The sequence below is a fragment of the Lacibacter sp. MH-610 genome, assembly GCF_045780045.1.
GTDB lineage: Bacteria > Bacteroidota > Bacteroidia > Chitinophagales > Chitinophagaceae > Lacibacter.
On sequence record NZ_CP116002.1, the window covers coordinates 1 to 230,686 of the forward strand.

General features: G+C 41.3%; 209 protein-coding genes and 2 pseudogenes (1 of these 211 cut by a window edge). 100 read left to right on the top strand and 111 right to left on the bottom strand.

The genetic code is table 11. The features are described from left to right. Window positions 1-65: 65 nt before the first annotated feature. Complete coding sequence (locus PDL71_RS00005; protein ID WP_407528430.1) at window positions 66-1,664, top strand: acyl-CoA dehydrogenase family protein; 1,599 nt, start codon at window positions 66-68, stop codon at window positions 1,662-1,664. Between the two features lie 98 nt (window positions 1,665-1,762). On the opposite strand, the gene PDL71_RS00010 is transcribed toward PDL71_RS00005, so the two are convergent. Next, window positions 1,763-2,947: a T9SS type A sorting domain-containing protein gene (locus tag PDL71_RS00010; protein ID WP_407523860.1), complete on the bottom strand. Its 1,185-nt coding sequence runs from the start codon at window positions 2,945-2,947 to the stop codon at window positions 1,763-1,765. Window positions 2,948-3,117: 170 nt separating this feature from the next. Here PDL71_RS00010 and PDL71_RS00015 point away from each other — a divergent pair, with 170 nt between their 5' ends. Beyond that, window positions 3,118-4,881, top strand: coding sequence for an N-acetylmuramoyl-L-alanine amidase (locus tag PDL71_RS00015; RefSeq protein ID WP_407523862.1), 1,764 nt, complete (start codon window positions 3,118-3,120; stop codon window positions 4,879-4,881). Here the strand turns inward: PDL71_RS00015 and PDL71_RS00020 are convergent. Then, entirely contained in the window at window positions 4,878-7,433 is a 2,556-nt protein-coding gene (locus PDL71_RS00020) for a cation-translocating P-type ATPase (protein WP_407523864.1), read from the bottom strand. The two genes, PDL71_RS00015 and PDL71_RS00020, sit on opposite strands and share 4 nt — an antisense overlap. 263 nt (window positions 7,434-7,696) lie before the next feature. Between PDL71_RS00020 and PDL71_RS00025 the strand changes: the two genes are divergently transcribed. From PDL71_RS00025 to PDL71_RS00040, 4 genes are all read left to right on the top strand, one after another. Beyond that, entirely contained in the window at window positions 7,697-7,993 is a 297-nt protein-coding gene (locus tag PDL71_RS00025) for an RNA recognition motif domain-containing protein (RefSeq protein WP_407523866.1), read from the top strand. 107 nt (window positions 7,994-8,100) lie between these two features. Then, window positions 8,101-8,454: a carboxymuconolactone decarboxylase family protein gene (locus tag PDL71_RS00030; protein WP_407523867.1), complete on the top strand. Its 354-nt coding sequence runs from the start codon at window positions 8,101-8,103 to the stop codon at window positions 8,452-8,454. A gap of 100 nt (window positions 8,455-8,554) precedes the next feature. After that, window positions 8,555-9,589 (top strand): 2-oxoacid:ferredoxin oxidoreductase subunit beta, encoded by a 1,035-nt coding sequence (locus tag PDL71_RS00035; protein ID WP_407523869.1) that lies wholly within the window; start codon window positions 8,555-8,557, stop codon window positions 9,587-9,589. Window positions 9,590-9,695: 106 nt separating this feature from the next. Beyond that, a complete protein-coding gene (locus tag PDL71_RS00040; protein WP_407523871.1) occupies window positions 9,696-10,793 on the top strand; it encodes a pentapeptide repeat-containing protein in 1,098 nt (365 codons plus the stop codon). 26 nt (window positions 10,794-10,819) lie between these two features. On the opposite strand, the gene PDL71_RS00045 is transcribed toward PDL71_RS00040, so the two are convergent. Then, entirely contained in the window at window positions 10,820-11,137 is a 318-nt protein-coding gene (locus tag PDL71_RS00045) for a heavy metal-binding domain-containing protein (protein WP_407528433.1), read from the bottom strand. A 119-nt stretch (window positions 11,138-11,256) separates the two neighbouring features. Here PDL71_RS00045 and PDL71_RS00050 point away from each other — a divergent pair, with 119 nt between their 5' ends. Beyond that, complete coding sequence (locus PDL71_RS00050; RefSeq protein ID WP_407523873.1) at window positions 11,257-12,510, top strand: hypothetical protein; 1,254 nt, start codon at window positions 11,257-11,259, stop codon at window positions 12,508-12,510. Between the two features lie 56 nt (window positions 12,511-12,566). Here PDL71_RS00050 and PDL71_RS00055 read toward each other — a convergent pair whose 3' ends face one another. The 3 genes from PDL71_RS00055 to msrB form a co-directional block, all read right to left on the bottom strand. After that, a complete protein-coding gene (locus tag PDL71_RS00055) occupies window positions 12,567-14,183 on the bottom strand; it encodes an amidase (RefSeq protein WP_407523875.1) in 1,617 nt (538 codons plus the stop codon). A gap of 155 nt (window positions 14,184-14,338) precedes the next feature. After that, entirely contained in the window at window positions 14,339-17,533 is a 3,195-nt protein-coding gene (locus tag PDL71_RS00060) for a S41 family peptidase (protein WP_407523877.1), read from the bottom strand. Window positions 17,534-17,651: 118 nt separating this feature from the next. Then, window positions 17,652-18,224, bottom strand: coding sequence for a peptide-methionine (R)-S-oxide reductase MsrB (gene msrB, locus PDL71_RS00065; RefSeq protein ID WP_407523879.1), 573 nt, complete (start codon window positions 18,222-18,224; stop codon window positions 17,652-17,654). Between the two features lie 176 nt (window positions 18,225-18,400). Between msrB and PDL71_RS00070 the strand changes: the two genes are divergently transcribed. Further along, window positions 18,401-18,976, top strand: a complete 576-nt coding sequence (locus PDL71_RS00070) for an adenylate kinase (RefSeq protein WP_407523881.1) — start codon at window positions 18,401-18,403, stop codon at window positions 18,974-18,976. 79 nt (window positions 18,977-19,055) lie between these two features. Here PDL71_RS00070 and typA read toward each other — a convergent pair whose 3' ends face one another. Beyond that, complete coding sequence (typA, locus tag PDL71_RS00075) at window positions 19,056-20,867, bottom strand: translational GTPase TypA (RefSeq protein ID WP_407523883.1); 1,812 nt, start codon at window positions 20,865-20,867, stop codon at window positions 19,056-19,058. Window positions 20,868-21,365: 498 nt separating this feature from the next. Between typA and PDL71_RS00080 the strand changes: the two genes are divergently transcribed. The 7 genes from PDL71_RS00080 (at window position 21,366) to PDL71_RS00110 (ending at window position 28,702) form a co-directional block, all read left to right on the top strand. Further along, a complete protein-coding gene (locus tag PDL71_RS00080; protein ID WP_407523885.1) occupies window positions 21,366-22,376 on the top strand; it encodes an alpha/beta hydrolase in 1,011 nt (336 codons plus the stop codon). A 20-nt stretch (window positions 22,377-22,396) separates the two neighbouring features. Beyond that, window positions 22,397-23,770 (top strand): Gfo/Idh/MocA family protein, encoded by a 1,374-nt coding sequence (locus tag PDL71_RS00085; protein WP_407523887.1) that lies wholly within the window; start codon window positions 22,397-22,399, stop codon window positions 23,768-23,770. 170 nt (window positions 23,771-23,940) lie between these two features. Further along, the gene (serC, locus tag PDL71_RS00090) at window positions 23,941-25,011 is read left to right on the top strand and encodes a 3-phosphoserine/phosphohydroxythreonine transaminase (RefSeq protein WP_407523888.1); all 1,071 of its coding nucleotides are present in this window, start codon (window positions 23,941-23,943) and stop codon (window positions 25,009-25,011) included. 219 nt (window positions 25,012-25,230) lie between these two features. Continuing rightward, window positions 25,231-26,277 carry a 3-oxoacyl-ACP synthase III family protein gene (locus tag PDL71_RS00095; RefSeq protein WP_407523890.1) on the top strand — a complete coding sequence of 349 codons (1,047 nt, stop codon included), beginning with the start codon at window positions 25,231-25,233 and terminating at the stop codon, window positions 26,275-26,277. A gap of 35 nt (window positions 26,278-26,312) precedes the next feature. After that, window positions 26,313-26,783 carry a RidA family protein gene (locus PDL71_RS00100; RefSeq protein ID WP_407523892.1) on the top strand — a complete coding sequence of 157 codons (471 nt, stop codon included), beginning with the start codon at window positions 26,313-26,315 and terminating at the stop codon, window positions 26,781-26,783. A 35-nt stretch (window positions 26,784-26,818) separates the two neighbouring features. Next, window positions 26,819-27,709 carry a diacylglycerol/lipid kinase family protein gene (locus PDL71_RS00105; protein ID WP_407523894.1) on the top strand — a complete coding sequence of 297 codons (891 nt, stop codon included), beginning with the start codon at window positions 26,819-26,821 and terminating at the stop codon, window positions 27,707-27,709. Between the two features lie 39 nt (window positions 27,710-27,748). Further along, window positions 27,749-28,702 carry a YitT family protein gene (locus PDL71_RS00110; protein WP_407523896.1) on the top strand — a complete coding sequence of 318 codons (954 nt, stop codon included), beginning with the start codon at window positions 27,749-27,751 and terminating at the stop codon, window positions 28,700-28,702. On the opposite strand, the gene PDL71_RS00115 is transcribed toward PDL71_RS00110, so the two are convergent. From PDL71_RS00115 to PDL71_RS00225, 23 genes are all read right to left on the bottom strand, one after another. Then, a complete protein-coding gene (locus PDL71_RS00115) occupies window positions 28,703-30,928 on the bottom strand; it encodes a hypothetical protein (protein WP_407523898.1) in 2,226 nt (741 codons plus the stop codon). Window positions 30,929-31,047: 119 nt separating this feature from the next. Beyond that, entirely contained in the window at window positions 31,048-32,151 is a 1,104-nt protein-coding gene (locus PDL71_RS00120; RefSeq protein WP_407523900.1) for a COX15/CtaA family protein, read from the bottom strand. A gap of 110 nt (window positions 32,152-32,261) precedes the next feature. Then, complete coding sequence (locus PDL71_RS00125) at window positions 32,262-33,455, bottom strand: FAD-dependent oxidoreductase (protein ID WP_407523902.1); 1,194 nt, start codon at window positions 33,453-33,455, stop codon at window positions 32,262-32,264. 76 nt (window positions 33,456-33,531) lie between these two features. Next, window positions 33,532-33,864, bottom strand: coding sequence for a hypothetical protein (locus PDL71_RS00130; protein ID WP_407523904.1), 333 nt, complete (start codon window positions 33,862-33,864; stop codon window positions 33,532-33,534). Further along, window positions 33,861-34,691: a hypothetical protein gene (locus PDL71_RS00135; protein ID WP_407523906.1), complete on the bottom strand. Its 831-nt coding sequence runs from the start codon at window positions 34,689-34,691 to the stop codon at window positions 33,861-33,863. Before PDL71_RS00135 ends, PDL71_RS00130 begins: the two co-directional genes overlap by 4 nt. Window positions 34,692-34,695: 4 nt before the next feature. Next, the gene (locus PDL71_RS00140; protein WP_407523908.1) at window positions 34,696-35,292 is read right to left on the bottom strand and encodes a YIP1 family protein; all 597 of its coding nucleotides are present in this window, start codon (window positions 35,290-35,292) and stop codon (window positions 34,696-34,698) included. A 54-nt stretch (window positions 35,293-35,346) separates the two neighbouring features. Then, entirely contained in the window at window positions 35,347-36,438 is a 1,092-nt protein-coding gene (locus tag PDL71_RS00145) for a DUF6544 family protein (RefSeq protein WP_407523910.1), read from the bottom strand. Window positions 36,439-36,510: 72 nt separating this feature from the next. Continuing rightward, the gene (locus PDL71_RS00150; RefSeq protein ID WP_407523912.1) at window positions 36,511-37,770 is read right to left on the bottom strand and encodes an MFS transporter; all 1,260 of its coding nucleotides are present in this window, start codon (window positions 37,768-37,770) and stop codon (window positions 36,511-36,513) included. Then, on the bottom strand, window positions 37,757-39,175 hold the full coding sequence (locus PDL71_RS00155) for an OprD family outer membrane porin (RefSeq protein ID WP_407523914.1): 1,419 nt from the start codon (window positions 39,173-39,175) through the stop codon (window positions 37,757-37,759). The genes PDL71_RS00150 and PDL71_RS00155 overlap by 14 nt, the downstream gene beginning before the upstream one ends. Before the next feature lies 1 nt (window position 39,176). Next, a complete protein-coding gene (locus PDL71_RS00160) occupies window positions 39,177-39,587 on the bottom strand; it encodes a DsrE family protein (RefSeq protein WP_407523916.1) in 411 nt (136 codons plus the stop codon). A gap of 12 nt (window positions 39,588-39,599) precedes the next feature. Next, entirely contained in the window at window positions 39,600-41,270 is a 1,671-nt protein-coding gene (locus PDL71_RS00165) for a bifunctional metallophosphatase/5'-nucleotidase (RefSeq protein WP_407523918.1), read from the bottom strand. 129 nt (window positions 41,271-41,399) lie between these two features. Then, entirely contained in the window at window positions 41,400-42,467 is a 1,068-nt protein-coding gene (locus PDL71_RS00170; protein WP_407523920.1) for a c-type cytochrome, read from the bottom strand. Next, window positions 42,428-42,952, bottom strand: a complete 525-nt coding sequence (locus PDL71_RS00175) for a DUF6691 family protein (protein ID WP_407523921.1) — start codon at window positions 42,950-42,952, stop codon at window positions 42,428-42,430. Before PDL71_RS00175 ends, PDL71_RS00170 begins: the two co-directional genes overlap by 40 nt. Before the next feature lie 10 nt (window positions 42,953-42,962). Then, window positions 42,963-43,532 carry a YeeE/YedE family protein gene (locus tag PDL71_RS00180; protein ID WP_407523923.1) on the bottom strand — a complete coding sequence of 190 codons (570 nt, stop codon included), beginning with the start codon at window positions 43,530-43,532 and terminating at the stop codon, window positions 42,963-42,965. 49 nt (window positions 43,533-43,581) lie between these two features. Beyond that, a complete protein-coding gene (locus tag PDL71_RS00185; RefSeq protein ID WP_407523925.1) occupies window positions 43,582-43,788 on the bottom strand; it encodes a DUF6132 family protein in 207 nt (68 codons plus the stop codon). After that, window positions 43,785-44,006: a hypothetical protein gene (locus PDL71_RS00190; RefSeq protein ID WP_407523927.1), complete on the bottom strand. Its 222-nt coding sequence runs from the start codon at window positions 44,004-44,006 to the stop codon at window positions 43,785-43,787. The genes PDL71_RS00185 and PDL71_RS00190 overlap by 4 nt, the downstream gene beginning before the upstream one ends. A 5-nt stretch (window positions 44,007-44,011) precedes the next feature. Beyond that, the gene (locus tag PDL71_RS00195) at window positions 44,012-44,320 is read right to left on the bottom strand and encodes a rhodanese-like domain-containing protein (RefSeq protein ID WP_407523929.1); all 309 of its coding nucleotides are present in this window, start codon (window positions 44,318-44,320) and stop codon (window positions 44,012-44,014) included. 2 nt (window positions 44,321-44,322) lie between these two features. After that, window positions 44,323-44,616 (bottom strand): rhodanese-like domain-containing protein, encoded by a 294-nt coding sequence (locus PDL71_RS00200; RefSeq protein ID WP_407523931.1) that lies wholly within the window; start codon window positions 44,614-44,616, stop codon window positions 44,323-44,325. Window positions 44,617-44,627: 11 nt separating this feature from the next. Beyond that, window positions 44,628-44,999 (bottom strand): rhodanese-like domain-containing protein, encoded by a 372-nt coding sequence (locus PDL71_RS00205; RefSeq protein WP_407523933.1) that lies wholly within the window; start codon window positions 44,997-44,999, stop codon window positions 44,628-44,630. 69 nt (window positions 45,000-45,068) lie between these two features. Then, a complete protein-coding gene (locus tag PDL71_RS00210) occupies window positions 45,069-46,490 on the bottom strand; it encodes a rhodanese-like domain-containing protein (protein WP_407523935.1) in 1,422 nt (473 codons plus the stop codon). 161 nt (window positions 46,491-46,651) lie between these two features. Next, a complete protein-coding gene (locus PDL71_RS00215; protein WP_407523937.1) occupies window positions 46,652-48,073 on the bottom strand; it encodes a rhodanese-like domain-containing protein in 1,422 nt (473 codons plus the stop codon). 89 nt (window positions 48,074-48,162) lie between these two features. Further along, window positions 48,163-48,960: a sulfite exporter TauE/SafE family protein gene (locus tag PDL71_RS00220; RefSeq protein WP_407523939.1), complete on the bottom strand. Its 798-nt coding sequence runs from the start codon at window positions 48,958-48,960 to the stop codon at window positions 48,163-48,165. 53 nt (window positions 48,961-49,013) lie between these two features. Then, window positions 49,014-49,643: a Crp/Fnr family transcriptional regulator gene (locus PDL71_RS00225; RefSeq protein WP_407523941.1), complete on the bottom strand. Its 630-nt coding sequence runs from the start codon at window positions 49,641-49,643 to the stop codon at window positions 49,014-49,016. A gap of 114 nt (window positions 49,644-49,757) precedes the next feature. On the opposite strand from PDL71_RS00225, the gene PDL71_RS00230 reads away from it, so the two are divergent. The 3 genes from PDL71_RS00230 to PDL71_RS00240 all read left to right on the top strand — a co-directional run bounded on the left by PDL71_RS00230 (window position 49,758) and on the right by PDL71_RS00240 (window position 51,742). Continuing rightward, window positions 49,758-50,357: a ribonuclease HII gene (locus tag PDL71_RS00230; RefSeq protein ID WP_407523943.1), complete on the top strand. Its 600-nt coding sequence runs from the start codon at window positions 49,758-49,760 to the stop codon at window positions 50,355-50,357. Between the two features lie 72 nt (window positions 50,358-50,429). After that, window positions 50,430-51,104 (top strand): hypothetical protein, encoded by a 675-nt coding sequence (locus PDL71_RS00235; RefSeq protein ID WP_407523945.1) that lies wholly within the window; start codon window positions 50,430-50,432, stop codon window positions 51,102-51,104. 26 nt (window positions 51,105-51,130) lie between these two features. Continuing rightward, window positions 51,131-51,742: a hypothetical protein gene (locus tag PDL71_RS00240; protein ID WP_407523947.1), complete on the top strand. Its 612-nt coding sequence runs from the start codon at window positions 51,131-51,133 to the stop codon at window positions 51,740-51,742. A 223-nt stretch (window positions 51,743-51,965) separates the two neighbouring features. Here PDL71_RS00240 and PDL71_RS00245 read toward each other — a convergent pair whose 3' ends face one another. Continuing rightward, complete coding sequence (locus PDL71_RS00245) at window positions 51,966-52,574, bottom strand: L-threonylcarbamoyladenylate synthase (RefSeq protein ID WP_407523949.1); 609 nt, start codon at window positions 52,572-52,574, stop codon at window positions 51,966-51,968. A 91-nt stretch (window positions 52,575-52,665) separates the two neighbouring features. Between PDL71_RS00245 and PDL71_RS00250 the strand changes: the two genes are divergently transcribed. The 8 genes from PDL71_RS00250 to PDL71_RS00285 all read left to right on the top strand — a co-directional run bounded on the left by PDL71_RS00250 (window position 52,666) and on the right by PDL71_RS00285 (window position 62,107). Further along, window positions 52,666-53,547 carry a cupin-like domain-containing protein gene (locus tag PDL71_RS00250; RefSeq protein WP_407523951.1) on the top strand — a complete coding sequence of 294 codons (882 nt, stop codon included), beginning with the start codon at window positions 52,666-52,668 and terminating at the stop codon, window positions 53,545-53,547. A 376-nt stretch (window positions 53,548-53,923) separates the two neighbouring features. After that, complete coding sequence (locus tag PDL71_RS00255) at window positions 53,924-54,331, top strand: hypothetical protein (protein WP_407523953.1); 408 nt, start codon at window positions 53,924-53,926, stop codon at window positions 54,329-54,331. 120 nt (window positions 54,332-54,451) lie between these two features. Beyond that, on the top strand, window positions 54,452-55,030 hold the full coding sequence (gene gmk / locus PDL71_RS00260; RefSeq protein ID WP_407523955.1) for a guanylate kinase: 579 nt from the start codon (window positions 54,452-54,454) through the stop codon (window positions 55,028-55,030). A gap of 42 nt (window positions 55,031-55,072) precedes the next feature. Next, window positions 55,073-56,332 (top strand): hemolysin family protein, encoded by a 1,260-nt coding sequence (locus tag PDL71_RS00265; RefSeq protein WP_407523957.1) that lies wholly within the window; start codon window positions 55,073-55,075, stop codon window positions 56,330-56,332. 105 nt (window positions 56,333-56,437) lie between these two features. After that, window positions 56,438-59,044: a zinc-dependent metalloprotease gene (locus tag PDL71_RS00270; RefSeq protein ID WP_407523959.1), complete on the top strand. Its 2,607-nt coding sequence runs from the start codon at window positions 56,438-56,440 to the stop codon at window positions 59,042-59,044. Window positions 59,045-59,130: 86 nt separating this feature from the next. Further along, a complete protein-coding gene (tatC, locus tag PDL71_RS00275; RefSeq protein ID WP_407523961.1) occupies window positions 59,131-60,009 on the top strand; it encodes a twin-arginine translocase subunit TatC in 879 nt (292 codons plus the stop codon). 118 nt (window positions 60,010-60,127) lie between these two features. Continuing rightward, entirely contained in the window at window positions 60,128-60,580 is a 453-nt protein-coding gene (gene rpiB / locus PDL71_RS00280) for a ribose 5-phosphate isomerase B (RefSeq protein WP_407523963.1), read from the top strand. Window positions 60,581-60,655: 75 nt separating this feature from the next. Beyond that, window positions 60,656-62,107 (top strand): M28 family metallopeptidase, encoded by a 1,452-nt coding sequence (locus PDL71_RS00285; RefSeq protein ID WP_407523965.1) that lies wholly within the window; start codon window positions 60,656-60,658, stop codon window positions 62,105-62,107. A 73-nt stretch (window positions 62,108-62,180) separates the two neighbouring features. Here PDL71_RS00285 and PDL71_RS00290 read toward each other — a convergent pair whose 3' ends face one another. From PDL71_RS00290 to PDL71_RS00310, 5 genes are all read right to left on the bottom strand, one after another. Then, window positions 62,181-63,848, bottom strand: coding sequence for a putative transporter (locus tag PDL71_RS00290; RefSeq protein WP_407523967.1), 1,668 nt, complete (start codon window positions 63,846-63,848; stop codon window positions 62,181-62,183). Window positions 63,849-63,934: 86 nt separating this feature from the next. Then, complete coding sequence (locus PDL71_RS00295; protein WP_407523969.1) at window positions 63,935-64,576, bottom strand: DUF1349 domain-containing protein; 642 nt, start codon at window positions 64,574-64,576, stop codon at window positions 63,935-63,937. 50 nt (window positions 64,577-64,626) lie between these two features. Further along, on the bottom strand, window positions 64,627-64,941 hold the full coding sequence (locus PDL71_RS00300) for a cupin domain-containing protein (RefSeq protein ID WP_407523971.1): 315 nt from the start codon (window positions 64,939-64,941) through the stop codon (window positions 64,627-64,629). 96 nt (window positions 64,942-65,037) lie between these two features. Next, window positions 65,038-66,012 carry a deoxyhypusine synthase family protein gene (locus PDL71_RS00305; RefSeq protein WP_407523973.1) on the bottom strand — a complete coding sequence of 325 codons (975 nt, stop codon included), beginning with the start codon at window positions 66,010-66,012 and terminating at the stop codon, window positions 65,038-65,040. A gap of 146 nt (window positions 66,013-66,158) precedes the next feature. Next, complete coding sequence (locus tag PDL71_RS00310) at window positions 66,159-66,605, bottom strand: hypothetical protein (protein WP_407523975.1); 447 nt, start codon at window positions 66,603-66,605, stop codon at window positions 66,159-66,161. 263 nt (window positions 66,606-66,868) lie between these two features. Here PDL71_RS00310 and PDL71_RS00315 point away from each other — a divergent pair, with 263 nt between their 5' ends. After that, a complete protein-coding gene (locus PDL71_RS00315; RefSeq protein WP_407523977.1) occupies window positions 66,869-67,462 on the top strand; it encodes an ACP phosphodiesterase in 594 nt (197 codons plus the stop codon). A 33-nt stretch (window positions 67,463-67,495) separates the two neighbouring features. Here the strand turns inward: PDL71_RS00315 and PDL71_RS00320 are convergent, their stop codons facing one another. Next, window positions 67,496-68,794: an acetyl-CoA hydrolase/transferase family protein gene (locus PDL71_RS00320; protein ID WP_407523979.1), complete on the bottom strand. Its 1,299-nt coding sequence runs from the start codon at window positions 68,792-68,794 to the stop codon at window positions 67,496-67,498. 213 nt (window positions 68,795-69,007) lie between these two features. Here PDL71_RS00320 and PDL71_RS00325 point away from each other — a divergent pair, with 213 nt between their 5' ends. Both PDL71_RS00325 and asnB read left to right on the top strand, forming a co-directional pair. Further along, window positions 69,008-69,580 carry a DUF2911 domain-containing protein gene (locus PDL71_RS00325; RefSeq protein WP_407523981.1) on the top strand — a complete coding sequence of 191 codons (573 nt, stop codon included), beginning with the start codon at window positions 69,008-69,010 and terminating at the stop codon, window positions 69,578-69,580. Between the two features lie 79 nt (window positions 69,581-69,659). Next, on the top strand, window positions 69,660-71,510 hold the full coding sequence (gene asnB, locus PDL71_RS00330) for an asparagine synthase (glutamine-hydrolyzing) (protein ID WP_407523983.1): 1,851 nt from the start codon (window positions 69,660-69,662) through the stop codon (window positions 71,508-71,510). Window positions 71,511-71,661: 151 nt separating this feature from the next. Here asnB and PDL71_RS00335 read toward each other — a convergent pair whose 3' ends face one another. Next, complete coding sequence (locus PDL71_RS00335; RefSeq protein ID WP_407523985.1) at window positions 71,662-72,639, bottom strand: bestrophin family protein; 978 nt, start codon at window positions 72,637-72,639, stop codon at window positions 71,662-71,664. Between the two features lie 80 nt (window positions 72,640-72,719). Between PDL71_RS00335 and PDL71_RS00340 the strand changes: the two genes are divergently transcribed. From PDL71_RS00340 to PDL71_RS00350, 3 genes are read left to right on the top strand one after another with little or no spacing between them, the layout of a single operon-like run. Beyond that, window positions 72,720-73,859 carry a cystathionine gamma-synthase gene (locus PDL71_RS00340; protein WP_407523987.1) on the top strand — a complete coding sequence of 380 codons (1,140 nt, stop codon included), beginning with the start codon at window positions 72,720-72,722 and terminating at the stop codon, window positions 73,857-73,859. Between the two features lie 26 nt (window positions 73,860-73,885). Continuing rightward, entirely contained in the window at window positions 73,886-74,650 is a 765-nt protein-coding gene (locus tag PDL71_RS00345) for a TIGR02757 family protein (protein WP_407523989.1), read from the top strand. Next, window positions 74,650-74,964, top strand: coding sequence for a hypothetical protein (locus PDL71_RS00350; protein WP_407523991.1), 315 nt, complete (start codon window positions 74,650-74,652; stop codon window positions 74,962-74,964). The genes PDL71_RS00345 and PDL71_RS00350 overlap by 1 nt, the downstream gene beginning before the upstream one ends. 82 nt (window positions 74,965-75,046) lie before the next feature. Here PDL71_RS00350 and htpG read toward each other — a convergent pair whose 3' ends face one another. Then, window positions 75,047-76,897 carry a molecular chaperone HtpG gene (gene htpG, locus PDL71_RS00355; RefSeq protein WP_407523993.1) on the bottom strand — a complete coding sequence of 617 codons (1,851 nt, stop codon included), beginning with the start codon at window positions 76,895-76,897 and terminating at the stop codon, window positions 75,047-75,049. Between the two features lie 131 nt (window positions 76,898-77,028). Here htpG and PDL71_RS00360 point away from each other — a divergent pair, with 131 nt between their 5' ends. Then, window positions 77,029-78,669, top strand: a complete 1,641-nt coding sequence (locus PDL71_RS00360; RefSeq protein ID WP_407523994.1) for an ABC-F family ATP-binding cassette domain-containing protein — start codon at window positions 77,029-77,031, stop codon at window positions 78,667-78,669. A gap of 66 nt (window positions 78,670-78,735) precedes the next feature. On the opposite strand, the gene PDL71_RS00365 is transcribed toward PDL71_RS00360, so the two are convergent. The 3 genes from PDL71_RS00365 to PDL71_RS00375 all read right to left on the bottom strand — a co-directional run bounded on the left by PDL71_RS00365 (window position 78,736) and on the right by PDL71_RS00375 (window position 84,522). Further along, window positions 78,736-82,458: a T9SS type A sorting domain-containing protein gene (locus tag PDL71_RS00365; protein WP_407523996.1), complete on the bottom strand. Its 3,723-nt coding sequence runs from the start codon at window positions 82,456-82,458 to the stop codon at window positions 78,736-78,738. Window positions 82,459-82,699: 241 nt separating this feature from the next. Continuing rightward, window positions 82,700-83,296 (bottom strand): response regulator, encoded by a 597-nt coding sequence (locus tag PDL71_RS00370; protein WP_407523998.1) that lies wholly within the window; start codon window positions 83,294-83,296, stop codon window positions 82,700-82,702. Next, window positions 83,293-84,522, bottom strand: coding sequence for a sensor histidine kinase (locus PDL71_RS00375; RefSeq protein WP_407524000.1), 1,230 nt, complete (start codon window positions 84,520-84,522; stop codon window positions 83,293-83,295). The genes PDL71_RS00370 and PDL71_RS00375 overlap by 4 nt, the downstream gene beginning before the upstream one ends. Window positions 84,523-84,699: 177 nt before the next feature. Here PDL71_RS00375 and uvrB point away from each other — a divergent pair, with 177 nt between their 5' ends. The 10 genes from uvrB to PDL71_RS00425 all read left to right on the top strand — a co-directional run bounded on the left by uvrB (window position 84,700) and on the right by PDL71_RS00425 (window position 94,629). After that, entirely contained in the window at window positions 84,700-86,739 is a 2,040-nt protein-coding gene (gene uvrB, locus PDL71_RS00380; protein WP_407524002.1) for an excinuclease ABC subunit UvrB, read from the top strand. A gap of 37 nt (window positions 86,740-86,776) precedes the next feature. Continuing rightward, window positions 86,777-86,986 (top strand): hypothetical protein, encoded by a 210-nt coding sequence (locus PDL71_RS00385; protein ID WP_407524004.1) that lies wholly within the window; start codon window positions 86,777-86,779, stop codon window positions 86,984-86,986. Next, window positions 86,979-87,440: a hypothetical protein gene (locus tag PDL71_RS00390; protein WP_407524006.1), complete on the top strand. Its 462-nt coding sequence runs from the start codon at window positions 86,979-86,981 to the stop codon at window positions 87,438-87,440. Before PDL71_RS00385 ends, PDL71_RS00390 begins: the two co-directional genes overlap by 8 nt. Window positions 87,441-87,485: 45 nt before the next feature. Beyond that, window positions 87,486-88,226 carry a ParA family protein gene (locus tag PDL71_RS00395; RefSeq protein ID WP_407524008.1) on the top strand — a complete coding sequence of 247 codons (741 nt, stop codon included), beginning with the start codon at window positions 87,486-87,488 and terminating at the stop codon, window positions 88,224-88,226. Between the two features lie 233 nt (window positions 88,227-88,459). After that, complete coding sequence (locus PDL71_RS00400; RefSeq protein WP_407524010.1) at window positions 88,460-88,645, top strand: hypothetical protein; 186 nt, start codon at window positions 88,460-88,462, stop codon at window positions 88,643-88,645. 157 nt (window positions 88,646-88,802) lie between these two features. Beyond that, window positions 88,803-91,721, top strand: coding sequence for a DNA polymerase I (gene polA / locus PDL71_RS00405; protein ID WP_407524012.1), 2,919 nt, complete (start codon window positions 88,803-88,805; stop codon window positions 91,719-91,721). Window positions 91,722-91,911: 190 nt separating this feature from the next. Further along, on the top strand, window positions 91,912-92,292 hold the full coding sequence (locus PDL71_RS00410; protein ID WP_407524014.1) for a hypothetical protein: 381 nt from the start codon (window positions 91,912-91,914) through the stop codon (window positions 92,290-92,292). A 2-nt stretch (window positions 92,293-92,294) separates the two neighbouring features. Further along, complete coding sequence (locus tag PDL71_RS00415) at window positions 92,295-92,903, top strand: YdeI/OmpD-associated family protein (protein WP_407524016.1); 609 nt, start codon at window positions 92,295-92,297, stop codon at window positions 92,901-92,903. A gap of 35 nt (window positions 92,904-92,938) precedes the next feature. Beyond that, on the top strand, window positions 92,939-93,601 hold the full coding sequence (locus PDL71_RS00420; RefSeq protein ID WP_407524018.1) for a DsbA family protein: 663 nt from the start codon (window positions 92,939-92,941) through the stop codon (window positions 93,599-93,601). Window positions 93,602-93,699: 98 nt separating this feature from the next. Continuing rightward, window positions 93,700-94,629 carry a 1-phosphofructokinase family hexose kinase gene (locus PDL71_RS00425; RefSeq protein WP_407524020.1) on the top strand — a complete coding sequence of 310 codons (930 nt, stop codon included), beginning with the start codon at window positions 93,700-93,702 and terminating at the stop codon, window positions 94,627-94,629. A gap of 38 nt (window positions 94,630-94,667) precedes the next feature. On the opposite strand, the gene PDL71_RS00430 is transcribed toward PDL71_RS00425, so the two are convergent. From PDL71_RS00430 to PDL71_RS00470, 9 genes are all read right to left on the bottom strand, one after another. Then, entirely contained in the window at window positions 94,668-97,964 is a 3,297-nt protein-coding gene (locus PDL71_RS00430) for a VPS10 domain-containing protein (protein ID WP_407524022.1), read from the bottom strand. An 89-nt stretch (window positions 97,965-98,053) separates the two neighbouring features. Then, window positions 98,054-98,581: a DinB family protein gene (locus PDL71_RS00435; RefSeq protein WP_407524024.1), complete on the bottom strand. Its 528-nt coding sequence runs from the start codon at window positions 98,579-98,581 to the stop codon at window positions 98,054-98,056. Between the two features lie 119 nt (window positions 98,582-98,700). Beyond that, window positions 98,701-99,087 (bottom strand): YciI family protein, encoded by a 387-nt coding sequence (locus PDL71_RS00440; protein ID WP_407524026.1) that lies wholly within the window; start codon window positions 99,085-99,087, stop codon window positions 98,701-98,703. A 24-nt stretch (window positions 99,088-99,111) separates the two neighbouring features. Further along, window positions 99,112-99,582 carry a DUF1801 domain-containing protein gene (locus PDL71_RS00445; RefSeq protein ID WP_407524028.1) on the bottom strand — a complete coding sequence of 157 codons (471 nt, stop codon included), beginning with the start codon at window positions 99,580-99,582 and terminating at the stop codon, window positions 99,112-99,114. Between the two features lie 10 nt (window positions 99,583-99,592). Next, window positions 99,593-100,117 (bottom strand): DinB family protein, encoded by a 525-nt coding sequence (locus PDL71_RS00450; RefSeq protein ID WP_407524030.1) that lies wholly within the window; start codon window positions 100,115-100,117, stop codon window positions 99,593-99,595. Then, window positions 100,114-100,473, bottom strand: a complete 360-nt coding sequence (locus tag PDL71_RS00455) for a TfoX/Sxy family protein (RefSeq protein ID WP_407524032.1) — start codon at window positions 100,471-100,473, stop codon at window positions 100,114-100,116. Before PDL71_RS00455 ends, PDL71_RS00450 begins: the two co-directional genes overlap by 4 nt. A gap of 11 nt (window positions 100,474-100,484) precedes the next feature. Further along, a complete protein-coding gene (locus tag PDL71_RS00460; protein WP_407524034.1) occupies window positions 100,485-100,985 on the bottom strand; it encodes an SRPBCC domain-containing protein in 501 nt (166 codons plus the stop codon). Then, window positions 100,985-101,464, bottom strand: a complete 480-nt coding sequence (locus PDL71_RS00465; protein WP_407524035.1) for a DUF6265 family protein — start codon at window positions 101,462-101,464, stop codon at window positions 100,985-100,987. Before PDL71_RS00465 ends, PDL71_RS00460 begins: the two co-directional genes overlap by 1 nt. Next, a complete protein-coding gene (locus PDL71_RS00470; RefSeq protein ID WP_407524037.1) occupies window positions 101,464-101,856 on the bottom strand; it encodes a VOC family protein in 393 nt (130 codons plus the stop codon). Before PDL71_RS00470 ends, PDL71_RS00465 begins: the two co-directional genes overlap by 1 nt. A gap of 218 nt (window positions 101,857-102,074) precedes the next feature. On the opposite strand from PDL71_RS00470, the gene PDL71_RS00475 reads away from it, so the two are divergent. The 8 genes from PDL71_RS00475 to PDL71_RS00510 all read left to right on the top strand — a co-directional run bounded on the left by PDL71_RS00475 (window position 102,075) and on the right by PDL71_RS00510 (window position 110,319). Further along, window positions 102,075-102,428, top strand: coding sequence for a YciI family protein (locus PDL71_RS00475; protein WP_407524039.1), 354 nt, complete (start codon window positions 102,075-102,077; stop codon window positions 102,426-102,428). Between the two features lie 69 nt (window positions 102,429-102,497). Then, window positions 102,498-103,097, top strand: coding sequence for a DinB family protein (locus PDL71_RS00480; RefSeq protein WP_407524041.1), 600 nt, complete (start codon window positions 102,498-102,500; stop codon window positions 103,095-103,097). Window positions 103,098-103,172: 75 nt separating this feature from the next. After that, window positions 103,173-104,444, top strand: a complete 1,272-nt coding sequence (locus PDL71_RS00485; RefSeq protein WP_407524043.1) for an RNA polymerase sigma factor — start codon at window positions 103,173-103,175, stop codon at window positions 104,442-104,444. Between the two features lie 87 nt (window positions 104,445-104,531). Further along, window positions 104,532-104,756 carry a hypothetical protein gene (locus PDL71_RS00490; protein ID WP_407524045.1) on the top strand — a complete coding sequence of 75 codons (225 nt, stop codon included), beginning with the start codon at window positions 104,532-104,534 and terminating at the stop codon, window positions 104,754-104,756. Between the two features lie 171 nt (window positions 104,757-104,927). Then, window positions 104,928-107,333: a zinc-dependent metalloprotease gene (locus PDL71_RS00495; protein ID WP_407524047.1), complete on the top strand. Its 2,406-nt coding sequence runs from the start codon at window positions 104,928-104,930 to the stop codon at window positions 107,331-107,333. Between the two features lie 31 nt (window positions 107,334-107,364). Then, window positions 107,365-108,207: a glycosyltransferase family 32 protein gene (locus PDL71_RS00500; protein WP_407524049.1), complete on the top strand. Its 843-nt coding sequence runs from the start codon at window positions 107,365-107,367 to the stop codon at window positions 108,205-108,207. Window positions 108,208-108,210: 3 nt separating this feature from the next. Further along, entirely contained in the window at window positions 108,211-109,338 is a 1,128-nt protein-coding gene (locus tag PDL71_RS00505) for a glycosyltransferase family 4 protein (RefSeq protein WP_407524051.1), read from the top strand. Between the two features lie 42 nt (window positions 109,339-109,380). Beyond that, window positions 109,381-110,319 carry a hypothetical protein gene (locus tag PDL71_RS00510; protein WP_407524053.1) on the top strand — a complete coding sequence of 313 codons (939 nt, stop codon included), beginning with the start codon at window positions 109,381-109,383 and terminating at the stop codon, window positions 110,317-110,319. 36 nt (window positions 110,320-110,355) lie between these two features. On the opposite strand, the gene PDL71_RS00515 is transcribed toward PDL71_RS00510, so the two are convergent. Further along, window positions 110,356-111,066, bottom strand: a complete 711-nt coding sequence (locus PDL71_RS00515) for a class I SAM-dependent methyltransferase (protein WP_407524055.1) — start codon at window positions 111,064-111,066, stop codon at window positions 110,356-110,358. A 221-nt stretch (window positions 111,067-111,287) separates the two neighbouring features. Here PDL71_RS00515 and PDL71_RS00520 point away from each other — a divergent pair. Beyond that, window positions 111,288-111,914, top strand: a pseudogene (locus tag PDL71_RS00520) (TylF/MycF/NovP-related O-methyltransferase). A gap of 5 nt (window positions 111,915-111,919) precedes the next feature. Here PDL71_RS00520 and meaB read toward each other — a convergent pair. Further along, the gene (gene meaB / locus PDL71_RS00525; protein ID WP_407524057.1) at window positions 111,920-112,816 is read right to left on the bottom strand and encodes a methylmalonyl Co-A mutase-associated GTPase MeaB; all 897 of its coding nucleotides are present in this window, start codon (window positions 112,814-112,816) and stop codon (window positions 111,920-111,922) included. 97 nt (window positions 112,817-112,913) lie between these two features. On the opposite strand from meaB, the gene PDL71_RS00530 reads away from it, so the two are divergent. From PDL71_RS00530 to PDL71_RS00555, 6 genes are all read left to right on the top strand, one after another. Continuing rightward, window positions 112,914-113,672 (top strand): glycosyltransferase family 2 protein, encoded by a 759-nt coding sequence (locus tag PDL71_RS00530; protein ID WP_407524059.1) that lies wholly within the window; start codon window positions 112,914-112,916, stop codon window positions 113,670-113,672. Beyond that, window positions 113,669-114,310, top strand: coding sequence for an LON peptidase substrate-binding domain-containing protein (locus PDL71_RS00535; protein ID WP_407524061.1), 642 nt, complete (start codon window positions 113,669-113,671; stop codon window positions 114,308-114,310). The genes PDL71_RS00530 and PDL71_RS00535 overlap by 4 nt, the downstream gene beginning before the upstream one ends. Before the next feature lie 123 nt (window positions 114,311-114,433). Beyond that, complete coding sequence (locus tag PDL71_RS00540; RefSeq protein WP_407524063.1) at window positions 114,434-115,159, top strand: type III pantothenate kinase; 726 nt, start codon at window positions 114,434-114,436, stop codon at window positions 115,157-115,159. After that, window positions 115,134-116,480: a hypothetical protein gene (locus tag PDL71_RS00545; RefSeq protein ID WP_407524065.1), complete on the top strand. Its 1,347-nt coding sequence runs from the start codon at window positions 115,134-115,136 to the stop codon at window positions 116,478-116,480. Before PDL71_RS00540 ends, PDL71_RS00545 begins: the two co-directional genes overlap by 26 nt. After that, window positions 116,473-117,030 (top strand): LPS export ABC transporter periplasmic protein LptC, encoded by a 558-nt coding sequence (lptC, locus tag PDL71_RS00550; protein WP_407524067.1) that lies wholly within the window; start codon window positions 116,473-116,475, stop codon window positions 117,028-117,030. The genes PDL71_RS00545 and lptC overlap by 8 nt, the downstream gene beginning before the upstream one ends. Before the next feature lie 104 nt (window positions 117,031-117,134). Continuing rightward, entirely contained in the window at window positions 117,135-118,124 is a 990-nt protein-coding gene (locus PDL71_RS00555; RefSeq protein WP_407524069.1) for a potassium channel beta subunit family protein, read from the top strand. A 73-nt stretch (window positions 118,125-118,197) separates the two neighbouring features. On the opposite strand, the gene PDL71_RS00560 is transcribed toward PDL71_RS00555, so the two are convergent. Beyond that, window positions 118,198-118,905 (bottom strand): DUF4197 domain-containing protein, encoded by a 708-nt coding sequence (locus tag PDL71_RS00560; RefSeq protein WP_407524071.1) that lies wholly within the window; start codon window positions 118,903-118,905, stop codon window positions 118,198-118,200. 126 nt (window positions 118,906-119,031) lie between these two features. On the opposite strand from PDL71_RS00560, the gene lysS reads away from it, so the two are divergent. Together lysS and PDL71_RS00570 are read left to right on the top strand one after the other, a co-directional pair. Continuing rightward, a complete protein-coding gene (gene lysS / locus PDL71_RS00565) occupies window positions 119,032-120,552 on the top strand; it encodes a lysine--tRNA ligase (protein WP_407524073.1) in 1,521 nt (506 codons plus the stop codon). Window positions 120,553-120,682: 130 nt separating this feature from the next. Next, the gene (locus tag PDL71_RS00570) at window positions 120,683-122,821 is read left to right on the top strand and encodes a S9 family peptidase (protein ID WP_407524075.1); all 2,139 of its coding nucleotides are present in this window, start codon (window positions 120,683-120,685) and stop codon (window positions 122,819-122,821) included. 67 nt (window positions 122,822-122,888) lie between these two features. Here the strand turns inward: PDL71_RS00570 and PDL71_RS00575 are convergent, their stop codons facing one another. Further along, window positions 122,889-123,710 carry an SDR family oxidoreductase gene (locus PDL71_RS00575; RefSeq protein WP_407524077.1) on the bottom strand — a complete coding sequence of 274 codons (822 nt, stop codon included), beginning with the start codon at window positions 123,708-123,710 and terminating at the stop codon, window positions 122,889-122,891. Between the two features lie 106 nt (window positions 123,711-123,816). Here PDL71_RS00575 and PDL71_RS00580 point away from each other — a divergent pair, with 106 nt between their 5' ends. Both PDL71_RS00580 and PDL71_RS00585 read left to right on the top strand, forming a co-directional pair. Then, complete coding sequence (locus PDL71_RS00580; protein ID WP_407524079.1) at window positions 123,817-125,124, top strand: parallel beta-helix domain-containing protein; 1,308 nt, start codon at window positions 123,817-123,819, stop codon at window positions 125,122-125,124. A 262-nt stretch (window positions 125,125-125,386) separates the two neighbouring features. Further along, complete coding sequence (locus PDL71_RS00585; RefSeq protein WP_407524081.1) at window positions 125,387-126,430, top strand: SO2930 family diheme c-type cytochrome; 1,044 nt, start codon at window positions 125,387-125,389, stop codon at window positions 126,428-126,430. 3 nt (window positions 126,431-126,433) lie between these two features. Here the strand turns inward: PDL71_RS00585 and PDL71_RS00590 are convergent, their stop codons facing one another. The 4 genes from PDL71_RS00590 to PDL71_RS00605 all read right to left on the bottom strand — a co-directional run bounded on the left by PDL71_RS00590 (window position 126,434) and on the right by PDL71_RS00605 (window position 129,676). After that, window positions 126,434-127,201, bottom strand: coding sequence for a sterol desaturase family protein (locus PDL71_RS00590; RefSeq protein WP_407524083.1), 768 nt, complete (start codon window positions 127,199-127,201; stop codon window positions 126,434-126,436). A gap of 40 nt (window positions 127,202-127,241) precedes the next feature. Further along, window positions 127,242-128,096 (bottom strand): flavin reductase family protein, encoded by an 855-nt coding sequence (locus tag PDL71_RS00595; RefSeq protein WP_407524085.1) that lies wholly within the window; start codon window positions 128,094-128,096, stop codon window positions 127,242-127,244. Between the two features lie 80 nt (window positions 128,097-128,176). After that, window positions 128,177-128,569, bottom strand: a complete 393-nt coding sequence (locus PDL71_RS00600) for a GxxExxY protein (RefSeq protein WP_407524087.1) — start codon at window positions 128,567-128,569, stop codon at window positions 128,177-128,179. A 99-nt stretch (window positions 128,570-128,668) separates the two neighbouring features. Continuing rightward, window positions 128,669-129,676, bottom strand: a complete 1,008-nt coding sequence (locus tag PDL71_RS00605) for a fumarylacetoacetate hydrolase family protein (RefSeq protein WP_407524089.1) — start codon at window positions 129,674-129,676, stop codon at window positions 128,669-128,671. A gap of 79 nt (window positions 129,677-129,755) precedes the next feature. On the opposite strand from PDL71_RS00605, the gene murC reads away from it, so the two are divergent. After that, a complete protein-coding gene (murC, locus tag PDL71_RS00610; RefSeq protein ID WP_407524091.1) occupies window positions 129,756-131,135 on the top strand; it encodes a UDP-N-acetylmuramate--L-alanine ligase in 1,380 nt (459 codons plus the stop codon). 59 nt (window positions 131,136-131,194) lie between these two features. Continuing rightward, on the top strand, window positions 131,195-131,857 hold the full coding sequence (locus tag PDL71_RS00615; RefSeq protein ID WP_407524093.1) for a sterol desaturase family protein: 663 nt from the start codon (window positions 131,195-131,197) through the stop codon (window positions 131,855-131,857). 165 nt (window positions 131,858-132,022) lie between these two features. On the opposite strand, the gene PDL71_RS00620 is transcribed toward PDL71_RS00615, so the two are convergent. The 9 genes from PDL71_RS00620 to PDL71_RS00660 form a co-directional block, all read right to left on the bottom strand. Next, window positions 132,023-132,793, bottom strand: coding sequence for a DUF1080 domain-containing protein (locus PDL71_RS00620; protein ID WP_407524095.1), 771 nt, complete (start codon window positions 132,791-132,793; stop codon window positions 132,023-132,025). Window positions 132,794-132,817: 24 nt separating this feature from the next. Continuing rightward, entirely contained in the window at window positions 132,818-133,225 is a 408-nt protein-coding gene (locus PDL71_RS00625) for a c-type cytochrome (RefSeq protein WP_407524097.1), read from the bottom strand. Between the two features lie 29 nt (window positions 133,226-133,254). Next, window positions 133,255-134,310: a sugar phosphate isomerase/epimerase family protein gene (locus PDL71_RS00630; protein WP_407524099.1), complete on the bottom strand. Its 1,056-nt coding sequence runs from the start codon at window positions 134,308-134,310 to the stop codon at window positions 133,255-133,257. 50 nt (window positions 134,311-134,360) lie between these two features. Then, window positions 134,361-134,747 carry a GxxExxY protein gene (locus PDL71_RS00635; RefSeq protein ID WP_407524101.1) on the bottom strand — a complete coding sequence of 129 codons (387 nt, stop codon included), beginning with the start codon at window positions 134,745-134,747 and terminating at the stop codon, window positions 134,361-134,363. Window positions 134,748-134,930: 183 nt separating this feature from the next. Continuing rightward, window positions 134,931-136,088: a Gfo/Idh/MocA family protein gene (locus PDL71_RS00640; protein WP_407524103.1), complete on the bottom strand. Its 1,158-nt coding sequence runs from the start codon at window positions 136,086-136,088 to the stop codon at window positions 134,931-134,933. Window positions 136,089-136,161: 73 nt separating this feature from the next. After that, window positions 136,162-136,584 carry a DUF2846 domain-containing protein gene (locus PDL71_RS00645; RefSeq protein ID WP_407524105.1) on the bottom strand — a complete coding sequence of 141 codons (423 nt, stop codon included), beginning with the start codon at window positions 136,582-136,584 and terminating at the stop codon, window positions 136,162-136,164. A gap of 23 nt (window positions 136,585-136,607) precedes the next feature. Then, a complete protein-coding gene (locus PDL71_RS00650; RefSeq protein ID WP_407524107.1) occupies window positions 136,608-138,014 on the bottom strand; it encodes a Gfo/Idh/MocA family protein in 1,407 nt (468 codons plus the stop codon). 29 nt (window positions 138,015-138,043) lie between these two features. After that, complete coding sequence (locus PDL71_RS00655) at window positions 138,044-138,691, bottom strand: gluconate 2-dehydrogenase subunit 3 family protein (RefSeq protein WP_407524109.1); 648 nt, start codon at window positions 138,689-138,691, stop codon at window positions 138,044-138,046. Window positions 138,692-138,731: 40 nt separating this feature from the next. Further along, window positions 138,732-140,480, bottom strand: a complete 1,749-nt coding sequence (locus tag PDL71_RS00660; protein WP_407524111.1) for a GMC oxidoreductase — start codon at window positions 140,478-140,480, stop codon at window positions 138,732-138,734. Between the two features lie 189 nt (window positions 140,481-140,669). Between PDL71_RS00660 and PDL71_RS00665 the strand changes: the two genes are divergently transcribed. The 6 genes from PDL71_RS00665 to PDL71_RS00690 all read left to right on the top strand — a co-directional run bounded on the left by PDL71_RS00665 (window position 140,670) and on the right by PDL71_RS00690 (window position 146,542). Beyond that, the gene (locus PDL71_RS00665) at window positions 140,670-141,866 is read left to right on the top strand and encodes a nucleoside permease (protein WP_407524113.1); all 1,197 of its coding nucleotides are present in this window, start codon (window positions 140,670-140,672) and stop codon (window positions 141,864-141,866) included. Next, the gene (locus PDL71_RS00670) at window positions 141,863-142,744 is read left to right on the top strand and encodes a hydroxypyruvate isomerase family protein (RefSeq protein ID WP_407524115.1); all 882 of its coding nucleotides are present in this window, start codon (window positions 141,863-141,865) and stop codon (window positions 142,742-142,744) included. Before PDL71_RS00665 ends, PDL71_RS00670 begins: the two co-directional genes overlap by 4 nt. Window positions 142,745-142,826: 82 nt before the next feature. Continuing rightward, window positions 142,827-144,527, top strand: a complete 1,701-nt coding sequence (locus PDL71_RS00675; protein WP_407524117.1) for a GMC oxidoreductase — start codon at window positions 142,827-142,829, stop codon at window positions 144,525-144,527. Between the two features lie 16 nt (window positions 144,528-144,543). Continuing rightward, a complete protein-coding gene (locus tag PDL71_RS00680) occupies window positions 144,544-145,164 on the top strand; it encodes a gluconate 2-dehydrogenase subunit 3 family protein (protein WP_407524119.1) in 621 nt (206 codons plus the stop codon). 11 nt (window positions 145,165-145,175) lie between these two features. Then, the gene (locus PDL71_RS00685; RefSeq protein ID WP_407524121.1) at window positions 145,176-146,069 is read left to right on the top strand and encodes a sugar phosphate isomerase/epimerase family protein; all 894 of its coding nucleotides are present in this window, start codon (window positions 145,176-145,178) and stop codon (window positions 146,067-146,069) included. Between the two features lie 47 nt (window positions 146,070-146,116). Beyond that, window positions 146,117-146,542, top strand: coding sequence for a YybH family protein (locus PDL71_RS00690; RefSeq protein WP_407524123.1), 426 nt, complete (start codon window positions 146,117-146,119; stop codon window positions 146,540-146,542). A 7-nt stretch (window positions 146,543-146,549) separates the two neighbouring features. On the opposite strand, the gene PDL71_RS00695 is transcribed toward PDL71_RS00690, so the two are convergent. The 3 genes from PDL71_RS00695 to PDL71_RS00705 form a co-directional block, all read right to left on the bottom strand. Next, the gene (locus PDL71_RS00695) at window positions 146,550-146,777 is read right to left on the bottom strand and encodes a hypothetical protein (RefSeq protein WP_407524125.1); all 228 of its coding nucleotides are present in this window, start codon (window positions 146,775-146,777) and stop codon (window positions 146,550-146,552) included. Between the two features lie 72 nt (window positions 146,778-146,849). Continuing rightward, a complete protein-coding gene (locus PDL71_RS00700; RefSeq protein WP_407524127.1) occupies window positions 146,850-147,311 on the bottom strand; it encodes a hypothetical protein in 462 nt (153 codons plus the stop codon). Window positions 147,312-147,335: 24 nt separating this feature from the next. Further along, on the bottom strand, window positions 147,336-148,106 hold the full coding sequence (locus tag PDL71_RS00705; RefSeq protein ID WP_407524129.1) for a glycoside hydrolase family 25 protein: 771 nt from the start codon (window positions 148,104-148,106) through the stop codon (window positions 147,336-147,338). A 64-nt stretch (window positions 148,107-148,170) separates the two neighbouring features. Between PDL71_RS00705 and PDL71_RS00710 the strand changes: the two genes are divergently transcribed. The 8 genes from PDL71_RS00710 to PDL71_RS00745 all read left to right on the top strand — a co-directional run bounded on the left by PDL71_RS00710 (window position 148,171) and on the right by PDL71_RS00745 (window position 158,152). Then, window positions 148,171-148,992, top strand: coding sequence for an alpha/beta fold hydrolase (locus PDL71_RS00710; RefSeq protein ID WP_407524131.1), 822 nt, complete (start codon window positions 148,171-148,173; stop codon window positions 148,990-148,992). A gap of 36 nt (window positions 148,993-149,028) precedes the next feature. Then, window positions 149,029-150,156, top strand: a complete 1,128-nt coding sequence (locus PDL71_RS00715; protein WP_407524133.1) for a glycosyltransferase — start codon at window positions 149,029-149,031, stop codon at window positions 150,154-150,156. Between the two features lie 28 nt (window positions 150,157-150,184). Then, a complete protein-coding gene (locus PDL71_RS00720) occupies window positions 150,185-151,267 on the top strand; it encodes an ABC transporter permease (protein ID WP_407524135.1) in 1,083 nt (360 codons plus the stop codon). A 224-nt stretch (window positions 151,268-151,491) separates the two neighbouring features. Next, window positions 151,492-152,823, top strand: coding sequence for an MFS transporter (locus tag PDL71_RS00725; RefSeq protein ID WP_407524137.1), 1,332 nt, complete (start codon window positions 151,492-151,494; stop codon window positions 152,821-152,823). Window positions 152,824-152,841: 18 nt separating this feature from the next. Further along, window positions 152,842-154,143 carry a sugar porter family MFS transporter gene (locus PDL71_RS00730; protein WP_407524139.1) on the top strand — a complete coding sequence of 434 codons (1,302 nt, stop codon included), beginning with the start codon at window positions 152,842-152,844 and terminating at the stop codon, window positions 154,141-154,143. Window positions 154,144-154,419: 276 nt separating this feature from the next. Further along, window positions 154,420-155,361: a carbohydrate kinase family protein gene (locus PDL71_RS00735; protein WP_407524141.1), complete on the top strand. Its 942-nt coding sequence runs from the start codon at window positions 154,420-154,422 to the stop codon at window positions 155,359-155,361. Between the two features lies 1 nt (window position 155,362). Beyond that, window positions 155,363-157,318, top strand: coding sequence for an amylosucrase (locus PDL71_RS00740; RefSeq protein WP_407524143.1), 1,956 nt, complete (start codon window positions 155,363-155,365; stop codon window positions 157,316-157,318). Between the two features lie 183 nt (window positions 157,319-157,501). Next, window positions 157,502-158,152 carry a phosphoribosylanthranilate isomerase gene (locus PDL71_RS00745; protein WP_407524145.1) on the top strand — a complete coding sequence of 217 codons (651 nt, stop codon included), beginning with the start codon at window positions 157,502-157,504 and terminating at the stop codon, window positions 158,150-158,152. Here PDL71_RS00745 and treF read toward each other — a convergent pair. From treF to PDL71_RS00790, 9 genes are all read right to left on the bottom strand, one after another. Continuing rightward, window positions 158,149-159,639 carry an alpha,alpha-trehalase TreF gene (gene treF, locus PDL71_RS00750; RefSeq protein ID WP_407524147.1) on the bottom strand — a complete coding sequence of 497 codons (1,491 nt, stop codon included), beginning with the start codon at window positions 159,637-159,639 and terminating at the stop codon, window positions 158,149-158,151. The two genes, PDL71_RS00745 and treF, sit on opposite strands and share 4 nt — an antisense overlap. Further along, window positions 159,639-160,904, bottom strand: coding sequence for an MFS transporter (locus PDL71_RS00755; protein ID WP_407524149.1), 1,266 nt, complete (start codon window positions 160,902-160,904; stop codon window positions 159,639-159,641). The genes treF and PDL71_RS00755 overlap by 1 nt, the downstream gene beginning before the upstream one ends. Before the next feature lie 58 nt (window positions 160,905-160,962). Then, window positions 160,963-161,955 carry a LacI family DNA-binding transcriptional regulator gene (locus tag PDL71_RS00760; RefSeq protein WP_407524151.1) on the bottom strand — a complete coding sequence of 331 codons (993 nt, stop codon included), beginning with the start codon at window positions 161,953-161,955 and terminating at the stop codon, window positions 160,963-160,965. Window positions 161,956-162,054: 99 nt separating this feature from the next. Beyond that, on the bottom strand, window positions 162,055-163,158 hold the full coding sequence (locus PDL71_RS00765) for a hypothetical protein (RefSeq protein WP_407524153.1): 1,104 nt from the start codon (window positions 163,156-163,158) through the stop codon (window positions 162,055-162,057). Window positions 163,159-163,215: 57 nt separating this feature from the next. After that, the gene (locus tag PDL71_RS00770) at window positions 163,216-164,544 is read right to left on the bottom strand and encodes a vanadium-dependent haloperoxidase (RefSeq protein ID WP_407524155.1); all 1,329 of its coding nucleotides are present in this window, start codon (window positions 164,542-164,544) and stop codon (window positions 163,216-163,218) included. A 175-nt stretch (window positions 164,545-164,719) separates the two neighbouring features. Further along, window positions 164,720-165,277 (bottom strand): hypothetical protein, encoded by a 558-nt coding sequence (locus PDL71_RS00775; RefSeq protein WP_407524157.1) that lies wholly within the window; start codon window positions 165,275-165,277, stop codon window positions 164,720-164,722. 53 nt (window positions 165,278-165,330) lie between these two features. After that, window positions 165,331-165,987, bottom strand: coding sequence for an HAD family hydrolase (locus PDL71_RS00780; RefSeq protein ID WP_407524159.1), 657 nt, complete (start codon window positions 165,985-165,987; stop codon window positions 165,331-165,333). A 302-nt stretch (window positions 165,988-166,289) separates the two neighbouring features. Beyond that, entirely contained in the window at window positions 166,290-166,826 is a 537-nt protein-coding gene (locus tag PDL71_RS00785) for a hypothetical protein (RefSeq protein ID WP_407524161.1), read from the bottom strand. Window positions 166,827-167,052: 226 nt separating this feature from the next. After that, window positions 167,053-169,089 carry a glycoside hydrolase family 65 protein gene (locus PDL71_RS00790; protein ID WP_407524163.1) on the bottom strand — a complete coding sequence of 679 codons (2,037 nt, stop codon included), beginning with the start codon at window positions 169,087-169,089 and terminating at the stop codon, window positions 167,053-167,055. 51 nt (window positions 169,090-169,140) lie between these two features. Between PDL71_RS00790 and PDL71_RS00795 the strand changes: the two genes are divergently transcribed. Continuing rightward, entirely contained in the window at window positions 169,141-170,067 is a 927-nt protein-coding gene (locus PDL71_RS00795) for a hypothetical protein (RefSeq protein WP_407524165.1), read from the top strand. 47 nt (window positions 170,068-170,114) lie between these two features. On the opposite strand, the gene PDL71_RS00800 is transcribed toward PDL71_RS00795, so the two are convergent. The 5 genes and pseudogenes from PDL71_RS00800 to PDL71_RS00820 form a co-directional block, all read right to left on the bottom strand. Beyond that, on the bottom strand, window positions 170,115-173,450 hold the full coding sequence (locus PDL71_RS00800) for a VCBS repeat-containing protein (RefSeq protein ID WP_407524167.1): 3,336 nt from the start codon (window positions 173,448-173,450) through the stop codon (window positions 170,115-170,117). Next, window positions 173,450-176,416 (bottom strand): VCBS repeat-containing protein, encoded by a 2,967-nt coding sequence (locus tag PDL71_RS00805; protein ID WP_407524168.1) that lies wholly within the window; start codon window positions 176,414-176,416, stop codon window positions 173,450-173,452. Before PDL71_RS00805 ends, PDL71_RS00800 begins: the two co-directional genes overlap by 1 nt. Before the next feature lie 27 nt (window positions 176,417-176,443). After that, window positions 176,444-176,491 (bottom strand): annotated as a pseudogene (locus PDL71_RS00810) (hypothetical protein); the annotation flags it as partial. Between the two features lie 181 nt (window positions 176,492-176,672). Beyond that, entirely contained in the window at window positions 176,673-178,232 is a 1,560-nt protein-coding gene (locus tag PDL71_RS00815) for a RagB/SusD family nutrient uptake outer membrane protein (RefSeq protein WP_407524170.1), read from the bottom strand. Window positions 178,233-178,260: 28 nt separating this feature from the next. Further along, on the bottom strand, window positions 178,261-181,332 hold the full coding sequence (locus tag PDL71_RS00820) for a SusC/RagA family TonB-linked outer membrane protein (protein ID WP_407524172.1): 3,072 nt from the start codon (window positions 181,330-181,332) through the stop codon (window positions 178,261-178,263). Window positions 181,333-181,579: 247 nt separating this feature from the next. Between PDL71_RS00820 and PDL71_RS00825 the strand changes: the two genes are divergently transcribed. Continuing rightward, window positions 181,580-182,569, top strand: coding sequence for a LacI family DNA-binding transcriptional regulator (locus PDL71_RS00825; RefSeq protein ID WP_407524174.1), 990 nt, complete (start codon window positions 181,580-181,582; stop codon window positions 182,567-182,569). On the opposite strand, the gene PDL71_RS00830 is transcribed toward PDL71_RS00825, so the two are convergent. The 3 genes from PDL71_RS00830 to PDL71_RS00840 all read right to left on the bottom strand — a co-directional run bounded on the left by PDL71_RS00830 (window position 182,566) and on the right by PDL71_RS00840 (window position 185,093). Then, a complete protein-coding gene (locus PDL71_RS00830) occupies window positions 182,566-183,048 on the bottom strand; it encodes an Lrp/AsnC ligand binding domain-containing protein (RefSeq protein ID WP_407524176.1) in 483 nt (160 codons plus the stop codon). The two genes, PDL71_RS00825 and PDL71_RS00830, sit on opposite strands and share 4 nt — an antisense overlap. 645 nt (window positions 183,049-183,693) lie before the next feature. Continuing rightward, on the bottom strand, window positions 183,694-184,509 hold the full coding sequence (locus PDL71_RS00835) for a CHRD domain-containing protein (protein ID WP_407524178.1): 816 nt from the start codon (window positions 184,507-184,509) through the stop codon (window positions 183,694-183,696). A gap of 20 nt (window positions 184,510-184,529) precedes the next feature. Beyond that, on the bottom strand, window positions 184,530-185,093 hold the full coding sequence (locus PDL71_RS00840; protein WP_407524180.1) for a fasciclin domain-containing protein: 564 nt from the start codon (window positions 185,091-185,093) through the stop codon (window positions 184,530-184,532). Between the two features lie 76 nt (window positions 185,094-185,169). Between PDL71_RS00840 and PDL71_RS00845 the strand changes: the two genes are divergently transcribed. The 6 genes from PDL71_RS00845 to PDL71_RS00870 all read left to right on the top strand — a co-directional run bounded on the left by PDL71_RS00845 (window position 185,170) and on the right by PDL71_RS00870 (window position 189,494). Then, window positions 185,170-185,760 (top strand): RNA polymerase sigma factor, encoded by a 591-nt coding sequence (locus PDL71_RS00845; RefSeq protein WP_407524182.1) that lies wholly within the window; start codon window positions 185,170-185,172, stop codon window positions 185,758-185,760. Continuing rightward, entirely contained in the window at window positions 185,751-186,536 is a 786-nt protein-coding gene (locus tag PDL71_RS00850; protein WP_407524184.1) for an anti-sigma factor domain-containing protein, read from the top strand. The genes PDL71_RS00845 and PDL71_RS00850 overlap by 10 nt, the downstream gene beginning before the upstream one ends. Before the next feature lie 18 nt (window positions 186,537-186,554). Beyond that, window positions 186,555-187,274 (top strand): tRNA (guanosine(46)-N7)-methyltransferase TrmB, encoded by a 720-nt coding sequence (gene trmB / locus PDL71_RS00855; protein WP_407524186.1) that lies wholly within the window; start codon window positions 186,555-186,557, stop codon window positions 187,272-187,274. Between the two features lie 63 nt (window positions 187,275-187,337). Next, window positions 187,338-187,556 (top strand): DUF5522 domain-containing protein, encoded by a 219-nt coding sequence (locus PDL71_RS00860; RefSeq protein WP_407524188.1) that lies wholly within the window; start codon window positions 187,338-187,340, stop codon window positions 187,554-187,556. Next, entirely contained in the window at window positions 187,516-187,890 is a 375-nt protein-coding gene (locus tag PDL71_RS00865; protein WP_407524190.1) for an MGMT family protein, read from the top strand. The genes PDL71_RS00860 and PDL71_RS00865 overlap by 41 nt, the downstream gene beginning before the upstream one ends. Window positions 187,891-187,928: 38 nt before the next feature. Beyond that, window positions 187,929-189,494 (top strand): amidohydrolase family protein, encoded by a 1,566-nt coding sequence (locus PDL71_RS00870; RefSeq protein ID WP_407524192.1) that lies wholly within the window; start codon window positions 187,929-187,931, stop codon window positions 189,492-189,494. A gap of 8 nt (window positions 189,495-189,502) precedes the next feature. Here the strand turns inward: PDL71_RS00870 and PDL71_RS00875 are convergent, their stop codons facing one another. Both PDL71_RS00875 and PDL71_RS00880 read right to left on the bottom strand, forming a co-directional pair. Beyond that, window positions 189,503-189,793 (bottom strand): type II toxin-antitoxin system RelE/ParE family toxin, encoded by a 291-nt coding sequence (locus PDL71_RS00875; RefSeq protein WP_407524194.1) that lies wholly within the window; start codon window positions 189,791-189,793, stop codon window positions 189,503-189,505. Beyond that, on the bottom strand, window positions 189,790-190,011 hold the full coding sequence (locus PDL71_RS00880; protein ID WP_407524196.1) for an addiction module protein: 222 nt from the start codon (window positions 190,009-190,011) through the stop codon (window positions 189,790-189,792). Before PDL71_RS00880 ends, PDL71_RS00875 begins: the two co-directional genes overlap by 4 nt. 229 nt (window positions 190,012-190,240) lie before the next feature. On the opposite strand from PDL71_RS00880, the gene PDL71_RS00885 reads away from it, so the two are divergent. Both PDL71_RS00885 and PDL71_RS00890 read left to right on the top strand, forming a co-directional pair. Then, on the top strand, window positions 190,241-193,834 hold the full coding sequence (locus tag PDL71_RS00885) for an amidohydrolase family protein (protein ID WP_407524198.1): 3,594 nt from the start codon (window positions 190,241-190,243) through the stop codon (window positions 193,832-193,834). 253 nt (window positions 193,835-194,087) lie between these two features. Then, the gene (locus PDL71_RS00890) at window positions 194,088-195,179 is read left to right on the top strand and encodes an acyltransferase family protein (protein ID WP_407524200.1); all 1,092 of its coding nucleotides are present in this window, start codon (window positions 194,088-194,090) and stop codon (window positions 195,177-195,179) included. A gap of 171 nt (window positions 195,180-195,350) precedes the next feature. Here PDL71_RS00890 and PDL71_RS00895 read toward each other — a convergent pair whose 3' ends face one another. The 17 genes from PDL71_RS00895 to PDL71_RS00975 form a co-directional block, all read right to left on the bottom strand. After that, window positions 195,351-197,372: an OmpA family protein gene (locus tag PDL71_RS00895; protein WP_407524202.1), complete on the bottom strand. Its 2,022-nt coding sequence runs from the start codon at window positions 197,370-197,372 to the stop codon at window positions 195,351-195,353. Window positions 197,373-197,453: 81 nt separating this feature from the next. Further along, window positions 197,454-198,464, bottom strand: a complete 1,011-nt coding sequence (locus PDL71_RS00900) for a PorP/SprF family type IX secretion system membrane protein (protein ID WP_407524204.1) — start codon at window positions 198,462-198,464, stop codon at window positions 197,454-197,456. 48 nt (window positions 198,465-198,512) lie between these two features. Next, entirely contained in the window at window positions 198,513-202,226 is a 3,714-nt protein-coding gene (locus PDL71_RS00905) for a gliding motility-associated C-terminal domain-containing protein (RefSeq protein ID WP_407524206.1), read from the bottom strand. A gap of 250 nt (window positions 202,227-202,476) precedes the next feature. Then, entirely contained in the window at window positions 202,477-203,055 is a 579-nt protein-coding gene (locus PDL71_RS00910) for a DUF420 domain-containing protein (protein ID WP_407524208.1), read from the bottom strand. Window positions 203,056-203,065: 10 nt separating this feature from the next. Then, complete coding sequence (locus PDL71_RS00915) at window positions 203,066-203,764, bottom strand: SCO family protein (RefSeq protein ID WP_407524211.1); 699 nt, start codon at window positions 203,762-203,764, stop codon at window positions 203,066-203,068. A gap of 81 nt (window positions 203,765-203,845) precedes the next feature. After that, the gene (locus PDL71_RS00920; RefSeq protein WP_407524213.1) at window positions 203,846-204,298 is read right to left on the bottom strand and encodes a hypothetical protein; all 453 of its coding nucleotides are present in this window, start codon (window positions 204,296-204,298) and stop codon (window positions 203,846-203,848) included. 37 nt (window positions 204,299-204,335) lie between these two features. Beyond that, window positions 204,336-205,010: a cytochrome c oxidase subunit 3 gene (locus PDL71_RS00925; RefSeq protein WP_407524215.1), complete on the bottom strand. Its 675-nt coding sequence runs from the start codon at window positions 205,008-205,010 to the stop codon at window positions 204,336-204,338. Window positions 205,011-205,053: 43 nt separating this feature from the next. Beyond that, window positions 205,054-205,626: a heme-copper oxidase subunit III gene (locus PDL71_RS00930; protein WP_407524217.1), complete on the bottom strand. Its 573-nt coding sequence runs from the start codon at window positions 205,624-205,626 to the stop codon at window positions 205,054-205,056. A gap of 46 nt (window positions 205,627-205,672) precedes the next feature. Next, window positions 205,673-206,593: a heme o synthase gene (gene cyoE, locus PDL71_RS00935; protein ID WP_407524219.1), complete on the bottom strand. Its 921-nt coding sequence runs from the start codon at window positions 206,591-206,593 to the stop codon at window positions 205,673-205,675. A 45-nt stretch (window positions 206,594-206,638) separates the two neighbouring features. After that, the gene (locus tag PDL71_RS00940) at window positions 206,639-208,450 is read right to left on the bottom strand and encodes a cbb3-type cytochrome c oxidase subunit I (protein WP_407524221.1); all 1,812 of its coding nucleotides are present in this window, start codon (window positions 208,448-208,450) and stop codon (window positions 206,639-206,641) included. A gap of 26 nt (window positions 208,451-208,476) precedes the next feature. Then, window positions 208,477-209,559 carry a cytochrome c oxidase subunit II gene (locus PDL71_RS00945; protein ID WP_407524223.1) on the bottom strand — a complete coding sequence of 361 codons (1,083 nt, stop codon included), beginning with the start codon at window positions 209,557-209,559 and terminating at the stop codon, window positions 208,477-208,479. A gap of 51 nt (window positions 209,560-209,610) precedes the next feature. Then, window positions 209,611-210,891, bottom strand: coding sequence for a quinol:cytochrome C oxidoreductase (locus PDL71_RS00950; RefSeq protein ID WP_407524225.1), 1,281 nt, complete (start codon window positions 210,889-210,891; stop codon window positions 209,611-209,613). Between the two features lie 37 nt (window positions 210,892-210,928). After that, on the bottom strand, window positions 210,929-211,582 hold the full coding sequence (locus PDL71_RS00955; protein ID WP_407524227.1) for a c-type cytochrome: 654 nt from the start codon (window positions 211,580-211,582) through the stop codon (window positions 210,929-210,931). A 10-nt stretch (window positions 211,583-211,592) separates the two neighbouring features. Further along, a complete protein-coding gene (locus tag PDL71_RS00960; RefSeq protein WP_407524229.1) occupies window positions 211,593-212,186 on the bottom strand; it encodes a DUF3341 domain-containing protein in 594 nt (197 codons plus the stop codon). A 29-nt stretch (window positions 212,187-212,215) separates the two neighbouring features. Then, window positions 212,216-213,658, bottom strand: coding sequence for an NrfD/PsrC family molybdoenzyme membrane anchor subunit (gene nrfD / locus PDL71_RS00965; protein WP_407524231.1), 1,443 nt, complete (start codon window positions 213,656-213,658; stop codon window positions 212,216-212,218). Window positions 213,659-213,735: 77 nt separating this feature from the next. After that, complete coding sequence (locus PDL71_RS00970; protein WP_407524233.1) at window positions 213,736-216,876, bottom strand: TAT-variant-translocated molybdopterin oxidoreductase; 3,141 nt, start codon at window positions 216,874-216,876, stop codon at window positions 213,736-213,738. An 80-nt stretch (window positions 216,877-216,956) separates the two neighbouring features. After that, the gene (locus tag PDL71_RS00975) at window positions 216,957-218,195 is read right to left on the bottom strand and encodes a c-type cytochrome (RefSeq protein WP_407524235.1); all 1,239 of its coding nucleotides are present in this window, start codon (window positions 218,193-218,195) and stop codon (window positions 216,957-216,959) included. Window positions 218,196-218,439: 244 nt separating this feature from the next. Here PDL71_RS00975 and PDL71_RS00980 point away from each other — a divergent pair, with 244 nt between their 5' ends. After that, the gene (locus PDL71_RS00980; RefSeq protein ID WP_407524237.1) at window positions 218,440-218,739 is read left to right on the top strand and encodes a DUF6787 family protein; all 300 of its coding nucleotides are present in this window, start codon (window positions 218,440-218,442) and stop codon (window positions 218,737-218,739) included. Between the two features lie 2 nt (window positions 218,740-218,741). Here the strand turns inward: PDL71_RS00980 and PDL71_RS00985 are convergent, their stop codons facing one another. Beyond that, window positions 218,742-219,650: a tetratricopeptide repeat protein gene (locus PDL71_RS00985; protein WP_407524239.1), complete on the bottom strand. Its 909-nt coding sequence runs from the start codon at window positions 219,648-219,650 to the stop codon at window positions 218,742-218,744. A gap of 26 nt (window positions 219,651-219,676) precedes the next feature. Here PDL71_RS00985 and purN point away from each other — a divergent pair, with 26 nt between their 5' ends. The 3 genes from purN (at window position 219,677) to PDL71_RS01000 (ending at window position 221,627) form a co-directional block, all read left to right on the top strand. Continuing rightward, entirely contained in the window at window positions 219,677-220,243 is a 567-nt protein-coding gene (gene purN / locus PDL71_RS00990; RefSeq protein ID WP_407524241.1) for a phosphoribosylglycinamide formyltransferase, read from the top strand. Between the two features lie 65 nt (window positions 220,244-220,308). Continuing rightward, window positions 220,309-221,043 (top strand): hypothetical protein, encoded by a 735-nt coding sequence (locus tag PDL71_RS00995; protein ID WP_407524243.1) that lies wholly within the window; start codon window positions 220,309-220,311, stop codon window positions 221,041-221,043. Between the two features lie 41 nt (window positions 221,044-221,084). After that, the gene (locus tag PDL71_RS01000) at window positions 221,085-221,627 is read left to right on the top strand and encodes a hypothetical protein (protein WP_407524245.1); all 543 of its coding nucleotides are present in this window, start codon (window positions 221,085-221,087) and stop codon (window positions 221,625-221,627) included. Window positions 221,628-221,631: 4 nt separating this feature from the next. Here PDL71_RS01000 and PDL71_RS01005 read toward each other — a convergent pair whose 3' ends face one another. From PDL71_RS01005 to PDL71_RS01015, 3 genes are all read right to left on the bottom strand, one after another. After that, window positions 221,632-221,877 (bottom strand): hypothetical protein, encoded by a 246-nt coding sequence (locus PDL71_RS01005; RefSeq protein ID WP_407524247.1) that lies wholly within the window; start codon window positions 221,875-221,877, stop codon window positions 221,632-221,634. Between the two features lie 50 nt (window positions 221,878-221,927). Further along, window positions 221,928-222,137, bottom strand: coding sequence for a DUF2892 domain-containing protein (locus PDL71_RS01010; RefSeq protein WP_407524249.1), 210 nt, complete (start codon window positions 222,135-222,137; stop codon window positions 221,928-221,930). Window positions 222,138-222,327: 190 nt separating this feature from the next. Beyond that, a complete protein-coding gene (locus PDL71_RS01015) occupies window positions 222,328-222,852 on the bottom strand; it encodes a GNAT family N-acetyltransferase (protein WP_407524251.1) in 525 nt (174 codons plus the stop codon). Window positions 222,853-222,890: 38 nt separating this feature from the next. On the opposite strand from PDL71_RS01015, the gene PDL71_RS01020 reads away from it, so the two are divergent. From PDL71_RS01020 to PDL71_RS01055, 8 genes are all read left to right on the top strand, one after another. Next, on the top strand, window positions 222,891-224,069 hold the full coding sequence (locus tag PDL71_RS01020; RefSeq protein WP_407524253.1) for a dipeptidase: 1,179 nt from the start codon (window positions 222,891-222,893) through the stop codon (window positions 224,067-224,069). Window positions 224,070-224,122: 53 nt separating this feature from the next. Continuing rightward, window positions 224,123-225,418 carry an APC family permease gene (locus tag PDL71_RS01025; protein ID WP_407524255.1) on the top strand — a complete coding sequence of 432 codons (1,296 nt, stop codon included), beginning with the start codon at window positions 224,123-224,125 and terminating at the stop codon, window positions 225,416-225,418. A 168-nt stretch (window positions 225,419-225,586) separates the two neighbouring features. Beyond that, window positions 225,587-226,069, top strand: a complete 483-nt coding sequence (locus PDL71_RS01030) for a lipocalin-like domain-containing protein (RefSeq protein ID WP_407524257.1) — start codon at window positions 225,587-225,589, stop codon at window positions 226,067-226,069. Window positions 226,070-226,128: 59 nt separating this feature from the next. Further along, entirely contained in the window at window positions 226,129-226,632 is a 504-nt protein-coding gene (locus PDL71_RS01035; RefSeq protein WP_407524259.1) for a YybH family protein, read from the top strand. A 220-nt stretch (window positions 226,633-226,852) separates the two neighbouring features. Continuing rightward, window positions 226,853-227,158: a nuclear transport factor 2 family protein gene (locus tag PDL71_RS01040; RefSeq protein ID WP_407528436.1), complete on the top strand. Its 306-nt coding sequence runs from the start codon at window positions 226,853-226,855 to the stop codon at window positions 227,156-227,158. 16 nt (window positions 227,159-227,174) lie between these two features. Next, window positions 227,175-228,788 (top strand): hypothetical protein, encoded by a 1,614-nt coding sequence (locus PDL71_RS01045; RefSeq protein ID WP_407524261.1) that lies wholly within the window; start codon window positions 227,175-227,177, stop codon window positions 228,786-228,788. A 3-nt stretch (window positions 228,789-228,791) separates the two neighbouring features. Next, window positions 228,792-229,706 carry a hypothetical protein gene (locus PDL71_RS01050; protein ID WP_407524263.1) on the top strand — a complete coding sequence of 305 codons (915 nt, stop codon included), beginning with the start codon at window positions 228,792-228,794 and terminating at the stop codon, window positions 229,704-229,706. A gap of 152 nt (window positions 229,707-229,858) precedes the next feature. Continuing rightward, window positions 229,859-230,686, top strand: the 5' portion of a protein-coding gene (locus tag PDL71_RS01055; RefSeq protein ID WP_407524265.1) for a YitT family protein. 72 nt of this gene lie beyond the right edge of the window; 828 of the gene's 900 nt are visible here — the first part of the coding sequence; the start codon lies at window positions 229,859-229,861; its stop codon lies beyond the right edge, outside the window.

Below are 230,686 nucleotides of genomic sequence, written 5' to 3' on the forward strand. Positions count from 1 at the left end.
ATTCGTTTCTTGACACAGAAGTGCTGCCTGTTGTAGCACGACTTGATAAAATGGAAGCAGGCCTGATGCCCTCACTGATGGATAAAGCAGGAGAACTGGGTCTGCTGGGTACATCAGCACCGGAAGAATACGGTGGTTTGGGAAAAGATTTCATCACTTCTACATTGGTGAATGAAGCATTGGGCGGCGGCCATTCGTTTTCTGTAGCGGTAGCAGCTCATACAGGTATTGGTACATTACCCATTCTTTATTTCGGCACACCGGAACAAAAAGCAAAATACATTCCCAAACTGGCAAGTGGCGAGTGGAAAGGCGCCTACGGACTAACGGAGCCCAACAGCGGCAGTGATGCCTTGAGTGCTAAAACAACTGCTGTGCTGAGTGCAGACGGCAAGCATTATATCCTTAACGGACAAAAATGCTGGATCACCAATGGCGGTTTTGCAGATGTATATACTGTGTTTGCAAAAATTGACGGCAAAGAGTTTACCGGTTTTATTGTAGAGCGTGGTATGGAAGGTTTTACACAGGGCAGTGAGGAAGATAAAATGGGTATTAAAGGTTCATCTACCGTACAATTGTATTTCCAGGATTGCAAAGTACCAGTAGAGAATCTGCTGGGTGAAAAAGGGAAAGGTCATGTAATCGCCTTCAACATTTTAAATATCGGTCGTTTGAAATTAGCAGCCGCAGCTATTGGTGGTGCTAAAAGAACACTCAATGTGTCCTTGCAATATGCCATGACCCGTGAGCAGTTTAAACAACCCATCATCAACTTTGGTGCGATTCAACACAAACTGGCTGAAATTGCATTACGCATCTGGGTGCAGGAAAGTGCTTTGTACCGTTCTGCACAATGGATTGAGCAAAAAGAGCAGGAATTACTTGCAAGCGGCAAACCTTTTAACGAAGCATTACTCGGCGCTGCGGAAGAATATGCCATTGAATGTGCCATGCTCAAGGTGGATGGAAGTGAAGTGCTGGATCTATGTGTAGATGAAGGGGTTCAGATACATGGTGGTAATGGTTTCAGCGCTGAGTATGAAATTTCAAGAGCCTATCGTGACAGCCGCATCAACCGTATTTATGAGGGCACCAATGAAATCAACCGTCTCTTAACAGTGGATATGGTATTGAAGCGTGCCATGAAAGGAAGACTGGATATTATGGGTGCTGCTATGGGCGTACAGAAAGAACTGATGAGTATTCCTGATTTTGGAAGTGAAGAGGATACGCCTTTTGCAAAAGAATTTAAAGCGATTGCCAATTTCAAAAAAGCGATCATGCTCGTTGCAGGTGCTGCGGTGCAAAAGCTCATGATGAAAATTGAACAGGAGCAGGAGATTTTAATGAATGTAGCAGATATGGCCATTCAAACATTTAACGCAGAAAGTGCGCTGTTACGTGCTGCAAAAATGGCGGAAGCAAAAGGAGAAGCCGCTGCACAGTTTGAACTGGATATGATGCGTACCTATTTGTATGATGCTGCTGACAACATTAATAAGTTTGGTAAAGACGCCATCAATGCATTTGCAGATGGTGATGAACATAAGATGATGTTGCTGGGATTAAAACGTTTTACCAAAGTAGACCCGTTCAATAGTAAAGAAGCAAGAAGAAGAATTGTGGCGAAGTTGCGTAATGATGGTAAGTATCCGCTTTAATCTATTAAGAAGAAAAGAAAAAGAAAAACCGCTCTTAGACAGGAGCGGTTTTCTTTTGTGTAAAAACTATTTGCCTAAACAAATAAGTCGTTTATTGATTATCTCATGAAACGGAAAACTTCTGATTGACCTTTTCCGTCAACAGCCTGCATAATATAAACACCTTTTGAAAGACCTGTTACATCCAGGTCAGCCTGCATATTTGAAACAGTTACCTGGCGGATAAGTGTACCGTTGGTATTCATTAACCTGATTTGCTTTGTACCGGCTTCAAAAAATTGAATACGAACACTGTTACCTGTAGTTGCAAATAAAGTTTTTGTATTGTTATTACCCACTTTAGCAATAGAAGAGAAGGTTCTCTTACCGTCGTTATCATATTGGGCTAAACGATAGTAGTAAACAGCGGCGCCTGCATTATTATCAGTAAAAATGTAGTTTGATCTGCTTTGTGTAGTACCTACAGCCTGTACGCTGCTAATTTTTGTGAAACGTACACCATCTTCAGAACGTTCTACATCAAAATGAGAAGCATTAATTTCCTGGATGGTTTCCCAGTTGAGTTGAACACTGCTGCTGTTGTTACGTTTGGCAGTAAAGTCGCCCCAGGTAACCGGCAGTGAACCACCACTTGCAGCAGTATATCCAAAGAAGAATTGAATACGTTGACCTTCTGTGCTACTGGTGAAATTTCCAAACAGAGTTACTGTTCCTGTAATGGTAAAACCGTTTGTAAGATTTGTATTAATTGTGTACCATTGACTTTCACCGTTATTATTACTGCGTTCATAGTTTCCTGTGAAAGGAATTCCTTCAATCACCAGGTCGCTTACACGGATGGTTGAACTACCATTTTGTGTACGAACAGCTAAACCAAAATAGTTAATAGTGGGAGCTGTTGCTGTTTTTCCATCAGTTGTTAAACGGGTGCTTACGTTATTAAATGTTGTAGTGGTTGTACCGGCACCGATGGATGTTACAGTTGTAAATGTATTCAATGCAGGATTGTAAGTAATAGAAAAGGTATAGGTTCCGCTGGTTCCGTAATTTAATGTTTCATCTACACGGCTGCCGCTGCGGCTGCTTCCCAGGTCAGGAATACCCACAAAAAGAGCTTGTGATTGACTGGCACTAACATTTCGTACATTTCTGTAACGAACTCCAAGTAAATTTTCAACTGTTCCGGAGAATGTACCGGCAATCAGTTGTTGAGCATTGATAGATTGAGCAGAAATAAAAGTTGCGCATACGGCAACTACTAAAGAGTAGAATTTTGTTTTCATCTTATAGGGTTCAGGGACGAACTAATAGTTTTTACTTAGCAAAAATACATGCGTTTTATATATCACTAAACAATACACTTAGTTTTTTTTATAAAATACCATTAGACTCGTATAAATAACAAGTAGTTTTACGAATGAAAACGTTTGCAGCGATCACTTTACATTTACGCATGACAAAAAAACTGATACGGCTAAGCACACAAACAGTACTTTTCACTCTTCTTTTTTATCTGAATCCACTTTCTGCAGATGCTCAAAAGGCGTTTTTACGAATTGTAAGCCCTGCGAAAAATGAAGTAAAAACAAACAGCCCGAAACAATTTATTACAGGTGTTACCTGCAAAGAATGTAGTGTTACTATTAATGATACTGAAGTACAAGTATGGCCTACCGGAGCTTTTGCGATTCAGGTAAACTTAACGATGAGAGATTCTGTAGTTCGGTTAACAGCTACAGATAAAAACGGTTTTAAAAATACTCAAAGCATCATCTACTCCTATCAACTACCCGAAAAAGAAAAAGAAATTTCAACCAATACGATTGCTTACTGGCGCATTGAACCTTCGGGTGATTTATTACTGAAACCCGGCGATCAGCTAAAGATGACATTGAAGACATTGCCCGGTGCAACGGTTGTGCTTGAGAATGGATTTGTTTTGAAAGAGGTACAGGTTAAAGACAGCAATGGCGTAAAAGGTATTTACAAAGCAGAATATGTAATTAAAGAGGGAGATAATTTATTCAACGAAACCCCCGCTCCCCTTAAAGCAATTGTTACCACAACTAATAACGATGTATTGGAGGCAAGCACAAAGAACAAATACGGCATCATGCAAGAACCCATAATCCTTCAAACAAAAGGAAAGCTTCCTTATTTGTTGATGGGATTGGGCGAAGATCGTTTAGGCGGTACCAAAATTGGTTACCTCGATTCATTAGTGAAGCTGAAAGCAGTGAGTAAGGTGGGTGATAAGTATTGTGTACAACTCAGTAAATACCGAACTGCCTACATTGAAGAACAACATGTGGATGTTCTTAACAACGGAGGCTTTTCACCTGCTTCACTAACCAACAGTATGCGGGTATGGGGCGACAGCCTTTATGATTATGTATCCTTAATCTTATATGAACGATTGCCTTATCAATCGTTTCATCAAATCAATCCATCCACAATTATTATAGATGTATTTGGCGCTACCACTAATACCAACTGGGTCACACAAATGCAGAGTACCCGGGAAATTAAAAATATAAGCTATGAACAGGTAGAAGATGAACTGTTGCGTATTAAGATTGAATTAAACCATGAGCAGCATTGGGGTCATAGTATTTATTATGCGGGTAACAATCTTATCATCAAAGTGAAACGCCGGCCAAAGAGTTTATTACTGAAGGACCTGGTGATTGGTGTGGATGCAGGTCATGGCGGTACTAACAAGGGCGCTTTTGGTATTACCGGTATTATGGAAAAAGATATGACACTGCTTGTTGCAAAAGAATTACAACAGTTATTGGAAGCGGAAGGTGCAAAAGTGATCATGACCAGAACGAAAGACACCACTTATGATAGTCACGATCGTTACCTGCTTTTTAAAGAAACAAATCCTGATGTGCTGGTAAGCATTCATCTCAACAGCAGTGCAGATCCTGTTCGCATTAAAGGCGTGAGTACCTATTATAAACATATCGGCTACCGCTCCCTATCTCAAAAAATTCTTCAGCAGATGCTGGATATGGGGTTGGGTGAGTTTGGCAATGTGGGGCATTTTAATTTTATACTCAACGGTTTTACAGAGTTCCCCAATGTGCTGGTGGAAACATTGTTCATCTCTCACCCTGAAGATGAAACCAATGTACTCAATGCTGCATACAGAAAACAGATGGCTGAAAAAATTGTAGCAGGAATAAAAGACTGGCTTGCACAACAACGTTAAGTTTTCTTTTTACGTTTCATCCATTTCTCCACTTCCACAGCTACAAACACCAATGATGAAATACCTATGGCCAGTAACAACTCATCCCATGTTAATGGCTGTGTATTAAAAAAGGTATTGAGCACCGGTACATAAATGGTACAGAGTTGTAAAACAAAAGTGAGCAGCACTGCTCCTAACAGCAGCTTATTACTGAGCACTCCCTGTGTAAACAGCGATTCCCGTTCACTCCGGATGGCCAATACATGCCACATTTGCGCCAAACACAAAACGGTAAAGACAATTGTTTGCCAATGTGTATTACCGGTATAAATTTCAAATGCCTGTGTACCTAATGTAAGCAACCCAATTAAAAAACCTACCCAGATGATGTGATAGCCCATACCGCCGGAGAAAATACTTTCTTTTGGATGACGGGGCGGGCGTTGCATGATTTGTTTTTCTTCCGGCTCCGCAGCTAAAGCCAATGCAGGGAACCCATCCGTTACCAGGTTAATCCATAAAATATGAATGGGCAATAAAGGAATGGGCAAACCCATTAATGGCGCCAGCATAATACTCCATATCTCAGCACTGTTACCCGTCATGATGTACTTTATAAACTTGCGGATATTATCAAAAATCCTTCTTCCTTCACGCACTGCTTTTACAATGGTGGCAAAGTTGTCGTCCAGTAAAATCATGTGAGCAGCTTCTTTGGATACATCTGTACCTGTAATACCCATGGCCACACCGATATTGGCTTTTTTTAATGCAGGTGCATCATTCACTCCGTCGCCCGTCATGGATACGAAATGATTTTTCTTTTGCAATGCTTTTACAATGTCCAGCTTTTGTTCAGGACTAACACGTGCATAAACACGGATATGCTCTACCTGCTCCGCAAATGCTTCATCGCTCATTTTGCTGAGTTCACTACCTGTAATAATCTGTTCAGTTTTTTGGTGAAGAATACCGATTTCTCTTGCTATTACTTCTGCAGTTATAGGATGATCTCCGGTAATCATTACCGGTTGAATACCGGCAGTTTTGCATTCTGCAATTGCTGCTTTTACTTCCGGTCTGGGAGGATCAATCATGGCTGCCAGACCTGTGCAATAAAGTTCGTTTTCATAAACCGTCTCCGCACCATCATCCGGAACTGTCTCCATCCACTTCATTCCGTAAGCTAATACACGCATGCCTTTCGCCGCCATTTGATTGGCTTCGTTCAGAGCATCATCGTTTTTTTCAACACACCGCTGCACCACAGCTTCTACAGCCCCTTTGGTAATAACCAGGAAACGCTCTCCCGCTTTGTGCACAGTGGTCATCAATTTACGATCGCTGTCAAAAGGTAACTCAGCCACACGTGGATACATTTCAGCAACCGTGTTTACATTCATTCCGTTATTAACCCCGAATTCAACAAGTGCAACTTCAGTAGGATCACCCGTCATTCCATCCGTTCCTTTTTTTACATCATGATTCAACAGCATTGCAGTTAAAAGCGGCGATCCGTTGTTAAGTGAAAAAGCTGTATATGCAGGCTGCCAGGTTTGCAATACCGTCATTTTATTTTGAGTGAGTGTTCCTGTTTTGTCGGTACAGATATAAGTAACAGAACCGAGTGTTTCTACCGCATGCAATCGCCTGGCAAGAGCATTGTTTTTCACCAATCGTTTTGCACCAAAGGCCAACGCAATAGTAATAACAGCCGGCAATGCTTCCGGTATGGCCGCTACCGCTAATGAAAGTGCAGTGAGCAACATCTTTAACCAATCTTCACCTCTTAAATATCCCACCAGGAACAGCAAACCACAGAGTAATAAAATAAACACCGAAAGTTTTTTACTGAAATCGGTCATACGTACCTGTAATGGTGTTGCCGTTTCATGTTCCTGCAGCATACGGGCAATCTGGCCGAGTTCTGTATTCATACCGGTTGCAACCACAACTCCTTTACCTCTTCCATAGGTTACATAAGTGCCTTTAAATGCAAGATTCACTCTGTCGCCAAGACTCAGGTCATTACCATGCAAAGGATGAATTAGTTTTTCAATACTATGACTTTCACCTGTTAAACTGGCTTCATCAATTTTAAGTGCATTGGTTTCTATCAAACGTAAATCAGCAGGAACCAGGTTGCCTGCCTCCAGCACAACAATATCACCGGGTACAATTTGTGCTGCAGGAATGGAAGTGAATTGTCCGTTGCGGATTACGGTAGCAAATGGTGCTGCCATTTTCTTAAGGCTTTCCATTGCCTTTTCAGCACGGTACTCCTGTATAAAACCGATAATAGCATTGAGAATAACAATGGCAATAATAACAACGGTGTCTTTTACATCACCGATTAATCCTGAAATAACGGCCGCAGCAACCAGTACGAGAATCATTACATCAATGAACTGGCGCAGAAACATCATGAGAGGTGATTTCTTTTTTGCTTCCTGTAATTCGTTTGGTCCATACTCAATCAGTCTTGATGCTGCCGTCATATCAGTGAGACCGGAGAAAGTACTTCCTGTAAGACCAAGTACTTCATTTGCAGGTAATAAATGCCAGTTCATAAAGAATGTTTGTTGAAAGATAAACATAAACGGAGTTCATAGAACTGCCAATAATGAGTAAGAGTTAACCGGATGATAACAATCAGCCGGAAAATAAAAAACAAATTGTAGCAGGATACGCTTATCTTTGCTCCGTTATTTTGAGAGTTACAGTGTTTCGTAATTGAATCGTATTCATCTGCTACGCATTTCTGCTAAGAGATAGTTCGTCTTTACCGCCTCGTATTTTCTCAGTATTTATTAATTGTTCAAATAAAAAAAGCATGAACATTTACGTATCAAACTTAAGCTTCAATGTTACAGATGATGACTTAAGAGGATTTTTTGAAACCTATGGTGAAATTAAAAGCGCCAAAGTAATTACAGACAAATTTACAGGCAAGAGCCGTGGATTTGGTTTTGTTGAAATGAATGATGATGAAGCTGCTAAAACAGCTATCAAGGAATTAGACGGTGGTGTGGTTGAAGGCCGTACCATTAAAGTAAATGAAGCAAAACCCCGTGAAGAACGCAGTAACAACAACCGTTCTTTTGGTAATAAAAGCTACAGCCGTTATTAATCTTACGGTAAACATCCTGAAAAGCCATTTCGAAAGAGATGGCTTTTTGTTTTATGATAACTACAGCTTTAATTTTTAAACGCATCTTATCTTTATAAAAAAATTACATGAGTAATCTTATAAAAGAATTCAATGACTATCGTACCAGGATGAATGAGGTAATCCTCAGTAAAGACAACCTGGTGATTAAACGTCTCTGGAACCTGGATACCAACACCTATGCAGAAGGTGCTCTTTCTACCCAAACCAAAGAAATGCTGGGGCTGGTAGCCAGCATGGTGCTCCGCTGTGATGATTGTATTAAATATCACCTGGGCAAATGTTATGAACTGGGAGTAACTACAGAACAGATGTATGAGATTTTTGCCGTGGCGAATATTGTGGGCGGCACCATTGTAATACCGCACACAAGGAGAGCTGCAGAGTACTGGGAGGAATTATGTAAGCAGCAGGAACAATAAATGATGTGAATCATAACCGGAATTGACCGGGTGCCTGCAAATAAACTTTACGCTTACATTCTGTTTTTCTTAAATTTGGTTGTACTAAATCTTAACAACGATGGCTGACATATCAACTCCGTTACCCCCTCTTACCGCAAAAGATTTTGCCACTGACCAGGAAGTACGCTGGTGCCCCGGCTGTGGCGATTACTCTATTCTGGCACAGGTGCAGAAAGTAATGCCTTCTATTGGTGTTCCAAGGGAAAATATTGTAATCATCAGCGGTATCGGCTGCAGCAGCCGCTTCCCCTACTATATGAATACCTATGGCATGCACTCCATTCATGGTCGTGCTACGGCTGTAGCCAGTGGGTTAAAAGCTGCCCGTCCTGATCTGAGTGTTTGGATTGTAACCGGGGATGGTGATGGTCTCAGCATCGGTGGTAACCATACCATTCACCTCCTGCGTCGCAATTTTGATGTGAATATTCTTTTGTTTAATAACCAGATTTATGGTTTAACCAAGGGACAATACTCTCCCACCTCTGAGGAACAGAAGATTACCAAGAGTACACCGTTCGGAAGTATTGATCATCCATTCAACCCATTAGCATTGGCTATGGGCGCTGATGCTACTTTTATTGCACGCAGTATGGACCGTGATCCCAAGCACCTTCAGGAAATGCTTACAAGAGCCAATGCTCATAAAGGCTCCTCCTTTTTAGAAATCTATCAGAACTGCAACATCTTTAATGATGGTGCTTTTGAAATCTTTACTGAAAAAGCAACCAAGCCTGAAGAGGTATTGTTTTTACAGCAAGGTCAGCCATTGGTATTTGGGGCTGCTCAAAACAAAGGCATTAAGCTGGATGGGTTTAAACCTGTTGTTGTAAACCTGGATGAAGGACATAGTATAGATGATTTGTGGGTGCATGATGATCATGATTTTTACAAAGCACAGATACTGGTGCGTATGTTTGACAATCCTTCCCGTGACGGGCATCTACCCAGACCTTTTGGTGTGTTTTATGAAACAGAGCGTGCCTGCTATGAAGATGGTCTTCGCCTGCAGATAGAAGATGTGATTGCCAAAAAAGGAAAAGGCGATCTTGATAAATTATTAAGGGGAAATGAAGTGTGGGAAATACACTAAAACAATCCTGAATTTATGAAAAGAGGCTCCGGCCTCTTTTTTTATGCCTGTTTGCGGTATTGACATTGGTATTGAAAAGAAATACCTTTCTTGCAAATACAGCACTATGGGAGAGATTTTAGTAAAAATTCTTACCAGCAGCGAAACACCCTGGTTCATGGCGCTCATTATTGGCGGTGTGAGTGGATGGTGGGCCCTGAAACGTTACCGTTACGAGAAACACCTGGAGAAATTTAAAGAAACCAACGCCAATCTCTTTAAAGACAGAAAACAGGAAGTACTGGCTGCTATTGCAACACTCAGCATTTTCAAACGCAATCCTGAATTTGAAAAAAATACAATTGACGTATTACTGAGCCGGCTTTATACAGAACTGGATTACGATGTGATTAACTCCATTTTATCTACTCTCATCCAGGACAGCAACCGAAAAGAATTGCTTTACATAGCAAGTGGACTGCAGGATATTAACCGCAATTTCTTTGTACAGGACTATCCTACTAAACAACGGGTAAATGACCTTAATAAGGCAATCTCCAAAATGGAATACTCCCTGCAGCAAGCCAATACACCCGACTATAACCAGCTTATTAACGACGGAAAAGTTGAAATAGAATCCTTTTTAAGAAATAAAGATCAGCTCATTACTCAGTACAACCAGGACTTCATAAATCTTGCATCCCTTCATAAATACAAACTGGCCTGGCACAAGCAGGTTACTGCAGATGCATATGCCATGTTTCTGAGAAAAGCATACTTATCAAATCCGGAAGAACATCTTTCAGTAAAGCTTTTTCAAAATGACTTTAACTATGTGTACATGGCTGAAATCAAAATAACAGAAACCACTGTTTCAAGGAGTGCATTAGCCAGTGCTATTTTTGCGGAGGTGGAATTTGCAGGCAACAATATCAGCCGTACTGATTTTTTTGCAAGTGTATTTAATCAATCAGGTTTTTATGAAGGCAAAATCAAAGACTCCATCTTTGAACGAAACAGTTTTACGGAGGCAACTTTTAAAAACATCCACTTTACAAACACACAGTTTACCAATTGCAAATTTGAGTCAACCCGGTTTATTAACTGCACCGGTTTAACACAACAGGATTTTATTCAATGTACGGCAGATGCATCCAGTAAGTTTCCTGAAGGAGTTATTATCCCTGTTGAAGCATCAATAACAACAGCAGTTACAACTCCTTAATAAGAATTTCAAATTGTAGAGAATAATTAAATTTTAACCGCTGTGCCGGTAGCCACTACCATGAGCATGCTGCCGCCGCTACCCACCGTTTCAAAATCTAGGTCAATACCAACTACTGCATTCGCTCCCATGTTTTGAGCTTTTTGCTGCAGTTCCGTTAAGGCACTCTGCCGGGCTTCTTCAATCACACGTTCATAAGTGCCGCTGCGGCCGCCTACAATATCACGGATGCCGGCAAACAGGTCTTTAAAAATATTAGCGCCAATGATGGTTTCGGCTGTTACTACACCTATGTACTGTTGTATAGGTCTTCCTTCAATGGTGGGTGTTGTTGTGAGGAGCATATCTTTTTTTATAAAATTAAGCATCTGCCGGCATTTTGGAATTGTTAAATGATCTGTAAAGGAGCCCACATCTTATGCAATCAAATTCACCGCTGCATCCCATCTGTAAAATCAACGTTATGCAAGCTTATCGTAAACCTTTACTGGCTGCAGCCATCGTGTTCTCAGCCATCAGTCTTATTACTGCCTTTGCCAAACCTTCCAAGCAAAAGCAAAGACAGGAACCCGCAACAACTGAACAACCGGACCAACTACAAGAACCACCAATACCGGCTGCTCCTCCCCCTTCCACAAAACCCACAGCTCCTCTACCACTATCCACGGATCAAAAAATACAGGTAGCCATTTTACTGGATGTAAGCAACAGTATGGATGGATTGATTGACCAGGCCAAGGCACAGCTATGGACCATGGTGAATACTTTGGGACGTGTACATTGTGATAATAAAACCAATCCGAAAATTGAAATTGCATTGTATGAATACGGTACGCCCCGCAATGATGTACGAAAGGGTTATATCCGTCAGATCAATAACTTCATCACCAATCTTGATTCATTATCTCAAAACCTCTTTGCGTTAACCACCAATGGTGGTGATGAATATTGCGGTCATGTGATTTATTCCTCCATCAGTGAATTGAAATGGGACAATAATCCCAATTCGTACAAAGTCATTTTTATTGCAGGCAATGAAAGTTTCCGCCAGGGCACGGTTAGTTTTACACAGGCCTGTACTTCTGCCAAAAACAAAGGTGTGATTGTAAACACCATTTATTGCGGCGACCGTCAGCAGGGCATTCGTGAATACTGGAACCTGATGGGTGAATGCGGCAACGGCAGTTTCAGCAATATCAACCAGGATCATAAAATTGAAGATATTCCTACACCTTATGACGATGCCATTTTTAAATTGAACGAACAACTGAACAACACCTACATCAGCTATGGTACAAGAGGACAGGAATTGTATGAGAAACAACAAAAAATGGATATGGCCAATTCCAGCATGAGTAAAAAGGCAGGCATTAAACGTGCCGAAGCAAAAAGTAACAGCGGTGTATATAATAATGCTGAGTGGGATCTTATTGATTATACTTCGGGTAATGAAGCAGCCATTGAAAAGATCGATAAGAAAACCTTACCCGACAGTTTAAAAAACAAATCAACAGCTGAATTGAAAGTAGTCATTGCAGAGAAACGAAAAGAACGTGCTGCCATCCAATCAAAGATCATTGCACTGAACCAACAACGGCAGCAATATATTACTGATCAAAAAACAAAAGGCAATACTGAAACAGTAGCAACGATGGAAACAGAAGTGGAAAGGATTATTAAAGAACAGGTGAAACGGTTTAAAATGAATTTGCAGTAAGCACTTCAATAGTTTATTAAAGCTCCTCCTTTTTTCAATAAGGAGGAGCTTTTGATTTATGCAAGAAATGCTTTCTTAAACGAAGGCTTTACACGATGTTTGGTTGACTGCTCATAAGCATAGGCCAATGAAATCAATTCGCCTTCCTGATACGCCGTGCTGAAGAAGGATAACCCTACAGGTAAATCATACGCCAATCCGCAAGGAACTGAAATATGCGGATAACCGCTCATAGCTGCAGGACCGGTTAAAAACACATTACCCCAACGGTCGCCATAAATGGTATCAATGCTGCAGGAAGGACCCATGGTTAAACCAATTAATGCATCCAGTTTGTTTTGCTGCAGCACTTCATCAATTAATTTTTTGGAACCGAGATGACTTTTGGCATATGCTTCTTTGTAAGCTTTATTGTCAAGCCCTTCTTTTTCAGCACTGGCCACTATGGTTTCCTGTTTAAACGTTGGCATCACTTTATCTTCATTGGCTTTATTAAAAGCAATGACTTCATCAATGGTTTTCAGTTTGGCATTGGATGTTGAAAGATATTGATTGAGCCCGGCTTTAAATTCAAACTTCATCAGTTCAAATTCAGCATCGCCTAAAGCATTCAACTTTTCTAAGTACTCCAGTTCAACCACTTCAGCACCTTGTTGTTTTAAATCAGCAATGGCTTTCTCCAGCAAACGGTTTAAAAACTGGTTATCATATTTCTTTTTTTCTACACCTAAACGTTTTCCTTTCAAGCCATCGGCTTTGCAGTAAACAGTATAATCCTTTGCAATTTTTCCTTCGCTTTCTTTGGTGATGGCATCATTGGCATCTACGCCGGTCATTGCTGCCAACAAAATAGCAGCATCTTTCACCGTACGTGCCAATGGCCCTGCGGTATCCTGAGTGGATGAAATAGGAATGATTCCGCTGCGACTTACTAATCCTACTGTTGGTTTGATTCCCACTGTTCCATTTACAGATGCAGGACAAGTAATGGAACCATCTGTTTCTGTACCAACCGCCACAACACATAAGTTAGCCGCAACAGCAACTCCTGATCCTGAACTGGAACCGCATGGATTGTGGTCGAGGATGTAAGGCATTTTCGTTTGTCCGCCCCTACTGCTCCAGCCTGAGCAGGAACTTGAAGAACGAAAATTGGCCCACTCGGATAAGTTGGTTTTGCCTAACAACACCGCACCGGCTTCACGAAGTTTGGTCACTATAAATGCATCTGACTTTGCAATATGACCTTCCAGCGCCAGTGATCCTGCGGTGGTCATCATCTTATCAGCCGTATCAATATTGTCTTTGATCAACACAGGAATGCCATGCAGTGGCCCACGCAACTTTCCTGCTTTACGTTCGCTATCCATTTGCTGAGCAATGGCTATAGCATCAGGATTCAATTCAATTACTGAATTAAGCTTGTATCCATTTTTATCAATCGCATTGATGCGATCAAGATATAATTGTGTTAGTTGTTCGGACGTGTAAGCACCCTGCTTCATTTTTTCCTGAAGCGCATCAATGGTTATTTCATTGAGTTCAAAATCATCTGCCACTGTTTCATCTGCAGTATCATCAGACTTTTGATTGGTGGAAGGATTACATGCTGTGGCAATAAAAGTTGTAGCACCCGCCAGGGTACTGTTCAAAAGAAAATCTCTGCGCTTCATATGCAATTGGTTTGTAGTTGCCTAAATATACAGATGAGTGAATGAATTGTTGCTGCTTCAACCGGAAACTATGTTGCCGCCTGTAAAAAATGAACAACGCCACTGCAGAGTGCAGCGGCGTTGTTTGTAAGATATCATGTTCTTATAAAAGATGATTACTGTTTCTTCATCAATTCTTTCACGGCTATTTCCAGCTGCTGATCTTTCCCTGTAATTACTTTTTCATACTCGTTCCTTTGTAAAACATCAGGTTCTGTTTGTGCATTTTCAAGATAACGTCCATCTACATCTTTACAACCCACTGTTGGAGCACCCCATGTAATTCCGGTATCCATCAAACCACTCCATGCTGCAAAAGAACAGGTACCCGGCACCGGCATACCTACCAGTTTACCAATGCCCTGCTGTTTCACCATGTAAGCATAGCAGTGACCATCACTGTAGTTTCCTTCATTGGCAATAGAGATGCTTGGTTTGGTCCAGCGGAAGTTAGGCTCAAACCCATTGTTACGGATGTCATTACCATAGTCCATAAACTTTTTACCGCTGAGGAACATCGCAAGATCGGCCACTAAATCACCACCGCCGTTATTTCTTGTATCAACCACAATTCCTTTTTTATGAAAGAACTTACCCATGATTTCTTCATAGGTAGTGCGGAAGGCGCCATCACTCATGCCGGGAATATGCACATAACCCAATTCACCATTACTCATTTGCTCTACTTCATCTGCATTCCGTTTTACCCAGCGGCGGTAGAGCAATCCGTTTTCTTCACCTAAAGAAACAGGTTTGATGGTGAGCTCACGCTTTGCAGTACCATCCACAATTACAAGCAATGTATTTTTACCGGCTTTACGGTTTAAGTATTGTGACAGATCTTTATCGGGTGTGATGAGTTCGCCATCAATACTTTCAATGATCATTCCGGCTTTTACATTCATACCGGCTTTATCCAGCGGACCATCTTTGATCACTTCCAGAATTTTTACACCGTTGCCTTTAAAATTATAATCATAAAAAATACCGAGTGCAGCGGTGGCGTCACCATTAGGATTAAATCCGCCAAAACGTGCACCGCTGTGACTTACATTCAACTCACCCAACAGTTCACTCAGCATTTCAGCAAACTCATGATTGTTACTGATATGGGGCAGATACTTTTCATAATCGGGTTTGAAACTGTCCCAATCAATGCCATGAAAACTTTTATTGTAGAAAGTTGTTTTTGTTCTGCGCCATACATGCTCAAACATATAGATGCGTTCTTTTAAACCATCTACCATCATTTCACCGTTAATGCCAATACGATCCTGTTTGCCGCTGTTGGGATCAATCTTCGTAAAACCACCATCGCTGTTTACGAAAATAGACTTCTGCTCTTTATCCCATTGCATATTGGCAAAACCTGCATTGAGCGGAACGAGCATTCTTGTTTCTCTTGTACGCAGATTGGTTGTCCATAAATTCATACCACGTTCAAAGCGTGCTAAATAATAAAGTGTTTCTCCATCCTTACTCACCAGTACATCGCCTAAGGAAGAAGAATGAATGGTAAGTTTTGCCTTACGCATATTCAGTCCATCCCAATCGATCACTACTGAATCTTTGGCCGGTGTTTTCTTTTTAGAAGTATCCGCTTTGGCTTTGTTCTCTTCCATTTCTTTTTGCAACGCAGCCTCTTCTTTGCTCAGCTTAAATTTATCAAATGCTTCCTGTGTAAAGAACATGGCATATGCATCAGCCTGCGCACCACCGCTCATGGCTGCAGCACGAAGGCCATCACGGTTGCTCATCCACAGCATGGCTTTACCACCCATGATCCATTTGGCATTATAATCACTGAAACCGCTTTCTGTTAGATTTTTAATGTTCTTACCATCAGCACTTACTAAACCAACTTCGCCAACAGCACTACCGGGAATGGCATAGTCAAACAATAACCACTTACTGTCAGGACTCCACTGGAAGTACTGATCATTCTCCACAAACGCAAACAACTGATCACCTGTTAATACCGTACGGCTTTGCTTGGTTGCAATATTGTAAATGCGGAGTTGATTTAAATTTTCAATGTAAGCGATCTCTTTTCCATCAGGGGAATACAAAGGCTGTGTATTGTGATTCTTATTTTCCAGCACTGCTGTTTCTTTAATCAGTGTAGATGCATAGAAATAAGGTTCGTCTTTCCGTTCAATGGTACTTTCATACACACTCCATTTATTATTGCGCTCACTGGCATACAATAACTTTTTGCCATCAGGAGAAAAGTTCACACCGGTTTCCTGTTCCGGTGTATTGGTAATACGTTTGGTAATACCGCCGTCCACACTGGTTACAAATACTTCACCACGATAAATAAAGGCCACTTCTTTTCCATTAGAAGAAACGCTCATACCACTTCCGCTGCTTACACGGTAAATACGTTCATTATTACTGCGTGCATCAGCAAGGATGGTGATAGTAACCTTTTGAGCTGATGCGCCTGCTTTCATGGTGTACAAATCACCATCATAAGAAAAACAAAGCAATCCGTCTTTGCTGCTGCTGAGAAAACGAACGGGATGCTTTTTGAAGTTGGTGATTTTTTCAGATGCACCGCCACTCATATTCATTTTATGAATATTGAAAGAACCGCTTTCTTCACTCAAATAATAAAAACCATTTTCATCAGTTGTGAAAACAGGATTACGGTCTTCACCTTTGAAAGAAGTAATTTGTTTATGCGTACCTGTTTTTACATCATACACACAAACATCTCTTGTTACAGATGAAGTGTGATGTTTGCGCCATTGGTTTTCACCGGCAGGTTTATTGGTATACAAAAACTGGTTTCCGTTTTTGGAGTAACGGATATCTTCAGCCGGTGTAGTAATGATTTGTGAAACTCTTCCGCCATTTACGGAAACGGAATACAACTCACTCATATAACCGGTGGGGAATTGACGGTTAGAAGGCAGATCCATCCTTGTACCACCGAAAATGATTGTCTTGTCATCATTACTGAAAGCATAAGGATATTCACCTGCTGAATGATAGGTGATGCGTTTGGCTTCACCGCCGTTGATGGAAATGGTGTACACATCAAAATTTCCGTAACGGTCGCTGGCAAATGCAATGGTTTTACCATCATTGCTCCACACGGGCATAAAGTCATGAGCTTCATGCATGGTAAGCGGAGTAGCGGTGCCACCTGATGCAGCTACTTTATACAAATCACCTTTGTAGGTAAACACAATGGTTTTACCATCGGGCGAAATCGATGGATAGCGAAGCCAGGAAGGCGATTGGGCTAAAGAATTGAAAGCGCAGGCAAAAAGGCAGGAGGCCAGGGCAAATAATCTGATCATAGCAAAGTTTTGTGAAGGCTAAAGATAAAGGGAAAGCTTGTTGCGTGGAGGGAATTTGATGAGTGGCACAAAAAAGGCGACTCATCTCTGAATCGCCTTTTCATCATCATCTCAACTGTTACTCGCCACTCTTCTTCTGATTATAATTTTTTTCTACTGCTTTTGCTTTTTCAAAATCAAGAATCACACCATTGATGCAATAACGCAAACCTGTTGGAGGCGGACCATCTTCAAACACATGTCCCAGGTGGGCTTTGCATCTTCCGCACTGCACTTCTGTACGTTCCATACCATGACTATTGTCGGGTGTATAAATGATGGCTCCTTTGCTGATGGGTTCATAAAAGCTGGGCCAGCCACAACCACTATCAAACTTGGTATCACTTTTAAACAGGGCATTACCACAAGCCGCACAATAATAAGTTCCTATTTCATTGAACTTTTCAAATTTACTCGTCCATGGACGCTCTGTTCCTTTTTGCCTGGCAATGTAATACACATCAGACGGAAGGATTTTTTTCCACTCCTCTTCACTCATACTTACTTTACTGCTGTCTGTTTTAGAATAAACAGGATTCTTTTTTTCTGTACTCATAACTTTTTTTTCTTTTGATGCTTCAGATGTTGCCTGCGATTGACAGCTAACAAATGTAAGCTGTGCCAACAATATCAATAACAACGCTTTCTTCATAAAATTGCTTTTCTAAATGTACGAAGTAATAAGCCGGGTGGATTGTCGGAAGTACGACGAACGCAGGCTCTTAACATTTCCTTTCGTATAAACATTTTGTATCAAAATTGGTTCAGAGTGTCAAAGTTTGGGCAGGGCATATTATATTTACGGTTCACTAAGGGTTAGTACTGCTTATGTTTAATTTAATTTTGTTTGGACCTCCCGGCAGTGGTAAGGGTACACAATCAGAACGGCTTATTTCAAAGTATGGTTTAAAACACTTGAGCACGGGTGATTTGCTGCGCAGCGAAATTGCCGCACAAACAGCGCTGGGCATGGAAGCAAAAAAGCTCATGGATAAAGGTCAGCTGGTACCAGATGAAGTGGTGATCGGAATGATCAGTACAGCGCTGGACAATAATCCGCAGGCCAAAGGGTTTCTGTTTGATGGTTTTCCACGTACCACGGCTCAGGCTGAAGGACTGGACAAACTTTTGAAATTAAAAGGCACACAGATTAATGCGTTTATTTCCTTAGTGGTAAGTGAAGAAGAGCTGGTAAAACGTTTACTCAATCGTGGACTCACCAGTGGCAGAAGTGATGATACTAATGAAGATGTGATCCGTGCCCGTATTACAGAGTACAAAAACAAAACATCCATAGTAGCTGATTACTACAAACAGTTTGATAAGTTTACAGAAGTAAAAGGCGAAGGAAGTATTGACGATATTTTTAATGCGCTTTGTAAGGAGATTGACAGTCACATGTAACGATCTCCGCTATTGATTATGACAAAGAACAATGCCGCAGGTTTCTGCGGCATTTGTATTGTAAACTGTTTTGATCAAATTAAGCCATTTGTGCATTCATCTGCTTGGCTACTTTCTTGCGTTCTTCTTCATCCAGAATCACCTTACGCATACGAATGAAATTGGGTGTTACTTCAATACACTCATCAAACTGTATGTATTCCATACATTCTTCCAATGTCATCAATGTTTTGGGAGCAATGCGTGTAGCATCGTCACTGCCGCTGGCACGGTGATTGGTGAGTTTCTTTCCCTCTGTGGCATTCACCACCAGGTCACCGGGTTTAATATGCTCCGCAATGATCTGTCCTGCATATACATCTTCTCCGGGATCAACAAAGAAAGTACCACGGTCCTGTAATTTATCAATCGAATAACCGGTTGTTTTATCCTGGAATTTAGAAAGCAGTACACCATTGTTACGACCGGGGATCGGCCCTTTCCATGGTTTGTATTCGCTAAAGCGATGGGCCATCACAGCTTCACCGGTTGTAGCCGTAAGCATCTGTGTACGCAAACCGATCAACCCACGTGAAGGGATATCAAATTCCAGATGCTGCATTTCACCTTTTGTTTCCATCACCAGCATTTCTCCCTTACGGCGGGTAACAAGGTCAATCACTTTACTTGCAAATTCCTGCGGTACATCTACCACCAATGTTTCATAAGGTTCACATTTCTTACCATCAATTTCCTTGGTGATTACCTGCGGCTGACCAACAGTTAATTCATATCCTTCACGACGCATGGTTTCAATCAAAATACCCAAATGCAAAATACCACGACCATAAACAATCAGGCTATCGCCATCTTCACTATCCGCTACACGAAGCGCCAGGTTCTTTTCTGTTTCTTTCATCAGACGATCACGTAAGTGACGACTTGTAACAAACTTTCCATCCTTACCAAAGAAGGGTGAGTTATTTACACTAAACAGCATGTTCATGGTAGGTTCATCCACACTGATGATGGGTAATGCTTCCGGATTTTCTGCATCAGCAATGGTATCACCAATATTAAAATCTTCAACACCCACTACGGCGCATAAATCGCCGGCAATCACTTCACTCACTTTTTTCTTACCCATTCCCTCAAACACATAGAGCTCTTTTACTTTGAGTTTGCGTAGCGTACCATCTGCCTGCATCAAAGCTACCTGCTGATTTTCTTTAATACTTCCACGGCTTACTTTACCAATGGCAATTCGGCCAAGGAAAGAGGAATAATCCAAAGAAGTGATCTGCATCTGCAGTGGACCTTCTGCTACTTTAGGAGCAGGAACATGTTTTATAATTCCATCAAGTAAGGGAATAATGTTATCAGTTGGCGTTAAAGAATCATTGAACCAACCGTTCTTTCCACTGCCATAATACGTTGGGAAATCCAATTGTTCTTCCGTAGCATCCAGGTTGAAGAAGAGTTCAAACACGGCATCATGCACTTCATCCGGACGGCAGTTGGGTTTATCTACTTTATTGATAACTACGATTGGTTTTAATTTCAATTGCAGGGCTTTTTGCAGCACAAAACGTGTTTGGGGCATCGGGCCTTCAAATGCATCTACCAGCAGAATTACACCATCTGCCATTTTCAATACACGCTCCACCTCACCACCAAAATCGGCGTGGCCCGGTGTATCAATTACATTAATTTTTACATCGTTGTAAGTAACAGCGGCGTTTTTTGAAAAGATGGTAATACCACGCTCACGCTCCAGGTCGTTGCTGTCCATAATGAGCTCACCTGTTTCCTGGTTATCACGAAACACTTTGGTGGCGTGTAAAATTTTATCAACCAAGGTGGTCTTTCCATGGTCAACGTGTGCAATAATTGCTATGTTGCGAATATTCATACTCAATGTGTTAGACCCACTTAAGATTCAAACCGGGCCATTTTTGAAGCCGCAAATGTACACCAATAAAACGGGGTGGCAAGGGAAAGGGATGAATATATTATTATGCTTCGCAGATTGGGTTTTGTGGTGTTGTAACCGGCTTGGGAAGCAATGTGGAGCGATGGTGGCGTCGCACTCTTATACAATTTAATTCTATTCATCATCCTCTGTTTAACAGCTTCACAAGGTGCCTGACGTCTGCGACGTCCTGACACCAATAACCGTTTGACTGCTTAAAAACTAAGGCAAGAACTGCACTGCCTTCTCTTTTCCTCATTTTCTCCTTTGCCTCTTAGCCATGTTTTCCCGTAATTTGATTTAATTCATAATCCACTGCTGAACAGTTTTACAAGGTGTCTGACGTCTGCGACGTCCTGACACCAGTTACAACCTGCTCTTTTTCCTTTTACCTCTTAGCCCCGTTTTCCCGTAATTTTAAAACTCAATTCTATCAACATGAATTTGTTCAAACGCTTGCTCAAAGGGCTGGCCATCATCATTGCCATTCTTGCCTTTGTGTATATACTCGGTCCTAACCCATCCACTCCAACTTACACAACTGATTTACCAACCGTTCCTGCAGATGTAACCGAACTTATCAACTATATCAAAGCAAACGAAGCACAGCATAAGCTCCGTCCTAACAATGAAGCACGTATTGTTTGGGCCAATGATTCATTAAAAACAAAAACCGAATACGCCATCGTTTACCTGCATGGTTTTTCTGCAAGCCAGGAAGAAGGAGCACCGGTGCATACCAACATCGCCAAAAAATTCGGATGCAATCTTTACCTGGCAAGATTGGCAGAGCATGGCATTGATACAACTGAACAACTCGTAAACCTTACGGCTGAAAAATACTGGAACAGTGTGAAGCAGGCTTATGCTATTGGCAAACAAATCGGCAATAAAGTAATCGTAGTGGGAACTTCTACCGGCGGCACCAATGCACTGCACCTGGCCAGTGTGTATCCTGAAATTCATTCATTGGTTTTGCTTTCGCCCAATATTGAAATCTTTGATGATAATGCAGTGATTGCAAACAATCCATGGGGTTTGCAATTAGGAAAACTCATTACAGGATCAGCTTATGTAACTCCAAAAGACAACCGTGAGATTTACAAACAATACTGGAACTATCATTACAGACTGGAAGCGGTGGTAAACCTGCAGGAATACCTGGAAACTACCATGCTGCCGGAAACTTTCAGCAAGATCAAACAACCCACACTCATGCTCTATTATTACCGTGATGCTGTGCACCAGGACAGTGTAGTAAAAGTAAGTGCCATGAAAAAAATGTTTGAGCAACTTGCTACACCAGTTGAGCTGAAAAGAGAAAAACCAATGCCCAATACCGGCGATCATGTGATTGGCAGTTATATCAAGAGTGGCGATGTTGCAGGAGTTGAAGTAGAGATTACAAAGTTTATGATGGATGTGTTGAAGATGCCTTTAAAAAATTGATCATACTTAAATCAACCGTTATGTCTTCTTCTTTATCACGCAGAGACGTATTGAAAAAATTAGGCGCTTTTACAGGCGTTGCTGCATTACCACTCTCGGCATGGGCTACCAATGACGCAGGTGAACCCATCATTCTTCCGGATTTGAAAGCCACGCCACCGCCTGCCAAGCCTGTGACGGCCATTACCTGTGGCGCCGGCAACCGTGGTAATGTGTATGGCAATTTTGCTGCCGAGTATCCTGACATGCTGGATATTGTAGGTGTGGCAGAGCCTATTGCCATTCGTAATGAACGTTATGCAACGAAACATAACATCAAAGCAGAGAATCGTTTTCAAACATGGGAAGATGTATTTAAGCGACCCAAGTTTGCTGATGCGGTGATCATATCTACTCCTGATAATCTGCATTACGGCCCCTGTATGAAAGCATTGGAAATGGGTTATGATGTGTTGCTGGAAAAACCCATCAGTCCGAGCGAAAAAGAATGCCGGGACATTTTAGCTTTGGCCAAAAAAACAGGGCGCATCGTTGCCGTTTGTCATGTACTGCGTTATGCCCCCTATTTTGTCCGCTTAAAAGAGTTGATGCATAATGGTTCCATTGGTAATATCATCAGCATACAACACCTGGAGCCGATAGAGCACATTCACATGAGTCATAGTTATGTGCGTGGCAACTGGCACAACAGCAAACAAACAACGCCCATTATTCTCGCCAAGAGTTGTCATGACCTGGATATTTTACGATGGCTGGTTGATAAGCCGGTGCAAAACATTCATGCTTTTGGCAGTCTTGATTGGTTTACTTCTAAAAATGCACCACAAGGCAGTACCGCACGTTGCATGGATGGTTGTGCGGTAGAATCTACCTGCCCCTACTCTGCTATGAAAATTTATTATCATGAACGCAAGCGTACTTATGTTTTTGATTTACCGGAAGACCGTAGCAAACAAGGTGATTATATTTTAGAACAACTCCGCACCACCAACTACGGACGTTGTGTTTATAAAATGGAAAACGATCAGCCGGATCATTACATCACTAATATCTTATTTGAAAACAACATCACTGCATCCTTCAGCATGGAAGCATTTACTTCCTATGAAGGAAGAAGAACAAGGGTGATGGGAAGTCATGGTGATATTGTGGGTGACATGAATGAATTTAAGATCACTGATTTCCGTACCGGCGAAGTACGCACCTGGAGCCAAAAAAGTGATGGCCATGGCGGTGGTGATTGGCGGCTGGTAGCCAACTGGGTGGATGCAGTTTCTAAGAGAGATGCTTCATTGCTTACTTCCACCATCGATGCATCTATTGAAAGTCATTTAATGGGTTTTGCAGCGGAGAAGAGCAGGACGAACAAAACAGTGGAAGCAGTAGCCCTCTAAATCTCCCTAAAGGGAGACTTTCTAAGCACAGCCCTAACTTATTTATTACACTTCAAATTTCAACCTGTTTATCCCCTCCCGGGAGGGGCAGTAGTGTCTTGTAAAATCAAGATGATTATCAGGGGTGGGTTCATCACAACTGTTTGTTTTCAATCAACTAATTTCGCTGCATGATTCACAATTTCAATGCAGGTCCTTCTATTTTACCCAAAGAAGTATTTGAACAGGCAAGCCAGGCTATCCTTAATTTCAACAACAGTGGTTTATCTATTTTAGAAATCGGTCACCGCACTCCTTTATTTGAAACGGTGATGGAGGAAGCACGTTCGCTGGTAAAAGAGTTGATGCAGCTGGATGAGGATCATGAAGTACTTTTTCTGCATGGTGGTGCTACCACACAATTCATGCAGGTGCCCATGAATTTGCTGAAACAGGATGGCGTGGCTGCTTATACTGAAACAGGTACATGGGCCAATAAAGCTATTAAAGAAGCTAAGTTGTTTGGTCATGTGGAAATTGCAGGCAGCGCTAAAGAAAGCAACTTTACTACCATACCCAAGCAATTATCGTTTTCAAAAACGGCAGCCTACCTGCACATCACTACCAACGAAACTATTGCCGGTACACAATGGCATCATTTGCCTTATGATTGCGGCGTGCCACTGGTGGCAGATATGAGCAGTGATATTTTAAGCCGAACCCTCAACTTCAATAAGTTTGATTTGATTTATGCAGGTGCCCAGAAAAATATGGGTGCTGCCGGTGTAAACCTGGTAGTGATCAATAAAACTATTTTAGGAAATGCAGAACGGGTGATTCCAACGGTACTGGATTATCAAAATCATATCAAAGAAAAAAGTATGCTCAATACACCACCCGTGTTTGCAGTGTATGTAGCCATGCTCACCTTGCGTTGGTTGAAAGAACAGGGTGGTGTAGCCGCCATTGAAACCATCAATCAGCAAAAAGCAGATTTGTTGTATTCCACATTGGAAACTATTCCGTTCATTAATTTACCGGTAGCCAAAGAAGATCGCAGTTTGATGAATGTCGTATTTACCATGAAGGATGAAATGCTTGAAAAAGAATTTTTGCAATACACCAAAGATGCCAATATGTATGGCGTAAAGGGTCACAGAAGTGTAGGTGGCTTCAGAATGAGTTTGTACAACGCATTACCGCTGAGCAGTGTACAGTACGGTGTGGATGTGATTAAAGAATTTGCAGCGAAGAAAGGATAAGGCTTATCCCCTCTTGGGAGGGGCGACAGAGTGAACAACTTTCAAACTGATTTATGGGGTGGGTTGATGAATAATGATATAAACGCACAAGTGTGCGACGCAAATACGCTTCCTCGTATGCACAATAGCCGGTAACATAACCTTCCTGTCACAACTGTTACAACCGTAACAGTTTCATATCATTCCTATTTCCTAAATTGCTGTATTAAACATTGCCATATGATCAGAAGTAAGATTGCAGGAATTGGTATGTACGTACCCGAACACATTGTAACCAACAATGACCTTACCCAATACATGGATACCAGTGATGAATGGATCCAGGAACGTACCGGCATTAAAGAACGCCGTTATGCCCACCGCACAAAGGAAACAACAACGACCATGGGCGTGGAAGCCAGTAAGATTGCTATTGAACGGGCAGGCATTACACCACAGGATATTGATTTTATTGTATTTGCCACCCTTAGTCCTGATTATTATTTCCCCGGTTGCGGTGTATTGCTGCAACGGGCCATGCAAATGAAAGAAGTGGGTGCACTGGATGTACGCAACCAATGCAGCGGTTTTGTATATGCGTTGAGTGTAGCTGATCAATTCATTAAGAGCGGCATGTATAAAAATATTTTAGTGGTTGGTGCTGAGAAGCATTCTTTTGGTTTGGATTTCAGTACAAGAGGAAGAAATGTGAGTGTGATTTTTGGTGATGGTGCCGGCGCTGTGGTATTGCAACCGACAGAAGATGAAAATCGTGGCATCTTAAGTACTCATTTGCACAGCAATGGTGCTGATGCTGAAATTCTAGCTATGTACAACCCCGGTACGCATGCCAATTACTGGAAAGAAAATTTAGCCACGTTCAACGATGGTGATATTGCTGATATGTTTATGAGTCATGCCATGATTGATAATGCGGAGCTGTTTCCCAACATGGATGGCCCACAGGTATTTAAAACGGCCGTTGTAAAATTCCCGGAAGTAATTATGGAAGCACTCTCAAAAAATAATTATACCCCTGCTGATTTGAATTTATTGATTCCGCACCAGGCCAATTTACGCATCGCACAATTTGTACAACAAAAACTAAAGCTGCGGGATGACCAGGTGTATAATAATATTCAGAAGTATGGCAATACAACTGCTGCTTCTGTACCTATTGCTTTATGTGAGGCGTATGAAATGGGAAAAGTAAAAGAAGGTGATTTAGTATGTCTCGCTGCTTTCGGAAGCGGATTTACATGGGCGAGCGCACTACTGAAGTGGTAAAACATCACTTGATGATTAAACAATAAACCTGAGTCATGAAAAAAATTGTAATAAGCTTTGTTGTATTATTTATAACAACATCACTGTCTGCCCAACTTAAACAACACATCAACCCCGATGGTGTGAACAAACCCAAAACCTATTCGCAGGTGGTGAAAGTAAACGGCGGTACTATGATTTTTACATCTGGTATTGTTGCGGATGATACGAATGGAACCATACTAGGTAAAGGTGATTTAAAAGCCCAGGTAAAACAGGCGTTTGAAAATTTAAAAATCGTGCTGGCGGCTGCCGGTGCTGAGTTTAAAGATGTGGTGAAGATGAATTACTATGTAGTAAACTACAAGCCGGAACAAATACCGATGATCCGTGAAGTACGGGCTAATTATCTGCCTGTTGAAAATCCACCGGCCAGCACATTGGTGGGCGTTGCTGCTTTGTTTAACCCTGATGTGTTGATTGAAATTGAGGCAGTAGCTGTTATCAGGAAAGAAAAGAAAAAATAAATCCTTAACAGGATTCCTAATAGTTTTGCGACGCTATGCAGCGTCGCTTTATTTTTTTAATCAATCCCCGGGCCGGTGTACAAAAAGGCAAACCACTTACACAGATCATTAAAGAGCGGTGCCATGCTGCACAACAAAGTTTTGAGATTATACATACCGCAGCAGATGGTAACTACAATTTTTTAATTGATAAGATTCAGCAACAGCAAATTACTGATGTCATCATTTGTGGAGGTGATGGTACTATCAGTGCGGTAGCAGCAGCTATACGACATCTTTCCATCAACATTGGTATTGTGCCGAGAGGCAGCGGTAATGGTTTGGCTTTTGCAGCAGGCATCAGCAAAGACCCGCATAAAGCACTGGATATTATATTCAAAGGAACTACACTGGTGGTAGATGCTTTTCTCATCAACCAGCAATTTTCCTGTATGCTCAGCGGTTTGGGGTTTGATGCAAAAGTGGCCCATGATTTTGACCGGGAACGGAAACGTGGTTTCTGGAAATATGTAAAACTGGTGGTGAAGAATTTGTTTTCGATACGTACCTATCCGTTTGTGATTGAAAGTGCGGATAAAAAATTTTCTGTTGATGCTTATTTCATCAGCATTGCCAACAGTAACCAGTTTGGAAATCATTTCACCATTGCACCCAGGGCCAGTTTGAATGACGGGCTTTTAGATATTGTTGCCGTTGAAAAAAGTAATTTACTATTACTGCCCTTCCGTGTGTTATGGCATATCCGCTTCGGCACTTTTACTAAAACCAATCATAAGAGTTACGGCATTACCTATTTTCAAACAACAGCTTTAACGGTTCACAATCCATCCTCCGCTCCGTTACATATTGATGGGGATGGCAAAGAAACTGCTGCCATTTTACAAATAGAAGTACTCAAAAGCGCCTATTCGTTACTGGTACCTTAACTGCATCCATTTACGAAAGATGCAGTATCTTTAAACAAGATGCATCCTTATGTTATTCCTGCGATTGTTAATAGTTTAAAGCGGAAAGAAAGTTCTCCTTACCGCAGGGGAAAGCAGCGTAAAAAAATTGAACGGTCGCTTAAAAATTTCTTTGCTGACTCTTTCCTGATTGCATTAGGTGTACTCTCTGCAGGTTTTGGCTTGCGTGGCTTTTTGTTACCCAATAATTTTATTGATGGTGGCGCCGTAGGTATTTCGCTGCTCATTACTGAAACAACGGGTTTCTATCTTCCACTCGTACTTATATTGGTGAACACGCCGTTTATCTTATCAGGTTTCAGAATTATTGATGCATGGTTTGCTGTAAAAACAGCCATCGCCATTTCACTACTGGCCTTAGCTGTTGCCGTAATTCCTTATCCTGAAATGACGCAGGATAAATTATTAGTGGCCGGTTTTGGTGGATTTTTTCTTGGTGCAGGTATTGGTCTTGCGGTAAGAGGCGGTTGTGTAATTGATGGCACGGAAGTGCTGGCCATTTTTGTAAGCCGTAAAACAGGATTAACCATTGGTGATGTGATATTAATCATCAACCTCATCATCTTTTCGTTTGCTGCTTACCTATTATCGGTTGAAACAGCAATGTATGCCGTTCTTACTTATCTCTCTGCTGCCAAAACAGTTGACTTTGTGATTGAAGGTATAGAAGAATACACCGGTGTTACAATCATATCCCATAAACAGGAAGCTATTAAAACTTTGATTACTGATGAACTGGGTCGTGGTTTCACTATTTATAAAGGTGAACGTGGTTTTGGAAAAGCAGGAAGAGTGAGAACAGAAGTAGATATTATTTACACCGTTGTTACGAGACTTGAAGTGAGTAAACTGAAAGCTGAAATTGAAAAAATTGATCCGGAAGCATTCATCATCATGCACAGCATAAAAGATACTAAGGGTGGTATGATTAAGAAACGAAGGTTAAAGCATTAATCATTGCTGATTTTTTTCCATGGCGGCAATCCGCTGCAAAGCATTGGTGTTTTTTTGATTGTACACTGCGGCCGCAATGTCTTTCTTCTCACGCTCCGTTAAATGAAAACTTAAGGCTGCTCCTTTTTTCTGGGTAGATGGCTCATAGATGAAACTGAAGCGATGGATGGGTACATTGTTTTTGGTATAGCTTACCATACTTTCCTGCATATAATCCTGCACTTTGTAAAAATTGTACTGCAATGTTGTAACAGGTTTGTAAAGAATATCACCAATGCTGGGTTCATTAAAATCTTCTTCCCACTCTCCTTTTTTCCGGTCACGAATCTGAATAAAAATAACACCTGCTGTGTTTTGTTTTATCCATTCATCAAACACATCGATAAAACGGAGTGTAATTTCCTGGCCGTAGTTATCACGGAGTCCTGCATCCATTACATCCACAATGGGTTTCGTGGGCAGCCACACATTGGGCAAGACATAAGGAAAGGTGGCATTCATCCGAAGTGCCGTAAGTAAACGGATATTATAAGGATTCAACTCTTTGAAGAACGCTCCGTAATCAATCGCATCCGGCTCAGCGGTAATGCCACGTACAGAATCTTTCTGCGGCCGCATGAGATAGGAAACAGGCTGCGAACAAACAATCATCTTTCTTCCGTCCTGGCTCACGGTTGAGCAGAATAACCCGATGGGTATAGCAGCGGTACGTTCCTCCGCTTCATAATCCATGATACGTTCGGATAAAATATTGCCGGTGTTAAAATTCAATTGCTGTTCAAATGCATAGCCCCTGTCTTTTACATAACGGTAAGGCCCTACTGAAAATTTTTGTGCAGGGGCAACAAGATCTCTTGTAACATAAGCAGAGAAAATAGGATTGAGTAAGTCTTTGGCGATATTGCTTTTGTGTTGTGCACTTTGCAGATCAACCTGCCCGCCTTTTATTTTTCTACGATACAACTCCCGGTAATAGGCAGCTCCCAGCATACCGCCCGATGCACCACTGAACACAATGGTTTTTTTCATAAGGGAACCATTCAAAGCACTGTCCAGGTGACTCAACACATTCACCGTAAAGGTGGAAGACCGGTTGCCACCGCCACTTACATTGATGATATAAAGAAATGGCTTGGCTTCGTTTTGCTTTTGTTTCCATGCATTGAGTGTGGCAATCATCTGCAGACTGTCTTTGGCCATCTGTTCTTTTGTACTCAGCGCCAGCATGGATTTTAAATTATACTCCGGCCGCCGTGTACGGTCTTCATAATTTAACCCGAATGCTTTATTACGAATATCGATGTATTCATAACGGAAGAGCAGATTAAAAACCAAAACCAATAATAAAGCAACGGGTACACTCCAGGTATCCAACCAATAGGCAAGAGCGCCTGATGCTGCAATAAGGATAGAAAAAAATACAAAGATGCTTGCCGCTGCCGGTAATTGCAGTTGCGGTGTATCTAAAAACAATCCGTAAATCATTAAAAACAGGAAGGCCAGCACAATGCCCATGACTGCTGCAAAATTGTGACGGTTGAAAATGAGATCGAGAAAACCCTGGCTGTAGTGGGTTACATTTCTTGCTTTTCTTACACTGGTAAACCCGGTAAGAAAATAATGAACCTTAATGGTTGTTTCGTGATGATGAACGGCCGGCTGTGGTTTATATTTTTCAATAAACTGTTGCGGGTTGGAAAGAACCGGACGCAGTGTTCGCAGGATCACCTGTTCAGAGCCATAGAAATAAAAAAAGGAAAACGAAATAAACAGAATCAACCCGCTTAAAAATCCGGCGGCTATTAAAATAATTTCACCGGTAGCCATTAACTCTTTGAGATGATCAAAACGGATTAACTGTATAAAATAGTTAATGAGAAATAACAAGGGGATACCGGCATTATTCAAACAGTATTTTAAAAAGGGCTTGGAAGTAGCAGCTAAGAACTTGAAAAAATTACTGAAAAGGATGAAAGTTGTAATGTTCCAGCTCATCACAAATACACCATATGCTGCACCTACAAAAAATGCGCTTAAGAAATCAACTTTACCCATATACTCAGGAGCCAGGAAGAGCGAATCAGAGCCGAAATGATTCATGAACCCTCCGCTGATGGCGCTGCCCAGCAAAAACCAAAAGAGCAGCAACAGTTGATATTTTCTGAAATGCAGAAATATTAACTGTACCGGAAAACTATGCCAGATGCCGAGCAGGTATTTCTTCATGTATCACAATCGTTAAGGATAATGAAGGTACAACGGAATGATGTAAACGAAATCGCCTGCGAAAAATTTCGGAAACTCTTAAGATGATTGTAACAGCGTAAAACTGCTTGTAAATAATTCTATTGTTTCCGTACAAGATACAGCGCCCACACCAAACTCAGCAACAAACACATACCGGTGAGTTGATGCAATTGTGCCATCCACTCAAAAACACCCCAATGATTGGGTATAATTTGAGGTGAAGTAATCACGGCTATAATACCCAGCAATACCTGCAGTGCTGTTATTAACAGCGGAATGAACTTAGTAGCAGTAAATAAAGAGGAACCGGTTACTCTTGCTGCCCTGTAATACCAGATGATGATGAGAATGGTAAACAGATAAGCGATATTGCGGTGAAAGAAATGAATGGTGATTTTGTTTTCAATAAAATTCAGAAGCCATGGTGTTTCGTTGAACAGTTGGGCCGGCAACCATGCGTTGTTAATCATGGGCCAGGTAGGCGCTGCTGTTGCAGCTTTATGACCGGCCATTAATGCCCCAAATAACAATTGAATAACAAGTAAGGTTGTAAGCGCAAGAGTGAAACGGTACAGGGAAGGGTTTACTGTAATTTGTTGCCGATCCACTTTTAACCGCAGCGCAAACCAGAATGTATAACACAACAAACCCATCGCTAAAATAAAATGCAGTGCCAAACGGGTTGGTTTTACATACACTGCATCACCTACCAGTCCGCTGGCCACCATAATCCATCCTACGGCTCCCTGTAAAGCACCCAGTACAAAAAGGATGATCAAGGGTATTAGCATCTCTTTTTTGAAATAACGCTTTATTAAAAAGTAAATAAAGCCAACGGCAAACACCATCCCCATCATCCGTGCCCACAAGCGATGAAACCATTCCCAGAAAAATATGAACTTAAAATCCTTGAGTGTAAAATCAGTATTGAGCAGTTGGTATTGGGGAGTGGTTTTGTATTTATCAAATTCGGTGAGCCATGCCGCTTCACCCAGAGGTGGCAGCGTACCCGTAACTACATCCCACTCGGTAATACTTAAACCGCTGCCGGTTAAACGGGTAATACCTCCCAGCAGTATCTGAACAATTAACATGAAAACGCCGAAAAAGAGCCAGTTGCTCACGGCTTTATTGGAACGGAAAGCATCAGTTGTCATAACGGTTGCAAAGGTAAAGGCAAATTCATCTGCACCGTAAAGCAAAAAAGGTTTGACCCGCTACTTTACATCAATCATCAAACAAAACGGCCGGAGCAGTATTGAAAAATCAATCGCTCTCGGCCGTTATACGCATCATCCATCTGCAAAAATTTCTACATCTGTCCTTTTACAATTTTGTGCCAGTACAGCCAGGGCAGTACATAACGCTTAAGCAGATACATGAGCCGGCTGGGTTTACTTTGATCAAAGGGAAAGGTTTCCATCAACTTATTATCATAACCAAACTCAGCCAATATTAATTTACCATAACCTACTACCAGCGGACAACTGCCATAGCCATTGTATTTAGCTGCAGGAAGTTCGCCATTCAGGAAAGAGAGAATATTTTTCACCACTACCGGTGTTTGTTTACGGATGGCGGCTCCTGTTTTAGCATTGGGAGTATTTAAAATATCACCAAGGCCAAATACATTTTTGTAACGGAGATGCTGGAGTGTGTACTTGTCTGCATCAAACCAGCCTTTACTGTCTGCCAAAGCAGAGGTGCTGAAATAATCCGGAGCGCTTTGCGGCGGTACCACATGTATAATATCAAATTTCTTTTGTACTTCAGTGGTGATACCATTGGCATCAGTTACTTTATAGGTAGCCATCTTGGCAGCACCATCCACAGCAATTAAATCATGTTTGAAAGAAAGTTGAATGCCGTACTTATTGACCATTTTCATTAACTCATCAGCATATTTTTTTATACCGAAAATAACACTGCCGCCACTTGTAAATTCAATATGCACCTTAATGTTGTGCCTGCGGCAATAATCACCAAAGAGGTACATGATCTTTTGAGGGGCACCACCGCAACGAACCGGGGTGGATGGCGCTGTGAACAATACCACATCCCCATCTTTTAAATTTTTCAAACATTCCCAGGTATAAGGAGCATAATCTTTATGATAGTTACTGGTAACGCCGTTTGTTCCCAACGCTTCTTTTAATCCTTTTACGGAATGCCAGTTCATTTGTATACCGGCTCCTACGATCAATACTTCATAGGAATACACGTTGCCGCTTTTAGTGGTAAGTTGATTTTGATCGGGTTCAAAACTTACAATGTAATCTTTAATCCATTGAGCACCTTTGGGTATTACTTCCGCTTCTTCATGTATTGTATCTTTCATACGATACACACCTCCGCCTACCAGCGTCCATGCCGGCATGTAAAAATGTTTATCACTGGGTTCAATAATAGCCACGTCTAAATATTTGTTAGCCCGTAGTAGTTGAGCGGCTGCAGTGATACCTGCATTACCACCTCCTGCAATTAAAATCTGATGATGCGTTTTCATCGTTTATAGTTTTATGATGCCAAGGTATAACGGCAGCATGGGCAGAAACGTGATTTGCATCACAAACTGATATGAATCAGGTAAGGAGCAAACGTACCAACAGGATGAGCAGTGAAAGGGAAAACAGGATACCATAGATGAGCTTATTATGTTTGGCCAGCCATTCAGGCAGATAAATATCAAAGTTGTGCCTGGAAGAATCACTGTACTTACGGGCCCAGACTGTTAAGGGACAAAACCATTTAAACACGAGCAGTGTGATAATTTCGAGCACCACCAATCCGATACAGATCCAAACCCAATGATCAATTCTGTTTGTAATTACTGCATAGAGCAAATAAAACAGCACCACATTAAAAAACACCCAGATGATGGTGTGCAGCAGTTTGATGAGTGTGAGGGGTTTCATGCCGGTCTTATTTCATTATTTGACTTATAGGATTTGAGTAAGAACCAACAGCCAAGCAGTCCGCCAACTGTTAATGTAATATATAAAGGCATTAGTGGATCCCATTTGCCGTATGCCTCATCAAAAGCAAGAAAAGCAGTGCCGATGCAAAGTACTAAACCATAAGTAAACCCTTTCACCAGCATCATGGTTGCTAAAATGAATCCCCAATGTTTCCGTCGCCATAACAATACTGCCGAAGCAATGAATGCAGGAACGATGAGGGAGAAATCAAGAGCAAAAACAACACTGGTAGGATGATTAGTAGATGTGATTGTTTCGGGTATTTTACCGGAAGTGAGAAAAGGGACAATCATGCTCAACTCAGCTATGAAAAGCATGAGTGGCATCAGCATTAAATACACACAAATCCATTTTACAGGTATCCTTTCAGAAAAAGATTCAGCAACTGGCAATGCATTCAAATAAAAAAGCATTCTCAACAATGTAAAGCCAGACAGCGAAAACAATACTGTATAGATAAGAAAAAACACATTGAAGGCTGCGCCAAAAAGATAGAATGCAAAATTGTAAAACACATAACCCAGCAAACCAACCCATACAAGCTGCCAGCGCAACGAATCTATTTTACTTTGAATTAAAGCTATCAACAGCAACGGAACCACAACCACTAATGTAATTAAATCATTCGTAAACCAGGCTGCTTTAACAAAAGCATTGTCGTGGTATAAATTCTTTATAAATATACCACCAAGGGATGCAATGGCAGATAAAATCAAAATAATGATAGATAATACAGTTTCGGCTTTTAATGATTGTGTTTTCATTTCTTTACCTGTTAAAAAGTAAAAAGAGCAATTGAAACAGTACAAAAGTCAGCCAGCCCGTAACAATACTTTTCATCCAGCTCATACCATGTACTACTCTTACCGTGTATGGAAACAACACTAAAAAAGCAATACCGTATAATGAATAAAAAAACCACAATAAAAAACGCCAGATACCAGGCGAGTTCATGGCGATTTCATGTTCACGTGCATTGATGATACTGACCGCACTCATGAAACTCATTGGCAAATCATGCAGCAAACTAAACAACATGGCAACACTGATGCTTAGAGCCAGCACACTCAATGTTTGTTCAAAACTTGCTTTTGTATGTTGAAACCTTGCAACAATCTGTATGAAACCTGCAGCAGCCACCCAGCACAGCAACATACTTGGCGCCAGCAAATAGCGGTTAATGGAATAATAGTTCTCTTTTTCAATATTAAGCCAGGGTGTAAACACGGATGGTGCACCGTGAGCAATTGTAAGAAAAATATACATAAGGGTATATCCTGCAATGGGCAATAGTATGTACAGGAACCCAAGCTTAAAATAATCCGGCCGTTGCAGCAGTGTTTCAAATGCCTGCTTCGGCTTCATAAATGTTTTGAAGAAAAGATTAAAAAAGCTCATCATGCAATTTTGAAGGATTAACTATTTCAATTCTTTCACATTGTATTCAATCTTATTTGTACGGAACTTTCCGTAAACAAAAGCAGAATCCGTATAATGCCAAACCGCTTCACCATAAGCAATAAGATTCATTCCGTTCATCGGTTGATATTCACTTACAGGTGTTGAAAAAGGAAGCCATTGTTTTGTATTGGTTTCATAGCGGTCGTTGCTGATGAAATCAATCAACTGCCCTTTTTCATTGAAATACAATACAGCGCTTACTTTGATAGCTCCATTCGTAAAAACTATTTTTGATTTTAAACTATCTATCGCCTCCCACGCTATCTGTTTACTGAGCAAACTGGCCGGCGCCATCAAACACATATCATTTAAAACAGTTACTGTTTCGCCTTTTGTAATTTCCGGGCCATCGATGTTAACTACATCAATCAAACCAAAGAGTTTGATATGCATCAACGCTTTTTGGTTTTCATAACGATGGTAACCGGGAACTGTAAGACCAAACATCTTTCCTTTCATGAAAAACAAGCGGGAAGGTTTATCAAAAAAATTATACTGTTCTGAAGTAAATGAGAACCAGTCCTTCTCCCTGCTGCGCATCTCTCCATTGAACTTCACATACATATTATGCGGATATGGTGTGCCAACAACACCGCTGTAACGGAGATATTGCTGAACCGGTTGCGGTAAATGCTGCAAATCCATTTCTGTAATCAATTTTACATCAGATGGTGTTTGCTGTATTAGCCGTTTCACATCTCCTTTAAACTGCTGTTCAAAGCGCCAGGTTGTAAATGATAGTAACGCAACAATCAGTATCAAGAAATTGGCAATCGTTCCCCATTTGGCATCTTTCCAAACCATGATGATGAGCACTTGTGAAATCACAACTGCCGGCAAAGCAATCCACATCCAGCTCTCTTTTTTCAACAAGAGCAAAACAGCGGCTGTAATAAAAAGCAAGGCTGTTAACATCCATAAACTGCCTGTGGGTTTTGAAATGGGCTGTGTAAGTTGCTTCATCTCACCATACCCATGGGCTTTGGCAAAACCCATGAAATGGATAAGCCCATGCAGGAGTATGATGAACAGAAACAGGTATTTTAACATGGCTCAAAGCTATTGAGTGATTGCGCCACACAAAATGACTGTCAGGAACGTATTGATTGATTAAAATCAGGTTCAATAAGCATTTGCTTCTATGCAGGAGTGACTTTTCCAGAATAATTTGAACGTACAGCACATACGGATTTGTGCCAGCATTCCGCCAAAGGCAGTAAGTAAGGCAACAATGATAAATACAGTTTGAATATTCAGCAGATCGGCCAGCCAGCCGGCACCCAATGCACCCAGCACATAACCCATATCCCGCCAGAAACGATACATGCTAAGCCCTTTTGACCGTTGTGCAGGCAACAGGTTTTCTGCAATCACCGTTAAAAAATTTGGATAGACTAACCCTGTACCAAGTCCCAGCAGGACCATGGCTATCATAACTGAAATATGTGTCAATGAAATCACCATCAATAAGAGCCCGGCAGCCTGCATCAACATGCCAATGGTAATCAATTGCTTTTTACAATAAGCATCACCCAGTTTTCCTGCAAAGAGTTGACTGATACCCCACACAGCCGGATAGATAGCAGTAAGTGCACCTGCCTGCACCAATGTATACTCATTCATGAGCAACCATACAGGCAGCAAACCCCAAATAACTCCATCGTTGAGATTATTGATGAAGCCATTCACCGTTACAGTACCCATATTAAAATGCTTGTAGCTTACTTCTTTCCATAAAAATGAAAAGTATGTTTGTGTTCCGCTTTGTTGTTCTGCTGAAATGAAATGTGTAGTATCCCGAATGAAAAGCCAGCTGATGAGTAAACCGACAACAGAAAAGACAATAGCCGGCACAAACGGATAAAAACCTGCGCCGTATTGATGGGCAATAGTAGATGCCAGGTATCCAGCAGAGCCAACGGCTATGTAACCTGCAAACTCATTGATGCCCATGGCCAACCCACGGTTCTTAGCGCCTACCAAATCCACTTTCATGATAACGGTAGATGACCATGCAAGCCCCTGGTTTACGCCTAACAAAATATTGGCTGCAATCACCATCCACCATTCAGTGGCATACATGAGCAGAAAAGGAACCGGTAATGCTGCCAGCCATCCAATGAGTAAAACATTTTTACGGGTGGTATGCTGATGCAGATAGCCTGTTATCAAATTAAAAACAGCTTTGGTAAATCCAAAAGCAGCGATGAACGTAAGCAGCACTGAAGTTGATTGCAGATGAAATCGTTCTGCTGCATAATCCGGCATCACAGTGCGTTCCAAACCTACCATAGCACCAACAAATGCGTTGGCAATCACCAGTAAAATGAACTGGTTCCTGTTTTCTTTCAACCCCTGTTGTATGGTCTTACTCCTTTCCAAACCAATAGTCAATGATAAAATTGAGATGGTACATCTCCACTTTGTTGATGATATTTCGTTTCACGGTTAAGTCGTTTTCAAGATTTCCTTTGTATAAATAAATCAAACGCAGGGATGTTCCTTTTAAAAACCCTTTGAATTGATAACGAAGGTCTGCCACTAATTGATAATAAGATGGCATGCTGTATTTATTCAATTTATAGTTGGTACTGTGGGGTACATCATACCAACCGGCTGCCAGCATTGCCTGCCAGTTTTTATTCTTGGGTTGATGCTGTGCAGATAGCACATAAGCATGTACATCACCCAGTCCTTCATTACGCTCCCGTACAAGGAAGGTATAAAACGGATCCCTGCCCCATTCCCTCGGAAATAAGAATCGTCCATGAGCTGTGATGCGGGTATAATTGGCTGTAACTGTTGTAGCATTGAGTTTTACACCGGCACGGGAACTGATGATATAACTTTTATAACCGGGTTGAACATAGGCTTTCGTAATATCGGCATTACCACCCTCACCTGTTCTACTTTGATGGGTCAATTGCAGACCTATGAGGAAGCGATTGTTTGAATGATTCGTAAATGGAAGTTCCGCATCTGTTTGCAACATGGCTGTATTGAAAATATTTTCAACCCAATAATTCCAGAACTGCAACTTGATTTTTTGTTGCTGCTGCCACTGTGCATTGAAAACCGCAATGCCTTTTGTTTGCAGATGGCCTTTGAAACCGGATGCTGAACCATTTTCATTGACACCTACCGAATACAAACCAATACTGTTTCCAATGCTGTACCATTTTACAGTTGAGCGGGGCGATATGCTGCTGATCCATCCTGCCTGCAGTTTGATGTTCCTAACCTCATTTAGTTCCAGCCAAAGTCCTTTTTCCATTGTTGGGCGCATACGGCCGTCCTGTTGATTGATATAAGGTGTGTTGAGGTATTGTTTGCCGTAGGTAACAGATGATCTTTTATAATTGTATCTGATATACAATTCTTCCAGGCGATCAAGATCATGTTTATTTTCCGGATCGGTAATATCAAATAGAGAAAGCTCGTATCGACTGAGTGTTTGTGTTTGCGGATCACGTTTGGTAAGATCAGCAGACAATGTATTGTTTATAAAGAAACCGCTGACAGCAAACTGAAATCCTTTGAACGTGGCACTTTCATAACCGATACCCGCACCCAAACCCCAGGCACCATAATCACTTAAGTCCCCTTTATTGATGGTAGTCATCACAAAACTGCGGGCGTGTGCAAAGAATTTTCCCTTTTTGAAAAATTGATTGAGTGAGTGGATGGAACTGTCAACAACCGTTGTATCATTTCGTTCCGTTCTGTGCTCCTGTGCCATCGGTTGCAAAGCAGCACCCAAGATCATCACCAGTAAAAACCATTTCATATTAATCACCACCTTTTATATAACTCCATCCTTCCTGCTGTTTGCGTATGATCTCTACAAATGCAGATGGAACAACAAATGCCTGCTGAATAACTCTTTTAGGATCAATTGTTCTTTTTTTAAGAGAGTTATTGCAGACTGCCAATAACACTCCCCTTTGATGAAGTTTTAAAATTTCCTGTTTATAATATCCTGTATCGTTGAGCAAAGCATACACTGCATCACCATGAAATACAATTTCAATTTTTGTATCCGGTGCTGCATTGAGAACATTGTTCACCTGGCGGTAAACACCTGCCTGTGTAGCTGTATCACCTGTTGGTAATTCCCAAACAGCTTTTAGTTGAGCTGATGTGTGAATACTGAAAAGAGAAGCAAGAAGAAAAGTCAGGGTGAATGCGAATGATTTCATAACCTTGATGATTTAGATGAATTGATAATCGTAACCTTCCAGCTGCGATAAGAGTGTTGAGGGTGCATCTGTAGCGGTGGCCCTGCCTTCGATCTTTGGTTCTACTAACGGATGTACCGCCAGGTATTCCCGCACAATATTATGCAATGTATGACCGGGTTTTCTGGGGCTTTTTACTTTTTCCATCCGGCACAAGGTATCATCAGGATCACCTTCCCTTTCACAGGCAAGCATGGTGAATACATCATCAGGCTTTACTTCCTTTTCTTTTACTTTGATCCAGTTGACACGTTTGCCCAAGTCATTGTTCATCGTAAAGTTAATCTGCATTCCCTGGAAACGTACGACCCATCCGCCAAACCGTTTAGCCGGATCTTTAGCAAACACATTGTGCAGTTCCTTCTCCATCCAATCATACAACTGTTTGCCGGTTACTTCTCCCATCTTCACTTCACTATCCACCGGCAACATACTCCACAAATAATCATTAGTGATCTCAGCATATCCTTTTACTTTATCAGGAATCAATGGGGGACAAAACCGGAAACCATTACTCACCACTATATCCACTTTGGCATCTCTGTACTTCCACATCAATGCATCGGTGATCAAATTGTCCATAGGATTTTCAATCACATAATATCTTACCAATGGTGTTTTGGTTTTACCGATTACCTGATTCAGTTCCTGCTTGTAAGGAGCTCTTACTTTTTCCACCAGTGCGGCCATTTCAGCATCCGGTTTATATTTCACCGGGTCAACATCCAGCAGCTGGTAATTCTCATCTTTGATTTTTCCATTCTCCACCACCACATCGAGGCGGGCAACGAATGAACCAAAAGCTCCCGGCTCCGTTACTTTAGCGTATTTACCTTGTATGGGTTTGCGTACACGTTCATGTGTGTCAGCTCCGAGGATATAATCCACACCTGTTACTTCCATTTTATTGGCAAGATCAACTTGTTGTGCCAATCCCATATGTGTTACCAGGAACACCATGGCACATTGTTCATACTCCCGCAGGATTTTTACATACTTCGCTACATTGACCTCCGGCTTGGTAAACGTTATACCACGACTGTAAGCAGGCGATTGACGCTTCGGTGTTAACGGATCATTGTAACCAATAAAACCAATCTTTACTCCTGCCACCATCTTTGTCCAATAGGGAGGGAAGATGAGCTCATTCTTAAACTCATCCGTTGTGTCATGAAACATATTGGCGCAGATCTTTGCACTGTTGTATCCGCCAAGGTCTTTCCACATTACTTGCTTTCCATAAACTACTTCCCAGTTACCGGGAAGAATGAGATCGTAACCAATATTGTTGATGAGCGGAACAATCCCTTTGCCTTCCGTTAAAGCAGCAACACCGCCACCCTGAAAGCAATCGCCACCATCGATGATCAATGTATTGTTTGGATTCTGTGCTTTCAATGTTTTCAACATAGTTTTCAATACAGCAAAACCACCCCGTTTTTTGTAAACAGGTTTTCCGTTTTCAAAAAAGAATTCATCATGTGTGTATAATTGTGCATGTATATCAGAGGTGTGCAAAAGCGTAAACACTTTTGCTTTTCCATCAACTACGGCTTTGTTGTTGAAGATTTCATTTTCATGATATGCATCTCCGCTCACTGCATTAGCCAATGACGGAGGCATGAGTGCTCCGGCTGTAAGCATGGAAGCATTTTTAAAAAAATCCCGTCTTGAATTTTGCACAATGGGAGATGCCTGTTCCTGATCATTACAGCTATTACAACTACAATGCGATGAATGGATGATGTTGTGTGACATGCAATCGTATTAAAATTATTTTGAAGCTGCTTTCTTTTTCTGTTGTTCTTCTTTATACTCCTTAATGGGCTTATAAGGTCCGTACTTGTGTTGTTGTTCATTGAAGGGATCTGCATAAGGACCAAAGGGATGATCTACCGGCTTCTTGGAAATATCGGGCCAGTCTTTGCTTAAATCTTTTGATGGACGTGGTTGTGAGTTTATGAAAGCAGCCACATCCCAAGCTTCATCATCACTCAGTTGCGGCGAATGATAATCCGCTCCCTGCGGCATATTGTTTTTTACATATCCTGCAAAACGAGACAAACGAAACAAACCGGCACCGGAGTTGTAACTATGCGGTCCCCACAATGGAGGATATTGGTACATTGTTCCATCAATGTTTTTTACACCTTGTCCATCAGCACCATGACAGGATTGGCATTTCTGCACATACACTGTTTTTCCTTTTTCAGGATCAGCAGCACGGTTCATATATGGCAACTCTGTTATACCGCTTCCTTTTGGTTTAGATCCTTTTTGCAAATCTTCACCCAGCCACTTGATATAAGCATAGATTGCTTTCATTTCAGTTGAGTTGGAATCAAGCGCCTTTCCGTTGAGACTTCGTTCAAAACAATCGTTCACCCGTTTATGAATTGTTTCCAAAGAACCGGAGCGATCACGGAATTTGGGATAAGTAGTATATACAGCCCCGTAATTATTACCCCAGGGTTTGGTTCCTGCATCCAGGTGACAGTTCTGGCAATTCATACCATTACTGATCTGCATCACAGAACCGTTAGGACCGAGGTATTTTGATGTATGAGCAATTAACTCATAGCCGTAATAAATAAGTTTGCCATCTTCTCTTGAGTAATAAGGTATCTGGTTGGCAGAAGATCCCACCCACACGCTATTGAGGATGACAGAATCAGCAGCACCGGTATCGGCACGCTGATCACTTTTGCAACTTTGATAAGACAGAGCAAAAGCAGCAAGGCTGATCATCAATAGAGCTGTATATGTTTTCTGCAGTACCACTACTTTGTATTTCGGTTGTACTAATGCGGCAGCCTGGTCCTGAATTTTCCATAAACCCATGTACCGGCAATGGCACTGAGTAATGTTATAACTACTACGGTAGCACCCGTACCTATCTGCGCAAATAACGGTCCCGGGCAGGCGCCTGTAATTGCCCAGCCCAAACCAAAGAGTAAGCCGCCATAAATCTGTCCTTTGCTGAACTTCTTAGGTTCAATCTTTATTTCTTCACCTTCAAAGGATTTTACTTTGAATTTTTTGATAATAAAAACACTGATGATCCCGATCACTACAGCAGAACCAATAACTCCATACATATGGAAACTCTGCATCCTGAACATTTCCTGAATACGGAACCAGGAGATCACTTCTGATTTCACGAGAATGATTCCAAACCAGATACCGGCTGCTAAATATTTCCAGTTACTCCATAACGGACGATCGAGTTCACTTTGATTGACACACATTGCATTTTGAGTCCGCACCTCAAAGTCGGTATTGATATCTTTTATATCCTGAATTGTATTTTGTACTTGTGTTGACATGATTTGCTGATTAGAGTTTCAAAATGTAAGGAAGAATTAAGTTGGCCATGATAAAGCCACCAGCCATAAAGGAAATGGTAGCTACTAAAGACGGCCACTGTAAATTGCTTAATCCCATAATAGCATGGCCGCTTGTACAGCCACCTGCGTAACGGGTACCAAAGCCAACCAGGAAGCCTCCGCCTATCATCATCAACAAGCCACGCACAGTGAATAACTGCGGCCAACTGAATACATCTGCAGGTACCAATGATTCAAAATTGGTGATGCCATACTGCTGCAATTCTGTTACCAAACGCTCATCTACAACTACCGGGGCAGGTGAAGTTAAAAACAGGGCTACTGCAATGCCACCCATCAACACACCTGCTACAAAAAATAAATTCCATATTTCCTTTTTCCAGTCGTAGGAAAAGAAAGGAATTTTTGCAGGTAAACAGGCGGCACATACATGACGCAGCGAAGAGGAAATTCCAAATGATTTATTCCCCAGCAGTAAGAGCAATGGTACAGTTAAACCAATTAACGGCCCGGCCACATACCAGGGCCAGGGCTGCTTAATCCATTCTATAAAGTTCATAATGATGCGTTTTAATTTCCGTATTAATTGAGTGAACTGACAAATAATTCTAAGTACTTTGATTCTTTGTTGATGGCTTGAACAGATTGTTCAGCAGCCCGCCCATGATTGCTCCGTAAACAGTGCTCCGCCACGGGCTTGATGTGATCATGCAGGTACCATCACATCCCCAGAAATGATAGTAAACATACCCTGCAACTGCACCGAATACAATGCCCGGCAAATACCATTTCCAATCTTTAAGTAGTTTATTCATTTTACTTCTTCAAATTTTATTTCATCCGTATTTGATAAGGTGGTTTGTTTATAAGGTGCACTGCAGCTAAGTCCCGGGCAACCCATATTAAAGATACCCTGTATCAACAACACACCAATCGCTCCCAAAATAGTATTGTAGGAAACTATACCCTGGTACAAAGCAATACCGCCTGCCAGCAAACGAACCAATCGTATCCAGTTAAACCCTGTAATCATAAATTTTAATTTAAACGATTACCCAGCGAAACCCAGGACCCTCCATTGTAAGCTTCAATTCCGTTTTGCTTTAAGATGGCTGCTGCTCTTGCACTACGCATACCACTGGCACAACAGGTAATCACCGGTTTTCCTTGCTGTTTTAATTCTTTTATTTTACTGCTGATGACATCAACAGGAATATTGAGTGCATTCCTGATATGCCCGCTTTTATATTCTCCTGCAGTACGTACATCAACAATCACAGCGCCCTGCTCCATCAATGCTTTAAAATCAGTACCCGGACCAAATAATTTTTTTAAGAAACCAAACATCTTCAGTTGAGATTTTTTTGAGTTAAGACTAATAAGTTTTCTAATCCTCCGCCATTAAACACATTTTCCAATCCTGCTTCTTTTAATAACATTACTGCATTGGCACTTCTTGCACCGGAGCGACAATATACTACTACCGGCTTATGCAATTCCTTTAACTCATCCGTATAATCGAGTAATGCATCCAAAGGAATATTCTGAGCACCGGGAAAATGACCCGACTGAAATTCCTGCGGCGTACGTACATCTACAAACTTTGTTTGTGCATCCTGCAATACCTCTTGTAACTGTATCATTGTTTTTCGTTTTATTTCAGGAGTTCGCCTTTCCATGCAAGAATACCGCCCTCCATATTGTAAATATGTTTGAATTGATTATTGATAAGCAGTTCTGATGCTTTTACACTCCGCTTTCCGCTGCGGCAATACACCACATAGGTTTTACTTTTCCGGAGGGACTTTATTTGTTGTACAAAGTTGATGGAGTCCTGCACATCTATATTTACTGCACGTGGTAAATGACCCTCTGCAAATTCTTCGTTGGTACGAACATCCAGTACCACAATGCGTTTCTTTTTGATTTTAACTGCTGCTGCTTCCGGCGTAATGGTTACAAATTGAGCCTGTACAGCATTCATTACTGTCAAGAGAAAAAAGAAACCGAACAATAAATACTTCATACGTTTGAAATAAAGGGGGCGGGTTAGGCCCCCATGTCATCAATCACCATCATTCTGCATCATCGATCCTTATAAAAGTGTAGAAGGACATACATAATCCGTTACCTTGAATTTGCTGCTTTCCTTGATCGCTTTAAAGCCGCCACGCACATCAATGAGTTTATCATAGCCACGTGCTTTCAGGATAGAAGCAAAGATCATAGAACGGTAACCACCTGCACAATGCACATAATAGGTTTTGTCCTTATTTAATTTCAACATGCTGTCGTTCACAAAATCAAGCGGTGCAGAAATGGCATTCTCCACATGTTCGCTCTTGTACTCACTATCCTTACGCACATCTACAATTTCAGCCAATGGCTCCTGCTCTGTTACAGCCGCCAGTTCATCTGCTGATATACGGGTGATTGTATCAATCTCTTTGCCTGCATTCTTCCAGGCATTAAAACCACCTTTCAAATAACCCAGTGAATAATCATAGCCAACTCGTGCCAGTCTTGTCACCACTTCTTCTTCACGTCCTTCGTCCGTTACCAATAAGATTTCCTGTTTTACATCCGGTATCATAGCACCTACCCAGGGAGCAAAACTGCCATCAATACCAATGTTGATGGAGTTGGGAACAAAGCCTTTGGCAAAGGTTTCTGCATCTCTTGTATCAAGTATGAGTGCGCCGGTTTCATTAGCCGCTGTTTCAAATGCTTCAGGACTTAATGCCTGTGTGCCACGTTTGATCACTTCTTCAATACTATCATACCCATGAATGTTCATCATAACATTTAATGGAAAATATTGAGGCGGTGCCACCAACCCGGTAGTTACTTCTTTAATAAACTCTTCTTTGGTCATATTGGCACGCAATGCATAGTTCACTGCTTTCTGATGACCTAAGGTATCAGAAGTCTCTTTGCTCATATTTTTTCCGCAGGCACTGCCGGCACCATGTGCAGGATATACGATGATATCATCTGCCAATGGCATGATCTTGTTACGGAGCGAATCAAATAAATAACCCGCCAGTTTATCCTGTGTTAAATCACCAACAATCTTTTGTGCCAGGTCAGGACGACCCACATCGCCGATAAATAAGGTGTCGCCGGTAAAAATGGCCACTTCCTTTCCTGTTTCATCTTTCATGAGATAACAAGTGGATTCCATGGTATGGCCCGGTGTGTGTAACACTTTGAAGCTGATCTTTCCTACTTTGATTTCCTCTCCATCTTTGGCTGAATGAAATTCAAAGTCTGGTTTTGCGTTGGGACCGTACACAATTTTGGCTCCTGTTTGTTTTGCAAGATCAATATGGCCACTTACAAAATCTGCGTGGAAATGTGTTTCAAACACATACTTGATTTTTGCCTGGTTACGTTCTGCCTTTTCGATATAAGGCTTCACTTCACGCAATGGATCAATCACTACTGCCTCACCATCACTTTCAATGTAGTAAGCCCCCTGGGCCAAACAACCGGTATAAATCTGTTCAATCTTCATATTCATTTTTGATTTTATAGAGCAAAATTGCAGTTTCAGTCTGCCGTTTACTATGACTTTTGTCACATTGTTCCGGAGGCTGCAGTTCTTAACATTTTAAATGTACTGCAAATAAAAAGAGGCCCTATGAAAGGCCTCCTTTTCCCTATACATCTTTAACCTTACAACATGGTGGTGGGGGCCACATAATCTGTAATGCGGAACTTTTCGCTTTCTTTCAATGCTTTAAACCCGCCACGTACATCTATAATCGTATCATAACCCCTGGCACGGAGTGTAGAAGCAAAAATCATAGAACGGTAGCCGCCGGCACAATGCACATAGGTGGTTTTGTTCTTATCAATCTTTAACATGCTTTCATTGATATAATCCAAAGGAGCATTTTCTACATTCAGAATATGCTCGCTGTCGTATTCACTTTTACGGCGAACATCTACAATTACTGTATCCTTGTTCTGTTCAACTAAATCTGCCAGTTCATTGGCTGAAATGCGTTGAATGCTATCCACTTCTTTACCTGCATTTTTCCAGGCATCAAAACCGCCTTTTAAATATCCAAGTGAATAATCATACCCTACCCGTGCCAATCTTGTTACCACTTCTTCTTCCATTCCGGGTTCAATCACCAGCAACAATTCCTGTTTTACATCAGGAATCATGGTACCTACCCAGGGTGCGAAGGTGCCGTCAATACCAATATTAATAGAGTTAGGAATAAATCCTTTGGCAAATGTTTCAGCATCTCTGGTATCAAGGATGAGTGCGCCTGTTTCATTAGCTGCTGCTTCAAATGCTTCCGGGCTTAAAGCCTGTGTGCCACGTTGCAGCACTTCATTGATACTGTCGTATCCTTTAATATTCATCAATACATTTAACGGAAAATAAGCAGGTGGTGCTGTTAAACCTTCCAGCAACTGTTTTTTGAATTCCTCTTTGCTGAGTTTGGGATTCAATGCATAATTGGTTGCTTTCTGATGACCCAATGTATCAGTCGTTTCTTTACTCATGTTTTTACCGCAGGCACTGCCGGCGCCATGAGCAGGATACACAATAACATCATCTGCCAGTGGCATGATCTTATTGTGTAAGGATTCATATAAGTGTTCCGCCAGTTTATCCTGCGTTAATTCTGCAATTACTTTTTGTGCTAAATCAGGACGACCTACATCACCAATAAACAAAGTATCACCGCTGAACAAACCCACATCTTTTCCATTCTCATCCCGCAACAAAAAGCAACTGCTTTCCATAGTGTGGCCGGGTGTGTGCAATACTTTAAAACTTACCTTACCTATATTGATGATTTCTCCATCTGTAGCTACATGGGCATCAAAGCCGGGTTTGGCGGTAGGTCCAAATACAATGGTAGCGCCTGTTTCTTTAGCCAGGTCAATATGGCCGCTCACAAAATCAGCATGGAAATGCGTTTCAAACACGTATTTGATTGTGGCACCGCTGCGTTGTGCACGTTCAATGTAAGGTTTCACTTCACGCAAAGGATCAATTACTACTGCTTCACCTTCGCTTTCAATGTAGTAAGCGCCCTGTGCCAGGCAGCCCGTATAAATTTGTTCAATCTTCATGGCAAATAAGATTTTGTTTTAAAGGATGGAACAAAGATGCAGGCAGTAAAAAAGAAAAACTATGACTTTTGTCACTCAGTAGAGAGATGTTATTTGAGGAACAATTCTTTAATGATGATGTAAATACCCATCACCAATACAAACCAGCCAAATACCCGTTTGAGTTTATCGCCACTGATCTTATGACTGAGCCAGTTGCCGATAAAAATACCACCAATAGCAAGTGCAGTAACGATGAGCAACAAATTCCAGTCAATCACCTGGTGCCCGATATCACCCAAAAAACCAATGAGCGACTTTGCTGCTATAATGAGCAGGGAAGTACCCACTGCCAGCTTCATCGGCAACTTACTTAGCAGTACCAGTGCCGGAATGATTAAAAATCCGCCGCCGGCACCCACAAGTCCGGTCAAAACACCCACCACGGTTCCTTCCAGCAAAATCATGGGATAGTTAAACTGCAAGGCTACGCCATTACAATTTTCATCTTCTTTTTTACCTCTGATCATACTGTAGGAAGCAAACACCATCAATACTGCAAATAACAGCATCAGCAGTATGGGTTTTGTGATGGCAAGACTGCCGATTGTAAAGAGGTCATGCGGAATGGCAGGCACAATAAATTTTCGGGTTGCAAAAACGGCTGCAATAGCAGGCGCACCAAAAATGAGTGCGGTTTTAATACTCAGTAAACCCTGTTTGTATTTGGGGTAAGCTCCCACCAGTGAAGTGGAGCCAACAATAAAAAGTGAATACGCTGTCGCCAGCACGGGATCAATACCAAACAAATAAACCAATACGGGTACTGTAAGAATAGAACCGCCACCACCAATCAAACCCAGGGAGATGCCAATTAAAACCGATGCGATATAACCTGCTATTTCCATGCTGCAAAAATGAATGGCTTCGGGCTAATGGTTGGTGATTCTTATCACACAGCTTACATACTGATGATATCAATGGAGTTACGGTTGAGTCGAACCTTTCCCCGCTGTTCCATTTTTTTCAACAGCCTTGAAATAACTTCACGGGAGGAGTTCAGCTCATCTGCAATTTGCTGGTGACTGATTTCAATGGTTGATGCAGCCGTTGCTTCCTGTGCACGTTTAAGGTAAAACTCCAAACGTTCATCCATACTTCTGAAGGCCACATTATCCAGGGTCATCAGCAATTCATCAAAGCGGGAGCGATAGGTTTCAATTACAAACTGGTACCAGCTTTTATACTTGCCCATCCATTCACTCATGGTTTCTACCGGCACCATTACAATTTCTGTTTCAGTAACTGTTTTGGCATGGATGGGACTTGCTTCATGTTTCGCCGCACAAACCATTGAAAGGGCACAGGCTTCACCGGGTTTCAGGTAGTACATCAGGAACTCATTTCCTTCTTCATCTTCACGATACACTTTTACCAAACCATTTAAGATAAGCATGGTGCTGCGGATGTACTGCCCACGGCGCATGAGTGTTTCATTCGCCGGAATGATTTTATGTTCGCCCACCGTTTCAATTTCCTGCTGCAGTGGCGCTTCAAACAAAGGATAAACTGTTTGCAATGTGTGACCCATGCTGCAAATGTTGAACTTTATTTTGGAACGAAAAATAATATAAAATGCAGCCGGGTCTGATGTTTATTCTTCATCTGAAGGTTGCATTGAAAGGAGCGCTTATTTTTGAAGCTGATGTCATTACTTCGTTTTTTCCAGGAAGAGTTGATAGAAGCCGGTTGCGATGAAGCCGGTCGTGGCTGCTATGCCGGGCCGGTGTTTGCAGCGGCAGTGATTTTGCCGAAATCGTTTCATCATCCGTTGCTCAACGACAGTAAGCAGGTAAAAGAAGCACACCGCAACGAATTAAGAGTGGTGATTGAAGAAACGGCGCTTGCATTTGCCGTAGCACAGGTGAGTGTGGAAGAAATTGACCGCATCAATATTCTCAAAGCATCGTTTACTGCCATGCACCGTGCCATTGATGCCTTGCAAACAAAACCGCAGTTGTTGCTGATTGATGGCAACCGTTTTATTAAATACAAACGCATACCGCACAAAACATTTGTAAAAGGCGATGGACGGTTTGCCAGTATTGCTGCTGCCAGTATCCTGGCCAAAACCTACAGAGATGAACACATGCTGCAACTGCATGAAGAATTTCCGCATTATAATTGGAAACAAAACAAAGGCTATGGTACAGAAGAGCACCGCAAGGCCATTGAACAATTTGGTTTATGTGAACACCACCGTAAGAGTTTTGATATAGAACCGAAACAGGAACCTCTGTTTTAAATTGATGATTTTTTGAAATGGATTTGTAGAAACAACTGTAAATAGTATCTTCCGTTTTTGAAACGTTCAACAATGAAACTACACTTCTACCCTCTTCTTTTCGCAGCAATCAGTTGCGTACTTACCGGTTGTATTTCCACACAAAAAATTGATGCCTTTGTAGCGGAGCAGTATGGAAACCAGTTGCCCCGGCTCAACAAAAAAAATGCAACCAATATTACGGTGAATTCACAACTGGCTAAAAACGGTGATGCTATTTCTGTTACCACCAATAAAACCAGCAATTTTTTACCGCTGCTTGTGTACTGGCACTATGATTACAGACGCATCAGTCAACTGCATCCTGATATTGCGGTTCATCAATTTACCAATGCGCTTAACAATGCCGCTTCCAAACCGCTGCAGCAAAAACTGGAGGGCAAAAAGCTGGAGCTTACAGTAGAACAGGCGCCGGTGAGTTTTGCACAAACGGAGAAAACGAACATCATTTTTGTTTTGTACCTCATCAGTTGGAGTAAGTTTTATATGGAGCCTGATTTTAAAGACCTGGTAGTTTCTTACCAATTGACGAATGCAGACGGCTCGTTAAAAACAGGAAAGATACAGGTGGCCAACCCGATGCGGAATCAAAAGATCCGCTTGTTTCAGAAATGGAAATCGGCTTACTCCGAATTCATTACAGAATACAACCTGGCCATTACTGCCATGACGAAGAGCTTTGCTACGGAGCTGATGAAGCAGTTGTGAGGGAGATAATTTATTTAATTTATTATATGGAAGCATACCTGTTATTGGGATTAGCACTTTTATTATTGATTGCTATATTTATATACTGGCTTTATAGAATCATTAAGCTTTTAAAGAAAGGTTATAAAAGGGCCTTTACCTTAAACCTTACTCTCTTTCTCTTTTTATCGCTTTTTATTATGTGGGAGCTACGAATTCTGCCTTTTTCACTTACTAATGATTTTAAAAATAAAACAGAACAACTTACCGGTAAAAAATTTTGGAGCTGGAACAACTACAGATTTGATGAATTGGGTATTCGTGGAGAAGGTTATACACTTGAGATCTATAATTTAAGTTCTGAAATAGCGAACTATTTTAAAAATCCGGGAGAAGACTTTTTTCAAAAATTTCCTTTAGGACAAATAGCTTCAGTAAAATGGCAAAAAACTCCAGTAAAACAAGAAGACCAGGAAGTTTTAATGTTTGTAACTCCTACTTACGCTGGATGGGATAAAGAAATTATTGACAAGCAAAGTTTTATTAGGGAAATCGCAAATAAACCAGGTTCATATTACTCTTTTAAGAAAGGAAGCACTGACTTTTACTTAATCTCACCTGAGAAAAAAATCATTCTTTGGATAAATCACAATATGTAAAACTTCCTTAGTCGAGTGCCCATAATGCGCCTTCACAGGCGATGTGTCAGATAGGTCTTGTGCTTGAGGCCTTTGCCCCAAAAGTCCAAGTACCTTCTCTTTAAATAACAGTATGCCCGGCGCAAGAATGATGGGTAGCTATGTGCGTAGGCTTCTTGTGCATGAATGCAAACAAGCCATCACAAATGTTTTTCAGGATTACCTGATACCGTTTTAATTCTCCTCACTCATACCACTCCCCAAGCCCTTCTCTTGTTACAACGGGTTCATCGCCGGTACAATCCACAATGGTAGAAGGCACCATACCACCAATGCCGCCATCAATCACAATATCCACCAGCTTACCAAATTTGTCAAAGATGGAATCAGGGTCTGTGTATTCTTCTACCATATCACCCGGAAGCGAAGCGCTTAACAAGGGATGTCCCAGCTCTTTTACAATATGATTGGCAATGGCATGATCCGGCACACGCAAACCAATGGTATCTTTTTTTGTCTTCAATAGTTTAGGTACTTCTTTACTGGCCGGTAAAATAAACGTATAAGGACCGGGCAGGTATTGCTTTAATAACCGGAAGATGGGTGTAGCCAATGGTTTGGTATAAGTACTCAGGTCGCTCAGGTCATCGCAGATAAAAGAAAGATTGGCTTTATGCGGATCAGTGTTTTTAATACGGCAGATACGCTCCACTGCTTTATGCTGAAAAATGTTACAGCCCAAACCATAAATGGTATCAGTGGGGTAAATGATCACTCCACCATCCAGCAAACATTCCACCACCGTTTTAATTTGCCGTGGTTGCGGGTTTATGGGATGAATATGCAAGAGCATGCACTAAAGTACAGGTTTTACATTTTATAAATTCATTACTATATTATTGAAAAAGCAGTTTTTATATTTGCTCCTACTTGCACAACCAGCCATGAACCTTCATCCTGTTGATACATTTGATACCATCCATGCGCAGCAGTTCAGAAACGATTATTACCGGCAGCAAAAACCGGTGGTGATACGTTCGCTTGCCAAACAATGGCCTGCTTATGAAAAGTGGAACTGGCAATACTTTAAAGAAATGGTGGGCAATGAAAGAGTGGGCATCTATAATAATGTAAAAAGTGATGCCTACACACCCATCAATACGGCGGATGATTACACCACCTTTGGTGCGTATGTAGATATGATTGCAAAGGGTCCGGCAGGATGGCGCATTTTTCTCTTCAACATTTTTGATCATGCGCCGCAACTGGTGAACGACTTTACCTGGCCGGAAGAATACATGAAGGGCTTTGTAAAAAAATACCCGATGCTGTTTGTGGGCGGTGCCACTTCCATTACACACATGCATTTTGATATTGATCTGTCGCATATCCTGCACACACAGTTTGCCGGAAGAAAACGAGTGCTCCTCTTTCCTTATGCAGAACAATACAAATTATACCGCAAACCCTTTGAAGTGCTTAGCCTGGCCGATTTCAGTAATTATCATCAACACAACGGCAAACCTGATTATGAAGCCTTCCCGGCATTGAAAAAAGCAACCGGTTATGAAGTAATCTTAGAGCATGGAGATACCTTGTTTATGCCCGCCGGTTACTGGCATCATATGGAATACCTGGAAAGTGGTTTTGCCATGAGCCTCCGTGCGTTACAACAGGGTATTGGTCCCAAACTCAAAGGTGTATGGAATTTATTTGGTATGCGTTCCATTGATACGTTGATGAAAAAAACAGCTCCCAAACCATGGTATGAATACAAAAAAAACAAAGCGCTCCGGCTGGCACAAAAAGAGTTAACGAAACCGTGAGTAACCGCTTATTTTTAAAACTCCTTGCATTTTTCACCGGGCTGCCTTACATTTAGCCATCCATTATCGCTTACTTGAATAACATCCATGCCCTTCTGTTTGCCTGAAATCCTTTTCCTTTAAACAACTTTTACAGAGAACTCATTTAAATATCTAAACCTGGATAACCACACCGGTTAAACAGGTTTTTTGTGGTTTCAGAGGTAAGCAAAAAGGGGCCTGAATGTCTATTCGGGCCCTGCTTTTTTTATGGCTGACGAGTATCAGCACTGGTTCTTACCGCTATTCTTCCCACAGCTGCTGCACCCGTCTATCTTTCGCCCGTATTTAAACGGTTGATTCTCTTGAATTAACTGAAATCATCAAACTACATTTTATGAACAAGATCATCAGTTCCGGGCTTGTTGCAGCATCAGTGTTGCTGGGCCTTGCTTTTCTTTCTATTAAATTACTGCCGGTAATTATGCCCGCCGTGGCAGAAGAATATTACAAACCAGTTTTTGTAAATGATGAAACCCGCAACCTGTTCTACTTTGTACACCCGGTAGTGCTGGCTTTTGCACTGGCCTGGTTCTGGAACCGGTTTAAAGGAGTACTCAATGGTAACTGGCTGGTGCAAGGCCTTGAAATGGGATTGATTTACCTGATTGTGGCCACTTTACCTGCTATGATTATTATTTACAGCGCTATTGATGTTTCTATTACGGTGGTAGGTACCTGGTTGCTGTATGGTTTTGTGCAAGGCACTCTCGCAGGTATTGTATTCAGCCGCATGCATGCATAAAAAAAACAACTGTATCATATTTCAGCAGCCGCTACCCGTTAACGGCTGCTGAACTTGTTTCAAATACATCAGTTACACCACCCGCTTATCTATTCTCTCTGAATTCCGTTTCTTTGCGCCATGCAAGAGAATTTGAACGGAAAACTACTCATCATAACAGCGCCATCAGGTGCCGGTAAAACATCCATTACCAAATACTTAATGAAGTTGTTTCCGCAATTGGCTTTTTCCGTTTCGGCAGCAACACGTGCTCCACGTGCCCATGAAACCAACGGTGTGGATTATCATTTTCTGAGTACAGAAGACTTTCAGCAAAAAATTCAAAACAATGAATTTATAGAGTGGGAAATGGTGTATGAAGGGAAATATTACGGCACTTTAAAATCAGAACTGCAACGCATCTGGCAAAACAACCAGGTGCCCGTACTGGATATTGATGTAAAAGGTGCTATTCATGTGCAGCAACAATTTCCCCGACAAACATTGGCACTTTTTATTGAACCTCCTTCCATTGAAGAGTTAAAAAAACGTTTGGTACGCCGTGGTACTGAAACAGAAGAATCTTTGCAGGCAAGAATTAACAAAGCAGCTTATGAAATATCTTTTTCCCATTCCTTTGATGAAGTGATTGTTAATGACGACCTCAGCCGTGCCTGCGCTGAAGCCGAAGTGTTTGTGCGCCGGTTCCTGGAAGCATAACACAAGTTGGCAATTCGTTGTAAATCCTTTAGTTTTAAAGATATGAACTGGTTCCTGTTTGGCGGCATTGCATTTTGTTTACTGCTCATCGGTTTTTTTACCGGGCTGGAAACGGCTTTTGCCAGTATGAACCGTTTCTCAGTAGAATTAAAAAAGAAGCAGGGTCTTGCCAGCGGACGAATCCTCAGTGCTTTTGCTGAGCAGCCCGGTCGTTTCATCGGCTCTACATTGGTAGGGCTTACTATTTCAATGGTATTGTATGGTTTGCTGGTACATGGCATTATTGATCCGCTCTGGAAAAAACTACCTTCTGTACTGCAATACAAATACCTCCGTTTGTTTCTGGAGTTAACGGTTACTACGCTAATTGTATTGGTAACGGCATTCAGCTTTATGGCTTTCTTCCGTGCCAGGAGCAACAGTGTGTTGAGCTTTTTTGCACGCAGTATTCATTTCTTTTACAGTCTGTATGCACCGGTAGCTTCTGTTTTTGTAAACATCAGTGAGTGGATTCTTAAATATTTGTTTGATGTACGCATCCAGGATCGTAAAGAAGCGTTTAACCGCATGGACCTGGAACATTTTATTCAGCAGAGCCGGGATAATGATGATGATACACAGGAACTCAATACTGAGTTGTTTGAAAATGCATTAAGTCTGCCGGGTGTAAAGGTTCGGGAATGTTTAATACCCCGTAAAGAAATTATTGGTATTGAAGCTACTGCTTCTATTGCTGAGCTTACACAAAAGTTCAGTGATACCAAACTCAGCCGCCTCGTGGTTTATGAAGGAACGATTGATACTATTGTTGGTTATGTACACCAGCTGGATCTGTTTCGCAAACCCTCCAATATCAAAACTATTTTACACCCCATACCTGCAGTACCTGAAAGCATGGGTGTAACAGACCTCATCAATCAGTTTACCAAAGAACGTAAAAGCCTTGCCTGGGTGGTGGATGAATTTGGAGGTACCAGTGGCATTGTAACGATGGAAGATTTGCTGGAAGAAATTTTTGGTGAAATACAGGATGAATATGATACCGAAGAGTTTGTTGAAAAACAATTAGCCGAAGGAGAATTTATTTTCAGCGGCAGACTGGAACTGGATTATCTTTCAGAAAAATATAACCTGGAGTTTGAAGAAGAAACAGAAAGCGAAACACTCAGCGGTTATATTGTTGAACACCACGAAACAATACCTGAAGCCAAGGAACGGATTATTATTGACCGTTATGAATTTGATATTCTTACCGTTAATGAAACCCGTATTGAAACAGTAAAAATGAAAGTGCTTCACTAATTAATACCGCCCCATCAAAACCTGCTCTTTACCGCCTGTCCACATCCTACGGGAAGATTCGTTTTTAATAATAACTTTCTATTGAAATTAAATCTCATCACAATTATGAACAAACAATTTGCACTGAAGATGCTGTCTGCAGCTATGCTCCTTACAGCATCGCAGGTAATGGCGCAAGCACCCAAAAATGGTGCTGTTACACCGCCTCCTGCTGACACAACCAAGAAAGCACCCCCAAAACCCGGAGTGGCTGACAAAGTAAAAACCAGTAAAAAGCACGCCGGTTTATTTACTGTGTACCAGGATACGGTTACCGGTGGTGTACAGATGTATGTACGTAAAGATCAGCTCAACAAAGAATTTATTTACCAGAGTTTTTCGCTGAGCGGACCCACCAGTTTGTTTTTACATCAGAACATGATCCGCTCTACACTGGTATTTAAAATAAGAAGGTCATTTGATAAGATTGAATTTGCCTTGGTTAATACAAACTTTTATTACGATGGTAAAAATGCCATCAGCAAAGCGGCGAATGTGGATGTGGCCGATGCGGTTTTTTATACGGATAAATTTTCCATTGAAGATTCCACCGGTTACCTCATCAGCGTAGACCAATTGTTTATGAGTGATAAGCTGGATCCGGTAAAACCCATCTTCCCGCCTACCGTTCCATCGTTCCTGTTTTTTAACCTGGGTGGTTTTAATCCTTCTAAAAGTAAGGTAAGCGGTTTGCGTTCTTATCCAAACAATACAGACGTAATCGTTGATCTTGCGTATGATAATCCCGTTCCGTTTAACCAGGGTGGCAAAGACATTACAGATGCCCGTTATGTTCGCATTAAACTACAGCATTCATTTATTGAAATGCCCAATAACGATTATCGTCCCCGCCGTGATGATCCACGCATTGGTTTCTTTACACAGGAAGTAGATGATCTTACTGCTAATTCCTTTACTCCGTATAAAGATGTGATCAACCGCTGGCACCTCAAGAAAAAAGATCCGGGTGCTGCTTTGAGTGAGCCGGTAGAACCGATTGTGTACTGGGTGGAAAATACCACACCGGTGGAATACCGTGAAATTGTAAAAGCTGCCGGTGAAAAATGGAATGAAGCGTTTGAGAAAGCAGGTTTTAAAAATGCAGTGATGATGAAGATTATGCCGGATGATGCCACCTGGGATCCCGCTGATATCCGTTACAATGTGATCCGATGGGTATCTTCTCCTTATCCTCCGTACGGAGCCATCGGGCCAAGCTTTGTGAATCCAAAAACCGGTCAGATCCTCGGTGCTGATATTACCATTGAATGGAAGCCCGCTGCTATCTGGCCCGGTGATGCATTGTACACTGATCGAATTGCGACCAATGGCAACAGCGAATTAAGCCAGGAAGAACAATTTGAAAAAATGTTGCCTTCTAATATGCACGATCACTGGAAAAACTGCAACATCAGTAAATATGTAATGCAGCAACATGTTGCCGGTTTTACCATGGCGCAGGTAGCCGGTGCAAGCGCAGAAGATGAAAAAGAATTTCACCGCCAGTTCTTGTATTACCTGGTGTTACATGAAATGGGACATACACTTGGTTTGAACCATAACATGAAAGCCAGCTCAATTCTTTCGCCTGCTGAAGTACATAACAAAGCCATTACTTCAAAAATCGGTTTAATGGGCAGTGTAATGGATTATCCTGCTGTAAACGTTCATAGCGACAAGAGCAAACAAGGTGATTATTATACTACCAAACCCGGTCCTTATGATTTGTGGGCTATTGAATACGGGTACCGTGAATTTTCACCTGCTGAAGAAGAAAGCAAATTGAGCACTATCGCTGCCCGCAGCCATGAGCCTTATCTCACTTTTGGAAATGATGCAGATGATATGCGTGGCATCGGCAATGGTATTGATCCACGTGTAATGGTGAATGATATGAGCAGCGATATGGTTGCTTATGCTGAAGACCGTTTCAAATTTGTAAACCTCACCATCTCCAAGCTCGTTGCTAAGTTTGGCAAGAACGGTGAAACTTATGCCGGCATCCGTGGCCGTTATGGCATGTTGAACTTTGAACGCCGTGGTATGATTCAGGCTGTTGCCAATTATATTGGCGGTGTTTATGTTGACAGAAGTGTGATTGGTCAAAACCCAAACAGCAAGCCATTTACAGTGGTGCCTGTTGCTTATCAAAAGAAAGCCATGGACTTACTGGTTAAGAATGTATTTGCACCCAATGCATATGATGCCGATGCACAACTGTTCCAGTACCTGCAGTTGCAACGCCGTGGTTATAATTTCTTTGGCAACACAGAAGACCCCAAACCACAGAATGTTATTTTAAGCAACCAGGTGGTTGCGTTACAAAGCATGCTCAACAGTGTTACCTTATCCCGTATTAACAACAGTGGTTTATATGGTAATACGTATTCTGTAGCTGATGTAATGACTGACCTGGCCAATGGCATTTTTAAAGCTGATATTACCGGCGCTGTAAATCTTTACCGCCAAAACCTGCAAACAGAGTTTGTAAAAGGTGCCATCAGCATCCTGGAATCAAAAACCGGGTATGATAATGCTTCCAGAAGCGCTGCTTACAGCACCCTGCGTAAAATCAGGGCGATGCTGGCAACGGCTGTTTCGCCCAATGAGCAAACAAGAGCACACCGTAGTATGCTGTTGTTTATGATTGATAAAGCATTGGCTGTAAAATAATACCTTGCTTTCAGCATTTCAGAAAGTCCTGCCCTGTGGCGGGACTTTCTTTTTTGACTCATGGCAAATCAGTTATTTTTGCAGCCGTGGCAGAAACAAGTTCCAAAACAAGCTCTCTTTTCAAACGCATCCGTGGCCGCTCTGCCAGTGAGCAGGCCGAAATGAGTTTTATTGACCACCTGGAAGAGCTTCGCTGGCATGTGATCCGTGCCGTAATTGCCATCCTGGTTGGAGCGGTTGTCGTTTTTATTAATATTGATTTTGTTGTTGATAAGGTGCTGATGGGTCCTGTGCACAATGATTTTATCACTTATAAATGGTTGTGTGCACTGGGCAACAAACTTGGGGTACAGGATCTTTGTCTCCAGGATTTTTCCATAAAATTTATGAGTAACGCCATGACGGAGCAATTCCTCATGACGTTTACAGTGGCATTTACCGGTGGGTTCATCATTGCATTCCCATATGTGTTCTGGGAAATCTGGAAGTTTGTACGTCCGGCTTTGAGTGCGACAGAAAAGAGAGGTACCCGTGGTGCTATTGCATGGGTATCCATCCTTTTTTTTATGGGTGTAGCATTTGGTTATTATGTGCTCACACCGTTCATGGTAAATTTTTACAGCAATTATTCATTGAGTGCCCTTATTGAGTTTCGCCCCACCATCAGTGATTATTTTGAAAACCTGATTTATCTCACAGTAGGTATCGGGTTATTATTTCAATTGCCTGTGGTGGTAATGCTTTTAACCAGGGTAGGTATTCTTACACCCCACACCCTTCGCAACATCCGCAAGTATGCTTTTGTAGTGATTCTGATTATGGCTGCTATCATTACACCTTCTACTGACCCCTTCAGTTTAATGTTGGTTACTGCACCTTTGTATTTACTGTATGAATTCAGCATTGCATTGAGTATGCGCATCTACAAACGGCAAATGAAGGAAGCAGATAAAGAATGGGAGTAGTTGGAGCCGGCAGTACGTAGTGATTAGTGAATAATTTATACATGAAAATTGTTCTGCAGATAAAGTACCTTTGAACTCAATTACCCGCTCTCCATTATCTAATTATAAATTAAACAACATGCTTCCATTTGATATGAACAAACCTGTGGCGATTGGTTGCGATCATGCAGGGTTTGATTACAAAGAAGAACTCATTTCCTTCCTCGAAGGAAAAGGAATTGCATTTCAGGATTTTGGTACGCATTCAAAAGACAGTGTTGATTATCCTGATTTTGCACACCCCGTTGCATCGGCTGTAGAAAAAGGTGAAGCAGCATTTGGTATTCTGCTTTGCGGCAGTGCCAATGGTGTAGCCATTACGGCTAATAAACACCAGGGCATACGTGCTGCAATTTGCTGGGGCGTGGAGCTGGCTGACCTGGCCCGTAAACACAATGATGCAAATGTCATCTGCATACCTGCCCGCTTTGTTCGGGAGGGTGATGCTGAAAAAATGGTGAACACCTTTATGAGTACCCACTTTGAAGGTGGCCGTCATGAAAACCGGGTTAAGAAAATTGCCTGTGCATAAATAAAAGACCATTCAAATAACAATCCCGCCGTGGCGGGATTTCTTTTTTATATTCGCCTCCATTAAAAATAAAGCATGAAGAAACTACTGATTGTACTGTGCGGATTGCTTGCACTCCATACATCTGCACAAAAGAAAAACAAAACAGCCGAGAAGTATGCAAAAACTATTCTCGCTGCTGATTTACAAACACATTTGTTTATTGTAGCCGCTCCTGAAATGGAGGGAAGAGAAACAGGTACAGAAGGTCAGCGTAAAGCAGCCGTGTACCTCAAACAACAGTTTACAAAAATCGGTATTGCACCGGGCAACAACGGAAGCTTTGAACAATTCTATCCCTTGTACAAAGACACGTTGAAGGAAGCACAAATGAGCATTAATGGCAAATCGTATGTGTTTGGTAAAGATTTTACTGCTGCACTCAACAGTATTAATACCTCAACCATGTACATTGGTGAGGTAATTCAACTTGCAAAAGGTGATACCGTAACAGATATAAAAGGAAGAACCGTTCTTTTTGCCAAGGCACCTGCACAGCAGGATTTGTTTCGTGTATACCAGCGCCAACCGGCGCTTGTACTGATTGCACAAACAGGAATTGACAAACAACCTTCACCAAGAGCCGGAAGAATGTACTTCTCCTTATTCCGCTCCCGTCAGATGGCTGCAACGGTTCGTATTTCAGAAGAAATGGCGGAACAGATTCTGAAAGCTGATTTTGCAAAAGCAAAAGAACAGACACTGGAAACAAAAGCTTACAGCACGGAGTTAACAGTAGCTTTCAATAAAGACGTGCAAACACTCAGCGCCTCTAACGTATTAGGTGTTATTGAAGGAACTGATAAAAAAGATGAGTGGGTGGTGATTTCTGCACATTATGATCATGTTGGTATTATCGGCGGAAAAATTCATCCCGGTGCTGATGATGATGGAAGCGGAACCGTAGGCTTACTGGAACTGGCCGAAGCGTTTGCAAAAGCAAAAGCAGCCGGAAAAGGACCCCGCCGCAGTATTTTATTTTTAGCCGTAAGTGGTGAAGAAAAAGGATTGTGGGGAAGTGAGTACTACAGCAATCATCCCGTGTACCCGTTAGATAAAACATCACTGGATATTAATATTGATATGATTGGCAGAAAAGATGATAAGTTGAATTCTGCAGACAGTAATAACCATGTGTACCTGATTGGTGATGATAAGCTGAGTAGTGAGCTGACTAATTATGTGGACAGCATCAATAACCTGTACATCAAAATCATTACAGACAGAAAGTATAATGATCCTAAAGATCCTAACCGTTTATACTTCCGCAGCGATCATTACAATTTTGCACGCAAAGGTGTTCCCATCATTTTCTTTTTTGATGGTATTCATAAAGATTATCACAAACCATCTGATACGCCGGATAAAATCAATTATGATTTGTATGAGAAGCGTACAAGACTTGTATTTTACTTAGCATGGGATGCGGCTAACAGGAATACTATGTTTGTGAGAGACAAATCATTGGCAGATGTGCCGACACGTTAAATACAATCAGCAGTTTTACTGATTCAGCAAAAAGGTGATTGCTTCAGACGCAATCACCTTTTTTATTTCGGTATCAACTGAAAAATAAAACCAGCAGTTGTGCTGCAATAATCCGCAGGATCATGGTTAAAGGATACACTGTAGCATAAGTAACATTAGCCACTTCATTCTTTGCCATTTGGTTGGCAAAGGCCAATGCAGGAGGATCAGTACTGGCACCGGCCAGCAAACCACATACTTCAAAATAAGTTTTACGAAAAACATAATGTGCTACAATCCCAACAAGCAGCAAAGGAACTAAGGTAATAGTGAGGCCCATACCAATCCACATCCATGCATTACCACCACTGAAAGCCTGGTGCAGGTTATGACCGCTGCCTAAACCCACACTGGCAAGAAACAAGGCAATACCCAGCTCCCGGAGCATCAGGTTTGCACTGTAGGTAGTAAACTGGTTGAGGTATATTTTATTTCCGTAGCGGCTCAGCAATAAAGCAATTATTAGCGGACCACCCGCCAAACCAATTTTAACCGGCACGGGCATATTGAAAACAAAGAACGGAATACTGCCGAGCAATACACCCAACACAATACCAATGAAAATAGGAGCAATATCAGGAACATCCAGTCGTTTCATTTCATTGCCCAATACCTTACCAACCATTTCAACGCCTTCTTTAGTGCCCACAACTTTTATATGATCACCTAACTGTAAAACAATATCACCATGCGGTACCATTTCAACACCGGCACGGCTTAAACGAGTTAATGTAAAATCATGCTGATGCAAAGCAGCCAGATCCCCCAATCTTTTGTGCGTAACAGCAGGTTGTGTAACCACAATAATGCGGGAAATAAGTTCACTTTGTGGTGCTTCTTTCAAGTTAACAGTAGCTTCTTCACCTATAATCATTTTTAAAACCGGCACCTGTTCTTTATGTGCTACTATAAGCAACACATCATCTTTATGAACAATCGTTTGAGGTGTTGGAGTGATCACTTCACCGTTTTGTAACATCCGTGATACTACAATAGGTTCTTTGAGTAAATCAAAAATGGTACGCAGCGGTTTCCCTTCCACCTGCGGATTGCTTACCTGCAGGTGTACAGATACAGGCCGGTTGCTTTTAATGATATCCAGCTTCCGGTGCAGCTCCCGTTCCTTCTCAAGATCTACCCTGAATATTTTTTTAAGCAGTAGCAACGAGAGAATAATCGCAAACACACCAAAAGGATATACCACCGCATAGGCCAATGCAATAAAAGAGGTAGCATCGTTATTAAAATGAAGGTCTTTGGCAGCATCCTGTGCAGCACCTAAGCCGGGAGTGTTTGTAACAGCGCCGCTCATAACACCGGTTAAGGTAGTGATTGGAGTAGCCGTAAAAAGAAAGAAGAGTATGGTAATGAGTACCCCTGTTCCCACTACTGCTGCTGCTAATCCGTTAGTAACGGCTGCATTTTTTTTGAGTGATGAAAAAAAACCGGGCCCCACCTGAAGGCCGATGGAGTACACAAAAAGAATTAATCCGAATTCTTTGAGAAAATGTTCTGTTTCAGGGTTAAGGTTGATGCCAAGATAAGAAAGAAGCAAACCAAGAAATAAAATCCATGTAACACCTAAAGAAACACCTGCAATTTTAATACGGCCCAACCATATTCCCAACGCAATCACCACACCATACACCATCACTGTTTGAGGGATGCTTTGTTCTGTGATGAGTTTGATTAACCAATTCATAACGGGTGTAAAAGTAGGTAATGACGATGCAGGCAATGCTAATTTAAATCAGTTCATTTGCTTTCTGCAGACAGTAACTCCTTTATTCATTCGCCTTTATACGGATCACTGATTGTTTTTTGTTTATACGTTATTTCAGAAAACAACACCCTGCAACTATTGCCGGTGGGCGATTGAGCAAGAAAACCGACCTGTATTTCTCCCGGATGAAACTGAAAGTGACGAACCAACAGCCATTTATTTCCGTTTGATGAGGTATAAAGAGTAATTACATTTCCTGCTTTGGCTATTTTAAACCATGCAGTATTTGAACTCATGGCAACTGAATTGCAATCATCTGATATATCTTTAGTTACTACTGATACAATCCTTCTTGTACCGGTATAATCTTTTTCAAAACAAAATTTTACCCAGTTTAAACTATCTGCTTTAATAACCAATGCACCTCCATCCCATTTACTGGTAAAAGCATGTTCAATTTTACTGATGAGTACAAAATCTTCAGTTGTTTTAAATAACAGTTTCGGCGCATTATCTGTGTTATATGTTACGTTGGGGTCCCGGAACATATCTGTTTTTGCACCCGCATTGATTGTAAGTGTGTTCCCTTTTATAGCATAGGAAAGCGGCTTGTTCTCCCAATATAGAGCATGTGGTATAGTTGCAATACGCAGTGAATCATTTGCAGATGCAGTTGTTGATAGCCCGGCAATGAGAAATATCATCATAACAACCCACAGGGCTTGATTACTTCGCAACATAAAATAAGTATTACAGATTAACGATAATCATCTCTGGCCGGACTGAAGAAATCAATCACCTTTACATCGGTAACAGCAAATGCTTTGTGCGGTACATTTGATGGAATTACATGATAACATCCTGCCGTTAACAGATAATCTTCTCCACCTATATTCATCTGCAATTCTCCTTCCAGTATATAAGTAATCTGTTCGTGCACATGCTGATGTGTTTGCAGTGTGCTGCCCTGTTTAATATCCCAGATGCTTACCGTGCCTTTATCCCCATGAATCATTTTTCCAAAAAAGCCGGGACGCAGTTCCTGTACGGGAATGTTATTGATATGATCCATTCAAATTGTTTTGATAAAAATAAAATAAAAGGTGATGCACTGTTGCATCACCCTTTATAAACATTCAATTATGAAAGTAACTCAAAACCCGTTTTGTTACCAACCTAAAATCCATGCAAACATCAAGGGCGCTACAATTGTTGCATCGCTTTCTACAATAAACTTAGGTGTATTGATATCTAATTTACCCCATGTAATCTTTTCATTAGGAACGGCTCCGCTATAAGAACCGAACGATGTAGTACTATCACTGATCTGGCAGAAGTAACTCCAGAACGGTACATCATGCCACTCTAAATCCTGGTACATCATGGGTACTACGCAAATAGGAAAATCACCGGCAATACCACCACCGATCTGGAAGAAACCAACACCTTTCCCTTCTGAATTTTTTCTGTACCAATCAGCCAGCCAAACCATATATTCAATACCGCTTTTAACCGTGCTTGCCTGTAGCTCACCTTTAATAACATAGCTGGCAAAAATGTTACCGGTAGTACTGTCTTCCCAACCGGGACAAACGATGGGAATATTCTTTTCGGCAGCTGCTACTATCCAGCTGTCTTTAGGATCAATTTCATAATACTGTTTTAAATCGCCGCTTAAAACTGTTTTGTATAAAAACTCATGCGGGAAATAACGTTCGCCTTTTGCTTCAGCTTCCACCCATTGACGGTGCAAATGTTTTTGCAGGCGGCGGAAGGCTTCTTCTTCAGGAATGCAGGTATCGGTTACACGGTTGTAATGATTTTCCAATAAATCCCATTCGTCCTGAGGAGTAAGATCACGGTAGTTGGGCACACGCTTATAGTGGCTGTGTGCTACCAGGTTCATCACATCTTCTTCGAGGTTTGCACCGGTACAGCTGATGATATGTACTTTATCCTGCCGAATCATTTCGGCCAGTGAAATACCAAGCTCGGCTGTGCTCATGGCACCGGCGAGTGTAATCATCATTTTACCACCTTCGTTTAAATGGGTTTCATAACCTTTGGCAGCATCCATTAACGCAGCAGCGTTGAAATGACGGTAATGATGCTGAATGAATTGTGAAACGGGTCCTTTGTTCATCGTTTAAAATTTTAAAGTGACCGCCTTCAGATCCCGCCATGGGCGGGAGACGTTGCGAAAGAGCCGCAAAGGTAACTGATTGCCATTAAGAAATCATTAAAAAACCCTCTCAACAGGAGAGGGCTTATCCAAAACAACCATGATGGTTACTGTTTCTTTTTCTTGGAAAGTTTGGTAACAGCACCGTTGGTTAAAATTTTGTAGGTAACCAGGTGTTTCTCCGTTTCCGCCTTTACCAGGTAATACAACTCACCGTACTGATTTACTTCGGCAATAGTATTAACCGTTACATCCTGGCCTAACTCCTGGATAGCTTTAGCCACCATAAAACTTACCCGGTTAATGTCTACGGTACGTTGAACAGCTTCCAGTTCTCCTTCTTCACTGATCCAGGCTTTGATGTCTTCATTGTTCAGTTCAAACTGAACAAGGTATAAGCCTTCTGTACTGGTCCATTGCACATTGGCAGCATCTTTAAAAGTGCTGGCAAAGGTTGCTTTTGCTTTTTCTGAAACGGGAGATGACGGCGGTGCTGCCATTACTGATGCGGTGGCTACACAAGCGGCCACCAGAAGAACAAACATTTTTTTCATGATAAAAAGGTTTAATGATGTATGATAATTGACGATCAAAACTATTTTTTGTTACGGTCCGGTGCAAGTAAATACACATAAACGGATGTTAAGGTTTTTTGATGCTGTATGAACGGCAATTATAAAACTGTAAAATCCGGCCTGATTCGATGAAACCCTTGATGACAAAGGGTTTCAGCATTTCTTAAAACACTGCAAAAACCGAATGAAATTTGTTAATGCCCCGATGAACGGCGGATGAACGGTTTTTCCGAACTTACAGTATGAACTACCTGGCCCATGCTTATCTCTCCTTTAACCATCCTGAGCTGTTAGCAGGCAATATGATTAGTGATTTTGTAAAGGGCAAAAAGAAGTTTGATTATGCGCCTGGCATTCAAAAAGGAATTACCCTCCACAGGGCTATTGATACATTTACAGATGATCATCCGGCCACTAAAAAAGCAAAAGAGGTGTTCAGGCCACATTACCGGCTCTATGCTGCTGCGTTTGTAGATGTGGTATTTGATCATTTCCTGGCAACAGATACCAATCACTTTACGCCACAAACACTGCATCTCTTTTCGGATGAAACCTACCGGCAACTTGATGCCTATGAAACTGTTTTTCCCGATCGCTTTGCCCGGATGTATCCTTATATGAAAACACAAAACTGGCTTTACAACTATCAGTTTCGCTGGGGTATTGAAAAAAGCCTGGGTGGTGTAGTAAGACGTTCAGCTTACTTAACAGAAAGTGATACCGCTTTCCGCTTGTTTGAAGAGCATTATGATCATTTGCAGGAATGCTACGCTCAACTTTTCCCGGAATTGTTTACGTATACACAGCAACAGGCAACACTTCTGCTGGAAGCATAAAAGTCAAAATCTTAAAAATTATGCCTGGCACACTTAATAAAGCGCCGGAAAATGTTTAAACCGTTCAAAGCTGGCACGCTCCAGCATTTCCCTGTCATCAGGATGGGCTATATCAATTAATGCTTTAGCACGCTGGCGCAGATTTTTACCATACAGATGCGCCACACCATACTCTGTTACAACATAATGAATATGGCCACGGGTGGTAACCACACCGGCCCCTTGTTTTAAATAAGGAGTAATACGGTTAATACCTTTTGCTGTTCTGGATGTAAGTGCAATGATGGGTTTACCTCCCTCGCTCAAAGCAGCGCCACGCATAAAATCCATTTGTCCGCCAATACCGCTGTACTGCATGGTACCGATACTATCTGCACAAACCTGACCGGTAAGATCTACTTCAATAGCACTGTTAATAGCAATCACTTTGGGATTACGACGGATTACATGCGGATCGTTTACATAATCAATATCGAGAAAAACAAATGCAGGATTATCATGTACATAATCATAGAGCCTGCGTGTACCCACTGCAAAACCTGTTACTGCTTTATAGGGGTGTATTTTCTTTTTGGTGTTGTTGATCACATCTTTTTCAAACAGATCAATAATACCATCACTGCACATTTCAGTATGCACGCCTAAGTTTTTATGATTGCTGAGGGAGCGGAGAACCGCATCGGGTATGGTACCAATTCCCATTTGCAGGGTGCTTCCATCATCAATCATCTCGGCTATGTATTTGCCTATCTGTAATTCATCTGCACTCACTTTGGCACCATAGTCCACCTCCGGCAAAGGATCTTCACAATAAACAAAACAATCAATACGGTCCACATGTATCAAACTATCGCCATGGGTACGTGGCACATTGGGGTTTACCTGTGCAATAATATGTTTGGCGGTGTTTACAGCACTCCGGGCAATATCAACACTTACACCTAATGAGCAATAGCCATGAATATCCGGCGGACTCACCTGCACCAGTGCCACATCAATGGGCAAGTATCCTTTCTTAAAAAGATCGGGAATATCGCTGAGGAAAACAGGGATGAAATCAGCACGGCCTTCATTAACGGCTTTACGCACACTCTCACTTACAAACATACAGTTGATATTGAAGATGCCTTCATACTCCGGTTTATCTACGGTAATATCACCCTGTACGGTAATGAATGTTAATTCTACATTTTGCAAACGGGGGGCCTGTTTAGCCAACTCCCGCAATAAACATAAAGGTGTTTGGGCGCTGCCATGCACAAAAACACGTTGGTTGCTCCGGATAACAGATAAAGCCTCTGCAGCTGATTGATAGGTTACTTCTTTATACATAACGGATCGAAATTATGTGCAATATTAGCCGTACGAAAGTTACTGAAAGATGTTGGGAAGCAGCAGGCAGGGTGATTAAAAACAGCGGGAAAAGAGGTTAAAATATTTGGTTGTAATACTTTTTTTCCGGTGCTGCAATCCTCCGCCCACATAAGATCGTCTCTACCTTGAACGTTAATGAAGTACATTTGCCCATCCAAAAAAATCAGCGTTATGAAACAATTGTTTTTTACCGGCCTTATCATCGTATTCAGCATGGCTTTGCAGGCACAGAATGGTACTAAAATGCCGCCGCTGGACAAATCGCCGATGGATATGAGCTATTATCCGGTTAATTATCCCATACTCCGTATTCAACCCAATAAAACGGTAGAACCTCTTACAGCACGTGTAGTGTACAGCCGTCCACAAAAAAATGGCCGTAAGGTTTTTGGTGAACTCGTAGAAGATGGAAAAGTATGGCGCTTAGGTGCGAATGAAGCCACCGAAATAGAATTTTTCCGTGATGTTAAGATCGGCGGCAAAAAAATTAAAAAGGGCCGTTACACCCTCTACGCACTGGAAAACAAAGAAAAATGGACCGTGATTTTAAATACTGAAACTGATATATGGGGCGCTTTTAAATACGATGCTGCAAAAGATGTAGTACGTGTTGATTGTACTGTTTACCGCCAGGCTGAATTAACAGAAGCTTTTTCTATGATGTTTGAAAAGGTGAACGATAAACAATTCAATCTTGTGATGGCTTGGGATGATGAAGTGGTACGATTACCGATAGGTTTGTAACAACATTAATCTTACAATTACAACTCCGTCTTGAGACGGAGTTTTTTATTTCTTTACCTTCTTTGTATTTTCATTGTTCATGTGTGGCATAGCAGGCATTCTTTCAAAAAACAAACAACATGTATCAGCCCGGCGGGTTGAACAAATGAATAATGCACAGGCACACCGTGGGCCAGATGGTGAAGGTGTTTGGCTCAATGAAAATGAAACAGTGGCCCTGGGTCATCGCAGGCTCAGCATTCTTGATCTGAGCGATGCTGCAGCTCAGCCTTTACACTACCTCAATCGATATATCATCATCCACAACGGTGAAATTTATAATTACATCGAGTTAAAGGATGAGTTGATAAAAAAAGGTTACAGCTTTCGTACGGCATCTGATACAGAAGTAATTGCTGCCGCTTATGATTGCTATAAAGAAGAGTGTTTACAATTGTTTGACGGTATGTTTGCTTTTGCCATTTGGGATGAAAAGGAAAAAAAACTCTTTGCGGCCCGTGACCGCTTTGGCGAAAAACCATTCTATTATTTCTATGATGGTGAACAACTGCTTTTTGCAAGTGAACTGAAAGCTTTGTGGGCAGCAGGTGTACCCCGCCGGTGGAATCATATGATGCTGCTTTCCTTCCTGGCAAACGGTCATACACAAAATGCTGTTGACCCATCGCTTACATTTTACAAAGATGTGTTTTGTATACCACCGGGGCATTATGCCGGTTTTCGTTTACGCAACAATGAGCTTTTTGTACAACTGTACTGGGATTTAGATAAGCAATCCTCCGTTTCAATTACAGAAACGGATGCTGCAGAACAATTCAATCAACTTTTTTACAAAAGTGTGCAAAGAAGACTACGGAGTGATGTTACCGTTGGTACTTCTTTAAGCGGTGGGTTAGACAGTTCATCCATTGTTGCTGCCTGCAGTAAATTTCATTCATCAGTTAACAGTCATCAAGCATTTACAGCTATCTTTCCCGGCTTTGAAAAAGATGAATCAGCACTTTCAAAACTGGTGGCATCACAATTTCAATTGCAGCAGTTCACAGTGCAACCTGATGTTGATGGTTTCATCGCAGATTTTGAAAAATTATGCTTTCACCAGGAACAGCCATTTAATTCCTCCAGTGTATATGCACAATACAAAGTAATGCAGTTAGCAAAAGAGCAAAACGTAACTGTATTACTTGATGGACAGGGGGCTGATGAAACACTCGCCGGTTATATCAAGTATGTACATTGGTACCTGCAGGAACAGTTTGCCCGTTTCAGATATGGCTTTACCATGCAGGAGCGTATTTTATTCCAGCAGAATAAAGTGCCTTTTCAAAGGGGCTTTGCTAATTATATGGCTGCCTGGTTTCCGGTAGTGGCCAATGCACAATTAGAAGAAATAGAACGCAAAAGAATACTGGTACACCCGCACATCAGCCGTGATTATGCACACGCTCATTACGATAAATATTACTCCGTTTACAAACCACCGGTAAGTAAGCTCAACGATATTTTATATTTCAATACGATGCAGCAGGGTTTGGGAGAATTACTGCACTATGCTGACCGAAACAGTATGGCGCATGGCCGGGAAATAAGACTTCCATTCTTAAATCATGAACTGGTTGAATTTATTTTCTCACTTCCTGCCACCCTTAAAATGCATGGAGGTTTTACAAAGTATATACTGCGAAAAGCAATGAATAATATTTTGCCCGATGAAATTGTTTGGCGAACGGATAAAACAGGCTACGAACCGCCACAAAAACAATGGATGCAAAGCAGGCAATTACAGGAACTGATTATGGAGAGCCGGAAAAAACTGGTAACTGAAAAAATTCTTGACGAAGTTGTTCTTGATAAACCGATTCAGAAAAAAACTGCGTATGAAGCAGATAATTTTGACTGGCGCTATTTAACAGCAGCGGCGATGATGTGATGATTTGGGCACATGCTTTGATGTGTGCGATAAATTCGCTCCGCTCAGTACAGGCTGCCACGCTTTTCATTGTTGCCATGAAATGCTGAACCATGAAACGAGCGTGGCAAGGGACGATAACCAATGCTGTAAAAGCCTGTTACCAAAAGCCTCACATTAATATTCCATCTACCGGTTTTATTTTTTCAGGAATATCTGTTTCGCCCAGCATTTCTTTTAAGTCAATTTCAATGGTACGGCAGATAGCCGTCATAGGAACATCATTGATGCCGTTTTCAAAAGGATTTTCACTGGTGTCGCCCACCTTTTCCATGGTATTGAAAATCCATGATACAATAATGTGGGTGGGCACTGTAAACCAAACGGACCATTCGCCTATTTTTTGAAACTCGCCTAATAAACCAAAAGGTAATACCAGGATTAAAACCCAGGTAAAAGCGTAACTGAAAAATGCATACTGCCGTGGAAGCGGAAAGCCTTTGATGCGTTCACAGGCGCCTTGCTGGTTATAAAACTCAACTACCAGTTTTTCCATTTCAATAAAACGAAAATCATTAAGCGCTCCTTCGTTATACAGTTGACGTAGTATAGCAGATTGTTTTTTGAGTAAGTGAGTAGCTGCATTTTTGTACTTTACTGCTTCCGTAACTTCATCTTCCGGTAAAAAAACTTTGAGTTCGGTATCTAAATGATGCTGCCGAAACTCTGTATGTGATTCTACAATTCTTCTGTCAGTGCCATGATAATGCCACACGGTATCTTTTCTTAATTGATTTTTTAGGGCATGAATAAAAGCGAGGTGACGATAGATTAACTGCCGTTTCACTTCCGGGTTACCATCAATATAATCCAGCACCATCATGCCCCAGCTCCGGCTGAAGTTGACGATGCTTCCCCAGATTCTTCTTCCTTCCCAAAGACGATCATACGCTGAGTTATTCTTAAAGCCTACATATAAAGCCACTGCTGTACCCACAATTGCAACAGGAGTAAAGGGTGCTGCCAGGAATTTTAAGTTGAGAAAAAAATAAGCAGCTGTAATACCTGTTGAATAAATCAAAAAGAAAATGAAAGGCTTTCTCGCAAACTTCCAGATAAGGGGAATATTTACCCGGCGATTAATATACATAAGAGCAGCTGGTGATTTTATGAAATAATTGACTTCAATTTACTTGAAAGTAAGCACATTTGCAGTTGAAATTATAAAGTATGAAACTCAATACAAAAGTGATACATGCAGGTGCACATCCTGATCCGAGTACAGGAGCGATCATGACACCTATTTATCAAACCAGCACTTATGTGCAGGAAGCACCGGGTGTAAACAAAGGTTTTGAATATGCCAGAAGCCAGAACCCCACCCGTAAAGCATTGGAAGAAGCCTGTGCTGAAATTGAAAACGGAAAGTTTGGCTTAGTGTTCAGCAGCGGGGTGGCGGCTACGGATGCAGTGATTAAATTATTAGCACCGGGTGATGAAGTAATTGCAGCGAGTGATATGTATGGTGGTACGTATCGTTTGTTTATGAAAGTGTTTGAAAAGTTCGGATTGAAATTTATTTATGTGGATACCACCAATCCTGCCAATGTGCAGGCAGCGGTTACGGCTAATACAAAATTGATTTGGCTCGAAACTCCTACTAATCCGCTTATGAACATCACTGATATTAAAGCCATCAGTGTTATTGCCAAACAAGCGGGCGCACTGCTATGTGTTGACAATACATTTGCTTCGCCTTACTTACAAAATCCGTTAGACTTAGGTGCAGATATAGTGATGCACTCCTCCACCAAGTACCTCGGTGGGCATAGTGATGTGATTCAGGGATGCCTCGTGATTAATGATGCAGAACTCAGAGAAAAATTATACTTCATCCAAAAAAGTTGCGGTGCAGTGCCCGGACCCATGGATTGTTTTTTAGTGCTGCGTGGTATTAAAACATTGGCAGTGCGTATGCGTGCGCATTGTGAAAATGGAGAGAAGATTGCAAATTGGCTGAAGTCACATCCCAAGGTGGGGAAAGTTTACTGGCCGGGCTTTACAGATCATCCCGGTTATGCAGTTGCCAAAGCACAAATGCGTGGCTTTGGAGGTATGATCAGTTTTGTACTGAAAGATGACAGCGTGGAAGAAGCGAAACGTGTATTGTCTTCTACTAAAGTTTTTTCATTAGCAGAAAGTTTAGGTGGTGTGGAAAGTTTGATCAACCATCCTGCAAGTATGACGCATGCAAGCATACCACGTGAAGAACGCATTAAGAACGGATTAAGTGATTCATTAATTCGTTTAAGTGTGGGCATTGAAGATGCAGATGATTTGATTGAGGATTTGAAGCAGGCGATAGGATAAGCCCTACCCTTAAGGGGAGTAAAACAATGAACAAAGATTTAAAGCGATTATTGAATACGAAGGTTGATTATTACAATCAACCTTCTTTTATTCCTGCCGATCCGGTTTGTGTTCCGCATCTGTTTACCAAACAACAGGATATTGAAATTGCCGGATTCTTTGCCGCCATTTTTGCCTGGGGCAACAGAACCACTATCATCAACAAAAGCAAAGAGCTGATGCAGTTGATGGAGATGCAGCCGCTTGAATTTGTGCTTCATCGTTCTCCATCAGACTTAAAAAGGTTGCAGTCATTTAAACACAGAACATTTACAGCTGAAGATTTGTATCATTTCATTGCATTCTTTCATCAGCATTATTCAAAAAACGAATCATTGGAATCAGCTTTCTTTCCGAAAAAGAAAATGACGGTTGAAGAAGGATTGAATTACTTCAAAGCATATTGTTTTTCAACAGAGCATTTAAAACGTACCGAAAAACATGTAAGCTCTCCTCAGCAAAAATCAAGTTGCAAGCGGTTGAACATGTTTCTACGCTGGATGGTGCGTAAAGATGAGAAAGGAGTTGACTTCGGCATCTGGAACAACATACAGTCCAAAGATTTAATTTGTCCGCTGGATGTACATGTTTCAAGAGTGGCAAGACAGCTCGGTATGCTACAACGAAAACAGGACGACTGGGAAGCGGCTGTGGAGCTCACCAATAATTTACGAACTTTAGATGCCAATGACCCCGTAAAATATGATTTTGCTTTATTCAGCATGGGAGTTATTGAAAACAAACTCAACTGATGGCAACCGAAGAGCTCATACAATCCATCAACAACGAACTGGCGCTTGATTTGCCCGGCAATATTGCATTGGCTCAATTAAAAGAACAACTTGCCGCACACATCAATCATCTTATTAAGAATGATTTTGAAAAGCTGGTATTCTATCTCTATCGTATTGATGTAAATGAACAAAAGATGAAAGCTATGTTACAAGCGCCGCATGAAAATTCAGGTGAGCTGATTGCACAACTCATCATTGACCGCCAATTGGAAAAACAAAAGACGAAACAGCAATTCAGAAATAAAGGTGAAAGTGATGAAGAGAAATGGTAATTAAAAGTAAGAGGCGACACCTTCAAATGCAAAAGGTGTCGCCTCTTTATTTGTCAGGCCGCTCCAAGCGGCCAGACAGTTATTAAGGTTCCATAATCAAACTGCTCTTCGTTTCTCCCTGCATCAATGCTACGCTTCTGTTAATGAACTCAGTCAAATTATTTCCCTTCAGCATTCCCTGTGAGAGTAAGGCCAAATCAGCAAGATTGTGAATCATTTCTTTCGCTTTTACTTCATTGTTTTCGCTCATAATTTGTTGATACAGTTTGTGGTTGCCATTCACTGTTAACTCCACTTCATCTGGCATTTGTGCATAAAAACTGCCCATAGGCCCGCTCATGTGCGCCATCTCTTTCATACGGCGCATCATTTCAGGACGGGTGGCAATAACCGGCGGTGCCTCAGGACTCAATCCCTTCACTTCCACATTCAAATGCAAATCAGTAAGCTGAATGTTGAAATACTCTTTCAGTTTTTTTGTTTCATCTTCACTCAATACACTTTTCAGTTCATCCTGCTTGTCAATCAAATTATCAGCAATATCTGCATCCACACGCTTAAACACCACATTCTCCCATTTCATTTCCATGTGACTGATAAACCCTGAATCAACAATGGTATTCAGCTCCACCACTTTATATCCCCTGTCTTGTGCTGCTTTGATGAATGTGTGTTGTTCCGTGGGATTTGTTGTATAAAGCAAGACCAGCTTACCGTCTTTATTTTTTTGAATCGCTTCAGTTGAAGTGCGGTATTCTTCAAGTGTATAATATTTATCAGTGCCGGTTTCTTTTACAATATGAAACTTATTCGCTTTCTCCAGAAACTTATCATCCGTTATCATACCATACTTCACAAACAAGCCAAGGCTTTCCCACTTTTCTTCAAACTCCTTACGTTCGTTACGGAAAATTTCATCCAGCTTATCTGCTACTTTTTTAGTAATGTGTGCGTTAATCTTTCTCACATTGGGGTCACCCTGCAAATAGCTGCGACTTACATTCAAAGGAATATCCGGACTGTCAATCACACCATGCAACAGCATTAAAAACTCCGGAACTATATCTTTCACTTCATCTGTTACAAAAACCTGGTTGCAGTAGAGTTGAATTTTATCCTTCTGTATTTCATAACTCTGTTTGATTTTTGGGAAATACAAAACGCCTGTTAAGTTAAACGGATAATCCACGTTCAAATGAATCCAGAATAATGGCGGTTCACTAAATGGATAGAGTTCCTTGTAAAAATCCTGGTAGTTCTGTGAGGTAAGTTCACTTGGCTTCTTTACCCACAAAGGTTGGGTATTATTGATTTGCTCATCACCATAATAAATTGCAACCGGTAAAAACTTACAGAAACGTGTAAGTATTCCTTTTAAACGATCATCGTCTAAAAATTCTTTGCTTTCATCATCTACGTGCAACACAATATCAGTTCCTCTTGTGCTGCGTTGTGTTGTTTCTTCCAGGCTGTACTCAGGGCTGCCATCACATTCCCAACGCACGGCGGGTGCATCTTTAAAGCTTTTGGTAATCACTTCTACCTTTTTACTCACCATAAAGGCGCTGTAAAAGCCAAGACCAAATTTTCCGATGATGGCATTTTCATTCTGCCCTTTGTATTTCTGCACAAACTCTTCTGCACCACTGAATGCTACCTGGTTAATATACTTCTCCACTTCATCCGCCGTCATACCCACACCATAATCGCTGATGGTGATGGTGCCGGCTTCTTTATCCAGCTTCACTTCCACTTTCAAATCGCCCAGTTCACCTTTTACCTCGCCAATAGATGAGAGGGTTTTAAGTTTTTGAGTGGCATCCACTGCATTACTTACCAGTTCCCGCAGAAAAATTTCATGATCACTGTACAGGAATTTTTTAATAATGGGAAAAATGTTCTCAGTTTGTACACGAATACTTCCGGTTTGCATACGATTTATCATTTTGGAGGGGCAAAAATCAATAAAAATGCCGAACCTGCACAAAGAGACAAAATTTCAGTTTGCATCAAACCCTTTCCCAGCCTTAATTTCCGTACCTTTGCGGCTTCAAAAAAAGAGCAATGTTAAGTGCAAGAAATATAACCCTCGCCTACGGTAAAAGGGTACTGTTTGACGAAGTAAATATCAATTTCGTAAAAGGAAATTGTTATGGTGTGATTGGTGCCAATGGTGCCGGCAAGAGTACGTTTTTAAAAATCCTCAGTGGCGAAATTGAACCCAACAAGGGCGTGGTGGAAATTACACCCGGCGAACGCATTGCGGTGCTCAAACAAAACCAGTTTGAGTTTGATGAGCAAACGGTGTTAAACACGGTGCTGATGGGCCACAAAAAAATGTGGGAAGTGATGCATGAAAAAGATGCTATCTATACTGATCCTGATGCAACAGAGGATGATTATATGCGTGCCGGTGAACTGGAAGCGGAGTTTGGTGAAATGGGTGGTTACACAGCAGAAAGTGATGCCGCTACTTTTTTAAGCAGTTTGGGTATTAAAGATGAGTATCATCAAAGTTTGATGAAGGACATTCCGAGTAATTTAAAAGTGCGTGTATTACTGGCACAGGCATTATTTGGAAATCCGGATATTTTATTACTGGATGAGCCTACCAATGGTTTGGATATTGAAACTATCGGTTGGTTGGAAAACTTTTTGGCTGACTATGAAAATATTGTACTTGTAGTAAGTCACGACCGTCACTTCCTGGATTCTGTATGTACGCATGTAGCAGATGTGGATCGTTCCAAGATCAAAGTATTTACCGGTAACTATACCTTCTGGTATGAATCAAGCCAATTGATGGCACGTCAGTTAGGCGATAAGAATAAGAAGATTGAAGATAAACGCCAGGCATTGATTGACTTCATCGCACGATTCAGCGCTAACGCATCTAAATCACGACAGGCCACTGCCCGTAAAAAAGCATTGGAGAAGTTAACCATTGAAGAAATTGAACCGAGTAACCGCAAGTATCCAGGTATCATTTTTCAACCATTGCGTGAAGTGGGCAACCAGATCTTGAATGTAGAGAAACTGAAGAAGACGGTGGATGGCCGTGTGTTGTTTGATAAAGTTTCTTTCACAGTGAATAAAGGTGATAAGATCGCTTTTGTAAGTAAAGATCCGTTAGCCGTTACGCATTTCTTTGACATCATCAATGCGGAAGAGATTGCAGACAGCGGCAGCTACGAATGGGGAACAACCATCACAAAAGCCTATTTGCCTGTAGAAAATAATGAATTCTTCAAAGAGCCTTTGAATCTGATGGAATGGTTGCGCCAGTTTGTTCCCAGTCATGTTACTGATGCAGACGAACCCTTCCTGAGAGGATTTTTAGGAAAGATGCTGTTCAGCGGTGATGAGATCATGAAAAAAGTAAATGTGCTGAGCGGTGGTGAAAAGGTACGTTGCATGATCAGTAAGATGATGATGCAGAATCCTAATTGTATCGTTCTGGATCAACCCACTAACCACCTCGACCTGGAAAGTATTCAAAGCTTTAACGAACAATGTATTGAATATAAAGGTGTGGTGTTATTAACATCACATGACCACACATTCATGCACACAACTGCCAACCGTATCATTGAATTAACACCCAACGGTATCATTGATCGTTTAACAACGTTTGATGAGTACCTGGAAGATGCAAGAGTGAAACAGCTACAGGAAGAGATGTACGGTACTGCAGTAACAGCATAAATAAAAGGCGGCCAAAGGCCGCCTTTTTCATTGGTAGTGTTTGGGTAATTGTTACTGAAAAATATTCTACTGTTTGATAAAAGGATAAACCTGCTTTTCATGATTCATCCACAACTCAAGAAAGTAGGTTCCTTTAGCTAGGTCATCCACATCTAATTGAAGTGTACCGGACGCATTGCTATATTTTTTTGTCTTCAGTACACGACCTGTTATATCAGTAATGCGTAGCTGTAATGATTCATTACCAATCGAAGAGATACTGATATTTAAAACAGATATCGTTGGATTGGGATACATGGCGATCACTTTCTTATTGCTGAAGTCAACTATCCGGATTTCACTGCTCTTGCTTCTTCCATCATTATCTTGTTGTAACAAACGGTAATAGTTACGGCCGTTCAATGGTGCAGCATCTGTAAAGCGGTAAGACTGTGTAACAGCACTGTTACCATTAGCGGCTGCCGGTACAAAACCAAGATCGGTAAAATTTCGTCCGTTACTACTGCGCTGTACTGTAAACCTTTTGTTGTTTTGTTCAGAGGCAGTACTCCAAATGAGCTCTGCTGTTTGTGCTTTACGCTTCGCATTAAACTCCAGTAATGTAACGGGTAGTGTAGAAGAAACCGTTTGCACAATAAAGCCGCTGAAGCCGGTTACATCAAAACTTACTTCCCATCGGCTGAGGGTGGCATTCCACACAATATCAGAATCAGCAGGATCAATGATCGTAGAACCATTGGTATAACTGCCGGGTAGTCCTGTACCATTGTTGGAGGTGCCATTGTATTTTCCTATACGAAGATTGCTGATACCTGCTGCATCTGCTGCACCTGTGGGCAGGTTGAGTGTGCTGGCAGGATGGTTATTAAAATCAGTAAACTCCTGTTGTGTAAAATAAAGAGTGACACGGCCGGTAGCAGTGGATGCATTGGCAGCCGGTGTAATTTCATAATGACGTGCCACAAATGGAACACCGGCAAAGGTGGGCACACTGCTTTCAATCCAGGCTTGTGCATTAACCGTACCGCTCACCGGGCTGGCACCATTGGGAGAAATTGTACCAATGATTCTGCAGGAAGAATTGGTAACTAATGGCACAGCAGAATTTCCATTGATGGAAGTGGTAACCAAATCGAGATGATTGGCCAATGCCTGACCAACGGGATTGTAGATAACAACCCGGTTTGAAATAGGTATTGCCGCAATGATATAATCGTACACAGAATTGTAAGTAGGATTAATACTACCGGTTACAGAACCTGTTACACTGTTACAGGAATTAATAGCGCCCGATACGCCCGTACTGCCATTGCCCCATGTTACAGCGCCGGCATTGGCAATTGCACCGTTGTCCCAAGACCCGGACCTTAGATAATAATTTCCATTAAGTGACAATGAAACAATGCCTCCACTACCCACCTGATCACTTGCAGTACTTCCTACTAAAGAATTAGTACTGCTCACTACACCACTGGCACCGGTATTTCCATTGCACCAGGTAACAGCACCTGCATTAATAATTGCTCCATTATCCCAATTTCTTGATTCCACAACATAATTACCATTTGAGAAAATACTGATACCAAAGCCCACCTGATCACTTGCTGTACTTCCTACCAATGAATTACTGCTGCTTATCAAACCTGTTACGCCTGATGTACCACTTCCCCATGTAACAGCACCTGCATCAGTAGCAGCTCCATTGTCCCAGGTTGTAATACGAACAATAAAATTATCATTATTCAACCTGTTAATCTGGCAACTATTCATATCCCCTGATGTTCCTCCCAGCAATGAATTCGAACTATTGATTGTGCCCGTAAGACCTGTAGTTCCATTTATCAACGTAACAGCACCTGCATCAACTACTCCTCCATTATCCCAACTGTTTGAAGCAACAACATAATTGCCATTATTTAAAAGAGCGGCAGCAGTTCCAAGTCCTATATTATCATTAGTGGTACTTCCCACTAAAGAGTTGGAAACACTCACCGCACCTGCTATCCCTTTTGTACCATTTCCCCAGGTAATAGCTCCTGCATCTACAATAGAGCCATTATTCCAGAAGTATGAGCGGACTAAATAATTTCCGTTTGACAAAGGGATAATTCCTCCAACTCCTACCTGGTCATTTAACGTGGTTCCTACCAAAGAGTTGGCGCTGCTGATAGTACCTGTTCTGCCGGTAGTGCCATCACACCATGTTACTGCCCCTGCGTCAACAACACTTCCATTGTCCCAGACAGAAGAAGTGACTATGTAGTTTGAATTGCTTAAAATAGTTATCCCGCCTCCAACGTTATCATTGGCGGTGCTTCCAACCAAAGAATTAGCACTGCTGATGGTACCTGTTCTTCCGGTGGTTCCGTTACACCAGGTAACCGCACCGGCATTAACAATGCCGCCATTATCCCATAAGGTAGAGGCTACAACATAGTTTCCATTGCCTAAAGAGGTAATATTAATGTTGCCAATTTGATCATTAGCCGTGCTTCCAATTAAAGAATTAGTATTGTTTACAGCACCAGTTCTTCCCGTGGTGCCATTACACCATGTAACGGCACCCACATTAGTAATTATGCCATTATCCCATGACTGAGAGGCCACCACATAGTTTCCGTTATTTAACAGGGTAACATTATTACCAATTTGGTCATTTAAGGTACTGCCCACGAGTGAATTACTGCTGCTTACCACACCGGTTGCACCGGCACTGCCACTACCCCATGTAACAGCACCAACATTTGCAATGGTGCTATTATCCCAACTACGGGATATAACCACATAATTACCGTTGCTTAATTCAACTACACCGTTAATGCCGATTCGGTCATTTAGAGTGCTGCCCACTAATGAATTGGTGCTGTTAATAACACCTGTTCTGCCTGTAGTTCCATTACACCATGTAACTGCACCAACATTGCTGGTTATGCCCGGATTGTCCCAATCAGGAGAAACAACCAGGTAGTTACCATTACTTAAAAATTGAATATATCCTGTAAAATCACCACTTGTACTTCCTACCAACGAATTACTGCTGCTCACTACGCCGCTGGTGCCTGTACTGCCATTGCACCACGTTGCTGCACCAGCATTAGCAATAGCACCATTGTCCCAATTAGCGGAATAAACAACATAATTGCCATTTGAAAGTAAATTCACCTGCCCCACCTGGTCACTGGCAGTGCTGCCTACCAAAGAATTGCTGCTGTTTATTATGCCTGATATACCTGTGTTGCCATTGCCCCAGGTTATAGCGCCGGCGTCAAAAGCTGCTCCATTATCCCAATTGGTACTTCTTACAATATAATGACCGTTTGAAAGTGGAGTTATACCTCCATTTCCTACCTGATCATTAGCAGTACTACCCACCAGCGAATTACTGCTGCTCACCACTCCGTTTAGTCCTGTAACGCCATTACACCAGGTAACAGCCCCGGCATCTGCAATGGCTCCATTATTCCAAATGGTACTATTCACCACAAAGTTGCCATTGGAAAGTCTGGTTATGCCACCATTACCAATCTGGTCACCTGTGGTACTTCCCTTTAAGGTGCTGATGAGTTGGTGTGTACTGCCGTTATAAAGGTAAACAGCACCCACTTGTGTAACAGGACCTTCGCTGTATGAAATATCTATAATCACATAATTACCGTTAGAAAGAACAAAGACGTTCCCAAACGTTCCGCTTCCTGCGGGGCCATTGATGATTGTTTGTTGAGTATATCCTTTACCCAGAATAAAAAGAAAAAGAAATGAAAAGAACAGTTCAGTCAGTTTAATTCTCATAAAAAATGATTAATGGTATAGTTGAAAGGTGAATCTGGATGGTTATCAACTGATCCGGTTTGCAATGAATGTTGCAATTTGGAATTGTCTTAAATTCCAAAGAGTAATCACCAATTGTTTGCAAATGCAATCTCTGCAGAAATATGATTTCGGCAAATACTCCAAAATAGGTACAGCACCTGCATGCAGTATTGTGCAGGACCGTTTAAAAACACGGTTTTGTAGAATAAAAAATGAATAGCTACCCTTCTCTGCTCAACAAATATGTAAGCTGCGAAAAACTGCTGATGTCATTTTTCTGCATCATGCGGCGGCGATGTGTTTTCACTGTTTCTTCACTGATATATAGTTGCTGGGCTATCTGCTTGGACGAAAGGCCTTGTGCAACCAATGTAGCAATCTGTTTTTCTCTTGTTGTAAGTGTGAGTTTAACAGAGGGCGCAGATTTTTCCTTTTGATAAATTTTATGAAAAGCCATTTGTACGGCTGCCAGCAGTTGACGGTCGTTATAAGGTTTCACCACATACATTACCGGTTCCTGCACAAATGCAGCCTCCAGTGTTTTGGTATCAGTGTAGGCAGTAAGAAAAATAATTTCGCTTTGGTATTGCTGTTTTAACTGGCCTGCCAGTGTAATGCCATCCATACTGCCTTTAATGTTGATATCACAAAGAATCAGGGCCGGTGGTTCTGCAGCTTGGCGGCAAAGTTCTAATGCTGTAGTTCCATCAGCAGCAACTCCGATAATTTGATAATCCTCTTCCAGCAATAACTCTTCAATAGCTGCTGCAGTAATCAGTTCATCTTCTACAATGAGAATGGTTGTATTTTCTTTCATATGCCTGATGTTATACTGATAGTTGATTTTGTTCCTTGTTTATGTTCCACCTGTATAGATGCACCCAACTGCTGCACAAGCGTTTCTATTAGTTTCATTCCAAAGGAATTTTTTGAATGCGCCTGTTTCTGTATGCCTTTACCATTATCTGCAACTTCCAGCAATAGTTCTGAGGTTGTTTGTTTTAAATAAACAGTTACCCTTGGTTCATTTATACCCTGAAATGCATGCTTAAATGAATTCGTGACTAATTCATTTACCACAAGACCAATAGAAACCGCCCTGTCAATATCCAGCGTTTGATTTGTTAATTGCACTTCCGTGAATACTACAGACGGCGGAAATCCAAAACTTTCTGCCAGGGATGCGCAAAGATGTTCCAGGTATTCTCCCATATTCACCGCAGCCAACTCATGATTCAGATATAATTTCTGATGAATTAAAGCCATTGCATTTACACGGGTGCGTCCTTCCTCCAAGGCCATTCGGGCTTCTGCATCTTTCACCCTGTTTGATTGCAATGACATGAGACTGCTCACCACCTGCAGATTATTTTTTACCCGGTGATGCAGTTCTTTAATCAATGCTTCGATGTACAGGTTTTTTTCATTTGTCTGAACATACAATCGCTCCAGTTCTTCTTTTTGTAATCGAATAGTTTTTTGCTCCCGGTCATAGCTTTTACGGAAGATCCAGATGGTAAATGAAGTAAAGAAGGTGATATAGAGCAATACAATTCCATAATCAATAAACCGCTGTTCTTTTGTTTCATAAGGTATCACCCATTGCGGGTTTAAATACTCTAATAAAAAAATAGCTAACAGTGCGGCACAATACATGGCATAAATCCAGCCCTGCATAAAAAGCGGTGCTATAAAAATGTAAATGAAAAGTAACATGATGATAAGATAGGCTACAGGTCCGTTTGACCCCCCGTTGTAAAAATGTAAAGGACCCAGTAGTAGAATGGCTGCAACTGAATATAAAAAAATAAGGGAAGGCGAAAATTGCTGTTTGATTCTTGATACATAAAACACTAATAAAGAAGTAATCATCCCTCCAAATCCAAGCCAGATAGTAGTAATATGTAAGTCGAGGAAAAAATTAAACGTAGTAGCCTGTGCACAAAAAAGAAAAATGATACAACTGGTTAAATTAAATACACGGTGCTCAAACGTGTACTGAGAATAATCACCTGTTATAAGGTGGTAAAATCGTTTCAACATGGTAACAGAATCAATGGTAATACAATGGGAACGTAAGCAATGCCTTAAATTTAGGGATGTTCGTTTAACTTTCAATATTCTGTTTGATACAGCAGGATAGGAAAGCCCTGACAGGAATAAAAACCGTTTTTTGAATGATGAATTCAAAGACAGGATAACTTCGTAGTAAATTGAGCGATGCCCTTTCAGCTTCATACACCTTACCAACCGGCCGGTGATCAACCGGAAGCCATCCGTCAACTAACGGATGGGATTCTTCGTGGAGAAAAATACCAGACACTGTTGGGAGTAACCGGCAGCGGAAAAACTTTCACCATTGCCAATGTGATTCAGAATGTACAGAAACCAACACTGGTACTTACGCATAACAAAACACTGGTGGCACAATTGTATGGAGAGTTCAAACAGTTTTTTCCGGAGAATGCAGTGGGCTATTTTGTAAGTTACTACGATTATTATCAGCCGGAAGCCTATATGCCGGTGAGTGATACTTACATTGAAAAAGATTTAAGCATCAATGAAGAGTTAGACAAACTTCGTCTGCAGGCTACGAGTGAACTGCTTAGTGGCAGAAGAGATATTATCGTGGTAGCCAGTGTGAGTTGTATTTATGGTATGGGCAATCCAACTGATTTTGAAAACGGCATCATCCGCATTGCTAAAAAGCAAACCATTTCACGACAAGGTTTTTTGCATTCATTGGTCAACAGTTTGTACAATCGCTCCACTACTGATTTTACAAGGGGCACTTTTCGAGTAAAAGGCGATACAGTGGATATTAATCTATCTTATGTTGACTTCGGTTATCGTGTTACTTTCTTTGGCGATGAAATTGAAGAGATAGAAACCATTGAAATCAAAAGCGGTAAGCGCATTGGCAAAGTAGATAATGCAGCCATCTTTCCTGCCAACTTATACGTTGCACCTAAAGATATGATGCAGCAGATCATCTATGAAATCCAGGATGAAAGTGCGGCACAGGTGGAATATTTTAAATCAGTGGGCAAGTATATTGAAGCACAACGTTTGAAAGAACGTACGGAATATGACCTTGAAATGATTCGTGAGCTGGGTTATTGCAATGGTATTGAAAACTATTCACGGTTTTTTGATCGTCGTCAACCGGGTACAAGACCCTTCTGTCTGCTGGATTATTTTCCCAAAGATTATTTGATGGTGATTGATGAAAGCCATCAAACCATTCCGCAGGTGAGTGGTATGTATGGTGGAGACAGAAGCAGAAAGTTAGTATTAGTTGATTATGGATTTCGATTGCCCAGTGCATTAGATAACCGCCCGCTTAACTTTCATGAGTTTGAAAGTATGCTCAACCAGGTGGTGTTTGTAAGTGCTACGCCTGATGATTATGAATTGCAGCAAACAGAAGGGGTGGTGATTGAGCAGGTAGTACGACCAACAGGACTATTGGATCCACCGATTGAAATTCGCCCCAGTGTAAATCAGATTGATGATCTCTTAGATGAAATTGATAAACGTGTGAAAAAGGGTGATCGGGTTTTAGTAACCACATTGACCAAACGCATGGCCGAGGAAATGGATAAATACCTGCAACGCATCAGCATCAAATCAAAATACATTCACAGCGAAGTACACACATTAGACCGTGTGGAAATTTTAAGACAGTTACGCTTAGGCGAAATTGATGTACTTGTGGGTGTGAACCTGTTGCGTGAAGGTTTGGATCTTCCTGAAGTTTCGCTCGTAGCGATTCTTGATGCCGATAAAGAAGGTTTTTTGCGTAACGAAAAAAGCTTAACCCAAACAGCAGGTCGTGCTGCACGTAATGCTGAGGGTTTGGTCATCTTTTATGCTGATACCATGACGGAAAGCATGCGCCGCACCATTGAAGAAACCAACCGCCGTCGTGAAAAACAAATTGCCTTCAACATCGAACATGGTATTACGCCCAGCACCGTGAAGAAATCCATTGAGCAGGTGATGAAACAAACTTCTGTACTTGATATCAAGGGTTATGATACCTCCAGGCCTTACGCCCTTTCGCCGGATGGTGAACTGGTAACCATGGCTGCAGAAGAGCAGGAAGAATACAAAACCATTCCCCAAATGGAAAAAGCCATTGCCAAAATCAAAAAAGCAATGGAGAAAGCAGCCCGTGATCTGGACTTTATGGAAGCTGCCCGTTTACGGGACGAAATGTTTCGGTTGCAAAAGGAGTTGGATGAGATGAAGAAGTAAAGTTTCTATTTGTAACTTTATACAAATTAAGATGGGTATGGCCGACTATGAATTTGATAGAACAGCATTTGAAATCCTCACATTTGAAGAAGCTGATAATCGTATGAATGATCATCGTCATTTATCATGGATGGAGCGGTTACACCTCGCAAGACATTTGATAAGTATAGCATACGGCTATCTGAAACAGGAGGAGCCGCAAATGGATAAAACAGTTTTCTCTATGCGAAAAATTCATAATGCCTGATATTTTTAACCATGATTTCCGGGATTTCATTGATGCCTTAAATAAAAATGAGGTGCGTTATTTGCTTGTGGGAGGCTATGCCGTTATTTTACATGGTCACGCAAGAACTACTGGCGACATGGACATATGGGTAGAATGCACAAAAGAGAATTATGTGAAACTGGTAAAAGCGTTTAAAGTATTCAGAATGCCTGTTTTTGATATGACAGAAGAAAATTTTCTGAATACAGAAAAGCATGATGTTTTCAGGTTTGGCAGAAACCCTGTGGCAATAGACATAATGACTAAAATGTCAAATTTCAATTTTGAAGAAACCTATAAAAAGGTTACCTGGTTTGAAGATGAGGATCTGAGAATTCCAGTAATCCATATCAATACGCTGATAGAAGCAAAAAAAGCTGCCGGCAGGCAAAAAGACCTGAATGATCTTGAATGGTTAGGTAATAGTGAATAATTTCCTTTCCTTTTCTTACCTTAACCATCCAAAAAAATCAGCCATATGTTTACGTTTGCCTTATTTAATCTGAAAGGTGGTGTTGGTAAAACTGCCTCCTGTGTCAACTTTGCTTACCTCGCTGCAAAAGATGGTTATAAAACACTGCTATGGGATATTGATCCGCAGGGAGCCACTTCTTTTTACTACAATGTAAAGCCCAAGCAAAAAATTCTGATGAAGGACCTGGTGGGGAAGGATGCAGAGCTTGCAGAAAACATCATGAGTACACAGTATGAAAATTTAGATATCATTCCGGCTGATATTACAGCTAAAGCACACGATGTGATGATTGATGAAATGCAGGCTTCCAAAAAACGATTGGCGACTGTACTCAAACAGTTGAAAGATGAATATGATTTTGTGTTTATTGATTGTCCGCCCGGCTTAAGTTCGTTGGCAGAAAATATTTTCAATGCATCAGATATTGTATTGATGCCGGTAATTCCTACCACGCTTTCTATCCGTACTTATCATATGGTAAAAGATTTCTTCAAAGAAAAAGCGATTGACATCAAAAAAATGGCTTGCTTTTTTACTATGACAGATCTGCGCCGCAATATGCACAATGAAGTAATGGAAGAGTTGTACAAAGACAAACGCTTCTTTGAAAACTATATTCCTTATTTAAGTGATGTTGAAAAGATGGGTGTGCACAAAGCACCGCTGGAAGAATTTGCACGCAGCAGTTATGCTGCACAATGCTACCGTGATTTGTGGGAAGAAATTAAAGAAAGTGTATTATAAACAATTACGAATCACAATAAAACTATAGCAACATCATTATTCATTGATACGTATTAAAGACTATCAAAAACAAGTGAATCAATCATTCCTCATTGGAGAATTACGTAATATTACGGTGCATAAAGTAGTAACCCTTAATTTTTAAAAATCCATTTTCTGTGTTTTGTTATTTCAAATGGCGTTTGTACATTTGAATTGTCCAATTATTCAAGAAAAACTAAAATTCCAATACAATGAAAAAACCATTGCGTTTCTTCTCGTTCGTATTTTTCCTCTTCGCCATTTATTTAAACGTTTTTTACAAGGAAGATTCTTTCCTGGCTCGTATTGCTTCAGGCAAACCTGCTGCTGTTAAGCAACAGTTGGCTGAAACAAAACAGGTAAAGGCTTCTGAAACGACTGTTGCAGAGGTAAAATAAATCAACACACGATAGATCGTTTTTAACAATAGGTGACTATTGCAGGCTAGTCCGTACCCTATATTTTTTGCCTGTCCAGAATTTTCTCATAATGTAAGTTTTGCGGAGGTGGTTTCTACCACCTCCTGTATTTGTTTGTGCCCGTTTTACTCAAAAAATGCATCAATGGTTTGCTAATGGTGTGGCAGGCACTTACCTTAGCAATATGGCTGAAAAAAAATTATTTCTCTTAGATGCATTTGCACTCATCTTCCGTGCTTACTATGCACTCATCCGCAATCCACGTAACACTTCTAAAGGCAAAAACACCAACGCACAGTTTGGTTTTACCAATACATTGATTGATCTCATCAATAATCAGAAACCTACTCATATGGCTGTTTGTTTTGATACAGCCGCACCCACCGAACGTCATACAGATTTTGCTGATTATAAAGCCAACCGACAGGAAGCGCCTGAAGATTTGCTGGCATCGGTTCCGGATATAAAGAAAATCATTCGTGGTTTTAATATTCCTGTTATGGAAGTGGATGGCTTTGAAGCTGATGATGTGGTGGGCACTCTAAGCAAGCAGGCAGCAGCAGCCGGTTATGAGGTGTACATGGTTACACCTGATAAAGATTATGGTCAATTAGTAACCGAACAAATTAAAATTTATAAACCCGGTTACCAGGGAGGTGATGTAGAAATTATGGGGCCTGCTGAAGTATGTGCCAAGTGGAACATAAAAGAAGTAAGCCAGGTGATTGATATTTTGGGAATGATGGGTGATAGTGTGGACAATATTCCGGGCATTCCCGGTGTGGGTGAAAAAACAGCTGCTAAATTATTAGCGGAATACGGAACACTTGAAAATGTATTGGCCAATGCTGATCAGATTAAAGGAGCGATGGGTGAAAAAGTACGCAACGGAAAAGAGCTGGCTCTGATGAGTAAAAAACTGGCCACAATAATTACCAATGTCCCTGTGGAGTTTCATGAAGAAGATTTTCGTTTGAAAGAATGGAATAAAGAAATGCTGAAAGAAGTGTTTGCCGACCTTGAATTTAAAACTTTAGGCAAGCGTTTGCTGGGAGAAGACTTTAATGCATTTCCTGCTGCACCCGTTGGTGTACAAACAGATTTGTTTGGAAACGTAGTAAATACTACCATGGGTGAAGTACGGAAAGAAACAAAAAAAACAGAAACAAAATCATTAAGTGAAGCCACCGGAAGTACAGAAACTGATGAAGAAACATCTTCAATAGCAACCGCTACCAGCAATATTCATAATACACCGCATGAATACCACGCTCTCACGAATGAAACTGAAATCAAAAATTTTATTACTGAATTAGCAAAGCAAAAAGAAATCTGCTTTGATACAGAAACTACCGGCATAGATGCGAATGATTGTGAACTGGTGGGATTGAGCTTCTCCTACGAAGCACATAAAGGTTATTATATTCCATGCCCTGTTGACCGGGAGGCAACCCAAAAAATCCTTTCGTATTTCAAAGAACTATTTGCTGATGAAACTAAAATATGGATCGGCCAGAATACCAAGTATGATCTATTAGTGCTGAAATGGTATGATATTGAAATTAAAGGAACTTTATTTGATACCATGCTGGCGCATTATGTAGTGGAGCCGGATGGCAAGCGAAGCATGGATGATTTGAGTGCACAGTTCCTGGGTTATGAACCGGTGCACATTGAAGAACTCATTGGCAAAAAAGGAAAGAACCAGGGTAATATGCGGGATGTGGAGCTGGAAAAAATTAAAGAATATGCAGCTGAAGACGCTGACATCACCTTCCAGTTAAAACATGCATTATTTCCCAAGCTGAAAGAAAAAGAGGTAGAGCGTGTTTTTTATGAAGTGGAAAATCCATTGGTGAAAGTACTCACAGACATGGAGTTTGAAGGCATTAAAGTGGATGTGAATTTTTTAAATGATTACAGTAAACAGTTAGAGAAAGAAGGTAAGGAAGCTGAGCAAAGAGTGTATGAATCAGCCGGGTTAAAATTCAACCTCGCATCGCCCAAGCAATTAGGCGAAGTGCTGTTTGATCATCTGAAGCTGGATCCTAAAGCCAAAAAAACAAAAACCGGTCAATATGCAACCGGTGAAGATGTATTGCTGAAGTTGGCCCATACATCACCGATAGTAGCTGATATCCTGGCGTTTCGTGAGCTAACAAAATTAAAATCAACCTACGTAGATGCACTGCCTTTGTTGATCAACCGCAAAACCGGCAGGGTGCATACTACCTACGGACAGGCAGTGGCAGTAACAGGTCGCTTAGCCAGCAATAATCCCAATCTACAGAATATTCCCGTTCGCACAGAAAGAGGAAAAGAAATCCGTAAAGCATTTATAGCTAGAGATGAGAATCATGTATTGCTGAGTGCCGACTATTCACAAATTGAATTACGCATTGTAGCCGCCATCAGCGGTGATCCTGCCATGTGTGAAGCATTTATTCAGAACAAAGACATTCATACCGCTACAGCTGCAAAAGTTTACAAAGTAGAAGAGAAAGATGTAACCAAAGAAATGCGTTACAAAGCCAAGAGTGTGAACTTTGGAATCATCTATGGTCAGGGTGCATTTGGTTTGGCAGATAACCTGGGTATCAGTCGCACAGAAGCCAAAGAAATCATTGATAACTACAAAAAGGAATTTGCTGGTATTCAGAAGTACATGGATGACACCATCAACTTTGCAAGAGAGCATGGTTATGTACAAACATTGATGGGCAGGAAACGATGGTTGAGAGATATCAATTCTGCCAATTTTACGGTACGTGGTTTTGCAGAACGTAATGCTATCAACTCTCCTATTCAGGGAACAGCGGCTGATATGATTAAACTGGCCATGATCAAAACACATCAAACCTTGAAAAAAACATCACTCAAAAGCAAAATGATTTTACAGGTGCATGATGAACTGGTGTTTGATGTGGTAAAAGAAGAGGTAGAAGAAATGAAAGCCTTGATTTTAGAATGTATGCAAACAGCTATGCCATTGCCCAACAGTGTACCTGTTATTGCAGAAGCAGGAACGGGTTTGAATTGGCTGGAAGCGCATTAATATTTCAAACTATTAGATTAAGTTGCTGAAAGGATTTCTAACAATATGTTTTTGCATTATTACAATTTGTGTTAATTCTCAAGTAGTTGACACAGTAAGTTTTCATTACTCAAAATACTCGACACATAAAACTGAAATCATACATAAGTTCAACCATAAGATTACAGTTTATAAATTGGGGTTTTATGAAATGAGCGTAACCGGTAATGACAGTGTCTATAATATTCTTTATGAAGAAGTTGAAAAAGAAGAATATGAAAAGTATTTAAAAAGTCGGATAGATTTTGAAAAATGCAAACCTTGTTGGCAAAAGATCTATGACAAGAATGGATTTTTAAAATGGGAAGGCCTCTTTAATACTGACTGCCCGATTGGAGAATTTAGAGAATATGAAAACGGTAACCTTTTAATTGTTTCAAATTGGAGAGGAACCACTAAAGAAGAGCGAGAGGTGTTGTTTATTAATCAATGCAGCATAAAGCATGGAATTTGGACTTATTTTAAAAACGGAATTATTAGTAAAACTGAAACATATCTTGACAATAAACTAATCGAAACTAAAAATTTTTAGTCATGATTAAAACCGACCCCCGCATTGATGCTTACATAGCCAAAAGTGCCCCCTTTGCACAACCCATCTTAACACATCTTCGCAAACTGGTGCACAAAGCTTGCCCGCAGGCAGAAGAAAAAATGAAATGGAGTATGCCGCATTTTGATTACAAAGGCGAAATGATGTGCAGCATGGCCGCATTTAAACAACACTGTTCCTTTGGATTCTGGAAAGCAGCGCTCATGAAAGACCCCGCTTTAATGGCAATTGCAAAGAGTGAAGTAGCCATGGGGCACCTGGGCCGTATTACTTCATTAAAAGATTTACCATCAGACAAGCAACTGATTGCTTACATCAAAGAAGCGATGAAACTGAATGATGCAGGTATCAAAGTAGCAAAAGAAAAACCGGCGGCTTCCAAAGAGATGAAAACTCCTGCTGATTTAATGGCTGCCCTAAAAAAGAATAAAAAAGCATTGGCCCATTTTGAAAAATATCCGCCCAGTCACAAAAAAGAATACATCCTTTGGATTGAAGAAGCCAAACGGGAAGAAACAAGGGCAAAACGCATTGAACAAACAGTAGAATGGGTGGCAGAAGGTAAGCAGCGTAACTGGAAATACATGTAATAAGTTACTGCAGCATCTTCACTTAACTTTGCACCATGCAACCTCTTTTAATTTATTGCTACGATGCGTATTGCGGATGGTGTTATGGTTTCAGCCCGGTCATCAAACAAATAGCTGAAGACTACCAATCAAAATTACATACAGAAGTATTAAGCGGCGGTATGGTATTACCGGAAGAACCGGTACACATCAGTGCTACTGCCGGTTATATTCAAGGTGCGTATAAGCGTGTGGAAGAATTAACAGGTATTCAATTTGGCAAAGATTATTTATGGCACATCAATAACCCTGATGAAAGCGACTGGTTTCCTTCGTCTGAAAAACCGGCTATTGCCATGAGCATTTTCAAAGAAATGTATCCTGACAGGCAGGTTCAATTTGCAGCTGATCTGCAGTATGGTCTTCATTACGAAGGAAGAGATTTAACGGATAATGAAGCCTATCGCCACTTATTAGAAAAATATAAGATAGATGCTGATGATTTTTATGATAAACTGAAAAGTGAGGCTTATAAAGAAAAGGCTTACTACGAATTTCAATTATGCAAACAATTACAGGTAACCGGCTTTCCGCAGGTGTTGATGCAGGCAACAGAAAATAAATTTCATCTGCTGGCCCGTGGCTATACAGATTATGAAACGCTCCAAAAGCGGATTGACCTGGTGCTGCACGAACTGGATTCTCACCTGTACAACTAAAAGACTGTTTATTGTTTTTGCCCGGTGTGATAAAAATCATCATACCAACTTCTTTGTACAGCGGCTGAAACTCTACTTTTGCTCTTCAATTTCTTCTCATGATTCTTACCATCACATTGAATCCTTGCATTGATAAAAGTTCAACGGTTGAAAAATTCAAACCTGAAAGCAAGCTCCGTTGTACAGAAGTTGTGAATGAACCCGGTGGCGGCGGTATTAATGTAAGTAAAGCACTGCAGCGTTTAGAAGCATCTTCAGTTGCACTTTTTCCAGCCGGCGGACATAATGGTAATATGCTCTGCTCTTTATTGAAAGACGAGAATATTTTGTTTCATGCGGTTGATACCAAAGTAGAAACAAGGGAGAACTGGATTGTACTGGAATCATCTACCAACAATCAATATCGTTTCACCTTTCCCGGACGTGCTGTGCAGGAAGAAACTATTAAAGCATTGATTGATCAGATTCGTTCCTTTTCCCCTTCCTATGTTGTTGCAAGCGGCAGCTTGCCTCCGGGTCTGCCTGACTATTTTTATGGATTGATTGTGAAAAATGCTGCGGCTGTTGGTGCTAAATGCATTGTTGATACCAGTGGTCCTGCATTGCAGGCATTAAAAGGAAAGCATGCTTACATGATCAAACCCAATATTGGTGAACTGTGTAAAATGCTCAATGTGGATTGGCTGGATAAAGAAGAAGTACCGGAAGCCGCACAACAGGCTATTAAAGATGGCTATGCTGAAATCATGGTGGTATCTATGGGTCCGGATGGTGCCTGGCTGGTAACAGAAGATAAACGTTATTTCTGCAAAGCACCGCAAGTAGAAAAAAGAAGTACGGTTGGTGCAGGTGATAGTATGGTGGCCGGTATTACATATATGTTACAGAAAGAACGTCCGCTGCGTGAAGCCATCCGTTTTGGTGTGGCATGTGGCAGTGCTGCTACTATGAATGAAGGCACACAGTTGTTTAAGAAAGAAGATGCGGAAAAATTATTCTCCATCATCAATCAAAACCATAATGCATAACAAAAAGGGGTTCAGCAAGCTGAACCCCTTTTTGTTTTTTAATTTCCTCCTTTCCATTCCGGCATTCTTCCCGGTGCATAAGGAGCTCCGTTTTTCTCTAACATATCTTCCAGTTTTTTGACTTCTGCTGCTATAGCCTTCAGTTCATTATAAACAGGGGTGAATTCACTTGCTGCTGTTTCATACGAACTGATTTGTGTTTGGGTAGGTGCAGCAGTGGTATTCCACAATGATCCAATGATGTAAAATACCCGGCCGCTTATAGACGGTGCTGTTTCAAATTCTCTTCTTGCCAAACTGCCATCGCCGTTCAGCAACCGGTTAACATTGTTCAACCGTACTTCCAGTTCCCGGATTGCTTTTGTAATATCTGTTGATTGTTTCGGTGCATCCAATGCTGCCTGTTTCATATAACGCAGTTTGTTTGCCAATTCACCTCTGTATTCATTGCTGGCCTGTAGTACACGGCTCAACTCTGCAATTTTTTTACAAAACTCATCCAATGCTTTTTTATCTGTTGCAGGAAGTGTAGCGGTGTTAAGTGAAACTGCTTTAAAACTTTGCGGCGCCACTAACTCGCTATAAGTGCCATCTTCAAATTTGCTGAGTGATACGGTATAATTGCCGGGCAACGCCATATATCCCTGGTCAGGACTGCTGAAAGCAAATGATTCATCAAAAGGTGTAAAATCAACCGGACCGAAAGGCGCCGTACGAAAATCCCACACAATTCGCTTCAACCCTTTTTTAGCAGGTGCTTTTATTCTTCGTACCACATTACCCTTTTCATCGGCAATTGTAAATAATAGATGTGGTGCAGGTTGATCATCTTCCAATCGCAATGAATCAGCCGGGGGATAATGCACTGCTTCACCTTTCTTAATTTTTTCAGCTTCAGCAGTACGTCGTTTTTCTTTTATGGTTTTGATATCGTCTTTGAGGTAATATGTAAACACAGCTCCGGGTTTGGGGTTTTCTGCGGTATAAAAATTTTCACCCTGGAAACCTTTGCCACGAACACCCAGCGGAGTTGACTGCACATACATCCACGCATCTTTTACCGGGAACATAGCAGCAGGCTTTTCCATTACTTCCTTTGTAATATGACGCAGCGGTGTATAATCATCCAGCACATAAAACCCACGGCCAAAAGTGGCAATCACCAAATCATTTTCCCTTTTCTGAATTTCAATATCACGAACGGCAATCGTAGGCAACCCACCTCTCAATTGAATCCACTTTTCTCCTCCATCTACACTTGTAAAAACGCCAAACTCTGTACCAATAAATAACAAATTTTTGTTGATATGGTCTTCTGCTATGGAATATACACTTCCTCTTTCGGGCAAATTGTTTTGTATGGCTTTCCATGTTTTACCGCCATCTGTAGTTTTAAATACATAGGGTTTAAAATCACCCATGCGGTGATTGTTGAACACCGCATAAGCTGTGTTCTTATCATGTTGTGAAGTGATTACCTGGTGTACATAGCAGAGATTAGGCACACCTGCAATATTATCCACCTTCATCCAGTTCTTTCCGCCATCGGTTGTTACATGAATCAAACCATCATCAGTACCGGCATATAAAACATTTTCATCCAACTTACTTTCAGCAAGTGTTGTAATTTGTCCGTAAATATCTGTTGATCCGTTTTTAGCAATGGCATCCATGCTCCACACTTTACCCATCACCGGAATTTTATTACGATCGATCTGTCTTGATAAATCGCCACTGATTTCCTTCCATGTATTACCTCTATCATCACTGCGAAGTACTTTATTGGCTGCATGATAAATACGTTTATTATCAAACTGGGAAATGACTAACGGCGCATCCCAGTTCCACCTGTAGGCAGGAGCTCCTTTTGGTTCCTGTGCCTGGATGAATAAATATTCACCGCTCTTTCTGTCGTAACGTGTAAGTGCACCATATTGCGCCTGCGCATATACGATATCAGGATTACTTTGATCTACCTGGCTTTCAAAACCATCACCCAAACTGGTGAAATACCAATCAGAATTAAAAATACCATTGGAACTTAAGGTACGTGAAGGACCTCCTAAGCTGAAATTATCCTGTGTACCACCGTGTATGTGGTAAAACGGAAATGCATTATCAGTAGCTACTTTATAAAACTGTGTGATGGGAAGGTTTTCTTTAAAATCCCAGTTCACACCTTCATCAAAGCTTTCATATACGCCACCATCACAACCAACCAGGTAATGACTGGTGTTATTGGGATTGATCCAGATAACATGATTATCAATATGCTTATTCTTTTCACCCAGGATCGAAAAGTTTTTGCCGCCATCTCTACTTACACCGAAATAAGTATTGATGATAAAAACTTTATTGATGTCTTTAGGATCACAATAAATTTTGTTGTAATAATTACCACTGGTGAAATAACCGCTTTGTTTTTCCCAGCTTGCACCACGGTCAGTACTTTTAAAAGTGCCGCCTTTACCATCATTGGCTTCTACCACACAATACAGCACATCGGGATTCACAGGTGAATAATTCAAACCGATTCTTCCCAGATCTCCTCCCGGCAATCCATTCATAATCTTATTCCAGGTAGCACCTCCATCTGTACTTTTATACAAGGCAGATTCAGGACCACCACCAATGTAGGTAAACACTTTTCGCTGACGCTGGTGTGCTGCTGCATATACAATATTAGGGTGACTTGGATCCACCATTACTTCATTAAATCCCGTATGCTCACTTACAAACAACACCTGCTTCCATGTTTTACCACCATCTGTTGTTTTGTAAATACCACGTTCGCCACCACTACTCCACAAAGGACCATAAGCCGCAACGTAAACAATATCACTGTTTGTTGGATCAATGGCAATACGACCGATATGTTCTGAATTTTTCAACCCCACATTCTTCCAGCTCTTGCCGCCATCTTCTGTTTTATACAAACCATCACCATACGCTACACTGCGCTGATTATTATTTTCACCACTGCCTACCCAAACAACATTGGGGTTATTGGGATCCATCGCCAGGCAGCCGATGGAGTAAGAACCTTCTCCATCGAAAACAGGTTCGTAAGTGATCCCTGCATTTTTTGTTTTCCACACACCACCCGATGCAGCAGCTACATAGTATTCACTGATATTAGTTGGATTCACCACAATATCAGCAACACGACCTGAAGTGATAGCAGGGCCAACACTGCGAAACTTTAAATCGTTGAGTAAAGATGTATTGAAAACATCTTTTGTCTCTGCGGCTGCCGGTGGAGCCGTTTGCTTTTTTTGTGCGGTTGTAACGAACGCTGATAAAAAGAGAAGGAAGAACATGGTAAGTCTGATCATAAACATGGTTTTGATTGTAAAAAGAAAGGTAATAAAAAAAGCTGTCCTTCAGGAGAAACAGCTTTCTGTTCATGGTTATTTAATTCCGTTTAAAATAATTTTTCATTGGGTGGTTTAATACCCAGCAGACGGATATAGATAGTAGCCTGCCCACGGTGGTGACCCTGGTGTTCAAATGCTTTGTTGATCCACGCAAATCTTGTTTCCTGGAAATTGCCTCTGCCAAAACGCTCAAACAGTTTGGAAGCATCCATGTTGGTAATACTTTCAATGGCATAATCATAACTTGCCAGTACATAGTAAATTACTGAATCAGCTTGTTGGGCGCTTGTTCTTTGTTCCAGGTTTTGCCCCTGCCAGATGCGTGCTGCACCGGTGCCATTAGCTACCAATCCAACATTTCCCTGTGCCAGGTGCAGCATTTGCTGAGCAAAAGTTCTTACACTATCCTGTGCACGGAAACTATACTTGTCTTTCGGCATAGCATCCAGGTATTCTTTGGTATAAGTTTTGGCACGCTGCCAGTCTTTGATGAATTGTGCTTTAATGGAATCTGCCAGTTGTGCATGAACTGTAACAGAAGTAAAAAGCAATAAAAACAAAATTCCTTTTTTCATGATGAATGATTTTGTGAGTTAAAAATTATTGGCGTTTTTACTTTGCTGTTAAGCTTACCGGATACTTTACAAAAAGATGATTTCTGAAAGCAGAAATGTATTCATGCTGATCCGGTTTTCTATTTACAGGCACCTACTGCTATTCCGTAAGGCAATACTTTTGCCAGCATGATTTTATTTTTTACTGCCGGGTCATTCATCATAAAATCAGTGGCTTCTTTTTCATCTTTAGCATAAAAGATTACCAGGCCCATCATATCGGGATCATTGGTTTCTAATTGGGTACGACCGGCCAGCAACACCACACCTTCTTTATTCATTTGAACCAACCGTTTAAAATGTTCACCAACCACAGCTTCGTCTGCTTTAGTCCAGTTTTTATCATCTTGAAATTTGGGAGCCAGTGTGAGTATGCCCAGCCATTGTTTTGGTTTTATCTTGGTTGAATCCTGTGCAAATGAATGTGTTGATGCAATGATGCAAATGAAAAAAAGAATCTGTTTCATAACAATTAATAAGGGATTAGAATTTTATTTTTTCTTACGATGGTCTTTAAACCCTGATTCATACATGTTAATCCAGTCGTCAACTGTAATTTTTGATGCCAGTTCACCAATAAGTTCATACGGAATGTCTTCCGGTTTTTTGTAGCGGATGCAACTCTTGCCCATATCCAGTTTCTTAGGTGATGCTTTGGCATGTGCTTCCTGAAACCATTTAAGCAGTTTTGCATCAGCATAAATGCCCATATGATATAAATTGATGGAGTTTTTTTGCGAAGCAAGACCCATAAAAGGCAACGGATCTTTGGGATTGCAATGATAACCGGCAGGATAAATGGAATGAGGAACACAATAGCCCATCATACCATAACCCATGGCTTCTTTAAATCCCTTGGGCAGATTCTTTTTAATTACAGAGCGAAGTTTTTTCATTGCCTGCTGCCTGTCTTCCGGCACTTCAGCCAGGTATGCTTCTACAGTTGTTGCTTTGGATTGCATACGTACTTGTTTAAAAATTTAAAATACGGAAAAATGAAGGCCATGGCCCCATCTCCTCTTTATATTGCTTAGCCATCACTCTTGTTATTTGTGCTATATGGGTGAGATCATGCACCACCCAGGTGCTCAACAGATTTTTAAGACTTACTTCGCCCAAAGAAGGATGCATGCCTTTCTTCTCCAAATCTTCGTTGGTTAAATTGAGTGATTGCAGCCACTGTACATTTTGCTTTCTAACCCGTTCAAACTCCTGCAACAGTTGCACCACACTTTTTCCTTTACTCTCTTCATATTGTGCAAACCGGTCATACGGTTCAAATGGTTTGGACAAACCCTGTTCCAGGATAATTTTAGCTCTCGGAACCCAATCTGTTTTTTCGCCATGTATTAAATGACCGATTACATCATAAGGCGAAAATGTTTCCGGGCCTTCATCATTCATCACCCAGCTATCATCAATACCTTCCAATAATGCTTTTAATACAACCGGGGTTCTTTCTAATACCTGAACAGATGCGGTTACACTGTAATTCATTTCTTTTTTGTTGATGTTTTTTTACGGGATGCTTTAGCAACAGCATTGTACTCCAGTGCCAGTTGAATCCAGTAGTTGAGTTTTACCTTGGTTGTGAGTACATCTGCATCTACAAATACAAATCCTTTCATCACTTTGCAGGTAAAGTCCATCGGGTAGCAACCTTCTTTTTTCATGACCTCATCATACTTATCCGGGTTTAACCGAACCATCAACCTTTCCTTTTCAACTCCAATCGCCATTTTATCATTCACCATAAAGCATAGCCCGCCAAACATTGCTTTCTCTTCTACGTTTGAATGGGTTTGTGCAATCAGTTCCCTCGTTCTTTGTGCAAGCTTTTCATTATAGGCCATAGAACAGCTTTTTAAAGATTTAATAGTTTACCAATCCCCTCTTTTTTATTTCTCAAATCAATGCCATGTTGGTACACAGATTTCAGATTGGTGAGATAATAAGTCCAGCCGGTTTTACAACCTACATGCCACATGTATTTACCTTCCTCATTTTCAGGAATCTGTTCCTGCTGCAACTCTACAATTGTTTCTCCCTGCGCTTTATAAATACGGACGGTACAAATGCCTGCTTTTCCAAAACTGAATTTGAAATAGTCGGCTCCATTGCAATCTAAGATGGTTCCATGCTCCACGGTTTCATCAGGCCATCCATACCAAAGCCATTTATAGGTATCGCCTATTTGCACAGGCTCATCACCTGCACGAATAACGCCTTCAGCAGAAGCATATTCACTCATTCTTAAAAACCAGCTTTCAATACCTGCTCTTGTGGCCCAAGCAGCATAGAGTTTATCAAATGGTGCGTTCACATCCATGCGCACTGTAAATTCATTCCACTTTATCGCTCCCATTATTTATTTCTTTTTCTCGAATAATAAAATTCCGCTTTCCGCTCCGGTGTGTCAAGCCCATCATCCACACGTGCATAAATGGAGTCTTTATTTACAAAATTGTAACTGATGCGTTTGGGAAAATCATGCTCTTTGTTTTCTGCTACAAAGCCGCTATCAGAAAATTTTGTAATGGTAAATGCAACAGGCAGTTCATTGTTTTGCCCTGCAGCTTTGGCTTCATAATAAAAAGAATCACTTCTTAAAAAAATCCTGATAGTTTCAAACGGAACAACAGAATCACCTTTTACAAAATCGGAGCGGCCTTCCAGGAGTGTATCACTTACCTGCTTCCAGCTTTCTGTAACCAACCCATCACCTTCAGGCATTTGCCATTCACCAAGCAATGATTGAAAAGATGCTACAGTTTGCTGCTTTGCATGTTTGTCTGATGCACAGGCGCAAAAAAGTACGAACAACAGAATGAATGGATGCTTCATTATAAATATTTTTCAGGTACACTGTGCAATGCAATACGGTTACCCTCTGTATCTAAAAAAACAGCCATGTAACCATACTCTTCTGAAATTTGGGTTTTAGGCACCATGATTTTTCCTCCGGCTGCCTCTACTTTGCTTAATACATTTTGCACATCCGGATTGCCATTGAGGTAAATGAGCGGGCCATCCGTAGCAGAAGGTTTGTGAAAACCGCCGCTGTCAACTACTGCTCCGCCAACGCCGTTCATGGGATCGTCTAACGGAAACATCCTCATTTTAATATTAGGCAAGTCAAGCGGGTTGAGCTTAATATTAAAAATGGCTTCATAAAATTTTGTTGCTCTGTCAATATCGGAGGCCGGTATTTCAAACCAGCTGATCGCATCCTTCATGTTATGATTGTTTTAAGGTTTTGATATAAATAAGTAACAGCCCCCTGATGCGGAACCCCCTCTGTCAGTTGGCATTACCAATGTATCTTATTTTTTTGGCCCTTCATAGTATATTAGTATAAGCGGCTGAAAAAAAATTTTACAGATCCTGTCCGGATCAGGTACAGCTCCCTCGTCAATTGTTAAATCAATTTTTTTAACCGATTAAAAAATCAATTATGGAAAAGTTTATGTTATTGTTTGAAGGGCCAATGCCAGCTCCTGAAGCTGCATCGCCGGAAGCTATGCAGGAAATCATGGGCAAATGGTTTGCCTGGATTGAAAAGTTATCAAAAGACGGCCGTTATGTAACCGGCGAACCTTTGCTCCCCGGCGGAAAAATTTTGAAAGGAAGCCATAAAAATGTGGTAGACGGTCCGTTTACAGAAGGAAAAGAAATCATTGGTGGCTTTTTTATTATTAATGCCAGGGATTATGAAGAAGCTGCAGCGCTCTGTGAAGATTTTCCTGACTATGCTACCGGCGGCAATGTAATTATTCGGCAGGTGCAGAAAGTAGAAATGCCCGCTTAAACTTGCAAATGGAAGAAGGAGCATGTAACTTGTTCTTCTTCCATTTTCTTTAACCTTAAAATTACAATTATGAAAAAGTGGTTTGTAGTCCTCCTGGTACTGCTTTCTTTCAGCTTCATTTCAAAAAACACTGCCATAACAGAAGAAGAAAGAAAAAATGCCATTGCCTATTTTAAAGAAACACAAAAAGCATTGGCCGATGAACTGAAGGGCCTCAGCGAAAATCAATTGAACTGGAAACCTGCAGACTCGGTGTGGAGTGCTGCGGGTTGTGCAGAGCATATTGCTATATCAGAAAAAAACCTGTTTGACTGGTATGGCGGTATCATGAAAGCTCCTGATGCACCGGAAAGAAGAAGCGAATTAAAAATGACTGATGACATGATCAAAGGAATGCTCACTAACAGAACCTTTAAAGTAAAAACAAGAGAAGGATTTTATCCTACGGGCATGAGCGCTTCAAATGCATTGGCTTTGTTTAATGAACGTCGTGAAGCTCTGATTAAATACATGAGCGAAACCAAAGAAGATATGCGGAACCATATAGCAGAAACACCGCTGGGTTTGGTGGATGGTTATCAACTCCTGTTATTTTTATCAGCCCACACCAAACGTCACACATTGCAGATAGCAGAGTTAAAAGCCCATCCCGATTTTCCGAAAAACTAAGCAGGTAGTGGATAAACTCCCTATAAAAGCACAGGTCAATCACCTGTGCTTTCTTAATTTTAAGAAACAGTTCCCTTGTCTTCCACAGAACCGATAGAACAAACAGTAGAGCATCTTTTTCGCCGTGAATGGGGAAAGTTAGTGGCTGCATTAACCAAGGTGTTCGGAGTTCACAACCTGCAGTTAGCTGAAGATGTGGTACAGGATACTTTGTTAGCAGCCCTTCATACATGGAAAATAAAAGGCCTTCCGGATAATCCTACCGCCTGGTTGTTTACCGCTGCACGTAATAAAGCCATTGATGTACTCCGGAATCAACAACGGGGACAGGAATATGCCAAAAAAATAACGCCATTGCTTCAGTCAGAATACACACTGGTGCCGGTAGTGCATGAGTTAGTGAATGCCAACACTATTGATGACGACCGATTACGTATGATGTTTGTTTGCTGTCATCCTTCACTTTCAACGGAAGCACAGGTTACATTAATCTTAAAAACAATCTGCGGTTTTAGTGTTACTGAAATTGCAAAAGCATTTGTAACCGGTTATGATACCATTGAAAAGCGATTGTACCGGGCCCGGCAAACCTTCCGTGATAACAAAGTAGAATTTGAATTACCGCCGCCACAGGAGCTGCAGGAAAGACTGGAGAATGTGCTGCTTTCCATTTACCTGCTATTTAATGAAGGATATAACTCCACCAACCATGAAGCCTTGATCAGAAAAGATATGATGCAGGAAGCAATGCGGTTGTGTGAGTTGATTTGCCGCAGCCCGGCTGTACCGCATGAAAATGCACATGCATTGATGGCGCTTATGTGCTTTACAGCATCACGCAACGATGCAAGATTAGACAGCAACGGGAATGTGTTGCTGCTCAAACAACAGGACCGCAGCAAATGGAACAGGGCCTTGATTGAAAACGGAATTTATCACCTGGAGCAATCTGCAGCCGGCGATCATATGAGCAAGTTTCATATTGAAGCCGGTATTGCTTATGAACATGCCATCGCCCGGGATTATGCACATACTAACTGGAATCATATTCTCAACTGTTATAACCTGCTCTACCATTCTTATCCATCACCCGTTATTGCTTTAAACCGTGCCATTGTTGTAGCTGAGTTGCACGGACCTTCAAAAGGCATTGAAACCATCAACGCCATCCCGGATATTACTTCGCTCAAAAATTATTATCTGTTACCCGCCACACTTGGCGAACTGCACTGGCAACTGAAAGAATATGATAAAGCAAGAGATTATTTTAAGGAAGCCTCCCGTCTTACACAAAGTTTAATTGAAAAACGATTGCTGGAGCAAAAGATCAAACAACCCGCACATTAAGAGGCCTCTTTTTAAGAAGGTATTGTCTTTTTTGAAGTGAGCTCTTTTGCAATCTCTCCCTAACTTTGCCTTCTCAAATTTATCGTCATGAAAAAGTGGGGATTGATACTGTTGTTTTTTGTAGCAGCCATTGTTATCAGTACTGATGTTGCTGCACAATGCTCCATCTGTACGAAAACAGCATCACAACTGGGTGAAAAACCCGCCGCTGCTTTAAACTCTGCCATCATTTATCTTATGGCCGCACCTTTTGCCATCATCGGTTTTATTGGCTGGCGCTGGTGGAAGAGCCAGAAAGAAGTTGAAGAATAAACCGTTTATACTTTCGCTTTTATCGCCTGCACTCAAATAATTATTGCCGCCCGGTAACTCCTGATGTTTTATCCTTATGATGGCGGCATTATACAGTTCCTAAATTCCGTTCATATTTTTTGGTTAAAAACTAAAGCAGTTTGGTATAACTTGTATGCCTAATCAACGCATATGAGAAAAGTATTATTCCTTTTGTTTTTTGCTCCTCTTTATTTATCAGCACAAAAAATTTCTTCGATTGAAGAAAAAACGAATGGCCTTAAGAAATATGAAGGCTATTTTCCTTTTTACTGGGATGAGAATACCGGCAAAATCTGGCTGGAAGTAGATAAGATTGATACGGAGTTTTTATATGTTGTTTCCTTACCTGCAGGTTTGGGCAGTAATGATATTGGTCTGGATCGTGGACTGTTAGGCGAAGACCGTGTTGTGAAATTCAGTAAAGTAGGAAGAAAGTTGCTGTTAATTCAACCCAACTATGGATATAGAGCTTTAAGCAATGATGCAGCAGAGAAACGAGCCGTAGAACAATCCTTTGCACAATCTACCGTTTGGGGTTTCACCGTTGAAGCTGAAAGCAATGGTAAGTACCTCGTTGATGCAACTGATTTTTTATTGCGTGATGCCATGAAGGTGAGTAACACCATCCGCCGGATGCGCCAGGGTAATTACCAGTTAGATAAAAGCAGGAGTGCTATGTATCTGCCACGCACAAAAAATTTTCCGTTCAACTCTGAGCTGGAAGCAACGGTTACCTATGTAAACAATGATGGTGAAGTAGGAAATTTTGTGCAGCCTGTAACGCCTTCTACCGAAGCCATTACGGTTCGTATTCATCATTCACTGGTACAACTGCCCGATAATAATTACAAACCAAGAGTGTTCGATCCACGCAGCAGTTTTATTTCCACTTCGTTTTATGATTATGCAAGTCCGGTAAGTGATCCCATCGAAAAATATTATATCATCCGTCATCGTCTGCAAAAGAAAGATCCAACGGCCGCTGTAAGTGAACCTGTAAAACCCATTGTATATTATTTGGATAACGGAACACCGGAGCCCATCCGCTCTGCATTACTGGATGGAGCACGCTGGTGGAACCAGGCTTTTGAAGCAGCGGGTTATAAAGATGCATTCATTGTAAAAGTATTGCCTGACACTGCTGACCCGATGGATATCCGTTACAACATGATCAACTGGGTGCATCGCTCCACTAGAGGATGGAGTTATGGTGCTTCTGTTGTTGATCCGAGAACGGGTGAAATTATTAAAGGGCAGGTGTCGCTCGGTTCATTGCGTGTGCGGCAGGATTATCTCATCTTCTCCGCCTTGCTTTCACCATTTGCCAATGGCATTCCTGCCAATGATCCCATGTTAAAAGCAGCATTGGCAAGATTACGTCAGCTAAGTGCACATGAAGTAGGGCATACCATTGGTTTAATGCACAACTATGCCAGCAGTGTAAACAACCGTGCCAGCGTAATGGATTATCCGCATCCCATGATTCGATTGAATGCGAATGGTGAAATGGATTTCTCACAGGTGTATGATGATAAGATCGGTGATTGGGATAAGGTAGCGGTTACCTGGGGTTACCAGGATTTTCCAACAAATGTGAATGAACAAACAGCATTGAATACAATTCTTGCTGATGCGAATAAAAAAGGATTGCAATTCATCAGCGACCGTGATGCACGTGCACCGGGTGGTTTGCATCCGCAGGCGCATTTGTGGGATAACGGAACCAATGCAGTAGATGAATTAAAGGAAGTGATGCGTGTGCGTACAAAAGCATTACAAGAGTTTGGAGAGAACAATATCCGTCCCGGTGTGCCTATGGCGTTTCTTGAAGATGCATTAGTGCCTGTTTATTTTTATCATCGTTATCAATTGGAAGCTGTTGCTAAATTGGTAGGCGGCATGTATTATACCTATGCATTGCGTGGCGATGGACAGATCATCACCAAAATGCTGAGTAAAACAGAGCAGCTGAATGCATTGAACGGATTGATTGATTGCATTGATCCCAAAGCCTTGATGATCCCTGATAAAATTGCAGCATTGATCCCGCCAAGACCATCCGGTTACAGCGGATCAAGAGAACTGTTCAGAAAAAGAACAGGCTTGTCGTTTGATGTATTATCACCGGCAGAAACAGGAGCAGATGTTCCTTTCTCCTTTTTATTCAACAGTGAACGGCTGAACCGTATGCAGCAGCAACAGCTCAATGGGGGACTGGGTGTAGATGAAATGATCACTATTCTCATTAATAAAACATGGAAAGCTGCAAGACGAACAGGAACAGAGGGCTTGATTCAGCAGCAAACAGAACAAATATTATTGACTTATTTACTGGCTGCATCTGTTGATGAAGCTAATTCTTACGGCGTACGTAGTGTGCTGCAAAAGCAATTGACTGAGCTGAAGAAATATATGGAAGCACAACAAAAGATTTCTGTAACATCAGCAGGACATTATCAATTGGCACTGGAACGAATGAAAGCTCCCAAAGATGCCAAACCTACCATTCATAAGGAAATACCTCCCGGCGCCCCGATTGGATGTGAGGAAGAATAGGCAATACGTACGAATGAATTAATATTGCAGGGTGATCCCGAATATTTTTCATTTTATTTATTTCACACCGGAACAGGCTCCGGCAAAAGTATTTCCGTTGTCGTATTACCTCGCTGTTGAATCAGCAAGAGTAATCAATCAACCGCAGGAAATTATTTTTCATTTTAACAGGGAGCCTGTTGGTGAATGGTGGGAACGAATAAAACCTTCCCTTACGCTCCGCCAAATGGAAGCACCTGTAAGTTTTATGGGTCGCCGCATTATCCATCCTGCACACCAGGCAGATGTTGTTCGGTTGCAGGCTCTGTATGAAGTTGGTGGTATTTACCTGGATCTTGATACCATTTGTGTAAAGCCGTTATCAGCTTTTTATACAAATCAAATGGTGATGGGACTGGAATTGAAAGCACCTTATGTTCCCAAAAATAAACGGCAGGAAATAAAATATAAAATCCGGAAAACATTGGGACTGGTTAAGCCGTACCGGGAAGAAAGTATTTTGTGCAACGGTGTTATATTGGCAGAAAAAAACAGTGCCTTTCTCAAACTCTGGATGGACACCTACAAAACCTTCCGCTCCAAAGGAAGAGATAAGTTCTGGAATGAACACTCTTCCGTTATCCCTGAAAAACTTGCAGCAGCACATCCGCAACTGATAACTGTTGCAGGACCCCGTTGTTTTCATTACCCCTTATATACAAAAGAAGGATTGCATTCCATGTTTGAAGCAGTAACGCCTTTTCCTGAATCGTATATTCATCATGTGTGGGAGTCGTTTTCATGGAATGATTATCTTTCCAAACTTACGATGGAGGGTATTCAAACAATTGATACCACCTATCATTTAGCAGCAAGAAAAATTCTATCAAGGTAACAAATGAAAATAGGCTTTGCAGGCAGATGGAGTCCGTTAGATAAAAAATCCTGGAGTGGTACTTATTACTACTCGTATCAGCAATTGCTGAAGTATGGTACAGTGGAAATTTTTGAATTCCCTTTCCCATCACTGCTTAAAAACTATCTGATCCAGTTTTATAAAAACCCCAACAAATGGTTTTTCGGAAAAAATACAGCTGTTGAGTTTTTAAAGCCCTATGCAAAACATTACAGCAGGCAATTAGAAAAGGCTCTAATCAAACATAAAGTGGATGTATTGTTTGTACCTGCAGCTCCGCAACTGATTGCTTATTTAGATGCCTCATTACCCATTGTATTTTTAACAGACGCTACCTTTCAGCAAATTCAGGGTTACTATGATACCTGGCAGAATTTTGCAACTTCTAATATTAAACAGGGTATTGAACTGGACCGCAGGGCTTTTGAGAAAGCAACGCATTGCATGCTGGCCAGCGATTGGTGCCGTAACTCGGCCATCCGGGATTACAAATTGACAGAGCAAAAAATTTCAGTGGCACCTTTAGGAGCCAATTTGGATTATATACCTGCTGCAACAGAAATCAATTATGAACGCAGCGGCTGTAATCTTTTATTCCTGGGCGTAGAATGGAAACGCAAGGGCGGTGATATTGCTTTACAGGCGTTCAGAGTTCTGAAACAAAACCGTATTGATGTTTCACTGCACATCATCGGTTGTACACCACCTGAAACAATTTCAGAAAAAGGAATTACTGTTATTCCTTTTCTTGATAAAAACAAACCGGCTGACCGTGAACAGCTGCACCGCATTTTACTATCAACAGATTTTCTTTTACTGCCCACCAGGGCTGAAGCTGCCGGTGTTGTGTTTTGTGAAGCATCCGCTTACGGCATTCCTTCCATTAGTACACGCACCGGAGGCGTGCCTACTTATGTACGGGACCATATAAACGGTTTGTTATTACCGGAAGCTGCAGATGGTTTTGCTTACGCTGATGAAATTTTAAAACTTTATGCCAATACCAGGAAAATGAGTGAGCTCAGAAAAAGCAGCCGTAGTCTGTATGAAACTTCACTCAACTGGGATGCATGGGGTAACAGTTTCAATAACATCATTCAAAAAATATAAGACGCCGGGTAATTCATCCTTTACAAATCAACTGCATTCTTTATGAGTGAATTTTCATCCCTTACTGCGTTTACCATTATTACGCCTAATTACCTGGCGCATGCTTATGCACTTCGTCAATCTTTTTTAAATCTGCATCCCGGCAGTTCGTTTGTTATTTGCTTAATAGGTACTCAAAAACCTGCAGGAGCTGATGAAAAAGAAATGGTACTGTTAAAAGAACTGAAAGATGAGCGTATTGAAGGAATGATTCAACGGTACAATCCCTTTGAGTTGAGCTGTGCCCTCAAACCCTATTTTGCAGAACAGCTGCTGACATTAAAGCCCGATAGCAACCGGTTTATTTATCTGGATTCTGATATTGGTGTATTTGGCAGGTTTGAACAGCAAACGCAGGCAGCTGTTACTATCAGTCCGCACAGAACGAAGAATGTAAACTATTTACCGGGTCTTGATAATTTCAGCACTACAGAATTGTTACGCTATGGTGTTTACAATGCCGGTTATTTTGAAATAACCCGTTCCAATGAAGCAAAAAGGTTTTTAAGCTGGTGGCAGCATTTGCTGGAACACTTCTCTTATAACAAACCCGATAAACATATATTCACTGATCAGCTTTGGCTAAGTGTTGTGCCTTCATTCTTTGATGATGTGTACATCAATAAAAAACCGGGATTCAATGTAGGTTTCTGGAATTTAATTGAACGTACAGTTGAATACACAAATAATCAATGGCTGGTAAATGGAGAGCCGCTGGTGTTTTACCATTTCTCCAGGTACAAACTGGAACTGCCGGATAATATGGTTGACTTTGATCACCCGATGTTATCCTTTCAATCAAAACCGCAATTGAAAATTCTTTATGATCAATACCGGGAACAAATACTGAATGAAGGTTATGAAACATTAAAACAATTGCCCTACCCTTATCCTTACCCGGCAAAAGAAAAAAAATCCTGGTGGAAGAAATTATTCAGGTAACAAAAACGGGAGCATTCCATTGATAGTTGCTGATTCTTAAGCCGGCTTTACAGCAATGCCATACAGTCCGTTAATCATCATACCATCAGTAAGAGGAATAGTTTGCATAGCTGCATCTTTTTTCAACAGCCGCTTTACAAAAGGATTTAGCAGCATGGCCCAGCGTTTTCTCCGCTTTCCTTTTTTAGTAGCCACAATCCACATGCCTATCATTTGTGCCATGGAAGTATTCCAGCCGCCATGTGCATGCAGCTCTAACTGCATACCGCATTGTCTGAAAATGCGTTCCAATGCAAAAGGAGTATAGCGGTAATGATCATGCGGCACTTCATGAAGATTCCAAAGAAAAGGAACTGTAAAAAATAAAACGCCACCGGGTTTGAGCACCCGTTTCATTTCCTGCACAATGAGTAAAGGATCAGGACAATGCTCCAGCACTTCCGTTGCCATCATGCTATCAAAGCTGTTGTCTTCAAAAGGCATGGTTGTTCCATCCCAGGTAACATCCGGCCCCACACCTTGTTCATACACTAATGCAGTTTCAATATCAAGACCGGTATAAGTTTCAATAAAATGATTGTCTAACAGGTAGCTTTTGTAAGGCTTTTTGCCACAGCCTACATCCAGAAATTTTCCTTTTAAACGGGGCGCTGATTTTTGCAGAGCATTCCATATACAGGTACGTATCACATACATGTCAATATTATCCGGCGTTTGCGGTATGTTGGTAAAATTATCAGCCTTCATGTACAACATTTGAAAAATGACTACAAGGAATGGTACGAATGAAATTATAGAAATTCATTGAATTGATGTTATTTTACTTCCCGTAATCATTCACTATGGCAAGTTTTCTTAAGAATTTATTCGCTTCAAAAAAACCTGAGAACACAAACAACGCTCCGGCATATCCTGCTGATTTTGAAGCGCTGCACCAAACAGTTTACTCCAAGGTAAAACCTTATACCATGACGAGTGCTGAACGTATTTACGGATTGATTGAAGCTGTGAAATACATTACCAGGTATCAAATTGAAGGTGCCATTGTTGAATGCGGTGTTTGGAAAGGCGGAAGTATGATGGCTGTAGCCGAAACTTTAAAAGCCGAAAAAGCTGATACCAGGCAATTATATCTCTAAGATACGTTTGAAGGGATGCCTCCTCCAACAGAAGCTGATAAAGATTTCTCAGGTGTTGATGCCGCAGCAAGGTTGAATGAAGAAAGCAACAACAAAAAAGAAAGTTATATCTGGGCTTATTCCGCACTGGACGAAGTGAAAGCAGCAATGGCGCTCACACAATACAATCCTGAACGTATTCAATATATACAAGGCAAAGTAGAAGATACCATCCCCGCTTCAATACCTGATAAGATTGCTTTGCTGAGATTGGATACCGATTGGTATGAATCCACCAAACACGAACTCGAGCATTTATTCCCCAGGCTTGCTAAAAACGGTGTTCTTATCATTGATGATTACGGTTTCTGGAAAGGTTCCCGCAAAGCAGTAGATGAATATTTTGCCGGGCTTAATATGCCTGTACTGTTAAACAGGATGGACGATACAGGGCGTATCTGCATCAAAACTTTTTAACTGATCTATTTACTTTCAACAAAACGATAAAGATTGAAAGTGCCGGAATTGTATTCCGCTTCCAGTTCCTTTTTCAATACCTCTTTATTCAGATCACTCATCCTTCTGCGTTGAATAAGCTGCCATGCTTTTTCAGCCAACAACCAGCTTTTGCGTTGATTGTAATGACCGCTGTGCAAATGAGCATCAATGGTATTCCAGAGTTCTTCCACTCCTTTCTTTTCGGTTGCCGTAGTTTTTACAATCGCAATTTCAAAACGTTCTTCTTTAAAGGAAGGTGCCAGCATCAATCGCAGGTTGCGTACAAACAAATCCGCTTCCGGCCGGTCTGCTTTATTCACCACAAATACATCTGCTATTTCCATCAATCCTGCTTTCATCGTTTGTACCTCATCACCGGCTTCGGGTACCAGCACCACCACCGTTGCATCCGCCAGTCCTGCAATTTCAATTTCACTTTGCCCCACACCCACTGTTTCAACAATTACATAATCAACAGGAGCTGCTTTGCAGAGATCAGCTATCTCCAATATTTTCGGATGCAATCCGCCTAATGAGCCACGGGTGGCTAATGAACGGATGAATACATTGGGATGATTGTACCAGTTACTCATCCGTATACGATCGCCCAACAAAGCACCCAGGTTAAAAGGTGAGGAAGGATCTACACATAACACCGCTATCTTTTTACCATGCTGCACCAGCACTTCAATCAATGCATCTACGAGCGTGCTTTTACCGGCACCGGGCGGACCGGTAATTCCAATAACCGGAACCGTACTGGCGGGTAATGATTGCAGCAACTGTTCATAACCGCTTACCTCATTTTCAATAAGGCTGATGCAACGGGCCAGGCTTTTTTGCGAACCGTTCTGAATATCGTTGAGCAATTGCATCCACATGCAGCAAACCTACTTGAAATTAAGAAGCAAAGCAGCAGCAACACTTTGTTTTTTAAAAGGGCTTTGATGGTATCTTTATTTTTTGAAACAATCCTGCATGCAAAAAATTTCTGTTGTGATGATGGTTAAAAATGAGGCGCACATAGTACCTCAAACCATCCGTGCTGCTTTGCAGATATCCGATGATGTGGTGGTATGTGATACCGGAAGCACGGATGATACCATAGCAGTATCCAAAGCAGCAGGTGCAAGAGTAGTACAGGAGGCCTGGCTTGGTTTTGGACCCACAAAAAACAAAGCCAACACACATGCACTGCATAACTGGATCCTTCAGTTAGATGCAGATGAAATTCCTGATCTCAGATTGCAGCAAGCCATTCGGGACTTGTCTTTAGAAAATGAAAAGGAACTGTTCCGCATGCAGTTCAAATCCTTTCTGGGTGATCAATGGATTCGTTTTGGTGAGTGGGGAAAAGATTTCCATATACGTCTTTTTAACCGTAAGCAGGTTCAATGGAATGAAGCACCTGTACATGAGCAACTGATCTACGACAACAGTTTTATCATTACACAACTGCCGGGTTTCATAGAGCACAAAACCATGCGTAATATGGCTGAGTTTGAACAAAAGATGAAACAATACGGTCTGCGTGGTGGTGAAAAATATTTTGAGCAGGGCAAAACAGGAGGCTGGTACAAACAATACACCTCATCGCTGTTTAACTTTATCAAGAATTATATTTTTAAACTTGGCTTTCTTGATGGAAAAGCAGGATGGCAGGTGGCCAGAATGAATGCCTGGTACACCTACCTGAAATACCATACGTTACAAGAGCTGAAAGCAAAAAAGCAATGACCAATTTTATTCCCATTTTTCCGTTATCCATTGTTGTGTTTCCGGGCGAGCAGCTGAACCTGCACATTTTTGAACAAAGATATAAACAGCTCATCCGTGAATGTGCAGAGCAGCAGAAGCCATTTGGTATCCCTTCTGTTATTGAAAATAATGTACAGGAGCTGGGCACATTGGTAGAAATAAAAGAAATCAGGAAAGTGTATGAAGATGGTAAGATGGACATCAGCACCCGTGGTATTAAAGTGTTCCGTACGCTGGAGTTGATCAAAGAAATTCCGGATAAACTTTACAGCGGTGCTATTGTCTCTTACCCGGATGATGTGAATGATGGCAGCAGAACGCTCATGCAAAAAGTGGTGAGTGGTATTAAAGAACTACACAAACTGCTGGAGGTAACCAAAGATTTTAAAATAACAGAAGATGAATTAACTGCTTTTGATGTAGCCCATCATATGGGTTTGAATTTGCAGGAAGAATACGAACTGCTGGGCCTATTCAGAGAACTGCACCGGCAGGAATATTTAAAACGGCATTTGAATAAAGTAGTACCGCTGCTTGCCGAAATGGAAGCCCTCAAAGAAAAAGTAAAGCTCAACGGACATTTTAAAAACTTAAGCGGATTTCAGTTTGGTGAGTAAAGAATTAATACCGCTTTTTTTCACTAAATAGTCCAAAACTTTATTTAAGGCGATATACGTTTCTCAAATTTTGCAGTGTTTTTTGGGCCATATGCTTTTTTAATTTTGGTATAACTTGCACACATGTCCATCACCATTTGTTTTGATTTTGGCAATACCCGTTACAAAGCGGCTGTATTTCATGGAGATCAATTGCAGGAAATAGTTGTATTAGTTGATGATAGCCATGATACCATCAAAGAACTGTTGCAGCAATTCAAACCATCTTACACCATTCTTTCATCTGTAGTGAACCATCAGCCCACGGTGGAAGATGTATTGAAAGAACATTCGCATTTTCATAAGCTCAGCCATCATACCCAACTACCTTTTACCACCCCTGTTGGCAAACCTGAAACAATCGGTGCAGACAGGCTGGCGCTATGTGCAGCCGCCACTTACCTTTTTCCCAACAGCAATAACTTAGCCATTGCATTGGGTACCTGTATTACCTACAACTTCATCAATGTAAAAAATCAATTCCTGGGGGGTAGTATTTCACCGGGTTTGCAAATGCGGCTGCAGAGTATGCATGCCCTTACGGCCAAACTTCCGCTTGTGAATATGGAATGGAATTTTCCACTTATCGGCTATGATACAAAGACCAATCTGCTCAGCGGAGCTGCCTGGGGTATGGCCAAAGAAATTGATGGTATCATTGATGCTTACAGGGAGAAGTTCGGGAACTTTAACGTGCTGTTAACCGGGGGGGATACGCCTCATTTTGCCCCATTGCTCAAAAACCAGATATTTGCAGACCCTCAACTAATTTTTAAAGGTCTTTATGCAATCAGCGTGTACAACAGGTAGTCGTGTAATTGGTAGTTTACTTCTGCTTACAATTCTCAGTTTTAATACATCCGCACAGGACAACAGTCCCTGGAGCCGCTATGGTTTGGGCGATATTGTACCTGCCTCTAACATTACCAACCGTGGTATGGGTGGTGCTGCAGCGGCGTATGGTGATTTTCAAACCATCAACTTTATTAACCCGGCTTCTTACAGCAATTTTGGTCCGCAAAGGGCCATTTTTGATATTGGCCTGGATATTAACAACCGCACCCTCCGTAACAACCTGGGCAGCAGTTATACCTCCGCCAATGCTTATATCCCCTATATGGCGGCGGGTTTTCAAATCAAACCCCAAAAATCAAAGATGAACTGGGGTCTTGTATTTGGTTTAAGACCCATAACCAAAGTGAGCTATAAAATCATCAGCGGTACCCGTATTAGTGCAGGTGATAGTGTACTTACCCAGTACGAAGGCAATGGCGGTACCTACCAGGCTTTTGCCGGTACGGGCATTGGGTTTAAAAACCTCAGCATCGGGGTAAATGGCGGCTACCGATTTGGTTCTAAAGATTACACTACCCGTGTTTCTATTTTAAATGATACCGTGGGCGACCGTTATACTCCCGGGCAAAGAGAGGTACGTAACAACTTCGGATCAGCTTTCCTGGAGCTGGGATTGCAATACCGCATTCCGCTTAATAAGAAAAGCAGTATAACACTGGGTGCTTACGGCAGTATGCAGGGCCGTATGAATGTAACCCGTGATGAAAAGGTAGAAACCTATTTTGCAGCAGGGTCTGATGGAGTGATTCGCCAGGTGGATTCTATTTACGAAAAAAAGAACATCAAAGGCAGCATTGAGTATCCCTCCTATTTTGGTGCAGGATTAGTGTATGATGTACAGGGCGACAGCAAACTGATGATTGCACTCGACTACACACAGTTTAACTGGGCTAATTACCGCTATTTTGAAACAGCAGATGCATTGCAGAATGCCTGGCAGGTAAAAGCAGGTGCTCAGTTCCTGCCTAACTTCAGCGGAGATATTAAACGCAAAAGTTACTGGAGCAGTGTATTATATCGTGCCGGTTTTCATTACGGACTGGAGCCTTACACTTTTGCCGGCAGTTCTTTAAACAGCTATGGAATTACCTTCGGCATCGGCTTACCTATCCGTAAATATTCTTACGCTGAAATCAACCGCAGCAATATTGTAAATGCCGCCATTGAGTTTGGTCAGCGTGGCAATAAGGATGGTGTGCTTCGTGAAAACTACTTCCGCCTCTCTTTAGGATTTTCATTAAGTGATGTTTGGTTCATTAAACGCAAATATGATTAACAGGCTTCAGCTTGGGTTTTTATTGCTGCTGTTTACAGGCTTTACTGCCTGCGAAAATGATTATAACCAGATACAGGATCTGCAACGCAAAAAACTCACCGTTGATGAAGTGCAGACGGTTGAAAGTTTTTTCAGCCAGGCGGGAAAAGTAAAAGCCAAACTCAAAGCTCCTTACATGCTTCGTTACTATGACAGTGTGCCCCGTGTGGAGTTTCCCCGTACACTGCATGTGGATTTTTATAATGACAGCCTGGTGATGGAAAGCTACTTAGATGCCAAACGAGGTTATTACTATGAACAGCAAAACCGGGTGATTTTAAATGACAGTGTGGTGGTGATACGCCTCAATGGTGATACGCTTATTACCAAAGAACTTTTCTGGGAGCAAACGCTTCATAAACTTTTTACTAACTCAGATGTTGAAATCCGGCAAAAAACAAAAACCATTTTTGGAAAAGGATTTGAGAGCGACGAACAACTCAAGAACTTCAGGATTGATTCTGTAAAAGGAGTATTGCTGGTGGGTGATTCAAAGTTTGCCGGTAATTAAGATTGAGTTGCCCGGATGATTTCACGCACAACCGTCCCTTCCTTGATATTAGTTGTTTTACTCTTTTCTTACTCTAATAATCTCAATAAATAAAAAACCACTTTATGGAATACAGAAGACTCGGAAGATCAGGATTACAGCTCAGCGTACTTTCTTTTGGCAGCTGGGTAAGCTTTCACAAACAGATTGACGACAGTATTGCTGATGAACTCATGGGTATTGCTTACGACAATGGTGTTAACTTTTTTGATAACGCAGAAGTTTATGCACTGGGCAAGAGTGAAGAAATGATGGGGCGTGTGCTCAAAAAGAAAAACTGGGACCGCACTTCTTACACTGTTTCCTCCAAAGCTTTTTTTGGATGGAGAGGAAAAGAAAACAAACCCAATCAAACCGGTTTAAGCCGAAAGCATTTAACAGAGGCCTGTCATGAAGCATTACAACGTTTACAGGTTGATTATTTAGACCTGTATTTCTGCCACCGGCCCGATAAAAACACTCCCATTGAAGAAGTGGTGTTTACCATGAACACGCTCATTCAACAGGGAAAAATTTTATACTGGGGCACCAGTGAGTGGAGCGGAGTAGAGTTGATGGAAGCACACAGGGTGGCACAAGCTTATCGTTTAATCGGCCCTACTATGGAGCAACCGGAGTACAACTTATTTAACCGGCATAAACTGGAAAATGAATACCTGGAAGTTTTTAAGAATGTGGGCTTGGGTACAACCATCTGGAGTCCGCTGGCAAGTGGCTTACTCACCGGTAAATATAATGATGGTATTCCTGAAGGAACACGTTTGGCGATCCCCGGTTTTGAGTGGCTTAAAGACAGAGCGCTGGTTGAGGAAAAGATCAACCGTGTTCGTGCTTATCAAAAAATTGCTGATGAACTGGGTGTAAGCATGGCCGCTTTAAGTATTGCATGGTGTATTAAAAACCCCAATGTATCTACTGCTATCCTCGGCGCTACTAAAAAAGAGCAGTTGTTTGAAAACTTAAAAGCCCTGGAAGTATTACCACTTTTAACGGAAGAAATCATGCAGAAAATTGACGATGCATTTGGTACAAAACCCCGTCTGCCTGAATACTAAACACAGCCGGTTTTCATAAACAGAAAGGGAGATGCATTCTGCATCTCCCTTTTTATAAATGTGTTAATGAAAATTAATTCCACACAGCACCAAATACTTTCTTCATCAAATCAGTGGTTCGTTTTACCGGGTTCGCCCGTATTTCCATCTCTTCTTTCGCAATCTGATCAAACAAAGCATCCACTGCCTTTCCCACTACATAGCTTGTTAAATCAGGATTTACTTTGTTACGGGTTGTGGGGAAATTATTGTAAGCATTCATCAGATCACCATAGTATTTGGTAGCTTCTACTTTATCCAGGCTGTTTTTTACAACCGGTGTAAATGCCTGGATCAAAGCGGCTGTTGTTTTTTGCTTAAAGTAATTGGTGGCGCCATCTTTCGGTCCTTTGATGATATTGATTGCATCTGCAATTGTCATCTCTTTAATAGCATTCACAAAAATGGGAGCAGCAAAGCCCACTGCATCTTCGGCGCCACGGTTAATTTGTAAAACAGCACGGTCAACCTGTTTACCCAGACCAATGCGGCGCATGGTGTTCTCTACTTTCTGTGCTTCCGGTGGGAGAAGGATTTTGTAAAATTCACTGCCAAAAAAACCATCCGTTTTATTCAAAAAGGAAACAGCACGTGTTAAACCCTGTCCCAGGGCTTCTTTAATTCCCTGCCCTGCTTCTGTTTCAGTTACACCATTTCCGCCGGGGAGTTTGGGCAACTGGCTCATTACCTCGCAGGAAGAAATCATTAATACAATACCGGTTAAAAGTAAGATACGCTTCATAGATAAAATTTAAGTTGATAAACGAAGTTACACGGAATATAGTTGCATAAAACCATGCCAATATTTACAACTTTGCCCATAGCCCCTGTGCCCGTACCTTTGCAGCCTTTAAAGCGTTAACTGAACATGAGTACACATTTATCAGAACAGGAACTGATCCGGAGAGAGAAACTGGCCGAGCTGAACAAACTGGGGATTGATGCCTACCCGGCACCACTCTACCCCGTTACCCATTACTCCACTGCCATTAAAAGTGGTTTTAATGAACATACAAAAGATCAGTATGCTGATGTATGTATTGCAGGCCGCATCATGAGCATCCGTGATATGGGTAAGGCTTGTTTTGCTGTGTTGCAGGACAGTCATGGCCGCCTGCAGATTTATGTAAAGCGTGATGATGTGGCTCCCGGTGAAGACAAAACGTTGTATGATGTGGTATTTAAGAAGTTATTAGATATTGGTGATATCATTGGTGTGAAAGGTTATGTATTTACTACAAAAACAGGTGAAACCAGTTTGCATGTAAAAGAGCTTACGGTTCTGACCAAATCATTAAAGCCGTTGCCTGTTGTAAAAGAAGCAGAAGGACAAACCTTTGATGCGGTAACTGACCCTGAGTTCAAGTATCGTCAACGTTATGCTGATTTAATCATCAACCCGCAGGTAAAAGATACGTTTGTAAAACGCACGTTGATGGTGAACACCATTCGTGAATATTTGAATGAACACGGAGCGCTGGAAGTGGATACACCTGTATTGCAAACCATCCCCGGTGGTGCTACAGCCCGGCCGTTTATTACACATCATAATGCATTGGATGTACCCATGTATATGCGTATTGCCAATGAATTGTATTTAAAACGTTTGATTGTAGGTGGTTTTGATTGGGTGTATGAGTTCAGCCGCAACTTCCGTAATGAAGGAATGGATCGCACACATAACCCTGAGTTTACGATTTTAGAATGGTACACTGCCTATAAAGATTATTTCTGGATGATGAATGTTACAGAAAATCTGCTGGAGCGTGTGGCCATTGCTTTACATGGAACAACGGATGTACCTGTAGGTGATAAAACCATCAGCTTTAAAACACCGTTCAAACGCATTTCCATCTTTGATGCCATTAAAGAAAATACAGGTATTGATGTGAGTGAGATGAATGAAGAACAATTGAGAGAAACCTGTAAGCAATTGAAGATAGGCGTTGATAATACCATGGGCAAAGCCAAGTTGATTGATGAGATTTTTGGTGCTACATCTGAGCCGAAATACATACAACCAACTTTCATTATTGATTACCCTGTGGAAATGAGTCCGCTTACCAAGAAGCACCGCAGCAAACCCGGATTGGTAGAACGTTTTGAACTGATGATTAATGGTAAAGAAGTGGCCAATGCTTACAGTGAGTTGAATGATCCGCTTGATCAGCGTGAACGTTTTGAAGACCAGGTAAAGTTGAAAGAGCGTGGTGATGACGAAGCCATGTTTATTGATTATGATTTTCTGCGTGCATTGGAATATGGTATGCCACCAACAAGTGGAATTGGAATTGGTATTGACAGGTTGTGCATGTTGATGACGAACCAGCCTTCTATTCAAGACGTGTTGTTGTTTCCGATGATGCGGCCGGAACGGGTGGAGGAGTAAGTTAACATAGTTCATATAGATGATAAAGGAACCGCAGTTGAAAGGCTGCGGTTTTTTAGTTCCACTCATACAATTAAGGCTTACGCTTTTTTCAAATCATTTATCTTCACGCCTCAAAAATTCATGAACCATGAGAAAATGTTTGCTTGCAGTATTCCTGTTTATTTCTGTTTTTTCTTTTGCCCAAACTACGTACCTCACAACTGAGCAAATGCTCAAAGGAGCACCGCATAAAGTAACCAAACCTCTGCCTAAGTTTATTACATGGGTAGGTGACAATGGGCTGATTATGGAAATTGACGGCAAAAATTCTATGATAGATTGTAAATCGGGAAAGATAACAGAAGTTGATATTCAACATTTACCACCTAAAATAAAACCTTCGGTACCTGAAATAATACAAAAAGGAAATGACCTATATCTCAAAACAGCAACAGATGAAACACAACTCACCAATAACAAAGACATTGAAAAAAATCCAACACTTTCACCAGATGGACAATATGTAGCTTTTACCCGCAACAATAATCTTTTCACCATTAACCTCAGCACCAAAAAAGAAACACAGTTAACGTTTGATGGTACGGATGTTATTCTCAACGGTTTTGCAAGCTGGGTGTACTATGAAGAAATCCTGGGCCGTGCCACCCGTTACAAATCCTATTGGTGGAGCCCCGATAGCAAGAAGATTGCTTACATGCGTATGGATGAAAGTATGGTGCCAATGTTTCCCATTTACAGTGAGGAAGGTCAGCATGGTTTTATTGAGCAGACACGTTATCCCAAAGCAGGCGATAAAAATCCTGAGGTAAAAGTGGGTGTAGTGAATGCCGATGGTGGTAACACTGTTTGGGCAGACTTCAACGCAAAAGACGACCAGTATTTTGGTATGCCGTACTGGAAAGCAGATGGCAGCGCCTTGTGGATTCAATGGATGCCACGCTCTCAAGACAATCTGAAAGTATATGAAATGAATATTGCTGATGGCAGCAAAAAAGAAATCTATGATGAAAAACAAAAAACATGGGTAACGCTGGAAGGTGATGACCGTTTTTACTTTTTAAACAACGGTAAACAATTCATTCTGCAAAGTGATGCAACAGGCTGGAATCATTTGTACCTGCATGATATGAGCGGCAAACGCATCAGCACCATTACCAGCGGCAACTATCGTGTAACAGCTATCAATCTTGTAGATGAAAAAAATCAACTTGTTTATTTCACCTGCCGGAAAGATAACAGTGCCCGTTATGATTTGTACAAAGTAAAGTTTGATGGCAGCGGTTTGCAGCGCCTCACTTTTGGTGAATACACACACCGCAACATTCAGCTTTCACCCAATGGTTTGTATTTTATTACAACTTACTCCAATACAGGTTCCCCTGATGCTGTGGCATTGGTGAACAATAAAGGAAAAGTGATTAAAGAATTGGGCAATGCAACAGGTGAAGCATTTGAAACAACTACCCTTGCCAAAACACAACTGCTTCGTGTTACGAGTGAAGATGGAAAATATGAATTGCCTTTGCGGATTGTTTGGCCGTTGAATTATGATAAGAACAAAAAATATCCGTTGATGATTAACATCTACGGCGGACCAGATGCTGGCACCGTATATGACGGATGGCAACTGAACATGCAGCAGCAATGGTGGGCCAAAGAAGGATTGATACAGGTAGCAATGGACCACCGTGCCAGCGGTCACTTTGGTAAAGAAGGCGTGAACTATATGCACCGCAACCTCGGATATTGGGAAATGAAAGACTGGATTACGATTGTGAAGTGGCTGATTGAAAATGCAGGCGTTGATAAAAACAAAGTGTGCATCAGCGGTTTCAGCTATGGTGGTTATATGAGCGCATATGCATTAACCTATGGCGCTGATTATTTCACCCATGGTTTAGCAGGCGGCAGTGTAACTGACTGGAGTTTGTATGATACCCATTACACAGAACGTTTTATGGATACACCACAGGAAAATCCGGAAGGTTATAAATCATCTTCAGTTTATACGTACTTAGACAAGTACAAAGGTCTGCTCCGCATTTATCATGGCACTATGGATGACAATGTGCACCTGCAAAACAGTTTGCAGTTAGTGAAAAAGTTACAGGAAAAGAAAAAGCATTTTGAATTTATGGTATATCCTGGTGGCAGGCATGGCTGGAGAAACTTGAGAGAACAAGATGCACATAGCTCCAATGAAATTGCGATGTTTATTTATAAGAATTTATTGGAGAGAGAAGTGGTGAAGGAGGTGTTGAGGTAAAAACTTCAGGTATAAAAAAAGGCACAGCTAATTAACTGTGCCTTTTTTATAATTATTTTGTAGTGTTTCAATCCACAAACAAATCCGTAAACAACTTCCCGCCCGGCACCACACTATAGTTGCTCAGGTCTGTAATCCCTTCCGCAGCAAACACATCTTCATCCACAAATAAATTACCCGTGCAGGTATTGGATGGTTTACTTAGAATGATATGTGCCGCATCAGCCAGTACATCAACTGTCCTGCTCATATTTGCCAATGCTTCACCGCCTAATAGATTCCGTACAGCTGCAGTATCAATCGTAGTACGTGGCCACAACGCATTGGCAGCAATACCATCTTTCTTTAATTCCTCAGCCCAGCCCAGCGTCATCATACTCATATTGTATTTGGTGAGTGTGTAAGCAATATGACCTGCCAGCCATTTCGGTTTCAGGTTCACGGGAGGCGATAAGGTTAATATATGTGGATTGTTTCCTTTGCGCAAATAAGGAATACAGGCACGTGTCATAAAAAAAGTACCACGTACATTAATATCATGCATTAAATCAAAACGCTTGGGTTCTGTTTGCTCGGTGGGAGTTAAATTAATGGCCGATGCATTGTTGATGAGTATATCAATACCGCCAAATGTGCTTACTGTTTTTTCAACAGCCGCAGCAATCTGGTCTTCAAATCGGATATCAAGCTGAATAGCCAGGCCTTGTCCGCCGGCTGCCGTCATTTCATCTGCCGCAGAAAAAATAGTGCCGCCCAGTTTCGGATTTTCTTCCACACTTTTAGCCGCTACCACTACATTGGCACCTTCTTTCGCTAATTTCAAACCCATCGCTTTCCCAATGCCACGTGATGCACCGGTAATTAAAACTGTTTTTCCTTTAAATGACATAGCAATATTTTTAGGCAAGGAAGATAATAAAGGTTCTGCAACTGCGGCAAAGAATTTGTAACTTACCAAAAGAGATTTTTTTGTAACCGGCTTTAATACTACTATAATGCTTGCGTTGTGTCACTCACTTGTACGATCTGAATTCTATTCAGCAACCCACCCCTTACAGTCATTACTATTTGTAACACTCCGCCGCCCCTCCCGGGAGGGGATAGACAGCTTCCTGTTTCATCAATTAAAATTCATCTTTACAATAATTTGTTTTCTTTATTTCAATGTAACACTTGCACAGGAAGACCCTATCAAGCAAATGCAGCGTCAGTTCATCACCGCCAAAGATGGTGCTGTGATTGAGCTGCCGGAAGGAACCTTCAACGTACAAACATCACTCTGGCTCGATGGAAAGAACAATATCATCATTCGAGGTAAAGGCAAAGAAAAAACCATTCTCAACTTCGTCCATCAAATCAGCGGAGCAGAAGGTATTAAAATCACCAATGGGAAAAATATTACACTGCAAAACCTTACCGTGCAGGATACAAAAGGTGATGCCATTAAAACACAATTTGTGGATGGCATTAAGTTCATTAATGTAAAAGCAGAATGGACAAGAGGTGCTCACAGTAAAAACGGAGGTTATGGTTTGTATCCGGTGCAGTGCAGCAATGTAGTCATTGACAGTTGTGAAGCCCGTGGCGCCAGCGATGCAGGTATTTATGTGGGTCAATCAAAACATATTGTGGTAAAAAATTCAAAGGCGTATGAAAATGTGGCGGGCATTGAAATTGAAAACTCTTTGTATGCAGATGTGTTTGATAACGAAGCCACCAACAACACAGGTGGTATTTTAATTTTTGATTTACCTGATTTAGTACAGAAGAAAGGAGGGTATGTCCGTGTGTTCCGAAACAATGTGCATCATAACAATCATGTAAACTTTGCACCCAAAGGAAATATTGTGGGAAAGGTTCCGCTTGGTACCGGCATAATGATTATGGCTACCAATCATGTAGAAGTATTCAGCAACCGCATCATCAATAATAAAACTACGGGTACAGCAATTGTGAGTTATTATATTTCAGAAAATCCCATTAAAGATTCCTCCTACTATCCGTATCCATCCAATATTTCAGTACAGGATAATGTGTATGAACGGAAACATACTAAAGCCACCATGAAAGGAAGAATGGGTAAAATGTTTCATTTTAAGTTGAAGTTTGGCAAAAATGTTCCGCATATAATTTATGATGGAATTGTGGATACAAAAAACCCGGGGCAAATCTGTATCCGAAACAACCAAAATCAAAGTTTTGCCAATATTGATGCAGAGCATAATTTTAAAAACATCAGCAGGGATGTAAGTAAACATGATTGTACATTGCAGCCTGTGCCAGCGGTGGAGGTGAAGCAGTAGCCATCTGACGCCTTCGTCTGATGGCGGTCAAATTAGTATTATCCCGTCAGACGAGGGCGTCAGACGGGGCTTACTGAAATCGGAGTGCCGTCATGTCGACGAAGGAGACATCTCTATAGAATTATAAACTCAATAATCAAAGAGTAAAACTAAATATAGCAGCTTCAATGTTTAGAGATTTCTCACTACGCCGTAAGACTCAAATAATTCAAATAGAATCATGGCTTTGTTCGAAATGACGGCAGCCTTATTAAATGGAATAATGAAAAAGCTTTTAACCATATTATTCATTTTCTCTCTATTAATTTTTACTTATTCTTTCATCAGCAAACAATCTCCTTCAACGTTTGAATTTCACGAAAATCTCAGTGAATATCATTTCTTCAAAGGCGAAATGAAATTGCTGCAGCCCAACGATGGTATTATACCTTATGATTTAAACACACCACTCTTCAGCAGTTATGCTGAGAAGGCACGTTTTATTCAATTGCCCAAGGGAACAAAAGCAACCTACAATGCTGATTCTGTTTTTGAATTACCCGTAGGTACGGTACTCATCAAAAACTTTTATTACCCTAATGATTTCAGAGATGAAAGCAAAGGCAGAAGGATTCTTGAAACAAGATTGCTTGTACATCAAGCAGATGGCTGGGCTACCTATCAATACATCTGGAACAAAGAGCAAACAGAAGCTGTATTTGAACCCATCGGCGATGTCACGCCTGTGGAGTACATTGATGCGAATGGTAAAAAAGTTTCTTTCAACTATATTATACCCACACAGGCACAATGCATGGGCTGTCATAAACAAAGCAACGGCTTACAACCCATCGGCATCGCAGCAAGACATTTGAACAGCGAGTATAATTATTCATCTGGCAAACAAAATCAATTGCAATACTGGCAACAACATGGTATGATTGATTTGCCATCAACAAAAATCCCTGGCAATGCTGTTTGGAATAAAGAACAAAGCGGAACATTGGAACAACGTGCAAGAGCTTACCTTGATATCAACTGCGGTCATTGCCATAATAAAAACGGACCCGGCAGCAGCAGTGGTTTGTTTTTAGACATTCATGAAACAGATGCTACAAGAATTGGCATTAACAAAACACCTGTGGCTGCAGGAAGAGCCACAGGCAATCTGTCTTTTGATATTCATCCGGGCAAGCCGGATAAATCCATTCTCATCTATCGAATGAAATCAACCGATCCCGGTATTGCTATGCCGGAGGTAGGCAGAGAGTTGGTGCATAAGGAAGGCATTGCATTGATCAGTCAATGGATTAAACAAATGAACTAATAGCTACGCCGCTTTACGGTTCATTACTTCATCATACTTATCATCATAATCTTTTCGAAGTGTTCCGAAAACTCTGTCCCAGAACAAAAAATACAATCCATAATTACCGGTGAAGTATTGATGATGCTGGTTATGGTTGATGGAAGTGTTCACCCATTTTCCAATCCAGGTGCGGTTGAAATTTTTGGGATAAAGCTCCCAGCCTAAATGCCCGTATACATTGTACACCATCATAAACAAGAAGAAGAAAAACAAATGGGCTTTCATCACCGGAATTGTAAATAAATAAACTACAAGGATTCCGATTTCCACCACGGCCTCCAGCGGGTGAAAGGCAAAAGCTGCCCAGGGTGATGGATTGGTACTTTTATGATGTACCAGGTGAAACAACTTAAACAACCTGGGATGATGCATGAGACGATGTGTGAAATAAAAGTAGGTATCATGCATCACCAGCATTAATGGAAACGCCAGCCAGAAGTACAACTTTCCGTGTTCATTGATATCTGTATACCAGGTGGTATGCTTTTTAATTTCAGGGTTTCCTAAAATCAACCAGGGAATGATACTGAAGATGAACATGGTGATGATGGAATACAATATCTCACGTTGGTAATCTTTTAGTTGAGGAAAACGAAGCTGGATCTTTTTAAAAGCAATTTTCTTTTTGCGTAGTACGTACCAGATGAGAAAAGCCAGACCTGCCAGCAGTATATAACGCAGGCTTACTAAAGTAAAAATGCTGAAGAATGAACCATCGGGGTAAAGCATACCTAAAGTTACTTTTAAGAGAGAAATGTGATAAGATTGTTTAACTGTCTGCCAACAGCACCTGCCAGGCTTCTTTCACTTTTCCTGCATCCAGCAGCTCTTTCGCATACTTGTGCAGCTCTTTATCCATTTCGTCTGTATTCAATGAAAAATACTGGATGATGTTTTTGAGTTGTTCATCTTCAAAGGTATTATCAACAACGGGATACTCATGCACATTAGCAAGTTGGCCCAGGTTGTTTCCCGTTAGAATGCTGCTGTTACGGATACTCTCCGGCAAAGCATCAATACCGATACCAAGTTTTACATTTGGTTTCTCCACCGCAAACAAATTGGTTGCATCTACTTTGCAATACCAGTCACCCCCCAATCTTGCAATATGATGCAGCTTGCGTTGATCAATCATCGTTTTTTCTGCATTAAGAATTGCATCATCTACATGCATCTTCAGCACTTCACAAATCACCAGGTTACCGGCGCCCCCTTCTTCTCCCAGTGGTTTTACTTCGAGCACCTTGCATTCCATCTTCACTTTACTTTCTTTTACCATGGGCGGCCGTACAATAGTAGCCGCTTCTTGTGTAAAACCGGCTTTGACAAACTCATTGACTTCTTTGGGGAATTCACAACTGCTGAGGCTCACCTGCTGCACCATATCATAATCAACGATGTTGATGACTACTTCCGGAACTTCCAATACATTTTGTAAAGTATGCTTGGTGGTATTGTCTCTTACCCTTCTTGATGGTGAAAACACAACTACCGGCGGATTGGATGAAAACAAATTAAAAAAGCTGAAGGGGCTGAGGTTGATGTTCCCTTGTTTATCAATGGTGGATGCAAAACAAACAGGGCGTGGCGCAACAGCGTGTTGCAGCCACTGTTGTTTTTGCATGGGATTGAGTTGTTGTAAGTCAATTATCATATTTTTATTTGGCGCAGAGAACATGAGAAACAAGAGTTCACCGCAGAGTTTTAAAAATCATATACAATTCTCTTAAATCCATCTTTTAAAAGAGGAACATTGAAGTTAATCAGGTATCCGAGTTTTCGATTCGATAGCTTCAGATAAGTTATCACCTGGAATTGATAAACAGGATTCATCAATTCAACAGATTTATTTTCAATGATCACTTCATCTTCAACAAGCAAATCAATTTCATAGGCTTTCCCTAAAGGTTGTGCTTTATACATTAATTCAACCGGCACTTTAGCTTTAACTTGTAATCCTCTTAATTCCAGTTCATGCTTCAGTGCAAGTTGATAAGCAGATTCCAACAAACCTGAACCAGGTTCACGGTGAACGGTTATGGCGAAGTCAAGAATTACTGCTCCGATTTCATTAAGTTGCTGATTTGTGAATGACATAAGCGTAGATATTTAAGATGAAGAATCTTGTGAACTTAAATATCTGCATTTTAAACGCTCTGCGCAAACTCAGCGCTCTCCTTTCTCTGCGCCAAAACCTCATAACTTTTTCTTCGCAAGAATCGAAAAATCATCTTCCTCTCTCACCATCGTATTACTCAGTTTGCCCAAGCCATCAATTTCCATATCCACCACATCGCCTTCCTTTAACCATTGCTCTGTATAATTAGCATCATTTAACTTTCCCGTTCCATTCAATTCTAAAAAGCATCCTGTTCCAACTGTTCCGCTTCCAATCACATCACCGGGAAATAAATCCACACCGTAAGAAGCACGTTCAATAATTTCAGCAAAGGTCCAATCCATATCTTTTACATTGCCATCACTCACCTGTACACCATTTACCCAACACTTCATACCCAAATTCCAGTTCAATCCTGTATGATGTTCTTTAGCAGGTACAACAAATTGTTCCAGTTCATCCAATGTAACCAACCACGGGCCAATCGCTGTGGCAAAATCTTTTCCTTTGGCCGGGCCCAGGTTCAGCAACATTTCTTCCATCTGCAAACGACGGGCACTGAGATCATTCATGATCATCAAACCCCCAATGTATTGATCCGCTTCTTGTGCACGGATATTGCGGCCATGCTTACAGATAACAATTGCAACTTCCAGTTCAAAATCCAGTTTCTCAAAATGATCAGGCATGCAACGCACTTCACCCGGACCAACAATACCATGATGATTGGTAAAATAAAAGATGGGGTACTGATCAAACTCAGGAATCATGTCTACTTTCCGGTTTCTTCTTGCCGCTGCCACATGCTGACGGAACGCATACCCATCCCTGCAACTGGGTGGCATGGGTACAGGCGCCAGCAATTCCACATCACCAATGTTCTGCACATTTCTCGGCACTAATCTTCCCTGTTCCACTGAAGCCATTGCTGCCTTTGCAGCAGGAAAATAATCTTCCCAATAACTTAAAAAAATATTCATACTGCTGGGTAATTCCGGATGCAGTGAATCCATATCATAAACAGTATCATTTAGCAGAACCGCTAATTGCTCGTGACCTTCTTTTAAGTAGGAAATTAATTTCATACAATCGTTTTATGTGATTGCGCCAAAGGTAGAGAAACAACCTTCATCTAATTCAGCAATTCTTCTACATTTGTCTCCTATGATTACCTCCATCAACGATTTTCAAAAACCTTTTTTCATTGGTATTGCCGGCACCGGTATGAGTGCGATTGCCCAATATTTACAGGGCATTGGTAAACAGGTAAGCGGCAGCGACCGTTATTTCCATCCTGATCAACCGAATGAAACCAAAGAAAAACTGGAAGCAGAAGGTATCCTGTGTTTTTTACAGAATGGAGAAGGTATCACCAATGAAACAGACCTGGTGGTAGTATCAACGGCCGTTGAAGATACGGTGGAAGAAGTGATCAAAGCCAGGCAACTCAACATTCCCATCATCAAACGTGCAGAACTCTTAGCCATCATTGCTCAAAGCAAAAAGACAATTGCTGTGGGCGGCACCAGTGGCAAAAGCACCACCAGTGCCATGATCTTTGATATTCTGCAGCACGCAGGTATGCAGCCCAGCATCATCAGCGGCGCAGGGTTAACAAGTATTATAAAAGAAGGCAAAATCGGTAATGCCAAAGTTGGTAGTGGTGATTGGCTGGTGATTGAAGCAGATGAAAGTGATGGTAGCATTGTGTTGTACACACCTGAAGTTGGTTTGCTGCTCAATATTGATAAAGACCATAAAGAAATTGATGTACTCATGGATGTGTTTGAGCAGTTTCAGCAACACACCAAAGAATTTTTTGTAGTGAACCAATCGCATGCACTGGCAAAAAAATTATCAGTAAATCCGCAGCATAATTTTTCTGTGGATACAGCAGATAATGCAGCGTATCATGCTGCTGATTTTAAACAAGAGGGCTTGAATATTTCATTCACTATTAACCATTCACCATTCACTCTTAATGCCCTTGGCAAACACAGTATGGAAAATGCACTGGCAGCAGCCACTGTTTGTCATCTTATCGGTGTTCCCTTAACCATTGCAGCAGAAGCATTGCAACATTACGAAGGCATTTACCGCAGGCACCAGGTATTTGGGCAAAAGAACGGTGTATGGCTCATTGATGATTATGCCCATAACCCGGCTAAATGTGCGGCCAGTATCCAGGCCTGCCAACCCATGGCTGAAAAAGTGATTGCCTGGTTTCAGCCGCATGGCTATGGTCCAACCAAATTTTTGCGACTTGATTTTGTGGAAGAGATCAGCAAAGTGCTGCGGCCGCAGGATGAAATATGGATGAGTGAAATTTTTTATGCCGGCGGCACAGCAGTGAAAGATATTTCGGCCAATGACCTCATCAACGATTTACAATCAAAAGGTTGTAACGCATTCTTTGTGGAGAACCGGAATGATTTTACAGAGACAGCACGTAAGCATTTTACCAGCAACACTGTATTGTTACTCATGGGCGCCCGTGACCCTTCGCTGGAACAGTTTGCCAAAAAAGTATGGGAACAGATTTAACAGGAATCATTCGTTGATTTTTTTCCCCTTCCTATCTTTGCTATCCGAAATGTGATTGTATGAAATTTGAAAAAATTCATAACAAGGGACAGGCGCAGCTATTTAAAAACCCTTATCTCGAAATGCTCACCAAAACACACCCACTTGTGATTTGGGGCATGTATTTACCTGTTATCATTGGTTTCCCCTGGCATGCCGCTGATAAATTTCTGTTTACATCAACCATTATCGCTTCTGTATTTATTGCAGGTATGTTATTCTGGAGTTTTTTTGAATACCTCATGCACCGTTTTGTGTTTCATATGGTGGCAGAGAGTGAACGTGCCCGTAAATTTATTTATGTATTGCATGGCAACCATCATGAGTATCCAAGGGATAAAGAGCGGTTGTTTATGCCACCGGTTCCAAGCTTAATTATTTCATCGCTTATTTTCTTTGCCATGTATGCAATCATGGGTAATTATGCTTTTGTTTTCTTTCCCGGTTTTATGCTGGGCTATCTCATGTATGGCACTATGCATTATGCCATTCATGCCTGGAACCCGCCCATGAAATGGATGAAACCATTGTGGCGCAATCATCATTTGCATCATTACAAAAATGAAGAGCAGGGTTTTGGTGTAAGCAGCACGCTATGGGATCATGTGTTCGGAACCATGTTCGATTTAAAGAAAGAAAAGGAAGATAAAGAGAAAGTAAAAGAATTAATGTTTAAGAAATGAGGATGTTACCGGCTGTGGTTTTTCATAGCATCGTCCCTTGCGTCGCACACATCAGAGTTTAGTTTTTCATTGCAGCAGAAAACAGTTTTATTAAATTCAAAGAACAATTTCATTTGAAGTTAAAAGAAGAGAGCGGCCGTTGGCCGCTCTCTTCTTTATAAACTCTTACAATTTCCTGATCTTAATATTCCTGTACCAAACATGATTACCATGATCCTGTAAAGCAATGCGTCCTTTATTGTAAGTGCCGAAATCTTTCCACTGTTTAAACTTACTGCCGGCTATCATTTTCTTCCAGCCTTCATCCCACATTGTTGTCGTTACTACTTTCTCACCGTTGAGATAAAACTCAAGGACACCGTTAACAGATTTGATTTCTGCAAGATTCCACTCCAATGCCGGTTTTACGGTTTCAGGAGTTGAAGTAATTAAATCATATAAATCACCGGCACGGTGTTTTATGATCTTTGCATCAGGATGGCACTTGTTGTCCAGTACCTGCATTTCAGGTCCTGTCATCCAGGGAAATTTATACCTGGTGGTATCTTCTTTTACATAGAACATAATACCGCTGTTACCACAGGTATCAATCTTCCACTCCAGTTTAAGATGAAAGTTATCATACTCTTCATCACTTACAATATCACCACCGTCTTTGATCTGCCAGTTATCTTTTTGATTGGCATCCAGGTGCAGGGCGCCGTCTTCCACCTTCCAGGCGCTTCCCACCGGAAAGCCGCCATACTTATGCCAGCCCTTGGTTGTTTTGCCATCAAACAATGAAACCCATCCTTCAGCTATTTCTGTTTCTGTGAGTAAAGGAGTTTCTGTGGTCATGGTTGTAGCAGTTGTATCAGAAGCAGAACCGGCGGCACCTTCATTATTACAGGCGTTCATCAAGCCTGCAACGGAAAGCATAAAAATTAAACGTAACATGCAATTAGATTTTAGTTTGATCAATTATTTGTTTCTGAGCATCAGAATATATTTTACCATTTTTTCAGCATCCGCAGGATTAACTGCAGGGTTTGGCGGCATGGCTACATCGCCCCAAACACCACTGCCTCCCTTCACTACTTTTTCAGAAAGCATTTTTATATTCTCAGGCGTATTCTCATACTTGTTGGCCACATCACGGTAAGCCGGGCCTGTAAGTTTTTCATCTACTTTATGACAGGTTAAGCAAAGGTTCTCCGGTTTAGCAACCAATGCAAGACCTTCCTGGTAAACGGGATCATCAGAAATGGACGGAGCCGCCGGTGTTTCCGTTTTAGATTCTTCTTTAGTGGCTTCTTTTTGATCATTACCTGAGCCGCCGCATGCAACGAAAAGCAGTACAACTGCTGATGTGAATAATAACTTTTTCATATACCTTGTTTTAGTTGTTAAAAAATAAATCAATCCAATCCGAGTATTTTTCTGTTAGTGGCCACATCACTTTCACCACCTGCAAAATCATCAAAAGTTTTATCAGTAACACGGATGATGTGATTTTTAATGAACTCAGCACCTTCCCTGGCTCCGTCTTCCGGATGTTTAATACAACATTCCCATTCCATCACCGCCCAGCCATCATAGCCATACTGTGTTAACTTACTGAAGATGGTTTTAAAATCCACCTGCCCATCACCGGGACTACGGTAGCGTCCGGCCCTGTTTAACCAGCTTTGATAGCCGCCAAAAGTTCCCTGTTTACCGGTGGCATTAAACTCTGAATCTTTTACATGAAATGCTTTAATGCGCTCATGATAAAAGTCGATGTATTGAATATAGTCTAATTGCTGCAATACAAAGTGGGATGGATCATACAACAAACAGGCACGTGGATGGTGATTAACTTTTTCGAGAAACATTTCATACGTAATACCATCAAAAATATCTTCACCGGGATGTACTTCATAACAAACATTCACACCGCATTCATCAAAGTAATTTAAGATGGGCAGCCATCGTTTGGCCAACTCTTTAAATCCTTCTTCCACCAAACCATCCGGACGCTGCGGCCAGGGATGAAACGTATGCCATAATAACGCACCACTAAATGTAGCATGTGCTGTTAACCCTAAATTTTGAGAAGCTTTAGCACCATACATTACCTGTTGCACGGCCCATTGCTGTCTTGCTTTGGGATTGTTCTTTACTTCATCAGCTGCAAATACATCAAACATGGTATCGTAAGCCGGGTGCACCGCCACGAGCTGACCCTGAAGGTGTGTACTCAGTTCAGATATCTGCAAACCATAGCTGTTGATCTTCCCTTTCAGTTCATCTGCATAGGTTTTACTTTCTGCTGCCAGTTTCAAATCAATCAATCTTTTTTCCCAAGTAGGAATTTGGATGGCTTTAAAACCTAATGATGCAGCCCACTCACAAATGGATTCCAGGCTGTTAAAAGGAGGATGATCTCCCATGAATTGAGCTAAGAAAATAGCAGGTCCTTTGATTGTTTTCATGTTATACCATTTGAGTCCCACGCATAGGAGCGGAGGGCGCAGAGTTGATTTTATTTGTCAATAAAATTATTTGCTATTCGTTTAATTCCGTCTCTTAAATATTCCACATTAAAATTAATAACAAGTCCTATTGTGATCTTTGTGAGACGCAAATAAGTTTTGAAAACTTTGTATTCTACAGGCGGTACTGTTTCCTTTGATTTTATATCTACAAGTACTGCATCATCTACCATTAAATCATAACGCAAGTCAATATTCATTCTAACTTCTTCATATATAAACTCAATATTTTGCTGCCGTTTTACTTTTAAGCCTCTTTTGGTGAGGCGATAGTACAGTAACTCCTCATACACTTTCTCTAATAACCCGGGGCCAACATCTCTGTGAATCTTTATTGACTCTTCGATGATAATGCCTGTTATTGCGTTTATTTCCATAAGACTTATTTATACAGCAAGCTGATGATGAGTTTTTTTCACGCAGAGGGGCAGAGGGCGCAGAGGAAAAATGCTTCGCATTTTATTTAAAAGAACATTCACTATTCAATACTTTAAAAAATTAATCAAGAGAAATTTGCTTTAGCAAATTCATCTCTGCGCCCTCTGCCCCTCTGCGTGCCATCATATTTCAAACTCTTTCCACTTCACATCACTTTTACCGCTTTCAATCACATTATCTACAAAAGCCATTCCACGAACACCTTCATTCACACTTGGAAAATCAAGCCACTCTTCCCTCGGAGTTATTCCGTCAATTTTTGCAGCAACAGTTAATGCAAAATTGCGGTACATATTTGCAAAAGCTTCCAGGAAACCTTCCGGGTGACCGGCCGGCGTTCTTGTATTATGTGCAGCAAAAGAACTGTTATAGCCGCCACCTGTTCTGTAGATTTCAGTTGGCTTATCTAACCATTTTACCAACAGGGTATTGTTATCTTCATGCTTCCACTCAATACCACCTTTTTCTCCGTACACACGGATTTTTACATTGTTCTCTTCACCTGCTGCAATTTGTGTAGCCATCAATACACCCGTTGCACCATTGTTGAATTTGAGAAACGCTGCACCGTCATCATCCAGCATTCTTCCTTCTACTACAATATTGATGTTGGAACAAAGGTGGGTTACTTCCAAACCGGTGATATACTCCGCCAGGTTAAAGGCATGGGTGCCGATGTCTCCCATACTTCCTGCCTTACCGCTCTTCTTGGGATCTGTACGCCAGCTCGCCTGTGCCTGACCGGTACCTTCCAAAAACGTACTTAACCAACCCTGCGGATACTCCACATATACTTTTCTTACTTTACCCAACGCTCCGCTCTTAATAAACTGTTTGGCCTGTTTTACCATAGGATAACCCGTGTAGGTGTGACAAAGCAGTAAGCTCAATCCTGTTTCTTCCACTTTCGCTTTGAGTTGTTTGGCCTGGTCTAATGTAAAAGTGATGGGCTTTTCAATCACCACATGAAACCCTTTTTCCAATGCCATCATCGCCGGTTCAAAGTGTACAAAGTTGGGCGTAACGATACTTACAAAATCAATACGCTTTTCTGCAGGCATTGCTGCTTCTTTTTCCAGCATTACTTTATAGTCTGTATAAATTCTGTCTTCATCTAAAAACAAAGACTTACCGGAGTCAACTGCTACTTCAGGATTGATGCTGAGAGCACCTGCTACCAGTTCAATTTGTCCATCCATATTCATAGCCAAACGATGTACGGCACCTATGAAAGCATCTTTACCGCCGCCAATCATGGCCATTCGTAATTTTCTGTTCATATGAATTAAGTTATAAAATTAAATTTACGTTTCTGGTCTATGTGCGTGTTTGATGTTTATCAAATAAAAAATCTCACTCACATTTAGTATCTTCTTTTAGTGTTTCCAGTTCTTTTTTGGCTGTGTTCTCGGTAATCTCTTCGCAATACACATTGTTTACAAAAGCACCGTTTTTAAACACTACACGGAGATAATATGATTTTCCGGGCTCCAGCGTCAATTCAAATCGCTCTGCCTTTTCTTTTAATGTAGTTCCGCCAAACTGTACTGAAAACGTATGTTTTCCGGAAGACACTTCATGAACTGTATAACGTTTATTGTTTAGTCTGCATAGAAACTGATCGTCAATAAATGTTTTAAAGGCAGCAGCAGAACCGATATAGCCTGTATTTCTCAGGAAATATACTTTGCTTTTAGCTGATGCAGTATCAGTTGATTGAGCTGCAGTAACAGAGGCAATTACAATAATAAGGACACTTGTAAAGATTGATTTCATGGTTTTTATTTTGTATGTATTATTTAAAGGTTCCACCCATTCCGGTATTCTCTTTTCACAAACTGGTTGGCTTCATCAAAATTGGTGATCTTCATATTCTTTGCATCCCATAGTAATGTTTTACGGCCAGCAAATTTACCACTTGCATTTTTCAACTGCCAGCTGCGAAGTGCAAGATTACCCATCAATATGGATTCTGTTAACGGACCAGCATAATCAAACGATGAACTCAACTCATTTTTTCCATAGCCGGCAATACAGGCATTCACCCATTGCAGGTAATGACCTTCCGGAACACGTTTGAGTGTTTGCTTTACATTCACACTCTTCATACGGCTCAGCGGCAACAAACGTGGATTACTTCCATATGTACCACACATCATCTTTCCTTTGGTGCCTTCAATAATCACACCTCCACTACCGTCTTCGTCGCCCATGGGTTCATCAGGTAATAACTCATCCGGCCTGTCCGGACGTATACCACCATCCATCCAGTGTAATTCAATTTTACTTTTTCCATCTTTGGAAGGAAAGCGTAATGTAATGGAAGATGCCAGCGGACAACTATCAGGATAGCTGCTGGGTGTCCACATTTGTTCATATACAGCTGCGGTGCTGCATTCTACTTCTGATGGATATAACAGTCCCACTGTTTTAAAAGCAGGATCAATTAAATGACAACCCATATCACCTAATGCACCGGTGCCAAAACTCCAGTAACCACGCCAGTTGAAGGGCACATAACCATCTTTATAATCTTCCCATGGAGCAGGACCTAACCATAAATCCCAATCAAGTTCTGCAGGAACGGGTGCTGTTTTTTTAGGTTTGCCCATACCCTGCGGCCATACGGGTCGGTTGGTCCATACATAGATAGTATGTGCATTACCAATGATGCCGGCGTTGTACCACTCCTGCATTTTACGCACGCCATCACCACTGGCTCCCTGGTTACCCATTTGCGTGACTACTTTATACTTTCGTGCTGCTTCGGTAAGCATACGTGCTTCATATACAGAATGTGTGAGCGGCTTTTGTACATACACATGCTTGCCCATTTGCATGGCAGCCATGGTAGCTACAAAATGTGTATGATCCGGTGTGGAAACAGAAACCGCATCAATGGTTCCTTTTTCTTTTTCCAGCATTACCCTGAAATCTTTATAATAAGGTGCATTGGGAAAATTCTTGCGTGATTGCTTTGCCTGGCGGTCGTCCACATCACAAAGCGCAACAATATTTACGTTTGGACTTTTGGCAAACTCCCAGAGATCGCTGGTGCCTTTACCACCAACGCCAATACCGGCAATATTGAGTTTATCACTGGGGGCTACATAACCACGCCCCAGCACATGGCGGGGAACAATAAAAAAGCCGGCGGATGCCATGGCAGCATCACGGATAAATTTTCTCCTGTTAAGCTTACTCATAGATGATTATTTTCTATAGATATTTTAAATCAAATACACTCTTTCAGTTCCTTTTCTGTGTAACTATACCCGTATTGTTTCAGTACCTCATCCGGCACACCAGCCCACTGGTTAGGCCTGTTGCCCAGGTAGCCCACATCTTTCACACCTATTTCTGAAGTATAAAAACCGGTTGCGGTTAAGTTTCGCATTAAATTAAAAAACGCAACACCTTGTTTCAGCTCCGGCTTAGCTTTTTCAGGGTAGGCAATTTCATCAATCATTGCCAATTGCTGTTTTGAATCACAATCCTTAAACGCTTTTTCATAACGTTCAAAACATTGAAGGTCCAGCCATTTTAAACCGCCACGCATGGGTGTTTGATGTTGCGGCATATCTTTTACAATAAACTCAATAAAGGCAGGTACCCCCGCTTCACTGGCGCTGCCACTCACCTCATCTTTGGGAATAATGATATCGGCCAATACCGTAATCGTTGCCATTTCATGTGTGGTGAAAAAAGTTTCTGCCTCCAGCTTCTTTTCATACTCCGCTTCTTCTTTCATACGGTCAATGCCGGATGATGCAGGTTGCTCAGCTGTTTTTGCCTTATCCTCTGCTGTTGTGCATGCATCAACCAAAACAGAGGAAGCAACGGTACCAACAAGAATGGCTTTGATGGAATCTCTTCTTTTCATAAAAAAATATTTTCACGCAAAGGCGCAAAGCCCGCTGAGTTTATAAATTGTTTTTCTTTAACTGATCAACGATATATTCACTCGCCCGCATGCTCAACGCCAGTATTGTCCATGTAATATTTTTATCTGCCTGGCTCACAAATGCACCGCCATCAACAACAAATAAATTTTTACAATCATGTGCCTGGTTGTATTTATTCAAAGCGCTGCGTTTGGGATCATTGCCCATACGCACTGTACCTGCTTCATGAATAATTTCGCCGGGTTTGTTTAAACCGTACATATTCTTTTCATCATCATCATTGCCCCAGGTAATCACAGCACCCATATTGTGCATGATTTCACGAAAAGTTTCCTTCATGTGTTTAGCCTGCTTGATTTCATAATCGCTGAACTTCACATTGAAACGCAATACAGGAATACCGTACTTATCTACCACATGCGGATCAATTTCACAGTAATTACTTTCAGTTGCTATCATCTCACCTCTGCCCGCCATGCCCACACCTGCTCCATAGAAATAACGGTAATCTTCTTTGAGTGAAGCTCCATAACCACCTGCTTCTTTTTGTTTGCCTGCCACGGCGTATTTACCATTATAAGTATGAATATCCCAACCAAAGCCATAAGCAGGTTGTCCCATGCCACCCCAATACTCAATATGATAACCACGTGGAAAATCCAGCTTCTTATTATCCAGCCACCATGGGCTGTAAATATGGGCACCGCCTACTCCATCTTCATTGTAACGCTTGCGTCCAAATAACTCCGGCAATACACCACCCATAGCAGCACCGGTGGAATCATGCAGGTACTTACCTACTACATTACTGTTATTCGCCAACCCATTGGGATGACGTGGCGATTTAGAATTCAGTAACAATCTTGCACTTTCGCATGCACTCGCAGCCAGGATTACCACTTTGCCTTTTACCTGGTATTCCTGGTTCTCCTCTTTATTAATGAAACTTACTCCCGTTGCTTTCCCTTCTTTATTTGTGAGCACTTCACGTGCCATGGCATTGGCAATCACATCTACATTGCCGGTTTTGAGTGCAGGATAAATTAACACATTGGTACTGGAGAAATCAGCTTTGGCCATACTGCAGTTACGTCCGCATTGGGCACAATAAAAACAAACACCACGCTCTGTTGTGCTTTCAATTTTTTTGGTGAGAATGGATAAGCGTGATGGAATAACATTCACACCTGTAGTTATTGCCGCCTTCTTAATCATCAGCTCATGCAATCTTGGCTTGGGCGGGGGTAAGAAAAATCCATCAGGATCATTTTCCAGACCTTCATTGGTTCCAAATATGCCGATGAGTTTATCAATGGCATCATAATAGGGTTTGATGTCTTCATAACCAATGGGCCAGTCATCACCCAAACCATCAATGCTTTTGCGTTTAAAATCTTTTGGACCAAAGCGAAGTGAAATTCTGCCCCAGTGATTGGTTCTACCTCCCAGCATACGTGCCCGCCACCACAACCAATCCGTTCCTTCAGCTTTGGTATAAGGTTCTCCATCTACAGTCCATCCCCAGTAACATCCATCAAAATCTCCAAAGGGGCGATACTTGGTAGAAGCTCCTCTCCGTTTGCTTTCCCATGGATTTTTTAATTGTGTTACGTTGAGTTGTGGATTGTACATAGGGCCGGCTTCCAGCAACGCCACTTTCAATCCGGCTTTACTAAGCTGGTAAGCCGCCATACCGCCACCGGCACCGCTGCCTACAATTACAACATCATATTCTTTTGGATGAACTTTTACCTGGAACTCTCCCATGACAAGCAATTAATTTGAAGTGTTTAAAGATAAGTATGAATTCATACGTAAGTAAAAGTGCATTGCAATTTTATTTTAGTCTTGTTGCAAACGTTTGCTGTATTCGCTCATCATTTTTCCTGTTGATGAATGCAGAATATTCCTAAATTTAGAACTCACTTCAACCAACCAACTTAAAACCGATTGCACATGAACATGAACACAAGGGTTCAACTGGCTGTAATGATGTTTCTCAATTTTTTTGTGTGGGGCTTATGGTTTGTAACCATGAATAGCTATTTAAAAAGTATGGGAGCATCTGGAGAAAACGTAGGACTTGCATATGGTACGCAAGCACTGGGCGCTATTATAGCTCCCTTTGTGATCGGCTTAATTGCTGATAGATTTTTTGATGCTCAAAAAATTCTGGGCATTTTACATATTGCAGGAGCAGCATTGATGTATTTACTATACAAGCAAGAAAATTTTGAAACGTTTTATCCTTTTCTTCTTGCGTATATGATTATTTACATGCCTTCGCTTGCCTTGGTAAATGCAATAACGTTTAAGCAGCTTACAAATCCCGAGAAAGAATTTTCTGGATTTAGAGTTTGGGGAACAATTGGATGGATTATAGCTGGATTGCTTGTAGGATGGTTTGCATGGGAAGGAAAAGAACTTGGCAATACATTTCTCTATGCATGTATTTTTTCTGTAATCCTTGGATTGTTTAGTTTCTTTTTACCCAAAACCCCTCCTCCCAAAAAAGGAACCAAAGCAAATCTTTCAGAAATTATTGGTCTTGATTCTTTAAAGCTTCTTAAAGATTGGAACTATTTAATATTTTTTGTTGCTTCTGCTCTTATTTGTATTCCATTAGCGTTTTATTACCAACAGGCAGAAAATTTCTCGAAAGAAGCTTTGCAAGTTAAGAATGCTGCGGGTTATATGACGATGGGCCAAATTTCAGAAACGGTGTTTATGTTTTTGATGCCTTGGTTTTTTTCACGCTTCAATGTGAAAAAAATGTTGTTGTTCGGAATGATTGCATGGGCATTAAGGTACTTATTGTTTGGCTTCTCTGAAAATGGGATATGGATGGTGTATTTAGGGATTATTCTTCATGGTATTTGTTATGATTTCTTTTTTGTTACAGGTCAGATTTATACTGACCAAAAAGCAGGGGAAAAGATAAGATCGTCAGCGCAAGGAATGATTACACTTGCTACTTATGGCCTTGGTATGCTTGTTGGTTTTTGGGTCGCAGGAAAAATTGTAGATAATTATACAGTTGACCAAATTGTAAAATGGAAAAACGTATGGCTAATACCTGCTGGCATTGCTGCTGTAATAGCATTACTATTTTTATTATTATTTAAAGATAATAAAAAAGCTGCTGAAGCATGAGTCATTCATCACGCAGAGAAGCATTAAAAAAACTGGCAGTCGGTTCACTGGGATTTGCAGGAGCCGGCACCCTGTCGTCTTTTGCTGTAGAGGATGAAAAGCTCAGAAATAATATCAATCATTCCGTTTGTTACTGGACGCATAATTTTCTTTCCCTGGATGAGTTGTGTGTGCTGGTGAAAAAAATCGGGTTCAATGCAATTGATTTGCTCACTCCTAAAGAATGGCCCACGGTACAAAAGCATGGTATTACCTGCTCCATGTGCTATACAACAGGTAAAATCAGTTTAACCGAAGGCTGGATTGACCAAAAAAATCATGAATGGCTCATTAAAGATTACCTGGAAGCCATTCCTTTAGTGGCGGCTGCAGGTTATAAAAACCTGATCTGCTTTAGCGGCAACCGCAAGGGCATGGATGAAGAAACAGGATTGCAGAACATGACCAACGGTATTAAACAAATTATTGGTTTGGCTGAAAAGCATGGTGTCATCATTCAGATAGAAGTGTTCAACAGCAAAGTGAATCATCCTGATTACATGGCTGATAACACCAGATGGACGATTGAATTATGCAAACGCATTGGTTCGCCCAACTTTAAGATTCTCTATGATATCTACCATATGCAGATAAGTGAAGGAGATATCATCAGCACTATTCAAAAGAATCATCAATATTTCGGGCATTATCATACAGCAGGTGTGCCCGGCCGGCATGAAATCAACGAAACACAGGAACTATACTACCCTGCCATTATGAAAGCTATCGCTGCCACCGGTTATACCGGATTTGTAGCACAGGAATACATGCCTACCGGTAAAACCAAAGAAGAAAAAATTGCCGCTTTAAAAAAAGCTGTTAAAATATGTGATGTGTAAACGGGCGGGATTATTTTGACAATTATCAAATCATATAACTAAGTAAACAACATACATTTAAATCTAAACTTAAACTTGTCATATGCCGGATAACAATCAATTCGACGCCATTGTAGTTGGCTCAGGTATCAGCGGTGGATGGGCCGCTAAAGAACTTACTGAAAGAGGTTTAAAAGTACTGGTGCTGGAGCGTGGTAAAAACATCGAGCACATCAAAGATTACAAAAATGCCAACAAAGATGTGTGGGATTTTCCGCATCGTAACGGTCGCACACAGCAGATGATTGCTGACTATCCTTTTCTCAAGAGAGATTATCCCTTGCGTGAGTCCATGGTGGATAACAACTGGGCTCCCTGGGCGAATGATAAAGACAATCCATATGAAGAAACCAAACGCTTCGATTGGTTTCGTGGCTACATTGTAGGTGGCCGTTCCTTGTTATGGGGCCGTCAATCCTATCGTTTTAATAAATGGGATTTTGAAGCCAATGCCAAAGAAGGCATTGCGGTTGACTGGCCGGTTCGTTATGATGAGATTGCTCCCTGGTACAGTTATGTAGAAAAATTTGCCGGCATCCAGGGCAGTAAAGAAGGTTTGGATGTGTTACCGGATGGCGAGTTTTTACCTGCAATGGAAATGAATTGTGCTGAAAAAGATGTAGCTGCTAAAATTAAATCGCATTACAAAGGCAAACGTCATATGTTCATTGGCCGCAGTGCAAACATTACGCAACCAAAGCCTGAGCAAAACCGTGTAAACTGTCAATACCGTAACCGTTGCTGGTATGGTTGTCCGTTTGGTGGTTATTTCAGTTCTAACTCTGCTACGCTTCCTGTAGCTATGAAAACAGGAAACCTTACATTGGTGGCAGACAAGATCGTTACCAAATTAGTATATGATAAGGATAAGAAACGTGCAACAGGTGTTGAAGTAATTGATACCAACGATAACAAAACTTACGAGTATAAAGCCAAGATTATATTCCTCTGCGCCTCCTCTTTCAACAGTACCTGGATCTTAATGAACAGTGCTACTGATATCTGGCCGGGAGGTTTGGGCAGCAGCAGCAATGAGTTAGGGCATAATGCAATGGATCATCATTTCCGCCTGGGGGCTTTTGGTACCGTAGAAGGTTTCAGCGATAAATATGAGTATGGCCGTCGCCCAACGGGTATATATATTCCTCGTTTCAGAAACGTATATGATGATAAGCGTGATTACCTGCGTGGCTTTGGTTACCAGGGTGGTGCACATCGTGGCCGTGGTGCTGATGTAGCTGAGTTTACCATTGGTGAAGAGTTGAAAGCAGCGATGAGTGTTCCTCAAGAAAACTGGGGCATCAACATTACTGCCTTTGGAGAAATACTTCCTTATCATGAGAACAAAATCTCCCTCAGCAAAACCAAAAAAGATAAATGGGGATTGCCGGTGCTGGATATGGATGTAGAGATGAAAGAGAATGAAAAGAAGATGCGCATCGATATGATGAATGATGCCGCAGAAATGTTAACGGCCGCAGGAGTAAAAAATGTAAGTACGTATGATGCCGGTTATTACCCGGGTATGGGTATTCATGAAATGGGTACAGCACGTATGGGTCGTGATCCCAAAACAAGTGTACTCAACGGCAATAACCAGGTATGGGATGCACCCAATGTATTTGTTACAGATGGTGCGTTCATGACCAGCGGCAGTTGTGTAAACCCGTCGTTAACGTATATGGCATTTACGGCAAGAGCAGCTGCTTTTGCTGTAGAAGAACTCAAAAAACAAAATCTTTAATTCTAACTTTTTGAATATGAATCGTCGTGATTTATTAAAACAAATAGCCATTCTTACGGGTGGTACTGTTATTGGCGCTGAAATATTTTTAAGCGGTTGCGGTACGGGCCCTAAAACCAATGCAGGATTTACAGCAGATATCATTGCGATGCTGGATGAAGTAGGCGAAACCATTATTCCTGCCACTTCAACTCCCGGTGCTAAAGCAGCACAGGTAGGTGAGTTTATGAAAATATGGGTAACAGATTGTTACACGCAAAAACAACAGGATGCATTCATGAAAGGAATCAGCTCGCTGGAAGAAGCCTGTAAAAAAATGCATAACAAATCTTTTATGGAATGTGATGCCAAACAACGGCACGACTTTTTGGTGAGTCTTGAAAAAGAAGCCAAAGACTTTAACACCAAAAAAGACGAAGCAGATAAACCACTGCGTGAAGCAGCACAAAAAGAAGGAAAAGAATTTGAAGCAACCCCACCGCATTATTATACAATGATGAAGCAGATGACACTCAACGGATTCTTTACTTCCAAAACAGGAGCTACTGAAACACTTCGTCATATACAGGTGCCCGGTAAATATGATGGTGCCATGCCTTATACAAAAGGTGAAAAAGCGTGGGCCGAATCCATTTAAAACAAAAAATGATGAGCTACAATCGCAAAGAATTTATAAAAACAGCAGCCATGGCTACGGCCGGTCTTTCACTTACCAATGGTTTACTGGCTTGCACAGATGAAGGAAAAGAATTGCAATACGGCATCCAGTTATACACCGTTCGTAACGATGTATTCAAAAATCTGGAAGGAACTCTGCAATACTTAGCCAAAGCCGGTTATCAGCAAATTGAATTGTTTGGTTTTGATGGCAGTAAGTTTTTTGGTAAAACACCCAAAGAGCTGAAAGCCATTTTTGATGCCAATGGTTTAACAGCACCCAGCGGTCATTACTATCTGCCGCCCGTTTTGTACAATGGAAATAAAGATTTGTGGAAAGTAACAATAGAAGCAGCCAAAACTATGGGTAGTGAATACATGGTGATTCCCTGGCTGGATGATAAACACAGAAGTGCAGAAGACTTTAACAAATTAGTGGGCACCATCAATGAACTGGCAGTACTCACTAAAGATGCAGGCATGAAGCTGGCTTATCATAACCATGAGTTTGAATTTGGAAAAGCAGAAGATGGTAAAACATTTCTTCAGCATTTGCTGGATGGAACGGATAAGAATATGGTGGACTTTGAACTGGATCTGTACTGGGTGGTGTATGCAGGTGAAAACCCGGCAGATTGGTTTAAAAAATACCCCGGCCGTTTTACCATGTGGCATGTAAAAGACATGACCACCAATAAAGAAGGAAAAAAAGAAAGTACACAGGTGGGCGATGGTACAATTGATTTTACTTCTATTTATGCGCAACGCAAACTATCCGGTTTAAAATATGGTTTTGTAGAACAGGAAGCCTACACCATGCCGGAAGAGCAATGCGTTAAAAAAAGTATTGAATACATGAAGAAAAAGAGATGGGGCAACTCATAATAAAAAGCGGCGATGAGCCGCTTTTCTTTTTACTGTAACTTAAGCTAATGAAACAAGCTATTCTTTTACTCCTTCTCGTTACAGGATACACCGCAACGGCACAAACAAAAGATAAACAACAAATCCGGGCGAAACTTGATGAACAGGTGCTGGCATGGAACAAAGGAAATATTGATGACTTCATGAAAGCCTATTGGCAAAGTGATTCACTTATGTTCATTGCCGGCAATGGGATTACGTATGGTCATAAAGCTACCTTGGAAGGGTATTACAAACGCTATCCGGATACCGATGCCATGGGGCAGCTTACCTTCACCATTCTGAAGGTAAACCGTATTTCAAGCGATAGTTATTTTGTTACCGGTAGATGGTTTTTAAAACGGGAAAAGAAAGGTGATGTGGGTGGTTACTTTACGTTGCTTTGGAAAAAGATCAATAATGAATGGGTGATTGTAGCAGACCATACAAGTTAGCAATTAACTACACATGACCTTTCCATAGCCTGTAGAAATAATAGATAAGTGCAGTAAGTGTAATTGAAAAAATAATGTAATAGACGATATTCCCAATACTTGGGCTTCCTTCAAAAAAAGCCCAGTTAAAGTAAATGCCCCCGGTCATATGAACTAACAGAAACAACATTCCCATGCTCACCGTTTGGATAATGCGTTTTAAAAAATCTCTTGTTTCCGGTTCAATTCCGCTCATAATCAGTTTTTAGAAGGTAAAACAAAAAATGCTGCTTTTAGTTGCAGCATTTCTGTAGGAAGATTTTTTATTTTATAAAGTATAACGGATGGCAAGACCGCCCCAGTTTCCGTAAAACCCGTTATAACTGCCGCTGCCCAGCTCCACTGCCGGTTGCCAGTCCAGGGCAATATTTAAAGGAGCCGAGGGTACTTTATAGTCAATACCAATCACCCCGTCAATACCAACGCCGGTATAACCTTTATAAATACTTACATGAGCACCGGCACCTATATACCAGCGTAAATTTCCTTCTGTATTCAAATCACCATGAATTTCATATAAACCGGTGATACGTGTGCCACGGTTATAAAAGAAGCCGGTAAACTCTAAAGCTGTTTTTTCTGAAACAAATGTTTTAAGGTTAGCACCACCGCCATTCCAAACCTTAATACCTATGGCGGTTTTATAATCATTACTGTTTGCTGTGCCGTTTTGTGCAGAAGCTGCACCACCAATTACCAGGAGAAAAAGGATCAATAAGTACTGTTTCATTCGATTATTTTTTTTCAAAGGTAATTATTTCAGCAAGAGTTGTTGAAATGCTGTGCTATCGCCATTGAACACATTAAAATCAACCGCTGCAGCAATTCCGTTTACTTTCCCTTTTTCACTATGCTGCCAGAAATGCCAGTCACGGCTGATGCGGGGTGCCGTGGGTTGCAGGTAATGTGCTGCCCATAACGGGTAATCATCAAATTCACCCGCCAGGTATTTTTTATAAAAATCCACATTGGTATAAATAATCGGCTTTACACCATAAGCCAGTTCTGCAGCATAGAGCCATGCTTTTAACCGCTGCTGCAGTAATTTCTTATCTGCACCATAGGTTTGCTCCACATCAACTACAGGTGGTAAATCGCCGGGCGTATAACTTACTTTTTTTATAAAGTTCCTGGCTTGCATTGTTCCGTCCTTGGTAGCCAGGAAAAAATGATAAGCACCTCTTGTAAGCCCTGCTTCTTTTGCTTTGCGCCAGTTACGTTTGAAGTGCGAATCTTCATCACCAATTCCTTCTGTTGCTTTAATAAATACAAAGTCAATATGGACACCTTGTACCTGCATTTCCTTTACAGAGTGCCAGTTAATAATATTCTGATAACGGCTTACATCAATGCCATGAATGGAATAACCCTCAGGAATAGGAATACCAAACTCTTTGTAGCGTATTGTTGCTGCCCTTTGCTCCAGCCACCATAAATACCCAAACAAACAAACTGCACCTGTAACAAAAAAACCGGCAAGAAACAGAACCAGGTTTCGGGTAAACTTTTTTTTACTGCGTGCCATAAACTGCTGCAAATCTATCTTTGAAAAAGTTTACACTCAGTAAATATTTTCAGATTTAACAAGGATGCAGCGATTCTTTACAGAATATGAACAAGCAACCTTTTCTTACCTCAAAGGAGGAAGTGGAAAAGAAGTACTCGTATGTCTGCATGGATTTGGCGAAGAGGCAGCAAAATTCGCATTTCTGGAAAAACATTTGGGAGATGCCTTTACGATTTATGCACTCGATTTTCCCTGGCACGGGGAAACGAAATGGCACAAAACACTCACTTTTCCTACGAAAGGAATGATGCTCCTGTTAGAACAAATGATTGATGACTATAAAAACAAAAAGATCCATCTGCTTTGCTACAGCATGGGCGGACGTGTTGGTTTAAGTTTACTGGAACGAATACCGCAACAAATTGAAACAGCTACATTTCTTGCGCCGGATGGATTGAAAGTAAATTTCTGGTATTGGCTGGCCACACAAACAGGGGCAGGTAATAGTCTGTTTCGCTTTACCATGCAATATCCGCAGTGGTTTGCATGGATGGTGGATGTGCTCAAACGTGCAGGATGGATCAATATAAGTGTAGCCAAATTTGTACATGCCTATATTGACAATAAAAAGATGCGGGATGATCTCTACCGCATCTGGACAACCATGCGCAAGTTCCGTCCGCATCTGCAACAGGTGAAGCAGCAGATCATCAAACACCGGATTCCGGTTCATTTACTCTTTGGTGAGTACGACCGTGTGATCTTGCCGGCATATGGTTTCCGCCTTCAAAAAGGAGCAGAACCTTTTGTACGTGTAACTGTTCTGAAAAGCGGTCATCAACTCCTGAAAGAAAAAAATGCTGCTATAATTGTACAGGCGCTTACTGCAGCCACACTCAAATAAACTTTCAGATTCATTCCTGCCTTCTTATTTTGCACTATGGCATGGCTTATTGCTGCTATATTATTTGTTGTTGCTTACTGCAGTTTGCTTCTCCTGTACCGTTATTGGTTGCAAGCATTAAAACCTGTAACGGTGAACCCATCGTTTACGCCGTCCGTAACATTCACTGTGTTGATTCCTGCACGTAATGAAGAAAAGAATATTGCTGCCTGTTTGCAAAGCATGCAGCAACTCAATTACCCAAAAGCATTAGTGGAAATAATTGTAATTGATGATTTCAGTGAAGACAAAACTGCTGCTACTGTGCAACAATTTTCAAACGTAAAACTGGTTCAACTGAAAGACAGCATCACGCAACGGATTAATTCTTATAAAAAGAAAGCCATTGAAGTTGGGATTCAGCACTCAACAGGTGATTATATTGTTACTACTGATGCAGATTGTACCGTTCCTGAAAACTGGCTCTTGAACTTTGCATGGATGATTGAGCAGCAGCAAAGTGAGTTTATTGCAGCGCCGGTAACGATGAAAGAAGAATCATCTTTTATTAAACTATTTCAAAGCCTTGATTTTTTAAGTCTGCAGGGAATTACAGCTGCCAGCGTAGGTGCCGGTTTTCACAGCATGTGCAATGGCGCCAATCTCTGTTACAGTAAAAAAGCATTTGCCGCTGTTGATGGCTTTAAAGAGGTGGATCATATTGCCAGTGGCGATGACATGTTGCTGATGTATAAAGTACAGCAACAGTTTCCTGGCAAAGTGCATTACTGTTATTCACCCGGCAGTATTGTGTTGACCGATCCCGTAGAAACAATAAAAGATTTTTTCCGTCAGCGGATCCGTTGGGCCAGTAAAGCAGACAAGTATAACGACAAACGTATCTTTTGGGTGTTGCTGCTGGTGTATTTGTTCAATTTCTTTTTACTCACTTTGCTGGTGGCAGGATGTTTCAACGCAGCAATATGGATCCTGTTACTGGCAATATTCTTTACTAAAACGATTACAGAGTTGATTTTTTTGATTCCTGTGGCTTCGTTTTTCAGAAAGCAAGCGTTGCTGATGTGGTTTCCGGTACTGCAGCCGTTTCACATTATTTATACCATAATAGCCGGATGGTTCGGTAAGTTCGGAACCTATGAATGGAAAGGCAGGAAAGTAAAATAGGAAAGATAATTTGCTTTACTTTGAGCTGATGCCGGAGCAAAACGTTTCTTTTTTTAAAACCTTCTGGAAAAAACTGCGCCGTAATAAAGGCGCTGTTTTTGGATTGGCAGTAATTGTACTGGCATTCCTGACGGCTGTATTTGCCTATATGATAGCTCCCGACGCTACACCTGATGCCAACAGGATTATTGTAGAAATTGCAGCAAAAAAACCGGGCCATCGTCAACATTTTCTAAAAATCCCTCTGATAATAAAAGAGAAACCAAGTGTGATTAAAGGTTTTTTTTGGGGAAGAGATGAGTCTTATGAATTGATTCCAATCAGCTCATTCAAAATAAAAGGAGATACAGTTTTTGCGGAAAAGTATATTGATGAAGGTATAACAGAGCCTGTTTCGCTACACATTGAAGGTGTAAATCCTGAAGGGTTTGTTACAACCAAAACCTTCTGGTTAGGTACTGATAAATTCGGCCGTGATATTTTAAGCCGGCTCATCATTGGTACAAGGGTAAGTTTAGGTGTGGGTTTTATTGCCGTTCTCATTTCATTAACGGTGGGAATTTTTCTCGGCTCCATTGCGGGTTATTTCCGTGGCAAAACAGATGATATCGTCATGTGGTTTGTAAATGTGGTATGGAGTATTCCCACATTGCTATTGGTATTTGCAATCACACTGGCTTTGGGCAAAGGTTACTGGCAGGTGTTCATTGCCGTGGGTTTAACGCTTTGGGTGAATGTAGCACGTTTGGTACGTGGACAGGTGCTCAGCATTCGTGAACTGAATTACATTGAAGCCACCAAAGCCATGGGTTTTTCCGGTGCCAGAACCATCATCCGTCATATTCTTCCCAATATTATGGGCCCGGTGATGGTGATTGCGGCTTCCAATTTTGCCAGTGCTATTGTGATTGAAGCTGGTTTGAGTTTTCTGGGTTTAGGTGTACAACCTCCGCAACCAAGTTGGGGTTTGATGATTAAAGAAAACTACAACTTCATCATCACCAATAATCCCATGCTGGCCATAGCGCCCGGTATTGCCATTATGTTATTGGTACTTGCATTCAACTTATTGGGTAATGGATTGAGGGATGTAATGGATGTGAGGAGTTAGAAGCCATCAGACGCCCTCGTCGGATGGCGATAACAACAAGATTTTTATTCCGTCCGACAAGGGCGTCTGACGGGGTGTACTCTTTTTCCAAACATCAAACGATTGCAAAAATCCATGCCGTTGTCTCCGTTTTAATTCCTCCTTATTTTTAAATCCCCTCTTGATCAATTGCAGCAAATTGTTGCTGATAATGACTATCTTTTACCACCAACCAAAATCAAACCATGATTGCTTACAAACCACGTCTGTCCTTTTCCCAGATCATTAATATGAATGTGGGATTCTTCGGCATCCAATACAGTTTTGGATTGCAGCAAAGTGCCGTGAATCCTATTTATGATATGCTGGGTGCAAGCCCTGATGAAATTCCTTTTCTAAATCTAGCAGGTCCTATGACGGGTTTGTTGGTGCAGCCCATCATTGGTGCGTTGAGTGATAAAACATGGATACCAAGATTAGGAAGGCGTAAACCTTATTTCTTTGTTGGCGCTTTGTTGTGCAGCATCGCTTTATTCTTTTATCCGTTCAGCAGTAGTTTGTGGATGGCTGCAGGATTGTTATGGATTTTAGATGCAGGTAACAACACCGCTATGGAACCATACCGTGCTTTTATTGCAGATAAATTAGACCCCTCACAACAGGCAACAGGTTTCCAGGCACAAAGCTTTTTTACCGGCTTTGGTCAAACACTCGCAAACGTATCGCTCTTTGTTTTTCCAATGATATTTGTTGGTACAACCGGTAAACTTCCCACCTGGGTATATGCCTCCTTCTTTTTGGGTTCTGTTTGTTCCATTGCATCTATCTGGTGGAGTTCAAGAACTACTTCAGAAATTCCGCCAACGGATGAAGAGTTGCAAAAAATACGTGCCACACCACTCAACATTTTTACACCTTTTATAGAAATTGCTCATGCCATTAAAGATATGCCCCGTGTAATGTGGCAACTCGGTTTGGTGTATTTGTTTCAATGGTATGCTTTGTTTTGTTATTGGCAAAACAGCAGCAAGAGTATTGCTCTCTCCGTTTATAAAACCACACCGCAGGACAATCCCAAGTTGTATGAGGAAGCCGTAAGCTGGACAGGATTAGTAAACGGATGGTATAATATTGTAACCTTCTTATGTGCGTTTGGACTCGTATGGTTTGCAAAGAAATATTCTCCGAAGCTGGTGCATGTAAGCTGCTTGATACTGGCAGGTATAGGATTCATTGTATTTCCCATGATTGAGAATAAATACCTTTTGTTTCCTGCTATCACCGGTTTTGGTATTGGCTGGGCCAGCATGATGGGTATTCCTTATTTGATGGTGGTGAGTGAAATACCTAAAGAACGTTATGGAGTGTACATGGGTATCATCAATATGATGATTGTAATACCCATGATCATTCAGAACCTGACGTTTGGCTATATACTCAAAAACTTTTTGAATAATGACAGTGGCAAAGCTGTTTTGTTTGCCGGTGTGTTTTTGTTAATAGCTGCAGCCGCAACACTTTTAATAAAAGCAAAAAAACATGAAGACGATGTTGTTTTAACAGGTGGTGGTCATTAATAACTCCGATTATAATTTATGAACAAAAAACTCATCTTCTGGTCCATCACCGTTGCACTTGGCGGTTTATTATTTGGCATGGATGTAGCCAATATCTCAGGTGCAGAACAACGCATTCAAAAACTCTGGAACCTGAGCGATTGGATGCATGGTACTGCTATTGCCATGGCCTTGTATGGAACCATCCTTGGCGCAGCAGGTGGTGGTATTCCCGCCAATAAGTTTGGCAGAAAGAAAACATTGATATTGATCGGTATCATCTTTTTTGTTTCAGCGGTAGGCAGTGCATTGGCCAATGATGTATACACCTTTATGGCATTCCGTTTCTTAGGCGGATTGAGCATTGGCGCCTCCTCAGTAGTAGCACCTGTGTATATTTCTGAGATTGCACCACCGCAGCATCGTGGAAAAATGGGAATTGCATTTCAACTGAATGTAGTAGCAGGTATCCTGCTTGCTTACTTTATCAATTATTTATTGCAGGGAGTTGGTGGTGAAAATGACTGGCGTTATATGCTGGGCATTATTGCTATTCCTTCTTTGTTTTTTTCGGTGATGATGTTGTTTACACCGGAAAGTCCACGTTGGTTACTGCTCAATAAAAATGATGAGCAGGGTGCAAGAACTATTTTTGAAATAAGCGGTGCCAATGCCGATGAACTGATTCATGAAATTAAAAATACCATCACACCTAAAAAAGAATCCTTGTTCTCCGGTAAGTTTTCAAAACCATTGTTACTGGCTTTTTTGTTGGCATTCTTCAATCAACTGTCAGGTATTAATGCCATCATTTATTTTGCACCACGTGTATTTGAAATGGCAGGGCTTGGTAAAGATGCTGCGTTTCTTTCCAGTGCCGGTATTGGCATTATCAATTTTCTATTTACAATTCTGGGTTGGTATTTAATTGACCGCAGCGGCAGAAGAACATTGATGTACATCGGTTCTGTTGGTTATATTATTTCGCTTACGTTAATGTCCCTTGCTTTTGCCGGGGTAATTGACGGAGGTGTTCCCATTTTTGTTTTTCTTTTTATTGCAGCACACGCTATTGGTCAAGGTTCGGTAATATGGGTTTTTCTTTCGGAGATATTTCCCAACTCCGTTCGTGCATCAGGAACATCGTTTGGATGTTTAACACATTGGTTTTTTGCGGCAGTGATTTCACAAACCTTTCCATTCTTTGCTGGAAGTCTTGGTGGAGCTACCATCTTTGGTTTTTTTGCGCTGATGATGGTGTTGCAATTAATATTTGTTTGGAGAATGATGCCCGAAACAAAAGGTGTGGCGTTGGAAGATATGGGGGTAAGGGTGCATTAGGGCGGCCAATCCCGACCCTCCCCGAAGGAAGGCCACCAAGGCACAGCCCTATCTTGCAAAAGAGTTTATAAATAGTTGAAATAAATAAAATAGAAAGATGTTTATCCCCTCCCCGGAGGGGTGGCATGGTGTAGAACTTTTATGATGCCTGAAAGGGATGGGTGCTGAATAGAATTACTGACCGATGAAGAGTCCCGCTAAAGACGGGATTTAAAATGCGACGCAACAAAAGTTAAATAGCAATACACTAGCTGATAACATAAAAAAATTTCTGTGATGAAAATTCTCTGTATAGGTGAAGCGCTTATTGATATGATTTGTACCGACAAAGGCAAAGCATTAAGCGATGGCGAAAACTTTTTAAAGAAACCCGGTGGCGCTCCTACCAATGTAGCAGCAGCTATTGCAGCACTTGGAGGTGATGTGGAACTGAGTGCCAAAGTGGGCATTGACCCCTTTGGCAAACATTTGATTGATGTGATGCAGGACTTTGGTGTGCGTACCAAACATATGCTGCAGGATGCACATCATTTCACTACGTTTGCGTTTGTGTCGTTGATGGAAAATGGTGAACGTGATTTTTATTTTAACCGTGGCGCTGATGGTCAATTAACGAAAGAAGAAGTAGATGCTATTGATTTAACGGATGTTTCTATTGTGCACTTTGGCTCAGCTACAGGATTTTTAGACGGGCCATTGAAAGAAGCATACGTGCATTTATTGCAAAAAGCAAAAGCTGAAAATTGTTTCATCAGCTTTGACCCTAACTACCGTCACCTGTTATTTCAAAATAAAAAAGCATCTTTCATTGCACAATCATGGAATTTTTTACAGCAATGCGACTTCTTTAAAGTAAGTGATGAAGAAGCAATGATGCTCACTGATACGTTGACTGTGCAGGAAGCAGCAGCAGTGTTTCATCAAAAAACAAAAGCAGTATTTGCTATAACGATTGGTAAAGAAGGAACAATGCTGGGCATCAGCAATGAAACGCATATTGTGCCAAGCATAGCCATTACACCTGTTGATACTACCGGTGCAGGTGATGCATTCACCGGAGCCGTGTTGTACCAGTTAAGAGATAAAACAAAATCTTCGTTAAGTATGGCTGATTGGAAAGCAATTATTGCTAATGGCAACAAAGCAGGTGCACGCACTTGTGAATACTTAGGCGCCATGGAAGCCTTTAAACATTTAAGCAGCGATATATTTAACTGATATGTACAATTTTGGTTTGCACGAACATATTAATGCCATCCTCAAAGAAAAAAAGATGGACGTGGCGGGTAAGGACAATTCGTTTTACACACGTATGCTGGCCAATGCAGGAGCTGTTTTTGAATTGTACCTCGAGCTTTATCAGCATAGGTCTGATACAGAGCAGTTGTTTGACCGGTTAATTCAAACAGTGATTGCCGCTTATGAAACAAGAAGCGCTTCATTAAAAAAACGTGATACAGAAAAATTACAAAAAGAGCATTGGTTCATCAGCAATGAAATAACAGGCATGAGTTTGTATGTAGACCGTTTTTGCGGAGACATAAAATCCATGCAAAACAAACTCGATTATTTTGAACAACTGGGCGTAAACTTTTTACACCTGATGCCTTTGTTTGAAAGTCCGGCAAATGAAAGTGATGGCGGCTATGCTGTAAGTAATTTCAGAAAAGTAGATGAGCGTTTTGGTACATTGGAAGATTTGCAGGCATTGCAATCCAGCATGCAGGAACGAAATATGTACCTGATGCTGGATATTGTTTTGAATCACACTTCACACAAACATGAGTGGGCGCTCAAAGCAAAGCAGGGCGAAAAACAATACCAGGATTATTTTTATTTCTATAACGACCGAAGTCTGCCTGATGAATATGATAAAACAATGCCGGAAGTATTTCCTGAAAGCTCACCGGGCAGTTTTACATACATCAAAGAAGTGAACAAATGGGTGATGACCGTTTTTCATAATTATCAATGGGATTTGAATTATACCAACCCGCAGGTATTGATTGAAATGCTGGATACGATTTTCTTTTATGCGAATCTCGGCGTTGATATTCTGCGGATTGACGCCCCTGCGTTTATCTGGAAACAACTGGGCACCACCAGTCAAAACCTGCCGCAGGCACATACCATTCTTCGATTAATTAAACAGTGTGTGCAGATTGCAACACCGGGTATGGCATTGCTGGGCGAAGCCATTGTAGCTCCTAAAGAAATTATGAAATACTTTGGTACGGATAACTATACAGGTCGTGAATGTGATTTTGCCTACAACGCTACACAAATGGCGTTGCAATGGGATATGCTGGCAACAGGTGATACCAAAGTAATGCTGGCTGCACAACAGGAGATTTTGAAAAAACCGTATGGCACTTCGTGGATTACTTATACACGTTGTCATGATGATATTGGTTTGGGTTATGATGATGAAATGATTGCAGCAGCAGGATATAATCCGTATCAACACAGGAAGTATATTAAAGATTATTACAGTGGTGCTTATAGCGGCTCGCCTGCCACTGGCGCTTTGTTTAGTGTGAATGATAAAACAGGTGATGCACGCATCAGCGGTTCACTGGCTTCTTTATGCGGGTTGGAAAAAGCACTCAAGGAAAAAGATGAAAAAGCAATTGAGCTGAGCATCCAGAAAATTTTGCTGATGCAGGCACACAGTTTCTTTCTCGGCGGAGTACCCATGTTGTTTTATGGTGATGAGTGCGGCTACACCAACGATTACAGTTATTTAAAAGAGGATGGCAAGAGTTATGATAACCGCTGGATGCACCGCCCGCTCATTGATTGGAAGAAGAACAAAAAAATTGATAAAGAAGGAACGGTAGAACACAGCATCTTCAGCGGTACACAAAAATTAATTGCGATACGAAAACAACTTTCGGTGATTGCAGATAAAAGCAATATCAGTTGGATTACACCGCATAATATTCATGTGGCCACTTATCTCCGTGAACATCATGGCTCCCGTTTTTGGGGTGTGTTTAATTTTAAAGATGAAGCATCCTTTCTTACCTGGTATGCGTTTAAGGAAAAAGGAAATCCACCGGCCACTTTGTACGACCATTGGACGGGAGAAACCTTAACAGTTGGAGGTGACCATGAGTTTTTGGTGTTGAAGCCGTATGAGTTTCGATTGTTTGACGCCAACCTCACCCTTTAATCCCTCTCCCAAGGAGAGGGAAAATCAACCCACAATCCTTGCTTGGCGTAAATTATAATTAAATTAAAATAGCTAAATTGTTGATGATAAGTTTCAAATGCTGAAATGCTTAATTACTAAAGTTGAACTAAAAAAATAAAGCCTGGCCTCCCTCTGCCTTTGGAGAGGGAACGAGGGTGAGGTATGAAACCCCGCATTAAAATCTGTTGTATTTCATCCATTGATGAAGCAAAACTGGCTGTTGCACATGGCGCATCTGCATTGGGATTGGTTGGTCCTATGCCCAGCGGACCAGGCGTTATAACGGATGAATTGATTTTTGAAATTGCAAAAACAGTTCCGCCGCCCATTGGAACTTTTTTATTGACGAGTGAAACAAAAGCAGAGGATATCATTACCCATCATCAAAAAGTATTGACGAATACGATTCAGATTGTAGATGCATTGAGTGAAGGAACTTATCAGCAGATTAAAATGGCACTACCCTCTGTAAAATTGGTACAGGTAATTCATGTTATTGACGAAAGCAGTGTAGACGAAGCGGTACGCATCAGTGAAGAAGTGGATGCCTTGTTATTAGACAGTGGCAATCCCAACCTGGCAGTAAAAGTGTTGGGCGGCACCGGCAATACGCATAACTGGAAGTTGAGCAGAAAGATTGTGGAGCAATCAAAAGTACCTGTGTTTCTGGCCGGTGGATTAAAAGCAGAGAATGTACAGCAGGCGATTGAAGAAGTGCAACCTTTTGGTTTGGATTTGTGCAGCAGTGTGAGAACAGATAAAAAATTGGATGCGTATAAACTGAATGCGTTTTTTAAAGCGGCGTGGGGCTAATCATACTTTTTCATCAACGCCAGCAGCACTCCATTCGTCCAGCCGAAACCATCCTGGCCTTCATACTCACCACCGCCTGCTTCTAAATGTGTATCTACTACATTGTACTTTTCCATTAATTTACCTGTACGGGCAAACACATCTTTGTTCAATTTTATCCATCGCTTGGCAATGGTTGCTGCCAGTTCATGATAACCATAATGCTCAAGTCCGATAATACTCATCCATTGCAACGGTGCCCAGCCATTCGGTGCATCCCATTGCTGACCTGTGGTATAAAGCGTCGTAATTAATCCACCATCTTTTAAAAATTCATTCGTCAGAGAGGCAGTAATCGCCTCTGCCTGCTCTTTCGTTGCCACTTCAAAATACAAGGCAAAAGAAGCTGCTAATGATTGTACTGTTGTTGGTTCTGCTTTTATAAAATCAAAATCCGTATAAAACTGCAATGTTTTATTCCAGCAATAGTTTTGAATGGCTTGTTTACGTTGCAATGCGGCTTTTCGCATGTGTTCTGCTTCGGTGCTTTCAAAATTCAATTCGTGTGCTTCTGCGATTGTCAACTCCAAATGATAAAGCAGACAATTTAAATCAACCGGAATAATATCAGTTGTATGAATGGTATCAAATTGATTTACATCAGCAAACCACCTGCAACTGTAATCCCAGCCGCTGGCGGCCCCTGCACGCAGATGCCGGTACATTTGCTGCGGTTCAGTATGTGCATGTGCCAGTTCCACATCTTCCCTGTAGGATTCGGGTCTTGGTGTATCAAATACATCCCAATAACGGTTGAGTACAGCCCCATCGCTCATCATTACCACATGATTCACTGCAATATTTCTTCTGTTCAGCTGTTCTCTTCCATACATCCAGAATGTATATTCTTTCTGTAGTGCAGGTAAATACGAAATCAGTATTTCTTTTCCTTTGATTGCTGCAAGTAACTGAACCATCAATGAAAAGAACGGTGGTTGTGAGCGGCCAAGATAATAGGTTCTGTTACCGTTTGGAATAAAGCTAAGGGTGTAAATGAGATGGGCAAAATTCTTCACCATGTTTTCAATCATCTCATAGCGGCCGCTTGCCTGCAAACCAAGCATGGTAAAATAACTGTCCCAGTAATATACTTCACCAAAACGCCCACCCGGTACCACATAAGCATTCGGTAGGGGAATGAGTGAACCACCGGCCTCATCCGGCTTACGTGTTAATACATTCCACAATTGATGAATATGCTCTTCTACTGATGCTGATTGCAGAACAACATCTGCTGTGAATGCTTTGGGCAAATGAAAATGCTGCAACACAAATGCCATTAAATCAAAACCGGCTTTATCTTTTTGTTGCAGATACAGTTGCAGAATTTCCCCGGTACTTATTTTTGGAGTACAGTCCACAAAAGTTTTCCCGTCTGCAAATACTTTTTGCAATTGCACCTCTTCAAACAAAGGATGCAGTTCAAATATCTGTACTGACGGATTCATTAATGAGAAGCAGATGAGTTAAATGAAATGCTGTTACCACTCTTATTCTGCAATCTTTTAAACAGAAACAGTAAAAAAATGAGTATGGTAACAGGAATTAATGAAAAATAAAATGCGGTTTGTCCGCCATAAGCATCAAACACATGACCGGTAATGATAGAACCTGTTGTACCTCCCAATGCAGAGAACACCACAATCAAACCACTCATAGAACTATGCTTATGTGCAGGAAGATTGCTCAATATCACAGAATTGATTGCCGGGTAGATAGGTGCTAAAAACAATCCGATCAGCGGAAAAGCAAATGCAATCAGTGGCACATCACTTAGCTGAGTAATAGAAGCCACATCTACTTCTTTGGCTAATGGTACCACCAGCAACACCAATCCTGCAGCACAAAGTAAACAAACGACTAAAACAATTAACCAATCTACTTTGCGCAACACAATGCCTGCTAAAAAACGACCTAATGCAATGGAAGCAGAAAGAATACTTGCCATCTGAATGGCCAGACTGGTGGAAAGTTTTAATACATCTTTGTTGAAAGTTGGCAACCAGCTCATAATACTCTGCTCAATCAACACATAGAGAAAAGCGCAAAAGATAAATACCAATACAAGAGGAAATACAATGAGTTTTATCATTTCTACAAAGTCTTCACCTATAGACTTGTATTTTTCTTCTGCCTTAATTCTGGACTCATCTAAGGGCGTGGTGAGCAATAATAAAAACGCTGCTGCTGCTAATCCCCCCAGTACATAATAGGCATTAAACCATTCCGTTGATTTTGGATTATTGTTATCCACAAACTGACCAAACAAAAAATACCCGGAGAGTACACCAACCATAAACATAGATTCCAGGAAACTCATAGTGCTCAGGTGATCTTTTTGTGAAGTAGTAACCAAACCAAGTGTTGCAAACACGCTCACTTTAATCATGGCAAAACCAATTCCTGCTGCTGCAAACATCAGTTTGGTCATGAGGAATGTTTGAGTAGTGGGTAAAATAAAACACATAACAGTTACCAGGCCAAGTGCCATTAACATGGTCCGTTTGTATCCCAACTTATTAACGTAAGATGCAATCAGGAAAGAAGTAATTGCAATGCTTAAATCTTTAAACGCTTCTAATACACTGGCGCTTCCTTTTGATATATCAAAGTTACCCTGTACCTGTAATATGACGGTGCCCACACTATTGAGCAAAATGGCAAATACAAAATAATTGAGGAAAAGAGAGAGTTTCACTCTTAGATTGTTCATGGCAAGTTGGTTATACACTAAATGTACTTTTTGCATTACAACTTACCAAGTAAAACAGCTACAAAGAACCGCCTTCAATTAAAATAGACGGAACGCAAACGTTTTCGCTCGCCGGTTCCTGCTTGATACGTTTCACCATTTTTGCAAATGCCAGTTTTCCCAATTTATAACCACTTGTTTCAACATAGGTGATCTGTGGTTTAAACAAGGTAGGAATCCATCCGTTACTAATGCCGATGATGGAAACATCCTCCGGCACATTCAGGTTTAACCGGTGTACTGCTTTCATTACCCCCATCAAAATCATATCACCCATACAAAAAATTGTATCCGGCTTTTTTGTCTTACTAAATGCATGCATCACCACATCAAAAGATGTGTTTGGATTTTCAGGATACTCTATGGAAACTGCCGTAGAAGAAGCTTGCTCGGCAAAAGTCTTTTTAAATATTTTTTCCCTGCGTTGTGTGAGGCTTAAATGCGGATGCCCGAACAAGGCCAGTACATTCTTTTTCCTTTTTGCAATGATGGCTTCTGCTGCAATACGTGCTGCATCTTCATCTGCCATAGAGACTTTTGTAAATCCATCAATGGTGGGCACACGGTCAATAAATACGATGGGCACCTGCAACTCTTCCATGCGTTTGAACTGACTCAGATCTTCCGTTTCAACCGTAATGGCTGCAAACACACCCATCACCATATGCTTACGCATAATTTGCAAGTTGGTTGACTCCACATCCGCCTGGTCGCCGCTTTGCATAATCAATACAGAGTAACCATGCTTACGTGCTTCTTCTTCTACTGACGCAATAAACGAATCGTAAAAATAATTAAGAATAGAAGGAACTAAAATACCCAGTACATTACTCTGCCTTGTACGCAACTGTACAGCATAGGCATTGGGTTCATACTCCATGGCCCTGGCCAGCTCTTTTACTTTTTGTTTGGTAGCTGCTGAAATATCAGGGTGATCTTTAAGTGCACGGGATACCGTAGAGATACTGATGCCCAGCACTTCTGACATTTTCTTGAGTGTACTTTGCTGCATAATCAATTAAGGGAAGCTAAAGATAGAACTTTCATAAAGCTTTAAGAACAAAAAAGCTGCTGTAAAACTACAGCAGCTTTTATAACCGGATGAATTTTATTAAAACCGCACACTCCAACCGATATTAATTGTATAATCAGAAAAAGCAGCATCGCCATGAGCATACACACCCGTTAATTGTGTACGTACTTTATCAGGAACACTTTGTGTTCTGTTGCGAACCGTCCACACCGGTACCGTAGCAAACAGATTCATCCTGCGCAGTTGATAATTAATTCCCGGCTCCACACCCATAATATAACCGGGTCTTCTGAAACCGCTGCTGCCGCCAATCAAATCTTTAGCGGGAACACATTCCATTCTTGCGCCTGCAGAAACGGTTAAACGGCCAAAACTTGCATTAACACCGCCCCGCAGCATGTATTGATCAGGCACACTCATTACACTGCTGCCATACGCCAATGCTGTTGCAGCAGTAGCACCACCACGTGCAGTAGATACGCCGTTATGCTCTCTTGGATTGAGGAGATAAAAAAAGTTTCCGTACACACCGATGGTTTTTGAAAAATTATAATATGCGTTTGCTTCAACGGTAAACCCGGTTCCACCATCACCCAATTGAATGGATTGATCAACGGGACCTAATACCACGCTGTCTTTACCACCTGCCCCGGGTTTATGAAAAAAATCTGTGTACCGATAATCACCGGTGGGCAGTTTTAATCCTGCACCTATCTGCACATTACCTTTTTTGGAAGTTTCAGGATTGAATATCCAATGCTGTACAGCAACTCGCAGATCACCTATACCAAATGAATGGGTTTCATTCCTGGCAATTGGACTAGTACTGTTATTACCATAGTGCTCATACATAGAAGAACGTCGATTGGAGATAACAGGAAGATTGGCATAGAGCGACCAGCGATTGTTGAAATGACGGATGAGTGTTACATCCACTGCATGCTGCCAGTTGCGAACATCAGTACCTCTTTCCACTCTTTCTTTCTGTTCCTCTTTTCCAACATAATGCCGGAAGGAATAAAAATAACGATACCCTGTGTTCAACTGCCAGCCGGATTGGTTGGCTGTATCTGCATGATCCATGGTACACATAGCACCACCGCTGCGTACAGCCACACAGCCTTGCGCCTGAACTTTATACATGCTCATTAAAAGAGCACACATTATAATAAATTGTTTCATGTTTTTTGATTTGGTTGTTGAATCAATCCTCAAACTGAGTTTGAGTGATGAAAGGTTTTAGTTTTTCTTCAGTTGCAAACGTTGTACAATCAGCTCACCAATTTTTTTGCCGGCGATGAGGCCTTCTTCATTATCAAAACGAAAATGAATACCGCCGTATAAACGGCTCATAGCTGCTTCTTCCGCTGCATCACGAAAAGATTTGATGACACGGTTCTCAATACCAAATTCCAGTAAAGAAGTATCGGTAAAAGATAACTTGTCGCCAAACATACTTGTCATTGCTTCGGCTGCGGCTGCTGAGTTGGTAGCATGCCCGCTCACATAAGAAGGAAACGGAGGTGTTTGAATATAAGGCCGCCAATCCTGGCTCACATATTTATTGATAGCAGTTTCAGGGCGAATGTAATTGCTGGTATATTTTTCCTGCCATCCACGGATGAATGCATCAAAGAAAGCAATAGATGTTAAAGCATAGGCGGCAACGGTCGAATTAAAATCTGCCTTTGCTTCTTTGGCTGCAATACCCACAATATTTAACCAATGACCGGGAGGTGAAAACTTTTTAGTTGCAAACATCACATGCCCGCTCACATTCATCTTAAACGGATTATCATCCCAGAAATCGGCAATATGTTTTTGTTCTTCACTCAAACTATCGCCCACATTCTTTACTTCCATCATGTATTTATAAAAACTGCTGTTTTTATTTTTTACATCAAATACAGGTGGACGTGGAATTTCAAACTGTGAAGAACTGTCCAATACCATGGGTCTTATTTCACCCCAATGCGGTTCTACTGCTGTTGCATACATCGGTGGTGTGGGCACCCATCTGCCTTCTTCTTCTGTTACATTGAATTTTTCAGCACCACGTGTTTGTGCATAGTTATCACCTTTGCTCCATTTGAGTACGGCTGCTGCAACGGTATCAGCAAATGCTACGGTGGCATCCAGCATGGAGGAAGACATTCCTGCAGAATCTGCTTTGTGTTTCAACTCTTCATAATATTCCATCATACTTCCTTCAGGAAATGTAACTGCATTCCCCACTTTTGTAAATGCCAATAATGCTGCCAGTTGAAAATCAATTTTAGCAGTTGATGTATCAGGCTTGGGCATCGCAGGCATGTGTTTAATTTGTCCGCTCAGCGATTGATAATTGGCATCACCCGAAGCTATACATTCATAACCTGCAATGCTTGCATATACATAGTTGCGTGCTGCTATCATAGGCGGAAAATTATTTTCAAGCACTACATTGTTGAGCTTCTTAACCGTTTTGCTGTAGAGATAAGGGTTATTGGTCAATTGCTGATAATCACCTTTTTCTTTGCAGGCAATGATGAATAATGTCATCACTGCTATCCATACAATCTGTTTCATTTTTTAATCTGTTATTTTTTGGTAACGGGCTGATGTGCTTGTGGCATCGTCCCTTGCGTCGCACATTTCGGGGTCAGGAAATTCTATTGAACACCCACCCCTTTTCAATCATCATAAATGTTTAAAGTACTGCCACCCCTCCCAGGAGGGGATAAGCATTTTGAATGCTTAAAAATTATGCTTCGGGAGGTTGCTCCGGTGTAAGGATGTGAGCAGCAGAGAGAAATGCTGCAGTGTATGTATTGTAAGAAGATACTTCCTGTTGTAATGAAATTAAACTCCAGCTCTTGAGTTCATCACAGTAATCAAAGCTGAATGTTTTTACAGAATGATTGGTTGCCGATTTTTTAGAGGATGATTCCTGTGTTTGCAAATCGTTCACCAGCTTGAAAAAATTTTCACGAGCATTTACCAATTGTGCTTTGCCTTCATTGGGAATGCATTTGTAAATCATTTCTCCACCCTGCAACTTGCGTTCTACAAATTTGTAATGCGTGCCCTGGTATTCTATTTCACCATTTACACGTTCAAATTCTTTCCAGTCGGTTTGATAAGGAAGTGATACAGGCACATGAATTTCAATCAAAGCAGTTTCATCGTATTGCTTTTCATCCAGCCTGCGTTCCAGTTGTGTATTTTGATGTGCTTCCAGGTAATTCATGAGCAAACGGTAACCGCCGCTGTTGAAGAGGATAACCGCAAGAAAAAATATGGAAGCAAAAATTCTCACCATCAATAGTTATCAGTTGTCAGGTCGGCCCGCTTTAGGCGGTCTCACCGTTGGGATTAAAGATAAAGTAATTCACTCATTTTCAAAGCACTTAAGGAGGGAACAATTTGCAGGATATTTTCATACCCATTGAAATCGTTTGCGGAATAGTGACCGGTAATAGCCACCGCCTTCATACCCGCTTTTTGGGCGGCTTCCACGCCTTTGGGAGCATCTTCAAATACAATGCAATGGGCCGGGTCTGTATTCAAAGCTTCGGCGAGTTTGAGCCATGTTTCAGGGTGCGGTTTGCTGAACTCCACATCATCCGCCCCCACAATTGCGTTGAGGTATTTCCGTAAATCCAAAAAGTCTAACGCAAAATCAATATTGGCCTGGTTGCTGGCGGTACCAATGCCCATGGGGATTTGATGCTGCTGTGCTTCTTCTAAAAATTCCCTTGCCCCTTCCAGCACCGTAATGTTTTGACCGTATAGGTTGCGGTAGCGTGCTTCTTTATCATCCACAATTTTCCTTGCCTCTTCTTCCGTAAATGTTTTGTGCGGCACTAAGCGGTGCATGAGTTCGGCGCCATTGCCATAGAGTTCTTTTATGAGGGCGTCACCTTTGAGCTCACTGCCCAGTTCTTCCACCACTACCTGCCATGTAATGAAGTGCCAGTGCATGGTATCAATAAGCGTACCGTCAAGGTCGAAGAGGAAAGCTTTGTTCATGAGCAAATATATTTTCTTCTTTTCTTTTTGCTTCTCCAAAAAGAAACAAAAAAGAGCCCGATTTCGATGACAGCCCGAAATCGGAATGTACCCTGATTTAGCTTTCTACTACTGTAGTGAATTACAGTTGAACTTTATTGTACATCCTATGTGTATCAGAAAGATGAACATTGCTGTTATTCTGAGGAACGAAGAATCTGTTGGGAATACTTTTATATGAAATCCCTTGTTGGTGAAAACACACAACAAGGGCGGTGGACATTTAATGAGCTTTGATTCTCAAGATCAGCAAGGATAAAAAATCAACGTGCCAATAACCTGAGCTCAAGGTATTCTTTTAATCTCTTATAATTATAAATGTCTCTGCCCATTGTAAATGGTTGTGATCCTGTTGTTCTGGAATTAATTAGCAGATAGTCTCTACATAGAACGATAGTTATTTCTTCGCCCCACGAAAAAGCTGACCAATCTGTTTCTGCTATAATAAATTTCTGTTTTACATCTTCAATTGACCATCCTAATTCTACAAGCCATGAACTTAATTCACTTGAAGAAATCTCTCTCTGAATTTCAATTTTCCGAAATATTCGTTCACTCTCTATTCGTCGATATGAATATACCAACAAGCTGGTACCTATGGCTAAAAACCAAAAAGGAAAAAAAGAATAAAAACCAGCTAAACTGAATCTGCTTAAAACATTCTTATCAAAGAGTGGATATATACCTAAAATAATAAAACCAACAGGTACTACTAAAAAGAAATATCTATTGAGATAATCTGAGAAGTAAAACTTCCATTTTTCGTTTTTGATGATATAGCTTAGATGCCGTTCTTTCATATCATAAGTTACAGGTGTCTGACGTTTGCAACGTCCTGACACCAGTCTCCGAAATTTAAATATCCTCACTTACCAGGCCGCTTGGAGCAGCCAGATAACAAATGAAACTTTTATATACAAATTGCTCAATATAATTTAAGCAGTACAAGAGTGCGACGCAACAGACGCTCAATAGATATTCATCACTCTGCTACATCCTTCGACTACGCTCAGGATAAGTCTTCTTCTACCGTTTGTTCACAAACGTCTTCTTCTCTTTACCTACACCTGTAATGGTAACACTCTTCCAGTTCTTAGGTAATACCGTTTTAATTTGTATGATGCCCTGCGGTGTAATTTCCAAACCGCCAAAACCCATGAGCATGGCTTGTAAAATACCACCGGCACCTGTTGCAAAATAGGGATTGGTGCCGCCCTTGGTTTCTGCAATTACACGGAACGGCGGATTGAGATTGGGCACGTATGCATCTTTAAACCAGTAGTACGCTTTATCAGCATCACCAATGCGGGCATATAACAAGGCAAACACAGCCTGTGTCATGGCCGGTGTACCTTCTGTGGGCACCCGTTTTTCATAATACTCCAGGTCTTTGCGTACAGCAGCAGGATCTTTTACTTCCTTCAACGGATAAGAAAGCAGGTTTACATCGGCCTGCTTAATGCCTTCACCATTATACGTTGCATGTTCTTTGGTAACACCATCCGGAAATTTTAAGATGGGAATATTATTGGCTACATTCATCCAGTCAGCATCGGGAACAATGCCTAATATTTTTGCCGCTTCTGTTGCAAAGTTTAAGTTCGCCCGAGCGGCTGCGTTAGTAAAGGCATTGTTGTCAACATTCTCTGCCCACTCATCAGCCGCTACTACATTTTTAATATCATACTTACCCGGACCATTGCGTTCTACACGGCTGGCCCAAAAATCAGCCGTAGCGCTTAGTATCGGATAACCTTTCTCCCGCAACCATGTTTTATCCTGTGTTACACAATAATAATTCCAGGCAGCAATGGCCACACAGGCGGTGATGTGATGTTCAAACGGTCCGCTCAACGCCCATACCGGTGTTTCTTCCACACCTGTTTCTGCACTTTCCCATGGGAACATGGCTCCTTTGTATCCTTTGCCAAATGCATTTCGTTTGGCTGCATCCAAACGTTGATAGCGGTATTCAATCATACTCTTTGCCAGCTCCGGTTTTAATACCAGCAATGCAGGGTACATCCATAATTCCGTATCCCAAAACACATGACCGTTGTAACCCAATCCGCTTAAACCCATCGGTGATGGTGATAGCGCTGTGCCTTCTCTGGTGAATGAATACAAATGATAGAGCATGCTGTTCACATCCTGTTGTGATTGTTCATCACCTTCAATAATAATTCTGCTCTTCCACAATTCTTCCCATGCCTGTGTATGAAATTTCAATAAACGATCTCTTCCCTCCAGCTTGGCATAAATGGTTAAGCGTTCTGCCTCGTTTAACGGATCATCATGATGGGCAGATGTGATAGAAGAACCTGCAATGGAATAGCGATAGGTTTCTCCAGCTTTTATTTGTTTGCTGAATTTGAGCAGGTGCATATTGTTATCCCACATTTCATGAATCACTCTTGGTTCACTGCCGTGTTTTTCTGTAAAGAGAAAGGTATTGCTGGCGCACATCAATAATTTTCCTGTGGGACTTTTTGCTGATGAAGTAAGCAGGCTGATGGTTACATGCGGACGGTCAATTTCATTGTAATAATTCTGCACATCACGGAGTGCATCCGGTGCTTCCATCACACTGGCACCGCCGATGCTGATATCTCTCTTTGCTACAATGCTTACATCCATCAACACGGTAAACGGAAGCTGACGAAGCGAATAATAGGTATAAGTCACCGTTGCTTTATCACCATAATCAAAACTGGTGGTGAAGCTGGCGTTCTGCATATCCAGCTCCTGTTTCATATTGGTTACATTTTTAGCATCCATGCGGCGGCCATCAATCTCCAGGTAAGCATTGAGCAGATTGAAGCTCTTTAAAAAATTACTTACCCTTCCACGACCGTACAAATCATAAGCACCTGCCAGTACAACGTCCTTTACTTTAAATGGCTCGGGACTGCTTACCACACCAATCATTCCGTTTGCAACGGTAATGCCGTAGTAATTAGAAGGATCAAAACCGGAAGCAGCAATTTTCCATTGATTGCTGGTTTGACCGAACAGAAAAGTTGTGGAAACTGTTATGCTTAAAATTAACAGGAGACGACGCATATTTGCATGTATTTTAGAAAGTGAATTTAAACGAAAAATAGCTGATTGGTTATGAAAAGATGGACTGTTATTTTAGTGGTTGTACTGCTATCGCTCACGGGATTACTTTATGTTGGCATTTCTTCACAACAATCGTTTTCGAAATCAATAGTAATAGCTTGTACCAATGAAGGTGCTTTGCGGATGCTTACAAATGAAGCCGGCAATAAAAAAGGATGGCCGGGTAACAAACTTAACGACAGTACTTACCAATTTGAGGAGCTAACCTATACGGTAGGCACATCACTGCTCAATATAATTGCACTAAGGTTTGAAAGCCATGCAAGAGGCGAATTGATTATTGACGAAACAATGCCCGACTCCAGCCGCTTTACTGTTGCCTATTCAGAAAAAATTCCGCTGCAACCATTGAAACGCATCAGTACTTACAATAAAATTCAAAAAACAAAAACCAATATTGAAAACCTGCTTAATGCTTTAAAGAAGAATTTTGATGGGGAAGAATTGGTGTACGGCATTAAGATAGAAATGAGCCGGGTTAAAGACAGCGCTATGATCTCCACCCGTACACTCATGAATCATTATCCTGATGTAACAGAAGTTTACCAACAGATTGATGCTATCCGGAAATATATTCAAACAAATGGCGGTGAAGAAACGAGTGCGCCGATGCTCAATATTTTTGATGAAGGGCCCAACCAATTCCTGGTAATGGTGGCCGTTCCAACCAAAACCTTAGTAAACGGTAATGAAACCTTTTTACAGAAACGTATGCTTGCCAACGGCTTTATACTGGTGAGTGAGGTAAGGGGTGGAAATACTACCATACAAAGTGCCGAAGCAGCGATGAAACAATATGTAGCGGATCATCAGAAATCATCACCCGCCATTCCGTTTCAAATGTTGTTAACGGACAGAAGAGCAGAACCGGATACTGCAAAATGGAAAACAAGATTGTATTATCCTGTTATGTATTAATCCCCTCCGCCCCCTAAAGGGGGAACTCCAAAGCACAGCACACGTTATTATTTGACGAAAGAGATAGAAACAGAGGATGCATTGTTTCTTGCAAGTATATACGCAGGTTGATTGTTGATTTGAATGGGTTTGATTTTCCGCACCTGTTTCAGATCTATAAAACCGGTGAAGGAACTGGTTTCAAAATTACCGCTTCCTTTGTTGATGAGCAGGGTACCAAAATCACCATCCTGGCGGCCAATCTGTACATGATTGTCGTAGTAATTCCCCAATAACAAAATATCAGGTAATGCATCCCCATTGGCATCTGTAATGCAGGAAGTCCTGTAATTATTTAATTGCAGCGGCCATGGTAAGGACTTCTTTTCAAATGTTCCTTTATTGTTGATGAAAAGACAATGAGCAAATTCTGTTACCGTGAGCACCTGTGATTGTTTCAGCTTATCTGCACCAAACAAATCGTTGAGTGATGCTTTTGCAAAATCTTCTGCATATAAAAATTTCTTTTTGAGTGAAGGCACTTGTTTCTCTAAATCCATCTTGGTAGCAAAGGGAATTTCTTTACCGCTGAGGTAATAGGTAAGTAACTGTTCCTGTCTGCCGTTTCCATCGAAATCATTGTGATACAATTTTACGGGTTGTGCCGCTGATGTTTTCAATTTGGTATTAAGACCAAGATTGGTTGCCAGCACATCCAGATCACCATCACCATCTGCATCAAAAGATAATATACTGCTCCACCATCCTTTATCAGTGGTGATGTGTTGACGGTTGAATTGCTTTGACTCCTGAACAAATACATCAATCCCTCCCCATTCATAACTCAGGAGTAAATCCTGGTTGCCATCTTTATTCATGTCAACCAGCTTTGCATCGGTAACCATTCCTGCAAACTGTAAATCGGGTACAAGCTTTTTAGTTACATCCGTAAACACACCGGTTCCGTCGTTTTGCAATAAATAAGAACCGGGTACAGCACCATAATTCCATGGAACAGCTCTTCCTCCAATGAAGAGATCAACTGCACCGTCACTGTTCCAGTCGTTTGCCAATATTACTGACTGCGTAACATGAATACCTGAAAATGCATTTGCTTTACGTGTAAGATTTCCTTTGCCATCGTTCAGGTACAATAGCGGCAGCAAATGTTCATCTTCACCATAGTATTCATTGCCACCTGTTGCAATAATTAAATCAAGATGCGAATCCTTGTTTACATCAGCCCAAACAGCATCAGTATGCTCCCACATACTATCCTGTAACATGCCGGGCTGCGGCAGCTCACGGAACGTTCCCCTTGTAGTCTGCAGCATTACAGCCGGATGATAACCTTTTGATGCACCAATAAACATATCTTCCAAACCATCGTGATTAATGTCAGCTATTGCTAAAGCAGGACTTTCCGTTGAAACCATGTGTGGTATCAAAAGCTCCCGGTCAAACTCGTTAAACTGATTTTCAATATGTATATAGTTGAATGCCGTTGCAGTTGTTTGATCTGTTACAGAAAGATGATTTTGATTCCATTGATGAATGATGGAATAATCAAACAAAGGCAAACCTTTCCTGTATGTAAACTTATTGAGGGTATTTTGTTGAAGTTGTACTTTTTCATAGCTGTTATCAGGCCAGATGAGCAAAACTGAATCAACTGTTGTTTGATGGAAACCGATATGCATGGGCACCTGCATACTGCTGAGGAATCCATGTACAGGGTTGTGCTCATAGGCACGAAGTCCACCCTTTGTGAACAGCAACATCCGTGCTCCGATGGCATTGATATTGACTGCATCACCTTTTAATGCAACCGTTGCAAAAGGCTTCTGTTTTGTATCGTTACTTTTATTCTGATAAATTATAGCAGCATCATTGATGTTATTTACTACCAGGTCCAGGTCACCATCATTATCCAAGTCAGCATAACCTGTTCCGTTGGAAAAGGTAGGAGGGTTGCCGCTAATACTGTCAGTAAGGTTGGAAAAAGATAAATTTCCTTTGTTGCGAAAGAATTGATTGGGAATTTTAATCTCCGGAAACTTTTCTACAAGTTTCATATCTTCTTCCTGCAATGTATTGTTGCGGAGTTTTTGCTGCAGTTCATCATTCGTTACAAAATTTACATAGTCAATATCATTCATCCGCTTAGGAATACCATTGCTTACAAATAGATCTTTCAATCCATCGTTATCAAAATCCATCCATAAAGAAGCCCAGCTCCAGTCAGTAGCATACACACCGGCATATTGCCCTACTTCAGTAAATCGGTTGTTGCCTCTGTTCCATTGCAGGTTATTGCGTGCATATTGAAAGTGGTAACCGTATTTTCTTTTTTCATTAAAGTAGATATAATCATCTTCTGCCAATGAACGACGAATCATGTAAGGATCATAAGGCAGCATGTCCATGGAAATAATTTCCGGAAAGCCATCATTGGTAATATCCGCTGCATCCACACCCATACTGAACTGGCTGGTGTGCATCAGTTGCGCTGTACTTTCATCTTTAAACGTTCCATTTTTCTGATTGATGTAGAGATAATCGTTCTCATGAAAATCATTACCTACATAAAAATCAGGCCAGCCATCCATATTGATATCGCTCACTACTACGCCCAATCCATAACCAATCTTACTGCCATTAATACCGACTTCTTTTGTAATGTCTGTAAACCTTGTTTGGGTTGTACCTTCTTTTATTACCTGATCATTACGATAAAATTTTTGCCCGGCTAATGAATCATAGGTGTTAATGAAATTATTTCTCGGGGCATAGTTGCCATCATGATTTACAGAGTGATTCAGTAAAAACATATCGAGGTCACCATCCAGGTCGTAATCAAAAAAGGCAGCTTGTGTACTGAAGCCGGAAAAATCCAATCCGTATTCAGCCGCTTCATCTTTGTAAAACGGAATACCTTCTTTGCTGATGCCTTTACAAACCAGCAGTTGATTTTTTCCGGTGAGTATTTTGTAATTACCGACACGACAGATATAGATATCAAGCAAGCCATCATTGTTAATGTCAATAACAGAAACACCGGTGCTCCATGCTCCATCGTTGGGAATAGCGGCTGCTGTTGTTACATCGTCAAATTGTAAATTTCCCTTGTTGAGATATAATTTATTGGCAGATTGATTGGCAGCAAAGAACAAATCAATCCATCCATCTTGATTAAAATCACCGGCGCCTACACCGGCACCGTTGTAATAATACATATAGGAAAAAAGATTAAACGCCGGGGTTGGTTTTAATTGATTGCTGAAATCAATTCCCGTTCGCTTACTGTCAAGCACCTCAAATAAAGAAGCAGGCTGCTGTCTGCAACTGCAAATAACAAAACAGCAGATCAGCCACACAAAACATTCATTCCACCCTTTTCGCATTACTTCTTACTATTTGATGTTTGTAATTGATACCAAACCGGTGCTTGATTGTTCACCAGGAATAAAAAGTTTCGTTGACCTTTGAAGTTGAAAGAAACAATATCCCTGGTTTGCCCGGGAACATTGATGCCCGATCCAGCCATGGGCACAACATCAAACCCACCTTTTTGATTGTTGATGAGTACATGCCCGAAGCTTGCATCCAGCCTGCATAGCTGGGGTAGCAGATCATAAAAATTTCCGGCCAGTAACAAATCAGGGAACCCGTCATTATTAATATCACTCACTTCCATTGCATTCACACTGGAAAACTGAACAGCCATCGGTAATGCATTGATTGTAAAACTTCCCTTACCATTGTTGTAGGCAATGCAGGAGGAAGAATAGTTGACTGTTAAATGTTGGGATTGACTCAACGTATTTTCAAAAAGTTGCTGAATGGTTTTCTTAGCATACTCCTGGTGCTTGAGATTTTGCTTTTTGAGTGAGGGTATTTGGTCTGCCATTTCACGGCGCATAAACACAGGTACCTCTTTCTTCTGAATGGTTCTTGAAAGTACTTTTTCTTTTACTCCGTTTGCATCAAAATCATTTACATACAAATGCACCGGAGCAGTTGTGGATGGTTGCAGGTAAAAATTATCACCAATATTACCCAATAGTACATCCATATCACCATCTTTATCTACATCAGCCACTTTCATTGTTTGCCACCAGCCATAATAATTTTCAAGACCGGTGGTTTTCATTTCTTCAATTTTGACAGGGGTAACGGTGAAGATATGCGTGTACATCCAGTCGCCGGTTATAATTAATTCAGCCTTACCATCACCATTCATATCAGCCAGTGCAGATGCTGTTACCATTCCCAGTTGATTGAAAGCAGGAGCAACAGCAGTAGTTACATCTTCAAACATTCCATCTCCTTTATTCTTCATCAGAAAGTGAGAAGGTGTTTCTCCGTATGATTGCGGAACGCTGCGGCTTCCGATAAAAAGATCCGGCAACCCGTCTGCGTTATAATCCAATACGGTTACCGTTCCGCAATTTGTACCCGTAGGTGGAATGGCGCCACGGTTTAATGTAAACATTCCCTTTCCATCATTGATGTAAAGAAAGTTTTGAAATGCACCTGATTCACGATTTGTAAAATTACCACCACCGCCTGCAAACAAATCCAGGTCGCCATCTTTATCACAATCAAAAAAAACAGCAGCAGTAATATCGTTGAACGTATATGTATTAAAATCAGGAATGGTTTTTTGTACAAACCCGTTAGCAGTTTGCAGGTACAGTTGTGAAGCCTGTTGTTTGGCACCCCCTATAAAAAGATCATCCAGTCCATCGCCGTTAACATCGGCAACAGCAGCTTTTGGACCTTGTTTGGAAAGCATGAACGGGATATTTCGTTCCGTAAAAAAATCTACAAACACATCTTCACGATGTGCAGCAAAAGCTGAATCCTTTTTCACAAATAAAGTTGCTGTTTGCTCACTTGATGCAGGTATAAATGAAATTGTGTTTGCCTGATCGATTAAGTGTTGTTTGTTGATGGCGGGTTGTTGTACAACCGTTACCGTTCTGTCTGGCCAGGTGATGATCATTGAATCAACAGTTCCTTTACCCAAGCCGATGGTTTGTACATAATCCACACTTGATTGAAACCCTCTTGCCGGAATTACTTCTCTTGAAATGATTTGATTACCCTGGTACAGTTTAATACTGCTGCCAATAGCAAAGTTGTTGGGCGTTTTTCCTTTTAGTTGAACAGCGATGTAATTATTTTGATTTTTCTCCCGGCTGGTGTTACGATATACAAATGCCGGTTGATTGACATTGTTCACCAGCAGGTCCAGATCTCCGTCTTTATCAAGATCTGCATATACGGCTCCATTAGAAAAAGAAGGTTTGTCCAAACCCCACTCTGTTGCATTGCTTTCAAAACGAAGATTGCCTTTGTTATGAAACATATTGTTGAGGATGGGATTGGAGGGCATTCGTTTGATGATATTATTGACTTCTTCTTTTTTACCCCGCAGCACCATTTGCTGCATTACTTCATCGGCAAAAAAATCAATAAAGTCCTGGTCGGTTACATCATGATAAATACCATTGCTTACATAAATATCTGTGAGACCGTCATTGTCTGCATCAAACAGCAAAGCGCCCCAACTCCAGTCGCTGGCGGCTACACCACTAAGGAAAGCAGTTTCCATAAACTTTCCGTTGCGGTTGTTTACCTGCAGTGCATTTTGAGTAAACTGGTAATAAAAACCGAGATTGATTTTCTGCTGAAATACTTCATAACTGTCGAAAGAGGAGTTGGCTTTTAACCGATAGTCATCATCAGGCAACATATCAGTTGTAAAGATGTCGGGATAGCCATCATTGTTGATGTCGTTCATATCAGCTCCCATGGAAGAAAGACTGCTGTGCTGAATCCATTGTTCAAACTCATCTTTAAACGTTCCGTTCTGTTGGTTGATGTAGAGATAATCCCGTTCAAAAAAATCGTTACTCACATATACATCCGGAAAGTGATCGCCGTTTACATCACCCACCGTAACTCCTAATCCTAAACTGATTAAGCTGCCGTGCAAACCCACCTGCTTGGTTAGTTCCAGAAACTTTCCGTTTTCATTTTTATAAAAATGATCCCCACCGCCTTTTAAAAAATCTTTTACTTCCCATTGATCAGCCGGAAGGTCACGCATGTTGGCATAGTTAAATGTGTTTACTGGCATGGGGCTGTTATTCACCATAAAACAATCCAGGTCGCCATCAAGGTCATAATCAAAAAAGGAAGCATGCGTGGTGTAACCGTCATTATCTAAACCATAAGCAGCAGCCTGCTCTGTGAAAGTGAGATTCTTATTATTGATGTAGAGTTGGTTTTTTCGCAACTCAGGTTTCAACATATTACCTGCATTGCATACATAAATATCCAGCCAGCCATCTGCGTTCACATCAACAAACACAATTCCTGTACTCCAGCGGCCTTGATTATTTAAGCCTGCTGTTGCTGTAATATCTTCAAATTGAAAATTGCCTTTGTTGAGGAAGAGTTTGTTGTTACCGTTATTGGCTGTAAAAAAAACATCGGCTCAAGTTAAATGAATTGAGGGAGAAAAACAGTTGAGCAATTGCAATAAAAGATGAAAGTATTGTAAAAAAAGAGGCCACTAAGATTGGTGACCTCTCCCCTATTGATTATGATAAAAACTAATACCCGAAGTTTTGTTTCAAGTTTGGATTGGAAGAAAGTGCAATTGTTGGGATGGGATAAACCACCTTATAACCTTCTGATGCACTGGTACGACCCTGAGTAGGACTGTTAAATGCACCAAAACGGATCAGATCATTTCTTCTCCATCCTTCCAGGTACAATTCACGACCACGCTCTGCCAGTAATTTTGGAAGATCCAATGTACCGATTGATGCAACACCTCTCACAGCTCTGATTCCATCAACAATAGAAAGAGCTGTTTCACCCAATGTAGCTGTACCGCCTCTTAAGATTGCTTCAGCTTTCATTAAGCGAACATCGGCAAAACGGAAGAAAGGAAAATCATTCGTACTTCCCCAACCACCATCATTGATAGTAGATGGATCAAGCGGGAATTTATTAGTACGGATACCGGTAACTTCACTATTAAAGAAAGGACTTACATTTCTTGTAAAGATGAGTGGGTTACCACTTCTGTCTTTCAGATCTACAATCGGGTTACCGATACGCTGACCCTGAGGACCTCTCACCTGTCCGATCTGGAAACCGGCTCTCATACCTGTTTGAGTTGTATAACCTGCAAGGTTGGTTCCTTTTCTGATATCGGCATCATCGAAACTATCATAGAAATTAGACAGTGTAGTAAACCCGTTCCAGCCACTTGGTGTTTGGTTGTAGTGACCACCCATACAAGTAGCCCATACCACGTTAATACCATCACTGTTTCTTCTTACGAAAATGTTTTCTGATGATTGTGAACCATTATCCCACTTAAAGTTATCCCAGTAGTTTGCATCAATATCGAATAATGGATTCGCATCAATCAAATCACAATACTGAATTACCTTATTCATATCTGCAGCAGCAAAAGTATAAGGGCCTGCCGGAGCAGTAGGGCTTGCCTTATAAACAGCTCTATTTAAGTAGCATTTTGCCAATAAAGCCCATGCTGCTTCTTTAGTAGCGAGGTGCTTATTGCTACCGTTAAATGCAGGTAAGGCAGCTACAGCAGATTCCAGTTCAGCAATAGTTGTATCAATTGCAGCAGCACGTGGTAAAACATTAGGAATTGACAAGGAAGGGGCAGTAGCTGGCCTTGATTGTACTTGACCATATAAATCAGCCGCAAGCAAACGGAAGAAAGAACGAAGAAATTTTCCTTCTGCCTGTGTTTGGCCAGTCGTCAATTCTGCAACCAAAGTGGTTTGAAAAAGAGCACCATTAACCTGACTCCAAACATCATTTATCTGGTTGTGATCAGGACCCCAAGTATGCAAATGAAGCCTCCGCCATGTACCAAAGTCATCCCAATCAGTTCCTCTTGTGGGGCCTAACAATTCATCAGATGAATGCTCCTGAAGCGCCTGATAGCCATATTGACCTACAAGATTATTTAACTGTGAGTAAACTGCCCCTATTGAAGGAGCGGCCACTGCACCATCAGTACGTGGTGGGAATATTACATTATTTCCTCCAAGTTCTGGATCAATTTTACATGCGAATGCAAAAGTTGTAATCGCAGTAATAAAAGTGAGTTTTTTAAACGCTGTTTTCATTATAATCATTTTATGATATTAACAAATTTTAGAACGCAAGGTTTACTCCAAGTGTAATAACTCTTGGCCTTGGGTACTGTGTATAATCAAATCCCCGTGAAGGCACACCATTCAACTGCTTGTCAACGTTTACCTCTGGATCAATTCCGCTATATTTTGTTAGTAATGCTAAATTTTGTCCTGATGCAAATACAGAAAGAGATCGAATAGCCTTACTCTTAAGATTAAAGTTGTAGCTTAAATTAACGTTGGAAAGACGAATAAAGTCTCCTTTTTCAAGAAAACGAGTTGACACACTTCCTGGGTTAAATGGATTTTCATTGCCAAAACCTACCTCTCTTGTAACATTTCGAGCATTGCGTAAACTACCTTTCAAGAAAAGAGCATTGGCAGTATTGTTATAAACTTTAAACCCAGTTACAGCATTTATAAATACACTCAAATTCCAGTTGCCTAAAGAAAAATTATTCGTTAACCCAGCAAAGAATGTAGGCAATGCAGACCCAACAATCTGATTTGATGCTCCTTTTGCGTAACGGGCAAAACCATTACCATCGAAACCAAGAAACTCTAGCATTGACCACGTAAAGAGTGATTGCCCTTCCTGTATCGTTTGAGCATAAGCACCAGTTAAACCTTGACCACTAACTTCACCAGTAATAATAGGTCTGTCGAGATTCTTATACTGATTTTCAACTGTAGTCATATTATAGCTCGCATCCCAGTTAAACTTCTTACCTGTTACTATTTTATAATTGGCACTGAACTCCCATCCTTTATTAACAACAAAACCATCCAAATTTTGGTAAAGTCTTGAAGTGGCTGAAAATCCACCGGGAGTATATCCTAAGAAAAGTAAATCTTTTCTCTCAGTGTAATAGTAGTCTAAAGTAACTGATAATCTGTTGTCATTTGTTGTAAAATCAAGTCCAACCCCTGTAGTAGCAGCTTGTTCCCATCTTAAATCCTTGTTTTCATCTACAATCAAATGCGTACCTGCCTGATTAGTACCGAATGCAGGGTAAGCGAAGCCTAAGCGTATAGCTCCATAAGGATCAAGCCCATCTTGACTACCTAAAATACCGTAGTTGGCCCTTAAACTAAAATCAGCAAAATATTTACCTAAACTCTTCTCAAAAAACTTTTCGTTTGAAAGCTTCCATTTTAAAGCGAAAGCGGGGAAAGTTCCATACCGGTTATTAGCACCAAATTTTGAAGAACCATCTACACGTACTGTAGCAGTTACAAAATATTTATCGCCATAAGAATAGTTAACACGACCGAAGAAGGATTGCAAAAATTCTTGATAAAATCCTGGGAAAAGATCTCTGTAATTCTTGAAATTATTAAAATTCTTTACAAAAACATCGTTTGGTCTAACGACAGGAATATTAACCCCCCAACCAACTTTTTGAGTATAATCATTTTCAAACTTTTGATATGAATAACCAGCGACAGCATTAATTGAGTGATCTTTAATCGTTTTATCCCACGTTAAATATTGCTCAAATAAAATAGAAGTAAATGTGTTATTTTGTTTTGTTGCACGCCCATTACCAAAAATTGGATTATTCAAATTTTCTGAAGGACCGTTTGATGGAACAGCAAGAATTGTTGTTCCTCCATAGGCATTCGCACCCAAGCGTGGGTCTGCAAAAGCTATGCGCTCAGTAGTGGTTCTATCATACCCGAATACTGCTTTATACGAAAGCCCCTTTACAATTTGATAAGTACCAGCTACACTTGTTAAAAAACGATTGATATTATCTTTGTCTTCAAAGTAAGCTAACATTTGAGTTGGATTACGTTGATCACCCGGCTGGTAAAATGAACCATCTGGATTTTTAACCGGATAAGTAGGATTAAATTGAAGAGCAGCCCCTAATAAACTTCCTTGAAAACCAGCATTATTACTAAGAGGTGGATATTCATTTTTAGTATTAGAATACGTTGCGGCAACATCAAACTTCAACTTATCTTCAAAAAACTTCTGTGAAAGATTTGCACGTGTTGTAAATCGTTTTAAACTACTATTTCGTACAATACCCTGCTGGTCATCATAAGAACCACTAAGGCGAACTGTTGAACGTTTTGTATTAAAGCCCCATCCCAAATTATAATTTTGAGAAATGGCTGTTCTGAAAATTTCATCCTGCCAATCTGTATTTGCACCGCCATCAATCGCTTGAACTGCAACAGCAGCGGTAGCCGGGTCTGAACCTCCATCAATATTTGCCCGTTTTGCTTGCGCTAAAAACTCATCCGGGCTTAATAAATCATACCTTTTAGCGGTAGTAGAAATACTTGTATTTGCACCGAAGTTGAATTGCCCTTTTTTACCGCCTTTACCTCCTCTTGTTGTAATTAATATTACACCATTAGCACCTCTAGAACCATAGATAGCCGCAGCAGATGCATCCTTCAGGATCACCATACTTTCAATATCATTGGGGTTCAAAAAAACCAATGGACTTAAAGGAGTAGTGCCCCCTTCAACTCCACTGGCACTTCCAACAGTTCCTCCGACATTTGAAACCGGAACCCCGTCAATTACATACAAGGGCTGCTGATTACCACGAATGGAAGCTGTACCTCGAATAGTAATAGTAGGTGCTGCACCAGGTTGACCTGTCGAAGGTGTCACCAATACACCCGGAGTACGGCCCTGGATCAATTGATCAGGTGTACCAATCTGACCCTTGTTAAAGTCTTTTGGGGTAATGTTAGCTACAGAGCCCGTTAAGTCTTTTACTTTACGGGAACCATAACCTACTACCACAACTTCGTTAAGGGCAGCATTCTTGGTTTCAAGCGTAATGCTCATGTTATCACTAATAGCAACTTCCTTGGTTTCAAAACCAACAGAAGAAACAACTAATGTTTTTGAGCCTGAAGGAACGCTGATAGAAAAAGAACCATCAGCAGCAGTGGAAGTGGAATTATTAGTTCCCTTCACGGTAACAGTGGCAGAAGGTACTGCATCGCCTTTTGAGTCAGTAATCTTTCCTGTAACTGTTTTGGATTGAGCAAAGGCATTAGTAAATACAAGAAAACTTACAAGGGATGTAAGCATGCCTCTTGCAAACTTCATCAAAGTCATAATCAGTAGTTTTAAGAAGTGATTGTGATTAAAAACAGACCTGCAGGGAGTCACATTTTTTGAAGAATCGGGTGTAATTTCTTCATCCAGGTACCACCGGCAAGCATGTTAAATTTCTGTGAACTTAATTTAAGTTTTTGAAACTTATTGCATTGATTTTGCTGAAAACAACTGTAAATTTGCTGCAATCGTTTGCGAAAATAATTGCGGTGGAAAAATTATAATAACCGCTGTAAACCAAATCAATATGTCAGATACCACCCTCAAAAAAATATCACAAGTGCTGGGTATTAGTATTTCTACGGTATCCAGGGCGCTTAAAAATCACCCTGATATTTCGGCCTCTACCAAAAAGAAAGTGATTGAGCTGGCAGAAACACTGGAATATGAGCCAAATGCCACCGCTGTAAATCTCCGCACCAAAAAAACAAAGCTGTTTGGATTAATGGTTCCTTCCGTTACAAATCTCTTTTACGATTCATTTATTGCGGCCATTGAAGAAGAGAGCCGTAAAATCGGGTACTCATTACTGATATTGCAGAATAACGACAATGCATTAGCTGAAAATGAAAATATTAAACTGTGCCGGCAAAACCGTGTGAGTGGTTTGTTTGCCTGTTATTCTACCGAAACAGACAATCTTCCTGCTTTTCAAAAACTGAAAGCTGCTGATGTTCCTTTGATTTTTTTTGATAAAGTACCTGATGATACTTCTTTTAATAAAGTTTGCCTGGCAGATAAAGAAGCGGCCACCATTGCAGCGGAGGAACTTCAGAAAAGAAAAAAGAAAAACATACTGGCCATTTTCGGTAGCCGTCAATTATCCATTACACAACGCAGACTGGAATCATTTCAAAAAAGTTTCGCTATCCATAAAGACATTCACCTGAGCATTGAACATGCACACTCTACAAAACATGCTGAGGAGATTGCCAATCAATACTTTCAGCAACAAAAAAAACCGGACGCTGTTTTTTGCATGAGCGATGAAATATTAATGGGTGCGATGAAAACGCTGATGCGTCTGCAAATTTCAATTCCTAAAGAAACCGGTGTCATCGCTTTAAGTGATGGAAGCATTCCTTACCTGTACTATCCTGAAATTTCATTTGTAGAAACCAGTGGTTACAAACTTGGTAAACTGGCTTTCCAGCGAATGAAAGAATGCCTGGATGGAGCAACTAATTCAATTGAAGAGTTTGCACCTTCCCGTTTTGTGGAAGGCGGTTCCATTTAACTTTCTGATGCCGTCTTTAATACATTTACGGCACGACTGAAACTTTCATCCAGCGAAATAAAGGTTTCAGTTCGTTCTATCCCTTTTATTTTCTGAAGCGCATCGTGCAATACATACCGCAGTTGATTCATATCCCTGCATACCACTTCAATAAACATACTGTAATTCCCGGTGGTATAGTTTAACCTTACAATCTCCGGAATGCGCTGCAACTCTTTTGCCACTGCATCATACATGGAACTTTTTTCAAGGTAGATACCTACAAAGGCGGTTACATCATACCCCAGTTTTTTCATATCCACATTTAACCTGGTGCCTTTAACAATACCATGTTCCTGTAATTTTTTGATACGCACATGAATAGTGCCGGCACTCACAAATAGTTTTTTGCCCAAATCAGCATAAGAAACCTGGGCATCCTGCATCATTTCTGTGATAAGCTGTAAATCTAATTTGTCAAGATTCAATTTCGAAGCCATAACAGCACTTTATTTTAAAATTATTTTACACAAAGTAAATATATTTTGAATAAAATCGAAAGTTTTAAAATTTTTATTGAATTATATACAATGTATAGGCCTTTTGTTTTAACATTGCACTGTAATCGTTCTTTGAACAACATACTGTGGAGTGATGAAATCTTTGGCAGACATGCCCTCTTGTCTCGGGGGTGGAGATCACAGGATAAACAAAAAGTAGAGCCGACATTACTCAGGTAAGGCCGACCAGGGTTGACCACTTATTCTTTGCTTTTTGGCTAACTGCTCCGTGGAGGTTCGACTCCTCCCTCTACAGCAATCAACGTTCTTTTAACATTGTGGGGTGATGAAATCTTTGGCAGACATACCCTCTCGTCTCGGGGGTGGGGATCACAGGACAAACGCAACATAGAGCCGACGTTACTTTTGGTAAGGCCGACCAGGGTTGACCACTAATCTTTGTGTTGTAGCTAACTGCCCCGTGGAGGTTCGACTCCTCCCCCTACAGCTTTCTCATGCTTTTATTTATGTACAGCCTTGCCGATTTCGGCAGGGCTTTTTTATTCTACGTCAAGATGCAAATAAAAAAGCAAACCAATTGGTTTGCTTTTACCGGTGGATTCCAAAGGTATCTTGTTCTCACTCTTAACGAATTTGACCACGTACCGCACCCGATGCATACAACATACTGTGCACATTTACATACAATGCATCATTTAGGATTGAAGTGCGCAGAGCGGCAGACAGTTCAAATACTTTTGTTGCTGCAAAATCTGCAGTGCTGCCTGCAAGTCCTAATAAAACCGGACCATTGATACCGGCGGCGCCAATATGTATATGTGCTGCCATTAACATATCGCCTGACTCAACAACAGGGAAACTAAATCCGCTGTACAATTTACCGGATGCAGTTATCCGGAGAAAACTGGTGCCTCTTGTAGGTGTTGTAACAGCAGGCACTTCATTTGTACCAGAAAGAACCACATCTGTTGCCCATGAAATATTATCGTTCAATTGACCACGTACGAGTCCTGACGGCACTTGTGAAGTATGCACATTCACATACACCTGTGCCATTCCATTCTTCAAAGAATCAGCCAGTGAACTGCGGATGGAAATTTTTCCCATCGATTTGTTTTGCTGTATCATTCCTTTGAGATCGGCAATTACACCTCCATTGGATGCAGGATCACCTGCATGAAGATGGGCTGCCTGGATCATATCACTACTGGCAAGATTGGGAACAGTAATATCAAACTCCAACTCATTATTCGTATAGAGTTTAATAACAGCCGTTCCGGATTCAGATCGGTTAGCCACGGCCGGGATTTCATTTTTTGCATTAAGCATTACTGACCAGGAAGTTGCAACTTCAGCTTTCATATCATCTTTCTTGGAACAACTGGCCATTGTTAGTAACGCTCCGATAACAGCTAAAAAAGAATACGCTTTCATTTTCATAAAGGATATTTTTAGAGGTTTTAATTTTTAGGTAACAACACCGCATCTACTACATGAATCACTCCGTTCTTCTGCATTACATCTGTCTGCAGGATAGTGGCAATCGTTCCTTTTTCATCTTTAATCATAATCACTTCTCCTTTCCGAATCACCCATAAAGAAGCACCGGCTACTGTTTTGAGATAACCCATTCCTTTATCATTCTGGGTTAATTTTTTTAAATCATCATAACGGTAGCGGCCGGCTACAACATGGTAAGTAAGAATAGTAGTAAGTAATTGTTTTGATTCGGGCTTTAAAAGTGTTTCAACCGTACCCTTAGGCAGCTTATCAAAGGCACTGTTTACAGGTGCAAATACAGTAAACGGACCTTCACCTGCCAGCACATCTACAAGGCCCGCAGCTTTTACCGCAGCTACCAACGTAGTGTGTGCAGAAGAGTTAACTGCATTTTCAACAATGTTTTTCATAGGGTACATAGGCGCCCCGCCAACATAAGGAACACTGTTTGACTCCTGTGCAAACAAGGCGGCGGGTAAAAAGGCCAATAAATAAATTGCTGCTGCTAAAAATTTCTTTTTCATATGTGTTTTTTATTTTGTTTGAATGCATTTACGAAACACAAAAGGGTTCCGGATCACCCGGAGTAAAAAAAATTTTTTGAGATGCATTTTGTTTCAATCTTTGCGTGCCGTTATGCAGGATGTACAGCTATATGAGTTAGTATTAAAACTTAAAGAAGGTCACCAGCCTTCCTTGAGTATTTTGTATGACCGCTATGCGGCTGCATTACTGGGTGTGATTATGAAAACTGTTCCCCAGCAGGAAACGGCTGAAGATCTGCTGCAGGAAGTGTTTGTTAAAATCTGGCAAAAGGCTCACCAATACCAGGAAGAGAAGGGTTCCTTCTTTACCTGGATGCTCAACATAGCCCGCAATCATGCCATTGATTATTATCGTTCTAAAAGATTTACGCAACAGTCAAAAACCAATACGGTAGAGGATTACGTACATTTGAAAGAGGCAGGCGGAACAGAGTCAATGTCTGTAGATGGTATTGGTCTGGGTAAAACCCTGGAGCAATTACCGCCGGAACAGCGGCGTATTGTATATCTCACCTATTATATGGGTTATACGCAGGATGAAATCAGTAAAACACTGGACGTGCCGCTGGGCACTGTAAAATCCCGTTTACGTTTGGCTATGAAGAAACTGAGTGAACTATTAAACATGTTATTGTTTTGGATTTAAGTTGTATCATATCATCCGGTGACCTTGAGTTATATGTACTCGGTAAACTTTCTGCAAAAGAAACAGAGCAGGTAGAAGCGCTTGCTCAAATCTTTCCGGAAGTGAAAGAGGAAATACAACGTATTGAACAAACATTGGAAGCATTAGCGATGGAAGCAGCAGTAACTCCTTCTGCAGGTGTAAAAGAAAAACTACTGCAGAACCTGCCATCGCAACAAATTGCTCCGGTGGTGCCCATGAATCAAAAAACAGAACGCACAACAGGTAATGCCACTTTCTTACTGAGAATCGCAGCTGTTTCATTATTAATTTTATTAGTAGGCGGAAGTATTTATTTCAACAACCGGGTAAACTCCTTACAGAATACCACGGCTCAATTACAACAGCAGGTAAATAGTAAAAATCAATTACTGCAGCAATGGAATGAAGCCGGAAGATTTTTACAACAACCCGGAGTAAAAAGCATTGATCTTGCCTCTGTAAAAAATGAAGCTTCTGTGTTTGCAAAAGTTTATTGGAACACGTCTGATACCGAAGTTTATATTGATGCTGCCGGTTTGCCACAAGCACCAAAAGGTTATCAATACCAGCTTTGGTGTATCAGGAACGGCACTCCTGCTGATGCAGGTATGATTCCGCTTAACGGGGCAATTGCCATACACAAGATGAAATCCTGTGCAATGTCTGAAGCCTTCGCCATTACACTTGAAAAAGAAGGCGGCAGCCCTACTCCTACATTAGAACAAATGATTGTATTGGGTAAAGTGGCAGGTTAATATCTTTGCGCCCTTATTATGGGTCAGAAGAAATTAATACGCTTTGCTGAAATGGAAACCTTTCCTAATGTGCTGCAATATCCAAAAGACATTAAGGGAAAATGGAGTTCCTTCTTTCACAATGAACATCCCATCACTTTAGAGCTTGCCTGCGGTAAAGGGGAATATGCCGTGGGCTTAGGCAGGTTACACCCCCAACGTAATTTTATTGGTGTGGATGTAAAAGGCAACCGTATGTGGGTGGGCGCCAGAACTGCATTGAAGGAAAACATAGATAACATTGCCTTTCTCCGTACACAGATTGACCGCATCAATGAATACTTTGATCAGGACGAAGTGAGTGAAATATGGATTACGTTTCCTGATCCGCAGCTCCGGCAATCCAAACATAAAAAACGATTAACACATCCCAAGTACTTACGCTTCTATCAGCAATTCCTGAAAGCAGATGGCTTGATTCATTTAAAAACAGACTCGCCTGTTTTATACCGTTTCACCAAACAGGTAATTGCATTGTATGAACTGGAACTGATTGCTGATTATGATGACTTATACCGGCAGGAGAAGCTTTCGCCTGAGTTGCAGATTAAAACCCATTACGAGGGTTTGGATATTGCCGGCAGCAACCGGATTCATTATCTCTGTTTTTCATTAAGCAATGCGGCACTGCCTGCAGAAAAGGATGTTTTGTTGAAGCAATGGGTATTTGAAACAGAAGAACCATCAACTGAAAAATAATTTTCATAAAAACACTCAACAAAAGATAAAAAGCACAGTTAATAGTGCGTACTTAGTTCTGCAATGAAAAAGTTTGAGGAAGGCGTTGATTATTATTATGAAGAAAGTGGTAACATGGTGCTCACTGCCAAATACCATTTAGATAAAGGTTATTGTTGCGGTCATGGGTGCAGGCATTGCCCGTATGACTATGAAAATGTTCCCGAGCCACGTCGTACCTTGCTGCTCAAAGAACGAAAGCATGCCGAAAAAGAAAACCGAGCAACCACGCACAACAGGTAAAGCCAAAGAATACAGTTTTTTTGATGATGTGTATGATGTAGTACGCCAGGTTCCGAAGGGGCGTGTTACTTCTTACGGTGCTATTGCCAATTATCTTGGTACCAAACTCAGTGCCCGCATGGTAGGCTGGGCCATGAACGGAGCACATAATGTAAAACCAAAAGTTCCTGCACAAAGAGTAGTGAACCGTAATGGTATGCTCAGCGGTAAAGCACACTTTGGCACACCCACTGCTATGGAAGAATTATTAAAGAAAGACGGTGTTTCAGTAAAGAATGATGTGGTTGTTGATTTTGAAAAACGGTTTTGGGACCCTGCGGTGGAGCTGGGTTGAAGAAAGTTGAATTATATTTAGCTTCTCAACCAACTGCCATGAAACTGATCTCATTCTTTTTATTGCTTCCCTTTATTACATTCTCACAAGCCACTTACGATGTTCTTATCCGCAACGGAAAAATCATTGATGGTACGGGTAATAGTTGGTACTATGCAGATGTAGCTGTGAAAGATGGCAAGATTGTACTCATTCAAAAAAACATCAGCGCTTCTGCTAAAAAAATCATTGATGCCAAAGGATTGATTGTAGCACCCGGCTTTATTGATGTGCATGCACATATTGAAAACGGTGTGTTTGAAAATCCCTCAGCACACAACTACATATATGATGGTGTAACAACAGTTATCACGGGTAATTGCGGCATCTCAGCTGATGATTTGAACTATTTCTTTTTAAAACTTGACAGCATTAAAACATCCATCAATGTAGCATCGCTTGTGGGGCACAATACCGTGCGGAGATTAATTATGGGCAATGACAACCGTTTAGCAAGTCCTGATGAACAATTGAAGATGGAAGCACTCATTGCCAAAGCCATGAAAGAAGGTGCAGTAGGTTTTTCAACAGGATTAATTTATTTACCCGGCATGTTCAGTAATACAGCTGAAGTTGTTGGGCTTGCAAAAGAAACAGCTAAGTACAAAGGTGTGTATGCATCACACATTCGTAATGAAGAAAACACAGCCATCGAAGCAATTACTGAAGCTATAGCCATTGGCAAAGCCGCAATGATACCTGTTCAGATTTCTCACATTAAAGTAGCAAGCCCCTCTAACTGGGGCCGCTCACCCGAAGCTTTGGCATTAATTGAAAAAGCAAGACTGGAAGGTTATGATGTAACTATTGACCAATATCCTTATACGGCTGCAAGCACCAATCTTGGTATTCGTTTGCCTGATTGGGCATTAGCAGGCGGGCAGGACTCTATGAAGAAACGGATTAATGACCCTGTTGTGCATGAGCAAATCATTAAGGGCATGCTGGAACAACTGAAACGTTATAAGTACAAAAATTACAGTTATGCAGTAGTAGCCAATCATGTTGCTGATACAACGCTTAATGGAAAAAGCATTTCTGAAATTAACATCATGAAAGGACGTAAAGCTACCACACGCAATGAAGCTGAAACCATCCTGGATTTAATGCTGGCCGGCGGTGCTCAAATGGTCTATCACATGATGAATGAAAAAGATGTACAATACTTTATGAAATATCCTTACAACATGATTGGTGCTGATGGTGGTGTAACTACCGGCAAAGGAATGCCGCATCCCCGTGCATATGGCACCAATGCACGTGTGCTGGCACGATATGTACGTGAGCAAAAAATTATTTCGCTGGAAGAAGCCATCAGGAGAATGACATCACTTGCCGCACAAAAATTTCAACTGAAAGACCGTGGCATGCTTAAAGAAGGAATGGCGGCGGATATCGTCATCTTTGATGAAGCAACAGTGAAAGACAACGCCACCTATGAACAGCCGCATCAGTTTTCAAGTGGTTTTCATTTTGTATTGGTGAATGGTGAATTGGTGATTGATGAAGGAAAACACAATGGTGTGCGAAGTGGAAGGGTATTGAAGGGTTTAGGAGGAAATTAACTTCGGCCTTATTCAAATGGTTCTCTATGGGTTGAATAAACGGCAACTATTGTAACAGTAAATTCATTTTCATTGATTTGATAGTGAATAAGGTAAGGGAACCGTTTTATTTGAGCACACCGGATATCATCATATCGTACAGAAGAAAAATAAGGATTACGCTTTATCGCATTCAGAGAAGATTGTAACTGACTTACAAATTTTTTACCGAGGCCATTTTGAAGATTTTCATAATAGCCCTTTGCCTCTTCAATATCCTGCAACGCAAGAGGCGAATAAATAAATCGGAACTTTTTCACTTAGCAAGTTGCTTTATCCGTTTTATACCATCATTCCAGCTGATAGCTTTCGAGGGGTTTTTCTGTAAGTCCTTTAATCGTTTTCGAACTTCCTTTTTCTGCCACTCAGGTATGGGTGGTTCCTCAAGTAATTCTACTGCTTCAATTTTTTCAAGGTCTTTAATAATGTCAGCAGCATATTTCTTTTTAATGCGGATATGAAATGTGGTAGCAGGCATAGATTTTTATTGTAACATGAAGTTAGTCAATTACTGTTGAATTAGTATTGATCAAACTCTTGTAATCAAAGCAAAACAATCTTCACCAGCTTTATTAAAAACCTCACCCCGTTCAACAAAACACCGTTTTGAATTCTAACACCCGACCATTCAATTTTTTTTCTCCGCTCATAAAATTAATTGTGCCCGTTTCAAAATCATTTCTACCTTACCGCAAACTTTTATTTTTATGAGACTTCTGCTTCCGCTGTTGATGGCATCTCTTGCCTTATCATCATCAGCCCAATCAAAAACAGACTCTACCAAAAAAGATTCTGTTCCGCACACCAAGTTTGCCAATCTTCCACTCAAACCGGAACGGCAGGTGAAATTCTCCACCAAAGAAGGTACCTGGATGAGTGTGGATGTAAGCCCCGATGGCAACACCATTGCCTTTGATCTGCTGGGCGATATCTACACCATTCCCATCAGCGGTGGTAAAGCCACGCCTGTTACCAAGGGCATGAGCTATGAAACCCATCCACGCTATAGTCCGGATGGAAAGAAAATATTATTCACCAGTGATCGCAGCGGCAGCGATAATATCTGGTATATGGATTTTGAAAAGCAGGATACCATTCAATTAACCAGGGATGGTGTGGATGATTTTCCGGGTGCTGTATGGACACCTGATGGTAATTACATCATCGCTTCCAAAGGAAGACGCTTACCCAAATTATATCTCTACCACAAAGATGGTGGCGGCGGTATTGCATTGAATGATCAATTAGCGCCATTCAAAACCACAGATCCTTTTGTAAGCTCCGATGGCAACACCGTGTATTACAGTCAGCGTATTGGTTCCTGGAATTACAATGCCTTGTTGCCGCAATATCAAATCGGCACCTACGACCGTAAGAAAGGCATTACGAATACAATTACATCCCGTTACGGCTCTGCCTTCACACCTACCTTAAGTAAAGACGGTATGTGGATGGTGTATGGAAGCCGTTACAATGATAAAACAGGTTTGATTCTTCGTAATATGAAATCGGGTGAAGAAAAGTGGCTGGCTTATCCGGTGCAGCGTGATGAACAGGAAAGTATTGCACCGCAAGGTGTATTGCCCGGTATGAGTTTTACACCCGACAGTAAATTTTTAATTGCCAGCTATGGTGGTAAAATCTGGAAGTTACCGGTAGATGGAAGCAAAGCCACTGAAATTCCGTTTGAAGTAGATGTTGCCCTGGAAATGGGACCCCGTCTTTATTTCAACTATCCCATCAAAGACACCAGTGCGGCGCTCGCCACACAAATTCGTGATGCTGTTCCAAGTCCGGATGGCAAGCAACTTGCTTTCACATCACTCAACCGTTTGTATGTAATGGATTATCCCAAAGGAACTCCACGCCGTGTTACCAATTTCAACTTTACAGAGGCCATGCCTGCCTGGAGCCCGGATGGTAAGCAGTTGGTGTTTGTAACCTGGAATGAAACAGAAGGTGGTGCTGTTTACAGAGCAGGTTTAGGAGCCAAACCAACCATTACCAAACTCACGAATGAAGGCGGCGTGTATATGCAACCGGCATGGAGTTATAACAACCGGATTGCTTTTTTCAAAGCACCCAAACGTGTATTTGCCGATGCAGAAGATCCCTTCTTCAGTGGTGCAGAAGGTGAACTGGTGTGGATGAATGCTGCAGGCGGTGCATTAAACCTCGTTGAAAACGCCAATCAGTACGGCAACGTACATTTTACAAAAGATACCACACGCATCTTCTTAAATCGTGGTGATGGTTCTTTGATTTCTGTACGCTGGGATGGTTCAGATGTAAAAATTCATGCACGCATCACCGGTATTGTTACTTATGGTTCTGTGGCTGATGCACATGATGATCATCAGCACGGCAATCCTGAAACACAGGATAATCCTGATGCCAACCCCATCAAATACGTTATGGGCAAACCAATGTTGAAACCCAGTGATGCTGTAAACTATTGCATGTTACCGCAAGGTGCCAGCAACCGTGAACCACAGAATATGCCCACACCGGCAGGTACTATTTTAATGGCACCGGTAGGCAACCAGGCAGTGGCGCAGGTAAACAACAATGTATACGTGATTACGATTCCTGAAGCAGGTAAAGTACCTAACATTAACGTTGGGAATCCTGCCTTCAGCTCATTCCCATCAAAACAATTAACAGAGATTGGTGGCGAGTGGCCCGCATGGGAAGCAGATGGCAAAAAAGTGCATTGGAGTTTGGGCAATGGTCATTGGGTGTATGATGTGGAGCGTGCAAAGTTTGTAGAAGACTCTGTAAAAGCTGCAAAGAAAATAGAAGCTAAAACAAAAGCAGATAGTATTGCTGCGTTGTTAAAGCTCGGACCTGATGCTAAGAAATTGGCTGATTCCTTAGCGAAACAAAAAGCAGACAGCATCGCTTCATTCTTCAAAGCTAATCCTGATGCAGCCAAAAAAGACAGCATTGCCAAAGCTGAACTCAAGAAGAAAGAAAAATACACACCTGAAGAAAACCAGGTGAAAGTGTATTATGCAAAAGATATTCCCAATGGTACTGTGTTGTTAAAGAATGCACGCATCATTACCATGAATGGCGATGAAGTGATTGAAGGTGGTGATATCCTTATCGTTAATAATCGCATTAAACAGGTAGGTAAATCCGGAACGGTCACCGCACCGGCAGGCACTAAAGAAGTGGATTGTACCGGCAAAACCATCACACCCGGATTTATTGATACGCACTCACACATGTGGCCATTCTGGGGTTTGCATAAAAACAGTGTATGGATTTATGCTGCCAATCTTGCGTATGGTGTAACTACCACCAGGGATCCGCAAACGGCAACTACTGACGTACTTACTTATGGTGATATGGTGGAAGCAGGCATGATGCCCGGTCCACGTGTGTACAGTACCGGTCCCGGTGTTGGTTTTTGGATGTATAATCTGAAAGACCTGGATCAAACAAGAAATGTGTTGAAACAATACAGCAAGTATTACAACACACAATACATCAAAATGTATTTGGTGGGTAACCGTCAACACCGTCAATGGGTGATCATGGCAGCCAAAGAACAAAAGCTGATGCCTACTACAGAAGGTGGTTTGGATTATAAGTTGAACATGACACAGTTATTTGATGGTTACCCCGGTCATGAACATTCTATTCCCATCTTCCCGTTGTACAATGATGTAACAAAAACAATAGGCCAGAGTAAGATGGCTTATACACCTACATTACTCGTAGCTTATGGCGGACCCTGGGCAGAGAATTATTATTACACTACTGAAAGTCCCTTGCATGATCCTAAGCTGAACCGCTTTACTCCTTATGAAGAGTTGAATGCTAAAGCACGCCGCCGTGCCGGTGGATTGGGTGGATGGTTTGCGCCGGAAGATCATGTGTTCCGCAAGCATGCACAAGGTGTAAGCAGTGTGGTGAACAATGGTGGATTGGCCGGTATCGGCAGTCACGGTCAGCTGCAGGGTCTCGGTTATCATTGGGAACTCTGGAGTGTGGGCAGTGGTGGTTTAACACCGCATCAATCATTGAAAGTAGCCACCATCCTTGGTGCAGAAGCATTGGGCCTGGATAAAGAGCTCGGCAGTATTGAAGGTGGTAAACTGGCAGACCTGGTGATTATGGATGCCAACCCGCTTACCAATCTCCGCAATACCAATACCATTCGCTATGTAATGAAGAACGGAAGATTGTATGATGGTAATACATTGGATGAAATTTATCCAACACCACGTAAGCTGGATATTACTCCATGGACGAAACCGGCACCTGCGGTTACGACGGAGGTGAAAGAATAAACAGATGAGATTAGTAATGAGAAAGCCGCATCGGTTGATGCGGCTTTTTTATACTTAAGCATTTAACAAACCTCCTTATTGATAGCCCTGTTTTATAAATATTTTACTGTTTTTATATTAGATTAGTGGCAGATTCACCACTTTATATTTTAATAAAAGATAACCTTAACCTTAAATCTTCATAAAAAAGTAAAACATCTGCTGCGGTTTTATTAAAAAACATGATGCAGCAATTATTCCCCCACTCATTATTATGCTTAGTATAAAATACAATCCCAAACAACATATTTCTGCTTTGGACAGTATTCGTGGCGTAGCCGTTTTGCTGGTTATTCTTTTTCATTGCTACCCCACTTATATTACAAAGCTTGGCTGGCTGGGGGTTGATCTGTTCTTTGTGTTATCCGGATTTTTAATCACCGGTCTGTTACTGGATGCAAAAGGAAAAAATAATTATTACCGGAATTTCATTGTAAGAAGAACCCTCCGCATATTTCCGCTCTATTATTTTGCATTACTCTTATGCCTGGTAATAGTTCCAATTGTTTTTAAATCATTGCTCCCGCCTGATTATGGCTATTACACTGCAAACCAGTTGTGGTTTTGGACCTACACGCAAAACTGGTTGTTTTCAAAAACAGGTTTTCCTGAAAATCTTACATTGGTTCACTTTTGGTCACTCGCTGTTGAAGAACAGTTTTATTTATTCTGGCCCCTGTTTGTAAGAATATTCTCTTCCAGAAAACTGTTAGGCTTTTGTTTCATGCTCATGGTGTTGAGTTTTGCATTCCGGTTATACATAGGAAAAGAAATAGGGTTTGTTTCTCCGTTTGAATATGTTGCAACACTATCACGGATTGATGCTTTATTAACAGGTGCTGTTACAGCTATCCTTATCCGGAATAACAAAGAGTTACTTGAAAAATATGCTTTCCGTTTTTTTATTACCTCAATAATTTTTTTTACGGCAGGCATTCTGCTGGCTAGGAGTTTTTTCTTTTTAAAGCTGGCACCTTTTTACCTGGCTGCAGATATTGCATTTGCTTGTCTGTTGGTGTATATGCTATCTGTTGATCATAAAAACGCAACGTTAAAAAATTTTCTGAATCAAAAGGTGTTCATCTTTCTTGGAAAATATTCCTACGGTTTGTATGTGTACCACTACATCCTTTACATGTTTTTTAAAGATTATTTCATCAGACATATTCAAGCGGTTGTACATAACTACTGGGCTGCTTTTTTTATTACAGGCACACTGGTTATTTTTGTTTCAGTTGTTGTAAGTATACTGAGTTATCGATTAATTGAACTGCCTTTTTTAAAACTAAAAAAGTACTTTGTATAAATTGAAGGTTGTGTTTAGTGCTGTATGTCATTGATTCCGATTACAGCCCGAGTTGTCTTAATTTTATAAAGCGCCATATACTTGCGCTATCTGGAAAGTAAGCAGATGAGTTTATAAAAGAGAAAGCCGCATCAATGATTGATGCGGCTTTTATTTTCAGTATAACTACTTTTACTCTTCCTCTTTCGGCATTACCACATTCATCAAACCTCTTCTGTTTTTGGCACGGCCGGCAGGATTATCCTTTCCATCAATCATCTCCAGCTCCAGCGGGCAACATTCACCAAAAGATTCAATGCTGATGCGATTACTATCGATGCCTTTACTTACTAAATATTGCTTACAGGCTTTAGCACGCTTGTCAGCCAGTATCTTATTGTATTCTTCAGAACCCAGCATATCCGTATAACCGGAAACCTGCAAAGTAGCACCGGGGAACTGTGTTAATACATTGTACACAGAGTCAAGTGTGAGTGCAGCATCCGGTTTGATGTTATGTTTATCAAAATCAAAGTACACAGTTACAATTGTTTCAGGACGAAGGATCACACGCTTTTCAATCAACTCATCTTTGTTTTTTAAGATATCAACCGCCCAGTCTTTATCGTCTGTTGTTTCAATTTGAGAAGAAGCCGTTTTTTCTTTGTAATGTTTTTTAGTGATGTTGAGTGTGTAAGGTCCGTTTCCTTCCAGGTCAAACGTGTAGCGACCACTTGCATCAGTAGTTTGTTTCCATGTTTTACCGGTAGCATCTTTTAAGGTTACTTCAGCATCAGGCACCGGGTTATTATCGGTGAGATCACGAACCACACCGGTGAGTTTTTCCTTCTTGGGTGCTTTGGTTACGGTATAATTCTGTAAACAACAATCACTGCCACGATCCGAACTGAAAATGGCTTTGGTTAACAACGGAGCTCCTTCCGGCGCAAAAAAGTACAGATCATCCCTGGATGAATTTACCGGATGACCGGCATTTTCAACAGCACTCCAGTTGCCAACAGCACCTTTGCTCATATACAAATCAAATCCGCCCATACCCAATCTTCCATTGCTTGAAAATACAAGCGTAGAAGAACTGTTATGATAAAACGGTGATTGCTCATCTGCTTCTGTATTAACGCCGGCACCTGCATTAACAGGCGTACCTGCAGTTCCATCTGCATTTAATGGCGCATACCAGATATCAAAACCACCTTGGCCACCGGGCATATTACTGGAGAAGAAAATATATTTTCCATCAGCTGTTACAGCGGGTTGTTTGCTGCTGTAACCTTCTTTGTTAATGGTTGTTACTGCCTGCACATTGCCCCAGCCATTCGCTGTTTTTGTGGCATGATAAACGGCAGCTTTGGTTTGATTATTTGCTTTGGTCCATTGGGTAAAAAACAAATGATTGCCATCGGCAGTAACAGCAGCAGCTCCTTGCTGCGTGGCTGCATCAGCACCTTCAATCATTAATTCTTCACCGGCATCAAAGCTTCCGCTGTTATACGTTGTTTGAAATAAACGATTGCGGTTTGGATTAACACCTGCAGCAGCAGTTGTATCAACCTCTGTACTTGTAACAATAAACTGGTTACCGCTCACCTGAGCCGGAGCAAAAGAACCTTTATCCGTTCCCTGAAGTATCACCGGTTTTAATGTAAACATCACCGTATCAGGGCGGCTTTGCTGCATACGTATAAAGCGGATAGAAGCCAGTTCATTTTCAGCAGCCGTTTTATATGGATCGTTACCGGCAGTATTGCTTTGGTATTTGCTGATGCTTTCTTCAGCATCTGCATATTTACCAAGCGCACGCTCACAAACTGCTTTCCAGTACCAGGCCTGGTTGTATTTTGAAGGTTCCTTTTCTCCTGCTTCTTTGTAAGCAGCAATTGCTTCGTTCATATAATTAGCTAAACGGTAGCTTTCTGCTTTACGATAGAGGATATCATTTTTAGTAACACCTTTTCCGGCACCGCTGCCGCTTGCTGACTTCCGCTTTTTAGGATTGATCGGAAAATAAGCCTGTTCAATTTGCTTGGAAGATGGTGCAAGGTATTGTTCATACAACTTCGCAGCTGTATAGTAATCACCTTTGGCAAAATATTGCTCGGCCTGTACAATGCGTTTATCAGCCTGGGCTGATGCACTTGCTGCACCAAAGCAACAGATGGCAAATACATAAACTACCTGCAGGTACTTATGCATTTTATTTTGGTTGGATATCGGGGTGTTCATATGAATAAGATTCTTCATGAATGATTTTGTTTGCTCAATGCGTTTCCTGTTTTATAACCTGGCACAACGGATAAAATCAATAATACTCCTGGAGCTGTTACGTTTGATGTAAGTTAAGCTCAATTCAAAACTGTTTACATTACGTGTCATCGCTCCCAGTTTGGAGGTGTTGGCATCATAACTCAAACCCACAATAAAATTTCTCCAATCCACACCAATAAACGGCGCCAATGCATCTTTATAACGGTAATAGCCGCCAAACATAAAATCAGTTTCTTCATTTACATTCAGCTGTACATAAGTACCCAGCATGGTTACGCTGGCCGTACCCTGGCGCATATACATTACATGCGGAATAATGCTGGTACGTTCAGAAAGATTATAACTCAAACCACCATGTATAGTATAGCGCATGGGAATGGTATTGAGATCAGTACCTCCGCCGGCAATGATGGGATCTTTAGGTCGTGTAAGATGAAATGCAGAAACACCTGCAAACACATTCGTCTTCTTATCCGGTGTGGCATCATAATACAAAGCTCCCGCTCCTGCATCAAACACAGTGGCGCTGGTACGGTTGAAGGTTTCAGCGGTAGCATTACCGGCATTATAACCGGTGATGGGATTCCATTGATCGCCCCACTTGAACTTGGTAGGATCAACACGGCGGCTGATGATGCCCCCCTGTATGGCCAGCACCAGGCGGTGATTTTCTTCTGCACCAAACTTTACACCCGTATATGCAACAGATGCATAGGCATTGGTATAATTAAAACCACCGTCACCCGCTGCCTGGTTCATGATGTTAACACCCACTGCAATATTGCGGTTGGTACGTGCATCAAATGAAATACCGGCCGTACGGTAAGGGTTGCTGATGCTTCCCCATTGGTTGCGGTATACAGAAGAGATACGGTATTCGCCATCACTTCCTCCCGTCATGGCCGGGTTGATGTATAACGGGTACGTATAGTTCTGTGTAAAATGCGGATCTGTTTGTGCAGTTAACGTCTGCGTTACCGCCGTAAACAGACAAGCTGTGAAAAGATGTTTCAGTTTCATCGCTTTATTTTTCATTGTGATAGTCAGATATTGGATGATGATAATTGTTTATCGTACAAGAGTTATTGAGCCTTTCAAATCAATTGTTCTTCCATCAGCCATAACAGCTCTCAGCACATACACATACACACCCACCGGTTGTGGTTTGCCTCTGTGTGTGCCATCCCAGCCCTGCGACTGATTATTGATGAACGCAATTTCCTGGCCGTATTGATTGAAGATGCGCATCTCCACCTGTCGTATATAATTACCGTAAATAAGCAGTTTATCATTCTTACCGTCATTGTTTGGTGAGAATACATTCGGCACAAACACTCCTTTATCCAATGGACGAACGGTGATGACGTAGGTTCTTGCTGTACCCACGCATCCGTTAATGTTGGGTGTTACAGTAACAGTTCCGCTGATGGGTGCATTACCAAGGTTGGTAGCCGTAAACTGCGGAACATTTCCTGATCCTGATCCGGTTAAACCGATAGCAGGATTAGAATTGGTCCAGTTGAGTGTTACCGTTGTATTGACAGGTGTAGTTGTAAACAAAGTTGCCGGAACAATCGCACCATCATTTACTGTTGTATCAGTACGCACCGTTACAGTTGGAACAGGATTTACCTGAACCGTTAATGTTACAGGGTTCGCACATTGACCTGCTGTTGGTGTAAAGGTGTAAGTACCGCTGGCCGTATTGCTTACTGTTGCAGGACTCCAGGTACCGTTAACACCATTAGTTGATGCAGCAGGTAAAGTTGGAACCGTACCGCCGATACATATGGATTGATTTAAGTTGAAATTAAATGCAGGTGTAACAACAGGATTCACCGTTACTGTATACGTATATGTAGTTGCACAAACACCTGATGCCGGAGTAAAGGTATAGGTGCCGCTGGCTGTATTACTTACAGTTGCAGGACTCCATGTTCCGGTGATACCATTATCAGATGTTGTTGGAAGAGTTGGAACTGTTCCACCACTACAAATTGTCAATGAGGTACCAAAGCTGAACGTTGGTGCTGTATTCGGTGTAACGGTAACCGTAAAGCTGGTAGATGTGCCGCATTGTCCTGCATTTGGTGTAAAGGTGTAAGTACCACTTGCTGTGTTGCTTACAGTTGCAGGGTTCCAGGTACCACTGATGCCGTTAGTTGATGTATTAGGCAGAGTGGGTACACTTGCTCCGCTGCAAATGGTTAATGAAGTACCGAAGCTGAATGTTGGTGTAAGAATCGGGTTCACGGTAACAGTAAATGTTGCTGTTGTAGCACACTGTCCCGCTGTTGGTGTAAAGGTATATGTACCACTTGCTGTATTGCTTACAGTTGCAGGGCTCCAGGTACCGGTGATGCCATTGCTTGATGTGTTAGGCAGTGTTGGTACGCTTGCACCGTTACAGATACTTAATGAAGTACCAAAGCTAAAGGTGGGTGTGATATTCGGATTCACTGTTACAGTGAATGTTGTTGTCGTAGCACACTGACCGGCTGTTGGTGTGAAAGTATATGTACCGCTTGCTGTATTACTTACTGTTGCAGGGCTCCAGGTACCGGTGATTCCGTTATCAGATGTTGTCGGAAGAGTTGGAACTGTACCACCGCTGCAGATAGTCAATGATGTTCCAAAACTGAAGGTCGGAGTAACATTTGGATTCACCGTAACTGTAAATGTTGCAGTAGTTGCACACTGACCGGCTGTTGGTGTAAAGGTATAAGTACCACTCGCCGTATTGCTTACTGTTGCAGGGCTCCATGTTCCGGTAATACCATTTGTTGACGTAGTTGGTAATGTTGGAACTGTACCTCCACTGCAAATAGTTAATGAAGTACCAAAGCTGAACGTGGGTGTGATGTTCGGGTTCACTGTTACAGTGAATGTTGCTGTTGTTGCACACTGACCCGCTGTTGGTGTAAAAGTATAAGTACCGCTTGTTGTATTGCTCACAGTTGCAGGACTCCATGTTCCGGTGATACCATTTGTAGATGTATTAGGTAAAGTAGGCACACTCGCTCCTTCACATATACTTAAGGAAGTACCGAAGCTGAAAGTTGGTGTGATGTTCGGATTTACTGTAACAGTAAATGTTGCAGTAGTTGCACACTGACCGGCTGTTGGTGTAAAGGTGTAAGTACCACTTGCTGTGTTGCTTACTGTTGCAGGACTCCATGTTCCAGTGATTCCGTTATCAGATGTTGTTGGAAGTGTAGGAACTGTTCCGCCACTACAGATAGTTAATGAGGTACCAAAGCTGAACGTTGGTGTAATATTCGGGTTTACTGTAACTGTAAATGTAGTTGTGGTAGCACATTGACCGGCATTCGGAGTAAAGGTGTAAGTACCACTCGCCGTATTGCTTACTGTTGCCGGGCTCCAGGTTCCGGTGATTCCATTAGTTGATGTAGTTGGTAAAGCTGGAACTGTACCACCGCTACAGATAGTTAATGAAGTACCAAAGCTGAAGGTGGGTGTGATATTAGGATTCACTGTAACAGTTAATGTGGTTGGGTTAGCACATTCATTACTGTTAGGCGTAAACGTATAAGTACCACTTGTTGTATTACTGATTGTTGCCGGGCTCCAGGTGCCGGTGATGCCATTGGTTGATGTATTGGGAAGTGTTGGTACACTTGCTCCGTTACATATACTTAATGAAGTTCCGAAGCTGAAAGTTGGCGTTGTTCTGGGAGTTACTGTAATGTTTATGGATATCTGTAATCCGCACTGACCCGCAGTTGGAGTAAATGTATAAGTGCCGCTTGCTGTATTGCTTACTGTTGCCGGGCTCCATGTACCGGTGATTCCGTTTAAAGAAGTTGTTGGCAAAACAGGTGCTGTTGTTCCTGCACAAAACGGAGGTATGGATGCAAATACCGGAAGGAAGATCGGGTTTGATAAAATTATACCTGTAAATAAGTTAGTCGTACATCCGTTAATGGTTACAGAAAAATTGGAATACAAACCTGCATTCAATCCACTGATGATGATTTGTCCTGATGCATTCGCTGTTAATGTGAGTGGGCCTACGGGTACTCCATCATCTGTATATGTAACACTGTATGTAGCACCGGGCACCAATCCATGTATGGTAATAGAACCTTCTGTACCGTTACAGCTTGTGGGGTTATTACTTGATAACGTAGGCGCCTGAACAGAAAAACTGGCTGTAAAATAATTACCTCCGTTATCTGCAAGTGAAGTTTCATTACATAAGCTCGTACTGCTGTTAGAACCTGTTACTTCATAATAAACCTGTACAAAATAATTGCCGGGAGCATAGTTCGTAAGATTCACCGGTGCAAAGGGAACAGTGGTTCCGTTAGGAATAACCCGTTGCCATTTCTGATCACCTGCCTGGCAGGGACCTCCGCCCGGAAACTGACTGTTAGGTACATCACAGTTTTCAAAAAACGGGAGATCAATAAAAGAAAAAGCACCCGGTGTTCCTGATTGTGGATATACACGGTAGTACATACGAACGCCGCACACATTAGAGTTAGCAGGGTTCTTAAACGTTTTTACTTCACCACCACGAAGGATTAATGTACCGGAGTTCTGTGTATGAACACCGAGGTTAGCACCTTGGAATACATTACCCGCAGGACCAATCAGGTTCTGACCGGTACCGGTAGTATTGAAGAAATTACTTTGATTACAATCTGAAATCCAAACGGCTGAAGCAAAGGAGCCGAAGTTTTGTGCATAGGCACTTACGGATAACAGTAAAACAAGCAGGAATATTCCTGCATAGGAAATTGGATTGTTGGGTTTCATTTTATAGGCGATTAGTATGGTTAATACTAACTAACACGTAAATGTATTATGTTATTCACAGTTTGTCAACCTTTCACATCGTGTTTTTACAAAAAATAGGTAGTACTACTTCGTTGATCGTAATTTTCCGCAACGGGGTATTGCGTTGAATTACTACCATAGCATATCCCGTGTTCCTACTGAATAAACTCTCAGGAAAAGAAACAGGTAGTTTACGTAAGATCAAACGCTGCAGAGGAAAAAATCAGAATCAGGTATAGTAAGGACTGATCATATAATATACAATCACACCTGTAATAGCTACATATAGCCACACCGGCCATACTTTCTTTGCCAGTTTGCGATGGCGGTCATACTCAGCCGTGAGTCCACGGTAAGCAGTAAACAAAACAAAGGGAAGTACTAAGCCTGCTAATGGAATATGTGTAAACAATATGGCGAAATAAACAAGCTTGGCTAATCCTTCGCCGCCATATTTTGTCTCCCCGGTAAAAAGATGATGACAGATATAAGAAACAAGAAACAGAATAGAAAGAAACATGGCCCATAACATCAAACGCTTATGGGTATTAAACCGTTTTTGCTTGGCCGCATACAAAGCACTTATCAGCAGCAGTGCTACAAACGTATTGATGAGTGCATTAAGATGAGCGAATATATGTTTATCAAATCCGAGATTCACCTTTAACTGTACCCGGCTTAAAACGGTAACAGCAGCAAAAACAATCACTGAAAAAACTATAATCAGAATAGAAGCTACACGATCATTTTTTTTGATGGTAGGAGGCAATACAACTCCACGGGAATGACGATGACGGCGACTGGACATTTGAATGGTTTTACTTTCTGAACAAATTACGTTTCTTGGTTTTGTCTTTTTCAAGGATCAGCAAACTGATATCACGGGCCATTTTACTTAAAGCGTTGCTGTCTGTTCCATCGTACCAGCCCCGTATTACCCTGTTTTTATCCAACAGGTAAAATTTATTGGTATGTAAAAAGGATGTATCCACTTCGCCTCCGTCTACCACAGCTGCTTTAAACTCATTAAACGCCAGTTCATAAATTTTGTTCTTTTCGCCGGTAAGAAACCACCAGTTATTATGTTTTACAGCATATTTATCAGCGTATCGTTTTAATGCTTCTACTGAATCCCTTACAGGATCTACACTGAATGATATAAAATGTATAAGTGTATCATTCTTTTTGTAAGCCTCCTGCATTTTTTTCATATTGCTTGTCATAGTAGGACAAGGATTGGGGCAACGTGTAAAAAAGAAATCTACTACCAGGATTTTCCCTTTCACATCATCAGCAAAGACAGTATCGTTTAACTGGTTTACAAAACTGAAATTGGAAATGCGGTGCCAGATGGTATCCGTTCTTTTTTTACCATCTACAACTGTATCCTTTACGCCATCAAAAAAATAATGGCGGGGCATATCCACGGCACGTTCGCTGTAATACTTTACAAGATAATAAGCTGTTACGGGTAACAGCACCACCAACAACATCGCTAAAACTGCTTTCTTACTCATATCAATGCAAACTTCACTAAAAAAATCGTCCCTATTCTTTGCACTAAAGAAACCGGGACGAATATTTTACAATCAGTAGAATTATTTCAATCCGCCTTTATGGCCTTCTTCATGCTTGCCTCCATGGTCTACCTGCTCCGCTTTTACAGGATCTTTCGGCGCATATTCATTACGCAGATTTTTCCAGGAAACACCATCCCACAAAAAAGCAATGATGAACCATACAAAGAGCAGCAAAGGAACTACAATGGTCATAATCATATTTCTGATTTCATCACCCAGGTGCATGAAAATAGAAACGATGTAAAACGCTTTTGCTAATGAAAGAATGATAATAACACCTTTCAGAAAATATACCAGCGTATGATTAAAATCGGGGCTCTTATGCATGATATAGATCCAATAACCAAATGCAAGCTCCACCAATGTAATTACAGACAGAATCAATGTTGTGCGCCAGATCCGCTTTTTTGATTCATCCGTTGGGGCGTCATGCGGTATCGTTACTTCACCTCCAAATGTTTGATGTTCCATACTTAAATTATTTCTAATGACTTAATTATTTATAATGTTATACCAGGTAAAAGAATAAGAATACAAATACCCATACTAAATCTACAAAGTGCCAGTATAAACCGATTTTTTCAATCATCAGGTAATGACCTCTTCTTTCAAACACACCTCTCCACGCCATTATGGTTACAATGATATTAATCACAACACCACTGAATACGTGGAAGCCATGGAAACCGGTAATGGTAAAAAAGAAATTGGCGAAGTTGCTGCTGGCAACAGATCCATCCGCATTTGGGAAAGGATTTCTGCCCCACCATGCACCTTCATGAAAGAGGTGTGTCCACTCCCATGCCTGGCATCCAAGGAACGCAAGACCACCAAGAATGGTCCAGATCATGTATTTGATCACTCCCTTTTTGTTGCCATGATGACCTTCATGCACGGCCAGCACCATTGTTACAGAACTAACGATGAGGATAAAAGTCATCAAGCTCACAAACAATAACGGTAAGCCGCTGCCTAATAAAGGAAAAGATTGAAACACGAAGTTCGGGTCAGGCCAGGAAGGGCTGCTCATACGAACCGTACCATACGAAATCAAGAAAGCGCCAAACGTAAATGCGTCACTCATCAAAAAGTACCACATCATCAATTTGCCATACTCAATGTTGAAGGGGCTCTTACCACCACTCCACCATTTTGTGTTTGCCGCTGCTGCTGCGTTTGCCATTAATTTAGTTTTAGTTAGTCTTACAAATTTTTATCAATGCTGTTTATGACACCAAAAGGAAGAACACAAACAGATAGATCCATAATATATCAACAAAGTGCCAGTAAATACCGGCTATTTCAACAGGAGTAGAACTGTAGTACTTGGTTTTGGTACTGAAAGCACGTGCAAAAATCACGAGCAGTGCAATAACACCTCCCACTACGTGCAATGCATGCACCCCTGTAATAATGTAAAAGAACGAACCTGCTACACTTTCCTTAAAGGTGATGTTCTGATTCCAGAGTTCATTAAACCCAAGGAACTGTGTAGCCACAAAACCCAAACCCAGCAAGGTGGTTAACAATACCAGGTTTTTATACTTTCCTGTTTCCCTGTTTTTCATAGCACGGTAAGCTAAGTAAATAGTACCGCTGCTTAACAGGATGAGCACCGTTGAAAGAAAAAAGATCTTCGGCATTTGTACAGGCTGCCAGCCGGCCTGGTTGCTTTTTACGATGTAAGCACTGGTAAACCCTGCAAACATCATAGTTATACTTCCGATTGCAACCCACAATGTAAACTTATGCGGGTGCATTTTTTTATTGCTTGTGCGCTCACTCATAACCTGCTGCATCTTCAAACTATTTAAATCAAATCCAAAAAAATACGCTGTATTGTTTCTATTGGCTCAACTTATCTGCCAGCAACGCCAGCAACACAATAGGCAGATAAATATAACTGCTGAACATCACCCTTCTTGCACTCTTCACATCCATATGAATGTACAACCGTACACACTGTAATACCATCACTGCATTTGCGGCAAGCAAAATCCAGAAACTGGTAATACCGCTCATATTAGTAAAGTAGGGTAACATTCCTACCGGTATCATCAGTAAACTCCAGATGATGGTTTGCAAAGCGGTAAACTTTGTGGGCCCTGTTTGTGAAGGCAACAATTTAAAACCGGCTTTGGAATAATCCGTATGTGCAACCCAGGCAATAGCCCAGAAATGCGGAAACTGCCAGATGAACTGAAGGGCGAATAAGATCCACCCTCCGGCCCAGCTAAAAGTTTCACCATCATAAGCTGCTGCCCAACCGATCAAACAGGGAAATGCCCCAGGTATACCACCAATTAACACAGCGATTGAGTTTATTTTCTTTAGTGGTGTGTACACAAAGCTGTAAATAAATAAACTCAACAGCGATAAACCGGCCGTATACCAGTTAAACCATAATCCTAAAATCAAAGAACCGATAATAGCTGCTGCAAAGGCAAACGTACTGGCTTCATTCACACTCATTCTTCCTGCTGCTACAGGTCTGTTACCTGTACGCTTCATTACAGCATCCGTATCTTTTTCGGTAACCTGGTTAATAGCGTTTGCACTGCCTGTAACCAACATACCTCCTATAAATAAAAGAACAATACTCTTCCAGTCGAACTCCACTACATTGGGCGCCAGCATGTAACTGATAACACTGCTGAACACTACCGTAAAACTGAGCGTGAATTTGATGAGCTGTTTGTAGTCATCAATCTTACGCATCAAAGCACTTTTTTCTTTCTTCGCTGAACCGGTAGATGCTATGCTCAATGTTTTTTTATCTTAATCACATATTACTGTGATTGCTTGTTTCAATTAATGTTTGCTCTCGTTTTCTCCTACAGGTGTGGTTTGAGCAATAAACTCCTGCCCGTCTTTACCATAATCATAAGCCCAGCGGTGTACTTCAGGAATCTCACCTTCCCAGTTACCATGACCCGGATTGATGGGTGTTGTCCATTCCAGTGTGGTAGCACCCCATGGGTTCTGTGTGGTTACTTTACGTCCTTTCCAGATGCTGTAGAAGAAATTAAAGAGGAACAGAATCTGTACCAGGAACACGATGATAGCAACAATACTGATGAACTGGTTCAGACTTCCAAACTGCTTGAAAGATTCCCAGATGCTGTAATCATAATAACGGCGGGGCATACCTGCCAAACCTGTATAGTGCATGGGCCAGAAAATGAGGTACGCACCAATCATAGTAGCCCAGAAATGAATATAGCCTAAGGTATTGTTGAGATAGCGGCCATACATTTTAGGATACCAGTGGTAAATACCGGCAAACATGCCGAACATACTGGCTACACCCATTACAATATGGAAGTGTGCAATAACAAAGTAGGTATCGTGCAGGTGAATATCCAACGCAGAGTTACCGAGGAAGATACCTGTTAAACCACCACTGATAAACAAACTCACAAAACCTAAGGCAAACATCATGGCAGGTGTAAAGCGGATACTTCCCTTCCAGATAGTAGTTAACCAGTTAAATACCTTAATGGCACTGGGCACCGCAATCAACAGGGTCAACAGTACGAAGAAGGCACCGAGGAACGGATTTAAACCGGTTACAAACATATGGTGTGCCCAAACGAGGAACGCCAGGATTGTAATTGCAAACAGGGAACCGATCATGGCCATATAACCAAAGATGGGTTTACGGCTGTTTACAGAAAGGATTTCACTCACCATACCCATGGCAGGTAACAGAATGATGTACACTTCTGGGTGGCCTAAGAACCAGAATAAGTGCTGGTAAAGAATGGCACTTCCGCCTTCGTTAGGCAAGGCCTGTCCACCGATATAAATATCACTCAGATAAAAACTAGTACCAAAGTGACGATCAAAAATCAATAAGATGAAACCGCTGAAGAGTACAGGGAATGATAATACACCCAATACTGCTGTAAAGAAAAACGCCCAGATCGTAAGCGGCAAGCGAGTCATGCTCATGCCCTTTGTACGCATGTTGAGTACAGTAGCGATATAGTTCAAACCACCTAAGAGGGCAGATACCACGAACAGCGCCATACTTACCAGCCACAAGTCCATACCCACTTTACTGCCCGGCGACGCCTGACCTAAAGCACTTAACGGAGGATAAGCTGTCCAGCCACCGCTGAAAGGACCTGTTTGTACAAAGAGAGATGATAACATTACAATACTGGCAATAAAGAAGAACCAGTAAGAAAGCATATTCAGAAACGGAGAAGCCATATCTCTTGCACCCACCTGCAGAGGAATGAGGAGGTTAGAGAAAGTTCCACTTAAGCCTGCTGTTAATACAAAGAACACCAGTACAGTACCATGCATGGTTACGAGTGCATAATAAGCTTCGGGTTGCAGTTGACCACCACGTGCCCATTCTCCTAATAAATCTTCCATCCAGGGGAAACGTGCCTCCGGAAAGCCAAGTTGCAAACGGAAGATTACTGAAAACAGACCTCCCAGTAACGCCCAAAACATACCTGTGATCAAAAACTGCTTGGCAATGGTTTTGTGATCCTGGCTGAAAACATATTTGGTGAGAAAAGAGTCATGATGATGCTCATGATGTACCTCACTGTGTCCTACATGAGGAACACTTACTACATGCTCGTGAACTTGTGTGGTTTCGCTCATAATATTTTCGTTTCGTAGTGATCAAATTATTTTACAACTGCCGCAACAACTGTTTTTGAAGTTGTATCTGCAACAGGTGCTTTCGGTTCTTTATCAGGATTTGCTACCAGGTAATTGGGTTTTTGTTTTGCCATCCAGATATCAAACTCTTCCTGTGTAACTACTTCAATAATACCTTTCATAGAGTAGTGACCGTTTCCGCACATCTGGTCGCAACTGATTTCATAAACAAAATCAGGATTACCGGTACGCTCTTTCATTTCTTTCGTAGTGTACTTAGGTGTAAACCATAATGTAGTAGGTATGCCCGGTACAGCATCCATCTTCATACGGAAATGGGATAAGCCCACGTCATGAATTACATCACGGCTGCCGATGATGAGTTGAACCGGGCGGCCTTTTACAATGTACATGGTTTGAGTAGTTACCACATCATCATAGTTGGCAGGATCGGCTTTCAATTTCAGGTCTTTATTATCTTCCCAGATCTGGCCCAGTGAATTACTGTTATCGTCGTTAATTACTTTGAAATATGTTTTACCGAATTGTTTATCCTTTCCGGGGTAACGCATAATCCAGCCAAACTGTTTTCCTACAATCTCTACTTTCAATGCATCCTTGGGAGCATCAGAAGTAATGCGGAACCAGAACTTCAAACCAAATACCACTAACACAGTAAGGAAGATGGCAGGAACAACCGTCCAGATTACTTCCAGTTTGTTATTGTGCGGAAAGTAAAATGCTTTTCTTCCTTCTTTAGCCTGGTATTTCCAGGAAAAATAGAATAACAGAAACTGCGTAATTACAAACACCAGGCCTGTAACAGCAGTGGTGATCATAAACATCCTGTCAATCTCTTCACCTTCTACAGAAGCAGAGCCCTGCGGGAACAATGTTTGACCGTACAGTTTATCATTACAGTACCATACACCTATAAAACCAATAATCATAAAGCCTAACATGAGAAAGGCGTTGATACGGTTGTTTTGCTGTTTGGTTTTTTCTTCACCTTTTAATACGCTAACATATTCACTGGCCTTTGCAATCTGGAAGATTACAATAAACACCAACGCTGCAGCCGCTAATACCAGGTAAGTTTGTGAAGTCATACTATGCAAATTATTTATAGTTCTTCAAATCGTTTTGTTCTGTTCAAATAATTATGTGTGATGAATCACGCTTTCTTTCACCAACGGATGATTCTTTGCTAACAGGGATGCTTTTGTTAAATAACGGGCTGTTAAAAACATTACCAATCCCAGGAATCCTGCTCCCACACCCAAGCTGTAAATAAAATGAACGGGATCGTTGGATTTAGCTCCTAAATCTTTCAAAGGTCCGGGTGTAACCATTTGATAAAAATCCAGCCAGTGACCAAAGATGATAATCACCGCCATAATAGTTACTACAGTATAGTTACGCTTGGAACCACGCTTCATCAGGATTAACAGTGGTGCCAGGAAGTTGATGATGAGGTTGAGCAGGAAGATGCCTTTGAAAGGCCCGCCTTCTCCACCGGGTCCTATACGTTGAATAAAATACTCTGTTTCTTCAGGCTGGTTACTGTACCAGATCAACATGTATTGTGAAAACCACAAGTAAGTCCAGAACACAGAGAAGGCAAACATAAACTTACCTACGTCGTGAATATGCTCGTCCGTTACAAACTCGAGGTAACCGAGATTTTTCAGGTACACGATAAACAACATCATTAATGAAATACCTGCCACCCAGGAGCTGGCAAATGTGTACCAGCTGTACATAGTGCTGTACCAGTGTGCATCAATACTCATTAACCACATCCAGGGCAACGTGCTCATTACCGTTAAACCATAAGTAACAAGGAAAGCTGCAGATATTGCCAATGTTTTCCAATAGTAAGAATGATCGCCTTTTTGACCCAGGTCTTCTGCAATGGAAAGTTTACGGAACCAATTACGGAACCAGATCCACAAACCAACTGCTGTAAGAGAAAGAACGGTGTAGAAAGTAGGGTTTAAGAAGCCTGCTTTCCACGTAAGTTTAGCATCATGCTTTACATGCTCTGTATCTTTCCAGTGATAGATATGATGATCATCACTCAACCATACATAACTTAATAAGATCACTAAAGCAATTGGTCCGAGATAATTGATGGAACCTGAAATAGCTTCAGGAACACGACGGAACGCTAACGGCCATCCACCCTGCGCCAAAGTAGTGGCAGCAATAAAAAAGAAGCTGGCAGCACATACTAACAGCCAGAAGATGCTGTTGTGCATTAATGCCATCCAGAACTTAGTAGCGCCATAAGCTTCTGCACCATGGCCCTCACCATGACCTCCGGAAAACGGATGAAGAAACACTACGCCAAGGAGCAGTGTAACCACACCGATTCCCATCAAAGCATAGCTCCATTTTTTTAATCCGCCGGGTATTTCAAATTGCTCTTTCAGTACCATTAGAAATCAGTTTATCGTGAACGTTCGTATTGGTTGTTTATTTAGTTGCTTTTGTGCTGTCTGCTGCCGGTGCTGTAGCAGCCGGTTTGGATGCTCCGGGCTGTACACTTTTTATGTAATGGATAATCATCCATCTTTGTTTTGTACTCAGTTGGGCAGCATAACTACCCATCAGGTTTTTGCCGTAAGTGAGTGAATACATCATTTGGCCGGCAGGCATCGCTTCATACTTAGCATCGCCTACCAATGTAGCAGGTTTTGCAGGATAAGGACCTTCACCACCTTTATACAAAGGACCATTACCATCTAATTTTTCACCATGACAAATGCCGCAGTTAATCTTATATAAACGGGCTGCCTCAATGGTTTCAGTTGCCGTAAGAGGAGGTAATGGATTGGCAATAGCTTTTGAAGCTATATAATTGGTTGTATCCCCTGCTTTATCCATCGGCAAATTAAAACCTCCGAGAATATCTCCACGCTTTACAGTTCCTGCAACGGGTGTAGCATCATAATTAATACCTGCATCTTTTAAATGGCTGTGATCAGCATATGTTTCTACTGCACGGCTGTACGCCATATCCGGCATATAAACAGTTCCGGGGTCATTTTTACCGGCAGAACGGCAGGAGAAAAATGCTGCAGCCAGTAAAGCCATCGATCCAAATGATAAAATCTTAGTTGTACGCATCTTGTTTTGTTTATGCAGTTACAGTTGCTTCTTCTTTTTCAAATACTTTTCGGTCTTTGTCATAACGGCCCAGCCACCATCCGGTTTCTGCTTCTTTCTCAAACACTTCAACAGCGCCGGCACTGTGCAGAAAAGCTTTTACTTCTTCTACATTGGTTTTATCCGTTACTTCCAGCGGCATTACAAACAGATCGTCTGTAGCACGCAAATGGAAATGATCTTTCTTCACAAAAGGAGCCAGTTGACAGAGATAGCAGAACGTTAACACCATGCCCACAGCCGCACACAATACTGTTAATTCAAAAATGATGGGAATAAAGGCTGGCAGGGGTAACAATGGTTTACCACCAATGTTCAAAGGCCAGTCTTTGGTAAACACCCAGCTCATAAAAGAAAGAGCGGTAGTTGTACCGGTAATAGCATAAATGAATCCGGCTGTGTGCAGACTTGTATCACGCAAACCCATGGCATGATCCAAACCATGAATAGGAAATGGTGTATACAGGTCATGAATCTTGTATCCTTTTTTCCTTGTGTTTTTAACCGCAGGGAAAAGAGTTTTCTCGTCATCAAAACAGCCTACTATGAATTTTTTTACGGGCATATATGCGTTTTTTCTGAATCAAAATTTAATTAGTGTGCATGTGCTGTTTTAGCAGCAAACTCATCCAGTGATTGTTCTTCAATCGGATCCATTGCTTCTTTATAGCTTTCACCACTTCTCTTTAATATGTGTTTGATCTCTGCAATAGCAATTACAGGGAAATATTTGGAGAAGAGGAAATAACAGGTAAAGAACAGACCGAATGAACCGAGATAGAAGCCAACCTCCCAAATAGTAGGGCGATAGTACACTGACCAGGATGAAGGCAGGTAATCACGATACAGAGAAGATACGATGATTACAAAACGCTCAAACCACATACCGATGTTTACTACCACACTCATGAGGAACGTGAAAGCAATATTTCTTCTCAGCTTCTTTACCCAGAACAACTGTGGCGTAATTACGTTACAGGTCATCATCAACCAATAACTCCATCCGTAAGGACCGGCAATACGGTATTTAAAGAATACATCATACTCATATTTGCTGGCGCCGTACCAGGCCATGAACAACTCTGTTAAGTAGGCACAACCTACAATAGAACCGGTTAATACAATAACCTTGTTCATGTTTTCAATATGGCTGATGGTAATATAATCTTCGAGGTTTAATACTTTACGTGTTACCAGCATCAGTGTCTGCACCATGGCGAAACCGGAGAAGATAGCACCCGCAACGAAATAAGGCGGGAAGATGGTGGTATGCCAACCGGGAATTACTGATGTGGCGAAGTCGAATGATACGATCGTGTGTACAGAAAGTACCAGCGGTGTACTTAAACCGGCCAATACCAATGATAAGCTTTCATGGCGCTGCCAGTGCTTGGTAGAACCGGTCCATCCAAAAGCCGTAACTCCATAAAATGCTTTGGCCCATTTCTTTTTAGCACGGTCACGAAGAGTAGCCAGATCAGGAATCAAACCACTATACCAGAATAAAAGAGAAACAGTAAAGTAAGTTGAGATGGCAAATACGTCCCATAACAGCGGTGAGTTAAAGTTTACCCACAAAGGACCACGGCTGTTAGGATAAGGAAGTACAAAGAAGGCCATCCACACACGACCCATGTGCCATACCGGGAACTGACCGGCACACATTACCGCAAAGATGGTCATGGCTTCTGCTGCACGGTTCACCCCTGTTCTCCAACCTTGACGGAAGAGTAACAAGATAGCTGAGATCAACGTACCGGCGTGACCAATACCTACCCACCATACGAAGTTGGTGATATCCCAACCCCAGCCGATGGTTTTATTCAGGTTCCACATACCTGTACCGTAAACAACCTCTACATACAAGCTCACTACACCAAACAGTAACAACGCTACAGATACAATAAATCCAATCCACCACATACGTGTGGGCGCTGCTTCCACAGGCTTACAAATATCTTCTGTAACCTGTGCGTAGGTTTTATGACCATCTACCAATGGTTCCCGGGTCTGTGATTCGTACCTTAATGATGCCATATTCTTGTTTATACTTTTAGCCCTAAGCGTTGCGCTTTAAGCTTTGGTTTTAAGTTGTTTCTTGCTTCTGTAACTTATTAATGAGCTGCTTCTGCTTTCTTTTCTTCGTGCTTTTCTTCACCATGTGCTTCATGACCACCTTCCTGTTCGTTTCCTACGTGGCGATCTGTGTTACGCAACTTCGCCATATAACCAACATTGGGCAACACGTGTAATTGTTCCTGTACGAAGTAGGTGCGTTTTACACCTTCTTTGGTGCGAAGGATGTGAATGGCACTTTCTTTATCATTTACGTTACCGAACACAATCGCATTAGTAGGACAAGCCTGCTGACAAGCGGTTTTGATATCGCTGTCAACCATTGGTCTGCTTTCTTTCTTGGCATTGAGCTTCGCTTCCTGCAAACGTTGTACGCAGAAAGAACATTTTTCAATTACACCACGGCTTCTAACAGTTACATCAGGATTCAACACCATACGTGTTAAATCATCATTCATCTGTCTTGTTACTTCATTCAAACGACCGCTTTCGATAATATCATTCTGGTTATCCTTGAAGCTGTCAGCACCATTCCAGTCGTGCCAGTTAAAGCGACGTACTTTATACGGACAGTTGTTGGCACAATATCTTGTACCGATGCAACGGTTATACGTCATCTGGTTTAAACCTTCGCTGCTGTGGTTGGTAGCTGCCACCGGACAAACGTTCTCACAAGGAGCGTTATCACAGTGCTGGCAAAGCATGGGTTGGAATACCACATCCGGGTTTTCCATATCGCCGCTGAAGTAGCGGTCGATACGCAGCCAGTGCATATCATGATATTTACCAACCTGGTTTTTACCAACTACACTCACATTGTTTTCTGCAGAGCAAGCCACCACACAGGCACCGCAACCGGTACAGGTGTTGAGGTCAATACTCATATTCCATTTTATACCGGGCTTATCAAATACCGGGTAGATTGTTCCCTCCGCTTCAAAATTTTCAATACCACCGTAATCTTTCAGTTCATGCTTGCGCTCATTGATGATGAGATCCGTATCTTTTTGAAAATCTTTAAGAGCGGCTTCTTTAATTACTTCCACACGATCGCCATATTGACCATGTGTCTGCATTTGAGAAATGTTGTACTCTTCTTCTGTTGCCTTTATTTCTGCTGTTCCGTTGTACACATAGTTCTGCCCGTTAAAAGATGCAAAGGGATAAACATTTTGTCCGGCACCTTTTGCAGCTAACCCTACTTTTTCATGACGGCCATAACCAACTGCTACCGCAATAGTATTAGCATTGCTACCGGGTACAATGATGATAGGAAGTTTTACTTCTTTACCATTCACAGTAAGCGATACAACCGGTTTTTTGGGTTCTACTTCGTATGTGTCAAGATTTAAATCAGGGAAGAGTTCTTTTTGTAACGCCGGAGAAATCACTGCATAGTTATCCCAGGTAGCACGGGTCATGGGGTCGGGCATTTCCTGCAACCAGGGATTGTTGGCCATTTTACCATCACCAATACTTACTTTTTGATAAAGCACTACTTCATACTTACCGCCTTTTGCAGCACTGAGCTTAGTAACGGCATCTGCTACAGCAGCACCATTGAAAGCAGCACCGGCGGGAGCAGCAGGAGCTTCAATAACTCCATCCTGCAAAGCCTTGTCAAAAGCTGCCTGTGAACCTAACTTGGCAGTCCAGTAGTTTTTGAAATAAGTTTCATAATCAGCCGTAGTACTACCGCTCCAGGTTAACAAAGAGGTAGCAAACGCTCTTGTTTTAAACAGCGGATGAATGGTGGGCTGAATAAAGGAAATATGATTGGTTTTTGCTTCTGCATCGCCCCAGCTTTCGAGGAAGTGAGGAGCAGGCAAAATGTATTGACAGTTTTGTGCTGTTTCGTCTTCATTTTCGTTGAAAGAAACGGTTAATCCCACTTTCTTCCATCCTTCTACAAATTTTTTGGTATCAGCATAAGTGTAAACAGGATTAGCACCATATACTAATACAGCGCCTACAGCGCCGGCATTCATATCAGCAATCAATTGCTCCATTTCTGCATCCACACCTTTACGGTAATTGAACATAGTAGAGAAATTGATGGTTTTGCCATTGGCACCAATTTTATCGTTGATGGCATTTACAATAACCTGTGCATTTACATCATTGCTGCCGCAAACAACAACGGCGTTACCGCCTGCAGCTAATAATTCTTTAGCAGTGGCTTCAATACCGGCAGCCAAACGTTTATCAGCAATAGCAGGAGCTGCAACCGTTCCGCCCACTTTCGCATACAGGTTGAGTAATGCTGCACCCAGTTCACTTGGTTTATGATTGAAACGCTCATCCGCATTTGCACCGGTCATGCTGTACATGCTTTCAAACTGGATGTGACGGCTCATGGTTGGATTCTTCTCATCAATCTTTCTGCCGGCAGCGTATTGCTTGGAGAATTCAACAGGGCTGAGCCAGGTACCGAGGAAATCAGCACCAAAACTCACAATCACTTTTGCATTGTCAAGATGATAGGCAGGAATTCCTTTTTTACCATAGGTTAATTCATTTGCCTGGATCATACCACTATAAGAAACAGCATCATAAGTAACATGCCTGGTGGTAGGATATTTTGCTTTAAACTCATCAATTACCGCCAGTACAGAAGGTGAATTGATGGTAGAAGTTAAAAGAACAATCTGCTTACCGGTTCCTGCCAGTGCAGCAGCAATTTTTTTATCAACTGATTCGTAAGTGGGCGCTTCTTTAAAACCATCGCCACTCTTCTCCATGGGATAACGCACACGTGCTGTATCGTAGAGACTGAGCACTGAAGCCTGCACACGTTGTGAAGTACCACCCTTGGTAAAGCCCAACTCATTTCCTTCAATTTTGATGGGACGGCCATCTCTTACTTTCGCCACAACAGGAACTACATCACCATCCAGCACAAATGTGGTAGCATAATAATTGGCAACACCGGGTACAATATCAGCGGGTTTGTTAAGGAAAGGAATCGCTTTCTTAACTGGGATATCACAACTGGCCGCCAATGTAGCAGCAGCCGTGCTGAAACCGAGATACTTTAAGAAATCACGACGGTTGCTGCCCGCAGCACTATCAGCACCTTCAAAAGGAAGATCTTCCCTGAACTCATTTTCCGCAGCTTCCTGGAATGATTGCGTCTGATTCAGCTCTCCGAAACTTTGCCAATATTTTTTCTTACTCATATGTTTGGTTGATAGCTAATTTGAAAATTTGTCTCTCGACTTCTCTCTCAGGATTCTATATAAATAGCTCCTGCTCTGAATTAATAGTGACACTTCTGACACTCAGTACCACCGATTTTTTCTACTGTTACGCTGTCCATTTTACCACTCTTCAGGTCGTTATGGAATTTTTCGTAGATGCTGTAGAAACCATTATCCTTGAACTTCACAGCGGTTTCACGGTGACAGTTGATACACCAACCCATGCTTAAATTGCTGAACTGGTATACTTCACCCATGTTCTGAATTTCGCCGTGGCAGGTTTGACATTGAACGCCACCGGCCTTTGTATGCTGTGAGTGATTGAAATAAACATGATCGGGCAGGTTGTGAATTTTGATCCACTCAATGGGTTTGCCCGGCTTGGTGTATTTGTTGGCAGCAGGATCCCAACCGGCATAATCATACAGCTTTTTGATTTCGGCCGTACCATCTACCTTGGTTCCATCATCTTTTACCAACTCAGGACCTTTGTATTCATTAATGGCCATGTGACAGTTCATACACACATTCACACTTGGAATGTTAGCATGCTTACCTTCCATAGCACCACCGTGACAGTACAAACAGTTTACCTGGTTGATGCCGGCATGTACTTTATGAGAGTAATAAATAGGCTGCTCCGGCTGGTAATTAGTTTGACGGCCGAGATTAATGGCACTTTGAGCCACGAGGTAACCGCCGGTAAGGAATAATAAGATAATGCCGGTAGCGATGTACGCTTTATTTTTCCAGAAAGGAAGCGGCTCACCACGGTGAACACCTTCTTTTTCATCCGTTAACTTGCGCAGGTTGCTGTTAACCTGTAATAAGATCAATGCTACAACTGCCAACACCAGGGCTAAGATGCCGAAGAGGAAAGAGTTATCGGCTGCCGGTTGAGGTTGAAGCGGTTGATTTTTATCACCACCATCCTTTGGAGGAGCAGTAACATATGTAAAAATCGCATCAATTTCTGCATCGCTCAAAGCCGGGAAAGCAGTCATCAACACACCACTATACTCTTTAATAAGATTGGCTGCATAAGGTTCTGTCTTAGCATAACCCGATGGGTTACGTACCCATGCATATAATTTTTTACGATCGGCCCAGGGACCTCTTTCTAATACACCCGCCAGTGCCGGACCGGTCAGCTTTTTATTGATGGCATGACAACTGGCACAATTCGCCTGAAACAGGGCTTTTCCATCCTGTGCCATCAAATTGCTGCCAAAACCACTGATAATAAATAATAAGCTGAAAAGAAATGACCGAGCGGAGATTGATTTTGGTTGATTCATATCGCTTCAGAAACGTAATGTGATGAGGAATTATATCCCGTTATACAGGCTGCAAATTTAGGGGACGATACTGACATAATATCCACAGTTTCAAAAAAATTTTTACGCTTGTTTGACAAATGATGATTGCAATCACAAACAATTTTCAACCTCTTTCACTATTTATAAAAACATTAAAAGAATTATGACAAAAGTTTTTGCCTGAGTTGATGGCAAAACAACTGAATAGTATCACTTTTGCGGCATGTTTACCCGTTTAAAGAATAAATGGAAGGTTGGCTGGTTACAGTTTACGCTCATCTTTATCACATTTGCCCTTGGTGGCAGTCTTTGTGCCCGTGCCGGCAGTTGGTTGCTTCAACTCTTCCTGGATGAAAAAAACTGGGTGTATTGGTTACTTTATGTTCCGCTCATTACCATTTTATGGCCCTTATGTGTATTGCTTATCAGCATTCCTTTTGGACAGTTCAGGTTTTTTGTGAATTATCTTAAAAAAATGGGTACTAAGATGGGGATGATCAAAGATAAAAACACATCTGCCTGATTTTACTTGCTTCGTTCAAGTACCGCTTCTGCCGCCATAAAAGCAAAACTCCCCCACTGGCTCCCTTTCAATACTGCATTTAAAACAGTTTTGCCTTTTTCAGTTTGGCCACTTAATAAATAATAGTTGCCCAAACCAAAGCCCAGTGTGGCATTATTGAGTGTGTTTTGATGGCCCATAAGCTGTTGATACAACACTTCTGCATCCTGCTCTCCTTTATACAGCAACAAAATGGTGAGATAACCTTCATTTTCAATCAGTTTCATGTCTTTACTGATGGTCTGGAGCAGTTCTGCCGCTTCTTTTTCTTTTTTCTGATGACGCAGGGTAATATAATACCAGTTAACGGTAGCCACATACATATCCGGGTTGGCAGAAACCTTCAAACATTCCCTATAAGCCGTTTCCGCTCCGGCAAAGTCGCCTTTTAAATAATATGCCAGACCAAGGTGGTACCAAATATTGGATTGCAGGGTGCTGGTGGGTATGTTTTGAGCATTGGGCATACCATCCGGCTCCACTTCATCCGGTTTGCCTTTACTAAGAGCTGCTGCTTTTGTAAAATCAGCGATGGCTTTATCAATACATCTCGTAGTTAAGTAGCGATGACCCCTGTGGCGGTACAGACGGGCATCGTTGGGATGCTGCTCAATGCCTTTGGTATAAACAGCTATAGCTTCATCGTACTTGCCGAGATAAGCCAATCTTCTTCCATACCAGATTAAAGCATCAGCGCTGGTGATATCTTTTAAATAAACGCTTTTTGCATTTTCTGCATCAGCCTCCAGTTTTTCTTTTGTTTCAGTTGAAAAAGAAAGTGCCGGGTAAGATTTACTGCCGCAAAAAGTAATTTGAGCGGATGCCTGTTGCTGAATAATAAGCAGGAGACCAAAAAGAAGTAATCGTTGCATGGCAGAAAGTTACAATTTTGCACGTCATGACACGAATCGCCATTTTTGCTTCAGGAGCAGGAAGCAATGCTAAAAAGATAATTGAACACTTTGAGCATCATGCATCAGTACAGGTTGCTTTAATTGTGTGTAACAAACCGGAGGCAGGTGTGTTAAAGATTGCAGCCGAACATGGTATTGAAAGCCTGCTCATTGAAAAAGAGCCTTTTTTCAGAGGCGATGCTTATGTACCGCTCTTGAAAGAACATAAGATAGACTGGATTATTCTTGCCGGCTTCTTATGGAAAGTTCCGATTGCTTTAATAAAAGCTTATCCGCAACGGATAATTAATATACACCCGGCGCTTTTGCCCAAATATGGTGGCAAGGGTATGTACGGCAGTCATGTGCACCAGGCGGTGATTGCAGCTAAAGAAGAGGAAAGTGGCATTACCATTCATTATGTAGATGAGCAATATGATCATGGTGATACCATCTTCCGGGCTACCTGTAAAGTGCTGGGTGATGATACGCCGGAAACACTGGCACAACGGATTCATGCACTGGAACATGCACATTACCCAAAAGTGATAGAGCAACTGCTGCTCTCGTAAATCCATCTTAAAAAACAAAGTGGCTGAACTTTTTTGCCTATACAGGTTTATTATTGCAATCCGTTTTGAAAAAATTTCTATTATACTTTCTTTTATTGCTTGCTTCCGGCGCTACTGCTCAGATACAGGTAAGCGGTACGGTATATGACAGTACCAAACGCAACCTGGTGGAAGGCGTGCAGGTACTCTGCACCTGCGGTACCATGACGTTTACAGATAGTGTGGGCAACTACACCATTTTTGCAGGTGAGAAGGATTCGCTGTTCTTCTTTTTCAGAAACAAGCCTACACAAATGTTTCCGGTAACGGCTATTAAAACACCCTGGCAGTTTGATATTGCCATTAACCTGCACGTGCCGGGCAAATACAAACAGCTGAAAGAAATTATTGTGTACGGTAAAACACGCCGGCAGGATTCCATTGAAAACCGTATTGCTTACGATAAAATTTTTAACTACGATAAAGGCGGTTTGCGCATTTCCAACTCTGCACCGGAGTCAGGCTTTGGTGCCGGTATTGATTTAGATGCATTGATTAGTGTGTTCCGTTTCAGACGAAACAAAAGCAGGTTGCTCTTTCAGCAACGGCTTATTAAAGAAGAACAGGACCGGTATATTGAGTACCGCTTCAATAAAAACATTGTAAAACGCCTTACCACACTTAAAGATGGTGAGGCCCTGGACCGGTTTATGATTGAATACAAACCGGAGTACGAACTGCTCACCCAGATTCTTGATATAGAATTGTACATGTACATACAGGCGGCAGCTAAAGATTTTCTGAAAAAGTACCCGCAATAACCGACCTATTCCTTTTACTTTAGCACAAACATTTAAATAGTATGGAACAAACCACATTGGGTATTGGCACCCGTTTACAACATACGCAATACGGCCCGGGAGTTATTGTGGGGATTAAGTACGCTGCTTATCTCATTTCATTTATCAACGCCGGGATTAAAGAAATAGATAAGACCGATACACAACTGGATGAAATCATTCCTGAAAATGTAAGTGAAGAAATAGAAACTCATAGTGAGGTAGAAAAAAGTCTGCTCAAGATTCTCCGTTTATGGAACGGTATGACTGAAACTGTTCCATTAGGAGAACGCTGGCAGCATGGCACTATGATATTACAACCTGCTGATAAAACACTCAAACCCAAAGAAATTCCCATTGAAGATTTCTTTCATAAAATTGTAATGCTCAGAGATCGTCTTCGTGTACTGGAACAAAACATCAACAGCAGTAAAAACTTAAGCGATGAAGAAAAAGTAAACATGCAGCAATACATTACACGCTGCTATGGTTCGCTCACCACATTCAATGTGCTGTTTAAAAATAAAGAACAATGGTTTGTGGGGGAGAAGGGAAGTAAGGAATAACCTTTCACTCGTTCATCATTTTTTCTCTTCCGCTTCTTTTATAAGCGTGGTCTTCATAAAAATATTCTTCCCATGTTTTGGAAGAAGGAGTACCGTCTTTTAAAATACGAACCACCATCCAGATTACCGGCAGCGGTAATAAGAGGAAAAACAGAACCACTGCATCATCACTAAAGCCCAGCTGTGGTGATACTGCATACATCAACACAAGTGCTGAAACAAAAAACACCGGTATTCTCAGTTCTTTCATAAAACGCTTTACCACTATAACAATACCGGTGCTTAAAATGTTTTGCTGCTTCAGGTTGTTTTACGGGGGCAGGTACTAAAACCCACCAGGGTATATAACGGGCAAAAGCTTATAAGGCTTGTAAGCACAAACACACCGCCCAATACTACCAGTACAATTCCAAGCGTGCCAGTTATAACACCTCCGAAATACAAATAGGCAAATACAGCTGCCAGCAATACACGAATAATACGATCAGCAGATCCCATGTTCTTTTTCATACAATAATTTTTTAACGGTTAAAGAATTGAACAACTAAAACAATACCGGCCACCAGTGCAATACACAAGATGCAGACGATAAAAAGTTTAACACCCTTTGCCTCTGTCATTTTCATATACATGTAAAGCTATTTTCCTTTCCCTGAAAGAACTGTGATAGTTATCACATTTGTAAATAAAGAAGATGATATTAGTCAGTCAACTGCCGCTCCATATACACAACAGCTGGCAAAGGATTGTGATAGTATGCAGTGGTTTCAATAAAACCAAATTGCTGATAGAGTTGTATGGCGGGTTGTAGTTTTTGCAGTGTATCTAACTTCATTTTTGTATACCCCAATCGTTTTGCATCTGCAATCAGTTGCTCCACCAGCGCTTTGCCGATTTTATGTTTTCGGTAAGCCGGGCGAACGTAGAGACGTTTCATTTCACAAACAATGCTGAGCGTAGTCGAAGCATTGGCACCGGCATTTAGCGTAGTCGAAATGCGTTCATCCAAAGGCAATAAAGCAATACAACCGGCGATTTCATTGTTCCACCTGGCCATATATAAAACACCTTTAGGCGGACCGTATTTCAGCAAAGGGTTTTTCAGTTCTGCTTCAAAACTCTGAAAACATAAGTCTTCGTTCAGCTCTGTTTCATATTCACGAAAGAGCCTACGTATGGCGTCCATATCGTCCCCTTCCGCCGTTATAAGTTGTATCTCCAGCATTTTTTATATCTTCAAAACAAACTTACAATCTTTTCCGCATGCTCCTTCGTTTGATGTTTCTGCTTTTGCTCCCTTCATTTGTATTTGCACAGAAGTATAAAAAACTGCATCAAAAAAGTTTTGTAGCAGATACACATAATGATATTCCATCTTCTGCTATTGAAAAGAATGTAGCGTTTGATACGGATTTAAAAGGCAAAACACATTCTGATTTAAACCGTATGTTTGCAGGCGGTGTGGATGCACAACTATTTTCTATTTTTTGTGATGGGGAGCAAAAAGACCCCTACAATTATGCGAACCGTGAAATTGACAGTGTGTACGCATGGGCACAACGCAATCCTGCACGTATGATGATGGTGTATAATCCTTCTGATTTACAAACGGCTATTCAGCAAAAAAAATTAGCAGCGCTTTTAGGAATGGAAGGCGGGCACATGATGGAGAATGATTTAAACAAACTCGAACTCCTGTACAAACGTGGAGTAAGATACATGACTATTACATGGAATAATTCAACACCATGGGCAACAAGTGCAGCAGACGAAACCACACAAGGAGGTAAATTAAATGCTGATGGTAAAAAAGGTCTTACTGAATTTGGAAGAACTGTTATTAAGAAAATGAATGAACTGGGTATAATGGTAGATGTGAGTCATGTGGGCGAACAAACATTTTGGGACATTACAAAAATTGCTACCAAGCCCATTATTGCTTCGCATAGTTGCGTTTGGAATCTTTGCCCGCACAGAAGAAACCTAAAAGATGAACAGATAAAAGCGATTGCCAAAAGCGGCGGCGTTATCTTCCTCAACTTTTATGCAGGATTTATTGACAGTACTTATGAGCGCAAGCGTGATGCTTTTCTAAAACAGCATCAAAGTGAAGTAGAAGAACTCATCAAACAGGGCAAACAAAAAGATTATGCACTCATGATGGTGGGCGATAAGTATAAAGATGAAATGAAAGCCATGCGTCCATCGCTATCTGTTTTACTCAATCATCTGGATTATATTGTAAAACTGGTGGGCGTTGATTATGTAGGCTTGGGAAGTGATTTTGATGGTATTGAAGCACCGCCGCTTGAATTAAACGGAGTAGAAAATATGCCGCTCATTACCAAAGCTCTTTTAGAAAGAGGGTACAGTAAAAAAGATATTCAGAAAATTTTAGGCGGCAATTTCAAGAGAGTGTTTACGGCTAACCAAAATCAGTAATAATTCGTTTTAACTGCTGTTCACAAGCCTTTGACCAAACACTTCATTACAACATGCAGGAACAACTCAAGCGAAGCATTGGTGTTTTTGGACTTACCTGTGCAGTGATTAACATGACAATCGGCACGGGTATTTTTGTATTGCCGGCACTTGCAGCAGAGCACATGGGCAATGCTGCCCTTTTTGCATTTATAGTTTGCGGATTTCTCATTTTTTTAATCGCTTTGTGTTTTGCTGAAACAGGCAGCCGATTTTCAGTAAGCGGCGGAGCTTATACCTATATTGAATTTGCATTTGGTAAATACGCCGGCTTCCTGGCTAATATAACTTTTGTTACAAGCTGTGTACTGGCAGATGCAGCATCTGCCAGAGCGGTAGCAAAAACGCTCAGTTTTTTTTGGCCTGCTTTAGAAGTTCCGGTATTTCGAATCAGTTTTTGTTTTTTGTTATTTGCATTGCTTGCGTTCATCAATATAAGAGGAGCCAAACAAGGTGTATGGTTTATCGTTATTGCAACCGTTGCTAAACTCATTCCTTTATTATTGGTGGTTGCATTAGGCACAGTAAAGATGGATTGGAGTGCACTCTCCATTACCACTCATTTTGAATTGAACGATTTAGGCGCTTCCACATTAGTGTTGTTTTTTGCATTTATTGGTCTTGAGACAGCCGTTACCAACGGTGGTGAATTTAAAAACCCTGCACGTACGGTACCATTAGGATTATTTTGGGGTTTGCTCATTGTATTGCTGCTGTACATGGCCATTCAATTGATTACACAAGGTGTGCTGGGCAACGAATTAATGAAGTATAAAGAGGCGCCTATTACAGCTACAGCACAAAAACTATTGGGCACTGCGGGGCTCACCATTACAATTATTGGTACGGCACTCTCCATGATAGGTGCAATTAGTGGTGAAGTGCTGGGCATTCCACGTTTGTTGTATGCGGGTGCACGTGATGGTTTGCTGCCTTCCTTCTTATTTAAAGTACACTCAAAATTTGCTACACCCTATTATTCCATACTTGTTTATACCGCTATTTGTTTTGTACTATCTTTTACCGGCAGCATACAGCAATTGCTGGTATTAAGCAGCGCTTCTATTTTATTAATTTACCTGGGGGTAGTACTTTCAGTAATCAAATTCCGGTTTCAAAAAACAGAAACCTATACAGGGTTTAAAATACCGGGTGGTATCATAATTCCTGTAGTGGCGAGCATCATTATTCTTTGGGTGTTATCCAATCTCACAAAGAAAGAATTGATAGGCGTTGCCATTGCATTGGTATTGCTTTCTGTAATTTATTGGGTGATGTGGTGGATAAAGAAAACTAATGCTGTAAAATAGAACCTGAAACTGTTTATTAAAATTAATAGCTGAAAGTACTTTGAACTCTGCAACTGAATCATTAGATTTATTGATTCGTTCTCCTTCAGCATTCAAATCCACATCCGCTTGATAAATCTTTCCCGGCTTCCCTTTACATCTTTTTAGTATTACCAATTCTTAACAAACATGAGAATGCAATTAGCTATTGCGTGTTTATTTTGTTTGTGTTTCTATAACGCCGCAACACAATCTTCAACAAACAGTAAAACTATAGCAGGTGTTTGGCGTTTGGTGGAGTTTGCTGATTTTGATAGTGTTTCCAATACATGGATCAACCGCTACGGTAATAACCCAAGAGGTTATTTTATTTATACGCCGGGTGGACTTCTCAGCATTAATGTTTCAAGCGACGCACCGCTTAAGATCACAGAAGAAGAATCAAAAAAATACAATATCAATTTTCATGAGTTTTTCAGCCGTCATTCGTTCGGATACTTCGGCACCTACACATACGAACCTTCAAAAGGGCAGGTGATCCATCATGTAAAGGGAGGAACACTTCCCTGGTATACGGATACAGAACAGCCAAGACAAATTCAATTAAAAGGAGATACGGCCATTATTGGTGATAACATCAGAACAAGAAGAGTACTGGTGCGGGTGGAATAAAAAACTTTTTTAACGGGGTAGCCGAAAACCGCTCAGAGTAGGCAACAAAACTTCACATTATGAACAAAAAAAACTATCTGCAAATTGTATTATGTATGCTCCTTGCAGTAATGATGATTGCTTGTAACTCATCAGAAACCAAACCAGCCGAAGCTGCAGCCCCTGCTGCACCTGACATGAACAAAGTAAAAACAGAAATTCAAGCTCTGGAGACAGCCTGGGCTGCTGCTGAAAATGCAGGTGATGTAAAAGCCATGGCTAACTTATATGCAGAGGATGCCGTTACTATGCCCCGAAACAAACCCATGATCAGCGGCAGAGAAGCCATACTGAAAGATATGGAAGCAGGAGAAGCAACAAGAGATAAAAGTATGACGGTTGCCTATACCGTTTTGGATGTGTTTGGTGATGAAAATACAGTTACTGAAACGGGCTCTGCCATACGAAAAGATTCTACAGGCAAAGTAACCTACTCCGGCAAGTACATGGCTATTTGGGTAAAACGTGACGGCAAGTATTTATGTGTAAGAGACATCAGCAATGCTGATGCAAAAGAAAAATAAAACTTGACAATGCTTAACCGGGAAATGAATCTTTGTTTCCCGGTTTTTTAATGTACAATAGTTTCAAATACCTTAAAATGATTTTTAAAACAGGTTTCTTGTTTATTGCATTGTCTTTTACAACATCTGTATCTGCACAAACAATAAGCAAAAAGAAAACGCAGCACAGCAAACAATTGAAAATCTCTTTACTGCATTATCCACTACAGATACTGCCGCCATAAAATTATACTGCACAGGCAATGCAAGATTTTATGAGTATGGACAAACCTGGACGATCGATACCATCATTCAAAAAGTAATGCAGAGTAAATTCATTCCAGATTTTAAACGTACCAACAGCTTTGAGTTTATAAGTGCCACCATCAACAAACTAACAGCATGGGTTACATACTACCTCCAATCAACATTCACAAGGAACGGAAAGGAGGAACTTGTAAAATGGATGGAAACAGTTGTGCTTGTGAAAGAAAAAAAGAAATGGAAAATAAATGTATTACATTCAACAAGACTGCCAAAAAATTAAACACATTATAATCAATATGAAAAAGAATATACTGCTCTTTTACTTACTTTTTCTTGTCCTTTTTTCATCAGCCCAAACAAAAACCTATGAATCGCTTTTGCAACTCACAAAAGAACTGCGACAATTAGAAAGAACATCATTGCCCAATGGTGTGCCGGACTACCGTTCTGCCACAGTTATTAAAATTCAACAATCATTAGCACAGCTGAAAAACAGACATGCAAAAATTGACACCTCATCATGGTCTTTAGAACATAAAGTGGATTATGTATTAGTGCTGAGTGAAATGAATGCACTGGATTTTAATTGCCGCATTCTAAAACCATGGGTGCGTGACCCTTCTTTTTACGCCATCATTTTTGCTGAGCAAAGTGATACCCCGGAGCATGAAGGCCCTACGAGTTTTGCTGCCATTGAATTATGGCAATACAATTTCCCATTAACCGCTGAACAAGAACAGAAACTAATTGCACAGCTTAAAGTAATTCCGCCTTTGTATGAGCAGGCAAAAATGAATCTCACCGGTACTGCCCGTGATTTATGGACAGCAGGTACCAAAGATGTACAGGCACAATTGAGTTTGCTGGATGAACTTTCATCTAAAACCATCAACAATACGCAACCATTAAAAGATGCGATTACCAATGCAAAAAAAGCAGTAACAACATTTGCAAATTGGTTACTACAAGAAACACCAAATAAAACAGGACCCTCCGGTATCGGCAAAGAAAACTATACCTGGTTTCTGCGTAATGTGATGCTCATCCCTTTTTCGTGGCAAGATGAAGTAACGCTGCTTAACCGGGAACTTACACGTGCTTTTGCTTCCATGCAACTGGAGCAGGAGAATTATCGGAACCTGCCTCCCTTACAACCTTATAAGAACGAACAGGAGTACAATGCAGGAGCTGATGCGCATGTAAATCAACTGATGCGTTTTTTAAAAGAAAAGAACATCATGCCGGTGAAAAGTTATATGGAGCCGGCCTTACGAAAACATATGGGCAGTTTTATACCGGAAGCACAGCGCAATTTTTTTGGAAACATTTCGCATCATGCACCGGGTGTGTTGTACTCTCACTTAACACATTGGTTTGAAATTGCAGGGTTAACAGAAGAGCCGCATCCAAATGTTATCCGCAGAGAGGCGCTTGCTTATAATATCTGGATGCAGCGGAGTGAAGGGCTTGCCACTTCATTGGAAGAAACATTTATGCTTGCCGGTTTGTGGAATGATAATCCGAGAGCAAAAGAATTGGTTTGGATTATGCTGGCGCAGCGTTGTGCAAGAGGATTGGCTTCTTTATATGCGCAGGCAAATATGATGAACTATGAAGAAGCACGGAGCTATCAAATGAACCGGACACCGGCCGGATGGGCGGGTGATGAAAGTCTCGCAGGTTTTGAACAACATTTATACTTACGTCAACCGGGTTACGGAACCAGTTATGTTACCGGCAAGTATTTTATTGAACGTATGATGATGGATGTGTCAAGACAACAAGGCAAGGATTATACAGTTTACAAATTTTTTGATAGGTTTTACAACGCAGGCATTATGCCGGTATCTTTAGTGAACTGGCAATTAACCGGGGATGATAGTTTGATAAAAGCATGTTTTAAAAAATAAAAAATGGAAGAGGAAAAAAGTCAACAGACCACAGACGACAGTCCACAGCAAGAGGCACAGTTGAATACTCCTTCAACTAATGAAGGCATTGCATCTGATGATATAAATTCCGAAGCTGAACCCCAACCAGAAACAAGTAACCAGAAACCTGAAACTGAAAAAGACATGGAAGTCCATCACCACACCCATCACGAACATGGTAAACGAAACTGGAAATCTTATTTCTGGGAATTTTTAATGTTGTTCCTGGCAGTGTTTTGCGGGTTTTTTGCAGAGTATCAGTTGGAGCATGTCATAGAGCATAACAGGGAAAAGCAATACATGCAATCTTTGTTAAATGATCTTGCTGCAGATATAATCATGCTGGACAAAGGTATTCAACGAAAAGACGGACGCATTAATGCCATTGATTCTGTATTTGATTACTTTGAACTTCATCAAAATCTGCAAAAAATTTCAGGAAAATTTCTAAAAACACTTCGTCGCACCACATACGATCAACGTCTTATCCGAAACCAGATCACTTCCAGTCAACTAAAAAATGCAGGAGGTATGCGGCTTATCAGAAACAAACAAGTAGCCGATTCAATATCTGCTTATGATTTACAATGTGAAATATTCGATCAGTATAATGAACAATATATCACGAACCAAAATCTTAATTACAGATATCTTGAAAAAATGATAATCGCTTCGGATCTTTCTTCCTGGTATAAAAACAATAAAACAGAGGGTGTTGTTGGTAATATCCCCGATAGTATTAGTATCAGAGTGGATCTTGCAGAACTGAATCAATACATAAACCTGTTAAATCAGATAAAAACATTTGCTCGTCAGGAGACTACCAGATTTAAGCAACTTAGAGAAAGTGCTTTAAGCCTGATCATGTTAATTAGAAATGAATATCATTTCAACTAATTTGGTATGAACAAACAACGCATCATCCGTTTCATTATCTACATTATTGTTGGTTTTGCCTGTGCGTTCCTGTACCGTTATTTTAAAAAAGGTTAGAGGCGGCACGTTCTCATATTTCTTATCTTACGCATCAAAATCAACCCCCGGCATTCATGGCTAAGCGTAAACCCAAAACTGACAAAGTAGACTGGAAAAGAATCTTCAGTATTAAAAATTTATTTCAAACACTTGTGGGTTGTTCCCTTGCAGTACTGGCCATGCGTGGGTTTTTAATTCCCAATAAGTTTCTGGACGGCGGTATTACCGGCATTTCCATTCTGCTTTATAAATTATATCATATTAACATCAGTATCCTTTCCATCGTATTGAATCTTCCGTTCATTTACATGGGTTACAGGCGTATTGGTAAAACCTTTGCTGTACAAACAAGTATTGCCGTTCTGCTGCTTGCTGTTGGTTTACAATTTGTACATATACCGGCTGTTACTGAAGATAAATTACTCATCGCCTTTTTTGGCGGTTTAATCATGGGCACCGGCGTAGGTCTTGTATTGCGAACCGGCGGTGTGGTAGACGGGGCTGAAGTGGTGGCGGTGTTTACCAAACGTAAAACCGGCTTCAGCAACAGTGAAATCATTTTAATGTTCAATGCCATCATCTTTGCAATAGCGGCATTTCATTTTGGATTGGAAACTGCCATGTACTCCCTCATTACCTATTTTGCTGCTACACGTACCGCTGATTATGTGGTGGATGGTATTGAACAATATACGGCTATCAACATCATATCATCTAAACCTGATGAAGTAAAAGATTATTTAGTGAATGAACTCAACAAAGGTATAACCGTGTACAAAGGTGAGCGTGGCTACCTCCCGGGCAGTTTTGACATTAAAACAGATACCGATATTATTGTTACCGTTGTTACACGCTTAGAAGTGCACAATATTCAAGCTGCCATTCATGGTATTGACCCCAAA

What these genes read in the sequence shown, in the direction of transcription:
- PDL71_RS00005 (WP_407528430.1), top strand. Translation starts at nt 66, where the DNA reads ATGCCCTCACTGATGGATAAAGCAGGAGAACTGGGTCTGCTGGGTACA.
- PDL71_RS00010 (WP_407523860.1), bottom strand. Translation starts at nt 2,947, where the DNA reads ATGAAAACAAAATTCTACTCTTTAGTAGTTGCCGTATGCGCAACTTTT.
- PDL71_RS00015 (WP_407523862.1), top strand. Translation starts at nt 3,118, where the DNA reads ATGACAAAAAAACTGATACGGCTAAGCACACAAACAGTACTTTTCACT.
- PDL71_RS00020 (WP_407523864.1), bottom strand. Translation starts at nt 7,433, where the DNA reads ATGAACTGGCATTTATTACCTGCAAATGAAGTACTTGGTCTTACAGGA.
- PDL71_RS00025 (WP_407523866.1), top strand. Translation starts at nt 7,697, where the DNA reads ATGAACATTTACGTATCAAACTTAAGCTTCAATGTTACAGATGATGAC.
- PDL71_RS00030 (WP_407523867.1), top strand. Translation starts at nt 8,101, where the DNA reads ATGAGTAATCTTATAAAAGAATTCAATGACTATCGTACCAGGATGAAT.
- PDL71_RS00035 (WP_407523869.1), top strand. Translation starts at nt 8,555, where the DNA reads ATGGCTGACATATCAACTCCGTTACCCCCTCTTACCGCAAAAGATTTT.
- PDL71_RS00040 (WP_407523871.1), top strand. Translation starts at nt 9,696, where the DNA reads ATGGGAGAGATTTTAGTAAAAATTCTTACCAGCAGCGAAACACCCTGG.
- PDL71_RS00045 (WP_407528433.1), bottom strand. Translation starts at nt 11,137, where the DNA reads ATGCTCCTCACAACAACACCCACCATTGAAGGAAGACCTATACAACAG.
- PDL71_RS00050 (WP_407523873.1), top strand. Translation starts at nt 11,257, where the DNA reads ATGCAAGCTTATCGTAAACCTTTACTGGCTGCAGCCATCGTGTTCTCA.
- PDL71_RS00055 (WP_407523875.1), bottom strand. Translation starts at nt 14,183, where the DNA reads ATGAAGCGCAGAGATTTTCTTTTGAACAGTACCCTGGCGGGTGCTACA.
- PDL71_RS00060 (WP_407523877.1), bottom strand. Translation starts at nt 17,533, where the DNA reads ATGATCAGATTATTTGCCCTGGCCTCCTGCCTTTTTGCCTGCGCTTTC.
- msrB (WP_407523879.1), bottom strand. Translation starts at nt 18,224, where the DNA reads ATGAAGAAAGCGTTGTTATTGATATTGTTGGCACAGCTTACATTTGTT.
- PDL71_RS00070 (WP_407523881.1), top strand. Translation starts at nt 18,401, where the DNA reads ATGTTTAATTTAATTTTGTTTGGACCTCCCGGCAGTGGTAAGGGTACA.
- typA (WP_407523883.1), bottom strand. Translation starts at nt 20,867, where the DNA reads ATGAATATTCGCAACATAGCAATTATTGCACACGTTGACCATGGAAAG.
- PDL71_RS00080 (WP_407523885.1), top strand. Translation starts at nt 21,366, where the DNA reads ATGAATTTGTTCAAACGCTTGCTCAAAGGGCTGGCCATCATCATTGCC.
- PDL71_RS00085 (WP_407523887.1), top strand. Translation starts at nt 22,397, where the DNA reads ATGTCTTCTTCTTTATCACGCAGAGACGTATTGAAAAAATTAGGCGCT.
- serC (WP_407523888.1), top strand. Translation starts at nt 23,941, where the DNA reads ATGATTCACAATTTCAATGCAGGTCCTTCTATTTTACCCAAAGAAGTA.
- PDL71_RS00095 (WP_407523890.1), top strand. Translation starts at nt 25,231, where the DNA reads ATGATCAGAAGTAAGATTGCAGGAATTGGTATGTACGTACCCGAACAC.
- PDL71_RS00100 (WP_407523892.1), top strand. Translation starts at nt 26,313, where the DNA reads ATGAAAAAAATTGTAATAAGCTTTGTTGTATTATTTATAACAACATCA.
- PDL71_RS00105 (WP_407523894.1), top strand. Translation starts at nt 26,819, where the DNA reads ATGCAGCGTCGCTTTATTTTTTTAATCAATCCCCGGGCCGGTGTACAA.
- PDL71_RS00110 (WP_407523896.1), top strand. Translation starts at nt 27,749, where the DNA reads ATGCATCCTTATGTTATTCCTGCGATTGTTAATAGTTTAAAGCGGAAA.
- PDL71_RS00115 (WP_407523898.1), bottom strand. Translation starts at nt 30,928, where the DNA reads ATGAAGAAATACCTGCTCGGCATCTGGCATAGTTTTCCGGTACAGTTA.
- PDL71_RS00125 (WP_407523902.1), bottom strand. Translation starts at nt 33,455, where the DNA reads ATGAAAACGCATCATCAGATTTTAATTGCAGGAGGTGGTAATGCAGGT.
- PDL71_RS00130 (WP_407523904.1), bottom strand. Translation starts at nt 33,864, where the DNA reads ATGAAACCCCTCACACTCATCAAACTGCTGCACACCATCATCTGGGTG.
- PDL71_RS00135 (WP_407523906.1), bottom strand. Translation starts at nt 34,691, where the DNA reads ATGAAAACACAATCATTAAAAGCCGAAACTGTATTATCTATCATTATT.
- PDL71_RS00140 (WP_407523908.1), bottom strand. Translation starts at nt 35,292, where the DNA reads ATGAAGCCGAAGCAGGCATTTGAAACACTGCTGCAACGGCCGGATTAT.
- PDL71_RS00145 (WP_407523910.1), bottom strand. Translation starts at nt 36,438, where the DNA reads ATGTTAAAATACCTGTTTCTGTTCATCATACTCCTGCATGGGCTTATC.
- PDL71_RS00155 (WP_407523914.1), bottom strand. Translation starts at nt 39,175, where the DNA reads ATGAAATGGTTTTTACTGGTGATGATCTTGGGTGCTGCTTTGCAACCG.
- PDL71_RS00160 (WP_407523916.1), bottom strand. Translation starts at nt 39,587, where the DNA reads ATGAAATCATTCGCATTCACCCTGACTTTTCTTCTTGCTTCTCTTTTC.
- PDL71_RS00165 (WP_407523918.1), bottom strand. Translation starts at nt 41,270, where the DNA reads ATGCTTACAGCCGGAGCACTCATGCCTCCGTCATTGGCTAATGCAGTG.
- PDL71_RS00170 (WP_407523920.1), bottom strand. Translation starts at nt 42,467, where the DNA reads ATGGGTTTATGGAAAATTCAGGACCAGGCTGCCGCATTAGTACAACCG.
- PDL71_RS00175 (WP_407523921.1), bottom strand. Translation starts at nt 42,952, where the DNA reads ATGTCAACACAAGTACAAAATACAATTCAGGATATAAAAGATATCAAT.
- PDL71_RS00180 (WP_407523923.1), bottom strand. Translation starts at nt 43,532, where the DNA reads ATGAACTTTATAGAATGGATTAAGCAGCCCTGGCCCTGGTATGTGGCC.
- PDL71_RS00185 (WP_407523925.1), bottom strand. Translation starts at nt 43,788, where the DNA reads ATGAATAAACTACTTAAAGATTGGAAATGGTATTTGCCGGGCATTGTA.
- PDL71_RS00190 (WP_407523927.1), bottom strand. Translation starts at nt 44,006, where the DNA reads ATGATTACAGGGTTTAACTGGATACGATTGGTTCGTTTGCTGGCAGGC.
- PDL71_RS00195 (WP_407523929.1), bottom strand. Translation starts at nt 44,320, where the DNA reads ATGTTTGGTTTCTTAAAAAAATTATTTGGTCCGGGTACTGATTTTAAA.
- PDL71_RS00200 (WP_407523931.1), bottom strand. Translation starts at nt 44,616, where the DNA reads ATGATACAGTTACAAGAGGTATTGCAGGATGCACAAACAAAGTTTGTA.
- PDL71_RS00205 (WP_407523933.1), bottom strand. Translation starts at nt 44,999, where the DNA reads ATGAAGTATTTATTGTTCGGTTTCTTTTTTCTCTTGACAGTAATGAAT.
- PDL71_RS00210 (WP_407523935.1), bottom strand. Translation starts at nt 46,490, where the DNA reads ATGAAGATTGAACAGATTTATACCGGTTGTTTGGCCCAGGGGGCTTAC.
- PDL71_RS00215 (WP_407523937.1), bottom strand. Translation starts at nt 48,073, where the DNA reads ATGAAGATTGAACAAATTTATACGGGCTGCCTGGCACAGGGCGCTTAC.
- PDL71_RS00220 (WP_407523939.1), bottom strand. Translation starts at nt 48,960, where the DNA reads ATGGAAATAGCAGGTTATATCGCATCGGTTTTAATTGGCATCTCCCTG.
- PDL71_RS00225 (WP_407523941.1), bottom strand. Translation starts at nt 49,643, where the DNA reads ATGGGTCACACATTGCAAACAGTTTATCCTTTGTTTGAAGCGCCACTG.
- PDL71_RS00230 (WP_407523943.1), top strand. Translation starts at nt 49,758, where the DNA reads ATGTCATTACTTCGTTTTTTCCAGGAAGAGTTGATAGAAGCCGGTTGC.
- PDL71_RS00235 (WP_407523945.1), top strand. Translation starts at nt 50,430, where the DNA reads ATGAAACTACACTTCTACCCTCTTCTTTTCGCAGCAATCAGTTGCGTA.
- PDL71_RS00240 (WP_407523947.1), top strand. Translation starts at nt 51,131, where the DNA reads ATGGAAGCATACCTGTTATTGGGATTAGCACTTTTATTATTGATTGCT.
- PDL71_RS00245 (WP_407523949.1), bottom strand. Translation starts at nt 52,574, where the DNA reads ATGCTCTTGCATATTCATCCCATAAACCCGCAACCACGGCAAATTAAA.
- PDL71_RS00250 (WP_407523951.1), top strand. Translation starts at nt 52,666, where the DNA reads ATGAACCTTCATCCTGTTGATACATTTGATACCATCCATGCGCAGCAG.
- PDL71_RS00255 (WP_407523953.1), top strand. Translation starts at nt 53,924, where the DNA reads ATGAACAAGATCATCAGTTCCGGGCTTGTTGCAGCATCAGTGTTGCTG.
- gmk (WP_407523955.1), top strand. Translation starts at nt 54,452, where the DNA reads ATGCAAGAGAATTTGAACGGAAAACTACTCATCATAACAGCGCCATCA.
- PDL71_RS00265 (WP_407523957.1), top strand. Translation starts at nt 55,073, where the DNA reads ATGAACTGGTTCCTGTTTGGCGGCATTGCATTTTGTTTACTGCTCATC.
- PDL71_RS00270 (WP_407523959.1), top strand. Translation starts at nt 56,438, where the DNA reads ATGAACAAACAATTTGCACTGAAGATGCTGTCTGCAGCTATGCTCCTT.
- rpiB (WP_407523963.1), top strand. Translation starts at nt 60,128, where the DNA reads ATGCTTCCATTTGATATGAACAAACCTGTGGCGATTGGTTGCGATCAT.
- PDL71_RS00285 (WP_407523965.1), top strand. Translation starts at nt 60,656, where the DNA reads ATGAAGAAACTACTGATTGTACTGTGCGGATTGCTTGCACTCCATACA.
- PDL71_RS00290 (WP_407523967.1), bottom strand. Translation starts at nt 63,848, where the DNA reads ATGAATTGGTTAATCAAACTCATCACAGAACAAAGCATCCCTCAAACA.
- PDL71_RS00295 (WP_407523969.1), bottom strand. Translation starts at nt 64,576, where the DNA reads ATGATGATATTTCTCATTGCCGGGCTATCAACAACTGCATCTGCAAAT.
- PDL71_RS00300 (WP_407523971.1), bottom strand. Translation starts at nt 64,941, where the DNA reads ATGGATCATATCAATAACATTCCCGTACAGGAACTGCGTCCCGGCTTT.
- PDL71_RS00305 (WP_407523973.1), bottom strand. Translation starts at nt 66,012, where the DNA reads ATGAACAAAGGACCCGTTTCACAATTCATTCAGCATCATTACCGTCAT.
- PDL71_RS00310 (WP_407523975.1), bottom strand. Translation starts at nt 66,605, where the DNA reads ATGAAAAAAATGTTTGTTCTTCTGGTGGCCGCTTGTGTAGCCACCGCA.
- PDL71_RS00315 (WP_407523977.1), top strand. Translation starts at nt 66,869, where the DNA reads ATGAACTACCTGGCCCATGCTTATCTCTCCTTTAACCATCCTGAGCTG.
- PDL71_RS00320 (WP_407523979.1), bottom strand. Translation starts at nt 68,794, where the DNA reads ATGTATAAAGAAGTAACCTATCAATCAGCTGCAGAGGCTTTATCTGTT.
- PDL71_RS00325 (WP_407523981.1), top strand. Translation starts at nt 69,008, where the DNA reads ATGAAACAATTGTTTTTTACCGGCCTTATCATCGTATTCAGCATGGCT.
- asnB (WP_407523983.1), top strand. Translation starts at nt 69,660, where the DNA reads ATGTGTGGCATAGCAGGCATTCTTTCAAAAAACAAACAACATGTATCA.
- PDL71_RS00335 (WP_407523985.1), bottom strand. Translation starts at nt 72,639, where the DNA reads ATGTATATTAATCGCCGGGTAAATATTCCCCTTATCTGGAAGTTTGCG.
- PDL71_RS00340 (WP_407523987.1), top strand. Translation starts at nt 72,720, where the DNA reads ATGAAACTCAATACAAAAGTGATACATGCAGGTGCACATCCTGATCCG.
- PDL71_RS00345 (WP_407523989.1), top strand. Translation starts at nt 73,886, where the DNA reads ATGAACAAAGATTTAAAGCGATTATTGAATACGAAGGTTGATTATTAC.
- PDL71_RS00350 (WP_407523991.1), top strand. Translation starts at nt 74,650, where the DNA reads ATGGCAACCGAAGAGCTCATACAATCCATCAACAACGAACTGGCGCTT.
- htpG (WP_407523993.1), bottom strand. Translation starts at nt 76,897, where the DNA reads ATGCAAACCGGAAGTATTCGTGTACAAACTGAGAACATTTTTCCCATT.
- PDL71_RS00360 (WP_407523994.1), top strand. Translation starts at nt 77,029, where the DNA reads ATGTTAAGTGCAAGAAATATAACCCTCGCCTACGGTAAAAGGGTACTG.
- PDL71_RS00365 (WP_407523996.1), bottom strand. Translation starts at nt 82,458, where the DNA reads ATGAGAATTAAACTGACTGAACTGTTCTTTTCATTTCTTTTTCTTTTT.
- PDL71_RS00370 (WP_407523998.1), bottom strand. Translation starts at nt 83,296, where the DNA reads ATGAAAGAAAATACAACCATTCTCATTGTAGAAGATGAACTGATTACT.
- PDL71_RS00375 (WP_407524000.1), bottom strand. Translation starts at nt 84,522, where the DNA reads ATGTTGAAACGATTTTACCACCTTATAACAGGTGATTATTCTCAGTAC.
- uvrB (WP_407524002.1), top strand. Translation starts at nt 84,700, where the DNA reads ATGCCCTTTCAGCTTCATACACCTTACCAACCGGCCGGTGATCAACCG.
- PDL71_RS00385 (WP_407524004.1), top strand. Translation starts at nt 86,777, where the DNA reads ATGGCCGACTATGAATTTGATAGAACAGCATTTGAAATCCTCACATTT.
- PDL71_RS00390 (WP_407524006.1), top strand. Translation starts at nt 86,979, where the DNA reads ATGCCTGATATTTTTAACCATGATTTCCGGGATTTCATTGATGCCTTA.
- PDL71_RS00395 (WP_407524008.1), top strand. Translation starts at nt 87,486, where the DNA reads ATGTTTACGTTTGCCTTATTTAATCTGAAAGGTGGTGTTGGTAAAACT.
- PDL71_RS00400 (WP_407524010.1), top strand. Translation starts at nt 88,460, where the DNA reads ATGAAAAAACCATTGCGTTTCTTCTCGTTCGTATTTTTCCTCTTCGCC.
- polA (WP_407524012.1), top strand. Translation starts at nt 88,803, where the DNA reads ATGCATCAATGGTTTGCTAATGGTGTGGCAGGCACTTACCTTAGCAAT.
- PDL71_RS00410 (WP_407524014.1), top strand. Translation starts at nt 91,912, where the DNA reads ATGAGCGTAACCGGTAATGACAGTGTCTATAATATTCTTTATGAAGAA.
- PDL71_RS00415 (WP_407524016.1), top strand. Translation starts at nt 92,295, where the DNA reads ATGATTAAAACCGACCCCCGCATTGATGCTTACATAGCCAAAAGTGCC.
- PDL71_RS00420 (WP_407524018.1), top strand. Translation starts at nt 92,939, where the DNA reads ATGCAACCTCTTTTAATTTATTGCTACGATGCGTATTGCGGATGGTGT.
- PDL71_RS00425 (WP_407524020.1), top strand. Translation starts at nt 93,700, where the DNA reads ATGATTCTTACCATCACATTGAATCCTTGCATTGATAAAAGTTCAACG.
- PDL71_RS00430 (WP_407524022.1), bottom strand. Translation starts at nt 97,964, where the DNA reads ATGATCAGACTTACCATGTTCTTCCTTCTCTTTTTATCAGCGTTCGTT.
- PDL71_RS00435 (WP_407524024.1), bottom strand. Translation starts at nt 98,581, where the DNA reads ATGAAAAAAGGAATTTTGTTTTTATTGCTTTTTACTTCTGTTACAGTT.
- PDL71_RS00440 (WP_407524026.1), bottom strand. Translation starts at nt 99,087, where the DNA reads ATGAAACAGATTCTTTTTTTCATTTGCATCATTGCATCAACACATTCA.
- PDL71_RS00445 (WP_407524028.1), bottom strand. Translation starts at nt 99,582, where the DNA reads ATGCAATCCAAAGCAACAACTGTAGAAGCATACCTGGCTGAAGTGCCG.
- PDL71_RS00450 (WP_407524030.1), bottom strand. Translation starts at nt 100,117, where the DNA reads ATGAATTACAGTGTAACCGCATCTGTTCAGGTATTAGAAAGAACCCCG.
- PDL71_RS00455 (WP_407524032.1), bottom strand. Translation starts at nt 100,473, where the DNA reads ATGGCCTATAATGAAAAGCTTGCACAAAGAACGAGGGAACTGATTGCA.
- PDL71_RS00460 (WP_407524034.1), bottom strand. Translation starts at nt 100,985, where the DNA reads ATGGGAGCGATAAAGTGGAATGAATTTACAGTGCGCATGGATGTGAAC.
- PDL71_RS00465 (WP_407524035.1), bottom strand. Translation starts at nt 101,464, where the DNA reads ATGAAGCATCCATTCATTCTGTTGTTCGTACTTTTTTGCGCCTGTGCA.
- PDL71_RS00470 (WP_407524037.1), bottom strand. Translation starts at nt 101,856, where the DNA reads ATGAAGGATGCGATCAGCTGGTTTGAAATACCGGCCTCCGATATTGAC.
- PDL71_RS00475 (WP_407524039.1), top strand. Translation starts at nt 102,075, where the DNA reads ATGGAAAAGTTTATGTTATTGTTTGAAGGGCCAATGCCAGCTCCTGAA.
- PDL71_RS00480 (WP_407524041.1), top strand. Translation starts at nt 102,498, where the DNA reads ATGAAAAAGTGGTTTGTAGTCCTCCTGGTACTGCTTTCTTTCAGCTTC.
- PDL71_RS00490 (WP_407524045.1), top strand. Translation starts at nt 104,532, where the DNA reads ATGAAAAAGTGGGGATTGATACTGTTGTTTTTTGTAGCAGCCATTGTT.
- PDL71_RS00495 (WP_407524047.1), top strand. Translation starts at nt 104,928, where the DNA reads ATGAGAAAAGTATTATTCCTTTTGTTTTTTGCTCCTCTTTATTTATCA.
- PDL71_RS00505 (WP_407524051.1), top strand. Translation starts at nt 108,211, where the DNA reads ATGAAAATAGGCTTTGCAGGCAGATGGAGTCCGTTAGATAAAAAATCC.
- PDL71_RS00510 (WP_407524053.1), top strand. Translation starts at nt 109,381, where the DNA reads ATGAGTGAATTTTCATCCCTTACTGCGTTTACCATTATTACGCCTAAT.
- PDL71_RS00515 (WP_407524055.1), bottom strand. Translation starts at nt 111,066, where the DNA reads ATGAAGGCTGATAATTTTACCAACATACCGCAAACGCCGGATAATATT.
- meaB (WP_407524057.1), bottom strand. Translation starts at nt 112,816, where the DNA reads ATGTGGATGCAATTGCTCAACGATATTCAGAACGGTTCGCAAAAAAGC.
- PDL71_RS00530 (WP_407524059.1), top strand. Translation starts at nt 112,914, where the DNA reads ATGCAAAAAATTTCTGTTGTGATGATGGTTAAAAATGAGGCGCACATA.
- PDL71_RS00535 (WP_407524061.1), top strand. Translation starts at nt 113,669, where the DNA reads ATGACCAATTTTATTCCCATTTTTCCGTTATCCATTGTTGTGTTTCCG.
- PDL71_RS00540 (WP_407524063.1), top strand. Translation starts at nt 114,434, where the DNA reads ATGTCCATCACCATTTGTTTTGATTTTGGCAATACCCGTTACAAAGCG.
- PDL71_RS00545 (WP_407524065.1), top strand. Translation starts at nt 115,134, where the DNA reads ATGCAATCAGCGTGTACAACAGGTAGTCGTGTAATTGGTAGTTTACTT.
- lptC (WP_407524067.1), top strand. Translation starts at nt 116,473, where the DNA reads ATGATTAACAGGCTTCAGCTTGGGTTTTTATTGCTGCTGTTTACAGGC.
- PDL71_RS00555 (WP_407524069.1), top strand. Translation starts at nt 117,135, where the DNA reads ATGGAATACAGAAGACTCGGAAGATCAGGATTACAGCTCAGCGTACTT.
- PDL71_RS00560 (WP_407524071.1), bottom strand. Translation starts at nt 118,905, where the DNA reads ATGAAGCGTATCTTACTTTTAACCGGTATTGTATTAATGATTTCTTCC.
- lysS (WP_407524073.1), top strand. Translation starts at nt 119,032, where the DNA reads ATGAGTACACATTTATCAGAACAGGAACTGATCCGGAGAGAGAAACTG.
- PDL71_RS00570 (WP_407524075.1), top strand. Translation starts at nt 120,683, where the DNA reads ATGAGAAAATGTTTGCTTGCAGTATTCCTGTTTATTTCTGTTTTTTCT.
- PDL71_RS00575 (WP_407524077.1), bottom strand. Translation starts at nt 123,710, where the DNA reads ATGTCATTTAAAGGAAAAACAGTTTTAATTACCGGTGCATCACGTGGC.
- PDL71_RS00580 (WP_407524079.1), top strand. Translation starts at nt 123,817, where the DNA reads ATGCTTGCGTTGTGTCACTCACTTGTACGATCTGAATTCTATTCAGCA.
- PDL71_RS00585 (WP_407524081.1), top strand. Translation starts at nt 125,387, where the DNA reads ATGAAAAAGCTTTTAACCATATTATTCATTTTCTCTCTATTAATTTTT.
- PDL71_RS00590 (WP_407524083.1), bottom strand. Translation starts at nt 127,201, where the DNA reads ATGCTTTACCCCGATGGTTCATTCTTCAGCATTTTTACTTTAGTAAGC.
- PDL71_RS00595 (WP_407524085.1), bottom strand. Translation starts at nt 128,096, where the DNA reads ATGCAAAAACAACAGTGGCTGCAACACGCTGTTGCGCCACGCCCTGTT.
- PDL71_RS00600 (WP_407524087.1), bottom strand. Translation starts at nt 128,569, where the DNA reads ATGTCATTCACAAATCAGCAACTTAATGAAATCGGAGCAGTAATTCTT.
- PDL71_RS00605 (WP_407524089.1), bottom strand. Translation starts at nt 129,676, where the DNA reads ATGAAATTAATTTCCTACTTAAAAGAAGGTCACGAGCAATTAGCGGTT.
- murC (WP_407524091.1), top strand. Translation starts at nt 129,756, where the DNA reads ATGATTACCTCCATCAACGATTTTCAAAAACCTTTTTTCATTGGTATT.
- PDL71_RS00615 (WP_407524093.1), top strand. Translation starts at nt 131,195, where the DNA reads ATGAAATTTGAAAAAATTCATAACAAGGGACAGGCGCAGCTATTTAAA.
- PDL71_RS00620 (WP_407524095.1), bottom strand. Translation starts at nt 132,793, where the DNA reads ATGTTACGTTTAATTTTTATGCTTTCCGTTGCAGGCTTGATGAACGCC.
- PDL71_RS00625 (WP_407524097.1), bottom strand. Translation starts at nt 133,225, where the DNA reads ATGAAAAAGTTATTATTCACATCAGCAGTTGTACTGCTTTTCGTTGCA.
- PDL71_RS00630 (WP_407524099.1), bottom strand. Translation starts at nt 134,310, where the DNA reads ATGAAAACAATCAAAGGACCTGCTATTTTCTTAGCTCAATTCATGGGA.
- PDL71_RS00635 (WP_407524101.1), bottom strand. Translation starts at nt 134,747, where the DNA reads ATGGAAATAAACGCAATAACAGGCATTATCATCGAAGAGTCAATAAAG.
- PDL71_RS00640 (WP_407524103.1), bottom strand. Translation starts at nt 136,088, where the DNA reads ATGAACAGAAAATTACGAATGGCCATGATTGGCGGCGGTAAAGATGCT.
- PDL71_RS00645 (WP_407524105.1), bottom strand. Translation starts at nt 136,584, where the DNA reads ATGAAATCAATCTTTACAAGTGTCCTTATTATTGTAATTGCCTCTGTT.
- PDL71_RS00650 (WP_407524107.1), bottom strand. Translation starts at nt 138,014, where the DNA reads ATGAGTAAGCTTAACAGGAGAAAATTTATCCGTGATGCTGCCATGGCA.
- PDL71_RS00655 (WP_407524109.1), bottom strand. Translation starts at nt 138,691, where the DNA reads ATGAAAAGAAGAGATTCCATCAAAGCCATTCTTGTTGGTACCGTTGCT.
- PDL71_RS00660 (WP_407524111.1), bottom strand. Translation starts at nt 140,480, where the DNA reads ATGGGAGAGTTCCAGGTAAAAGTTCATCCAAAAGAATATGATGTTGTA.
- PDL71_RS00665 (WP_407524113.1), top strand. Translation starts at nt 140,670, where the DNA reads ATGAACATGAACACAAGGGTTCAACTGGCTGTAATGATGTTTCTCAAT.
- PDL71_RS00670 (WP_407524115.1), top strand. Translation starts at nt 141,863, where the DNA reads ATGAGTCATTCATCACGCAGAGAAGCATTAAAAAAACTGGCAGTCGGT.
- PDL71_RS00675 (WP_407524117.1), top strand. Translation starts at nt 142,827, where the DNA reads ATGCCGGATAACAATCAATTCGACGCCATTGTAGTTGGCTCAGGTATC.
- PDL71_RS00680 (WP_407524119.1), top strand. Translation starts at nt 144,544, where the DNA reads ATGAATCGTCGTGATTTATTAAAACAAATAGCCATTCTTACGGGTGGT.
- PDL71_RS00685 (WP_407524121.1), top strand. Translation starts at nt 145,176, where the DNA reads ATGAGCTACAATCGCAAAGAATTTATAAAAACAGCAGCCATGGCTACG.
- PDL71_RS00690 (WP_407524123.1), top strand. Translation starts at nt 146,117, where the DNA reads ATGAAACAAGCTATTCTTTTACTCCTTCTCGTTACAGGATACACCGCA.
- PDL71_RS00695 (WP_407524125.1), bottom strand. Translation starts at nt 146,777, where the DNA reads ATGAGCGGAATTGAACCGGAAACAAGAGATTTTTTAAAACGCATTATC.
- PDL71_RS00700 (WP_407524127.1), bottom strand. Translation starts at nt 147,311, where the DNA reads ATGAAACAGTACTTATTGATCCTTTTTCTCCTGGTAATTGGTGGTGCA.
- PDL71_RS00705 (WP_407524129.1), bottom strand. Translation starts at nt 148,106, where the DNA reads ATGGCACGCAGTAAAAAAAAGTTTACCCGAAACCTGGTTCTGTTTCTT.
- PDL71_RS00710 (WP_407524131.1), top strand. Translation starts at nt 148,171, where the DNA reads ATGCAGCGATTCTTTACAGAATATGAACAAGCAACCTTTTCTTACCTC.
- PDL71_RS00715 (WP_407524133.1), top strand. Translation starts at nt 149,029, where the DNA reads ATGGCATGGCTTATTGCTGCTATATTATTTGTTGTTGCTTACTGCAGT.
- PDL71_RS00720 (WP_407524135.1), top strand. Translation starts at nt 150,185, where the DNA reads ATGCCGGAGCAAAACGTTTCTTTTTTTAAAACCTTCTGGAAAAAACTG.
- PDL71_RS00725 (WP_407524137.1), top strand. Translation starts at nt 151,492, where the DNA reads ATGATTGCTTACAAACCACGTCTGTCCTTTTCCCAGATCATTAATATG.
- PDL71_RS00730 (WP_407524139.1), top strand. Translation starts at nt 152,842, where the DNA reads ATGAACAAAAAACTCATCTTCTGGTCCATCACCGTTGCACTTGGCGGT.
- PDL71_RS00735 (WP_407524141.1), top strand. Translation starts at nt 154,420, where the DNA reads ATGAAAATTCTCTGTATAGGTGAAGCGCTTATTGATATGATTTGTACC.
- PDL71_RS00740 (WP_407524143.1), top strand. Translation starts at nt 155,363, where the DNA reads ATGTACAATTTTGGTTTGCACGAACATATTAATGCCATCCTCAAAGAA.
- PDL71_RS00745 (WP_407524145.1), top strand. Translation starts at nt 157,502, where the DNA reads ATGAAACCCCGCATTAAAATCTGTTGTATTTCATCCATTGATGAAGCA.
- treF (WP_407524147.1), bottom strand. Translation starts at nt 159,639, where the DNA reads ATGAATCCGTCAGTACAGATATTTGAACTGCATCCTTTGTTTGAAGAG.
- PDL71_RS00755 (WP_407524149.1), bottom strand. Translation starts at nt 160,904, where the DNA reads ATGAACAATCTAAGAGTGAAACTCTCTCTTTTCCTCAATTATTTTGTA.
- PDL71_RS00760 (WP_407524151.1), bottom strand. Translation starts at nt 161,955, where the DNA reads ATGCAGCAAAGTACACTCAAGAAAATGTCAGAAGTGCTGGGCATCAGT.
- PDL71_RS00765 (WP_407524153.1), bottom strand. Translation starts at nt 163,158, where the DNA reads ATGAAACAATTTATTATAATGTGTGCTCTTTTAATGAGCATGTATAAA.
- PDL71_RS00770 (WP_407524155.1), bottom strand. Translation starts at nt 164,544, where the DNA reads ATGAAACAGATTGTATGGATAGCAGTGATGACATTATTCATCATTGCC.
- PDL71_RS00775 (WP_407524157.1), bottom strand. Translation starts at nt 165,277, where the DNA reads ATGGTGAGAATTTTTGCTTCCATATTTTTTCTTGCGGTTATCCTCTTC.
- PDL71_RS00780 (WP_407524159.1), bottom strand. Translation starts at nt 165,987, where the DNA reads ATGAACAAAGCTTTCCTCTTCGACCTTGACGGTACGCTTATTGATACC.
- PDL71_RS00785 (WP_407524161.1), bottom strand. Translation starts at nt 166,826, where the DNA reads ATGAAAGAACGGCATCTAAGCTATATCATCAAAAACGAAAAATGGAAG.
- PDL71_RS00790 (WP_407524163.1), bottom strand. Translation starts at nt 169,089, where the DNA reads ATGCGTCGTCTCCTGTTAATTTTAAGCATAACAGTTTCCACAACTTTT.
- PDL71_RS00795 (WP_407524165.1), top strand. Translation starts at nt 169,141, where the DNA reads ATGAAAAGATGGACTGTTATTTTAGTGGTTGTACTGCTATCGCTCACG.
- PDL71_RS00800 (WP_407524167.1), bottom strand. Translation starts at nt 173,450, where the DNA reads ATGCGAAAAGGGTGGAATGAATGTTTTGTGTGGCTGATCTGCTGTTTT.
- PDL71_RS00815 (WP_407524170.1), bottom strand. Translation starts at nt 178,232, where the DNA reads ATGAAAACAGCGTTTAAAAAACTCACTTTTATTACTGCGATTACAACT.
- PDL71_RS00820 (WP_407524172.1), bottom strand. Translation starts at nt 181,332, where the DNA reads ATGACTTTGATGAAGTTTGCAAGAGGCATGCTTACATCCCTTGTAAGT.
- PDL71_RS00825 (WP_407524174.1), top strand. Translation starts at nt 181,580, where the DNA reads ATGTCAGATACCACCCTCAAAAAAATATCACAAGTGCTGGGTATTAGT.
- PDL71_RS00830 (WP_407524176.1), bottom strand. Translation starts at nt 183,048, where the DNA reads ATGGCTTCGAAATTGAATCTTGACAAATTAGATTTACAGCTTATCACA.
- PDL71_RS00835 (WP_407524178.1), bottom strand. Translation starts at nt 184,509, where the DNA reads ATGAAAATGAAAGCGTATTCTTTTTTAGCTGTTATCGGAGCGTTACTA.
- PDL71_RS00840 (WP_407524180.1), bottom strand. Translation starts at nt 185,093, where the DNA reads ATGAAAAAGAAATTTTTAGCAGCAGCAATTTATTTATTGGCCTTTTTA.
- trmB (WP_407524186.1), top strand. Translation starts at nt 186,555, where the DNA reads ATGGGTCAGAAGAAATTAATACGCTTTGCTGAAATGGAAACCTTTCCT.
- PDL71_RS00860 (WP_407524188.1), top strand. Translation starts at nt 187,338, where the DNA reads ATGAAAAAGTTTGAGGAAGGCGTTGATTATTATTATGAAGAAAGTGGT.
- PDL71_RS00865 (WP_407524190.1), top strand. Translation starts at nt 187,516, where the DNA reads ATGCCGAAAAAGAAAACCGAGCAACCACGCACAACAGGTAAAGCCAAA.
- PDL71_RS00870 (WP_407524192.1), top strand. Translation starts at nt 187,929, where the DNA reads ATGAAACTGATCTCATTCTTTTTATTGCTTCCCTTTATTACATTCTCA.
- PDL71_RS00880 (WP_407524196.1), bottom strand. Translation starts at nt 190,011, where the DNA reads ATGCCTGCTACCACATTTCATATCCGCATTAAAAAGAAATATGCTGCT.
- PDL71_RS00885 (WP_407524198.1), top strand. Translation starts at nt 190,241, where the DNA reads ATGAGACTTCTGCTTCCGCTGTTGATGGCATCTCTTGCCTTATCATCA.
- PDL71_RS00890 (WP_407524200.1), top strand. Translation starts at nt 194,088, where the DNA reads ATGCTTAGTATAAAATACAATCCCAAACAACATATTTCTGCTTTGGAC.
- PDL71_RS00895 (WP_407524202.1), bottom strand. Translation starts at nt 197,372, where the DNA reads ATGCATAAGTACCTGCAGGTAGTTTATGTATTTGCCATCTGTTGCTTT.
- PDL71_RS00900 (WP_407524204.1), bottom strand. Translation starts at nt 198,464, where the DNA reads ATGAAACTGAAACATCTTTTCACAGCTTGTCTGTTTACGGCGGTAACG.
- PDL71_RS00905 (WP_407524206.1), bottom strand. Translation starts at nt 202,226, where the DNA reads ATGAAACCCAACAATCCAATTTCCTATGCAGGAATATTCCTGCTTGTT.
- PDL71_RS00910 (WP_407524208.1), bottom strand. Translation starts at nt 203,055, where the DNA reads ATGTCCAGTCGCCGTCATCGTCATTCCCGTGGAGTTGTATTGCCTCCT.
- PDL71_RS00915 (WP_407524211.1), bottom strand. Translation starts at nt 203,764, where the DNA reads ATGAGTAAGAAAGCAGTTTTAGCGATGTTGTTGGTGGTGCTGTTACCC.
- PDL71_RS00920 (WP_407524213.1), bottom strand. Translation starts at nt 204,298, where the DNA reads ATGGAACATCAAACATTTGGAGGTGAAGTAACGATACCGCATGACGCC.
- PDL71_RS00925 (WP_407524215.1), bottom strand. Translation starts at nt 205,010, where the DNA reads ATGGCAAACGCAGCAGCAGCGGCAAACACAAAATGGTGGAGTGGTGGT.
- PDL71_RS00930 (WP_407524217.1), bottom strand. Translation starts at nt 205,626, where the DNA reads ATGCAGCAGGTTATGAGTGAGCGCACAAGCAATAAAAAAATGCACCCG.
- PDL71_RS00940 (WP_407524221.1), bottom strand. Translation starts at nt 208,450, where the DNA reads ATGAGCGAAACCACACAAGTTCACGAGCATGTAGTAAGTGTTCCTCAT.
- PDL71_RS00945 (WP_407524223.1), bottom strand. Translation starts at nt 209,559, where the DNA reads ATGACTTCACAAACTTACCTGGTATTAGCGGCTGCAGCGTTGGTGTTT.
- PDL71_RS00950 (WP_407524225.1), bottom strand. Translation starts at nt 210,891, where the DNA reads ATGGTACTGAAAGAGCAATTTGAAATACCCGGCGGATTAAAAAAATGG.
- PDL71_RS00955 (WP_407524227.1), bottom strand. Translation starts at nt 211,582, where the DNA reads ATGCGTACAACTAAGATTTTATCATTTGGATCGATGGCTTTACTGGCT.
- PDL71_RS00960 (WP_407524229.1), bottom strand. Translation starts at nt 212,186, where the DNA reads ATGCCCGTAAAAAAATTCATAGTAGGCTGTTTTGATGACGAGAAAACT.
- nrfD (WP_407524231.1), bottom strand. Translation starts at nt 213,658, where the DNA reads ATGGCATCATTAAGGTACGAATCACAGACCCGGGAACCATTGGTAGAT.
- PDL71_RS00970 (WP_407524233.1), bottom strand. Translation starts at nt 216,876, where the DNA reads ATGAGTAAGAAAAAATATTGGCAAAGTTTCGGAGAGCTGAATCAGACG.
- PDL71_RS00975 (WP_407524235.1), bottom strand. Translation starts at nt 218,195, where the DNA reads ATGAATCAACCAAAATCAATCTCCGCTCGGTCATTTCTTTTCAGCTTA.
- PDL71_RS00980 (WP_407524237.1), top strand. Translation starts at nt 218,440, where the DNA reads ATGTTTACCCGTTTAAAGAATAAATGGAAGGTTGGCTGGTTACAGTTT.
- PDL71_RS00985 (WP_407524239.1), bottom strand. Translation starts at nt 219,650, where the DNA reads ATGCAACGATTACTTCTTTTTGGTCTCCTGCTTATTATTCAGCAACAG.
- purN (WP_407524241.1), top strand. Translation starts at nt 219,677, where the DNA reads ATGACACGAATCGCCATTTTTGCTTCAGGAGCAGGAAGCAATGCTAAA.
- PDL71_RS01000 (WP_407524245.1), top strand. Translation starts at nt 221,085, where the DNA reads ATGGAACAAACCACATTGGGTATTGGCACCCGTTTACAACATACGCAA.
- PDL71_RS01005 (WP_407524247.1), bottom strand. Translation starts at nt 221,877, where the DNA reads ATGAAAGAACTGAGAATACCGGTGTTTTTTGTTTCAGCACTTGTGTTG.
- PDL71_RS01010 (WP_407524249.1), bottom strand. Translation starts at nt 222,137, where the DNA reads ATGAAAAAGAACATGGGATCTGCTGATCGTATTATTCGTGTATTGCTG.
- PDL71_RS01015 (WP_407524251.1), bottom strand. Translation starts at nt 222,852, where the DNA reads ATGCTGGAGATACAACTTATAACGGCGGAAGGGGACGATATGGACGCC.
- PDL71_RS01020 (WP_407524253.1), top strand. Translation starts at nt 222,891, where the DNA reads ATGCTCCTTCGTTTGATGTTTCTGCTTTTGCTCCCTTCATTTGTATTT.
- PDL71_RS01025 (WP_407524255.1), top strand. Translation starts at nt 224,123, where the DNA reads ATGCAGGAACAACTCAAGCGAAGCATTGGTGTTTTTGGACTTACCTGT.
- PDL71_RS01030 (WP_407524257.1), top strand. Translation starts at nt 225,587, where the DNA reads ATGAGAATGCAATTAGCTATTGCGTGTTTATTTTGTTTGTGTTTCTAT.
- PDL71_RS01035 (WP_407524259.1), top strand. Translation starts at nt 226,129, where the DNA reads ATGAACAAAAAAAACTATCTGCAAATTGTATTATGTATGCTCCTTGCA.
- PDL71_RS01045 (WP_407524261.1), top strand. Translation starts at nt 227,175, where the DNA reads ATGAAAAAGAATATACTGCTCTTTTACTTACTTTTTCTTGTCCTTTTT.
- PDL71_RS01050 (WP_407524263.1), top strand. Translation starts at nt 228,792, where the DNA reads ATGGAAGAGGAAAAAAGTCAACAGACCACAGACGACAGTCCACAGCAA.